Origin of the sequence: Halorubrum sodomense (assembly GCF_900111935.1) — an archaeon.
GTDB lineage: Archaea > Halobacteriota > Halobacteria > Halobacteriales > Haloferacaceae > Halorubrum > Halorubrum sodomense.
Genome location: NZ_FOYN01000002.1, coordinates 615,907 through 837,569, shown reverse-complemented (window position 1 = coordinate 837,569; position 221,663 = coordinate 615,907). Strand labels below are relative to the sequence as shown.

Annotated in this window: 226 protein-coding genes and 1 other RNA gene (2 of these 227 only partly in view); 110 read left to right on the top strand and 117 right to left on the bottom strand. The window is 70.6% G+C overall.

The window, feature by feature from the left end:
- Positions 1–54, bottom strand: partial view of an alkaline phosphatase family protein gene (locus BM286_RS09020; protein ID WP_092921216.1) — the beginning only. Its footprint begins 1,293 nt before the window's first position; the window shows 54 of its 1,347 coding nt (coding positions 1–54); the start codon lies at positions 52–54; its stop codon lies off the left edge, out of view.
- A 177-nt stretch (positions 55–231) separates the two neighbouring features.
- On the opposite strand from BM286_RS09020, the gene BM286_RS09015 reads away from it, so the two are divergent.
- From BM286_RS09015 to BM286_RS08975, 8 genes are all read left to right on the top strand, one after another.
- Complete coding sequence (locus tag BM286_RS09015; protein ID WP_092921215.1) at positions 232–1,140, top strand: PhzF family phenazine biosynthesis protein; 909 nt, start codon at positions 232–234, stop codon at positions 1,138–1,140.
- 402 nt (positions 1,141–1,542) lie between these two features.
- The gene (locus BM286_RS09005) at positions 1,543–2,493 is read left to right on the top strand and encodes a calcium/sodium antiporter (protein WP_092921389.1); all 951 of its coding nucleotides are present in this window, start codon (positions 1,543–1,545) and stop codon (positions 2,491–2,493) included.
- 82 nt (positions 2,494–2,575) lie between these two features.
- The gene (locus BM286_RS09000; RefSeq protein WP_092921214.1) at positions 2,576–4,030 is read left to right on the top strand and encodes a D-aminoacyl-tRNA deacylase; all 1,455 of its coding nucleotides are present in this window, start codon (positions 2,576–2,578) and stop codon (positions 4,028–4,030) included.
- A 150-nt stretch (positions 4,031–4,180) separates the two neighbouring features.
- A complete protein-coding gene (ftsZ, locus tag BM286_RS08995; RefSeq protein ID WP_092921213.1) occupies positions 4,181–5,335 on the top strand; it encodes a cell division protein FtsZ in 1,155 nt (384 codons plus the stop codon).
- Between the two features lie 61 nt (positions 5,336–5,396).
- A complete protein-coding gene (locus BM286_RS08990) occupies positions 5,397–5,573 on the top strand; it encodes a protein translocase SEC61 complex subunit gamma (protein WP_006628863.1) in 177 nt (58 codons plus the stop codon).
- Positions 5,573–6,025 carry a transcription elongation factor Spt5 gene (locus tag BM286_RS08985; RefSeq protein ID WP_092921212.1) on the top strand — a complete coding sequence of 151 codons (453 nt, stop codon included), beginning with the start codon at positions 5,573–5,575 and terminating at the stop codon, positions 6,023–6,025. The genes BM286_RS08990 and BM286_RS08985 overlap by 1 nt, the downstream gene beginning before the upstream one ends.
- Positions 6,026–6,125: 100 nt before the next feature.
- Positions 6,126–7,088: an archaeosortase A gene (gene artA / locus BM286_RS08980; protein ID WP_092921211.1), complete on the top strand. Its 963-nt coding sequence runs from the start codon at positions 6,126–6,128 to the stop codon at positions 7,086–7,088.
- Positions 7,089–7,244: 156 nt separating this feature from the next.
- Positions 7,245–8,492, top strand: coding sequence for an MgtC/SapB family protein (locus BM286_RS08975; protein ID WP_092921210.1), 1,248 nt, complete (start codon positions 7,245–7,247; stop codon positions 8,490–8,492).
- Positions 8,493–8,536: 44 nt separating this feature from the next.
- On the opposite strand, the gene BM286_RS08970 is transcribed toward BM286_RS08975, so the two are convergent.
- The 3 genes from BM286_RS08970 to dph5 form a co-directional block, all read right to left on the bottom strand.
- Complete coding sequence (locus BM286_RS08970; protein WP_092921209.1) at positions 8,537–8,911, bottom strand: CBS domain-containing protein; 375 nt, start codon at positions 8,909–8,911, stop codon at positions 8,537–8,539.
- Positions 8,912–9,013: 102 nt separating this feature from the next.
- Positions 9,014–9,400 (bottom strand): CBS domain-containing protein, encoded by a 387-nt coding sequence (locus BM286_RS08965; RefSeq protein WP_092921208.1) that lies wholly within the window; start codon positions 9,398–9,400, stop codon positions 9,014–9,016.
- 97 nt (positions 9,401–9,497) lie between these two features.
- Complete coding sequence (gene dph5 / locus BM286_RS08960; RefSeq protein ID WP_092921207.1) at positions 9,498–10,295, bottom strand: diphthine synthase; 798 nt, start codon at positions 10,293–10,295, stop codon at positions 9,498–9,500.
- 173 nt (positions 10,296–10,468) lie between these two features.
- Between dph5 and BM286_RS08955 the strand changes: the two genes are divergently transcribed.
- From BM286_RS08955 to lrpA1, 3 genes are all read left to right on the top strand, one after another.
- Positions 10,469–12,364 (top strand): 2-oxoacid:acceptor oxidoreductase subunit alpha, encoded by a 1,896-nt coding sequence (locus tag BM286_RS08955; protein WP_092921206.1) that lies wholly within the window; start codon positions 10,469–10,471, stop codon positions 12,362–12,364.
- A 3-nt stretch (positions 12,365–12,367) separates the two neighbouring features.
- The gene (locus BM286_RS08950) at positions 12,368–13,306 is read left to right on the top strand and encodes a thiamine pyrophosphate-dependent enzyme (RefSeq protein ID WP_092921205.1); all 939 of its coding nucleotides are present in this window, start codon (positions 12,368–12,370) and stop codon (positions 13,304–13,306) included.
- A gap of 83 nt (positions 13,307–13,389) precedes the next feature.
- Complete coding sequence (lrpA1, locus tag BM286_RS08945; RefSeq protein WP_092921204.1) at positions 13,390–13,818, top strand: HTH-type transcriptional regulator LrpA1; 429 nt, start codon at positions 13,390–13,392, stop codon at positions 13,816–13,818.
- Between the two features lie 33 nt (positions 13,819–13,851).
- On the opposite strand, the gene BM286_RS08940 is transcribed toward lrpA1, so the two are convergent.
- Both BM286_RS08940 and ileS read right to left on the bottom strand, forming a co-directional pair.
- The gene (locus BM286_RS08940; protein WP_092921203.1) at positions 13,852–14,322 is read right to left on the bottom strand and encodes a GNAT family N-acetyltransferase; all 471 of its coding nucleotides are present in this window, start codon (positions 14,320–14,322) and stop codon (positions 13,852–13,854) included.
- A 140-nt stretch (positions 14,323–14,462) separates the two neighbouring features.
- Positions 14,463–17,615, bottom strand: a complete 3,153-nt coding sequence (ileS, locus tag BM286_RS08935; RefSeq protein ID WP_092921202.1) for an isoleucine--tRNA ligase — start codon at positions 17,613–17,615, stop codon at positions 14,463–14,465.
- Between the two features lie 107 nt (positions 17,616–17,722).
- Between ileS and BM286_RS08930 the strand changes: the two genes are divergently transcribed.
- Complete coding sequence (locus BM286_RS08930; RefSeq protein ID WP_092921201.1) at positions 17,723–18,016, top strand: hypothetical protein; 294 nt, start codon at positions 17,723–17,725, stop codon at positions 18,014–18,016.
- 45 nt (positions 18,017–18,061) lie between these two features.
- Here BM286_RS08930 and BM286_RS08925 read toward each other — a convergent pair whose 3' ends face one another.
- The gene (locus BM286_RS08925; protein ID WP_092921200.1) at positions 18,062–19,183 is read right to left on the bottom strand and encodes a pyridoxal phosphate-dependent aminotransferase; all 1,122 of its coding nucleotides are present in this window, start codon (positions 19,181–19,183) and stop codon (positions 18,062–18,064) included.
- 228 nt (positions 19,184–19,411) lie between these two features.
- Between BM286_RS08925 and BM286_RS08920 the strand changes: the two genes are divergently transcribed.
- Positions 19,412–19,912, top strand: coding sequence for a metal-dependent hydrolase (locus BM286_RS08920; RefSeq protein WP_092921199.1), 501 nt, complete (start codon positions 19,412–19,414; stop codon positions 19,910–19,912).
- 49 nt (positions 19,913–19,961) lie between these two features.
- Here the strand turns inward: BM286_RS08920 and BM286_RS08915 are convergent, their stop codons facing one another.
- A complete protein-coding gene (locus BM286_RS08915; protein ID WP_092921198.1) occupies positions 19,962–20,753 on the bottom strand; it encodes a PHP-associated domain-containing protein in 792 nt (263 codons plus the stop codon).
- 145 nt (positions 20,754–20,898) lie between these two features.
- On the opposite strand from BM286_RS08915, the gene BM286_RS08910 reads away from it, so the two are divergent.
- A complete protein-coding gene (locus BM286_RS08910) occupies positions 20,899–21,198 on the top strand; it encodes a DUF7565 family protein (protein WP_092921197.1) in 300 nt (99 codons plus the stop codon).
- 19 nt (positions 21,199–21,217) lie between these two features.
- Here BM286_RS08910 and rocF read toward each other — a convergent pair whose 3' ends face one another.
- Positions 21,218–22,123, bottom strand: a complete 906-nt coding sequence (gene rocF, locus BM286_RS08905) for an arginase (protein ID WP_092921196.1) — start codon at positions 22,121–22,123, stop codon at positions 21,218–21,220.
- A 135-nt stretch (positions 22,124–22,258) separates the two neighbouring features.
- On the opposite strand from rocF, the gene BM286_RS08900 reads away from it, so the two are divergent.
- Both BM286_RS08900 and BM286_RS08895 read left to right on the top strand, forming a co-directional pair.
- A complete protein-coding gene (locus tag BM286_RS08900) occupies positions 22,259–22,477 on the top strand; it encodes a hypothetical protein (RefSeq protein WP_092921195.1) in 219 nt (72 codons plus the stop codon).
- A 108-nt stretch (positions 22,478–22,585) separates the two neighbouring features.
- Positions 22,586–23,119, top strand: coding sequence for an Rrf2 family transcriptional regulator (locus BM286_RS08895; RefSeq protein ID WP_092921194.1), 534 nt, complete (start codon positions 22,586–22,588; stop codon positions 23,117–23,119).
- A 123-nt stretch (positions 23,120–23,242) separates the two neighbouring features.
- Here BM286_RS08895 and BM286_RS08890 read toward each other — a convergent pair whose 3' ends face one another.
- The 7 genes from BM286_RS08890 to ligA all read right to left on the bottom strand — a co-directional run bounded on the left by BM286_RS08890 (position 23,243) and on the right by ligA (position 31,336).
- Entirely contained in the window at positions 23,243–24,424 is a 1,182-nt protein-coding gene (locus tag BM286_RS08890; RefSeq protein WP_092921193.1) for an NAD(P)/FAD-dependent oxidoreductase, read from the bottom strand.
- Positions 24,425–24,502: 78 nt separating this feature from the next.
- A complete protein-coding gene (locus tag BM286_RS08885; protein ID WP_092921192.1) occupies positions 24,503–25,354 on the bottom strand; it encodes a nucleoside phosphorylase in 852 nt (283 codons plus the stop codon).
- 197 nt (positions 25,355–25,551) lie between these two features.
- Complete coding sequence (cdd, locus tag BM286_RS08880) at positions 25,552–25,998, bottom strand: cytidine deaminase (RefSeq protein ID WP_092921191.1); 447 nt, start codon at positions 25,996–25,998, stop codon at positions 25,552–25,554.
- Positions 25,999–26,085: 87 nt separating this feature from the next.
- Positions 26,086–27,663 (bottom strand): hypothetical protein, encoded by a 1,578-nt coding sequence (locus BM286_RS08875; RefSeq protein ID WP_092921190.1) that lies wholly within the window; start codon positions 27,661–27,663, stop codon positions 26,086–26,088.
- 137 nt (positions 27,664–27,800) lie between these two features.
- The gene (locus BM286_RS08870; protein WP_092921189.1) at positions 27,801–28,535 is read right to left on the bottom strand and encodes an MBL fold metallo-hydrolase; all 735 of its coding nucleotides are present in this window, start codon (positions 28,533–28,535) and stop codon (positions 27,801–27,803) included.
- Between the two features lie 35 nt (positions 28,536–28,570).
- Positions 28,571–29,434: a hypothetical protein gene (locus BM286_RS08865; RefSeq protein ID WP_092921188.1), complete on the bottom strand. Its 864-nt coding sequence runs from the start codon at positions 29,432–29,434 to the stop codon at positions 28,571–28,573.
- A gap of 93 nt (positions 29,435–29,527) precedes the next feature.
- A complete protein-coding gene (gene ligA / locus BM286_RS08860; RefSeq protein WP_092921187.1) occupies positions 29,528–31,336 on the bottom strand; it encodes an ATP-dependent DNA ligase LigA in 1,809 nt (602 codons plus the stop codon).
- A 222-nt stretch (positions 31,337–31,558) separates the two neighbouring features.
- Between ligA and BM286_RS08855 the strand changes: the two genes are divergently transcribed.
- On the top strand, positions 31,559–32,143 hold the full coding sequence (locus BM286_RS08855) for a GNAT family N-acetyltransferase (RefSeq protein WP_092921186.1): 585 nt from the start codon (positions 31,559–31,561) through the stop codon (positions 32,141–32,143).
- 541 nt (positions 32,144–32,684) lie between these two features.
- Here BM286_RS08855 and ffs read toward each other — a convergent pair.
- An RNA gene (ffs, locus tag BM286_RS08850) (signal recognition particle sRNA) lies at positions 32,685–32,996 on the bottom strand.
- 71 nt (positions 32,997–33,067) lie between these two features.
- Positions 33,068–33,481, bottom strand: a complete 414-nt coding sequence (locus BM286_RS08845) for a DUF7548 family protein (RefSeq protein ID WP_092921185.1) — start codon at positions 33,479–33,481, stop codon at positions 33,068–33,070.
- 152 nt (positions 33,482–33,633) lie between these two features.
- Between BM286_RS08845 and BM286_RS08840 the strand changes: the two genes are divergently transcribed.
- Complete coding sequence (locus BM286_RS08840) at positions 33,634–34,092, top strand: hypothetical protein (RefSeq protein WP_092921184.1); 459 nt, start codon at positions 33,634–33,636, stop codon at positions 34,090–34,092.
- Positions 34,093–34,180: 88 nt separating this feature from the next.
- On the opposite strand, the gene BM286_RS08835 is transcribed toward BM286_RS08840, so the two are convergent.
- Positions 34,181–35,206, bottom strand: a complete 1,026-nt coding sequence (locus BM286_RS08835) for an aldo/keto reductase (RefSeq protein ID WP_092921183.1) — start codon at positions 35,204–35,206, stop codon at positions 34,181–34,183.
- Between the two features lie 85 nt (positions 35,207–35,291).
- Entirely contained in the window at positions 35,292–35,936 is a 645-nt protein-coding gene (locus tag BM286_RS08830) for an FAD-dependent oxidoreductase (RefSeq protein ID WP_092921182.1), read from the bottom strand.
- A 346-nt stretch (positions 35,937–36,282) separates the two neighbouring features.
- Here BM286_RS08830 and BM286_RS08825 point away from each other — a divergent pair, with 346 nt between their 5' ends.
- From BM286_RS08825 to BM286_RS08810, 4 genes are all read left to right on the top strand, one after another.
- A complete protein-coding gene (locus BM286_RS08825; protein WP_092921181.1) occupies positions 36,283–38,040 on the top strand; it encodes a 2-oxoacid:acceptor oxidoreductase subunit alpha in 1,758 nt (585 codons plus the stop codon).
- Between the two features lie 3 nt (positions 38,041–38,043).
- Positions 38,044–38,907, top strand: coding sequence for a 2-oxoacid:ferredoxin oxidoreductase subunit beta (locus BM286_RS08820; protein WP_092921180.1), 864 nt, complete (start codon positions 38,044–38,046; stop codon positions 38,905–38,907).
- Between the two features lie 128 nt (positions 38,908–39,035).
- On the top strand, positions 39,036–40,271 hold the full coding sequence (locus BM286_RS08815) for a digeranylgeranylglycerophospholipid reductase (RefSeq protein ID WP_092921179.1): 1,236 nt from the start codon (positions 39,036–39,038) through the stop codon (positions 40,269–40,271).
- 98 nt (positions 40,272–40,369) lie between these two features.
- Entirely contained in the window at positions 40,370–41,533 is a 1,164-nt protein-coding gene (locus BM286_RS08810; RefSeq protein ID WP_092921178.1) for an acyl-CoA dehydrogenase family protein, read from the top strand.
- Between the two features lie 52 nt (positions 41,534–41,585).
- Here the strand turns inward: BM286_RS08810 and citZ are convergent, their stop codons facing one another.
- From citZ to alaS, 5 genes are all read right to left on the bottom strand, one after another.
- On the bottom strand, positions 41,586–42,728 hold the full coding sequence (gene citZ / locus BM286_RS08805) for a citrate synthase (protein ID WP_092921177.1): 1,143 nt from the start codon (positions 42,726–42,728) through the stop codon (positions 41,586–41,588).
- A gap of 178 nt (positions 42,729–42,906) precedes the next feature.
- Positions 42,907–44,796, bottom strand: a complete 1,890-nt coding sequence (locus BM286_RS08800) for a PINc/VapC family ATPase (protein WP_092921176.1) — start codon at positions 44,794–44,796, stop codon at positions 42,907–42,909.
- A 100-nt stretch (positions 44,797–44,896) separates the two neighbouring features.
- Positions 44,897–45,613, bottom strand: coding sequence for a type 1 glutamine amidotransferase (locus BM286_RS08795; RefSeq protein WP_092921175.1), 717 nt, complete (start codon positions 45,611–45,613; stop codon positions 44,897–44,899).
- A gap of 96 nt (positions 45,614–45,709) precedes the next feature.
- Positions 45,710–46,513 carry an alpha/beta fold hydrolase gene (locus tag BM286_RS08790; RefSeq protein ID WP_092921174.1) on the bottom strand — a complete coding sequence of 268 codons (804 nt, stop codon included), beginning with the start codon at positions 46,511–46,513 and terminating at the stop codon, positions 45,710–45,712.
- A 21-nt stretch (positions 46,514–46,534) separates the two neighbouring features.
- A complete protein-coding gene (gene alaS / locus BM286_RS08785) occupies positions 46,535–49,315 on the bottom strand; it encodes an alanine--tRNA ligase (protein ID WP_092921173.1) in 2,781 nt (926 codons plus the stop codon).
- 274 nt (positions 49,316–49,589) lie between these two features.
- Here alaS and BM286_RS08780 point away from each other — a divergent pair, with 274 nt between their 5' ends.
- The 3 genes from BM286_RS08780 to BM286_RS08770 are packed head-to-tail and all read left to right on the top strand — an operon-like array spanning position 49,590 to position 52,125.
- The gene (locus tag BM286_RS08780; RefSeq protein WP_092921172.1) at positions 49,590–51,554 is read left to right on the top strand and encodes a PAS domain-containing sensor histidine kinase; all 1,965 of its coding nucleotides are present in this window, start codon (positions 49,590–49,592) and stop codon (positions 51,552–51,554) included.
- A 59-nt stretch (positions 51,555–51,613) separates the two neighbouring features.
- Positions 51,614–51,892 carry a signal recognition particle subunit SRP19 gene (srp19, locus tag BM286_RS08775; protein ID WP_092921171.1) on the top strand — a complete coding sequence of 93 codons (279 nt, stop codon included), beginning with the start codon at positions 51,614–51,616 and terminating at the stop codon, positions 51,890–51,892.
- A gap of 2 nt (positions 51,893–51,894) precedes the next feature.
- Positions 51,895–52,125, top strand: coding sequence for an H/ACA ribonucleoprotein complex subunit GAR1 (locus tag BM286_RS08770; protein ID WP_092921387.1), 231 nt, complete (start codon positions 51,895–51,897; stop codon positions 52,123–52,125).
- 15 nt (positions 52,126–52,140) lie between these two features.
- Here BM286_RS08770 and BM286_RS08765 read toward each other — a convergent pair whose 3' ends face one another.
- From BM286_RS08765 to BM286_RS08685, 17 genes are all read right to left on the bottom strand, one after another.
- Entirely contained in the window at positions 52,141–52,431 is a 291-nt protein-coding gene (locus BM286_RS08765; protein WP_092921384.1) for a hypothetical protein, read from the bottom strand.
- A 138-nt stretch (positions 52,432–52,569) separates the two neighbouring features.
- A complete protein-coding gene (locus BM286_RS08760) occupies positions 52,570–54,072 on the bottom strand; it encodes an NADH-quinone oxidoreductase subunit N (protein WP_092921170.1) in 1,503 nt (500 codons plus the stop codon).
- Complete coding sequence (locus tag BM286_RS08755; RefSeq protein ID WP_092921382.1) at positions 54,065–55,579, bottom strand: complex I subunit 4 family protein; 1,515 nt, start codon at positions 55,577–55,579, stop codon at positions 54,065–54,067. Before BM286_RS08755 ends, BM286_RS08760 begins: the two co-directional genes overlap by 8 nt.
- Positions 55,580–55,593: 14 nt before the next feature.
- On the bottom strand, positions 55,594–57,642 hold the full coding sequence (gene nuoL / locus BM286_RS08750) for an NADH-quinone oxidoreductase subunit L (RefSeq protein ID WP_092921169.1): 2,049 nt from the start codon (positions 57,640–57,642) through the stop codon (positions 55,594–55,596).
- A 1-nt stretch (position 57,643) separates the two neighbouring features.
- Complete coding sequence (nuoK, locus tag BM286_RS08745) at positions 57,644–57,964, bottom strand: NADH-quinone oxidoreductase subunit NuoK (RefSeq protein ID WP_092921168.1); 321 nt, start codon at positions 57,962–57,964, stop codon at positions 57,644–57,646.
- A complete protein-coding gene (locus BM286_RS08740) occupies positions 57,961–58,320 on the bottom strand; it encodes a hypothetical protein (RefSeq protein ID WP_092921167.1) in 360 nt (119 codons plus the stop codon). Before BM286_RS08740 ends, nuoK begins: the two co-directional genes overlap by 4 nt.
- Positions 58,317–58,583, bottom strand: coding sequence for an NADH-quinone oxidoreductase subunit J (locus BM286_RS08735; RefSeq protein WP_008440357.1), 267 nt, complete (start codon positions 58,581–58,583; stop codon positions 58,317–58,319). The genes BM286_RS08740 and BM286_RS08735 overlap by 4 nt, the downstream gene beginning before the upstream one ends.
- Before the next feature lie 49 nt (positions 58,584–58,632).
- Positions 58,633–59,094, bottom strand: a complete 462-nt coding sequence (locus BM286_RS08730) for a NuoI/complex I 23 kDa subunit family protein (RefSeq protein ID WP_004596401.1) — start codon at positions 59,092–59,094, stop codon at positions 58,633–58,635.
- A 1-nt stretch (position 59,095) separates the two neighbouring features.
- Positions 59,096–60,169, bottom strand: a complete 1,074-nt coding sequence (locus BM286_RS08725; protein WP_092921166.1) for a complex I subunit 1/NuoH family protein — start codon at positions 60,167–60,169, stop codon at positions 59,096–59,098.
- Positions 60,169–61,833: an NADH-quinone oxidoreductase subunit D gene (locus BM286_RS08720; RefSeq protein WP_092921165.1), complete on the bottom strand. Its 1,665-nt coding sequence runs from the start codon at positions 61,831–61,833 to the stop codon at positions 60,169–60,171. Before BM286_RS08720 ends, BM286_RS08725 begins: the two co-directional genes overlap by 1 nt.
- On the bottom strand, positions 61,830–62,528 hold the full coding sequence (locus BM286_RS08715) for an NADH-quinone oxidoreductase subunit B (RefSeq protein WP_006629677.1): 699 nt from the start codon (positions 62,526–62,528) through the stop codon (positions 61,830–61,832). Before BM286_RS08715 ends, BM286_RS08720 begins: the two co-directional genes overlap by 4 nt.
- Positions 62,528–62,944 (bottom strand): NADH-quinone oxidoreductase subunit A, encoded by a 417-nt coding sequence (locus BM286_RS08710; protein WP_004596397.1) that lies wholly within the window; start codon positions 62,942–62,944, stop codon positions 62,528–62,530. The genes BM286_RS08715 and BM286_RS08710 overlap by 1 nt, the downstream gene beginning before the upstream one ends.
- Positions 62,945–63,609: 665 nt before the next feature.
- Positions 63,610–64,218 carry a 5-(carboxyamino)imidazole ribonucleotide mutase gene (gene purE / locus BM286_RS08705; protein WP_092921164.1) on the bottom strand — a complete coding sequence of 203 codons (609 nt, stop codon included), beginning with the start codon at positions 64,216–64,218 and terminating at the stop codon, positions 63,610–63,612.
- A 453-nt stretch (positions 64,219–64,671) separates the two neighbouring features.
- On the bottom strand, positions 64,672–65,844 hold the full coding sequence (locus BM286_RS08700; protein ID WP_092921163.1) for a 5-(carboxyamino)imidazole ribonucleotide synthase: 1,173 nt from the start codon (positions 65,842–65,844) through the stop codon (positions 64,672–64,674).
- Between the two features lie 96 nt (positions 65,845–65,940).
- Positions 65,941–66,675, bottom strand: coding sequence for a hypothetical protein (locus BM286_RS08695; protein ID WP_092921162.1), 735 nt, complete (start codon positions 66,673–66,675; stop codon positions 65,941–65,943).
- A 77-nt stretch (positions 66,676–66,752) separates the two neighbouring features.
- Positions 66,753–67,904 (bottom strand): FtsZ/tubulin family protein, encoded by a 1,152-nt coding sequence (locus BM286_RS08690; protein WP_092921161.1) that lies wholly within the window; start codon positions 67,902–67,904, stop codon positions 66,753–66,755.
- Positions 67,905–68,012: 108 nt separating this feature from the next.
- Positions 68,013–69,116: an AI-2E family transporter gene (locus tag BM286_RS08685; protein WP_092921160.1), complete on the bottom strand. Its 1,104-nt coding sequence runs from the start codon at positions 69,114–69,116 to the stop codon at positions 68,013–68,015.
- Positions 69,117–69,233: 117 nt separating this feature from the next.
- Between BM286_RS08685 and BM286_RS08680 the strand changes: the two genes are divergently transcribed.
- Positions 69,234–69,731 carry a LabA-like NYN domain-containing protein gene (locus tag BM286_RS08680; protein ID WP_092921159.1) on the top strand — a complete coding sequence of 166 codons (498 nt, stop codon included), beginning with the start codon at positions 69,234–69,236 and terminating at the stop codon, positions 69,729–69,731.
- 28 nt (positions 69,732–69,759) lie between these two features.
- Here the strand turns inward: BM286_RS08680 and BM286_RS08675 are convergent, their stop codons facing one another.
- The 8 genes from BM286_RS08675 to BM286_RS08640 all read right to left on the bottom strand — a co-directional run bounded on the left by BM286_RS08675 (position 69,760) and on the right by BM286_RS08640 (position 77,553).
- The gene (locus BM286_RS08675; protein ID WP_092921158.1) at positions 69,760–71,013 is read right to left on the bottom strand and encodes a M20/M25/M40 family metallo-hydrolase; all 1,254 of its coding nucleotides are present in this window, start codon (positions 71,011–71,013) and stop codon (positions 69,760–69,762) included.
- Complete coding sequence (gene dapF / locus BM286_RS08670; protein ID WP_092921157.1) at positions 71,010–71,975, bottom strand: diaminopimelate epimerase; 966 nt, start codon at positions 71,973–71,975, stop codon at positions 71,010–71,012. The genes BM286_RS08675 and dapF overlap by 4 nt, the downstream gene beginning before the upstream one ends.
- Positions 71,972–73,387 (bottom strand): diaminopimelate decarboxylase, encoded by a 1,416-nt coding sequence (gene lysA, locus BM286_RS08665; RefSeq protein WP_092921156.1) that lies wholly within the window; start codon positions 73,385–73,387, stop codon positions 71,972–71,974. Before lysA ends, dapF begins: the two co-directional genes overlap by 4 nt.
- Positions 73,384–74,223 carry a 2,3,4,5-tetrahydropyridine-2,6-dicarboxylate N-succinyltransferase gene (locus tag BM286_RS08660; RefSeq protein ID WP_092921155.1) on the bottom strand — a complete coding sequence of 280 codons (840 nt, stop codon included), beginning with the start codon at positions 74,221–74,223 and terminating at the stop codon, positions 73,384–73,386. Before BM286_RS08660 ends, lysA begins: the two co-directional genes overlap by 4 nt.
- A gap of 57 nt (positions 74,224–74,280) precedes the next feature.
- Positions 74,281–75,081: a 4-hydroxy-tetrahydrodipicolinate reductase gene (dapB, locus tag BM286_RS08655; protein WP_092921154.1), complete on the bottom strand. Its 801-nt coding sequence runs from the start codon at positions 75,079–75,081 to the stop codon at positions 74,281–74,283.
- Positions 75,078–76,079, bottom strand: a complete 1,002-nt coding sequence (dapA, locus tag BM286_RS08650) for a 4-hydroxy-tetrahydrodipicolinate synthase (RefSeq protein ID WP_092921153.1) — start codon at positions 76,077–76,079, stop codon at positions 75,078–75,080. The genes dapB and dapA overlap by 4 nt, the downstream gene beginning before the upstream one ends.
- Before the next feature lie 319 nt (positions 76,080–76,398).
- Positions 76,399–76,857 carry a hypothetical protein gene (locus BM286_RS08645; protein ID WP_092921152.1) on the bottom strand — a complete coding sequence of 153 codons (459 nt, stop codon included), beginning with the start codon at positions 76,855–76,857 and terminating at the stop codon, positions 76,399–76,401.
- A 12-nt stretch (positions 76,858–76,869) separates the two neighbouring features.
- A complete protein-coding gene (locus tag BM286_RS08640; RefSeq protein WP_092921151.1) occupies positions 76,870–77,553 on the bottom strand; it encodes a haloacid dehalogenase type II in 684 nt (227 codons plus the stop codon).
- A 146-nt stretch (positions 77,554–77,699) separates the two neighbouring features.
- On the opposite strand from BM286_RS08640, the gene BM286_RS08635 reads away from it, so the two are divergent.
- Complete coding sequence (locus tag BM286_RS08635; RefSeq protein ID WP_092921150.1) at positions 77,700–78,632, top strand: HD domain-containing protein; 933 nt, start codon at positions 77,700–77,702, stop codon at positions 78,630–78,632.
- A 202-nt stretch (positions 78,633–78,834) separates the two neighbouring features.
- Positions 78,835–79,344, top strand: a complete 510-nt coding sequence (locus BM286_RS08630) for a PUA domain-containing protein (RefSeq protein WP_092921149.1) — start codon at positions 78,835–78,837, stop codon at positions 79,342–79,344.
- 423 nt (positions 79,345–79,767) lie between these two features.
- Here BM286_RS08630 and BM286_RS08625 read toward each other — a convergent pair whose 3' ends face one another.
- From BM286_RS08625 to BM286_RS08600, 6 genes are all read right to left on the bottom strand, one after another.
- Positions 79,768–80,784, bottom strand: a complete 1,017-nt coding sequence (locus tag BM286_RS08625; RefSeq protein ID WP_092921148.1) for a presenilin family intramembrane aspartyl protease PSH — start codon at positions 80,782–80,784, stop codon at positions 79,768–79,770.
- A gap of 751 nt (positions 80,785–81,535) precedes the next feature.
- Positions 81,536–82,342, bottom strand: coding sequence for a nitrilase-related carbon-nitrogen hydrolase (locus BM286_RS08620; RefSeq protein WP_092921147.1), 807 nt, complete (start codon positions 82,340–82,342; stop codon positions 81,536–81,538).
- On the bottom strand, positions 82,339–82,770 hold the full coding sequence (locus tag BM286_RS08615; protein WP_092921146.1) for a CoxG family protein: 432 nt from the start codon (positions 82,768–82,770) through the stop codon (positions 82,339–82,341). The genes BM286_RS08620 and BM286_RS08615 overlap by 4 nt, the downstream gene beginning before the upstream one ends.
- A 91-nt stretch (positions 82,771–82,861) precedes the next feature.
- A complete protein-coding gene (locus tag BM286_RS08610) occupies positions 82,862–83,089 on the bottom strand; it encodes a DUF7123 family protein (protein WP_092921145.1) in 228 nt (75 codons plus the stop codon).
- 73 nt (positions 83,090–83,162) lie between these two features.
- Positions 83,163–83,345, bottom strand: a complete 183-nt coding sequence (locus tag BM286_RS08605) for a DUF7525 family protein (RefSeq protein ID WP_092921144.1) — start codon at positions 83,343–83,345, stop codon at positions 83,163–83,165.
- Between the two features lie 88 nt (positions 83,346–83,433).
- A complete protein-coding gene (locus BM286_RS08600; protein WP_092921143.1) occupies positions 83,434–84,465 on the bottom strand; it encodes a phosphate signaling complex PhoU family protein in 1,032 nt (343 codons plus the stop codon).
- A 171-nt stretch (positions 84,466–84,636) separates the two neighbouring features.
- Here BM286_RS08600 and BM286_RS08595 point away from each other — a divergent pair, with 171 nt between their 5' ends.
- Entirely contained in the window at positions 84,637–84,996 is a 360-nt protein-coding gene (locus BM286_RS08595) for a response regulator (RefSeq protein ID WP_092921142.1), read from the top strand.
- 24 nt (positions 84,997–85,020) lie between these two features.
- Here the strand turns inward: BM286_RS08595 and BM286_RS08590 are convergent, their stop codons facing one another.
- Positions 85,021–85,401: a DUF7522 family protein gene (locus BM286_RS08590; protein ID WP_092921141.1), complete on the bottom strand. Its 381-nt coding sequence runs from the start codon at positions 85,399–85,401 to the stop codon at positions 85,021–85,023.
- Positions 85,402–85,582: 181 nt separating this feature from the next.
- Between BM286_RS08590 and aglJ the strand changes: the two genes are divergently transcribed.
- The 6 genes from aglJ (at position 85,583) to BM286_RS08560 (ending at position 93,521) form a co-directional block, all read left to right on the top strand.
- Positions 85,583–86,539 carry an S-layer glycoprotein N-glycosyltransferase AglJ gene (gene aglJ, locus BM286_RS08585; protein ID WP_092921140.1) on the top strand — a complete coding sequence of 319 codons (957 nt, stop codon included), beginning with the start codon at positions 85,583–85,585 and terminating at the stop codon, positions 86,537–86,539.
- Positions 86,540–86,982: 443 nt separating this feature from the next.
- The gene (locus tag BM286_RS08580; protein ID WP_092921139.1) at positions 86,983–88,908 is read left to right on the top strand and encodes an ABC transporter substrate-binding protein; all 1,926 of its coding nucleotides are present in this window, start codon (positions 86,983–86,985) and stop codon (positions 88,906–88,908) included.
- A gap of 42 nt (positions 88,909–88,950) precedes the next feature.
- Positions 88,951–89,925, top strand: a complete 975-nt coding sequence (locus BM286_RS08575) for an ABC transporter permease (RefSeq protein ID WP_092921138.1) — start codon at positions 88,951–88,953, stop codon at positions 89,923–89,925.
- 14 nt (positions 89,926–89,939) lie between these two features.
- Positions 89,940–91,124, top strand: a complete 1,185-nt coding sequence (locus BM286_RS08570; RefSeq protein WP_092921137.1) for an ABC transporter permease — start codon at positions 89,940–89,942, stop codon at positions 91,122–91,124.
- A complete protein-coding gene (locus BM286_RS08565; protein ID WP_092921136.1) occupies positions 91,124–92,194 on the top strand; it encodes an ABC transporter ATP-binding protein in 1,071 nt (356 codons plus the stop codon). Before BM286_RS08570 ends, BM286_RS08565 begins: the two co-directional genes overlap by 1 nt.
- Entirely contained in the window at positions 92,187–93,521 is a 1,335-nt protein-coding gene (locus BM286_RS08560; protein ID WP_092921135.1) for an ABC transporter ATP-binding protein, read from the top strand. Before BM286_RS08565 ends, BM286_RS08560 begins: the two co-directional genes overlap by 8 nt.
- Before the next feature lie 24 nt (positions 93,522–93,545).
- On the opposite strand, the gene BM286_RS08555 is transcribed toward BM286_RS08560, so the two are convergent.
- The 5 genes from BM286_RS08555 to tpiA all read right to left on the bottom strand — a co-directional run bounded on the left by BM286_RS08555 (position 93,546) and on the right by tpiA (position 98,847).
- Positions 93,546–94,307, bottom strand: a complete 762-nt coding sequence (locus tag BM286_RS08555) for an acyl-CoA synthetase family protein (protein ID WP_092921134.1) — start codon at positions 94,305–94,307, stop codon at positions 93,546–93,548.
- Between the two features lie 122 nt (positions 94,308–94,429).
- Positions 94,430–94,750 (bottom strand): cupin domain-containing protein, encoded by a 321-nt coding sequence (locus tag BM286_RS08550; protein WP_092921133.1) that lies wholly within the window; start codon positions 94,748–94,750, stop codon positions 94,430–94,432.
- An 84-nt stretch (positions 94,751–94,834) separates the two neighbouring features.
- The gene (gene dnaJ / locus BM286_RS08545) at positions 94,835–96,007 is read right to left on the bottom strand and encodes a molecular chaperone DnaJ (protein ID WP_092921132.1); all 1,173 of its coding nucleotides are present in this window, start codon (positions 96,005–96,007) and stop codon (positions 94,835–94,837) included.
- An 82-nt stretch (positions 96,008–96,089) separates the two neighbouring features.
- Positions 96,090–98,009 (bottom strand): molecular chaperone DnaK, encoded by a 1,920-nt coding sequence (gene dnaK, locus BM286_RS08540; RefSeq protein ID WP_092921131.1) that lies wholly within the window; start codon positions 98,007–98,009, stop codon positions 96,090–96,092.
- Positions 98,010–98,202: 193 nt separating this feature from the next.
- Positions 98,203–98,847, bottom strand: coding sequence for a triose-phosphate isomerase (gene tpiA, locus BM286_RS08535; protein ID WP_092921130.1), 645 nt, complete (start codon positions 98,845–98,847; stop codon positions 98,203–98,205).
- Between the two features lie 162 nt (positions 98,848–99,009).
- Here tpiA and BM286_RS08530 point away from each other — a divergent pair, with 162 nt between their 5' ends.
- Entirely contained in the window at positions 99,010–99,837 is an 828-nt protein-coding gene (locus BM286_RS08530) for a DICT sensory domain-containing protein (RefSeq protein ID WP_092921129.1), read from the top strand.
- A 37-nt stretch (positions 99,838–99,874) separates the two neighbouring features.
- Here the strand turns inward: BM286_RS08530 and BM286_RS08525 are convergent, their stop codons facing one another.
- Entirely contained in the window at positions 99,875–100,411 is a 537-nt protein-coding gene (locus BM286_RS08525; RefSeq protein ID WP_092921128.1) for a multiprotein bridging factor aMBF1, read from the bottom strand.
- Between the two features lie 163 nt (positions 100,412–100,574).
- Between BM286_RS08525 and aroA the strand changes: the two genes are divergently transcribed.
- Positions 100,575–101,960 (top strand): 3-phosphoshikimate 1-carboxyvinyltransferase, encoded by a 1,386-nt coding sequence (gene aroA / locus BM286_RS08520; RefSeq protein WP_092921127.1) that lies wholly within the window; start codon positions 100,575–100,577, stop codon positions 101,958–101,960.
- A gap of 535 nt (positions 101,961–102,495) precedes the next feature.
- Positions 102,496–103,692: an ArsA family ATPase gene (locus tag BM286_RS08515; protein ID WP_092921126.1), complete on the top strand. Its 1,197-nt coding sequence runs from the start codon at positions 102,496–102,498 to the stop codon at positions 103,690–103,692.
- A gap of 28 nt (positions 103,693–103,720) precedes the next feature.
- On the opposite strand, the gene BM286_RS08510 is transcribed toward BM286_RS08515, so the two are convergent.
- Both BM286_RS08510 and BM286_RS08505 read right to left on the bottom strand, forming a co-directional pair.
- Positions 103,721–104,356 (bottom strand): hypothetical protein, encoded by a 636-nt coding sequence (locus tag BM286_RS08510; RefSeq protein ID WP_092921125.1) that lies wholly within the window; start codon positions 104,354–104,356, stop codon positions 103,721–103,723.
- Positions 104,353–105,042 carry a hypothetical protein gene (locus BM286_RS08505; RefSeq protein WP_092921124.1) on the bottom strand — a complete coding sequence of 230 codons (690 nt, stop codon included), beginning with the start codon at positions 105,040–105,042 and terminating at the stop codon, positions 104,353–104,355. Before BM286_RS08505 ends, BM286_RS08510 begins: the two co-directional genes overlap by 4 nt.
- A gap of 131 nt (positions 105,043–105,173) precedes the next feature.
- On the opposite strand from BM286_RS08505, the gene BM286_RS08500 reads away from it, so the two are divergent.
- The 5 genes from BM286_RS08500 to BM286_RS08480 all read left to right on the top strand — a co-directional run bounded on the left by BM286_RS08500 (position 105,174) and on the right by BM286_RS08480 (position 110,289).
- A complete protein-coding gene (locus tag BM286_RS08500) occupies positions 105,174–105,977 on the top strand; it encodes a DUF2103 domain-containing protein (RefSeq protein WP_092921123.1) in 804 nt (267 codons plus the stop codon).
- Positions 105,978–106,237: 260 nt separating this feature from the next.
- Entirely contained in the window at positions 106,238–106,936 is a 699-nt protein-coding gene (locus BM286_RS08495) for a LysE family translocator (protein WP_092921122.1), read from the top strand.
- Positions 106,937–107,038: 102 nt separating this feature from the next.
- A complete protein-coding gene (locus BM286_RS08490) occupies positions 107,039–108,091 on the top strand; it encodes an NAD(P)-dependent glycerol-1-phosphate dehydrogenase (protein ID WP_092921121.1) in 1,053 nt (350 codons plus the stop codon).
- Positions 108,092–108,198: 107 nt separating this feature from the next.
- Complete coding sequence (locus tag BM286_RS08485; protein WP_092921120.1) at positions 108,199–108,858, top strand: DUF420 domain-containing protein; 660 nt, start codon at positions 108,199–108,201, stop codon at positions 108,856–108,858.
- Between the two features lie 108 nt (positions 108,859–108,966).
- Entirely contained in the window at positions 108,967–110,289 is a 1,323-nt protein-coding gene (locus BM286_RS08480; RefSeq protein ID WP_092921119.1) for a M28 family peptidase, read from the top strand.
- A gap of 75 nt (positions 110,290–110,364) precedes the next feature.
- Here the strand turns inward: BM286_RS08480 and BM286_RS08475 are convergent, their stop codons facing one another.
- From BM286_RS08475 to BM286_RS08435, 9 genes are all read right to left on the bottom strand, one after another.
- Complete coding sequence (locus tag BM286_RS08475) at positions 110,365–110,808, bottom strand: DUF7313 family protein (RefSeq protein ID WP_092921118.1); 444 nt, start codon at positions 110,806–110,808, stop codon at positions 110,365–110,367.
- Positions 110,809–110,868: 60 nt separating this feature from the next.
- A complete protein-coding gene (locus BM286_RS08470; protein WP_092921117.1) occupies positions 110,869–111,615 on the bottom strand; it encodes an NAD(+)/NADH kinase in 747 nt (248 codons plus the stop codon).
- 115 nt (positions 111,616–111,730) lie between these two features.
- Positions 111,731–112,012, bottom strand: a complete 282-nt coding sequence (locus BM286_RS08465; protein ID WP_092921116.1) for a DUF7314 family protein — start codon at positions 112,010–112,012, stop codon at positions 111,731–111,733.
- Between the two features lie 4 nt (positions 112,013–112,016).
- A complete protein-coding gene (locus BM286_RS08460; protein ID WP_092921115.1) occupies positions 112,017–112,448 on the bottom strand; it encodes a DUF7315 family membrane protein in 432 nt (143 codons plus the stop codon).
- 71 nt (positions 112,449–112,519) lie between these two features.
- On the bottom strand, positions 112,520–113,308 hold the full coding sequence (locus BM286_RS08455) for a cytochrome b family protein (protein ID WP_092921114.1): 789 nt from the start codon (positions 113,306–113,308) through the stop codon (positions 112,520–112,522).
- Between the two features lie 4 nt (positions 113,309–113,312).
- Complete coding sequence (locus BM286_RS08450) at positions 113,313–114,122, bottom strand: cytochrome b (protein ID WP_092921113.1); 810 nt, start codon at positions 114,120–114,122, stop codon at positions 113,313–113,315.
- A gap of 7 nt (positions 114,123–114,129) precedes the next feature.
- Positions 114,130–114,519 carry a DUF7318 family protein gene (locus BM286_RS08445; protein ID WP_092921112.1) on the bottom strand — a complete coding sequence of 130 codons (390 nt, stop codon included), beginning with the start codon at positions 114,517–114,519 and terminating at the stop codon, positions 114,130–114,132.
- Complete coding sequence (locus BM286_RS08440; protein WP_092921111.1) at positions 114,516–115,166, bottom strand: halocyanin domain-containing protein; 651 nt, start codon at positions 115,164–115,166, stop codon at positions 114,516–114,518. Before BM286_RS08440 ends, BM286_RS08445 begins: the two co-directional genes overlap by 4 nt.
- Before the next feature lie 98 nt (positions 115,167–115,264).
- Positions 115,265–116,221 (bottom strand): DUF7319 domain-containing protein, encoded by a 957-nt coding sequence (locus BM286_RS08435; protein ID WP_092921110.1) that lies wholly within the window; start codon positions 116,219–116,221, stop codon positions 115,265–115,267.
- Between the two features lie 114 nt (positions 116,222–116,335).
- On the opposite strand from BM286_RS08435, the gene BM286_RS08430 reads away from it, so the two are divergent.
- Complete coding sequence (locus BM286_RS08430) at positions 116,336–116,818, top strand: DUF7321 family protein (protein WP_092921109.1); 483 nt, start codon at positions 116,336–116,338, stop codon at positions 116,816–116,818.
- A gap of 138 nt (positions 116,819–116,956) precedes the next feature.
- Positions 116,957–117,574 (top strand): HAD family hydrolase, encoded by a 618-nt coding sequence (locus BM286_RS08425; RefSeq protein WP_092921108.1) that lies wholly within the window; start codon positions 116,957–116,959, stop codon positions 117,572–117,574.
- Positions 117,575–117,601: 27 nt separating this feature from the next.
- Here BM286_RS08425 and BM286_RS08420 read toward each other — a convergent pair whose 3' ends face one another.
- Positions 117,602–118,456, bottom strand: a complete 855-nt coding sequence (locus tag BM286_RS08420; protein WP_245779340.1) for an MBL fold metallo-hydrolase — start codon at positions 118,454–118,456, stop codon at positions 117,602–117,604.
- Between the two features lie 75 nt (positions 118,457–118,531).
- A complete protein-coding gene (locus BM286_RS08415) occupies positions 118,532–120,385 on the bottom strand; it encodes a radical SAM protein (RefSeq protein ID WP_092921106.1) in 1,854 nt (617 codons plus the stop codon).
- A 124-nt stretch (positions 120,386–120,509) separates the two neighbouring features.
- On the opposite strand from BM286_RS08415, the gene BM286_RS08410 reads away from it, so the two are divergent.
- From BM286_RS08410 to BM286_RS08405, 3 genes are all read left to right on the top strand, one after another.
- Positions 120,510–120,905: a hypothetical protein gene (locus BM286_RS08410; protein WP_092921105.1), complete on the top strand. Its 396-nt coding sequence runs from the start codon at positions 120,510–120,512 to the stop codon at positions 120,903–120,905.
- Positions 120,906–121,002: 97 nt separating this feature from the next.
- Positions 121,003–121,158: a DUF7559 family protein gene (locus tag BM286_RS15605; RefSeq protein ID WP_167603372.1), complete on the top strand. Its 156-nt coding sequence runs from the start codon at positions 121,003–121,005 to the stop codon at positions 121,156–121,158.
- 4 nt (positions 121,159–121,162) lie between these two features.
- Positions 121,163–121,579, top strand: coding sequence for an Hsp20/alpha crystallin family protein (locus tag BM286_RS08405; protein WP_092921104.1), 417 nt, complete (start codon positions 121,163–121,165; stop codon positions 121,577–121,579).
- Positions 121,580–121,609: 30 nt separating this feature from the next.
- Here BM286_RS08405 and BM286_RS08400 read toward each other — a convergent pair whose 3' ends face one another.
- Positions 121,610–122,893 (bottom strand): NAD(P)/FAD-dependent oxidoreductase, encoded by a 1,284-nt coding sequence (locus tag BM286_RS08400; protein WP_092921103.1) that lies wholly within the window; start codon positions 122,891–122,893, stop codon positions 121,610–121,612.
- 566 nt (positions 122,894–123,459) lie between these two features.
- On the opposite strand from BM286_RS08400, the gene BM286_RS08395 reads away from it, so the two are divergent.
- Complete coding sequence (locus BM286_RS08395; protein ID WP_092921102.1) at positions 123,460–124,491, top strand: glutathione S-transferase family protein; 1,032 nt, start codon at positions 123,460–123,462, stop codon at positions 124,489–124,491.
- Positions 124,492–124,521: 30 nt separating this feature from the next.
- Here the strand turns inward: BM286_RS08395 and BM286_RS08390 are convergent, their stop codons facing one another.
- Genes BM286_RS08390 through BM286_RS08380 form a run of 3 tightly spaced genes read right to left on the bottom strand, consistent with a single transcriptional unit; the run spans position 124,522 to position 127,850 of the window.
- Positions 124,522–125,583 (bottom strand): sugar ABC transporter permease, encoded by a 1,062-nt coding sequence (locus BM286_RS08390; RefSeq protein WP_092921101.1) that lies wholly within the window; start codon positions 125,581–125,583, stop codon positions 124,522–124,524.
- Positions 125,580–126,575, bottom strand: coding sequence for a carbohydrate ABC transporter permease (locus tag BM286_RS08385; RefSeq protein WP_092921100.1), 996 nt, complete (start codon positions 126,573–126,575; stop codon positions 125,580–125,582). The genes BM286_RS08390 and BM286_RS08385 overlap by 4 nt, the downstream gene beginning before the upstream one ends.
- A gap of 21 nt (positions 126,576–126,596) precedes the next feature.
- Entirely contained in the window at positions 126,597–127,850 is a 1,254-nt protein-coding gene (locus tag BM286_RS08380) for an extracellular solute-binding protein (RefSeq protein WP_174548999.1), read from the bottom strand.
- 262 nt (positions 127,851–128,112) lie between these two features.
- Here BM286_RS08380 and BM286_RS08375 point away from each other — a divergent pair, with 262 nt between their 5' ends.
- The 6 genes from BM286_RS08375 (at position 128,113) to BM286_RS08345 (ending at position 136,337) form a co-directional block, all read left to right on the top strand.
- Positions 128,113–129,246: an ABC transporter ATP-binding protein gene (locus BM286_RS08375; protein ID WP_092921099.1), complete on the top strand. Its 1,134-nt coding sequence runs from the start codon at positions 128,113–128,115 to the stop codon at positions 129,244–129,246.
- A 604-nt stretch (positions 129,247–129,850) separates the two neighbouring features.
- Positions 129,851–132,196, top strand: a complete 2,346-nt coding sequence (gene mutL, locus BM286_RS08365; RefSeq protein ID WP_092921097.1) for a DNA mismatch repair endonuclease MutL — start codon at positions 129,851–129,853, stop codon at positions 132,194–132,196.
- Positions 132,197–132,314: 118 nt separating this feature from the next.
- Positions 132,315–133,862: a methyl-accepting chemotaxis protein gene (locus tag BM286_RS08360; protein WP_241989441.1), complete on the top strand. Its 1,548-nt coding sequence runs from the start codon at positions 132,315–132,317 to the stop codon at positions 133,860–133,862.
- Positions 133,859–134,623 (top strand): bacteriorhodopsin, encoded by a 765-nt coding sequence (locus BM286_RS08355; protein WP_092921096.1) that lies wholly within the window; start codon positions 133,859–133,861, stop codon positions 134,621–134,623. Before BM286_RS08360 ends, BM286_RS08355 begins: the two co-directional genes overlap by 4 nt.
- A 71-nt stretch (positions 134,624–134,694) precedes the next feature.
- Positions 134,695–135,855 (top strand): thiolase family protein, encoded by a 1,161-nt coding sequence (locus BM286_RS08350; RefSeq protein ID WP_092921095.1) that lies wholly within the window; start codon positions 134,695–134,697, stop codon positions 135,853–135,855.
- On the top strand, positions 135,852–136,337 hold the full coding sequence (locus BM286_RS08345; protein WP_092921094.1) for a PhlB family protein: 486 nt from the start codon (positions 135,852–135,854) through the stop codon (positions 136,335–136,337). The genes BM286_RS08350 and BM286_RS08345 overlap by 4 nt, the downstream gene beginning before the upstream one ends.
- A 26-nt stretch (positions 136,338–136,363) precedes the next feature.
- Here the strand turns inward: BM286_RS08345 and BM286_RS08340 are convergent, their stop codons facing one another.
- The 4 genes from BM286_RS08340 to BM286_RS08325 form a co-directional block, all read right to left on the bottom strand.
- A complete protein-coding gene (locus BM286_RS08340) occupies positions 136,364–136,942 on the bottom strand; it encodes a putative phosphothreonine lyase domain-containing protein (RefSeq protein ID WP_092921093.1) in 579 nt (192 codons plus the stop codon).
- A 96-nt stretch (positions 136,943–137,038) separates the two neighbouring features.
- Positions 137,039–137,842: a metallophosphoesterase gene (locus tag BM286_RS08335; protein WP_092921092.1), complete on the bottom strand. Its 804-nt coding sequence runs from the start codon at positions 137,840–137,842 to the stop codon at positions 137,039–137,041.
- Positions 137,842–139,506 carry a hypothetical protein gene (locus BM286_RS08330; RefSeq protein WP_092921091.1) on the bottom strand — a complete coding sequence of 555 codons (1,665 nt, stop codon included), beginning with the start codon at positions 139,504–139,506 and terminating at the stop codon, positions 137,842–137,844. Before BM286_RS08330 ends, BM286_RS08335 begins: the two co-directional genes overlap by 1 nt.
- On the bottom strand, positions 139,503–140,777 hold the full coding sequence (locus BM286_RS08325; protein WP_092921090.1) for a Single-stranded DNA binding protein: 1,275 nt from the start codon (positions 140,775–140,777) through the stop codon (positions 139,503–139,505). Before BM286_RS08325 ends, BM286_RS08330 begins: the two co-directional genes overlap by 4 nt.
- Positions 140,778–140,883: 106 nt before the next feature.
- Here BM286_RS08325 and BM286_RS08320 point away from each other — a divergent pair, with 106 nt between their 5' ends.
- Entirely contained in the window at positions 140,884–141,204 is a 321-nt protein-coding gene (locus tag BM286_RS08320) for a DUF7510 family protein (protein ID WP_092921089.1), read from the top strand.
- Between the two features lie 33 nt (positions 141,205–141,237).
- On the opposite strand, the gene BM286_RS08315 is transcribed toward BM286_RS08320, so the two are convergent.
- Positions 141,238–142,266, bottom strand: a complete 1,029-nt coding sequence (locus BM286_RS08315) for a glycosyltransferase family 4 protein (protein WP_092921376.1) — start codon at positions 142,264–142,266, stop codon at positions 141,238–141,240.
- A 96-nt stretch (positions 142,267–142,362) separates the two neighbouring features.
- Positions 142,363–142,641: a DNA-directed RNA polymerase subunit L gene (locus tag BM286_RS08310; RefSeq protein ID WP_092921088.1), complete on the bottom strand. Its 279-nt coding sequence runs from the start codon at positions 142,639–142,641 to the stop codon at positions 142,363–142,365.
- A gap of 113 nt (positions 142,642–142,754) precedes the next feature.
- Between BM286_RS08310 and BM286_RS08305 the strand changes: the two genes are divergently transcribed.
- Complete coding sequence (locus tag BM286_RS08305; protein WP_092921087.1) at positions 142,755–143,333, top strand: GNAT family N-acetyltransferase; 579 nt, start codon at positions 142,755–142,757, stop codon at positions 143,331–143,333.
- Positions 143,330–143,818, top strand: a complete 489-nt coding sequence (locus tag BM286_RS08300) for a GNAT family N-acetyltransferase (protein ID WP_241988388.1) — start codon at positions 143,330–143,332, stop codon at positions 143,816–143,818. The genes BM286_RS08305 and BM286_RS08300 overlap by 4 nt, the downstream gene beginning before the upstream one ends.
- A 68-nt stretch (positions 143,819–143,886) precedes the next feature.
- Here the strand turns inward: BM286_RS08300 and BM286_RS08295 are convergent, their stop codons facing one another.
- The 4 genes from BM286_RS08295 to BM286_RS08280 form a co-directional block, all read right to left on the bottom strand.
- Positions 143,887–144,534, bottom strand: coding sequence for a 30S ribosomal protein S3ae (locus BM286_RS08295; protein WP_092921086.1), 648 nt, complete (start codon positions 144,532–144,534; stop codon positions 143,887–143,889).
- Positions 144,531–144,920 (bottom strand): KEOPS complex subunit Pcc1, encoded by a 390-nt coding sequence (locus tag BM286_RS08290; RefSeq protein WP_241988387.1) that lies wholly within the window; start codon positions 144,918–144,920, stop codon positions 144,531–144,533. Before BM286_RS08290 ends, BM286_RS08295 begins: the two co-directional genes overlap by 4 nt.
- Before the next feature lies 1 nt (position 144,921).
- Positions 144,922–146,127 carry an exonuclease RecJ gene (locus BM286_RS08285; protein ID WP_092921085.1) on the bottom strand — a complete coding sequence of 402 codons (1,206 nt, stop codon included), beginning with the start codon at positions 146,125–146,127 and terminating at the stop codon, positions 144,922–144,924.
- Between the two features lie 62 nt (positions 146,128–146,189).
- Positions 146,190–146,657: a 30S ribosomal protein S15 gene (locus tag BM286_RS08280; protein WP_092921084.1), complete on the bottom strand. Its 468-nt coding sequence runs from the start codon at positions 146,655–146,657 to the stop codon at positions 146,190–146,192.
- Positions 146,658–146,983: 326 nt separating this feature from the next.
- On the opposite strand from BM286_RS08280, the gene BM286_RS08275 reads away from it, so the two are divergent.
- The gene (locus BM286_RS08275) at positions 146,984–147,667 is read left to right on the top strand and encodes a PHP domain-containing protein (protein WP_092921370.1); all 684 of its coding nucleotides are present in this window, start codon (positions 146,984–146,986) and stop codon (positions 147,665–147,667) included.
- Between the two features lie 5 nt (positions 147,668–147,672).
- Complete coding sequence (locus tag BM286_RS08270; RefSeq protein WP_092921368.1) at positions 147,673–148,974, top strand: asparagine synthase C-terminal domain-containing protein; 1,302 nt, start codon at positions 147,673–147,675, stop codon at positions 148,972–148,974.
- Positions 148,975–149,235: 261 nt separating this feature from the next.
- Here the strand turns inward: BM286_RS08270 and BM286_RS08265 are convergent, their stop codons facing one another.
- Complete coding sequence (locus BM286_RS08265) at positions 149,236–149,916, bottom strand: uracil-DNA glycosylase family protein (RefSeq protein WP_092921083.1); 681 nt, start codon at positions 149,914–149,916, stop codon at positions 149,236–149,238.
- Between the two features lie 356 nt (positions 149,917–150,272).
- Here BM286_RS08265 and BM286_RS15600 point away from each other — a divergent pair, with 356 nt between their 5' ends.
- The gene (locus BM286_RS15600) at positions 150,273–150,449 is read left to right on the top strand and encodes a hypothetical protein (RefSeq protein WP_167603370.1); all 177 of its coding nucleotides are present in this window, start codon (positions 150,273–150,275) and stop codon (positions 150,447–150,449) included.
- Between the two features lie 225 nt (positions 150,450–150,674).
- Entirely contained in the window at positions 150,675–151,406 is a 732-nt protein-coding gene (gene psmB / locus BM286_RS08260) for an archaeal proteasome endopeptidase complex subunit beta (RefSeq protein ID WP_092921082.1), read from the top strand.
- Positions 151,407–151,520: 114 nt separating this feature from the next.
- Here psmB and BM286_RS08255 read toward each other — a convergent pair whose 3' ends face one another.
- The 3 genes from BM286_RS08255 to BM286_RS08245 all read right to left on the bottom strand — a co-directional run bounded on the left by BM286_RS08255 (position 151,521) and on the right by BM286_RS08245 (position 153,925).
- Positions 151,521–152,261: a protein sorting system archaetidylserine synthase gene (locus tag BM286_RS08255; protein WP_092921081.1), complete on the bottom strand. Its 741-nt coding sequence runs from the start codon at positions 152,259–152,261 to the stop codon at positions 151,521–151,523.
- A 123-nt stretch (positions 152,262–152,384) separates the two neighbouring features.
- Positions 152,385–153,437 carry a Brp/Blh family beta-carotene 15,15'-dioxygenase gene (locus BM286_RS08250; protein ID WP_092921080.1) on the bottom strand — a complete coding sequence of 351 codons (1,053 nt, stop codon included), beginning with the start codon at positions 153,435–153,437 and terminating at the stop codon, positions 152,385–152,387.
- A 107-nt stretch (positions 153,438–153,544) separates the two neighbouring features.
- Positions 153,545–153,925: a SlyX family protein gene (locus tag BM286_RS08245; protein ID WP_092921079.1), complete on the bottom strand. Its 381-nt coding sequence runs from the start codon at positions 153,923–153,925 to the stop codon at positions 153,545–153,547.
- A 178-nt stretch (positions 153,926–154,103) separates the two neighbouring features.
- Here BM286_RS08245 and BM286_RS08240 point away from each other — a divergent pair, with 178 nt between their 5' ends.
- Positions 154,104–154,880, top strand: coding sequence for a bacteriorhodopsin (locus BM286_RS08240; RefSeq protein WP_092921078.1), 777 nt, complete (start codon positions 154,104–154,106; stop codon positions 154,878–154,880).
- A gap of 63 nt (positions 154,881–154,943) precedes the next feature.
- Positions 154,944–155,168 (top strand): hypothetical protein, encoded by a 225-nt coding sequence (locus BM286_RS08235; RefSeq protein WP_092921077.1) that lies wholly within the window; start codon positions 154,944–154,946, stop codon positions 155,166–155,168.
- A 25-nt stretch (positions 155,169–155,193) separates the two neighbouring features.
- On the opposite strand, the gene BM286_RS08230 is transcribed toward BM286_RS08235, so the two are convergent.
- Positions 155,194–157,257: an AAA family ATPase gene (locus BM286_RS08230; protein ID WP_092921076.1), complete on the bottom strand. Its 2,064-nt coding sequence runs from the start codon at positions 157,255–157,257 to the stop codon at positions 155,194–155,196.
- A gap of 287 nt (positions 157,258–157,544) precedes the next feature.
- On the opposite strand from BM286_RS08230, the gene BM286_RS08225 reads away from it, so the two are divergent.
- The 4 genes from BM286_RS08225 (at position 157,545) to BM286_RS08210 (ending at position 162,057) form a co-directional block, all read left to right on the top strand.
- Positions 157,545–159,548, top strand: a complete 2,004-nt coding sequence (locus BM286_RS08225; RefSeq protein ID WP_092921075.1) for a bacterio-opsin activator domain-containing protein — start codon at positions 157,545–157,547, stop codon at positions 159,546–159,548.
- A gap of 31 nt (positions 159,549–159,579) precedes the next feature.
- A complete protein-coding gene (locus BM286_RS08220) occupies positions 159,580–160,077 on the top strand; it encodes an SRPBCC family protein (protein WP_092921074.1) in 498 nt (165 codons plus the stop codon).
- A 143-nt stretch (positions 160,078–160,220) separates the two neighbouring features.
- Entirely contained in the window at positions 160,221–161,357 is a 1,137-nt protein-coding gene (locus BM286_RS08215; RefSeq protein WP_092921073.1) for an SPFH domain-containing protein, read from the top strand.
- Between the two features lie 88 nt (positions 161,358–161,445).
- A complete protein-coding gene (locus BM286_RS08210) occupies positions 161,446–162,057 on the top strand; it encodes a winged helix-turn-helix transcriptional regulator (protein ID WP_092921072.1) in 612 nt (203 codons plus the stop codon).
- A 33-nt stretch (positions 162,058–162,090) separates the two neighbouring features.
- On the opposite strand, the gene BM286_RS08205 is transcribed toward BM286_RS08210, so the two are convergent.
- The 3 genes from BM286_RS08205 to BM286_RS08195 all read right to left on the bottom strand — a co-directional run bounded on the left by BM286_RS08205 (position 162,091) and on the right by BM286_RS08195 (position 163,892).
- Positions 162,091–162,345: a DUF7123 family protein gene (locus BM286_RS08205; protein ID WP_092921071.1), complete on the bottom strand. Its 255-nt coding sequence runs from the start codon at positions 162,343–162,345 to the stop codon at positions 162,091–162,093.
- A gap of 165 nt (positions 162,346–162,510) precedes the next feature.
- Positions 162,511–163,098: a DUF84 family protein gene (locus tag BM286_RS08200; RefSeq protein ID WP_092921070.1), complete on the bottom strand. Its 588-nt coding sequence runs from the start codon at positions 163,096–163,098 to the stop codon at positions 162,511–162,513.
- Entirely contained in the window at positions 163,095–163,892 is a 798-nt protein-coding gene (locus BM286_RS08195) for a helical backbone metal receptor (RefSeq protein WP_092921069.1), read from the bottom strand. The genes BM286_RS08200 and BM286_RS08195 overlap by 4 nt, the downstream gene beginning before the upstream one ends.
- A gap of 191 nt (positions 163,893–164,083) precedes the next feature.
- Here BM286_RS08195 and BM286_RS08190 point away from each other — a divergent pair, with 191 nt between their 5' ends.
- The 6 genes from BM286_RS08190 to BM286_RS08165 all read left to right on the top strand — a co-directional run bounded on the left by BM286_RS08190 (position 164,084) and on the right by BM286_RS08165 (position 168,459).
- Positions 164,084–165,058 carry a transcription initiation factor IIB gene (locus BM286_RS08190; RefSeq protein ID WP_092921068.1) on the top strand — a complete coding sequence of 325 codons (975 nt, stop codon included), beginning with the start codon at positions 164,084–164,086 and terminating at the stop codon, positions 165,056–165,058.
- A 93-nt stretch (positions 165,059–165,151) separates the two neighbouring features.
- Entirely contained in the window at positions 165,152–165,859 is a 708-nt protein-coding gene (locus BM286_RS08185) for a type I 3-dehydroquinate dehydratase (protein ID WP_092921067.1), read from the top strand.
- A gap of 65 nt (positions 165,860–165,924) precedes the next feature.
- Positions 165,925–166,113 (top strand): multidrug transporter, encoded by a 189-nt coding sequence (locus BM286_RS08180; protein WP_092921066.1) that lies wholly within the window; start codon positions 165,925–165,927, stop codon positions 166,111–166,113.
- 122 nt (positions 166,114–166,235) lie between these two features.
- Positions 166,236–167,213, top strand: a complete 978-nt coding sequence (locus BM286_RS08175; protein ID WP_092921065.1) for a rhomboid family intramembrane serine protease — start codon at positions 166,236–166,238, stop codon at positions 167,211–167,213.
- A complete protein-coding gene (locus tag BM286_RS08170; RefSeq protein ID WP_092921064.1) occupies positions 167,213–168,094 on the top strand; it encodes an endonuclease V in 882 nt (293 codons plus the stop codon). Before BM286_RS08175 ends, BM286_RS08170 begins: the two co-directional genes overlap by 1 nt.
- Positions 168,095–168,186: 92 nt before the next feature.
- Positions 168,187–168,459 carry a DUF7385 family protein gene (locus BM286_RS08165; protein WP_092921063.1) on the top strand — a complete coding sequence of 91 codons (273 nt, stop codon included), beginning with the start codon at positions 168,187–168,189 and terminating at the stop codon, positions 168,457–168,459.
- Positions 168,460–168,489: 30 nt separating this feature from the next.
- Here the strand turns inward: BM286_RS08165 and BM286_RS08160 are convergent, their stop codons facing one another.
- Complete coding sequence (locus BM286_RS08160) at positions 168,490–169,818, bottom strand: MBL fold metallo-hydrolase (RefSeq protein ID WP_092921062.1); 1,329 nt, start codon at positions 169,816–169,818, stop codon at positions 168,490–168,492.
- 519 nt (positions 169,819–170,337) lie between these two features.
- On the opposite strand from BM286_RS08160, the gene BM286_RS08155 reads away from it, so the two are divergent.
- From BM286_RS08155 to BM286_RS08130, 6 genes are all read left to right on the top strand, one after another.
- On the top strand, positions 170,338–171,105 hold the full coding sequence (locus tag BM286_RS08155; RefSeq protein WP_092921061.1) for a nucleotide-binding protein: 768 nt from the start codon (positions 170,338–170,340) through the stop codon (positions 171,103–171,105).
- Positions 171,102–171,779, top strand: coding sequence for a hypothetical protein (locus tag BM286_RS08150; protein ID WP_241988380.1), 678 nt, complete (start codon positions 171,102–171,104; stop codon positions 171,777–171,779). Before BM286_RS08155 ends, BM286_RS08150 begins: the two co-directional genes overlap by 4 nt.
- 136 nt (positions 171,780–171,915) lie before the next feature.
- Positions 171,916–172,545 (top strand): hypothetical protein, encoded by a 630-nt coding sequence (locus BM286_RS08145; RefSeq protein ID WP_092921366.1) that lies wholly within the window; start codon positions 171,916–171,918, stop codon positions 172,543–172,545.
- 407 nt (positions 172,546–172,952) lie between these two features.
- Complete coding sequence (gene ppsA / locus BM286_RS08140) at positions 172,953–175,349, top strand: phosphoenolpyruvate synthase (RefSeq protein ID WP_092921060.1); 2,397 nt, start codon at positions 172,953–172,955, stop codon at positions 175,347–175,349.
- A gap of 77 nt (positions 175,350–175,426) precedes the next feature.
- Positions 175,427–176,521 (top strand): tyrosine decarboxylase MfnA, encoded by a 1,095-nt coding sequence (gene mfnA, locus BM286_RS08135; RefSeq protein ID WP_092921059.1) that lies wholly within the window; start codon positions 175,427–175,429, stop codon positions 176,519–176,521.
- 139 nt (positions 176,522–176,660) lie between these two features.
- The gene (locus BM286_RS08130; RefSeq protein WP_092921058.1) at positions 176,661–177,293 is read left to right on the top strand and encodes a halocyanin domain-containing protein; all 633 of its coding nucleotides are present in this window, start codon (positions 176,661–176,663) and stop codon (positions 177,291–177,293) included.
- Positions 177,294–177,328: 35 nt separating this feature from the next.
- Here BM286_RS08130 and BM286_RS08125 read toward each other — a convergent pair whose 3' ends face one another.
- On the bottom strand, positions 177,329–178,378 hold the full coding sequence (locus BM286_RS08125; protein ID WP_092921057.1) for a glycosyltransferase: 1,050 nt from the start codon (positions 178,376–178,378) through the stop codon (positions 177,329–177,331).
- Positions 178,379–178,495: 117 nt separating this feature from the next.
- On the opposite strand from BM286_RS08125, the gene BM286_RS08120 reads away from it, so the two are divergent.
- Positions 178,496–180,301, top strand: coding sequence for a S9 family peptidase (locus tag BM286_RS08120; protein ID WP_092921056.1), 1,806 nt, complete (start codon positions 178,496–178,498; stop codon positions 180,299–180,301).
- A gap of 75 nt (positions 180,302–180,376) precedes the next feature.
- Complete coding sequence (locus tag BM286_RS08115; protein ID WP_174548998.1) at positions 180,377–181,798, top strand: PAS domain-containing sensor histidine kinase; 1,422 nt, start codon at positions 180,377–180,379, stop codon at positions 181,796–181,798.
- A gap of 16 nt (positions 181,799–181,814) precedes the next feature.
- Here the strand turns inward: BM286_RS08115 and BM286_RS08110 are convergent, their stop codons facing one another.
- The 5 genes from BM286_RS08110 to BM286_RS08090 form a co-directional block, all read right to left on the bottom strand.
- Complete coding sequence (locus tag BM286_RS08110) at positions 181,815–182,600, bottom strand: aldo/keto reductase (RefSeq protein WP_092921362.1); 786 nt, start codon at positions 182,598–182,600, stop codon at positions 181,815–181,817.
- 143 nt (positions 182,601–182,743) lie between these two features.
- Positions 182,744–185,347, bottom strand: coding sequence for a heavy metal translocating P-type ATPase (locus BM286_RS08105; protein ID WP_092921055.1), 2,604 nt, complete (start codon positions 185,345–185,347; stop codon positions 182,744–182,746).
- 1 nt (position 185,348) lies between these two features.
- The gene (locus BM286_RS08100) at positions 185,349–186,182 is read right to left on the bottom strand and encodes a sulfite exporter TauE/SafE family protein (protein ID WP_092921054.1); all 834 of its coding nucleotides are present in this window, start codon (positions 186,180–186,182) and stop codon (positions 185,349–185,351) included.
- A 114-nt stretch (positions 186,183–186,296) separates the two neighbouring features.
- A complete protein-coding gene (locus BM286_RS08095) occupies positions 186,297–186,722 on the bottom strand; it encodes a plastocyanin/azurin family copper-binding protein (protein WP_092921053.1) in 426 nt (141 codons plus the stop codon).
- 122 nt (positions 186,723–186,844) lie between these two features.
- Positions 186,845–187,621, bottom strand: a complete 777-nt coding sequence (locus tag BM286_RS08090) for a helix-turn-helix domain-containing protein (RefSeq protein WP_092921052.1) — start codon at positions 187,619–187,621, stop codon at positions 186,845–186,847.
- Between the two features lie 11 nt (positions 187,622–187,632).
- On the opposite strand from BM286_RS08090, the gene BM286_RS08085 reads away from it, so the two are divergent.
- The 5 genes from BM286_RS08085 (at position 187,633) to BM286_RS08065 (ending at position 192,937) form a co-directional block, all read left to right on the top strand.
- Complete coding sequence (locus BM286_RS08085; RefSeq protein WP_343123976.1) at positions 187,633–189,288, top strand: phytoene desaturase family protein; 1,656 nt, start codon at positions 187,633–187,635, stop codon at positions 189,286–189,288.
- A 202-nt stretch (positions 189,289–189,490) separates the two neighbouring features.
- Positions 189,491–190,291, top strand: coding sequence for a bacteriorhodopsin (locus BM286_RS08080; protein WP_092921360.1), 801 nt, complete (start codon positions 189,491–189,493; stop codon positions 190,289–190,291).
- 158 nt (positions 190,292–190,449) lie between these two features.
- A complete protein-coding gene (gene pth2 / locus BM286_RS08075) occupies positions 190,450–190,788 on the top strand; it encodes a peptidyl-tRNA hydrolase Pth2 (RefSeq protein ID WP_092921050.1) in 339 nt (112 codons plus the stop codon).
- Positions 190,789–192,261: a tRNA pseudouridine(13) synthase TruD gene (gene truD, locus BM286_RS08070; RefSeq protein ID WP_092921049.1), complete on the top strand. Its 1,473-nt coding sequence runs from the start codon at positions 190,789–190,791 to the stop codon at positions 192,259–192,261. It abuts the gene before it with no gap.
- A gap of 121 nt (positions 192,262–192,382) precedes the next feature.
- On the top strand, positions 192,383–192,937 hold the full coding sequence (locus BM286_RS08065; RefSeq protein WP_092921048.1) for a GMP synthase subunit A: 555 nt from the start codon (positions 192,383–192,385) through the stop codon (positions 192,935–192,937).
- A 78-nt stretch (positions 192,938–193,015) separates the two neighbouring features.
- Here the strand turns inward: BM286_RS08065 and BM286_RS08060 are convergent, their stop codons facing one another.
- The 5 genes from BM286_RS08060 to BM286_RS08040 form a co-directional block, all read right to left on the bottom strand.
- Positions 193,016–193,282, bottom strand: coding sequence for a DUF3194 domain-containing protein (locus tag BM286_RS08060; RefSeq protein ID WP_092921047.1), 267 nt, complete (start codon positions 193,280–193,282; stop codon positions 193,016–193,018).
- A 4-nt stretch (positions 193,283–193,286) separates the two neighbouring features.
- On the bottom strand, positions 193,287–193,676 hold the full coding sequence (locus tag BM286_RS08055; protein ID WP_092921358.1) for a prefoldin subunit beta: 390 nt from the start codon (positions 193,674–193,676) through the stop codon (positions 193,287–193,289).
- 119 nt (positions 193,677–193,795) lie between these two features.
- Complete coding sequence (locus BM286_RS08050; RefSeq protein WP_092921046.1) at positions 193,796–194,053, bottom strand: KEOPS complex subunit Pcc1; 258 nt, start codon at positions 194,051–194,053, stop codon at positions 193,796–193,798.
- Between the two features lie 27 nt (positions 194,054–194,080).
- Positions 194,081–194,215 carry a DNA-directed RNA polymerase subunit P gene (locus BM286_RS08045; RefSeq protein ID WP_092921045.1) on the bottom strand — a complete coding sequence of 45 codons (135 nt, stop codon included), beginning with the start codon at positions 194,213–194,215 and terminating at the stop codon, positions 194,081–194,083.
- A 4-nt stretch (positions 194,216–194,219) separates the two neighbouring features.
- Complete coding sequence (locus BM286_RS08040) at positions 194,220–194,486, bottom strand: eL43 family ribosomal protein (protein WP_048078289.1); 267 nt, start codon at positions 194,484–194,486, stop codon at positions 194,220–194,222.
- 550 nt (positions 194,487–195,036) lie between these two features.
- Between BM286_RS08040 and BM286_RS08035 the strand changes: the two genes are divergently transcribed.
- The 8 genes from BM286_RS08035 to metG all read left to right on the top strand — a co-directional run bounded on the left by BM286_RS08035 (position 195,037) and on the right by metG (position 204,245).
- On the top strand, positions 195,037–195,972 hold the full coding sequence (locus BM286_RS08035; RefSeq protein WP_092921044.1) for a thiazole biosynthesis protein: 936 nt from the start codon (positions 195,037–195,039) through the stop codon (positions 195,970–195,972).
- Positions 195,973–196,525: 553 nt separating this feature from the next.
- On the top strand, positions 196,526–198,283 hold the full coding sequence (gene pyk / locus BM286_RS08030; protein WP_092921043.1) for a pyruvate kinase: 1,758 nt from the start codon (positions 196,526–196,528) through the stop codon (positions 198,281–198,283).
- 76 nt (positions 198,284–198,359) lie between these two features.
- On the top strand, positions 198,360–198,566 hold the full coding sequence (locus tag BM286_RS08025; protein ID WP_241989493.1) for a DUF7312 domain-containing protein: 207 nt from the start codon (positions 198,360–198,362) through the stop codon (positions 198,564–198,566).
- Between the two features lie 108 nt (positions 198,567–198,674).
- Complete coding sequence (locus tag BM286_RS08020; RefSeq protein WP_092921041.1) at positions 198,675–199,277, top strand: NfeD family protein; 603 nt, start codon at positions 198,675–198,677, stop codon at positions 199,275–199,277.
- A gap of 81 nt (positions 199,278–199,358) precedes the next feature.
- Positions 199,359–200,102, top strand: a complete 744-nt coding sequence (locus tag BM286_RS08015; RefSeq protein WP_092921040.1) for a YIP1 family protein — start codon at positions 199,359–199,361, stop codon at positions 200,100–200,102.
- 125 nt (positions 200,103–200,227) lie between these two features.
- Complete coding sequence (dcd, locus tag BM286_RS08010; RefSeq protein WP_092921039.1) at positions 200,228–200,869, top strand: dCTP deaminase; 642 nt, start codon at positions 200,228–200,230, stop codon at positions 200,867–200,869.
- Complete coding sequence (locus BM286_RS08005) at positions 200,866–201,780, top strand: thiamine-phosphate synthase family protein (RefSeq protein ID WP_092921038.1); 915 nt, start codon at positions 200,866–200,868, stop codon at positions 201,778–201,780. Before dcd ends, BM286_RS08005 begins: the two co-directional genes overlap by 4 nt.
- Positions 201,781–202,106: 326 nt before the next feature.
- Positions 202,107–204,245, top strand: coding sequence for a methionine--tRNA ligase (gene metG, locus BM286_RS08000; RefSeq protein WP_092921037.1), 2,139 nt, complete (start codon positions 202,107–202,109; stop codon positions 204,243–204,245).
- A 30-nt stretch (positions 204,246–204,275) separates the two neighbouring features.
- Here the strand turns inward: metG and BM286_RS07995 are convergent, their stop codons facing one another.
- Both BM286_RS07995 and BM286_RS15925 read right to left on the bottom strand, forming a co-directional pair.
- A complete protein-coding gene (locus BM286_RS07995) occupies positions 204,276–204,710 on the bottom strand; it encodes a VOC family protein (protein ID WP_092921036.1) in 435 nt (144 codons plus the stop codon).
- A 39-nt stretch (positions 204,711–204,749) separates the two neighbouring features.
- Positions 204,750–204,875, bottom strand: coding sequence for a hypothetical protein (locus BM286_RS15925; RefSeq protein WP_255510256.1), 126 nt, complete (start codon positions 204,873–204,875; stop codon positions 204,750–204,752).
- Between the two features lie 96 nt (positions 204,876–204,971).
- On the opposite strand from BM286_RS15925, the gene BM286_RS07990 reads away from it, so the two are divergent.
- The 5 genes from BM286_RS07990 to BM286_RS07970 all read left to right on the top strand — a co-directional run bounded on the left by BM286_RS07990 (position 204,972) and on the right by BM286_RS07970 (position 210,083).
- Positions 204,972–205,649: a 2,5-diamino-6-(ribosylamino)-4(3H)-pyrimidinone 5'-phosphate reductase gene (locus tag BM286_RS07990; protein ID WP_092921035.1), complete on the top strand. Its 678-nt coding sequence runs from the start codon at positions 204,972–204,974 to the stop codon at positions 205,647–205,649.
- 289 nt (positions 205,650–205,938) lie between these two features.
- Positions 205,939–206,862, top strand: coding sequence for a coiled-coil protein (locus BM286_RS07985; protein WP_092921034.1), 924 nt, complete (start codon positions 205,939–205,941; stop codon positions 206,860–206,862).
- A 161-nt stretch (positions 206,863–207,023) separates the two neighbouring features.
- Positions 207,024–207,959 (top strand): signal peptide peptidase SppA, encoded by a 936-nt coding sequence (sppA, locus tag BM286_RS07980; protein WP_092921033.1) that lies wholly within the window; start codon positions 207,024–207,026, stop codon positions 207,957–207,959.
- A gap of 93 nt (positions 207,960–208,052) precedes the next feature.
- Complete coding sequence (locus BM286_RS07975) at positions 208,053–209,189, top strand: DUF373 family protein (protein ID WP_092921032.1); 1,137 nt, start codon at positions 208,053–208,055, stop codon at positions 209,187–209,189.
- Between the two features lie 69 nt (positions 209,190–209,258).
- Positions 209,259–210,083 carry a shikimate dehydrogenase gene (locus BM286_RS07970; RefSeq protein ID WP_092921031.1) on the top strand — a complete coding sequence of 275 codons (825 nt, stop codon included), beginning with the start codon at positions 209,259–209,261 and terminating at the stop codon, positions 210,081–210,083.
- Between the two features lie 578 nt (positions 210,084–210,661).
- Here the strand turns inward: BM286_RS07970 and BM286_RS07965 are convergent.
- Complete coding sequence (locus BM286_RS07965; protein WP_092921030.1) at positions 210,662–211,120, bottom strand: transporter; 459 nt, start codon at positions 211,118–211,120, stop codon at positions 210,662–210,664.
- A 103-nt stretch (positions 211,121–211,223) separates the two neighbouring features.
- Between BM286_RS07965 and BM286_RS07960 the strand changes: the two genes are divergently transcribed.
- From BM286_RS07960 to BM286_RS07935, 6 genes are all read left to right on the top strand, one after another.
- On the top strand, positions 211,224–211,787 hold the full coding sequence (locus BM286_RS07960) for a helix-hairpin-helix domain-containing protein (RefSeq protein ID WP_092921029.1): 564 nt from the start codon (positions 211,224–211,226) through the stop codon (positions 211,785–211,787).
- Positions 211,788–211,845: 58 nt separating this feature from the next.
- On the top strand, positions 211,846–213,516 hold the full coding sequence (locus tag BM286_RS07955) for an anthranilate synthase component I family protein (RefSeq protein WP_092921028.1): 1,671 nt from the start codon (positions 211,846–211,848) through the stop codon (positions 213,514–213,516).
- Entirely contained in the window at positions 213,513–214,160 is a 648-nt protein-coding gene (locus BM286_RS07950; protein WP_092921027.1) for an anthranilate synthase component II, read from the top strand. Before BM286_RS07955 ends, BM286_RS07950 begins: the two co-directional genes overlap by 4 nt.
- Positions 214,153–215,091 carry an aminotransferase class IV gene (locus BM286_RS07945; protein ID WP_092921026.1) on the top strand — a complete coding sequence of 313 codons (939 nt, stop codon included), beginning with the start codon at positions 214,153–214,155 and terminating at the stop codon, positions 215,089–215,091. Before BM286_RS07950 ends, BM286_RS07945 begins: the two co-directional genes overlap by 8 nt.
- A gap of 77 nt (positions 215,092–215,168) precedes the next feature.
- Entirely contained in the window at positions 215,169–215,768 is a 600-nt protein-coding gene (locus BM286_RS07940; protein WP_092921025.1) for a DUF5789 family protein, read from the top strand.
- 135 nt (positions 215,769–215,903) lie between these two features.
- The gene (locus tag BM286_RS07935) at positions 215,904–216,374 is read left to right on the top strand and encodes a Rieske (2Fe-2S) protein (RefSeq protein ID WP_092921024.1); all 471 of its coding nucleotides are present in this window, start codon (positions 215,904–215,906) and stop codon (positions 216,372–216,374) included.
- Positions 216,375–216,450: 76 nt separating this feature from the next.
- On the opposite strand, the gene BM286_RS07930 is transcribed toward BM286_RS07935, so the two are convergent.
- The gene (locus BM286_RS07930; RefSeq protein WP_092921023.1) at positions 216,451–216,897 is read right to left on the bottom strand and encodes a DUF5788 family protein; all 447 of its coding nucleotides are present in this window, start codon (positions 216,895–216,897) and stop codon (positions 216,451–216,453) included.
- A gap of 116 nt (positions 216,898–217,013) precedes the next feature.
- Between BM286_RS07930 and BM286_RS07925 the strand changes: the two genes are divergently transcribed.
- Positions 217,014–217,805: a YkgJ family cysteine cluster protein gene (locus BM286_RS07925; RefSeq protein WP_092921022.1), complete on the top strand. Its 792-nt coding sequence runs from the start codon at positions 217,014–217,016 to the stop codon at positions 217,803–217,805.
- A gap of 26 nt (positions 217,806–217,831) precedes the next feature.
- Here the strand turns inward: BM286_RS07925 and BM286_RS07920 are convergent, their stop codons facing one another.
- Positions 217,832–218,740: a dihydrodipicolinate synthase family protein gene (locus tag BM286_RS07920; protein ID WP_092921021.1), complete on the bottom strand. Its 909-nt coding sequence runs from the start codon at positions 218,738–218,740 to the stop codon at positions 217,832–217,834.
- A gap of 125 nt (positions 218,741–218,865) precedes the next feature.
- Here BM286_RS07920 and BM286_RS07915 point away from each other — a divergent pair, with 125 nt between their 5' ends.
- Positions 218,866–219,276 carry a TRAM domain-containing protein gene (locus BM286_RS07915; protein ID WP_092921020.1) on the top strand — a complete coding sequence of 137 codons (411 nt, stop codon included), beginning with the start codon at positions 218,866–218,868 and terminating at the stop codon, positions 219,274–219,276.
- Between the two features lie 22 nt (positions 219,277–219,298).
- Here BM286_RS07915 and BM286_RS07910 read toward each other — a convergent pair whose 3' ends face one another.
- Together BM286_RS07910 and BM286_RS07905 are read right to left on the bottom strand one after the other, a co-directional pair.
- Complete coding sequence (locus tag BM286_RS07910; RefSeq protein ID WP_092921019.1) at positions 219,299–220,018, bottom strand: class I SAM-dependent methyltransferase; 720 nt, start codon at positions 220,016–220,018, stop codon at positions 219,299–219,301.
- Positions 220,019–220,117: 99 nt separating this feature from the next.
- A complete protein-coding gene (locus BM286_RS07905) occupies positions 220,118–220,510 on the bottom strand; it encodes a PPOX class F420-dependent oxidoreductase (protein ID WP_092921018.1) in 393 nt (130 codons plus the stop codon).
- Positions 220,511–220,661: 151 nt separating this feature from the next.
- Between BM286_RS07905 and BM286_RS07900 the strand changes: the two genes are divergently transcribed.
- The gene (locus BM286_RS07900; protein ID WP_092921017.1) at positions 220,662–220,934 is read left to right on the top strand and encodes a helix-turn-helix domain-containing protein; all 273 of its coding nucleotides are present in this window, start codon (positions 220,662–220,664) and stop codon (positions 220,932–220,934) included.
- 100 nt (positions 220,935–221,034) lie between these two features.
- Positions 221,035–221,663 carry the 5' portion of a glycosyltransferase gene (locus BM286_RS07895; protein ID WP_092921016.1) on the top strand. It continues 421 nt past the right edge of the window, so 629 of the gene's 1,050 nt are visible here — the first part of the coding sequence; it begins with the start codon at positions 221,035–221,037; its stop codon lies off the right edge, out of view.

Genomic DNA, 221,663 nt, shown 5'->3' with positions numbered 1-221,663 from the left:
GATGAACGCCACCCGGGGGGTATCGCTCCCTCGCAGCCGGTCGAAGAGGCCCATACACACCCATCCGCGGTCGAAGGCAAAAGGATTGACATCGGGCGCTTCGCGAAACGGCGGTTCGACGCCTCGAGGAGTGGAGGGGTCGGCGGCGCGTGACGTCCGGCTCGGCAGCGCGCGAGGCCCGGGCCGCCTCCCTCGTGAGGCTTTTTGTCCGTGACCCGCGGAGGGTCCGATATGGAACACAGACGCGCGCTGCTCGTCGACGCGTTCGCCGGGGAGCCGCTGGCCGGGAACGCCGCCGGCGTCGTGCCGGACGCCGAGGGGCTGAGCGACGATCAGATGGCCGCGGTCGCCGCCGAGCTCGGCGCCTCCGAGACCGCGTTCCTGACCGCGGGCGACGGCGCGGCCGACGACCGGCTCCGTTACTTCTCGCCGACGACGGAGGTCGACCTCTGCGGACACGCCACGATAGCGACCTACGGCGCCCGCTTCGCCGAGGGGGCGATCGACGGCGGCGAGCGAACGCTCCGGACGAACGTCGGCGACCTCACCGTCGCGGTCGACGACGACGGCACCGTCTGGATGCGACAGCAGGCGCCGAGCGTCGAGGTCGTCGACGTCGACCTCGGCCGGACGGGAGACGCGCTCGGGATCGACCCCGCCGCGATGCGCGACGTGGGCGCGGACCTCCCCGTCGCGGTCGCGTCGACCGGGCTGCCGTTCCTCGTCGTCCCCGTGAACTTCTTGGAGCGGCTCGGGCAGGCCGACCCGGACGACGAGGCGGTCGAGCGCCTCTCGGAGGAGTTCGACGTCGCCGGCGTGTACGCGTTCACCTTCGACGCGCTCGACGGCGAGTCCACGCTGCACGGCCGGGCGTTCGTCCCCTCGCTCGGCGTCTCCGAGGACCCGGTCACGGGCACCGCGAGCGGGGCCGTCGGCGGGTACCTCCGTCACGTCGACGCGTTCGACGGGGACGACCCGGACGAGCTCCGGTTCGAACAGGGTCACTTCGTCGACCGGCCGGGTCACGTTCGTGTGCGCGTGGAGGCGGACGGAGTCCGCGTCGGCGGGCTCGCGACGGTCGCGCTCGACGGAGAGGTCCGGATCCCCGACGACGAGGACGACGCGATCATCGAGGCGTGAACGCCGTCGGTTCGGTCGCCGTTCGTCGCTCGATCGCGCCCGTCGACCTGGTCCCGGAAGCCGGCGCCGCGGATCGAACGCCCGGGATCGCTCCCGTCCCGTCTCTCTGGAGTTCGACCTCCCACGCGCGGCAGCGGTGCCCGTACCGATCGTCGCGGTCGGCGCCGGCGGCCTCGTCGCTGCGGGGATGACACCCCTCCGGACGACGCCGACGATGTCGCCCCGCCGATGCTCGTCTTCGGGGCGCTCGCGTTCGCGATCGGCGTGAAACACGGCGGATTCCGCGGGTTACACGCCTCGTCTCGGTCCCCGAACCGCGCCTCGTCTCGGTCAGTGGAACGGCGCCGACGCGTCCGATCCGGAATCACGGTCCTTTTGAAATACGCCCGCGAACCCGGATTCGTGCTTCCCGGGTCGCCACTCGTCGAACTGCTGCTGATCGCCGGCGGCGTCGCCCTCCTGTACGCCGGCGCCGAACTGCTCGTCGCGGGCGCGAGCGACCTCGCGCTCGCCGTGGGACTGAAGGCGTCGACCGTCGGCGTCACCGTCGTCGCGTTCGCGACGACCGCCCCGGAACTCTTCGTCTCGCTGCTCGGCGCGGTCACGGTGTCGACCGACATCGGGCTCGGCGCGATCGTCGGATCGAACGTCGCCAACATCGGGCTGGTGTTGGGGATCTCCGCGATCATCCGTCCGCTCGACATCTCCGACACCGTGCTGCGCCGGCACGTCCCGTTCATGGTGCTCGCCGCGCTGCTGCTCGTCGGCCTCGGCTGGGACGGCCGGGTCGGGCTCCTCGACGGCCTCGTACTGTTGGCCGCGCTGGTCGCGTTCACCGCCGCCGTCCTCCGTCGCGTCCAGCAGAACCAGTCGGCGATTTCCGAAACGGAACGGGACGAGATGCCCGACGCGAGTGCGCGCGACGTCGCGGTCGTCGCCGTCGGCATCGCCGTGCTCGTCCTCGGCTCGCGGTGGCTGATCGACGGCGGCAAGTCGCTGCTCTCGGCCGCCGGCTTCTCGGATCTCTTCATCGGGCTCACCGTGCTGGCGCTCGGCACGTCGCTGCCCGAACTGGCCGCCAGCGTCGTCGCCGCGGTGCGCGGCGAGGCGGAGTTCAGCGTCGGCAACGTCGTCGGGTCGAACATCTACAACATCCTCGCGGTCATCGGCATCGTCGCGGTGGTGACTCCCATCGGCGTCGCCCGGAGCGTCCGCGGGTTCGAGTTCCCCGCCCTGCTCGTGTTCACCGCCGTCGCCGTCGGGATGATGCTGTACGGCGACCGCGTGACCCGCGTCGACGGCGCGGTGCTCACCGTCGGCTACGGGGTCTTCGTCTACCTGTTGCTCCCCTGACCCGGCCGGCGGGGCGGGCGACGGGATCGCGGAGCGAATCCGAACCGACGGGTATTCGGTCGCGGGCCGCGGAGCCGGTGACGTGATAGCGATCGTCGTCAGTCGGGCCGACAGCGCCTCGGCGCACATCGGTGAGCGGCTCCTGGAGGTCGAGGACTGGGAGGCGCGCGAGGACGACTCGCGTCCCGACGCCGACGGGGGCGGGACCTACTACCGGACGGACGGGTTCGAGCTCCGCGAGTTCGACGACCTCCACATCCGCCTGTCGGACCCGACCGCCGCGTTCGACTGCGACCCCGCGTTCCTCGCGTTCGTCTCCAGACACTCGGGCGAGACCGGCAAACTCCTGACCGCGCACGCCACCGGGAACTTCGGCGGCGCCGAGCACGGCGGCGACCCCGAGTCGCTGGCGCTGGCCGCGCCCGGCGCCGAGAAGCGCGTCGTCGAGGCGCTGGCGCGACACGCGCCGGACGGGTACGAGGTCGGCATCGAGTGTACGCACCACGGCCCGACCGACGTCTCCGTCCCGTCGCTGTTCGTCGAACTCGGCTCTGACGAGCCGCAGTGGGCGGATTCCGAGGCGGCCCGGGCGGTCGCGCGGGCGGTCCTCGACCTTCGCGGGACGGGCGCGGACCTCGCCGATGATGCCGAGAGTCGTCCCCGCCACGTCGTCGGCTTCGGCGGCGGCCACTACGCGCCGCGGTTCACCCGGATCGTCCGCGAGACCGAGTGGGCGGTGGGTCACGTCGGCGCCGACTGGACGCTCGCCGACCTGGGCGCGCCGGACGCGAACCGCGCTGTGATCGACGCCGCGTTCGCGCGGAGTCGGGCCGAACGCGCCGTGATCGACGGCGATCGCCCCGACCTCGGCGCGGTCGTCGAGGACCTCGGCTACCGGGTCGTGAGCGAGACGTGGGTCCGTGAGGTGGGCGACGCCCCGCTCCCGCTCGTCGAGGGCCTGGAGGCGGCGGTCGGTCCCGTCGACGAGGGGTTGCGGTTCGGCGCGGTCGTCGACGAGGCTGCCGCGGCGGTCGAGACCGCCGAAGTCGACGACCGGGACGCCTCCGACGACCAGGACGCCTCCGACGACGTCGGAGACGCGGTCCGGGTCCGTGACCTCCCGGCCGATCTGCTCGCTCGGGCGCAGGGGCTCGACGCCGAGGGGGCGCGGGAGGCCGTCGAGTCCGTCGCGGTCGCCTTCGACACGGAGCAGGGAGGAACCCGCGCGGCCGGACGCGTCGCGTTCGCGACGACCTCCGGAGCGCCGGGGTACGCCGACCTCGTCGAGGGGCTGGCGGCGGTGCTGGAGACGGCCTACGACGCGGTCGAGGTGGCGCCGGAGGTGAGCGCGGTCGTCGCCCGAGAGACCGCGTTCGACCCGTCGCTGGCGGCCGAGCGCGGCGTCCCGGAGGGGCCGGCGTTCGGTCGACTGGCCGACGGCGAGTCCGTCGACGTCGACGGCGAGACCGTCGAGCCGGAAGCCGTGTCGCGGGCGCGGACGGAACGCTTCCCGATCGACGGGGGCGCGTTCGACTGATCGATTTATAAATAGCGGCGCTTTTTCGGATTGCGAACGGAGTGCCTCTACTCGGGGCGATCGGCCGTGAACGCCGGTGATTTCGGCGTCCGACTCGCGTCAGACGAACGGGCAAAAATAAATACGTCCGGGTCGCAACCACACCATATAATGGACTCCATCGTTGAGGACGCCATCGACGAAGCCGAAGAGGCCCCCGCAGAGGACGCCGGGGGAGCCGGCGAGGGCGCCGCCGGAGGAAGCGCCGGCGCGCCGCCACAGAGCGGGACCATGACTGACGACGAGCTACAGGACGTCCTCCAGGACCTCCAGACAAACATCACGGTCGTCGGCTGCGGGGGCGCCGGCGGGAACACGGTCAACCGCATGAAACAGGAGGGGATCCACGGCGCGAAGCTCGTCGCCGCCAACACCGACGTTCAACACCTCGTCAACATCGAGGCCGACACGAAGATCCTCATGGGCCAGCAGAAGACGCAGGGCCGCGGCGCCGGCTCGCTGCCGCAGGTGGGCGAGGAGGCCGCCATCGAGTCCCAAGAAGAGATCCAGGACGCCATCGACGGCTCCGACATGGTGTTCGTCACCGCCGGGCTCGGCGGCGGCACGGGGACCGGCTCCGCGCCGGTCGTCGCGAAGGCCGCCCGCGAGTCGGGCGCCCTCACCATCGCCATCGTCACGACGCCGTTCACGGCCGAGGGCGAGGTCCGCCGAACGAACGCCGAGGCCGGCTTAGAGCGGCTCCGCGACGTCTCGGACACGGTCATCGTCGTCCCCAACGACCGCCTGCTCGACGCGGTCGGGAAGCTCCCGGTCCGGCAGGCGTTCAAGGTGTCCGACGAGGTGCTGATGCGCTCGGTGAAGGGGATCACGGAGCTCATCACGATGCCCGGACTGGTGAACCTCGACTTCGCCGACGTCCGGACCGTCATGGAGAAGGGCGGGGTCGCGATGATCGGCCTCGGCGAGTCGGACTCCGACTCGAAGGCCCAGGACTCGGTGAAGTCGGCGCTGCGCTCGCCCCTGCTCGACGTCGACATCTCCGGCGCGAACTCCGCGCTGGTGAACGTCACCGGCGGCACGGACATGTCCATCGAGGAGGCGGAGGGCGTCGTCGAGGAGATCTACGACCGGATCGACCCCGACGCGCGGATCATCTGGGGAACCTCGGTCGACGACGAGCTCGAGGGGGAGATGCGCACCATGATCGTCGTGACCGGCGTCGAGTCGCCGCAGATCTACGGCAACAACGGCGAGCCGCCGGAGGGGACGAACCCGGAGATGGAAGACATCGACTACGTGGAGTGATCGCCTAGGCCGGGGGCGCATCAAAAGGTAAAAACCGTCTCGACTCGAATCAACTGGCAACATGGACGTTCCGTACGATCTCAACAGCTACATTCGGGTGCTGAAGCTGGCGAGCACGCCGAGCACCGACGAGTTCCTCCAGGTGTCGAAGATCGCCGGCGCCGGGATCCTGCTGATCGGGTTCATCGGGTTCCTGATGTTCGCCATCATGAGCCTGCTCCCGGGGGTCGGCGCGTAATGCCGATCTACTCGGTCAAGACGACGGCGAGCCAGGAGCGCACCGTCGCCGACATGCTCGCCGAGAAGGAGACCCCCGAGATCCAGGCCGTCATCGCCCCGGATCAGCTCACGAGCTACGTGATGGTCGAGGCGACCGACGGGACCGCGTTCGGGCGAATCCTCGACGAGATCCCGCACGCCCGCGGCGTCATTCAGGGCGGCGACGGTCCCGCCGAGAGCCCCTTCTCCGAGGTCGAACATTTCCTCTCACCGACCCCGGACGTCGAGGGGATCGCCGAAGGCGACATCGTCGAGCTGATCGCCGGCCCGTTCAAGGGCGAGAAGGCGCGGGTCCAGCGGATCGACGAGGGGAAAGACCAGGTGACCGTCGAGCTGTACGAGGCGACCGTGCCGATTCCGGTGACGGTCCGCGGCGACCAGATCCGCGTGCTCGACAGCGAAGAGCGGTAGGGTAGCCGGAGGAGCGGTAGGGTAGCGGCCCTCGGCGCGTTGACGCCGGGTTCGCACGCAACGACAAGGGCTTTATTCGACGACGACGGACCGTACGGACATGTTCGGCCACGGCGCGCCGGCGGTGTTGAGCGTGATCCCCGACACGTTCACGTTCGCGTGGATCGTCGCGATCCTCTTCGCGACGGCGTGGCTGCTGGACAGTCGCGGGCTGGCCGCGGGTCGGGCGCTCGCGGCCGCGACGTGGGCGCTGTTCGGGCTCTTCTGGCTGTCGACGGTGCCGTACTTCGCGTTCGAACACCAGAGCTACGTCGAGTCGATCCTCGCGCTCGTCGGCTTCCCCGCTAGCGTGTACGCGGGGTACCTGCTGTACGACGGGCGCGCGTCGCTTTTCACCCTCACCCGGGCCATCGCGCTCATGCTGTTCATCTACCTCCCGTTCGAGACGATCCCGGCGTTCACGGTCGCCGGGTTCGCGGTCCCGGAGCCCCGTCGGATCCTCATCGAGGTCGTGGCGGCCCAGACGGGAGCCCTCATCGACCTCCTCGGATACGCGCCGGAGGCGGTGACGAGCAGGGAGGGGTACGATGCGGCGTACTCGTGGACGCTGGAGGACGGCCACACCGTCGTCATCCACATCGTGTTGGCGTGTACGGGGCTCGGGAGCATGGCCATCTTCGGCGGCCTCGTGGCCGCCGTCGAGGCCCCCATCTCCCGGAAGCTCCGCGCGCTCGCGGTGTCGATTCCGCTCATCTACGTCCTGAACATCCTCCGGACGACGTTCATCTCGGTGGTGTCGGGGAACCAGTACATGCACTGGTACCCGGACCTGGTGTTGACGATGTTCGGCGCGAGCGACCCGTACCGGGTCTCCTTCCTCATCTCCGACCGCATCATGAGCCAGGTGTTGGCGGTCGTGGCGCTCATCGCGATCACCTTCCTCGCGGTGCGGGAGCTGCCCGAGCTGGCGGTCATCTTAGAGGACGTCCTCTACCTCCTCACCGGCGAGGAACACGACCTGACGGAGGCGCTCGACCTCCCGCGCGAGCCGACGAACCGATAGGAACGGCGTCGAGTCCCCGAAGTATCTCCGAGATATATAGCGATATATAGCAAGCTATAGACGTGGCGGGCGGGTACGGGCGACCATGACCGCGAGAACGCGAAGCGGCGTCCCGGACGCCGCTCCGAGGGCCCGGTCGCGGCGAGGTGATCGGCGGTGCTGAGCGCGGTCGACCCGTTCGTGTACCTCGAGACGAACGTCGCCAAGCTGGCCTTGGCGACCGCGCTCGGCATGTTTCTCGGGTTAGAGCGCGAGTGGTCACAGAAGTCGGCCGGGATCCGGACGTTCGCGCTGGTCAGCCTCGCGGCGGCGGTGTTCTCGCTGCTCGACGAGCCGGGACTGCTCGTCGTCGGCGGGGTGTTAGTGGTCGCCAGCGCGGTGCTTCTGGCGGTTCGGAGCTTCGTCGAGGCCGACGTCGACGGGCTCTCCCTGACGACGTCGGCGTCGATGCTCGTCGCCTACGGGGTGGGAGTCCTCGTCGCCGAGGGACTGTTCATCGAGTCGGTGACGGTGGCGGTGTTATCGTCGCTCCTGCTCGTGTTGAAACGAGAGCTTCACGAGTTCGCGTGGGGACTCTCCCGCGAGGAGGTCCGCAGCGCGGTGGAGTTCACCATCCTCGCGTTCGTCGTCTTTCCGCTGTTGCCCGCGGAGACGATCGACCCGTGGGGCGCGGTCCAGCCGCGGCTGGTCTGGTCGCTCGTGGTCGCGGTCAGCGCCATCGGCTTCGTCAACTACGTGTTAGTGAAGCGGTATCAGGGGCGCGGCTACGCGGTCACGGGCTTTTTCGGCGGGCTCGTGAACTCGACCGCCGTCGTCGCGGAGATGGCGAAGCGCGCGAAAGGCCGGACGGACCTCCGCGAGATCGCGGTGGGGTCGATCCTGCTCGCGAACGCGGCCATGGCGTTCCGGAACGCCGCGGTGGTGGCCGTCTTCGCCCCCGAGGCGGCGCTCGTCGTCGGGGTGCCGCTCGGCGCGATCACCGTCGCGGGGATCGGCGTCGCCGTGTGGCGGAGCGACTGGCGGACGGCGATGGAGGCGGAGCTCACCTCCCCGTTCAGCCTCGGGAACGCCCTCACCTTCGGCGCCCTCTTCCTCGTCGTGCTGTTCGTCTCCGCGGTCGCCGAGGAGACGTTCGGGGCGGGGGGATTCGTCGCCACCGCCTTCCTCGCCGGGCTGGTGTCGTCGGGGACCTCGACGACCACGGCGGTGTCGCTTCTGGGCACCGGACAGATCGGCGTCGACACCGCCGTCGCGGGCGTTGTCGCCGGCACCGCCGCCAGCATCGTCGTCAAGACCGCCTTCGCGGCGAGCATCGCGCGCGACCTGGTCAGGCCGGTGTTCCTCTGGAACCTCCTGCTGATCGGCGCGGGCGTGATCGCCGGGCTGCCGCTGTTGCTGGTCTGAGGGCGAGGACGCCCGGCCCATCGGACACCGTCGCCGGAACCCGCTCAAGAGAGGTGTTCGGCGACGTCCGTCGTGGAGACCATCCCCACGTAGTCGTCGTCGACCACCGGGAGGTGTTTCACGCCGTACATCGTCATCATCGCGGCGACCTCCTGCATCATGAGGTCCGGCGTCACCGTCTCGACGTCCTCGGTCATCACGTCGCGGACCGTCGTCGCCGCCGGGTCGAGCCCGTCGGCGACCGCCCCGACGACGTCGCTCTGCGTGACGATACACCCGCCGCCCGTCGTCACGACGAGCGCGCTGATTTCGTCGTCACGCATCCGTCGGGCGGCCTCCCGGAGCGGCGCGTCCGCTCCGACCGTCTCCAGCGGCGTCGACATCACGTCCGCGACGCGGGTCCTGTCGTCGAGATCCATACCCAGATGTGTGTTACCGTATCTCATTACTCTTCCGGAACGCACAACGCGGAGAGGCTCCGCCCGGACTCCAGCTCGGTCGACGTCCCCCTCGGCACTCTCTCACTTCGCCCGAGAGAGGTGTGCCGTGAGGTCCGTCGTCGAGACCATTCCGATCGGCCTGCCGTCGCCGTCGGTCACCGGGAGGTGCGTGTAGCCGTGGGCGGTCGGCTCCGCCAGCTCCGCGACGGTGTCGTCGCGCCCCACCGTGACGACGTCGGTCGTCATGAACGCCTCGACCGGCGTCCGGTCGTTCGGATCGTTGTCACGGACGAGCGTGACGAAGTCCGTCGCGGTGATGAGCCCCGCCAGCGTTCCGTCCGCCTCGACGACGAGGATCGAGCTAACGCCGGTCTCACGCATCTGCGACGCCGCGTCGGCCGCGGCGGCCCCGCGTTCGATCGTCGTGAGGTCGGTCGACATGAGCCGATCGACGGGAACGTCGTTCATGAGTTGCGATAACGCGAACCATGATAATTAATCATCCGGTCGGTCCGGCGGGCCGGCCGGCCGGCGGGCGGCAACTCACTCACCGACGAGCGCTACCTCACTCACCGACGAGCGATTCGGGGGCGCCGGCGAGGCCGACGAGCGCGTCGGCCTCGACGTGGTGGAGGTCACCGGGGATCACGAGCAGGTGGAGCGGGTCGCCGAACTCGCGGTCGGCGAGCGCGCTCAGTCGGTCGGCGGCGACGACCGCGTCCGGCGATCCCGCGCGGGCGACGACGACGCCGAGCGCGTCTCCCCACTCCTCGGCGAGCAACCCGGCGGCGACGTCCGCGGTCATGTACTCCTCGTGGTCGGGGTCGGGTCCCGTCGGTCCCGTTCCGACCTTGATGTCGAGGTAGACGACGGTGTGCAGCCCGCGCTCTCGGTTCGCTTCGATGGTCTCGACCACGCTCGCGGGGACGCCGTCGCCGCCGTGCGCGTACGGGAACGGGAGCGTCGTCGCTTTGCCGAACCGGTAGTTCTGGAGGCCGGTGAGGCTCGACGCCGCCGACTGGGCGGTCACGCCGTGGACCACCCGCGTGTCGATCCCCCGCTCCTCGGCGCGGAGGCGGAGGTCGGTGTGAGTGGTCGAGATCATCGTGTCGCCGGCGGTGAGGAAGGCGGCGTCGCCGGACGCGGCCGCCTCGAAGATCGGCTCCGGATCCCGCTCGACGCCGGCGCGGTCGCGCACCTCGATGTCGACCCCGTGGTGCGCCTCGAGGGCGGAGACGTCGGCGCCGACCAGCCGGCTGGTGTAGAACTCCGCGAAGACCCGGTCGGCCTCGCGGAGCGCCGCTCGCCCCTCGACGGTGACGGAGCGCTCGTCGTAGAGGCCGAGTCCGATGAACGTGAGCATGTCCGCGCTCGGCGCGCGCCGGCTAAAAGGGCGCGGAAACCCCGTCCGATATCGTGGAAACGTTTGACACCCTAATAGACCTTCATGATTGTCCCTTGGGATTCCATAGCAAGCCATAAGAGGGAACCAACACAACTTCCGGCCACGAGGCCCACTCGGGCTCACACACCACTATGACTGACGACGAACTCATCTGGCGGATATCGGGGGGATCCGGTGACGGGATCGCTTCGACCAGCCAGAACTTCGCGAAGGCCTTGATGCGATCGGGGCTCAACGTCTTCACGCATCGGCACTACCCGTCGCGGATCCGCGGCGGTCACACCTACACCGAGGTCCGCGCGTCGGCGGACCCCGTCGAATCCCGGGGCGACGGCTACAACTTCCTGCTCGCGCTCGGCGACTCGTTCGCCCGCAATCCGCAGGAGGAGGCCGTCTACGGCAACGAGGAGATCAAACCGCTCTCGGAGAACCTGGACGAACTCCGCGAGGGCGGCGTCATCGTCTACGACGAGGGGCTCTTGGACGCCTCCGATATCCCGGACTTCGACGAGCGCGTCGAGGAGAACGACTGGCACGTGTACCCCCTCGACCTCCGCGGGCTCGCCCGCGACATGGGTCGCGAGGTCATGCGCAACACCGCCGGCGTCGGCGCGACCTGCGCGCTGACCGGCATGGAACTCGACCACGTCGAGGACCTGATGCGCGACGCCATGCCGGAGAAGATCCTCGAGCCGAACATCGAGATCCTCGAGACCGCCTACGACCAAGTCAGCGAGGAGCACGACGTCGACGCGTCGGACGTGTCGGTCCCGGCCGGCGAACACGGCGAGACCCAGCTGCTCATGTCCGGCTCGGACGCCATCGCCTACGGCGCCATCGACGAGGGGTGCCGCTTTATCGCCGGTTACCCGATGACGCCGTGGACCGAGGTGTTCACCATCATGACGCAGAACCTGCCGAAGCTCGGCGGGATCTCCGAGCAGGTGGAAGACGAGATCGCCGCTGCCGCGCTCGCGGTGGGCGCCTCCCACGCCGGCGTCAAGGCGATGTCCGGCTCCTCCGGCGGCGGCTTCGCGCTGATGTCCGAGCCGCTCGGGCTCGCGGAGATGACGGAGACGCCGGTCGTCCTCGTCGAGGCCATGCGCGCCGGTCCCTCGACCGGGATGCCGACGAAGCCGGAGCAGTCCGACCTCGAACACGTCCTCTACACCTCGCAGGGCGACTCCCAGCGGGTCGTCCTCGCCCCGGGAACCGTCGAGGAGGCGTACGAGCAGTCGCGGCTCGCCTTCCGGCTCGCCTACGAGTACCAGATCCCGTCGATCCTCCTGTACGACCAGAAGCTCGGCGGCGAGATGACGAACGTCCCGAAGAGCCACTTCGACCGCGAGCCGAACCCGGCCCTCGGGAAGACGCTCTCGGAGGACGCGCTGGTCGACGAGCCGCACAGCGGGGACGGGAAGTTCCACCGCTTCCAGCACGACGTCGACGACGGCGTCTCGCCGCGGTCGATCCCCGGCCAGAAGGGCGGTCGCTTCCTCGCGACCGGCAACGAGCACGACCCGACCGGCCACATCAGCGAGTCCCCGGACAACCGGGTCGCGCAGATCGATCGCCGGACCCAGAAGCTGGAGGCGATCCGCGACGACCTCGACACCGTCGACACCGGCTCGTACGCCGGTCCCGGGGACGCCGAGTACGGCATCCTCACGTTCGGTAGCCAGCAGGGCACCGTCGAGGAGGCGGTCGGCCGCCTCAACGACGCCGGGGTCTCGGTGAAGTCGTACGGCGTCTCGGACATGGCGCCGTTCCCGACCGAGCAGGTCGAGGCGTTCGTCGAGAGCGTCGACGAGGTCCTCGTCGTCGAGATGACGGCGTCGGGACAGTTCCGCGGGCTCGTCCAGAAGAACCTCGGCCGCTACGGCGAGAAGCTGTCGAGCCTGCTGAAGTACAACGGGAACCCGTTCGAGCCGGCGGAGGTCGTCGACGGGTTCGAGGCCGCGATCGTCGAGGGGGACGGCGACGCGTCCGGCCACCAGACCACCTTCGTCCCAGCCGCAGGTGACTAACCAATGAGCACGTTTTCAGCGATCGGCGACGAGCGAGAGATCGACCGCGACGAGTACACCCCTAGCGTCGAGCCGCAGCCGACCTGGTGTCCGGGCTGCGGTGACTTCAGCGTCCTGAAGGCGCTGAAGCAGGCGCTGCCGGAGGTCGGGCGCACGCCCGAGGAGACCCTGCTGTGTACCGGGATCGGCTGTTCGGGTAAGCTGAACAGCTACCTCGACACGTACGGGTTCCACACGATCCACGGGCGCTCGCTGCCCGTGGCCCGCGCCGCGAAGCTCGCGAACCCCGACCTCGAAGTGATCGCCGCCGGCGGCGACGGCGACGGCTACGGGATCGGCGGGAACCACTTCGTCCACACGGCCCGGGAGAACCACGACATGACGTACATCGTGTTCAACAACGAGATCTTCGGGCTCACGAAGGGGCAGACCTCCCCGACCAGTCCGAAGGGCCACAAGTCGAAGACGCAGCCCTCGGGCAGCGCAAAGGAGCCGATCAAGCCGCTCTCGATGTCTTTGAACGCCGGCGCCTCCTACGTCGCCCGGACGGCCGCGGTGAACCCGAACCAGGCGAAGGAGATCATCACCGAGGCGATCGAACACGACGGGTTCGCGCACGTCGACTTCCTCACCCAGTGTCCGACCTGGAACAAGGACGCGCGCCAGTACGTCCCGTACATCGACGTCAACGAGTCCGACGACTACGAGTTCGACAAGACGGACCGCGTCGAGGCCGCCGAGATGATGCGCGAGACCGAGGAGTCGCTGTACGAGGGCGAAGTCCTCACCGGCCGCTTCTACGTCGACGAGGACCGCCCCTCGTACGGCGAGGAGAAGCAGGCCATCGGCGAGATGCCCGACGAACCGCTCGCCGAGCGCTACTGGGACGACGACTACGAGTGGGAGCGCTCCCACGACATGTTCCTCGACAAACACGCCTGATCGAGGCCGGCGACCGTTCACGGCGCTGCGAGTTCGTTTTTTGATTCGGAAGGTATTTTTTCATTGGTGACAAACGAAGTGATATGAGTACGGTATCGACGGAAGAGCGGATCCTCTCCGTGTTAGAAGAGGACGCGCAGGCGTCCTGCGGAGAGATCGCCGAGCGGGCGGACGTCTCGAAACCGACGGTTCGGAAGTACATCGACCGCCTCGAAGACCGGGGCGTGATCGTCGGCTACTCCGCGGAGGTCGACCCGAAGAAGCTCTCCTCGCAGTCGATCGCCATGGTGGGAATGGACGTCGATTCGGGCCAGTACGTGGAGGCCACCCGAGCGCTGAAGTCGCTCGACGAGGTCCAGGCGCTGTACACCTCCTCGGGCGACCACATGCTGATGGCCGAGGTCCGCGCCGGCGACGGCGACGAACTCGGCGACGTCATCTCCGAGAAGCTGCTCGGCGTCGACGGCGTCACCGCGGCGCACCCGTCGTTCCTCCAGGAGCGGCTGAAGTAGGCCGCCGCTCCGGTTTCCGCCGTCGCGCCCGCGTCAGGCGAGCGCTCGCGGGTCCGCGACGACGACCGACTCGTCGCCCGCCGGGCTCCGGCGGGTCCCGCGCCGCGCGAACCCGTGCGCGCTGAAAAACTCCTCCGCACTGGGGCGGTCCGGCGGGACCGTCGCGCGCAGCGTCTCGACCCCGCGGTCGGCGAGCGCGTTCCCGACGCGGGCGAGGAGCTCGTCCGCGACCCCCTCCCCCGCGCGGTTCGGGTGGACCCACAGCGCCAGCAGCTCCGCCTCCGTCCCGTCCAGATCCGGGTGTGCGATCGCCAGGCCGACGGGCCCCTCATCGCTGTCCATCAGGAAGGACCACTCCGCCTCGGCAGCGGCCTCGCGGACGCCGGCGGCCGACACGTCGAGCAAAGGCGCGCCGATGTCGTCGAACACCGTCTCCTCGCGGGCTCGCGACACCGCGGTCCGCAGCGTCTCCGCGTCGTCGGGACGAGCCGCCCGGAGCTTCATGGTCAACCGTGAGTAAAGAACGCACCTATAGGTTTCGGCGGCGGCGCGATTCGCTGCCGGCGGCGGCGCGATTCGCTGCCGGCGGCGGCCGACCAACACGGCCGGGAGCACGGAGGCGAGCGCGGGAACCGTCGGAAGCGCTACTCCACCGGTTCGATGCCGATCGCGACCGCGATACCCTCTACCTCCCACTCCTCGACGAGACCGCCGTCCGCGTCCGCCGCGTCGCTCGGGTCGTCGAGCCACGCGTCGGCGCGCACCTCGCCGGCGATCAGGTCGGCGTGGTCGTCGACGAAGCCGGCGACGCGGTCGTCGTCGACCGCGACGCCGACGCGGATCCGCGCTTCGACGTCCAGGTCGAGTTCCTTCCGCATCTCCTGGATCCGGCGGATCACGTCGCGGGCGTAGCCCTCGGACTCGATATCGGGGGTGAGGGAAGTGTCGACGTAGACGGTCCCGCCCTCGAAGTCGGCGCCGGAGACGTTCGCCGGCGGCTCCGCGACGTACTCGACCATCCCGTCGTCGAGGTCGACCGGCTCGCCGTCGACGGTCACCTCGCCGCCCTCGACCGCCGCGCGGGTCGCGCCCTGGACCGCCTCCATCACCTTCTGCGCGTCGCCGCCGAACGCCGGCCCGATGGCGGCCATCTGCGGCTCCGCGGTCTCGACCAGTTCGTCGAAGGCGTCGGTGACGACCACCTCGCGAGCGTTGACGCGGTCGGCGATCAGGGCTTCGAGCCGGTCGACCGCGGCCGCGACCGTCTCGTCATCGGTCTCGACGACCACGCGCGGCACGGGCCAGCGGAGCTTACGGCCGGCCTGCTGGCGCGCGTTCGCGGCCGCCTCCTCGACGTCGCGGAAGACCGCCACGTCGCGCTCGAGGTCGGGGTCGCGCAGGTCGGCGTCCGGTTCGGGATACGACAGCGCGTGGACCGTCGTCGCCTCGCCGTCGAGCCGCTGGTACATCCGCTCGGCGAGGTACGGCGCGATCGGCGCGAGCAGCCGGATCACCTCGTCGAGGACGGTCGCGAGCGTGGCGTACGCGCCGCGCTTCGAGGCGGAGTCGGCCTCCTCCCACATCCGGTCACGGACCGCCTTCACGTAGAACCGCGAGACGTCCTGCGTGACGAACTCGATCACGGCGTTGACCGCGTCGCTCACGCGGTAGTCGTCCCAGGCGTCGGCGACCTCGGCCTCGACGGACTGGAGCCGCGAGAGCACCCACTCGTCGACGAGCTCGAGCTCGCCGTCCGAGAGGTCGGCGTCGGCGGGGTCGTAACCGTCGAGCTCCATGTACTCCAGCGGGAACCGGAACACGTTCCAGAGGATGTTGAGCTTCCCCTGGATCTCGCCGAGCCCGTCCCACTCGAACGCGAGGTCGACCCCCTGCTGGTCGTGGCTGAGCAGGTACGTGCGGAGCGGGTCGCGCCCGGCGCGGTCGATCGCCTCCTCTGGCGTGACGATGTTGCCGACCGACTTCGACATCTTCCGCCCGTCCTCGTCGTTCGCGAAGCCGTGCATCAGCACCTCCTCGTAGGGGATCTCGCCGACCGCGGCGGTCCCCATTCCGAGCTGCGACCAGAACCAGCCGCGGGTCTGGTCGTGCGCCTCGACGACGAGGTCGGCGGGCCACAGCTCCTCGTGGGCGTCCGTCTCGCTCGGGTAGCCGAGCGTGCCCCACGTCGCGACCGAGGAGTCGAGCCACACGTCGAACACGTCCTCGACCCGGCGGTACGTCGTCCCGTCCTCGACGATCGTGAGGTCGTCGACCGAGGGGCGGTGGAGGTCGATCGACTCGGGGTCGACGTCCTCCTCGACTCGCTCGGCCAGCTCCTCGCGGGTGCCGATCACGATCATGTCCTCGTCGAGGTTCCCTGCCGCCGCGTCCTCAGGGACCCAGATGGGGATCGGGATCCCCCAGTAGCGCTGGCGGGAGACGTTCCAGTCGGGCGCGTCCTCGATGAAGTCGCGGAAGCGGTTGTCCCGCGCCCACTCGGGGTGCCACTCCGAGTCCTCCATGTTGTCGAGGAGCTCGTCTTTCACGTCCGTGATCGAGATGAACCACTGGTCGGTGACCAGCTGGATGATCCCGGTGTCACACCGCCAGCAGTGGCCGTAGCTGTGCTCGACGGTGCCGTGCGCGAGCATGTGGCCGTCCGCGACGAGGTCGTCGACGATGTCGGCGTTGGCGTCGCGCACGAACTGCCCGGCGTACTCGCCGGCCGCCTCGGTGAACTCGCCGTTGGGCGCGACCGGACAGAAGATGTCTAAGCCGAGCTCCGTGCCGCGGTGGAAGTCCTCCTCCCCGTGACCCGGCGCGGAGTGGACGAGGCCGGTGCGGTCGGCCTCGACGTAGTCGGCCGCGTACACCTCGCCGGCGCCCTCGAAGTCGGGGTACTCGGCGACGCGGTCGGCGAGCGGGTGGTCGTACGCCCAGCCGACCAGCTCGTCGCCGGTGAGCTCGGCCTCGACCTCGTAGCTCTCGTATCGGCCCTCCTGTAACACGTCCTCGACGCACTCCGCGGCGACGTAGATGAGCTCCGCCTCGCCGTCCTTCTCGGCGCGGACGGCGTTGTACGTGAACTCCTCGTCGACGGCGACGAAGGTGTTCGCGGGGACCGTCCACGGCGTCGTCGTCCAGATGACGAGACTCCCCTCCCGGTCCGCGAGCGGGAACTTCACGTAGATGGAGGGGTCCTCGACGTCCTCGTACTCGACCTCGTTGTTGGCGAGCCCCGTCTCACAGCGCGGGCACTGAGAGATGGAGCGTTTCCCCTGCTCGACGAGGCCGTTGTCGGCCACCTCGGAGAACGCCCACCAGGCGGCCTCCATGTACTCCGGCGAGATGGTCTCGTAGGGGTCGTCCCAGTCCATCCACGCGCCGATAGACTTGAAGTCCTCGTCCATCGCCGCCCGGTTCTCGAGGGCGAACTCCTTGCACTTCTCGATGAACGGCTCCATGCCGTACTCCTCGATGTCCCGCTTGTTCTCGAAGCCGAGCTCCTCCTCGACTTTCACCTCGATCGGGAGCCCGTGCATGTCGTAGCCGGGGCGGTCGGTGACGCGGTGGCCGGTCATCCGCTCGTGGCGGATGATCGCGTCCTTCAGCGTCTTGTTCCAGGCCGTCCCGAGATGCATCTGCCCGGAGGTGTACGGCGGGCCGTCCACGAAGAAGAACGGCGGGTCGTCGGCGTGCGCCTCCTTCGCCGCCTCGTAGGCGTCGTGGTCGTCCCAGTACTCGTCGACCGCGGCCTCGACGTCCGCGGGCGCGTACTGGTCGTCGATCTGCTCCATACGCGTTGGTCTGCGCGCGCGTATTTGAATACGGCGGAGTCGTGGGAACGGTTCAGCGGCCGGGGGACGGGACAAGACACTACTGCCGGGAGCCGAACGCTCCGGACATGGAGACCCCGCGAGTCGTGCGCGAGAACCTCGGGTACGCGCTCCTCGGCGGGCCGGCGCTGGCCGCCGTCTCGTTCGTCGCCGGCGCTGAGTTCCTCGGCGCGGCCGCGGGCGTCGTCGTCGCGGCCGCGACGTACGCGCTCGGCTGGGCGCTCTCGGCGCGGCGGTCCGAGTCGGCGGCGGCGCGGTCGGCGGCGGCGCAGTCAGCGGCGGACGCGGACGGCGATCGCGAGCGTCGCGAGCGAGAGGCCGAGGCGGAGAAGGGCGGCTACGGCGGGGGCGGCGGCGGGTAGCGGTCGAGGCCGCCGTCGCTCATCGCGGAGCGGCGGAGTCGCCGCTCACCGCGGGTCGGGCGCGCCGTCGGAGAAGTAGTCGGCGAGCCGCTCGGCGGCCTCCGTCGCGCGCGGCGTCACCAGGGCGAACCGGACCCACTCGTCGCGAGCGGTGCCGAACGCGTCGCCCGGCATCCCCGCGACGCCCGCCTCGTCGACCAGGCGCTTGACGTTCGCCATCGTGCCGGGGAATCCCTCGAAGCGCGCGAGGACGTAGAAGGCGCCCGCCGGACGGCTGTACTCCGCGCCCGCCGCGTCGAGCGCGTCGGTGAACGCGTCGACGCGGTCCGCGAGCAGGCCGCGCGCCTCGGCGTAGTAGCGCTGCGGCGTTTCGGCGAGCGCGTGAGACACCGCGTACTGGGAGGGGCGCGCCCCGGCGACGTTCACGAGCATGTGTCGCGTCTTGGCGTCACCGACGTGCGCCTCCGGGAAGACCCCGTAGCCGACGCGGAACCCCGTGATCGCCATCGACTTCGAGAAGCCGCCGGTGACTATCACGCGGTCCGAATCGAGCGTCAGCGCCGACTCGAACGAGCCGGAGAGGTCGAACCGGTCGTACACCTCGTCGACGACGACGAGCGCGTCGACCGCCTCCGCGATACCGACGACCTCGCGGACCGCGTCGAGGTCGTACACCGCCCCAGTGGGGTTGTTCGGCGTGTTGAGGACGATGAGGGCGGTGTCCGCGCTCGCGGCCTCGCGGACCGCGTCCACGTCGAGGCTTCCGTCGCGGGCGGTCGGCACGAGCGTCGGCTCCCCGCCGAGCAGGTGGGTCTTTCCGGGATAGTACGGGTACACGGGGTCCATGAGCAGCGCCTCGTCGCCGGCGCCGCGGTCGAGGGCGCGCGCCATGGCGAGGTAGTTCGCCTCGCCGGTGCCGTTGGTGACGACCACGCGGTCGGGGGCGACGCCCTCGCGGGTCGCGATGGCCTCCCGGAGCTCGCGGAGCCCCTCGCTCGGCGGGTACTGGAAGTCGGCGGGCGGGAGGTCGGCGTACTCGCGGAGCGCCTCGCGCAGCGCGGCGGGCGGCTCCCAGTCGGGGTTGCCGCTCACCATGTCGATGACGTCGCCGTCGGCGGCCGCGGCGTACTGCATCACGTGGAAGAACTTCGGCTCCTCGTACTCCATACGGTCGGGTCGGGCGCGCCCGCCGTGGCTCTTTCGACCCGCGAGCGGCGCCGCGGGCGGAGCGGGGCGTCGCGGGGCGGAGCGCCGCGGGGCGGAGCGCCGCGGAGCGGGGCGTCGCGGGCGGGGCGGGCGAGGCGGGGCTCGCGGGCGGAGCGGGCGGAGTACGCCCGCCGTACCGGCGTCGCCGCGATCCGGTGGTTTGACCTGCCGACGCGCAGAGCGAGCGGTATGAACAAACGCGGCCACGTCCTCAACGGCCTGCTGCTCGCGCTGGGACTCGGGTTCATCGTCGAACCCGGGCTCGGCGCCGCGACCGCGACGACCGTCGCCGAGATCACCGTTCCGGTCGTGTTGGGGGCGCTGTTCCCCGACGTCGACACCGCATTCGGGCGCCACCGGAAGACGCTCCACAGCCTCCCCGTGCTGGCCGTCTTCCTCGCGTACCCGATACTCTTCGGGAACCTCCAGTACGTGTGGATCGGGGTGTTGACGCACTACGTTCTCGACGTGGTCGGAAGCCGGCGAGGGATCGCGCTGTTCCACCCGCTCTCGGACCGGGAGTTCGGGATGCCGACCGGCGTGACGACGAGCAGCAAGTACGCCGACCTCGTCACCGTGATCGTCACCGGGATCGAGCTGGCGGCGTTCTGGGCCATCCACACCTACGTCGTCACCCTCGACCTCGACCTGTCCGCGGCCTCGCAGGCCGCGACCGGATTCGGGCTGTAGCCCGTCCGACCCGTCGCCGGGTGCGCCTAGCGACCGCCGGCCGGTCGTCTCAGTCGTAGACGCTCACGTCGTCGAACCGGCCCTCGTAGGCGACGTTCGACGGGAGGGTGGGCTCGTTGCCGGAGAGGAACATCCGGTCGAGCTTCGCCCACGTGTTCTCGTAGCCGAGGTGCGCGAACTCGATAAGCCCGCGGATCCGGTGCCCGGCGCCGCCCCGGTGGATCACCTTTCGGGGGCGCCGTTCGCGGAACGCGTCGACGATCGCTTCCGCCTCGTCGAGGTCGTCCTCGAAGGCCGTCCACGCCTCGCCGACCGTCGCGGGAAGGTGGGCGTACGACGAGCCGAAGCCGGCGCAGTCGGTCGCTTCGGCGGTCCGACGCGCCCGGGCGTTCTGGTGAGGAAGGAGCTTGGTGTTGTACGTCTCGACGGCGTCGATCCGCTCGGCGTGCGCGTCGACTTCGGGCCGCGTGAGCGAGATGGTGGCGAAGCCCGGGTGGGGGACGAGCACGGCGGCGTCCTGACGCTCGAACTCGGCCATCGCGCCCTCGAAGGTGATGTAGTCGGGGACCGGCTCGGAGAGCCCGATCACGAGGAGGTGCCGTCGGTTGCCCCAGTCGCCGGTGAACACCTCGCGACCTGGGACGACCGTCAGCTCGTCGTCGGAGTACCGGGCCGCCCGCTCGCGGACCGTCGGGAGCCGCGTGAAGTGCGGCGCGTACACGAGCGCGTCGATCCCGCGGGCCTTCGCGCGGGCGACGACCTCGTCGTCGAGCACCTTGACGTGGGCGTCGACGCGCGTTCTCGGTCGGGTCACGATGGGACGGTCGTCGCGCCCGCGCAAAGGCGTATCGTTCGACGACGGCGGTGCCGCGATCGCAGGTCCGTCGCCGGGTCGCGTGACGCGACGACGCGGCGACCCGGCGAGGCCGCGACGAGGAGCCGACGGTTTGGGAAACCGTTAATCCCCCTCGGGCGAGTGTTCGGGTATGGCCCCTCGCTGGACGTGCGGCATCGGCGACTGCGACGCCGGCTTCGACGACGTGGAAGCGGCGATCGTCCACCAGACGAACGACCACCAGCGCCACGAGTGTAAGGTGTGCGGGACCATCGTCCCCGACGGCTACTTCGCGATCCGCCACGCGTTCGACGAGCACACCCGCGCGGAGTTCGTCCGCGCGTACGACGCCGACTCGGCGGCCGTCCGCCGCCGCGAGGAGATCAAAGGCGAAATCGAGGCCGCGGCCGACCTCCAGCGGGTGGTCGAAGAGCTCGATCAGGGCGTCTAACCGGACCGTCGACCCCGCGTCACAGGACCCGCTTCCCGAAGGCGCTCGCGGCCAGTTCCGTCGCCAGCTCGGCCGTCTCGTTGTGTTGGTCCAGCGTCGGATTCACCTCGACGATCTCCATCGACCGGAGCGCGTCGGTCTCGTCGACGATCTCCATCGCGCTGTGCGCCTCGCGGTAGGTGACCCCGCCGCGGACGGGCGTCCCGACGCCGGGCGCGGCGTTCGGGTCGAGCCAGTCCAGATCGAGGCTAACGTGGATCCCGTCGACGCCCGCGGACGCGACGGAGAGCGCCTCCTCCGTGACCTCCGTGATCCCCCGCTCGTCGATGTCGGACATCGTGTACGCGGCGAAGCCGCGCTCCCTGATCAGCGCCGCCTCCGCCTCGTCGACCGAGCGGAGCCCGACGAGCGCGACGTTCTCCGGAGAGAGTCCCGGCGCGGTCGCCCACTCGGAGTCCGCGAACTCGTCGATCCCGAGCGCGGCGGCGAGCGGCATGCCGTGGACGTTGCCCGAGGGCGTCGTTGAGGGGGTGTTGAGGTCGGCGTGCGCGTCGAACCACACGGCGCCGATCTCCGCGTCGCGCGCCGACCCGGAGAGGCTCCCGATGGCGATGGAGTGGTCGCCGCCGAGCGCGAGCGGCACCTCGCCGTCCGCGAGCGTCGCGGCGACCTCGTCGCCGAGCCGGCGGCAGACGTCGGCCGTCTCGCGGAGGAACTTCGCCTTCCCCTCGCTGGGGGCGTCGGCGTCCGGGTCGCGCTCCTCGGCCCGCGGGACGAGGAGGTCGCCCGCGTCCACCGTCTCGACGCCCGCGCCGGCGAGCTGGTCGGCGAGCCCGCCGTACCGGATCGCGGACGGCCCCATATCGACGCCGCGTCGGTTCGCCCCGTAGTCGGTCGGCGCGCCGATGATCCTGACCGTGGTCATACCGGCTACGCGGCGCGCCGGCGCTTCAATGGTGGGGATCGACGCGCTCCCGTCGGCACCGGTCCGTCGGTGGTCCCGCGCGCCCGCCTCGCCGGATCGGACACCGTTTTGCGCCCGGCCCGCCACGGAGCGAGTATGAGCAGCTCCGATCCCCGCTCGGTCGATCCCGGCGACATCGAGCCGATCGGCGCGACGATCGCGGTCGCGTTCACCGGCGCGGCGATCGGACTCGCCGGCGCCGCGGCCTCGTTCGTCGCCCCCGACCTCGGCCTCGCCCTGATCGGCGTCGGCGTCGTCGTCGCGCTCTCGAGTCCGCTCGCGTACGTCCGGATGAAGCGGCTTCACGGCGAGTGAACCGGATCGGTCGGAATCGACCGCGTCCGGCGGTCGAGGCGGAATCCACGGGATCGTTTATAAAAGAGTTCCATCGCATTTAAGCGGGGGCGCGGTGTATTCGCCACCATGTCATCGATCGAGCTCACGTCGAGCCAGAAGAGCATCCTCACGGCCCTCATCAACCTGTACGGGGAACGGGAGGACGCCGTGAAAGGCGAGGCGATCGCCGAGGAGGTCGACCGCAACCCGGGGACGATCCGAAACCAGATGCAGAGCCTCAAGGCCCTCCAGCTGGTCGAAGGGGTACCCGGTCCGAAGGGCGGCTACAAGCCCACCTCGAACGCCTACGAGGCGCTCGACATCCAGCGCATGGACGAGCCGGCAGACGTCCCGATCTTCCACGAGGGCGAGGAGGTCGAAGGCGTCAACGTCGACGGGATCGACCTCTCCAGCGTCCACCACCCGGAGCTGTGTCGCGCCGAGATCCACGTCCAGGGCTCGGTCCGCGACTTCCACGAGGGCGACAGCGTCACCGTCGGTCCGACGCCGCTCTCGAAGCTCGTCGTCGACGGCACCGTCGACGGCAAAGACGACACGGCGAACACGCTCATCCTGCGGATCGACGACATGCGAGCGCCCGACGAGCCGGCCGAGCACTGACTGCGGAAACGAGGTTCAGGCCGCTTCGGAACTCGTTCTACCGGGAATAAGGGACTGACTCGTCGACGAGAAGAGTCGGAGGTCGGAACCGAAGGCCGCGTCGGTGAGAGGAGTCGCCCGCGCTTACATATCGCCGAACGCGCCGACGGCGCGGCCCGCGGAGGAGACCTTGTTGATCCAGCGCGTGGCGATGGCCTTCTTCAGCAGCTTCGCGGGCGTGCCGCCGAACGTCTTGATCGGCATGCCCATCACGTCGTGGGCGACCGCCTCCTCGCCGACGGAGATGACGGTCCCCTTGTCCTTGTGGGTCCACGAGCGAAGCGGCGCGCCGCGAGCGGCGCGAGCGAGGTTCTCGCCCGCGACCTCGGCGGCCTGCCAGGCGGCCTGCGCGGTCGGCGGGGCGACGTCGTCGTCGCCCTGCTCGACGAGGGCGGTGTCGCCGATGGCGAACACGCGGTCGTCGCTCGTGGCGAAGTCGGAGCCGGCGTGGACGCGGTTCGAGCGGTCGTCCTTCTCGACGTCGACGCTCTCCAGCTCGGGCTGGCCCGTGATGCCGCCGGTCCAGATCAGCACGTCGTAGCCGAGTTCCTCCGGTTCCTCGTCGTCGCCGCCGCCGAGGTAGACCGCGTCCTCGTCGGCCTTCGAGATGAAGTCGCCGGTGAGGATCTCGACGTCCGCGTCCTCCAGCCGCTGGCGGAGCGCGCCCTGGATCTGCGGGTCGTTCCCGGGGAAGACCTCGTCGAGGCCCTCGACGAGCTTGATCTCGATCGGCGCGCGGTGTTTGTCGCGGTACTCGGCGATCTCGCCCGCGGTCTGGATGCCGGAGAGGCCGGCGCCGCCGACGATGACCTCGACGGGATCGGACCGGGTCGCCTCGGCGGCCGCCTCGCGGACATCCTCGTGGATCGCCTTGGCGTCGTCGAGCCCCTTCAGCTGGTGGGCGTTCTCCTCGAGCCCCTCGATGCCGAAGAAGGCGGTCGTTGAGCCGACGCCCAAGAGGAGGTAGTCGTAGTCGACGGCCGTCCCGTCGTCGGTCTCGACGACGCGCTCGTCGGTGTCGACGTCGACGACGCGGCCCTTGACGAAGTCGGACTGAGCCGACTTGATCTCGTCGACGGGGATCGTGATCTTGTCTTCGACCGTGGGGTTGCGGATCGCGCGGTGGACCTCGTGTAAGACGAGGTGGTAGTCGTGTTCCGAGATCCACGTGAGCTCGGCCTCTCCCTCGCCGACCTCGTCTTCGAACGCCTTCACCGCCCCTGCCCCGGCGTACCCGGAGCCGACGACGACGACCTGTGTACTCATGCGTGTAGCTCCGCGGTGCGCAGATAAAGTCGCTTTGGAACGGTCGCGTATCGCGAACGCAGCGCGGACACGAGCCCGCTACAGCGAGAGACCGGCGTGCCAGCGGTCCGCGCCCGCCTCGCGTTTCACCTCGTCCATCCGCGCGAGCAGCTTCACCGCCAGGCTCGCGGTCTCGGCCGCGCGCGACTCGCCCTCCGTCCGGAACTCGCCGGTGATCCGGTTCGCGTAGACGGAGCAGACCGCGCCGGCCCGGAGGCCGTACACGTTCGCGATCGTGAGGATCGCGGACGCCTCCATCTCGATGTTCTTCACGTTCGCGTTCTGAAGCTCCGCGACCAGTTCGTCCGAGCCGGCGGCCTCGAACCCTTCGAACCCGGCGCGACCCTGCCCGGCGTAGAAGGAGTCGGCGCTCATCGTGACGCCGGTGTGGTAGTCGTGACCGAGTCGCTCGGCGGCGGCGACGAGCGCGGAGACGACCTCGCCGTCGGCGGTCGCGGGGTAGTCCTCGCGGACGTACTCGTCGCTCGTCCCCTCCTGTCGGACGCCGCCGGTCGTGATCACCAGGTCCCCCACGTCCATCTCCGGCTGGATCGCGCCGCAGGACCCGACCCGAATGAACGTGTCGACGCCGACGCGCGCGAGCTCCTCGACCGCGATGGCGGCCGACGGCGAGCCGATCCCGGTGGAGGTGACGGAGATCGGGGCCCCGTCGTAGCTCCCGGTCGCGGTGCGGTACTCGCGGTGGCGCGCGACCTCCTCGGACTCGTCCCACAGCGCCGTGATCTTGTCGACGCGCTCCGGGTTCCCCGGGAGGAGGACCGCGTTCGCGACGTCTTCGGGCGCGGCCTCGACGTGGTAGCCGGCGCCGTCGTTCGGGTCCTCGCTCTCGGCGTCGGCGGCCGGGGAGTCCGCGTCGGGTTCGTCGGTCATGTCCCCGCGGTTGGAGGAGCCGTCTCAAACCAGTTCCGGCTCGCGACGGGGACGGCACCTTATCGACCGGCTCGCACATCTCCGGCGGCGTGGCACGGCGGTGGGATCTGAGTCGCGGTCGGCCCCCGCCCCCCGTAACGCCGGCGAGAATGCCGGACCGAGATCCGCGGCGCGGCCGACGCGTCGCCCGCGCCGCGTCAGTTCGCTTCCGGGTCGCCGTCGGCCGCGTCGGCCGCGGTCGCCGCCGCGTCGTCGAGCGTCCCCTCGGAGATGGTGTTCGGGAGCAGTTCGCCCAGCGTGTACTCCGTGACCGCGTCGTCGCCCTCGTCGCAGGCGACGACGAGGTCGTCGGCCGCGAACTCCGCGAGCGTCTGCCGGCACATCCCGCAGGGCGTGACGCCGTCGCGGACGCCGGAGGAGACCGCGATCCGGTCGAACTCGCGGTGACCGTTCTTCACCGCCTCCGCCATTGCGACCTCCTCGGCGTGGAGGCTGTTGGAGTAGTTCGCGTTCTCGATGTTACAGCCGGTGTAGACGGTGCCGTCGGCGGTCCGGAGCGCGGCGCCGACGCGGTACTCGGAGTACGGGACGTGGGCGGCCGCTAAGGCGTCGCGCGCCGCGGCGATCAGCTCGTCATCGTCCATACCGACGGATGACGCGGCGCGCCGATAACTGTACTGTGTCGCGGTCGCGGGGCGGCCGGTTCCGAGAGCCTGGTCGCGGCTGCGAGATCAGGCGTCGTCAGCCCACGCCGAGAAGCCGCCGTCGATGAGGGTATCGGCCTGCTGGCGGACGTACTCGCGCTGGGTGTCGTGGACCGCGGTCTCGAAGTCGTCGCCGTCGTCGAGCCGGGCGCGGACCCGGTCTCGCTTCCAGCTCGCCGGGGTCGTGCGGTTCGCGACTCGCCAGCGGAGCGGGGCCACCCATTCGGCGGCCTCGTCGGGGGCGCAGCCGGCGGTCCGGAGTCCGGCCTCCGCGTGGTCGAGGAGGTCCGCGTACAGTTCGTCGGTGTCGGTCGTGGGCTCCCCGTCGCGGCCGATCCACTCCATCTCTGCGTCGAGCCCGTCCGCGACCGCGGCGTAGAAGTTGTCGCGGGCGGTCTCCCAGTCGAGCCCGATGACGGGGTGTTCCCGCTGGGCGAGCGACTGCATCAGCCCCGCGAACACGCCCTGAAACGCGATGGAGTCGCGGACCGTGGGCTGGCCCGGGATCGGTCGGAACTCGATCCGAGCGTTGGCGGCCGAGCGACTCGACCCCTCGAAGACGGGACGAACCCACCGCCAGTAGCTGCCGTGTTTCGTTCGGAACGTCGCGAACGCGTCGTCGAACCGGTCGCTGCCGCCCGGGTCGGGCATGGGTATCAGCGTCTCGTCGCTCGCGATTCGGTCGACCGCGGTCTCGACGTCGTGGAAGTCCCGCGGGAACCGGACCTTGTCGGCGTCGGTCCGGGCGTTGAGGACCGACTCGAACACGTGGATTCGGTTCGCGGTCGCCCCCTCGGCGAGGGCGCGCTCGCCGTCCCAGTCGTCGTCGTACAGCGCCGGCGGGAAGAAGGGGGAGTTGGCGCCGAGCGCCAGCAGCGGGCCGGCGATCCGGAGCGCGTACCGGAAGTGCCGCGGGAGCGTCTCGGCGTGCGTCACCTGGTAGTGCGGCTGAATCGACGTGATGAGGCTCTCGGGCATCACCGTCTCCGCCGCCAGCGACACGCCCGGCGCGTCGAGCGTGACCGTGGGGCCGTCACCGGAATCGTCCCGACCCTCCCGGCGCGTGTTGGCCATCGCGTGATACCGCACCGCGTCGCTCATGTTGACCGCGACGACGACGCCGTCGACCTCGACGCTGTCGGTGAGGTACTCGCGGGCGGTCTCGCCCGCCGGCGGGATGGTCCAGAGCCCGTCGGAGACGAGCCGCATCCCCTCGACGCCGGCGGTGTTCTCCGCGGCCTCCAGCCGGGCGCGGACCTCTGCGAGCTGCGCTCCGAGGCCGTGGTCGGAGAGCGGCTGCGGGCTCGTACACATCTCGGCGTTGTGGAGCCCCAGCTCCTTCTCGAACCCCATCAGCTCCAGCATCCGGCGGGGCACGCGCATCAGCGCGTACTCGCCCGCCCGCGACTCCTCGCTCCACCGCCCGTCGCCGACCGCGTAGAACTCGTACTCGAAGCCGACGATCGACTGGTGGTTGTCGAAGGAGCCGTCGCGAAGCTCCTGTTTGACGATCTCGGCCTCCTCGGCCGCGCGCTCGGCGAACGCCTCGGCGTCGACCGAAAGCGCCTCCCGGACCCCGTCGGCGAGCGCGGACTCGGTGGTCATGCGACCGGGCAAGGACGCGGCGACGTGAAAAGGCCTCCGACCGCGAGAGCGCCTTCCCGATCCGACGGGGGCCGCCAGCCGGTCTGATCCGACGGCGGCCGCCAGCCGGTCCGATCCGACGGCGGCCGCCGGGCCGACTACTGGTTCGCCGAGCGAGCGTCGAGCGCGACGGGGATCGACCGGCTCGCCACGTCGCCGGCGAACGCCTCCCCGTCGGCCTCCAGCAGGTCGAAGGTGTCGTAGTGGATCGGCACGACGAGGTCGGGAGCCATCGCCTCAGCGATGTCGGCGGCCTCGTTGCGGTCGGAGACGATGCCGCCGCCGCCGATGTTCGCGAGGAAGACGGAGACGTCGAGCTCGGCGAACCCGTCCAGCGCGTCCGAGTCGCCGGGCCAGAAGACGGTGCGGCCGCCGAGCGAGAACAGGAAGCCGCAGCCGAACCCGGGCGGGTGCGCGACGGAGCCGTCGGCGTCGGCGTTCGGTCCCTCGGGGTCGTTGTGGGCGGGGACGGACCACACCCGCACCTCGCCGGCGGGCGTGTCGACGTCGACGCGCTCCTCCTCCCCGACGCGGACCACCTCGTAGTCGGCCGCGAGCGCGTCGATCGGCTCCACGTCGCGGTCGATACCGGCGGGGTCGACCGCGTCGTAGACCACGAGCGTCGCGTCCTCGCTCGCGACCGACCGGATCCCGTCGCTGTCGTAGTGGTGGTCGTGGGTGACGACCACGAGGTCGCCGTCGCGCGCCCAGTAGTCGTCGAGGACGCCGTAGCGGCCGGGATCGGTGTAGACCACCGGCCCGTCGTCGGTCTCCAGCCGCGCCGTCGCGTAGCCGAGCCACTCCACCGCGAGCTCCTCGTAGCGGACCGTCATGTCACCGTCTGCGGCCGCGGGCGCCTTGAGGGTGGCTATCGGTCGCGGTCGCGCTCGGCGCCGCGGTCGACGCCGTCGACCTCCTCGGCGTCCGCGCCGTCGATCACGGAGAGGTCCCACGCCGCCGCGAGCGCCTCGTCGTCGAGCGAGCGCCCCAGCGCGTGTTCCGGAACCAAGGGCATCGGAATCGGAAGGTACCCCGCCTCGCGCAGCGCGGCGAACCCGCCGACCGTCTCGACGACGGTCCCGTCGTCGCCGCGCCGGACGCGAAACCGCTTGTCGTCAGGATCCCGGCGGTACGCGAAGGGGAACGCGTCGTCCGGCGGGGTCCGGAGGCTGTCGACGCCCGCGAGGACGGCGACCGCCTCTCCGTCGGCCTCGCAGACGAGCCGCGGGACCGTGGGCCGACCGTCGTCGTCGACGGCCGCAGCGTCCACGTCGGGGTGGGCCGGGACGGGGCCGGCGGGGGTGTCCGTCTCCCGCCACGCGAACGTCGGGTCGCCGAGCCCCTCGGCGCGGACGCAGGCGTAACCCCCGCCGGAGACCGGGACCCGGTCCGGGCCGAGGTGGAAGGTTCGGCGGCCGTCGGTCCGGGCGGCGAGCAGCGGCGGATCGGCGAGGAGGTCGCGCACGGCGGTCGCGGTGTCGGCGTCGCGGGCGACGAACAGGACGCGGCGGTCGCGGTCGAGGGCGTGACCGAGCCGAGAGGCGATCACGACGGGCGTGGCGTCGTCCGCGGCGAGCGGCTCCACCGCGATCCGGTCGTCGCCGCGGGTCGCGACCGCCGGCGGCTCGGCGCCGCTCTCCGGGCGGGCGACCTCGAACCCCTCGGTCGCGAGCCGGTCGGCGGCCGCGTCGGTGAGGTCGCGCCGCGTCGCGTCGCCGAGCGGACCTGGCATACCCAATCGTACGCGCCCGAGGGTCAAGGGGTTTCGCGTGGCGGCACGGCGCGTGCGGGGCCGTCGCCGTCGCGGCTCGCCCCAGCGCCCCGCTCACTCCTCGCCGGCGAGCCGGCGGACCCGCGCGAGCGAGTCGGCGTCGTCGACGCCCTTGTCCTCGCGGACGCCGACGAACCGGGGGAAGCGGAGGGCGTAGCCGGCCGAGTACGTCGGGGAGGTCTGGATCTCCTCGTAGCCCACCTCGACCACCAGTTCGGGGTCGAACGCGACCGTCGTCCCCGCCTCGTCGACGACCTGCGGCTCCAGCCGCTCCGTGAGGTCCGCGAGCGCCTCGTCGGTGATCCCCGTGGCCACCTTGCCGACCGTGGCGTAGCCCGCGGGCGCGGGGTCGTCGCCGTCGGGGTCGGTGTCGTCCGCGCGAACCGCGAGCAGGAACGTGCCGAACAGCTCCGCGCGGCGCCCTTCGCCCCACTCGGCGCCGACGACGACCGCGTCGAGCGTCTCCACGTCCGGCTTGCGCTTCAGCCAGTCGCGCCCGCGGTCGCCGGGGGTGTACGCCGCCTCGGGATTCTTCAGCATGACCCCTTCGTGGCCCGCGTCGAGGGCGGCCCGCTCCTCGGCCGCGACGGCTTCCGGGTCATCCGCGAGCGTGAGGTCCGCGGCCGCGTCGGACAGGACCGCCCGGAGCCGGTCGTGGCGGTCGCGGAGGGGGCGATCGAGCAGGTCGTCGCCGTCGGCGTGGAGGCAGTCGAAGGCGTGAAAGCGCAGCGAGACGGCGTCGCGCATGCGGTCGACGTCGTGCTTCCGCCGGAACCGACGGAGCACCTCCTGGAACGGGAGCGGGTCGCCGTCGTCGTCGACCGCGACGACCTCACCGTCGAGGATGATCGGGACGTCGACGCGATCGGCGACGTACTCGACGATCTCCGGGAGCGCCCCGGTCACGTCGTCCATGTTCCGCGAGTAGAGCCGCGGCCCGAGCCCCTCGGTTCTCCCCGGCCCGGCGTCGGCCGGCGCGTAGTGGACCTGGACGCGAGCGCCGTCGAACTTCGTCTCGACGGCGACCTCGCCGAAGGAGTCGACGGCGTCGACCGCGGTGCCCGCCTGCGCGAGCATCGCCTGGACCGGCCGGCCGACGCGAAGCGACTCCCCGCGGAGGCCAGCGGTCCCCTCGTCGCGGGCGCGCACCGCCACCCGGCCGTAGTCGTTCGTCACCTGGAGCGCGCGCTCGACGGCCGCGACCGCTTCCGCGGACGCGCGGAGTTCGGGCTCGTCCTCCGCGTCTGACTCCGCCTCGGACCCCCCGGGCGACGCGAGGAACGCCTCCGCGATCGCGTCCCGGACCGTCCCCTCGCCGACGCCGAGCCGCATCTCGCCGAGGACGAGTCGGGCGAGGAACGCCGCCTCGCTCGGTGAACACCGAGTGAACAGCCCGAACAGCGCGTCCTCCTTGCGCGACTCGCTCCCGTCGCCGCTCTCGGCCGCCAGCCCGCGAAGCGCCTCGTCGACCGCGGCCGCGGTGAGCGCGTCGCGGCCGCTCCCGAACGCGGCGAGTCCCCGCTGCCCGCCGAAGTCGTACGCGGCCGCGACGGCGCCGATCTCGCCGCGCTCCGCGAGGCGGTCTTCGACGTCGGCCGCGGAGACGTTCGGGCCCGCGGCGCGGGCGATCGCCTCGCGGCAGCGCGCCGGCCCGACGTCGAGGGTCCGGGTGTCGTGGGCCGGGAAGACGCGTCCGAGGAGGAACCGAACGACGACGGGGAGGTCGTCGGTCGGGCCGTCGCCCTCAACGCCTCCCGCGGCGCCGGCGTCCGCGAGCAGCTCTGCGACGGCGAGGGTCGTCTCGATGTCGCCGTCGTTCGCGGCCACCCCTTCCGCCCGTTCCGCCAGCGCGGCGAACTCCATACGCGTCGGGTCGGCGGCCGCCGGGCAAAAGCGGCCCGATGCGGACGCGCGAACCGAGCAAACGCGAGCCGATGCGGACGCGCGAACCGAGCAAACGCGAGCCGGTGCCGACGCGCGTCGAGACCAACCCCGGCGTCGCAGTCGGGGGAAACGGCGACCGAGACGCGAACGGAAACGGCCGTCGGGGAACCGCTTTTCACTTCCGGTCTCGTACGGCTCTCTATGTACGTCCGCGACGCCAAAAACCGTGACGAGGCGTGGTTGTTGGACGCGATCGAGCGGCTCGGGCTCGATGACGTCGCCTTCCGGTCACGGGACTACGTGATCGCGGTCGACGAGGAGTCCGGGGACCGGGCGGGCTTCGGTCGGCTTCGCCTCCACCGCGGCGACGAGGACGAGGAGAACCGGATCGAGCTCACCGGCATCGGCGTCCTGCCGGATTGGCGGCACCGCGGGGTCGGGGCGCACGTCGTCGAGCGGCTCGTCGACACCGCGGCCGCGGACGGGTTCGAGGCGGTGTACGTGCTCACGGACCAGCCCGAGTACCTGACGCAGTTCGGTTTCGAGCGCGTCGACACCGACGATCTCCCGCCCGCGCTCTCGGACCGCCTCACCGAAAAGCGGGAGTTCCTCGGCGGCGACGTGGTCGGCCTCGAACTGGCCGTCGACGAGTTCGAGATGCCGAGCCGGCTCCGAAAGGCGTTCAAAGACGCCGAGCCGACCGACGACGACGAGCCGGAGGAGTCCGCCGAGGACTTCGGCATCGACCCGGACTCGGCGACGTACAAGTACGACACCGGTCGCTGAGCCGCGAGACCGACTATTCTCCGCGGTCGCTGTGGCGCGTGCCTGCGAGCGGCCGCCATCGGCGGCCGCGAGACAGCACGCGCGAGGGAGTCGCGGCCGCTTTTAAGCGGCCGCGACGAGGCTGGGGAGGCGTGAGGTGCGGTTGCTGTGCGGGGCGGGGTGGGACGCAAAGGGGCAGTCGGGAGGCGGACGCAGGCGACGTAAGTAGCGTGGCGCTACGTGCCACGGAAAGCCGGCGGCGGAGCCGCCGGCGACACCGCAGCGAGGGAGCGATAGCGACCGAGTGAGGCGCGTGGTTCGAAACGCCAGCGCCGTTTCGTCATCACGAGACGCCGAAGGCGTCTCGAACGACAGCGAGCGTGCGCCCGCCTCGCGACTGGGGCCTCCGGCGGTGTTCGTCGCCGATCTACTGTCGTTCATTCACAAACAGAACTCCGACCAGACAGTATTCAGTTATAAATAACTGCTCGTGAGGTCGACGCTCACGCCGGCGACCGCAACGACGTAGCGCGACCGCTCACCGAACGAAACGAAGTATGAATGACGGACAGGCGGGGTAGCCCGGCGTTCCGGCACGGGGTATCCCGATTGCCTCCTCCACCCCGCGACCCGACGAGCGACGGGCGTTCGGCGGTGGGCTGCTCGCTTCCGCGCCTGACCCGGTGCCGCCGACGAACCGCGACGGACCGCTCCTGCGAGCGGGCGCCGCGGACCGCTGTCCCCGGCGGACGAGGCTTCCACGTTGGCTCTCGGGGCCCGTGCCGGTCTGACCGGACGTGCCCGCTGTTCGGTCCCCGCTGAAGACTACCTCGCGGGTTACGAGCGGGGCCTAACCGCCCGACCTAGTCCGTTCGACGCTACTCGGGTGTCCCATAAGGGCCTTTCGTTCGGAGACCGTCGCCGCCGCGGCGCCGTTCCGGCGACCTACGACAGCAGGTCCCACGCGTACGCCGTCGCGGCGAGCGGGACGGGAACGGACAGCGCGACGACCGCGCGCGCGTGCCACACCAGCCAGAGGTGGTCGCGGAACACCGGGCTCGGCTCGACCGCCAGCGCCCAACTCGCCGCGCTCACGGTCGCCGCGAGCCCGAGAACGACCGCAACGCCGGCGAGCGTTCCGGGATCGACGTTTCCCCGTTCAACGGAGGCGATGACGACCGCGGACAGCAGCGCGAACAGCGCGATGCCGCCCCAGCCGACGACGCCGGAGGCGTAGTACGCCGCCAGCTGGCTCGCGTACTCCGGCCCCGAAATGACCGCGTACGGGGCGACGAGCGCGACCACGGTGACGACGGCGGCGGCGATCCCGACCCGACGCGAGACGGCGCGGAGGTCCATACGCGCACTCGGACCGGCGCCGCGGTAAAAGGACCGGATCGGGCGCGGCGTCGCCGGACGCAGGGGCAACGACGTCGCCGGACGCGTGGGCAACGGCGTCGCCGCTAACCCGTTCCCGTAGCGTTTTGCCGCGTCGGCACGCATACCGGAGCATGTCACTCGACGTCGACCCGCCGGAGCCCCCCGAACTCGCCGCCGTCGACCCGAACGAGTACGAGGACGCCGAGGTGGCGGGCGGGGAGTACCGCCGCGACGACCTGGAGGCGCTCCTCCGCGAGGGAGCGTGGGAGGACGCGTTCGACGAGTGGGCCGACGCGACCGACATGGACGAGTCCGACTGGGCCATCGCCGTCGACCTCGGTCTCGTCTCCCGGTTCGACTTCTTCTGGGACGACTTTGCCGACCGCGTCGGCTACCACGCGCCGGGGCTGCCCGAGGACTGGAAGGAGCGCGACCTCCACCCGGATCTGGACTCCTGGGGCACCGTCTCCGCGATAAACGCGGGGCTCACGGAACTCGGCCAGATCGTCTGTGAGACGCTAAAAGAGGAGTACATCGACTGGGAGGCCGACTTCGACGCGCCGGACGACCTCCCGGACTTCGAGACGTAACTGGGGCGACCGCGAGCCGGCCGCGCCGCCGCCGCCGGCCTCAACGCCGACGCCGACTCCGCCGCTGACGTTGGCCCCGCCGCCGCGCTCAGTGACCCCAGAGGTTCCCGTCCGGATCGTAGCGCGCGTCCATGATCCGGTCCCACTGCTCGTCCGAGAGGCCGAGGTCGGCGGCCGCAACGTTCTCGTCGAGCTGATCGACCGTCCGCGCGCCGACGATGGGAACGCAGGTGAACTCGTCCCACTCGGTGAGCCACGCCAGCGCGACCTGAGCGGGCGTCGCGTCGAGTTCGTCGGCGACCTCGCGGACCGCGTCGAGCACCTTCCAGCCGCGCTCGGAGAGGTAGAAGCGCTCGAACCGGTCATCGAAGCTCGCGCGGGAGCCGTCGGGCGCGATCACTTTCTCCGGGTCGTCCGGGTCGGCGCGCTCGTACTTCCCGGTGAGGAACCCGCCCGCGAGCGGGGAGTACGGACAGACCGCGAGGTCCTGGTCGATACAGACGTCGAGGTACTCGCTCACGTCCTCGTAGTAGCCCGCGTGGTGGAGCGGCTGGACGACGTCGAAGCTTGCGTAGTCGTTGACGTCGGCGGTCCACTGCGCCTTCGTCAGCTGCCACGCCGCCATCGTCGACGCGCCGAGGTGGTGTACCTTCCCCTCCGCGACGAGTTCGTCGAGCGCGCGCATCGTCTCCTCGATCGGCGTCTCCTCGTCCCAGCGGTGGATGTAGTAGATGTCGAGGTAGTCCGTGTCGAGGCGGTCGAGCGTCCCCTCGATCTGCGCCCGGATGTGTTTCCGTCCCAGTCCGGAGTCGTTGGGGCCGGGCTCGCCGCGCCCGTCGAACGGGAAGTACACCTTCGAGGCGACGACGTAGTCCTCGCGCTCGCGGTCCGCGAGCCACTCGCCGATGTACGTCTCGCTTTTCCCGTTCGGCGTCCCGTACACGTTGGCCGTGTCGATGAAGTTGATCCCGCGGTCCGCGGCCGCGTCGAGCAGTTCGTGCGACTCCTCGCGGCCCGTCTCCACGACGCCGTTCGTCTCGCGCCCGAACCGCCAGGTCCCGAAGCAGAGCTCCGAGACGCTGAGCCCGGTGTCGCCGAGTCGTCGGTAGTCCATGTCCGCACCTCTCGGCGGCGGTACCTAAAGCGTGTGGCACCGGCGGACGAGGCCGGCAGGAGGACGGTACTCTCGGCGACCGCGGCTAGCCGAAGTTCTCGACCTTCGCGGCGTCCGCGTCGCCCCCGGCCGAGTCGACCGCGGCCTCCGCGTCGGCGACGAGGTCCGCGAACCCGTAGACGAACACCGTCTCGCCGTCCGCACCGGTCAGGACGTCGGCGACGGCGTCGGTGAGGGGGTCGCCCGCGTCGAGGAGCCGGATATCGGCGCCGCGCTCGCGGAGCGCGTCGATCCGGTCGGCGTGCGCGACGTCGTCGTCGCGGTAGACGACCGCGGCCTCGGCGCCCTCGTCGAGCGCGCGCTCGGCGATGGCGACCGCGGGGCCGACGCCGGGGCCGCCCGCGATCACGACCGCGCGCGGTTCGCCGTCGTAGTGCTGGTCGCCGTAGGGACCGGAGAGCGTCATTTCGGTGCCGGCCTCGGCGTCCGAGAGGAAGGCCGAGAACTCGCCGCCCTCCTCGGGGTCGATGCCGACCGTGACCTCGAACGCCTCGCCGACGCGGGGCGACGAGAGGGTGTAGAACCGCGAGACCGACTCGCCGTCGATGTCGGTGCCGAGCTTCACGAACTGGCCGGGTTCGGCCGCGAACCCGTCCGGCGCCCGGAAGCGGAGGGCGTACGTGTCGGGGCCGACCGACTCGACCGCCTTGACCGTCGCTGTCGTGTCCATACCCCGGATCGGCGGGGGAGACACAAACGCCTTCCCGTCCGCGTCGGTCCTGCCCGTGTCGAAACCGGTTCCCGTGACGCGTTCGGAGCCGGACCCGACTCTCGCCGACGCCGCCGGAAGGTCGACCCGCGACCGCGGAACTTCGACGGTCGTCGAAAACCGGTCCGACGCGAGGGGTCGATCGTGAGGATTTCGGTGAACGAACGTCCAATTACAATTCTATATTGGCCGATATCGGCGCCTAAACCGACAATATTCGCGAACACAATCACGTTCGTCCAGAAACACGTCGGTGGCTCCTTCCAGAAGCCTTTTGATGAGTCCGCCGGAACCTTGCCCATAGCACATGGCCGCGGATTTCAACTGGGCTGTCGGCGGAGAGGCCGGCGACGGCATCGACTCGACGGGGAAGATCTTCGCACAGGCGCTCTCCCGCGCGGGTCGACACGTGTTCACGTCGAAGGACTTCGCATCGCGGATCCGAGGCGGGTACACCGCCTACAAGGTGCGGACCTCCGTCGACAAGGTACAGAGCGTCGTGGACCGACTCGACGTGCTCATCGCGTTGACTCCCCGGACGATCGAGGAGAACCTCGACGAGCTCCACGAGGGGTCGGTGATCATCTACGACGGCGAGCGGACGACGATGCAAGACGTCGAGATCCCGGAGGGGATGATCGGCCTCGACGTGCCGCTCAAGAGCCTGGCCGAGGAGGCCGGCGGGGCGATCATGCGGAACGTGGTCGCGCTCGGCGCAGCCTGCGAGGTGGCCGAGTTCCCCATCGAGAACCTCGACTCGGCGCTCGAGAAGCGGTTCAAGGACAAGGGCCAGAAGCTGGTCGACAACAACAAGGAGGCCGCGCGCGCCGGCCAGTCGTACGTCGCCGACGAGTACGACCACGAGTTCGACTACTCGCTGGAGACCACCGACGAGGACTACGTCCTCCTCAACGGCGACGAGGCGATCGGCATGGGCGCCATCGCGGCCGGCTGCCGCTTCTACGCCGGCTACCCGATCACGCCCGCGACAGACGTGATGACGTACCTCACCGGCCGCATCGAGCGGTACGGCGGCCACGTCGTTCAGGCGGAAGACGAGCTGTCCGCGATCAACATGGCGCTGGGCGCGGCCCGCGGCGGCGCCCGCTCGATGACGGCGACCTCCGGACCGGGGATCGACCTGATGACCGAGACGTTCGGGCTCATCGCCACCTCGGAGACGCCGCTCGTCATCTGTAACGTGATGCGCTCGGGTCCCTCGACGGGGATGCCGACGAAACAGGAGCAGGGCGATTTGAACCAGATGCTGTACGGCGGTCACGGAGAAGTGCCGCGGTTCGTCCTCGCGCCGACCACCATCGACGAGTGCTTCTGGAAGACGGTCGAGGCGTTCAACCTCGCCGAGAAGTACCAGCTCCCCGTCTACCTCACCGCCGACCTCTCGATGGCGGTCACCGAGCAGACGTTCTCCCCCGACACGTTCGACATGGACGAGGTGGAGGTCGACCGGGGCAACGTCGTCGACGAGACGACGATCGACGACCACACCAGCGACTCCGGCGGCTTCCAGCCCCACGAGATCACCGACGACGGGGTCTCGCCGCGGGCGTTCCCCGGCACCGCCGACGGCGCGCACATGTCCACCGGGCTCGAGCACGACGAGCAGGGCCGGCGGACCGAGGACACCGAGATGCGCGTCGCACAGGTCGACAAGCGCAACCGGAAGGTGGAGACCGCCCGCGAGCGCGAGGACTGGAGCCCGCGCGAGTTCGGCGACGAAGACGCCGACACCCTCGTGATCACGTGGGGGTCGAACGAGGGCGCGCTCGCGGAGGCGGTACGGATGCTCGACGAGGAGGGACACGACGTGCGGGTCCTCTCGGTCCCGTACATCTTCCCGCGGCCGGACCTCTCGGAGGACGTCGAAGCGGCCGAGACGACGGTCGTCGTCGAGTGTAACGAACAGGGGCAGTTCGCGGACCTGGTCGAACACGACGTGCTCGAACGGGTCGACCGCGTGAACAAGTACAACGGCGTGCGGTTCAAGGCCGACGAACTCGCAAGCGACATCAAGGCGACCCTCGCGGAGGGGGTGGAGGCGTAACCAATGAGCTCAGACATTCGATTCACCGACTTCAAGTCCGACAAGCAGCCGACGTGGTGCCCGGGATGCGGCGACTTCGGTACGATGAACGGGATGATGAAGGGTCTCGCGGAGACGGGCAACGACCCCGACAACACCTTCGTCGTCGCCGGCATCGGCTGTTCCGGGAAGATCGGCACGTACATGCACAGCTACGCGCTCCACGGCGTTCACGGGCGCGCGCTCCCCGTCGGGACCGGCGTCAAGATGGCCCGGCCCGACATCGAAGTGATGGTCGCCGGCGGCGACGGCGACGGCTACTCCATCGGCGCGGGCCACTTCGTCCACGCCGTCCGGCGCAACGTCGACATGACGTACGTCGTGATGGACAACCGTATCTACGGGCTGACGAAGGGACAGGCCTCCCCGACCTCTCGCGAGGACTTCGAGACGTCGACGAGCCCCGAGGGCCCCAAACAGCCCCCGGTCAATCCGCACGCGCTGGCGCTCGCCTCGGGCGCGACGTTCATCGCGCAGTCGTTCTCCTCCGACGCGCTCCGCCACCAGGAGATCATCCAGGAGGCCATCGAACACGACGGGTTCGGCTTCGTGAACGTCTACTCCCCCTGTGTCACCTTCAACGACGTCGACACGTACGACTACTTCCGCGACTCGCTGGTCGACCTGGAGGAGACGGACCACGACCCGACCGATCGCGAGGACGCGAAAGACGTCATCCTCGACAGCGAGACGGAGACCCAGGGCGTCATCTACAAGGACGAGTCGTCGGTGCCGTACCACGAGCAACACGGCGTCGACGAGGACATGTCCGTCATCCCGGAGGGCGCCCCCGAGAGCGCGACCGACCTCGTCCGCGAGTTCTACTGAGACCGCCGGACGAAACCGAGCCGATTCCGACCTCTCACGGCGGCCAAAACCGGCCGCACGAGGGTGTCCGCGCGGATTTTTCGACGGGTTTCAGCAAGCCTAATTAGGTGGGTCCGTATTTTTCGTGTATGGTTGACCGCTACGACGTCGCGATCGCCGGCGCCGGGCCGGCGGGCGCGCAGTGCGCCCGCGACCTGGCGACGCGCGACTACGACGTCGTCGTCTTGGAGACGGAGTCGGAAGACGAGTTCCCGCGACAGAGCAACAAGTCGACGGCCGGCACGTTCCCGTCGATGATGTCCTCGTTCGGGGTCCCCGACGACGTGGTGATGTCGTACACCGACGACGTGGTGCTGGAGTCGCCCAACGAGTACTACGAGAGCTACCAGCCCGGGGCGGTGTTGGAGTTCGCGGAGTTCAAGCGGTTCCTCGTCGCCGACGGCCGCGAGAACGGCGCGGAGTACCGCTTCGACGCGCGGGTCTCGCGGCCGATCCTCGACGACGACGACGTCATCGAGGGCGTGCGCTACAACGGCGACGAGGAGGTGTACGCCGACGTCGTGATCGACGCCACCGGGCCGGCCGCGCCGCTCGCGAGCGCGCTCGACGTCGTCGACCTCGAACGCGAGAACCAGGCGATCGGCATCGAGTACGAGATGGAGGGCGTCGAGATGAACCACCCCGAGTACGCGGACCTCCGGCGCGCGATGATGCTCCGGTTGGACCACGACATCGCGCCCGGGGGCTACTCGTGGATCTTCGCGACCGGCGAGGACACCGCGAAGGTGGGCCTCTGTTACATCCAGAACGACCGCCACCGCGAGTTCGCACAGGCGGGCAAGACCGTCGACGGCTACCTCGACGACTGGGTGAGTCGCGACCCCCGCTTCGCCGGCGCCGAACGCATCGACGGGAAGGTCCATCGCGGCTCCGCGCACATCCAGCGCCCGGGTCGGATGCACACGGACGGCTTCCTCGCGATCGGCGACACGGTCCCCACCATCGACCCGCTGTGGGGCGAGGGGATCCACAAGGGGATGAAGTCGGCCCGCGCCGCCGCGGCGACCGTCGACCGGTGTCTCACGGACTCGGAGCGGCGGGTGGACGCCGAGAGCCTCGCGGTCTACGAGCGGCTCTGGCACCGCGACGTGGCGCCCCGGATGCGCTCGCGGCTGATGCTCACCCGACTGCTGTACCTCGCGCCGAACGAGCGGTACGACCGGCTCATGCGTGACCTCCGTCAGGCGGACGAGAACACCCTCGAGAAGGCGAACCGGGGCGATAAGACGGCGATGGCGAAGCTCCTCCACCTCGACGACGTCCCGCTGCTCGCGAAGTTCGCCCGCGAACGAGTCGACGTCTGAGGGGGTCGACCGGACCGCGACGCGCGAGCGGCGGCGAACGCGGCGGAACGGCGGCCTCGGGCGAACCGCTTTTGCCGATTCGACGCGCACGAACGGTCATGCTCGACTACGTCGGATTAGAGGCCGATCTCGACGAGGAGGCGCGGCTGATCCGCGACACCGCCCGACAGTTCGTCGACGAACAGGTCCGCCCGGAGATCGGCGACCACTTCCGCGCGGGGACGTTTCCGACGGACCTCATCGAGGAGATGGGGGATCTCGGCTTCTACGGCTCGAACCTCGACGGCTACGGGCTACCCAACGTCTCCGAGACCGCCTACGGCGTGTTGATGCAGGAGTTGGAGGCGTGCGACTCCGGCCTTCGGTCGATGGCCAGCGTCCAGGGGGCGCTCGTGATGTACCCCGTTCACGCGTACGGCAGCGACGAGCAGAAGGGGCGGTGGCTCCCCGCGCTGCGGGACGGCGAGGCGGTCGGCTGCTTCGGGCTGACGGAGCCCGAACACGGCTCGGACCCCTCGTCGATGGAGACGACCGCGGAGCGCGACGGCGACGGGTACGTGCTCGACGGCTCGAAGACCTGGATCACGAACGCCCCCATCGCGGACGTGGCGGTCGTCTGGGCGCGCGACATCTCCGCCGAGGAGCGTCCGGTTCGCGGCTTCCTCGTGGAGACCGACCGCGACGGCGTCACCACGAACGAGATCGACGACAAGCTCTCGCTGCGGGCGTCGATCACCGGCGAGGTCAGCCTTCAGAACGCGTACGTCCCCGAGGAGAACGTCCTGCCGGGCGTGAGCGGGATGAAGGGGCCGCTGTCGTGTCTCACGCAGGCGCGCTACGGGATCGCGTGGGGCGCGGTGGGCGCCGCCCGCGACTGCTTCGAGCAGGCCCGGGAGTACGCGCTCGACCGCGAGCAGTTCGGCGGCCCGATCGCGGGGTTCCAGCTCCAACAGGAGAAGCTCGCGGAGATGGCGACGGAGATCACGACGAGCCAGCTGCTCGCCCACCGGCTCGCGGAGCTGAAAGAGCGGGGGGATCTCACGCCCCAACACGTCTCCATGGCGAAGCGGAACAACGTCCGAATGGCCCGCGATCAGTCCCGAATCGCCCGCGAGATGCTCGGCGGGAACGGGATCACGACCGACTACTCGCCGATGCGACACATGGCGAACTTCGAGACCGTCTACACCTACGAGGGGACCCACGACATCCACACGCTGGTACTCGGAGAGGACCTGACGGGGATTTCGGCGTTCGAGTGAGGAACGGGGACGACGGCGGAGTCGAAACGCGACCGACGGCGCTCGCGACCGCTTACCGCTCGTCGAGCGGGACGAACTCGGCGTCTTCGGGGCCGGTGTACCGGGCGCGGGGGCGGATGAGGCGGTTGTCCGCCTGGTACTCGGCGACGTGCGCGATCCACCCGCCGGCGCGGCTCATCGCGAAGATGGGCGTGTACATGTCGACCGGGATGCCGAGCGAGTCGTAGACGGAGCCGGAATAGAAGTCGACGTTCGGGGCGATGCCCTTCTCGACGAGCCCCTGATCGGTGAGGTACTCCTCGATGGCGGTCGTGTAGTCGAGCCACTTCGTGTCGCCCGACGACTCGGCGAGGTCGCGGAGCTTCTCCTCTAAGATCTTCGCACGGGGGTCTTTCACCTTGTAGACGCGGTGGCCGAACCCGGGGATTCGCCCGCCGTCCTCGCGGGTGTCTTTCACCCACTGAACGGGATCCTTCGAGGAGGCGTCTATCTCGTGGAGCACCTCCATCACGTCCTGGTTGGCGCCGCCGTGGAGGGGGCCGGAGAGCGCGCCGATGCCGCCCGTGACGCCGGAGTAGACGTCCGCCATCGTCGAGCCGATCACCATCGCGGTGAACGTGGAGGCGTTGAGCCCGTGGTCGGCGTGGAGCGTGAGCGCCATGTCGAACGTCTCCTCGCTCACGGCGTCGGGCTCGGTCCCGGCGAGCATGTAGAGGAAGTTCCCGGCGTGCGAGAGGTCGGGGTCGGGGGCGACCGGCTCCTCGCCCTGCCGGACGCGCTCGAACGCGGCGAGGACCGTCGGGATCTTCGCCGTGATCCGCCGGCCCTGACGGAGGGTGGCCTCCTCGTCGCTCTCGTCGCTCTCGGGGTCGTACGCCGACAGCATCGACGTCGCGGTCCGGAGCGCGGCCATCGGTCGCTCCCCGGCGTCGGCGAGCGCGCGGACCGTCTCGATGACGTCGTCGTCCACGTCGCGCTCCGCCGCGAGGTCGGCGGCGAACGCGTCGAGCTCGTCGGCGGTCGGGAGGGAGCCGTGCCACAGCAGGTACAGCACCTCCTCGTAGCTCGCGCCGCGCGCGAGGTCCTCGATGTCGTACCCGCGATACACGAGCTTACCGACCTCGCCGTCGACGTAGCTCAGATCCGACTCCGCGACGAGGACGCCCTCGAGCCCGCGTTTTAACTCGTCAGCCATACCCCGAGTTATCTAGGCCGTCAAAAAAGCGTTATCTTTCAGGAGGGATACGTTACGACGATCGTGGTGAGGGACGGCGTCGAACGACGATTTGACAGGGAGCGGAAACGTCTCAGTTTCGACGATCGATTAAACGGGGCCGAGCCGAGCGCGCTCGGACGGCCTCAGTCGCCTCGCCTCACCGCGCCGGGACGACCGTCACCGTCCGGTTCCGGTCGATCGCGTCCTCCAGTTCCTCGGCGATGGCGGAGCCGCGGGAGACCTGGACCTCGCCGCCGCGGCCGACGGTAGCGGTGAAGAGGTACTCACCGTCCGCGCGCACCTCGACCGTCTCGCCGACGCCGTCGTCGACGTCGATGACGACGTGACGCGAGGTTATCTCCGGCGCGACCACCGTCCCGCGCTCGGCGCCGACCTGCCCGTCGCCGTGACCGTTCTCGGGGGCGCCGCCGCCGGAGCCGCCGCCCGACCCGCCGGGCTTCTCGTCGTGCGTGCGAACGTCGATGTCGATCCCGAGGCGGTTCTCGATGTCGGCAATGCGGCCGCCGCCCTTCCCGATGACGGTGCCGATGTCGCCCTCGGTGACGTAGACGACCGCCTCGTCGTCACCGTTGAGCGTCACGTCGACCCGGCCGTGCGCGACCGACTTGATCTCGCGTTCGATCTCCTTTTTCGCGATGCGGCCGACGCCGGACTCGCTTTCGGCCTCGCCGCCGTTCTCGTCGAGCGGCACCGTGACGACCTGCCGGTTGAACGTGTAGATCTCGTACTCCGGCCGGCCCGTCTCGAAGTTCGACACCTGGATGACCGGGCGGGCGAGGTCCTCGGCCGTCAGCCCGGCGGGCACCTTCACCTCGGTGGTCACGTCGTAGACGGTGTGGACCTCGCCGGCCTCGATGTAGACGACGGTGTCGACGATCTGGGGGATCATCCCGAGCTCGACGCGGCCGACGAGCCGCTGGAGCGCGTCGATGGCGCGGGAGGCGTGGACGACGCCGACCATCCCGACGCCGGCCATCCGCATGTCCGAGAACACCTCGAAGTCGTTCGTCTTCCGCACCTCGTCGTAGATGGTGTAGTCGGGCCGGACCAAGAGCAGCGAATCGGCCGTGTTCTCCATCTCGCCGCCGAGCGCGCCGTACTGGGTGATCTCCGGACCGACCTGGAGGTCCCGCGGCTTCTCCATCGTCTTCACCGCGTAGTCGCTGTCGTTCAGGAACTCCGCGACCGCCTGCGCGAACGTCGACTTCCCGGCGCCGGGCGACCCGGAGATGAGCACGCCGCGCTTCCGCTCCGTGAACCGGTCGCGGAGTTCGTCCGCGAACTCGTAGTCGTCGAGCGTCGTCTTCGCGATGGGGCGGACGGCGGTGATCTCGATGCCGTCGGCGAACGGCGGTCGCGCCACCGCGATCCGGTAGTCGCGGAACTGGACGATGTCCATCCCGTCGTCGGAGAGCTCGATGAACCCCTGGTTCGACTGGCGGGCGAGGTCGACGATCGAGTTGGCCCACTCGCGCATCTGTCCTTCGTCCGTCGCCTCGTCGTCGATCTCGACGTAGCGCATCTCGCCGAGCGTCCCGCGCTTCGCCTTCGGGACGGTTCCCGTCTTGAGGTGGACCGACATCGTCTCGTCGGTGAAAAAGTCCCGGATGGGGAGGTCGTCGACGACGCCGCGGGCGACGGGTTCGACGTACTCCACGTCGAGCCCCTTCGCGCGGGCGACCTCGGCCTGGACCACGTCGCTCGACAGCAGCGTCGCGTCGTGGTCGGCGGCCAGGTCGCGGATCAGCGCGTCCACGTCGCCCTCGTGGGCGTTCGAGCGGGCGTCGCCGCCGGCGCGCTCGCCGACGTACCGCAGTTCGACCGTCCCGTCGTCGGCGTAGTCCGCGAGCCGCTTCAGCTCGCTCAGCCCGTCCCAGCCGGATTCGAGCCCGTCGTTCGCCTGCGACTCCAGCTCGCCGACGACCGCCTCCGGGACGAACACGGTGACCGACTCGTAGGTCCCGTCCGCGACGCGTTCGGACACGCGGCCGTCGACGACCGCGCTCGTGTCCGGTACTACGTTCATACCGCAGATCGGTCCGGGAGGCGTATAAGGGTGTTTGACCGGGAGCGCGGGCCGCGACCGCGTCGGCCACGGGGATCGGCCGTCCGCGTCGGCGGGTCGCTCAGTCGTCCGCCGCGGCCGGCTCCGCGCCGTCGGCCGCAAGCCGCTCGGCGTAGGCCGTGAAGTTCTCGAACAGCGCCTTCGCCTCGCAGGCGGCGTCGTACGCGTCGGGCGTGATCGACCCGAGGACGGTGTCCACGCGGGCGTCGCCGATCTGGTCTCGCTTGCCGTCCGTCACGTCGCGGGCGGTCTCGACGTCGTACTCGGGGTGGAACTGGACGCCCCAGCAGTGGCCGTCGCGGAACGCGTGGACGCCGCGGTCGTTCTCCGCGAGCAGCGTCGCGGAGGGCGGGAGTTCGACGACCGCGTCGCCGTGGGTCGTGAAGGCGGTGAACGACTCGTCGATCCCCTCGAACAGGGGGTCGTCGCGGACCCGGCGGATCTCGTTGTACCCGATCTCGAAGCCGTCCATTCCCGCGACGCGACCGCCGAGCGCCTCCGCGAGCACCTGGTGGCCGTAACAGACGCCGAGGACCGGGACGCCGCGCTCGGCGGCCTCGGCGACGTAGTCGACGAGCGGCGGGATCCACGCCTCGTCCCAGTAGACGGACGAGCGCGACCCCGTCACCACGACGCCGTCGAACTCGGTGTGGTCGGGGAGATCGCCGGCGGTGGCGTCGAACTCGACGAGGTCGGCGTCGATCTCCCGACGGAAGTTCCGACGGGTGTTCGCGCCGTCGTGTGCGGCGTTCAGCAGGGCGAACCGGAGGCGAGTCATCGACTGAACGGAGAGGCGAGAGCGACAAAACGGTTGCGGCGCCGGCCGCGCCGGCCGACGACGCCGACGGAGGCCCCGCGGCTTCGAACCGGCCGGCTATTCGAACGTCGCGGTCGCGTGCTCCGCGAGCCAGCCCGTGAGCAGGTCGTTGACCGCCGCCGACGCCTCGACCCCGACGAGGTGCCGAGCGCCCTCGACGGCGTGGAACTCGCCGCGCGGGAGCCCCTCCGCGAGCGTCTCGCCGGCCGTGACGGGACAGGCCGTGTCGCCGGTCCCGTGGACGACCAAGGCCGGCGTCGTGACCTCGAAGAGGTCGTCGGTCAGGTCGAACGCCTCGACCGCCGCGCGGTGCGCCTCGTACGCCTCCCGGTCGGCGTCCTCCGCGAGGCGCCACTCCGCGATCCGTGAGAGCGCGTCCGGGTGCGCCTCGCGGAAGTCGGGCGAGAGCAGCCCGTTCAGCGACCCCTCGACCGCGGCCGGGTCGGCCGGGTCGGCCCAGACGCCGGCGGGGTTGTACGCGTCGCCCGCGGGCGGCGTGCCCACCAGCGCGAGACTCGCCGGGCGCGACGATTCGAGCGCGGCCGTCAGCGCGACCGCGCCGCCGAGGCCGTAGCCCACGAGGTGGGCGTTCCGGACCCCCTCGGCGGCACAGACCGCGTCGAGGTCGGCGGCGAGCGTCTCGACCAGGTACGGACCGGGCGGCGCGTCCGACCGCCCGACGCCGCGCGTCTCGGGCGTTATCACCGTGTGCGGCCCCGCCAGCGCGGCGTGTTGCCAGCCGAACTGCCAGGCGCCGAGGCCCACGTCGCCGCAGAAGACGACCGCCTCGTCGTCCGGGCCCGCGTCGGGCGCGTCCACCTCGTACCGGATCTCGACGCCGGCGTTGGTCGCGTATGGCATATCGAACTCGCGGAGAAGGAACTAGGCCTCTTGGAGACTGCGAAGGACGTCCGGCGCCGCCGCGAGCGCGTCGTCGAGCGCGTCCGCGTCGGGTCCCCCGCCCTGCGCGAAGTCCGGCGGGCCGCCGCCCCCGCCGCCGACGCGGGCCGCGAGTTCGGACACCACCTGGCCGGCGTTCACGTCGACCCCGTCGGGCACGCCGACGACGAAGCTCGCGGAGCCGCCCGCGCCGCTGCCGATCACCGCGACCTTCCCGTCGTCGACGTGGGCGTTCGCGGTCGCGCGCAGCTCGTCGGCGTCCCCGTCGAGCCGCTGGATCACCGCGGTCGCCCCGGCGACCTCGACCGCCTCGGCGTCGGCGCCGCCGGCGGCGCGCGCGGCCGCCAGCTCCTCTTTGAGCGACTCGATCTCCTTCCCCCGCGCCTTCCACTCCTCGAAGAATCGCTCGGCGGTGTCGGGGACGTCGAGCGGGTCGACGTCTAAGACGTCGGCCGCGTCGTACAGCGCGTCCTCGGTTCGCTGAGTCGCCTCGATCGCCGCGGCCCCGGCGGCGAAGGCGATGCGCTCGACGCCGTCCTGAACCGGCTCCGTCTTCAGCACCTTCACGGCGCCGATCTCGCCGGTCCGGTCGACGTGGGTGCCCGCGCAGGCCTGGACGTCGGCGTCGCCGACGTGGATCAGGCGGACGTTCGTTCCCGGCGGAACGCCGCCCTGGTACAGGTCGAAGCCGTGTTCGGCCTCCGCCTCGTTGCGGTCGGGCCACTCCTGCCGGACGCGGACGTCGTCGCGAACCAGTTCGTTGGCGACGCGTTCGATCGCCGTCACGTCCTCCCGGGTGATACGCTCGAAGTGGCGCACGTCGAGCCGCGCGGAGTCCGTCCCCTTCTGGGCGCCCGCCTGTCGGACGTGGTCGCCGAGCACCTCGCGGGCGGCGTGGCCGATGAGGTGGGTCGCGGTGTGGTGCGCGCGGAGCCGGTCGCGGCGGTCGCCGTCCACCTGTCCGCGGACGAACTCGCCTTTCCCGGGGTCCGCGTCCGCCCGATGGAGGACGACGCCGTCGACCTCCTGGACGTCGGTAACGTCGACGGTGGTCTCACCGACCGTGAGCTGCCCCCGGTCGGCCGGCTGGCCGCCGCCCTCGGGGTAAAACATCGTCTGGTCTAACACCACGTCGTACCCCTCCTCGGCCTCCAACACGTCGAGGACGACCGCCTCGAACTCCGTGCGTCCCTGGTCGTCGTAGAACAGCTTCTCGGTCTCGGGGAGGTCCGCGAGCCGCTCGTCGCGCTCGTCGCGCTCGTCCGCCGCGTCGCCTTCCTCGTGTCTGTCGGCGACGAGCGCGTAGAAGTCGTCCGGCACGTCGACGGTCGCGCCCCGCTCGTCAGCGATGTCGGCGACCATGTCGGGCTGGATCCCGTGGGAGTCGTACAGCTCTAACAGCTCCTCGGTCGGGATCGGCTCGCCGGTCCCGGCGTACTCGTCGGCGAGCTGTTCGACCTTGCGGGCGCCGCGCTCTAACGTCTGTTCGTACTTCCGCTCCTCGCTCCGAACGATCTCCCGGATCGTGTCGCGGTTCTCGTAGCCGAGCCGCTCGGCCTGCATGTCGACGAGCTCGTCGAGGGGCGCGTCGACGCCCACCTCGTCGACGAGCCGCTTCATCCGGCGTAACACCATCCGCGCGAGGTAGCCCGTGCCGACGTTCGAGGGGACGATCTCGTCGCCGAACATATACGCGAGCGTCCGCGAGTGGTCCGCGATCGCGTAGATCGACTCGAGCGGTTCGACCAGTTCGCGCAGCCGGTCGACGTCGACGTCGAGCCGGTCGGCTATCTCGCCGCGCGCCGCCTCCACGTCGTCGACGTCGTCGATGTCGAGCCGGCCGGAGAGCTTCGCGGCGCGGTGGACGATCTCGCGTTCCTCGTCCGTGCGCTCGATGCTCGCGTTGTCCTTCAGGAAGTCGATGGCGTCGGGGTAGATCGCCTCGTACACCGTCGCGGTCCCCTGGCTCATCCACGTCCATCGTTCGAGCCCGTACCCGGTGTCGACGATGTACGTGTCCATGAACGAGTACGTGTGCCCGTCTTTCATCTCGTAGTCGCCGTCGGGGTCCCGCTCCATACACATGAAGACGAGCGTCGCCAGCTCGGCACCCTTGTAGATGACCTCGATGGCGGGACCGGCGTTGCCGCCGCCGACCCACGGGTCCTCGATGTACGTGATCTCCTCGAGGTCGGCGCCGAGGGACTCGAACAGCTCGTCGCAGTACCGGACCGTCTCGTCTTTCCAGTACACCTCGCCGTGGTAGGCGTACTCTCCTTCGTCGACCGCCTCGCGCGTGTTGAACGCGTGGTGGGCCATCATCTCGAACGCCATCGTGTGCCGACCCGTCTTGCCGACGTTGTCGATGTCCTGCATCCGGATACAGGGCTGGGAGATGGTCAACGGGTTCGCCGGCGGCGGGGTCTGTCCCGACGTGACGAGCGGCTGGAAGTCGTAGATCGACGCCTGCGTCAGGAGGACGTCGTCGCGCCACCGGTTCGCGGCGACCGGGTACGGGTCGATCCGCTCGTGGCCGTGTTCTTCGAAGAAGGAGAGGAACGCCTCGCGCATCTCCGACAGCGATCGGGCCTCCGGGAACCCCGGGTCGTCGATGAAGCTGTAGTCCTCGCAGGGCGGCTCGCCGCACAGTTCGCGGTCGGCGTCGCGGGTCCAGAAGTGCGCGCCGCAGGAGGTGCACTCCTTGCGCTCGAACCCCTCCTCCTCGAAGTAGTCGAGACGGTACTCCGCTTCGAGATCGCTCATTACACGAACGTGGCCCGTGTTGCTCCAAAAGGGTTCCGGGGTCGCTCGTCGGCCGCGACGACGTCGCTCGCCGCCGCGAGACGGACTCGACCGGCGACGTTCGTCGAGAGCGCCGGCGATCGGTCTCCCGGACGGCCGAGGCGGCCTCCCGGACGGTCGAGGCGGCCTCCCGGACGCGTGAGGGTGCCACGATCGTCGGAAACGGACAACCGCGCCGGGGTTCGCCGATCGGTACGAAGATTTATACTCTCTGCGCGGCGTAACATGTATAATTGTGACTTCCGCGCTAGGCGAGCGCGCGTCGGTCCTCGTGCTCGCCGACGACCCCGAGCTGGGCGACGACGTCGGGAAGCGGCTCGGCGCCGAGCGCCGCGACTCCGCCGGCGGCGAGACCGTCGCGGTCGAGACGCACGCCGCCGCCCCGGGGGGAGTGGACGAGGCCCGGCTCGTCGGGGCCGACGCGACCGTCGTCGTCGACGAGGCGGGCCTCGAACGGGTCCGGTCGGCCGACCGCGCCGGCGCCGTGGTCGCGTACGTCGACGACCCGACGGGCCGCGTCGCGACCGACCCGCTCGTGGACGCGGTCGCCGGGTCGCTCGAGGCGCTCTCGGGGACGGTGTCGTGGCTGCTCGCCCGGGACCGGCGGTCCGTCGTCCGGTCGGAGCCGACGCGGACTCCCTCCCGGATCGAACAGCTCAACGCCGGGATGACGGAGCTCGCAGCCGTCAGGTCGGTCGACGAGGCGTGCCGGGCGGCCGTCGCGGTCGCCGAGCAGGTGTTCCCGGAGTACCAGTGCGTGGTCGCCGTCCGCGACGAGGAGTGGGTCGAGCCGGTCGTCGCCTCCAGCGGGACGCCGGTAGAGGACTGTGACCGCGTCCGCGTCGGCACCGGCGTGGCCGGAAAGGCCGTCCAGACCGGCGACGTCTCCATCGCCCCGAATCCGAACCCCGAGAGCCGGTTCGACACGGTTCTCACCGTCCCCGTGGGCGACGACGTGGTCTTTCAGCTGGCCGCCGACGGGGGCGACTGCGCCGATGACTTCGACGGCGACGACCGTCGGCTGGCGGAGCTGCTCGCCTCCCACCTCGAGGAGACGCTCGACCGGATCGCCGTCACCGAGACGCTCCGGACCGAGCGCGACCGGCTGCTCGCGCTGTTCACGAACGTCCCGGACCCGGCGATCGCCTACGATTACGTCGACGGCGATCCGATCGTCCGGCAGGTGAACGACGCGTTCGAGCGGACGTTCGGCTACGAGGCCGAGACGGTGCTCGACGAGTCCATCGACGACTACATCGTTCCTCCCGACTCCGGGGAGGAAGCCAGCGAGCTCAACGATCAGCTGCGGCGCGGCGAGAACGTCCGGAAGGAGGTGACGCGGACCACTACCGAGGGGCCGCGCCACTTCATCCTCCACGTCATTCCGATCCGGCTCGACGCGGCGAACGCGGCGGGCTACGCCATCTACACCGACGTCACCGACCGGCGCGAGCGAGAGGAGACCCTCCGGCGGCAGAACGAGCGGCTCGACGAGTTCGCGTCCATCGTCTCCCACGACCTCCGGAACCCGCTGTCGGTCGCGGAGGGGTACGTCGACCTCGCGCGCGAGACCGGCGACGTCGACCACCTCGCGAAGGCCGCGGACGCGATAGACCGGATGGACGAGCTCGTCGCCGACCTCCTGTCGCTGGCCAGACAGGGGCGGGCTGTCGGCGAGACGGAGTCCGTCTCGCTGTCCGAGGTCGCTCGAGAAGCCTGGGAGAGCGTCGACACGGGGAGCGCGACGCTGACCGTCGAGTCGGACGCGACCCTCGACGCCAACCGGACGCGGCTGTGCGAACTGTTCGAGAACGTCTTCCGGAACAGCGTGGAACACGGTTCCGCGGGCGGCCGGACTTCGTCCGGCGTGGACCGCGGCTCTGCGGGCGGTCAGGCGGAGCCCGACGGCAGCGCCGAGCACGACCGCGACCTCCCCGACGACCCGCTCTCGGTCCGGGTCGGTGCGGGAACGCTCCGCGACGACGGGGAGGCCGCGCCGGGGTTCTACGTCGAAGACGACGGCACCGGCCTGCCGGCGGAGGAGCGGGATCGAGTGTTCGAGAGCGGGTTCACGACCGACGAGTCGGGCACGGGGCTCGGACTCGCCATCAGCGAGCGCATCGCCGAGGCGCACGGCTGGACCGCTCACGCGCTCGCCGCCGAGGACGGCGGGGCCCGCTTCGAGTTCCGCACGGGCTGAAGGTCGTCGAGCGCGCTGCGGTCCGAAACGACCTTACGCCGCGCGCGAGGGTATCCGGTATGGTCGAGAACGTCGTCTACCCCGCCTACTTCGACGCCGAGCTGTCCCGCTCGGAGGGCCGCCGCGTCCCGACGGATCTGGCGGTCGAAGCGCCGACGGTCGACGAGATCGCGAAGGCCGTCCAGCAGGTCGGCTACGACGCCGTCGTCGAGCGCGACGCCACGTACTCCCGGGAGTTCGAGGCCCGCGGCTCCGTGGCCGTCAAGGGCACCGAAGACACCGCGAAGAACGACCTCGTCCAGGCGATCGCCGCGTACCTCGGCGTCCTGCGGGAGTGACCGTGCGGCGCGTCGGTACCGTCGTCCGCACCGCTGGCGGGCTCGCGATCGCCCGCGGCGACGCCGGAGCGGACCCCCCGCGGATCGGCGCGAGCGTCGTCGACGAGTCGCTCTCGACGGTCGGCCGCGTCGTCGACGTGTTCGGGCCGGTCGACCGGCCTTACGTGGCCGTCACGCCCGGTAACGGCGTCGGACTCGCCGACCTCGTCGGCGGCAAGCTGTACGGGCGGTAGGACGGGCGAGCGGCGCTACCCCTCCGTCGCGTCGCCGCCGACAACGTCGAAGTCCGCGAGCGTCTTATCCGTACGAGCGAGCCGCTCGGCGACAAGCAGCTTCTCCCGGCGTTCCAGTCGGTCCCAGTCGAGCTCCGCCGGCGGCGACGCCTCCAGCGATTCGAACCGCTCGATCACCGACTCGTTCGCGAACCGCTCGAACGACCCGCAGTCCGGACAGGTCATCGAGAGGTGAGAGGTGTCGAACGAGCGCGTGACGGTCTCGTCGAGGCAGTTCAGACACCGGTAGGTGCGAGTCCGGGACACGAGGGTACCGAAGCGCCGAACGAACGAGTATCTGTGGGCGCCGGCGCGCGACTCGCCGATCGGCACCCCGCGAGCGCGGCGCGGTCGCTGCGGGTGCCGAACGCGTGGAAAGCGAAAGGAGCGGGAGGGAAGCGCCGCTTAGAACAGCGCGGAGGCCGCCGCCTCGGCCGTCTCGATGACGGGGCCGAAGCCGGGTAAGAGCAGGACCGTCGCGACCGCCGCGAAGACGACCGCGGCGTACAGCGCCGTCGGCCGCACGTCGATCGCGTCGAGCGCGCTCGGCGACGCGGGGTCGTCCAAGAACAGCGCCTTCACGACCCGGCTGTAGTAGTACAGCGACACGACGCTGTTTATCGCGCCGAGTCCGGCGAGCCACAGGAACCCGTTGTCGATGGCCGCCTGGAACAGGAAGTACTTCGAGAAGAACCCGGCGAACGGCGGGAGCCCCGCCAGCGAGAACATGAACACGGCCATCGCGACGGAGGCGACCGGCGCGCGCCGCCAGAGCCCCGCGTAGTCCGCGAAGGTGCGACCGACGCCCCACCGCTCCGCCATCGCGACGAAGAGGAACGCGCCGGTGTTCATGAACCCGTAGACGAGCAGGTGCGCCATCGCGGCGCCCATGACGGTGCCGTTCGCGGGGCCGTCGACCGTGAGCGCGGCGACACCGATGAGCGCGTAGCCGGCGTGGCCGATAGAGGAGTACGCGAGCATGCGCTTGACCTCCTCCTGGACCGCGGCCGCGAAGTTACCGAGCGTCATCGTGACTGCCGCGAGAATCGCGAAGGCGAGCATCCAGTCGATGTTCGCCGCGACCGCCATCTCGATCGGGAACGCCTCGGTGAACACGCGGAACGCGACGACGAACCCGGCCGCCTTCGAGGCCGACGAGAGGAACGCGCTCACGGGGGCGGGCGCGCCCTCGTACGCCTCCGGCGCCCAGAAGTGGAACGGGACGGAGGCCGTCTTGAACGCGACGCCGCCGATCATCATCACGATGCCGACGCCGAGCACGCCGGTGAGTCCCTCGATCGACGCCGACGCGATATCACTCAGGATGAGCGACCCGGTGGCCGCGTACACGAGCGAAATGCCGAACAGGAAGATCGCCGACGAGAGCGCGCCGACGAGGAAGTACTTCAGCCCCGCCTCGACGCTCCCGCGGTTCTGCTTGAGGTACGCGACGAGCACGTACGACGGCAGCGACACCATCTCTAAGGCGACGAACACGACGGCGAGGGAGTTCGCGACCGCCAAAATCGCCATCCCGGTCGCGGCGAACGTCACGAGCGAGTAGAACGCCGCCGGGTTGTCGTGGTCGTGGAAGTAGTCGTGCGCGGCGACCAGCACCAGCGCGGTCACCGACGCGAAGATGGCGGTGAAGAACAGCGCCATCGTGTCCACCTTGATCGCGTCCGCGAACAGGAGGACCGCGCCGGAGTCCGGATTCACCGCGCCGCTCGCGGTGAGCCAGACGCTGGCCGCGAGCGCGGCGAGCGAGCCGATCGCCCCGACGACCGCCATCGACGTGTTCGACCGCGCGTCCGGCCGGATCGTGTCGACCAACAGCAGCGTGAGCCCGGTGGCGGCGAACAGCAGCGCCGGCAGCAGCGCCGTCACGGCGGGGAGACCGTTAACCATCGACCGTCACCCCCTCGACGACCGGCAGGGCGGCGTCACGGATCATCTCGAAGAAGATGTCGGGCGCGACGCCCAGCACGATGATCGCCGCCAGAAGCACCGCGAGCGGGGCGACGTCGTGGAACGCCGCGGGCCCGACGTCGTAGTCGGTCTCCAGTTCGAACGGGCCGAACAGCGTGCTCTGCATCGCCGACAGCAGGTAGCCGGCGACGATGACGATACCGAACATGGCGAGCGCCGTGAAGGCCGGCGCGTACGGGAGCGCCGGCGCGGACAGCGAGCCCACGAAGATGAAGAACTCGCCCGCGAAGCCGGCCATCAGCGGCAGCCCCATGTAGCCGAAGGCGCCGGCGACGAGGATGCCGACGGTGACCGGCATCCGGTCGGCCATGCCGGCCATGTCGCCGACCATCCGGGTGTGGGTGGCGTTGTAGATGACGCCGACCGCCATGAACATCAGCCCGGAAATGAGCCCGTGCGCGACCATCTGGAACGTCGCGCCGCCGATCCCGTACTCGGTGAAGACGATAAGCCCGAGGATGACGTACCCCATCGACGAGACGGAGGAGTACGCGACGATCCGCTTGAGGTCCTTCTGTGCCAGCGCCAGCATCGCGCCGTAGATGACGCTGACGACGGCGACCGCGGCGATCGGGACCGCGAGGATCGACGCCTGTTCGGGCAGCATCGTGAAGTTGAACCGGAGCAGCGCGTACGTCCCCATCTTCAGGAGGACGCCGGCCAGGAGCACCGACGCGGGGGTCGGCGCCTGAACGTGCGCGTCCGGCAGCCACGTGTGGAAGGGCACGATCGGGACCTTCACCGCGAACCCGAGGAACATCGCGAGGAACGCGACCATCGCGATCCGGTCCGGCGGGATGCCGAACCACGCGCTCAGGTCGCCCGCGGCGATCGCCTGCGCGATCTCTGGCAGCGCGAACGACGACACCGAGTCGCCGAGCGCGAACACGAGGCTCATGAAGCCGATGAACATCAGCAGCGACGCCGCGTTCGTGTAGACGAAGAACTTGATCGCGGCGTACTTGCGGCGCGGACCGCCCCAGATCCCGATGAGGAAGTACATCGGGACCAGCACGGCCTCCCAGAAGACGAACCAGAGGAAGAAGTCGAGCGCGGCGAACACGCCCAGCAGGTTCGCCTCCATGAACAGCATGAGCCCGTAGAACTGGCTCTGTCGCGTGTCGACGGGCGTCCACGCGCTGAGGATCGCCAGCGGCACGAGGAACGTCGTGAGCACGAACAGCGGGAGGCTGATCCCGTCGAGCCCGACGAACCACGAGACGCTGCGACCGCCGACTTCGAGCCACTCTATCCGGGTCGCGTACGCGATTTCCCCGCCGAGCAGCGCGTTTCCGCCGGCCTCGAAGCCGGACCAGAGGGAGAGGCTACCGGCGAACGGGATCAGGCTGATCGCGAACGCCAGCCGGCCGGCCCACTCGTCGGGCGCGAGGAACACCGTCAGCGCGCCGACGAAGGCGGCGGCCATGAGCGCTTCGAGTATCACAGGAACCACCCCCCGGTCGCGCCGAGCACGAGCAACAGCGCGACGAGTCCGAAGGTGAGCAGCGCGGCGTACTGCGAGACGACCCCCGACTGGAGCTTCCGGATCCGACCGCCGCCGGTCAGGCTCACCGAGGAGACGCCGTTCACGACGCCGTCGATGATCCCCTGGTCGAAGGTGTCCGCGCCGCCCGCGATGTCTTCCGTCCGATGCGCGAGCCAGACCTGCAGTTCGTCGAGGTAGTAGTTGTTGTACAGCACGTCTTTGACCCCGCCGAGTTTGGCGGTGTGTTCCGTCGGCGACGGCACGTCGTAGAGCCGCCGGGCGAGTCCGAGTCCGAGCAGCGCGAGGCCGAGCGAGACGGCCGCGCCGACGAGGACGGTGCCGACCTCACCGCCGACGAGGTACCCGCTGTTGTACGGGCCGATGTCGGCGTAGTGGTGCGAGGAGAGCCCCTCAATTCCGCCCCACTCGTTGTCGAGCCAGCGGTGAAGCAGGTCGATCCCCTCGAGGCCGAGGACCTTCTGGACCGGGACCATGTTGATGAGGCCGGTGACGACCGCGAGCGACCCGAGGACCGTCAGCGGTCCCTTCACGTTCCAGCCGACGGGTTCGGGGTCGCGGGCGGTGTCGCTCCGGGGCTCGCCGTGGAACGTCAGGAACACCATCCGGAAGGTGTAGAAGGCGGTGACCGGCACCGCGAGCAGTCCCATCAGGTAGCCGCCGAGCAGCAGCGGGTCGTTGAGGCCGTGGACGAGCGCCTCGTAGAGGATCTCGTCTTTCGACCAGAAGCCGGCGAACGGGAAGATGCCCGCGAGCGCCAGCGAGCCCGCGAGGAAGGTGTAGTAGGTGACGGGCAGCCGCGATTTAAGCCCGCCCATGTCCCACATGTCCTCGTTGTGGTGCATCGCGATGATGACCGACCCGGCGCCGAGGAACAGCAGCGCCTTGAAGAACGCGTGAGTGGTCAGGTGGAAGACCGCGGCCACGTACCCGCCCGCGCCGAGCGCGAGCATCATGTAGCCGTACTGCGAGATGGTGGAGTACGCGAGCACCTGCTTCAGCTCGTCTTTCACCACGCCCATCGTCGCCGCGAACAGGGCCGTGAAGCCGCCGACGAAGGCGATGACCGCCATCGTCGTCGGCGTCAGCACGTAGAAGCCGTACATCCGCGCGACGAGGTAGACGCCGGCCGCGACCATCGTCGCGGCGTGGATGAGCGCGGAGACGGGCGTCGGGCCCTCCATCGCGTCGGGAAGCCACGTGTGAAGCGGGAACTGCGCGGACTTGCCGACGACGCCGCCGAGGACGAGCAGGCCGACGACCGTCAGCCACGTCCCGAGGTCAAGGCCGCCGGGCGTCCACGCGACCGAGCCGGAGCCGTTGAGCGCCGCGTCCGCGAGCGCCGGGAACGACTCGGGGCCGGCGAACTGCGCCGTGCCGAAGGTGGCGAACACCGCGACGACGCCGACGAGGAAGAAGTAGTCCCCGAAGCGCGTGACGAGGAACGCCTTCTTCGCGGCCGACGGCGGCCCGGGCTCCCGGAAGTGGAAGCCGATGAGCAGGTACGAGCAGAGCCCGACCAGCTCGAAGAACATGAACGCCATCAGCAGGTTGTCGGCGACGACGAAGCCGAGCATCGACGCCGTGAAGAGGCCGAGTCCGGCGTAGTAGCGCGGCAGCCCCGTCTCGCCCTCGTCGTTCATGTAGCCGAGCGAGAACACGTGTACGAGCAGGGCGACGAGCGTCACGATAACGAGCATGAGCGCCGACAGCGGGTCGATCAGGACGCCGAAAGACAGCTCGATGTCCGTCGGACCGATCCCCGCGCCGCCCTCGCTCGCCCAGTAGTACAGCGTCTCGTTGTACGCCTGCCCGCCCGCGACGGTCGCCGCGACCCATATCGACAGCAGGAACGATCCCGCCGTCGCCGCGATACCGCCGAAGGCGCCTCCCTTCGGGAGGTACCTGCCCGCGCCGAGCGCGACCAGGAACGAGAAGAACGGGAGGAGTACGATCGCCGGAACGTATGCGAATGCGTTCACCATTTTACCACCTCATCTCCGCGGGGACAGTCACGTCGGTCGTGCCGAAGTTGCGGTATAACACGAGTATGATGCCGATGCCGATCGCGACCTCGGCGGCGGCGAGCGCGATAACGAACAGCGCGAACACCTGCCCCGTGAGGTCGCCGTAGTACAGCGCGAACGCGACGAAGTTGATGTTGGCCGCGTTCATCATGAGCTCGACGCTCATGAGGAAGTACAGCGCGCTCCGCCGCGTCAGTACGCCGAACAGCCCGACACAGAACACGGCCGACGCCAACAGCAGGTACCACGACGGCGGGATCGTGGACGCGACGGCGGTCACCGCCGGTCACCCCCGTCGCGGCCGCCGTCGGTGAACGCCCCTCCGACCGCCGCGATGACCGAGCCGTCCTCCTCGCGTTTCGCGAGGTAAACGGCGCCGTCGACCGCGACGTCGAGCGCGACCGCGGCGATCAGGAACGCCGCGAGGAACCCCTCCGCGGGGACGGTCGCGACGTCGTACGCGCCGAGGTTGAAGAGGGCGTACCCGAGGTTGTGGACGATCGAGGCGTCCGCCGGGAAGCCGACCGCTTCGAAGCCGAACGTCGCCCCGTTGACCGTCGCGGCCAACACCGCGAACAGCGCGCCCACGGCGATCGCGGGCGCGATCCGGGAGCCGCGGCTCTCGTCGTTGCTCACGCGCTACTCACCTCCGTTTCCGTGTCCGATCGCGTGAGCATCACGGCGAACGTGACTAAGATGAGGACCCCGCCCACGTAGACGAGGATCTGCATGGCGGCGATGAACTCCGCCCGCAGCATCACGTAGTGTACCGCGACGCTCGTGAGGGCTCCGCCCAGAAGCAGCGCGGCGTGGAACACGTCGCGCGCCAGGACGACCCCGAGGGCGAACGCCAGCGTGACCGCGGCGAACAGCCCGAACGCGATAGTAGCATAAACCATTGTGTTTGTCTCCTATGAGAACCCCTTTGAAGATTTCGAGACGTGCCCGCTACTGGTAGTCGACCTCGCCGTCGCCCTCCCCGATCCACGCGCCGCGATCTGGGTTGCGGGACTCCAGCGGGTCGATCCCCTTGTACCACGGGACGTTCTTGAGCTGTTCTTTGTTGAACACGAAGTCGTCTTTCGTGTCCGCGGTGAACTCGAAGTTCTGGGTCAGCAGGATGGCGTCGACGGGGCAGACCTCCTCGCAGAGCCGGCAGTAGATACACTGCCCGATGTGGAGGTTGTACTGCTCGCCGTTGCGCTGGTCGTCCTGAACGATCTGGATCGTGTCGTTCGGACAGACGTTCTCGCACTGCCGACACCAGATACACCGCTCCTGGCTGAACTTGTGGACCCCGCGGAACCGCGGGCTCACCTCGGGCGCGTCCTCCGGGTATTCCACCGTGAACGTCGACCCGTCAAGCGCGTGTTTCATCGTCGTCGCCATGGATTTCATGAGTCCGATCATATCAGGCGATCACCCCCACGATTACGGCCGTGAGCACCAGGTTCGCGAACGACAGCACCAGCATTCCCTTCCAGCCGATCTCGATCAGCTGATCGATGCGGACGCGCGGCAGCGCGGCGCGGGCCCACTGCGTGAACAGGAAGAAGCCCCAGATCTTCACCACGAACCAGATGAAGCTGATGCTCTCCGGGCCCGGTCCGGAGGCGCCGCCGAGGAACGTCACGGCGAGGATCGCTCCGCCGAGGAAGATATGGACGAACTCCCCGAGGTAGAAGAGGACGAAGTACGCCGAGGAGTACTCCGTCTGGTACCCCGCGACGATCTCCGTCGGCGCCTCGGGGATGTCGAACGGGTTCCGCCCGATCTCGGCCATGTTCGCCGTGAGGAACAACACGAACGCGAACGGGTTCACGAACGCGTACCACGACGGGATCGAGACTCCGGCGATCGTCACCAGCGTCTCCGTCTGCGCGCCGACGACGCCGCTCATCTGGAGCGTCCCGGCGAAGATCACGACCGACATCGCCGTGACGATGAGCGGGATCTCGTACGCGAGGTTCTGCGCGACGGCGCGGAGGCCGCCGAGCAGCGAGTACTTGTTGTTCGACGCGTAGCCGGCCATCACCAGCGAGACGGACGCGATCGACGCGAACGCGAACACCAGCGCGAACCCGACCTCCGGGTCCGCGAGGTGGAGGTTGATCGGTCCCAGCTGCCCCATCGGGATGACGGAGAAGCCCAGAAGCGCCGAGGCCGGCAGGAGGACCGGGGCGATGTCCCACGAGGGGCGGTCGACGCCCTCGGGGATGATGAGCTCCTTCGCGAGGAGCTGGACCGCGGCCGCCGGGATGATGAGCAGGCCGTACGGGCCGATCCGGTTGACCGCGATCCGGTCGGTGAACGCGGCCGTGATCTTCCGCTTCGCCCACGGGCCCGCGACGCCCGTGAACGCGAGGATGATGTTCCCGACGACGAACGCGGCGACCAGCGAGGCCGCGACCTCGCCGATGACGCTGTCGAGCCCGAGCGTGTCGACGATGAACTCGGGGAACAGCTGCGCGGGCGCCGCGGCCATCAGCGGTCCACCTCCCCGAGCACGATGTCGAGGCTACCGAGCGCGGCGATGACGTCGGGGATGTACTCCCCGTTCGCCATCTCCGGCAGGGTCTGGAGGTTCGAGAAGCACGGCGACCGGATCTTGAAGCGGGCCGGCTTGTCCGTCCCGTCCGACCGGATGTAGATGCCGAGCTCGCCCTTCGCGCCCTCGACGGCGCGGTAGATCTCGGTGTCGTCGTCCGGGCGCAGCGTGCGTGGCACGTTCGCCTGGATCGTCCGCTCGTCCTCCGGCCAGTCCTCCAGCAGGTCGACGCACTGCTCGATGATCTTCGCCGACTCCTCGACCTCGCGCATCCGGACGAGCAGGCGGCTGAAGTTGTCGCAGCCGTCCTCGGTCACGACGTCCCAGTCGAGCTCGTCGTAGTAGCCGTACGGGTCGTCGCGGCGGAGGTCGTAGTCGACGCCGGAGCCGCGGGCGACTGGGCCGGTCGCGCCGTAGTTCTTCGCGACCTCCGGCGGGAGGATTCCGGTGTCGATCGTCCGCATCTGGAACACCTCGTTCGAGGTGATCAGGTTGTGGTACTCCTCGATCGACTCCGGGAGCTGGTCGAGGAAGTCGCGGGTGTTCGAGAAGAACTCCTCGCGGGGCTCGGGCAGGTCCCAGACGACGCCGCCGAGCCGGAAGTAATTGAACATCAGCCGCTGACCCGTCAGGTCCTCCAGCAGGTCCTGGACGCGCTCGCGGTCGTTGATGGCGTACATGAACGTCGCCGTGAAGTCGCCGTTCACGTCGAGCGCGAACGTCGCCAAGGCGAGCATGTGCGCGGCGATCCGGCACATCTCCGCGCCCATCGTGCGGATCACCTGTGCGTACTCGGGCACCTCGATGTCCGCGAGGTCCTCGGCCGCGCGGGCGTACGCCCACTCGTTGAGCAGGCCCGCCGAGATGTAGTCCCAGCGGTCCGGGTACGGCATGATCTGGTGGCGGTACGTGCCGGACTGGGCCATCTGCTCCTCGCTGCGGTGGAGGTAGCCGATGTCGGGCTCGACGTCGGCGACCTGCTCGCCGTCGAGGACCGTCTTCAGGTGGAGGACGCCGTGGGTCGCCGGGTGGTGCGGCCCGATGTTGAGGAACATCGTGTCGGACTCCGCGTCCTTGTGGTGGTCCTCGAGCGGGTTGGCGTGCTCCGGCAGCGTGGCGATCTGCGGCCGGTCCTTGTCGTAGTCCATCGACAGGGGGTGGCCCTGCCAGGTCTCCGGCAGCAGGATCCGGCGCAGGTCGGGGTGGTCGTCGTACTCGATCCCGATCAGGTCGTACGCCTCCCGCTCGTGCCAGTCGGCCGTGCGGAAGACGGGCTCGGCCGACTCGGAGACGGGGTCGTCCTTGTCGGCGGGGACGACGACGCTGACCTCCTGGGTCGGGTCGTCGTACTTCTTCAGGTGGTAGATCGACTCGTAGCGGTTCTCGTACTCCTGTGCGGAGACGACCGAGAGGTGGTCGTATCCCGCCTGCTCTTTCAGGGTCCGAAGCGTCTCCTGAACGGTGTCCGGGCGGATGACGAAGGCGGGCGCGTTCAGGTGGTCGTCGCGGCCGACGACGAGGTCGCCGAGCAGCGCCTCCAGCTCGTCGGGGGTGCGCTCGATCGCCGCGTCGTCGGCGGTGTCCGGTCGTTCGAGGCTCATGGCGAATCAGCGAAGTTGTACCGCATGACGAGCTCGTCGTCGTCGATCTGGTCGGTCAGCTTGTCGACGAGTTCGTCGCGTTCGAGGTCCGAGAACTCCTCTAGCTCGTACGGCTTGACGGTGACGGGCGCTGCCTCGCCGTTGGCGACGCGCTCTTGTAGCTTCACGACGCCGTACACGAGCGCCTCGGGGCGGGGCGGACAGCCGGGGACGTGGATGTCGATCGGGATGACCTCCTCGGCGCCTTTGATCACGTTGTACCCCTCCTGAAACGGGCCACCGGAGATGGTACACGAGCCCATGCCGACGACGAACTTCGGCTCGGGCATCTGGTCGTAGACGCGCTTCATCCGCGGGGCGAACTTCGAGACGATCGTCCCGGGGACGATCATCACGTCGGCCTGCCGCGGGGAGGCGCGAGGGACCCCGCTCCCGAACCGGTCGAGGTCGTGTTTCACCGCGTAGGTGTGCATCATCTCGATGCTACAGCAGGCGATGCCGAACTGCAGCATGAACATCGAGGAGCCCCGACACCAGTTCAGGAACTTGTCGAACTTGGTGAGGATGAACGGCGAGGAGCCGAACGCCTCCCGGAGCCGGGAGTTGAACCGGTCCCCCTGCCCGGTCATCCGGGCGTCTCTGGTCTCGGTTACGACCTGCGATTCGTCGGTGATAAACGGTTGATCGCTGCTCATTAGTTGATGTCCTCCGTCGTCTTTCTGCTGGTCGCGCGGGGGCTGCGGGCCCAGCTGATCGCCCCCGACCGCCACGCCCAGACGAGTCCGACCGCGAGGATTCCGACGAACGCCAACATCGGCCACAGCAGGTCGGCCATCGGCACGCCGGCCTGGACGGCCGGGCGGTAGATGACCGCCCACGGGAACAGCAACACGGTCTCGATGTCGAACACGACGAACAACAGCGCGACCATGTAGTACTGGATGTTGAACCGGATCCGCGTCCCGCCCGTCGGGGTCTCGCCGGACTCGTAGGTGGTACTTTTACCGGTCTCAGGCACGCTCGGACGGAGCAACGCCGACACTGTCATCATCGCTATCGGGATGAGCAGGCCGACGACCGCCAAGGCGCCAATCGCTATCCAATCGCTCATATAGGTCTCCGTAACGTGCTGGGGTTTGGACCGCCCCCTCATAAGCGTTGAGTCTTGTGCGTCCGCGGGCGTGCGGGCCGGTATCGGCCGTTCGCGGTGGAAGCGCCGGCGAAGTGACCGGCAACCGTCGATCCGGATCGGAGGGCGAGTCGACGGAAGCGCACCGATTCGGGGGTGCGCGGTACGGAGTTTGTTTATAAGTGAGCGCCGGTGCGGTCGGCGCGTGCCGACGAGCGCCCGCAGGGCGCGATGTCGCACGCGCGAGGGAGTCGGTCGCCGAGCGAAGCGACGGCGACCGACGAGGCTGGGGAGGCGTGAGGTGCTGTGCGTGGCGGTTCGAGGCGGGACTCAAAAGGGCAGTCGCGAGGACGACGGCGCGCGACGCAAGGACCGCAGGAACGAGTGAAACGAGTGACGAGGACCGCAGCGAGCGCACCGAGTCCTCGCGACTGGGGCTTTGGAGGTGTTCGTGTCGATCGATAGTTTATAAAAAATTCGTCGGACAGCCGAGGGGCTGGGGCTTTGGAGGCGTTCGCCGCCGATCCGGTGTCGACTACTTATAAACGAGCGGCTCGGGCTTTGGAAGCCTCTTCCGCGGTTCCGTACGCAGCCGCTTATAAACGAGTGTCTGAGAATTCATACGCAGTTACCACGTCGGCAGTTGCTTATCGGTCGCGGAACCCGTCGAGACCCAGATCGTGAAGATCGGCGGAGACGTCGGCGACGCCAGCCTTCTGCTCGTCGTGGAGTTCGACCAAGCGCTCCTCGATCGCGTCGTGTTCGCGCGCGAGCACCTGTGCGGCCGACAGCGCGGCGTTGTACGACTTCCCGGCGTCGACGGCGACGATGGGCGCCCCGGTCGGCATCCCGATGACGGAGTCGACCGACTTCTCCTGAACCGGCACGCCGATCACGGGCACCGGGTGCGCGACCGAGGCGGTCATGTTCGGGAGGTCCGCCGACTTCCCGCCCGCGCCGGCGATTATCACGTCGAGGCCCCGGTCCGTCGCCGTCTCCCCGTACGCGTACATCAGCTCCGGCGTCCGGTGCGCGGAGACGACGTAGCTCTCGTAGGTGAACCGCGCGTCCGGCGCCTCGGCGAAGTCGGTCTGCTCCGCGAAGCCGAGGTCGTCGAGCGCGTCGTAGGCGTCCTCCATGACGGGGAGGTCCGAGTCCGACCCCATGATGATCCCCACGTCGGGGGTGGTCGCCGGGTCCGCGTCGGCCGCCGCCTCCGATTCGAGCCGGTCGATCAGGTCGTCCACCGTGATCATAGACGGAAGTTCGGCGGAGGGCTACAAGGAACTCCCGGATGCGGCGACTGCGCGAACCAGTGGGTAGCCGCGGTTGCCGTCGCGGTCGACGTCGCCGAAGCCCTGGCTGCTCACTTATAAATAACTGACAGCGGATCGGTAGCGAACACCGCCAAAGCCCCAGCCGCGAGGACTCGATGCGCTCGTTGCGCGCTTCGGTCGTTCGCTTCGCTCACTCCCTCCAGTGCTTACGTCGCGCGTCTTCGTCCTCGCGACTGCCCTTTTGAGCCCCACCCGACCGCGACCGCACCGCAACCTCACACCTCCCCAGCCTCGTCGCTGGCGGCCTTCGCTCCGCTCTGGCCGCCAGCGACTCCCTCGCGCGTGCTGACTCGCGGCCGCCGAGGGCGGCCGCTCGCAGGCACGCGCCACCGCAGTTCGTTTATAAACAGTCGTCGCCGTTGCCCCGGAAATCTACGCGTCTCGGAACGTCAGCCCGTCCCGGAGCTCCCGCGCCTGCGAGAGCAGCGCGTCGCGGTCGGCGTCTTCGGGGTCACCGACCGCCTCGGTCACCGTCAGGTGGCCCATCTTCCGGAGCGGGTACACGTCGTCCTTGCCGTACCAGTGGAGGTCGGCGTCGGGCGCGTCGAGGGTCGACTCGACGTTCCTGAGCGTGGCGGGCTGGGTCTCCTCGATGTCACCGAGCACGTTCGCGGTGACCGCGGGCGCGACGAGGTCGGTCGGGCCGAGCGGCCACCCGAGGACGGCGCGGACGTGGTTCTCGAACTGCGACGTGCGCGCGCCCTCGATCGTCCAGTGGCCGGAGTTGTGCGGGCGCGGCGCGATCTCGTTGACCAGCACCTCGCCCCCCTTCGTCTCGAACAGCTCGATCCCGTAGACCCCGCGGCCGTCGAGGACCTCCAGTACGTCGCGGGCGACCGACTCCGCCTCGGCGACGACCGCGTCGCCGGCGCGCGCCGGACTGACGCTCTCGCGGAGGATCTCCTCGCGGTGGACCGTCTCCGTGACGGGGTAGGTCCGCGTCTCGCCGTCGGCGCCCTTGAGCCCCATCACGGCGATCTCGCGCTCGAAGTCGAGGAACTCCTCGGCCATCGCGGCGCCGCCGACCGCGTCGAGCGCGGGGGCCGCCTCGTCGGGCGTCTCGACCGGGACGTTCCCGCGCCCGTCGTAGCCGCCCTCGCGGGCCTTCAGCATCACGCCGCCGAACTCCTCGACGACGCGTTCGAGCCCCTCGGCGGTCGCGACCGCGACGAACTCCGGGACGGGGATCCCGGCGTCCGCGAGCGCCTCCTTCTGGACCAGCTTGTCCTGTATCGTCTCCAGCGTGGCCGGGTCCGGGTGGACCGGCACCCCGTGTTCCTCGCTCGCGGCCGCGAGGCGGTCCGGGTCCGCGAGTTCGATCTCGAAGGTCAGGGCGTCGACGCGGGCCGCGAGCTCGTCGATCGCGTCCGCGTCGTCGAAGCCGCCGACGATCTGATCGGTCGCGACCGGCGCCGCCGGGCAGTCGGGCGTCGGGTCCAGCACGACGAGGTCGACGCCGAGCGGCGCGGCGGCCTCGGCCATCATTCGGCCCAGCTGTCCGCCGCCGACGACGCCGAGCGTCGGCCCCGGAAGGGTGATCGACATGTGGGCGTCGGTACTGGACACCGGTGAATAAGTATTACCAAAGGCGGTGACGAATACGCACGTACACGGATCAATCGGAGACCGGACCCCGCCGACTCAGACGGAGACGCGCCGGAGATCGCTTTCGAGTTCGTCGACGAACTCGTTGTACGCCTCGACGAACCCGCGGAACCGGTCGGCGTACTCTCGAACGTCGGCCGCGGACGGAGACTCGTACTGCGAGAGGAGGTAGAGACCGCCGGACCCGCCGATTCGGAGGTACGAAACCTCCCCCTCGTCGTATTTTAGCTCCCAGCGATCGCCCTCGACGCGGGCCGTGAACGTCCCGTAGTCGTCGCTCTCGTACCGGTGGACCTCGCCGGCGATGAGCGCGCAGGTGTCGCGGATCTCGTCGAGGACCCGGTCGCGCTCGGCCACCACGCCGTCGGTTGTCGCGGGCTCGGGAAACTCCGCGCTCACGCCGTCGAGGACGCCCGAAAGCGACGCGACGTGATCGTTCCACGCCGCAACGAACGCCGCGTAGTCGTCGAGCGCGCTCGACAGCGCCGCCGGCTCCGGCGGCTGCTTCGTCGAGATCACGTACGTGTCCGACCCCGAGTTCGGAGAGAACAACAGGAACTCCAGCTCGCCCGCCTCGTGTTTCACCGTCCACTCGCCGCCGGGCGTCGAGAGGCTCTCGCGGCCGTAGTCGCCCCCCTGGAGCTTGGCGAGCTGATACGCGATCCGTCCCGCGTGGTCGCGCACGGCGGCGACGAGCTCGTCGCGGCGCTCCGCGACGGCCGCGGCGTCGCGAACGTCGACGTCGATCCCGAGTTCTGCCTGCGTCGTCACGGATCTACTGGGCGCGCCACGCGCTTAATCCGTTCGGGTCGGCGTCCGCGCGTTCGACCGCGCCGTCGGCGGCTCGGTCACGCGATCGTCTCGCGGAGCTCGCGGACCCGGTCCGGCTCGTCGATGCCCGAGCGGATCACGACCGCGAACACGGCGTCTCCCTCGGGGACCGGCGCGTCGCCGCTCAGGATGGCGTCCGAGCCGGTCTCCTCGGCGAGCCAGCGCCGCCCGTCAGCGATCGCCTCGCGGTTGAGCCACGCCGGCGGGCCGCCGACCACGAGCAGCGTTCGGTCGGCCCGCCCCTCCGGGACCGCGATCGTGTTCTTCCCCCGTGCCGCCTTCCGGATGACCGTCTCGATCGCCGACACCGCGGCGCTCGTGTCGACCTCGGCCGGCTCCGAGGAGCCGAACAGCCCGAGCCCGAACCGGGACCCCTCGCCGGGCGACTCCACCGCCTGCGTCGCGTGGCCGATCGCCGCGATTTCGCCGTCGCTTCCCACCGCCCGGGCGACATCGCTCGCGTCGAGCACCTGCTGGGGCGTCTCCGCCCCCTCTGGCGTCTCACCGGCGCCGAACAGCGCCGAGATCCGTTCGACGGCGACCCCGTTGAGCCGGTCGCGAGCCCCGTCGAGCGTCTCCCCCGGACGGAGCCACGCCGCGTTGTCGAACGGGAGAACCGCCGCGCAGCGGTCCGAGAGCGCGTCGAGCGTCCGCGCGGCGTTCCGCTCGGCCAGCGGGCGGTGCGGCGCCGACGGCGACTCGCTTCCGGAGGCCGCGCTCGTCGGACTCTCTCCCCCGTCCGGTTCCTCGGTCTCGCTCGGGGTCGGAAGGAGCCCGAAGGCGTAGACCGGCGCGTCGTAGAGCCGCGAGAGCTCCTCCGCGAGCGCGGGCGCCGCGCCCGCCCCGGCCGCGCCGCCGAGGCCGACGACGATCAGGAACGCCTCCGCGAGGGACGGGCGCTGGTCGTCCATCGCCCTGCCGAGTTCGCTCGCGTGTGCGTCACCGAGGCGGCGTCCCGCGTGGAGGTCGCCGCCGAGCCCGTCGCCGCCCGCGGCGTCACCGAACCGGTACCGGCGCTCCTCGCGGAGCGCGTCCAGCGTCCCGAGCGCGTCCATGTCGGTGTCGAACGCGTTGACGCCCGCCAGGAACGGGTCGTCGTCGTGGGCGGCGGCGAGCCGGTCGGCGATCCGACCCCCGGCCCCGCCGAGGCCGATGACGTGTAGTCGCATACGTGCCCCGGTCGTCGAGCGGGGATATATGACTTCGGCTCGCCGCGGCCGATCGGTCGAGCGTTCGCGCCGCGGCAGCGACCGCGTCGACGCGGCGCCCCCGACGGCTCAGAACTCGTCCAGCCGGCGCTGATGCTCGGGGATCTCGGGCTCCCGATCCGGCCGCACGCCGAGCAGACGCAACAGCGCGGTGTCGGCGAACGTCAGCGCCAACACGAGGACGATCGGCGCGAGGAACAGCCCGTGGAAGCCGAACACGACCGGGCCGAAGATGTACGCGAGCATGAGCAGCCCGACGTGCGTCGTCTCGCCGCTGAAGTACGGCCGGAGGACGATGTCGGGGATGGTGTCGACGATCACGGCCGCGACGGCGAGGAACCCGGCGACGTACGCGAGGAGCGAGACGTCGCCGTCGAGCGCGACCGGAATCGACATCGCGGCCGCCAGCGGGACGTAGACGATCTTCATCCCGATCACGGGGATCAGGCTGGCGACCCCGGTGAGCGCACCGGCGAGCGTCGGATACGGGATCTCGACCGCGGCGGGGGCGATCGCGTTGTACGCGAGGTAGGTGACGACGGCGATGATCGCGATCGCGATGACGTTGAGGAGGTTCCCGTACAGCACCGCCTCCAGCTCGTCGTCGGCGGTCTCGAGGTACTCGCGGACGACCGCGTCGTCGTCGAAGGTGAGCAGCCAGTCGTGGAACCGGGAACCGTCGATGAGCAGGTAGTACGTGACGACGACGGTGATGAGGAGGTTTAACGCGAGCCCCGACAGCGTGCTCGCCAGCAGCGACGCCTGCTCGGAGACGAGGTCGATCAGGGGGTCGAACTGGCCGGATCGGTACGCCGCGAGCAGCTCGTCCGTCGTCGGGTTCGACAGCTCCGCGAGGTCGGCGATCACGGAGTTCTCCGCGCCGATGGTGTCGGCCACCGGATAGGTCTCGATGAACCGCCGCGCTTCCAGGACGAGCAACACCAGCGTGTATCCCACCAGTCCGATGAGCGGGACGCCGATGACCGACAGCGACACGACCGCACGCACCCGGGCCGGGAGCCGGAAGCGTTCGAGTTGGTGGTAGAAGCGCCGCGTCGAGTAGTAGAGGAAGACGGCGACGGTGAGCGGGGCGACGAACCGATAGGCCACGTAGCCGGCGACGGACGCGACCGCGAGGCCGAAGAGGGCGACGACGAACCGCTTTTCGTCCATGGCCCACGGTCTTCAGCGCCGGGCATAAACCATGGTGGTCACCGGTGGAACCGCGACGCCGCGATCGCGGGCGCGACGATCCCAAAGCCCCTAACCGCGGGCGGTGAAGGGGGACGTATGACCGACATTCACCCGGACCAGCGCGTCGCGGTGTTGGCGGACTCGCAGAACCTGTATCACTCCGCACAGAGCGTTTACTCGCGGAACATCGACTACTCCGGCCTCCTCGATGAGGCCGTTTCCGACCGGTCGCTGGTGCGTGCCATCGCGTACGTGATCCGCGCCGACTCCCCCGAGGAGGAGAGCTTCTTCGAGGCGCTCCGCGACATCGGCTTCGAGACGAAGATCAAGGAGATCAAGACGTTCGCCGACGGCTCGAAGAAGGCCGACTGGGACCTCGGAATGAGCCTCGACGCCGTCTCGCTCGCGAGCCACGTCGACACCGTCGTCCTCTGTACCGGCGACGGCGACTTCGCGCGACTCTGCTCGCACCTCCGTCACGAGGGGGTCCGGGTGGAGGCGATGGGGTTCGGCAACTCGGCCGCCGACGAACTGATCGACGCCGCCGACGACTTCGTCGACCTCGCGGAGAAGGAGGAGACGTTCCTGCTCTAGTCGGCGGCGGTACGCCCCCCTCGCGCCGCTACCCGAGCAGCGTCGCGACCGCGTCCTCGACCGCCGCCGCGGCCGCCTCCACCTCGCGAACACGCACGTACTCCCGTTCGGCGTGCGCGACCGCGCCCGCCTCGTCGGCGAGGTCCCCGGGTCCGAACACGACCGTCGGCGCCGGCGCGAAGTAGGAGGCCTCCGTCGCGGCGCCGAACGGCCGGACGTCGCCGCCGCGCTCGCTCGGCAGGCCGACAGCGTCGCCCGCCTCGCGCGCCGCGTCCGCGACCGTGCTGACGATTTCGTGGTCCGTATCCGTCGCGAACGCCTCTAGGAACGGTGATTCCCGGTCGGTCAGAGAGACCGCCGCGTCGACGCCGCGGTCGCCGGCCGCGCCGGCAGCGAGCGACTCCCGCACCGCGTCCGCGAGCGACGACCGGAATCCCTCTGCCGTCTCCGGCGGGACGCTCCGCCGATCGACGGTGACCTCGCAGTCCGCCGGCACCTGATTCGTCGCCGCGCCGCCCTCGATGACCGTCGGGGTGAGCTTCGGCGGCCCCAATTGCGGGTGGACCGTCGCGTCCGCGTCGAACGTCCGGATCGCGGCGAGCGCGTCCTCGGCGGCCGCGACCGCGTTCGCCCCGGCGGACTCCGCGGCGTGGGCGGCCGTCCCCGACAGCTCGACCGTCGCCTGAAAACGGCCCTTCGCGGCGGGACACGCGTCGAGGCCGGTCGGCTCGCCCACGAGGAACAGGTCGCCGTCGAGCCGGTCGACGGTCCCCGGAAGCCGCCCCGTCAGCGCCGCCGCGCCGAGGGAGAGCGCCTCCTCGTCGGGCGTGAGCGCGAGCGTGACCCGGCCGCGGTCGGGGTCGGCGGCGAGGAACCCCGAGAGCAGCGCCGCGAGCGGGCCCTTCGCGTCGCAGGCGCCGCGGCCGCGGATCACTTCCCCGGCGTCTCCCTCTCCCCCCTCGTTCGACGCCGACCCTCCCCGCTCGTCCCCGTGAGCTTCCCCCCGATCGAACGGGACGTGCGGCGTCACGGTGTCGAGATGGGTGTTCAACACGAGGTTCGGGCCGGCCTCGGGCGCCGGCGAGCGCCTCTCCGCGAGGACGCACCCGTCCGCGACGACCGCGGGGTCTGCGCCGCGCCGCTCCAGCAGGTCGACGACGAACTCGCGGGTCTCGTCGACAGACTCGTGCGAGGGGATCCGAACCGCGGCTTCGAGGAACGAGACCGGATCGAAGCCGGAGCCGGCGTCAGCGTCGGAACCGGCGTCGGACCCTTCGCTCATCGCGGGTCGGCGGGGAGCGTCCCCGAGAACTCGTGGGCGACCGGACCGGTGAGGGTGGCGTGGCCGGAGTCGGGGACCGTGATCTCCAGTTCGCCGCCCGGCGGGCGGCTCACGGCGTCGTCGCCGTCGATCAGCCCGAGTCGGCGGGCAACCGCGACGACCGCGACCGCGCCGGTGCCGCAGGAGCGCGTCTCGCCCTCGACGCCGCGCTCGAAGGTACGCTGGTCGAGGACCGCGGGGCCGTCGCCAGCGCCGTCGTCGACGACCGCCGCGAGGTTCACGTTCGCGCCCTCGGGGAAGATGTCGGCGTGGCGGACCGGCGGCGCGACCGCGTCGAGGTCGACCCCGTCGATCCCGTCGGGGTCGTCGCGACCGCCGTCGACGAACGCGACCGCGTGCGGAACGCCGGTGTTGACGGCGGTAACGGTCAACCCCTCGACCGCCTCGTCGATCAGCGGTTCGTCCGCGAGCGCGCCGTCGCGGGCGACCGGGACGCGGCGGGGGTCGAACGTCGGCACGCCCATCTCGATGGCGGCGGCGGTCGCGTCCGCGGTCACGGTGGCGCGCCGGGTGCCGGCCTGGGTGTCGATCATGAACTCGCGGTCGCCCGTCCGGTCGTGGGCCCACCGCGCGACGACGCGGGCGCCGTTGCCGCACATCGTCGCGGTGGAGCCGTCCGGCTGGACCAGCGTCATCACGACCCGAGTCGGGTCGAACCGCTCATCGACGCTGAGAAAGAGGACGCCGTCGGCGCCGCGTCGACCCCCGGATGCGTCGCGGTCCGCGTCGCCGTCGCGCGGGAGTGCGGCGCCGAAGTCGCCCCCGTCGACGCCCGTCTCGCGGTCGCAGTGCGCCCGCGCGAACGCCGCTCGGTCGCCGACGTCCTCGGCGGCCGCGTCGACGACGAGGAAGTCGTTGCCCGTGCCGTGGTACTTCTCGACCGGGACGGCGTGGGTGTTCATCGGTCGCCCTCCGGTCGGTCGTCGCCGTCGGGAGCCGCCCCTCGCTCGACCGTCAGCAGGTCCCCGAGCGTCTCTCGACGCCGGGCGATCGTCGCGGTTCCGTCGTCGAGCGCGACCTCCGCGGGCCGCGGTCGTGAGTTGTATTGGCTCGCCATCTCGTAGCCGTACGCGCCCGCGACGCCGACCGCGAGGAGGTCCCCGCGGGCCGGGTCGGCGAGCGCTCGGTCCTTACAGAGAGTATCGCCGGTCTCACAGATAGGTCCGGCGACCGTGACAGGGGTTGCCTCCCGCTCCGCGACCGAGGGGGCGTCGCCCCCGTCGCGCGCCCGTCCGCCCCCGAGGTTGCGGATCGGGTGATAGGCGTCGTACATCGCCGGACGCAGGAGGTCGGTCATCCCCGCGTCGACGCCGACGACCGTCTCGTCCGGCGTCGGCTTCACGGTGTTCACGCGCGTCAGGAGGACGCCCGCGTCGGCGACCACGTAGCGTCCGGGCTCTATCGCGAGGTCGGTGTCCTCAGGGAGCGGCGCGACCGCCTCCCGCGTCGCCGCCGCGACCGCCGGGAGGTCGAGCGGCGGGGCGTCCTCCTCGTAGGGAACGCCGAACCCGCCGCCGACATCGACGTATTCGAGGGCGATCGGATCGGCGCTCGCGGCGGCGTCGCCGTCGCCGGCCGCGTCCGGGTCCGCGAGGTCGCGGGCCAGCTCGCCCATCCGCGCGACCAGTTCGCGGTGGCTGTCCAGCTGGTCCGGGTCGATGCCGGAGCCGGCGTGCGCGTGGATCCCGACTAGGTCGAAGCGCTCGGCCGCCTCGCGGGCCGCATCGGCGGCGCGGTCGTAGGGGATCCCGAACTTCGCCGCGCCGCCGGTGGTGACCTTCTCGTGGTGGCCCGCGCCGACGCCGGGGTTCACGCGGACGCAGACCCGGCCGTCGTAGCCGCGCTCCGCGAGGCGGTCGAGGGTGTCGACCGCGCCGACAGTGACCGTGATCCCCGGCTCCCCCGCCGCGACGCCGGCGGCGTGGTCGAGGTCGCGGGCCGGCGGATTGACCGCGGTGTAGTGCAGCCGCGAGCCGTCGAAGCCGGCCGCGAGCGCGCGGTCGAGTTCGCCCGCAGAGGCGCACTCCGCGTCGAGGCCGGCGTCGCGGACGGCCTCCAGGACGGCGCGCCCGGTGTGGGCCTTGACGGCGTACCGCACGTCCGCGTCGGGGAACGCCGCGAGCAGCCGCTCGCAGTTCTCGCGGACGCGGTCGAGGTCCTGGACGTACAGGGGGGTCTCGTGGGCGGCGGCGAGCCGGTGAAGGCGCTCGGCGTCCCAGTCGCTCAGGCGGCGGACCGGCGGGTTGCCGCCGGCGGGTTCGCCCGCCGCCTCCGCGCCTGTGTCGCCCGTACCGCCCGCGTCGCGGTCGCTCATTCGCGGAGCGCGTCCTCCCGCCGCGTCGCTTCGAGGGTGTCCTCCTCGACGTGCGTCGCCACGACGGCGGGCTTGTACGCGCCGCCCTCGAAGAGCTCGTGGTCGCCGACCGACGACTCGACCATTCGGGTGAACGCGCGGCGCTCGGCCGGGAGGTGGCCGTAGAGGACCTCCTCCTCGACGAGGTCGTAGACGGGGATCCGAGGCGTGAGCAGCGTGTTCTCGCCGACGATCGAGTTCTCGCCGACGCGGAATCCCGAGGTGACCCGGCAGCCGGCGCCGAGCGAGACGCCGTCCTCGACGATCACCGGCGCGTCTTCAACGGGTTCGAGGACGCCGCCGATCAGCGTGTTGGCGCCGAGCTTGACGTTCTCGCCGAGCTGCGCGCAGGAGCCGACCGTGTCACAGGAGTCGACGAGGGTGCCGTCGCCGACGTACGCGCCCATGTTGACGAACGAGGGGCTCATCATGATACAGTCGCTGCCGAGGTACGCGCCCCGGCGGATCGCGGTCCCGTCCGGCGTGTTCCGGGTGCCGCGTTCGGCGAGGTCGTCGGTGTCGCGCAGCGGGAGCACGTCGTGGTAGGTGACGCCGCCGTACTCTCGCGGCTCCGTCTCGCGGAGGCCGAAGTTGAGCAGGATCCCCCGCTTGACCCACTCGTTGGCCTCCCACGAGGTCACGTCGTCGCCGGTCTTCTCGGCGGCGCGGACCTCGCCGGCCTCCAAGGCAGCGAGGAACTCGTCGATCACGGCCGCGTCCGCGTCGCTCGCGTCCGCGGCGGTCAGTCCGTCCTGATACCGGTTCCAGAGGTCGGCGACGTCGGCTTCGAGGCTCATTGGGTAGTGTATGGATGAGTGTCGGTATTTACTCGTCGATATGCTGATTCCCCGCAGTTATTTCTCGCCCGCGTCCAGCACGTCGCCGAACCCGTACCAGCCCGGGTCGCGGTCAGCGAGCCACGCGGCGGCGTCGAGCGCGCCCTCGGCGAACACCCCGCGGTCGCCGGCGCGGTGCGTGAGCTCGAGCGTCTCGCGGTTCCCGGCCAGCAGGACCTCGTGTTCGCCGGTCACGTCGCCCGCGCGGCGGGCGTGGACGCCGACCTCGCCCGGGCTCCGGGGGGCGTCTCCCTCGCGGCCGTGGACGCGCTCGTCGAGGTCGTCGCGGGCGTCCTCCACGTCGTCGAGGATCGACTTCGCGGTGCCGGAGGGGGCGTCGCGCTTGGCGTTGTGGTGCGTCTCCGTCAGCTCCACGTCGTAGCCGGGCAGCGCCGCGGCGGCCTCGCGGACCGCCCGGCGGAGCGCGGCGACGCCGCGCGCGAAGTTCGACGCCTTGAGGACGGGGACCGCGTCGCTCGCGGCCCGGAGGCTATCGACCTGCGCGTCCGAGAACCCGGTCGTCCCGGTGACGAGCGGGACGCCGGCGTCCGCGCAGGCCTCGGCGTACGCGACCGCCGAGTCGGGACCGGTGAAGTCGACGAGGACGTCCGGCGCCTCGCTCGCGAGCAGTTCGTCGAGGTCGTCGGCGTCGTTGACCGCGACGCCCGCCACGGGGTCGATCTCCGTGCGGTTGACCGCGACCGCGACGGCGACGGCCTCGCGGTCGGCGGCCGCCTCGATCACCTCTCGGCCCATCCGGCCGCCCGCGCCGGTGACGGCGATCCGGAGGTCACCGGCGGGGTCGCCGGCATCGCTCATTCGGCGCCCTCCGTCGCCGCGGGGTCGACGGCCGTCGGGTCGATCGTTCCCGGGGCGCGCTCGTCGTACGCGGCCAGCAGGTCGCGGAGCGACTCGCGACGGTCCTCCGAGAGCCGCGAGAGCGGTGAGCGGACGCGGGGTCCGCCCCGCCCGCGGATGTGCATCGCCTCCTTGACCGGGATCGGGTTCGTCTCGGCGAACAGCTCGCGGACGAGCGGCGAGAGCTCGTGGTGGAGCGCCCGCGCGCGGTCGTAGTCGCCCGAGAGCGCGGCGCCGACCATCGCGCAGGTGCGCTCGGGCTCGACGTTGGCGACGACGCTGATCGTGCCCGCGCCGCCGATAGAGAGGACCGGCAGCGTGAGGCCGTCGTCGCCCGACAGCACCGCGAACGCCTCGTCCCGGGTCCGCTCTATCACCTCGCTGATGAGGTTGAGGTCGCCGGAAGCAGCCTTGTACCCCCGGATGTTCGGGTGTTCCGCGAGTTCGACCGTGACGTCGACCGGGATCGACTGCCCCGTGCGGCTGGGCACGTTGTAGACGATCTGCGGGATGTCGACCTCGTCGGCGATGGTCCGGTAGTGTTCGAGGAAGCCCGCGGGTTCGGGCTTGTTGTAGTACGGAGAGATGAGGAGCAGGCCGTCGGCGCCCGCGTCGGCCGCGCGCCGCGACAGCGAGAGCGCCTCCGCGGTGTTGTTCGAGCCGGTGCCCGCGATCACCGGGATGTCGTCTAAGGCGTCGCGGACCGTCTCGATCACGGCGACGTGCTCGTCGTGGCTCATCGTCGCCGACTCGCCCGTCGAGCCGACGGGGACGACCCCGTCGACGCCGGCGCGCTCCAGGAACCGGGCGTTCGCGGCGAGCTGGTCGTGGTCGACCGCGTCGCCGTCGGTGAACGGTGTCGTCATCGCCGGATAGACGCCCTCGAAGGGGGCGTCGGTCGCTTCTCCGTCTGTCGATTCGGTCGTCGCGTACGGGGTCGTTGTCGTCGTGTCCGTCATGGGTTCGGTGTGGGTGCGTGTGGTGGGATTCGGTGTCGGTCGTGAAGCGGAACGGCCGCGCGACCGTCTCCGGTCGCGGGTCGGGGGTCGTCCGGGACGGGGTCGCCACTCCCGCCGGCGGACGGTTCACGCGCGTTTTTTCGAGAAGAGCCGCGTCGCTGGCGCCGGTTGCGGACCGCGTGCGGACGCGGAGCGGGTCACACCGCAGTATGGATCGGTCGCGCGCTTATAGGTTGTGTCTCGGGTCGAAACTGCCGCGGCGGGCGGTCGCTGGCCCGCTCCGCGGCGGCCTCTCACGCATCCGCTCCGCGGCGGCCTCTCACGCATCCGCTCCGCGGCCCCCGTCGCGAACGCACGGACGCGACGCGAGCGCGAGCGCCGCGACCGCCGTCGCGAGGTTCAACCAGATCGTCGGCCTGTCGAAGCCCGCCAGCGCCTCGACCGCCAGCCAGCCCAGCAGGGCGAGGCCGACGGCGGCCGCGGCCGCGGGCGCCCCCTTCCGACCGGCGTACACCCCGTAGCAGACGGCCGCGGAGACGAGCCCGAAGACGACGAAGAGGACGACGCCGGGGACGAGGTAGTCGTCGAACGGCGTGCGGGCCAGCGCGTCGGTCGAGAGGCCGACGATCCGGCCGGAGGGCGCGGCGATCAGGGCGGCGCCGCCGACGAGCGCCCGGACGGAGAGCTGCACGAGCGCGGCGATCAGCAGCCACGAGACGAGCGGGCGGCCGCGGAACCGGAACCGACCGTCGGCCGCGTCGGCGTCGCGGAGTCGCATCGGGCGGCGCCGTCAGGCCCCGAGCAGGTCCGCCAGGTCGTGGAGCGTCTCGACGGTGGCGTCCGGATCGCCGCCGAACGGCTCCCACGGCGTTCCCTTCCGGTCGACCCACGCGGCCTGCATCCCGGCGTGTCGCGCTCCGAGCACGTCGAACCAGCCGGCCGTCGCGTGGACCACCTCGTCGATCGGCGTCCCGGTTCGGGCCGCGCCGTGCCGGTAGAGCTCGGCGTCGGGCTTGAACGTCTCCACCTCGTCGGCGCTGATCGCGTCCTCGATCAGGTCAGCGATGTCGGCGTGGTCGACGAGCGACGCCAGCATCTCGGGGTCGCCGTTCGAGAGGACGTAGCAGTCGTAGCCGGCGTCGCGGAGGCGGCCGATCGCGTCGCGCACGTCGTCGAACACCTCCAGCTCGTGGTACACCGCGAGGATCTCGTCGCGCTCCGCGTCCGGGAGGTCGACGCCGTGCGCGTCGAGCGCGTAGGTGAGCGCGTCGCGGTTCATCTCGTAGAACGGCTGGTAGGCGTCGACCGCGTTCGCGACGAACGTGTACGCCAGCGACCGCGACCGCCACAGCCGCGACACCGGCTCGGGGTCGTCGACGCGGTCCGCGAGCGCGGCCTCGGCGGCCTCCACGTCCACGAGCGTGCTGTACGAGTCGAACGTCACCGTCGAGACGCGGTCGGCGTCGAAGGGCATGCGCGGACCCACAGCCGGCGGCGGCATAAGCGCCGGGGACGACGGCGGGGTCGTCGCCGTTCGGTCGACGAAGCCGCGGCGACTCCGTGGCCGGCAGCGCCGCGCGGCTCGCACATTTATCCCCGGTGAAGGTTTCTGGGAGACGTATGACCGACCCTGCCGACGACGCGCCCGATCCGACACCGGACGACGCGCCCGATCCGACACCGGACGACGCGCCCGATCCGGCCGCAGACGACCTCGATACGCCCGACGAGGTCGACGCCGACACCGACGCCGACCGCCACGAGTACGACCCGGAGGCCGACCACGCGTTCCCGGACGAGCGGCTCAACGAGGTCATGTCGCGGCTCGAATCGGACGAGGAGATCGTCGCGTACCTGGAGGCGCAAAACGTCAATCCGGTCGCGCGGAAGGGGTACAACGACCACGGCGCGAAACACGTCGAGATCGTCCGCGACCGCGCGCTCCGGCTGTACGACCTGCTCAAGTCCGGCGGCGTCGAGTTCAACGGCGCCCGCCAGCAGGGGCTCGACGAGGCCGACGAGCCGGTGATCGTCGCGCTGGCCGCGACGCTCCACGACATCGGCCACGTCGTCCACCGCCACGACCACCCGTACTACTCGATCCCGCTCGCGGCCGACCTGCTCGACGACCTGCTCACCGACTTCTACGGCGTGGCCGACCGAGTCCGCGTGAAGGCCGAAGTGCTCCACGCAATCTTATGCCACCACACCGAGGAGCAGCCGCTCACGCTGGAGGCCGGCGTCGTCCGGATCGCGGACGGGCTGGACATGGAACGCGGGCGCTCTCGGGTCCCCTACGAGGAGGGCGGCCGCGGGATCAACACCGTCTCCTCGCAGGCGATCGAACGCGTCTCGTTGCGCGCGGGCGACGAGACGCCCGTTCAGGTCGTGATCCGGATGAACAACGCCGCCGGCGTCTACCAGGTCGACTCCCTGTTGAAGGCGAAGATCGACGGATCACTGCTCGAAGAGCGGATCCGGACCGTCGCGATCAACACCCACAGCGACGGGACCGACGGGAACGAGGCAATCGTCGACCGGATCGAACTCTGACGGGTCGCGTCCGGGCTGGTACGCCCCGATTCAGGGCTCCGAAGCGTGTCGCCCGCGCCGTTCCGGTGAAGCGCCCCGGCCGCGACGGTCGCCGTCCGCGCGGAGTAATCCCGCACGAGTCCCCGCAGAGTCGGCTCCCCACGGCGGTATCGTCGCCGGACGGTGTCGCAATCGCTTTGGGCGCGCGGTCGGTATCCCGGCCATGACCGACGCCGACACGCTCGCGGACCTGCGGACCGCCGCCGACTACCAGTTCGGGGCCGGCGCGGGCGACGCCCTGTTCCCCCCGGCCGACACCCTCACCGTGCGCCGGTCGAGCGGCGGCCGCCCGCGGCAGGTGATCGACGGCGACGTCGACGACACCCCCGGCAGCAGCGAGGGCGACCGCCTCGTCTCGTACGGCACCGACGGTCGGTTCACCCTCGGGCTCGCGGGCGGGAAGCGGATCGGCGAGGCGTTCGCCGCCCCGCGACACCGGATGGTCGTCGGCGATGAGAGCGAGCCGTTCGTGCGCGAGGGGCGCAACGCGTTCGCGAAGTTCGTCACCGCGGCCGACGACGGGATCCGCCCCGGCGACGAGGTCCTCGTCGTCGACGAGAGCGGCGCGATCTTCGGGGTCGGCCGCGCCGAGCTCTCCGGCGCGGAGGCCGAACAGCTCGGCTCCGGCGTCGCCGTGAAGACGCGCGACGGGAACCCCGCGGACGACGAATAGCGAATTTCTCGGCGGTGGCGCGTGCCTGCGAGGCCGCTCTGCGGCCGAGCAGCACGCGCGAGGGACGCCGCGAACGCCCGGAGGGCGTGAGCGGCGAGGTTGGGGAGGTGTGAGGCGCGGTTGCTGTGCGGTCGGGCGGGACTCGAAGGGGCAGCCGGGAGGGCGGCGCAGGCGTTCACGAGAGCTTCGCTCTCGTGAGCCAATCAGAACGCGAAGCGTTCTGATGACGACGTAAGCACCGCAGGGAGCGAACGGAGTGAGCGACTGAGGAGCGTGGTTCGAGAGAGCTTCGCTCTCTCGTTATCACGAGACGCCTTCGGCGTCTCGAACGACAGCGAGCGCGCGCCGCCCTCCCGGCTGGGGCTTCGGGGGGTTCGTGACGCTCACTAGTTTATAAACAAATTATCGGACGCCCGAATCTATTTAAAAGAAGCCCGCGAGCCCCAGCGCCTCGATCAGCGGGATGCCGGCGACGAGCGAGCCGATCAGGTAGCCGCCGATCGCGCCGCCGTTTAAAAGTGGCAGGCCCGCGTGCGGCCGCCCCTGGATCACCCACCGCATGAGCACGAGCAGCCCCGCGAGGGTGCCGACCATCGCGAGCAGCGCAGGGAGGTTGACGCCGAGGAGCGGGACCGCGAGGTCGGCCGCCGGCGAGAACGTCGCCGCGCTCGCTATCAGCACCGTCGGGATGACGGCGTCGCCGAGGCCGATGAAGAAGGCGTCGCGGTCGCCGCCTTCGGTGGGTTCGGCGGCGTCGCTTCCGTCGTCGCACCCGTCGTCGATGTCGGAATCGGCACCGCTGTCGGGCTCCCCGTCCGTTTCCGCCTCCTCGCCCACCCCGGACGCCTCGTCGCTCGCCGACTCGCCGTCGAGCAGCGAGTACGACAGCGACAACGGGATCACCAGCACGACGGGGATGTTCAGGTCCATCACGCCCTCCGCGAGCGACAGCATGTGCTCGGTGCCGTACACCGAGACCGCGTCGTAGACGGCGAGGACGGCGAGCAGAATGAGCGCCGGCAGCAGCCCGAACGAGATGCCGAACAGCCCGGCGGCGCCCGCGCCCATCAACATCCCGGCGACGTCGATCACGTACCACTCGGGGTGGACGAGCAGCCCGACGCCGACCGCGACCGCGGGGACGGCGGCCGCGAGCGGCGAGACGAGCGCGGAGAAGACGTACCACGAGAGCCACGCCGAGACGCCGACGATCAACAGCCGGATCGCCCCGTCGAAGTCGTACCGGAACGCCGCCAGCATCACGCCCGTCATCGCGACGATGGCGAGGACGTACAGCACGCTGTTCGCGGGGTTGTCGGGGTTCTCGACCGCCTGATAGCCGCTCGCGGCGAACTCGGGGACCAGCGCCAGCGCGCCCACCTGGACGACGAGGAACAGCCCGACCACGAAGGCGACGCCGCGGTACTCGCGGGGGAACATTCGACCGTCGGTTCGTCGGCCCGGGGTTTCGTCCTTGCGCTTCGGCCCCGCGCTCCGACGGCGGTCGCTGTCCGTGAAGCGAGGCACGTACCGAAAGGGGTTCGGGCTCGGTGTGGGAGCGGGTGGACCCGAACCCAAGCCGACGGACGACGGACGGTGGAAGCGAGTGGCCGACCGGCCCGCCCGGAACGGGGTGGGGCCAGTCGGATTCGTCCGCGGCGTTTGCTTCCTCCGCCGAGCGACGTAAGAACCTACCGGCCGAATTATCAGTAGAGATATTCGCGCGCGAAGGAGGCGAGTCCCGCCGCGTCGTCCCCGAATCGGTCCGGAGTTCGGTAGTGCGTCGTGGAGACAGCGACGACTGCGTACATCGGAAGGGGACGCGACTGGGCGTCGGTGGAAGGGGAGAGGGGTGGAAGTGGGAAGGGCAGGCGGGCGAAAGGCGAAGCGGCGGCGAGAGGCGGCGGGCGGCGGGCCGGACAGCGGACCCCCAGGCTGTCCTCGGCGTCGCCGCCCGGGTGGTCGGGACGGGCGCGCGGATCGGTTAACGCCGAATCCCAACGAGAAAAGCGTCGGTCTTCGGCAAGCACCGGTACGTGCCTCAGGCGTATAAAGGTGTGAGATCCGGAGGCGCGAGATACGGACGCGCTTACCGACGGACGCGTGATGCCGGCGCCGGGCGGCGTTCGCGGAGGCGGGCGACGGGGTCACCGAGACCGCGAACCGGCAGCTTCCCGTACCAGACGCCGACTCAGCGGCGGTCGCGGAGCGCGGGGAACTCCTCGCGGACCGCCGCGACCCGCTCGGGGTCCACCGTCGCGGTCACGACCCCGGGTTCGTCGCCGGCCGACGCGAGCGCGGTCCCCCAGGGGTCGTACACCGCGCTCCGGCCGCAGAGCGCGTCGTCGCCGAACCGGCCGCTCCCGTTGACGGCGGCGACGTACGTCAGGTTCTCGATGGCCCGCGCGCGGCCGAGCGTCCGCCAGTGTTCGATCCGCGGGTACGGCCACGCGCTCGGCACCAGCACGCACTCGACGCCCGCGTCGACCATCCCGCGGAACTGCTCCGGGAACCGGAGGTCGTAGCAGGTCGTCACCCCGACGGTGACGCCCCCGAGCTCGACCACCGGCGTCCGCTCGCCGGGGACCATCCGGTCCGTCTCCTCGGAGCCGTACCCGAACAGGTGGCGCTTCCGGTAGACGAGCCTGCGCTCGCCGTCCGCGTCGAACAACACGGCCGCGTTGGCGAGTCCGGACTCGGCCGGCACGTCGAGCTCGTCCGCGGCCGACGCCGACAGGTCCTCGACGACCGTGCCGGCCAGCACCGCCACGTCGTGGTCGTCGGCCGCGGCCGCGAACCGGGCGAGCCGGTCGCCGACGAGGCTCTCCGCGGCGCGGCCGTACGCGTCGAACGCGAAGTAGCCCACGTCGAACAGCTCGGGCAGGACGACCAGGTCGGCGCCGTCGGCCGCGGCCGCCCGGACGCGGTCGAGCGCCCGCTCGGCGTTCTCCTCGACCTCGCCGCCTTCGACCGCCAGCTGGACGCCGGCGAGCCTCATGCGGGCGAGGCCAGCGACGCGCGGAGCGCGTCCTCCAAGTTGTCCAGTTCGGCGTCGAAGTTGCGCTTGAAGAAGGACTCGACGCCGGGGAGGCGCCCGTCGACGACGAACTCGTTCGCGAGCCGGCACCCGCCGTCGTCGGTCTCGGTGATCTCGTGTTCGCCGGTGACGCGGAACGCCCGCGACTTCCCGACGAACTTCACTCGGTTCGGGGGGTCGCGCTCCACGTCCTCCGTCTCGACGTCGATCGTGGAGCGGATCATCGGTATCGGTAGCGCGACGTGCCAGGTCGCGCTGCCGTCGTCGTGGACCTCGAAGGAGTCGACCACGCTGATGGCGTCCGCGCGCTGCTCCGCGTCCGAGATGAACGCCCACACGTCGGCCGGCGGCGCGTCGAACTCGAACGTCCGGGAGACTCGAACGGTCATACCTCCGTTTGGGGCTACGGGGGTTAAAAATGCGCGTCGGCGGAGTCGGGTGCGGGGAACGCGGCGACAGCGTCGGGGCCGGGTCGCGTCCTCAGCCGTCCGGCGTCACGCGCCAGGTCGTCGACTTGGCGCGGCCCCACTTCTCGATGTCGACGTCGTCCGACTTCTCGGCGAGCCGGGGGAGCCGCGAGCCCACCTGCTTCGCGGTGAGACCGATCGCGTCGGCGATCGTCTTCGAGCGAAGGTACCGCTCGCCACGGGTGACGCTGTCCGTGAGGTACGCGAGGATCCGCTGTTCCTCCTCGGTGTACTCGCTCATTGCCGGATATACGCGTCTGACATCCTTAACGGTTTCTCGTTTTTCACGACCGATCGGCCGGTCCGCGTCGCGATCAGTCGAACAGCTGGACCGCGCCGACGGCGAGCGTCGCGAAGACGAACGCGCCCGCGAACCCCCACGCCTTCCCCAGCTGCCCGGGGTACGCCGCCATCACAACGGCACCGACCAACGCGATGGCGCCGAGCGCGAGCGCGACGCCGACCTCCTTGTCCGACTCGATGGAACCCTCGCTCATACGAACCGCTTCGCGGGGGGCCACTTAGTTCATGCGAACCGCGCGACGCGGTCGGGCGCGAGCGACGAGCGCTGACGCCGCCACGGGGTCAGATGATCTCGACGTGTTCCGACGCCTCGTTGAGCGCGAGGTTCGCCGCGATCTCGGCGTTCCGCATGGCGTACTCCGCGGTGTGCTGGAGGCTGACGAGCACCTCGCGGGTCATAAGCAGCGTCTCGTTGTCCAGGTCGTTCGGCAGCTCGTCGAGGATCTCCTGTTCGCGGTCCTCCAGCCGCGAGAACAGGTCGCGGCACTCGACGGTGAGGTCGTAGTCGCGCTCGACGACGGCCCGGACCGCGAGCGCCGTCAGGTCGTCCACCTGATCGGTGAACTCGCGGATCTGTCGCATCGTCGCGCTGTCGACGTCGAGGGTGTGCCCCTCGGCTTCCATCACGATCTCGGCGATGTCCTCCGCGTTGTCGGCGGTGAGTTCGAGGTTCTTCGCGACCGAGCGGTAGCCGATCAGCGGGAACCCCTCCTCGAGGCCGACCGCGCGGGCGAGGTTCGGGTTCTGGTACGCGGTGAAGATGAGCCGGAGCAGGAGGACGAATATCTTGTTCGCCTGCCGCTCGCGGTTGAGCGCGCGCTGCGCGAGGTCGGGGTTACCGTGCGCGAGCGCCTTCACGCCCTCGCCCCGCATCGTCGACCCGGTGTTCTCCAGCCGTTCGAGCAGGTTGTCGAGGGTGAAGTCCTCGGGATCGACGGAACAGCGGATCGAGATGTCCTCCGGCGTCTCCTCGATGACGCCGAGGCCCATCAGCTGGGTCTCCGCCTTGTACACCGCGTTGATGTGTTCGCTGTCGAGCGCGCCCTCGCTGCGGACGTGGATCACGCGCCGTCCCAGCACGTACTGCGCCACGATCGCGCGCTCGAGCGAGCGCGCGTCGAGCCCGTCCGCGTGGATCACCGCCTCCGACTCCTCCGTGCTCACCGACTCGGGAAGCACCGTGAGCGTCCCCTTGCCGCCCATCCGCAGCGACACCTCGTCGCCCTTGTTCACGCCGTGTTCCTGCGCCCACTCGGCCGGGAGGGTCATCGCCAGCGTCGACGGCCCCAACCGCTGGACCTTCCGCGTTTCCATACGCGATCGTATCGCGGGATAGACCTTAACCTTGTTCCCATGTTCATTATATGTTTTATCGGATATACAAGGGATACCCGCCTGCCGACGCCGGGCGGAGGCCGACCGGACGGAGCGGTCGCCGCGCCGAGCGATCCGCGCGCTTATGTCGGTCAGACCGGGACGATCGGTATGACCGAGCGGGTACTCGTCGTCGACGACTCCTCCTTCCAGCGGACCGTCGTGCGGGACGCGCTGGAGGACCGATTCGAGGTCGTCGACGAGGCGGAACACGGCGCGGAGGCGGTCGAGCTCTTCGAGGCGTACGAGCCGGACGCGGTGTCGATGGACGTCGTGATGCCGGAGATGACCGGTATCGAGGCGACCGCCGCGATCAAGGAGCGCTGGCCCGGCGCGGTGATCGTGATGTGTACGAGCGTCGACCAGCAGGAGAAGATGATGGAGGCGGTGAAGGCGGGCGCCGACGGCTACGTGACGAAGCCGGTCGACGCCGCGGAGCTGGTCAGCGAGTTCGAGAGCCACCTCGGGTAGCTTCCGGGCCGCGTCGGCGCGGGGTCAGGCCGGGTCGAACAGCCGGAGGATCGAGGCGAGCGCGCTCGCCAGCTCCTCGAACCGGTCCATCTCCATCGAGTCCGTGGTCACCCACGTCCCGTGATCGTTGGCGATCACCCGCGTGAGGTACCCGTTCTCGAACACCCGAACGGTAAACAGGTAGTCGCCGAGCTGGGTGTCGGCGTACATCGACTGCGCGTGGAACCCGTGGCGCTCGTTCTCCGCGAAGCCGACCAGGTCGGCGGTCCGGCTCAGGTCGCTGCGGAGGTACAGCTGCTCGACGTCGTCCCGAGTGAAGTACGTGAGGCTCCGCAGCTCATCCCCCGTCGCCGTGCGGGCGGCGCTGAGCAGTTCGTCGACGCGTTCGTCCGGTGGGTGGGACATACAACCATGATCAATACTCACGTACATGAGCGTGTGGGTGGCCGCAGCGACGCGGCCGCCAGCGCCGAAGGCGATGTACGCCCGACGTTCGCCCCGAAGACGGGGTGGGTACCGAGCGAGGCCGAACCGGCGTCGACGGGGAGGGACAGAGTTTACCGACTCCCCCGTGATCGCTCGTCTGATGACCGACCACGACGACGTCTGCGTCCTGTTGCCGACGATGAACGAGGCCGAGACGGTCGCACGCGTCGTCAATGATTTCCGCGACGTCGGGTTCGAGAACGTCCTCGTGATCGACGGCGGCTCGACGGACGAGACGCAGTCGATCGCCCGCGAATCCGGCGCTCGCGTCGTCGAACAGTCGGGACGGGGGAAGGGGCAGGCCGTCAGGGAGGGGGTTCGCGACCACGTCGAGGCGCCGTACGTCCTGATGGCCGACGCCGACGCCACCTACGACGCCGACGACGCGGCCGCGATGCTCGAACCGCTCTTCGCCGGCGAGGCCGACCACGTTATCGGGAACCGGTTCGCCGACATGCGTCCGGGCGCGATGAGCCGCCTCAACCGGATCGGGAACCGCCTGATCAACGCCGCGTTCCGAGCGATCCACCGAAACAGCTACCGGGATATCCTCTCCGGGTACCGCGCGTTCACCCGCGAGTCGTTCGAGCGGCTTCACCTCACCGCCGACGGGTTCGGCATCGAGACAGAGATGGCCGTCGAGTGCGTCAAGAACCGCGTCTCGGTCGAGGTGGTGCCGATCACGTACCGGGAACGCCCCGGCGGGTCCGCGACGAACCTCCATCCGATCCGCGACGGCGGCGTGATATTCCTGGAGCTGTACCGGAAGGCGAAGACGAACAACCCGCTGTTCTACTTCGGGAGCGTCGGCGTGGCGTCGACCGCGGCGGGGCTTGCGTTGGGGGCGTTCGTCCTCTACCGATACCTCGCGTTCGGGATCAGTCACGAAATAATCGCCGTCGGTGCGGTCGGCGCGACCATTCTCGGGATCCAACTGCTCGTGTTCGGCGTGCTCGCGGACATGATCTACTCGCTTCACCGCGAGCAGATCGTGCGGTACGACCGGGCGATCAGCGACGAGGCGGTGACGGAGTCGTCCGCCGACGACGGCGAGTAAAGGGGAGAACCGAGAGTGAACTGGAGAACCGAGAGTGAACTGGAGAACCGAGCGGGGCCGTCGTGCGGGCGAGCGGAGCGGAACTACTCCACCGACGGCGTCACCGCCCCTGACCGGCCCGGCGAACGAGTGAAACGTCGATCGACGCGATCGGGCGCAGCGAAAAGCGGTGGGATAGTCGGGGACGAGTCACGTGCGATCCCGGGAGCGGTCCGTGGGTCGTATCGAAGCGGTTCGTACGTCGGACTGGACGGCGGTTAGCAGCATAGAAGTTAAATCTAGGCAGAAATATCGGGAAAAATCTCAGACACACGAAGAGACGCGTACATAGAGTGCGAATTCACCTTCTAATAAGAGGACTGTCAAGACGAATGTAAGATGAACGTCCCTGACAACTGTCCCGAAGTCTGAAGTTTTTTATACACACGCTCGTACTACACGGTATGCCACGGCGAAACATTGAGGATCGTGATGATTCCCGGCATATCGACCGGCGAGAATGGCTCTCTGCGCTCGGCCTCGCCGGCGCGGTAACGCTCGCCGGCTGTTCCGGAAACGGCGGGGGCGGCTCCGGGTCCGGCGGCGGCAACGGCTCCGACGGAATGAACGGCTCCGAGGGCGGCTCCGGCAGCGGGGGTAACCAGCTCGAACTCCCCGACTTCCCGAAGTTCGGTGTGGACCCCCTCTACGGTCGTGACGTCGCGCACACGCTGGCTGAGCGCGCCTTCGAGCAGTCGGAGTACGACTACAGCTTCGACGGGGACACGATGGTCAACCCCGACGGAGACCAGGTCGAGATCAACATCTACCACAGCACGGGGCAGGAGACCTCGCAGCTGACGGCCAACTTCATCGCGCAGGAACTCGGCCAGAACCTCGGAATCAACGTTATCGTCGAGGCCATCGACGGCACGCGGTTCAACAACGAGTACTGGACGGCCGAGCCCCAAGGGGGGACCGACACGGTCGACGGCGAGGAGGTCACGTGGGAGAACCCGACGCCGACGAACCCCGGCCCGCAGTCGGTCACGAGCAACCAGGCGTGGGACATGTCCATCGTGTTCGGGCTGAACACCTACCCGCTTAACCCGCTCACGAACTCGGCGTTCTTCGACGGCGCCACCGCGTTCTACAACCCGGTCGGCTACTACCCGCAGTTCGACGCGCAGGAGCTCTTCGATCAGGCGCAACAGGCGTCGAGCGTGGAAGAGCTCCAGCAGGCGTTCGTCGATATCTTCGAGAACATCGCCTACGAGCAGCCGTACATCACCCTGCTGTTCAGCGACGACCTCGTCGGCTACAACCCCGAGCTCGAGGGGCCGATCGAGAACTTCTCGAACGGCTGGGACCTGCCCGCGTGGTACGAGGGCGAGCCGGAGGTCAGCGGCTCCTACGACACGGTCACCTCGGCGCGGTTCACCACCCTGAACCCGCTGTTTAACACCGAGAACGGCGCCGGGACCGCGATCGCCCGCGCGCTCGACCAGGGGTACACGTTCGACGAGAACCAGGACGTCTTCCCGCTGCTGTACGACATGTCCACCGAGGACGGCGAGGTGTGGACGTTCGACGTGCGGGAGAACCTCCAGTTCAGTGAGCCGTACGGACAGGTCACCGCCGAGGACTTCGTCTACCTTATCCAGGAGCTCCACCAGGCAGACTGGGCGCCCACCGCGGCGTCGACCAGCTGGGACGGCGTCACCGTCGAGCAGACGGGCGAGTTCCAGTTCGAGGCGACGCTCGAGTCCCCGAACATCCTGTGGCCCAAGACGTACGACCCGCTCCTGTACCCGATCCCGAAGGACCTTCTCCAGCCGTACGTCGAGGAGGAGGACGTCCAGGGTCTCGAGCAGGACGAGGAGCTGCTCGAACTCCAGTTCGCCGGGAACCTCGGCGCGTTCGAGCTCACGGCGTGGAACCGTGGCTCCGGAACGGAGTACACCCGTAACGACGAGTACTACCTCCGCGACATCGACGAGGGGCCCGACCTGTTCTCGGAGGGGCCGTACTTCGAGTCCGCCTCGATCAGCGTCGTTCGGGAGCAGGCCTCCCGCCTCGGTGCGCTCAGGACCGGCGAGGCCGACGCGGCCGCGATTCCGCCGGAGCAGTACGAGTCGTACCAAGAGAACGAGAACGTCGACGTCCTTCAGGTCCCGACACCGTACAACACGATCATCTCCGTGAACCAGCGCGCGAACGGCTGGAGCGCCGGTCCGGGGAACCTCTTCCAGCTGGTCCCGTTCCGCCAGGCGATGGCGGCGGCGATCAGCAAGCAGGACCTCATCCAAGGCGTCTACCGCGGGCTCGCGTCGCCGCACTTCACGTGGCAGCCCCGCTGGTCCCAGTTCTACCCGTCGACGGACGAGTAAGCCCGAATCACCCCGTTTTCACCTCACCAGTTTAGACATCACATGGGATTTGGAAGATACGTTAGCGCTCGGGTCCTCTGGGCGGCAGTGGTATCGCTCATCATCGTCACGGTCACGTTCCTGCTGCTCTCGGCCGCCCCGAACCCGGCCGTCCGGCGGGCGGCGACGCAGGCGGCGCTCCAGGGGGGCGACCCGGCGGAGGCCGCCGAGCGGGTCCGCGAGCTGCGCGGGCTCGACGAGCCGCTGTACGTCAGGTACATGGACTTCCTCCGGAACGTCTACACGCTCGACTGGGGCTGGTCGGTGAGCACCAGTATGCCCGTGACCGAGGCGGTCACGAACGCGCTGTACTACACCGCGCAGTACTCGATCCCCTGGACGATCCTCACGATCATCCTCGGGCCGCTCGTCGGCGTCTACTCCGCAGCGAACATGTACAGCTGGAAGGACCACGCGGCGACCGGGTTCGCCTTCTTCGGCTACGCCATCCCGAACTTCTTCTTCGGGATCATCCTGCTGTTGATCTTCGGGGTGTGGCTGGAGTGGATACCGGTCATCTACAAGCCGGAGGTTCCGGTGTTCAGCGTTCAGAACGCGATCCAGCTGACGCTGCCGGTGTTCGTGCTGGTCACCGGATCGATCGGCGCCGTCATGCGGGTCTCCCGGAACGAGTCCGCGGAGTTCCAGAACGCCGACTTCATGAAGACGGCGAAGGCGAAGGGAGTATCACCGCTCCGCGCGTACGCCTACCACGTCATGCGGCCGACGCTCGTCCCGCTTTCGACGACCCTCGTCGGACAGCTCCTCGCGCTGTTCCTCGGCGCGTCGCTGCTCGTCGAGGTCGTGTTCGGTATCCCCGGGCTCGGACGGTTGACGTACAACGCGCTGATCCAACAGGACACGAACCTCGTACTGGGGACGACGCTGTTCTTCACGTTCGTCGCCGTCATCGGGAACCTCATCGAGGACCTCGTGTTCACCGTGCTCGACCCGCGGATCAGCTACGATGACAGGTAACACAACGGAGAACAATGGCTACTGAGAAATCCGAACGATTCGATCAAGTCGACTGGAACGACCTCTCGCGGTCGGGGCGGTTCGACCTGTCCGTCAACTCGCTCGGGATGCTGCTGACGACGATCCCGCTCGCGCTGCTCGGCGTGTACGACTGGCAGTTCCTCGGTGAGCGGACTCCGACGTTCGAGTTTATCGGCCTCGAGCAGAATCTGGAGACGCTCGACTTCTTTTTCATCTTCACGCTGTTCTTAGCGTTCTGGTACCTCGTCTTACCGCTGTACCAGAACCCGCGGATGACGCGGTACTACTGGAAGGAGTTCAGGCGCAACCGGCCGGCGGTCGTGAGCCTCGGCTGGCTCGGCGTCGTGTTCGTCGGCGGCATCGTCGGACCGCTGATCCTGAACGCGCCACAGCAGGACCTCCTCATCGCCTACCAGCCGCCGGTGTTCACCTCCGTCGCGGACACGACGCCGGCGACCTGCGTCGGCGAGGTGATGAACGGTCGGTGTTACGGGACCTGGCAACATCCGCTCGGAACCACGGGGGGCGGGAAGGACGTGTTCACGATGATCGTCTACGGGATGACGATCAGCATGCAGATCGGGTTCATCACGACGACCATCGTCGCCACGATCGGGATCACGTTCGGCACGCTGAGCGCGTACTCGGGCGGCTGGGTCGACGAGATCATGATGCGGTTCGTCGACATCATCCTCTCGTTCCCGACGTTCCTGATGTTCCTGCTCATCCTCTACATCTACGGCGCGGGGCTGGGCATGTTCATCGTGGTCTTCTCGCTGTTCGCCTGGGGCGGCACCGCCCGGTACATCCGGAGCAAGTCGCTGTCCATCTCCGAAGAGGAGTTCATCAAGGCGAGCCGCATCAGCGGCGCGAGCACGTATCAGGTGATCCGCGGGCACGTCGTGCCGAACGCGGCGAGCAGCATCATCACGCAGCTCACGCTGCTCATCCCCGGCTTCCTGCTCGCGGAGGCGCAGCTCGCGTTCCTCGGGGTCGGCGACTCGACGGTTCCCTCCTGGGGACAGCTCATCGCCACCGGCCGGAGCGACCTCTCGTTCGCCCCGTGGATCGTGTTAGCGCCCGGTATCGTGCTGTTCCTGACCATCCTCGCGTTCAACTTCCTCGGCGACGCGCTGTTGGACGCGTTGAACCCCGAAGCGGAGGCCGAGAACGGATAATGTCTGCCGATCAACCACTACTCGAGGTCGAGAACCTCACGACGACGTTCAGCACCGACAACGGAACCCTCACCGCGGTCGACGGGATCGACTTCAGCGTCGACACCGGCGAGACCGTCTGTATCGTCGGCGAGTCGGGGTCCGGCAAGACGGTCGCGACGGAGTCGATCACCAGGATCATCAACACGCCGCCGGGCGAGATCGAGGGGACCGTCCGGTACAAGGGGCGCGACCTGCTGTCGCTCCCCGAGTCGGAGCTCCGGCAGATTCGGGGCAACGATATCGCGCACATCTTCCAGAACCCGCAGGAGGCGATGAACCACTGCTACACCGTCGGGTGGCAGATCGTCGAGGCGCTTCAGATCCATCAGGACGTCTCCGACGACGAGGCCCGCGCGAGGGCGGTCGACCTCATGGACCGCGTCGGGATCGCGAACGCGAGTTCGCGCTTCGACGACTATCCCCACGAGTTCTCCGGCGGACAGAAACAGCGCGTGATGATCGCGATGGCACTCGTCGGTGACCCCGACTTGCTCATCGCCGACGAGCCGACGACCGCGCTCGACGTGACGGTTCAAGCGCAGATCCTGAAGCTCCTCGACGACCTCCAGGAGGAGTTCGAGATGGGAATCCTGTTCGTCACGCACGACCTCGGCGTCGTCGCGGAGATCGCCGACCGGATCGTCGTGATGTACGCCGGGAAGGTGATGGAGCGGGGCGGCGTGCTCGACATCTTCGATCACCCCGGGCATCCGTACACCCAGCAGCTGTTGGAGTGTCTCCCGGAGTTCGGCGGGACCGGCGGCGGGATCTCGGGAACCCTCCCGGACCCATACGACCCGCCGGAGGGGTGCCGGTTCGCGCCGCGGTGCGAGTACGCCGAGGAGGCGTGCCGCACGGGCGAACAGCCCGAGGAGGTGGAGGTAGCGCCGGGCCAACGCGTCTCCTGTGTCCACTACGGCCCGGGCGGAAACCCCTCGATCGTCCGGAACGACGAGTTCGGGCCGATCGACGGGGACGGAACCGCGCCGACCGACGGCGAAAGCGAGGTGGGGCCCGCGGATGACTGAGCCGCTGTTGTCGGTCCGCGACCTGGAGAAGCACTATCCGATCCGGAAGGGTATCTTCAACCGGCAGGTCGGCGCCGCCCGCGCCGTCGACGGGATCAGCTTCGACATCGCGGAGGGCGAGACCCTCGGGCTCGTCGGCGAGTCCGGCTGCGGGAAGTCGACCGCGGCGAGTTCGGTCATCCACTTGGAGGAGCCGACCTCGGGAGAGGTCATCTTCAACGGGAACGGTCGCGAGGGCGCGACGCGGAACTCCGACGGGACGCATCCCAACGACGTGACGAAGTTCGACGACGACGAGCTGATGGAGTTCCGGCGGGGCGCACAGATGATATTCCAGGACCCGTCATCCAGCTTCGACCCGCGGATGTCGGTCGGGAACGCGGTCGGTGAACTCCTCAAGGTCCACGGCATGAACGACCGCCACCGACGACGTGCGATCGTCGAGGACCTACTCGAACGCGTCGGGCTCTCGGCGAGCGACTTCGACCGGTATCCCCACGAGTTCTCCGGCGGCCAGAAGCAGCGGATCGCGCTGGCCCGGGCGCTCGTGTTGAATCCGGACCTCATCATCGCCGACGAACCGGTGAGCGCCCTCGACGTCTCCATCCAGGCGGAGATCCTCTCGCTGATCAACGACCTCCAAGAGGAGTTCGGACTGTCGTTGCTGTTCATCAGCCACGACATGTCCGTAATCCGGCAGGTCTGCGACCGCGTGGCCGTGATGTACCTCGGCGAGATCGTCGAGATCGGGCCGGTCGAGGAGATCTTCACGAACCCGCAGCACCCCTACACCGAGGCGCTGCTATCGTCGATACCGACGCCGGACCCGCGGTCGAAAGTCGGCGGTATCGAGCTGAAAGGCACCGTGCCGAGCCCGACGAACCCGCCGAGCGGCTGTCGGTTCCACACGCGGTGTCACAAGGTGATCCAGCCGGAGGGCGTCGACATCGACCAGGAGGACTGGCGGGGGTTGTTGAACCTCCGCGACAACGTCGCCGCAGGCGAAGTCGACGTCGAACAGATCCGCGAGAACCTCGCGGCCGGCGGAACGGAACCGACGGAATCGGCGGTCCGCGAGGAGATCCGCCACGAGTTCGACATCGGCGAGACGGTCGACGACCCCGACCTCGAACGGACGCTCTCGGAGGCGATCGAACACCTGTTCGAGGACGACGCCGAGCGAGCGGGGGAAGTCCTCGCAGACGCGATCAGGACGCCCTGCGCCGAGACCGTCCCCGAACGGACGGTTCACGCCCCCGACCACGAGTCCGCCTGCCTGCGACACGGAGAGCGAGTGCCGGCGGAGCCGAACCCCGCGGACGACTGATTCGGGAGTCCGAATCGGGGACGGTCATTCGGCCGCCGACGCGAGCGACGCCGGATCGACGCGTCGCGGCTCTGGTACGGCCACATCCGCCGGAGCCACCGCCACGTCGCCGCGGGGTTCGTCGGCGTCGTCGTCCGCCTCGCCGTCGGCGCGCGGCGACGCGAGCACGGCGGTCCCACCGACGGAGAGCGGAGCGACGAGGCCGGCCGCGACGGCCGGGGGGTCCGAGAGGGGTCGACGGAGAACCACGCGCGTCCCCTCGTTCAGTCGGGCCTCCTCGACGGCGGCCGCGGCGAGCGAACACAGCTCGCGGTGGCTGAATTCCCGGTTCGGTCCGACGATGGCGGCGTCCGCGGGACCGACCTCGCTCGGTGGCGTCCCCGGGTTCTCGCTCCACAGCTCCTGCTCCCAGTGCGTGGTGTCGGCCCGCTCCGGCGATCCGCCGAACGCGGCGAGGTTCGTACCCGGTGCCGGATCGAGGTCGGCCGCGGTTGCGACCGGCGCGAGCACGACGCGGTCGCCCGCCTCGATCCCCGCTTCCGGGTCGAACCGGACCGGCGCGCCGACGGCGGCCGCGCCGAGGAACGCGAGCGTCGTGTGGAACCCCGGCGTCGGGTCGACGGCGACGGTCGCACCCCCCCGGACGCCGAGGTACCGGAGCACGTTCGCCGCCTTGTAGCCGTTCGTGATCAGGTCGTGATAGGTTCGCTCCCGTCCGTCCGGCGTACCGAGCGCCGTGTCCCGGGTACGCCGGTCGCGCGCGAGGAGGTCGCCGACGAGATCCATACGAGACCCTCGTGGCGGACAAGCCTTAACGCTGCGGCGTCGGCCGGCGGAGCTGCGGCCGAACGCGGTCGAGTCGACGCCGGCGTCAGGGTGCGCCGGCGATGACGATCATTGAGCCGGCGTCAGGGTGCGCCGGCGATGATCATCTTCGAACCGTCGGCCGAGAAGACGAGGTCGCGCGCGGATCCGGGGTCGACGCGGACCGCGTCACCGGGAGCGAGCTCGACGGCGTCGCCGTCGACGGTGAGCGTCGCCTCGCCGTGGAGCAGCACGTACACCTCCTCATGGTCGGCGTCGGCGTGGTCGTGTTCCATTCCCTCCCACCCGTCGTCGGCCTCGACGACGGTCACGCCGAGGCGCTCGCAGTCGAGCGCGTCACGGAGGAAGTACATGCCGGGCGCGCGCGGTTCGACGTCGTCGTAGGCCGCCGTGTCGTAGCCCATGGTCTAGCGGACGGGCCGAGAGACGGAAAAGCTACGGGCCGCGGAAGGCGAGGCGAGACGGAGACCGAGATCGGTCGAGGCCGCTCAGAAGGAGCTCTTCAGCTTCTCGAAGAAGCCGCCGCCGACATCGATGTCCTCGCCGCCGGCCTCTGCGAACGCCTCCAGCGCCTCGCGCTGCTCCTCGTTGAGCGACTCGGGGACGACCACGCCGACCTGAACGTAGAGGTCGCCGCGCCCGCGTCGACGGAGTCGTGGCATTCCCTTCCCCTGTAGCCGGAACGTTTCGCCGCTCTGCGTGCCCGCCGGCACGTCCATCTCGACGCTGCCGTCGACCGTCTCCACCTCGACGGTGTCACCGAAGACGGCCTGCGGGAAGGAGATCGCCTCGTTGACGCGGAGGTCGTCGCCGTCGCGCTCGAACCGGTCGCCGACGTCGACGTCGACCTCGATGAGCAGGTCGCCCTTCGGACCGCCGTTCTCGCCGGGAGCGCCCTCGCGCTCCATCCGGAGGCTCTGTCCGGAGCGGATACCGGCCGGGATGTCGACCGAGAGCGTCGCCTCCTCGCGGACGACGCCGTCCCCGCCGCAGTCGGGGCAGTCCTCGCTGTACAGTTCGCCCTCGCCTCCGCAGCGGGGACACGTCGACGTCTGCTGAACGCGCCCGAGCGGCGTCTGTTGAACCTGCTGGACCTGTCCGCGGCCGTTACACTGCGAACAGGTCTCCACGTCGGCGTCGGGGGGATGACCGGCGCCGTCGCAGGTGGCACAGGTCGTCGGTCGCGTGAGCGTGACTTCCTTGGTCGCGCCCGCGAACGCCTCCTCGAGGTCGATGGTCAGCCCCGTCTTGAGGTCGCGCCCCTGTCGCGGGCGGTTGCCGCCGCCACCGCCGCCGCGGCCGCGACCGCCGCCCCCGCCGAAGAACTGGTTGAAGATGTCCTCGAACCCGCCGGCGCCCCCGGCGCCACCCGCGCCGCCGAAGGGACCGCCGGCGCCGCCCGGACCGCCGCCCCCGCCCGTCGCGCCGCGCTTGTCGGCCTCGGTGAACCGATCGTGGCCCATCTGGTCGTACTGCTTCCGCTTCTGCTCGTCGGTGAGCACCTCCTTGGCCTTCTGGATCTTCTTGAACCGCTCCTCGGCGTTCTCGTCGTCGCTGACGTCCGGGTGGTGTTCGGCGGCCTGCTTGCGGTACGCCTTCTTTATTTCCTCCTCGCTGGCGTCCCGTGACACGCCGAGGACGTCGTAGAAATCTTCGCTCATGCGTTGCGTTCGTTGAATGGTGTTGATCGGTCGGTCGGTTTAAGCGACGGGGTCGAAACGTCGAGAACCGGGTCTGAGAGGGTTACTCCTCGTCGTCGTCCACGTCTTCGAAGTCGGCGTCGACGTACTCCTCGTCGTCGTCGGCACCGCCGGGGCCCGCCGCACCGCCGGGACCGGCGCCGCCCATACCGCCCATACCGCCGGGACCGGCGCCGCCGGCACCACCGGGACCGGCCTGTGCGGCCTGCCCCTCGTACATCTGCTTGCCGATCTCCTGGAGTTCCTCGGTGAGCGCCTCGGTGGCGGACTCGATCTCGTCGGTGTCGGCGTCCTCGTCTTCGAGCACGTCCTCGACGTCCTCGATGGCCGCCTCGATGTCGGCGACGAGCTCGTCGTCGTCGAGCTCCTCCTCGTTCTCCTCTAAGAGGGTCTCGGCGCGCTGGATCGTCGTCTCGGCCTCGTTTCGGGCCTCGATCCGCTCGCGACGGGCCTCGTCCTCCTCGGCGTGCTTCTCGGCCTCCTCTTGCATCTCCTCGATCTCCTCGTCGGAGAGGCCGACGCCGCCCTCGATGGTGATCGACTCGGCGTTGCCCGAGCCCTGGTCTTCGGCCTCGACGTTGACGATACCGTTCTCGTCGATGTTGAACGAGACCTCGATCTGCGGGGTTCCGGCCGGCGCCGGCGGGATGCCGGAGAGCTGGAACGCGCCGAGCAGCTCGTTCTCGTCGGCGATCTCGCGTTCCCCCTGGAAGACGCGGACGTTGACGGAGGTCTGGTTGTCCGCGGCCGTGGTGAACACCTTCGACTCCTCGGTCGGAATGGTGGTGTTCTTCTCGATGAGCCGCTCGAAGAGGCCGCCCTTCACCTCGATACCGAGCGAGAGCGGGGTCACGTCCAGCAGAACGATGTCGTCGACGTCGCCGGAGAGCACGCCGCCCTGAACCGCCGCGCCGAGCGCGACCGCCTCGTCGGGGTTGACGTTCTTCTTCGGCTCCTGGCCGACGAGCTCCTCGACCTGCTCCTGGACCTGCGGCATCCGGGTGGAGCCGCCGACGAGGATGACCTCGTCGATGTCCGACTTCGAGTAGCCGGCGTCTTCGAGCGCCTGCTCGGTCGGCTCGACGGTACGCTCGATGAGGTCCGAGGTGAGGTTCTCGAACGTCGCGCGGGTGACGGACTGTTCGAGGTGGACCGGACCGCTGTCGGTCGCGGTGATGAACGGGAGGTTGACCGTGGTCTCCTTCTTGTTCGACAGCTCGATCTTCGCCTCCTCGGCGGCGTCCTTCAGCCGCTGGAGCGCCTGCCGGTCGTCGCGGAGGTCGATCCCGTGGTCGTTTTCGAACTCGTCGGCGAGGTGGTCGATGAGCGCCTCGTCCCAGTCGTCGCCGCCGAGGTCGTTGTCCCCGTTCGTGGCGACGACCTCGTAGACGCCGCCGCCGAGATCGAGGACAGACACGTCGAACGTACCGCCCCCGAGGTCGTAGACGAGGACGGTCTGGTCGGACTCGTCGTCGAGGCCGTACGCCATGGAGGCGGCGGTCGGCTCGTTGACGATGCGCTCGACGTCGAAGCCGGCGATCTCGCCGGCGTCCTTCGTCGCCTGCCGCTGCTTGTCGTTGAAGTAGGCGGGAACGGTGATGACCGCCTTCTCGACGTCGTCGCCGAGGTACTCCTCGGCGTCGCGTTTGATCTTCTGGAGGATCATCGCCGAGACCTGCTCGGGCGTGTACTCCTCGTCGCCGATCTCGACGGAGTAGCCGTCCTCGCCCATGTGCCGCTTGATCGACTGGATCGTGCGGTCGGGGTTCTGGACGGCCTGGTTCTTCGCCGGCTTGCCGACGAGGCGCTCGTCGTCGTCGGCGAACGCGACGACCGAGGGCGTCGTCCGGTCGCCCTCGGCGTTGGCGATGATCTCGGGCTCGTCGCCCTCCATCACCGCGAACGCGGAGTTGGTGGTACCGAGGTCGATACCGAGAATTTTGTTGCTCGCCATCTTGCTCATAGGTAGCGGCTTGTTTCGGTTAAAGGTTACTAGACGGCGCGATCCCACCGGGAGATAAAAGTCGCTGCCGTCGTGCGGTTTCTCGATCGTGTGAGTCGCTCACATCGGTGTCTTTATACAGATCCGCAAACGCAGCGGCGTTTCGCGGCCGGTCGAGACGCAAGCGGTCGCCGGACCGATCCGTGCCGGCGACTCAGATCCCGCTAACGAGGTCCTCGAGCACGGCCTCGGGATCGTCGGCCTTCGCGACGCCGGAGGCCAGCAGCACGCCGGCGGCGCCGAGGTCGCCGGCGGTCGCGACGTCCTCGCCGGTCGAGACGCCGGCGCCGCAGAACACGTCGACCGCGGGGTCGACGGCCTCGGCGGCCGCGACGGCGTCCTCGACGATCCCGGGGTCGGCGGTGGCGACGGAGACGTCGCCGCCGATGAGTTCCGGGGGCTCGACGGCGACCGCGTCGGGACCGAGCGCGGCGGCGGCCCCGACCTGAGCCGGGTTGTTCGCGCAGACGATCGTCTCGAGGTCGGCTCGCTCGGCGGCCCCGACCGAGCCGTCGATGTCCGCGAGCTTCAGCCGTTTCTCGGAGTGGTTGATCAGCGTCCCCTCGGCGCCGTTATCGGCGGCGGCCTCGGCGAGGGTCGACCCCGTGTGCGAGCCGTGGGCGTTCGGCGAGACGTGCTGCGCCCACGTCTCGACGCCGGTGTCCGCGACGCGGGCGAGGTCGGCGGCCTGCGGCGAGACCGCGATCCGCGCGCCGGACGCCTCGGCCACGTCGCGGGCGGCGGTCGCGACGTCGATCGGATCGCACGGGTACGCCTTGAGGTTCACCAGGATGAACATACGCGCATTCGGGCGGCGCGGCGCAAATAGCTTCGTGGTTCGCGGCGCTCCCGGGCGAGTCGTCGTCCCAACGACCCACCCGCGAGCCTCGGTTCCGAGGAGCGCTCCCGGCCTCCGGAGCAGAAACGACCTTATACCCCGACGCTGTGGGTCCGACAAGAGATGTCCCTCATCGAGCTCATCGCGGGCGTGGAAGCTCACGAGGCCACGCTGACCGTGTTCAACGCCGACCCGGCGGTGACGGACGAGCTCCGACGGCACTTCGCCGACCGGAACGTCCGGATCGTCGCCGACCAGACCGCGTCGGGGCCGGAGGAGTTCGCCGTGCTGGCGCGGGACGGGGAGTTCGTCACGGCCGCGACCGTCGACGACCTCCTGTCGCGGCCGAGCGGGGACGAGACGGAGGGTTCCAGCGCCGGAGACGGCGAGCCCCGAGCGCGGGGCGGCGCCGGCGACCGCGTCGGACGGCCGGTGTTGGACCACCTCGACGAGACGATGTTCACCTCCTACTCCCGGGAGGACATGGTCGCCGCGTCGCGGGAGATAGAGGACCGCGCGTGGCGGGTCGGGAACGGGGAGCTCCACGCGGGGTTCCAGACGCTCGACGTGCTCAGCGGCGAGTCGGAGACGTACGACCTGCTGGGCGAGAAGGCGGACTTGGACGTACACGCGTACGCGGCCGCCGAGGGCGAGGCGCCCGAGACGGACCACTACACCGTTCACACGGGTCGGACCGCCGAGCTGCGCGAGACCTGGTTCGTCGCCTACGACGGGGGCGGTTACGACGAGGCGAAGTGCGCGCTGCTCGCCGAGGAGCGGGCGCCGGGCGAGTTCTACGGCTTCTGGAGCTACGACCCGGAGACCGTCGACTACATCATCGACTACCTCACGGAGCGGTACGGGGTTCGGGCCGCCGAGGACGCTGACGGGACCGGAGTTCCGGGAGAGGGCGCGACGAGGGGCGACGCGGGCGGCGAGGAGAGCGAGTAGCGCGGCCCGGCGGTGACCGGGCCGGTCGGTCCGCGCGTCAGTCCTTCCGCTTGACCACGTCGCCGAGCGTCATCGTGCCGGCGTCGTCGGTCTCCCAGTCGGCGTCGTCGGCCGACTGCCCCTCGACCAGGGAGATGTCGAGCGCGCGTTCGAGCTTGCGCTGGACCTCGTCGGTCGGGAGCGTGTCACCGCGTTCGAGCTTGCGGATGAGGCTCGCCTTCTCGTTGAGCTGGTCGGCCAGCTCCTCCTGGCTCAGCCCGCGCGACTCACGCGCCTCCCGGATCCGCTCGTCGTAGTCGGTGGCGATCTCGTCCATGTCGTCGAACATGTCGCGGGGACGGGTCGAGCCGCCGGAGCTTCCGGAACTGCTCGACGAGCCGGACGAGCCGGACGACGAGGACGACGTCCCGGTGCTGGAGCTAGTGGAGTACTTGCCGCCGCCGGAGCCCGTCGACTCGTCGCGGACCTCGGTGCCGAAGTCCGTACACGAGCTACAGAGCTCCAGTTCGGCGCCTTCGACCTTCGTCGTCGTCAACGAGGCCTCGTCGGCGCCGCACATCTCACACTGGGGCATACGCGTCGCTAACGCTCCCGGTGATATAAAGGGTGTGCCGCGGCGCCGCGGGGACCCGGTTCCGTTCGGCCGTCGCGTCGACCGCGCTCGGAGTTCGGTGCCGCACCGAGCGCAATCGTGCCGCGGCCGGTACCCACTTGTCGCCGCGGCCGGCAGAGTGGGTATGGACGTCCACGTCACGCGCTCACACCTCCGGGGGACCGCCCGCGCGCCGCCGTCGAAGAGCTACACGCACCGCGCGCTGCTCGCGGCCGGCTACAGCGGCGGCGCGACCGTCGAGTCGCCGCTCGTCTCCGCCGACACGCGGGCGACCGCTCGCGCCGTGGCCGCGTTCGGCGGGTCGGCCGCGCCTGCCGGGAGCGAGCGCGGCGGCGACCGACCCGCCGAGATCCCGGACGACGCCGATGCGCTCGCGGTCGAGGGGTTCGGCGGGCGCCCCGGAGTCCCCGACGACGTGATCGACTGCGCGAACTCCGGGACGACGATGCGGCTCGTCACCGCCGCGGCCGCGCTCGCTGACGGCACCAGCGTGCTCACCGGCGACGGGTCGCTGCGCTCGCGGCCGCAAGGCCCGCTCCTCGACGCGCTCGGCGAGCTCGGCGTCCGCGCGGAGTCGACCCGCGGCAACGGGCAGGCGCCGCTCGTCGTCTCGGGCCCACTTTCCGGCGGCGAGGTCGCGATCCCGGGCGACGTCTCCTCGCAGTACGTCACCGCGCTGCTGATGGCGGGCGCGGTCATCGACGAGGGAGTCGAGGTCGAGCTCACGACCGACCTCAAATCCGCGCCGTACGTCGACATCACGCTCGAACTCCTCGCCGACTTCGGCGTCGAGGCGACCCCGGTCGACGCGGCCGGCGACCCGCTCGACGGCGCCGCCGGCGCCGCCGGCTTCTCCGTCCCGGGCGGCCAGACCTACGCGCCGAGCGGCGGGACGTACGCGGTCCCCGGCGACTTCTCGTCCATCTCGTACCTGCTCGGCGCGGGCGCGGTCGCGGCCGAACCCGGCGAGACGGTCCGAATCGAGGGCGCGCGGCCGAGCGCGCAGGGCGACGCCGCCATCGTCGAGGTCGTCGAGGAGATGGGCGCGCCCGTCGACTGGGACCGCGAGGCCGGCGAGATAGCGGTCGAGCGCGCCGATCTCTCCGGCGTGACCGTCGACGTGGGTGACACGCCGGACCTGCTTCCGACGATCGCCGCGCTGGGCGCCGTGGCGGACGGCGACACCCGGATCGAGAACTGCGAGCACGTCCGGTACAAGGAGACCGACCGCGTCTCCGCGATGGCCGAGGAGCTCGGGACGCTCGGCGCGGAGACCACGGAGGAATCAGACGTGCTCACGGTCCACGGCTCCGAGAGCGACCTCGCGGGCGCGACCGTCGACGGCCGAGGCGACCACCGGATCGTGATGGCGCTCGCGGTCGCTGCGCTGGCGGCCGAGGGAACGACGACGATCCGGGGCGCCGAGCACGTCGACGTCTCCTTCCCGGGCTTCTTCGACGCGATGGCCGACCTCGGGATGGACGTCGAGCGCGAGGGCGTGATCGAATAGTTCATTCACAAACGAATGGCGGTGCGGTGGCGCGCGCCTCCGAGGGGCCGCCCGTGGCGGCCGCGAGGAGCGCGTGCGAGGGAGTCGCGAGCGCCCGCAGGGCGTGAGCGACGAGGCTGGGGAGGCGTGAGGCGCGGTCCCGCGAGCGACCAGAGGGAGCGAGCGGGAGTAAGGAAGTCGCAGCCTGCGCAGCGACCGAAGGGAGCGAGCAGGACCGTCTTCCGGTGGTGCGGTCGCGGTCGGGTGGGATTCAAAGGGGCAGCCGCGAGGCCGCCGTAGGCGACGTAAGCACCGCAGGGAGCGAACGAAGTGAGCGACCGAGGAGCGCAACGAGCGTACGGCGGCCTCGCGGCTGGGGCTTTGGCGGTGTTCACCGCCGGCCTCTCGTCGGTCGCGTATTACCGAGCGGCTGGGGCTTCGTGAGTGCTCGTCGTCGAGTCAGCGACCTTACTGATCGCCCGTCTTTCGAAACGGATCGCAACGCTATCTTATCGGGACCGACGGGTACAGGTGTCCGCCGGAACGACACGCTGGTATGGACGACATCGATGTCGAGCCGGTCGACCGGGTCGACGAGCCCGAAGACGAGGGGGCCGACGAGGCCGACACCGCCGTCGAGCCCGCGGAGACGGACGAGGCGCTGACCGTCGACGACGACCTCGCCGACCTGCCCGCGGGCGTCGACGCGCCCGACTACGTGCTGTACGGCGGGAAGGGGGGCGTGGGGAAGACGACGATGGCGGCCGCGACGGGGCTCGCCTCGGCCGCGGGCGGCGTCCGGACGCTCGTCGTCTCCACCGACCCCGCGCACTCCTTGTCCGACACCTACGAGACGGAGATCCCCGCGGAGCCGGCGCGCGTCCGCGAGGACCTTCCCCTCTACGCCGCCGAGATCGACCCCGACGCCGCGATGGAGGAGGGGATGTTCGGCGCCGACGCCGACCCGCTCGGGGGACTCGGGGAGATGGGCGACGCGATGGGCGGGATGGGCGGCGACGGGCCGATGGGCGGCGCCGACGCCGGGGCGGCGGGCGAGGACGGAGAGGGGCTCGGCGGCCTCCTCGGCGGGACGATGCCCGGCGCCGACGAGGCGGCGGCGATGCGCCAGCTGCTGGAGTACCTCGACGACCCGCGGTTCGACCGCGTCGTCGTCGACACCGCGCCGACCGGCCACACCCTCCGGCTGCTCCAGCTGCCCGAGATAATGGACTCGATGCTCGGCCGCGTGATGAAGCTCCGCCAGCGCTTCTCGGGGATGATGGACGGGATCAAGGGGATGTTCGGCGGGGGCGACGACGAGCCCGACCCCTCCGCCGACCTCGAGGAGCTCCGCGAGCGCATCGAGCGCCTGCGGGCCGTCCTCCGCGACCCCGCGAAGACCGACTTCCGCGTCGTGATGATCCCGGAGGAGATGAGCGTCGTCGAGTCGGAACGCCTCGTCGCCCGGCTCGACGAGTTCGGTATTCCGGTGAACACGCTCGTCGTCAATCGGGTGATGGAGGGCGTCGACGACGTGACCGGCGGGGGCGCGAACGGGATCGACCCCGACTGGGTCGTGGAGCCGAACCCCGACACCTGCGAGTTCTGCGCGCGCCGCTGGGAGGTCCAACAGAACGCGCTCCGCGAGGCGACGGACCTGTTCCGCGCCCGCGAGGTGAAGCGCGTGCCGCTGCTCGCGAACGAGGTGCGGGGCGAGGCCGCGCTGCGGGTCGTCGCTGCCTGCCTGAACTGAGCTTCGAGCCGCGGCCGCGCCGTCGGTTCTACTCGGGCACGCTCCCGAGCAGTCGGTCCCGGACTATCTCCGCGACGCCCGAGAGGTGCGCCTGTCCGAACAGCCCCACCAGGACCGCGCCGACGGTGTTGTACATGAGATCCAGGATCGTGTCGTCGAGCCCGTGTTGCGCCAGCGGCATGTCGATCCCCGTTTCGGTCGCGACGATGTCGAGGCCGAACTCGAACAGCTCCCAGAGCACGCCGAACGCGAGGACCATGACGACGATGAAGACGAACGCGAACCGCGACGGGATCCGGATCCCGTCGCTGTGGAGGTCGACCGCCCGCAGCGTCGTGTACCCGACCGCGGCGACCAGCGAGGCCGACAGCGCGTGTGTCATGTGGTCCCACCACTCGACCCGGGCGTAGAACCCGGCCGACCCGACCGTGTGAAGGAACACCGCCATCGTGATCCACAGCGCGAGCCACGGGTCCAGCGGGAGGTCGTACCGACGTTCGAGCGCCGCCGGAATCAGCGTGACGAGGAAGGCCATGACGCCGTTGCTTATCGCCTTCTGTTCGCCGGCGAGGAAGCCGTACGCGACGATGACGACGAGGAGGACCTGCATCGCGCCGGTGAGCCGCCGCTGCGATTCGAGCGAGGGACGGGGGAGCAGCGTCATCGGCGCACCACCCGCCGAATGACGCGCCGGAGGCGCCGCCCCCGCCGCCGGAAGTAGCCGTCGAAGAGGAGTCCGGCGGCGAGCCCCGCCAGCGTCACGTACAGCCACTCGATCATCAGCGCGTCGTTCGTCGTCAGGTAGGCGGTCCCGGCGCTCTGGTCGAGGTTCCAGCGTAACACCGTCCACACCGCCGCCGTCGCCAGGGTCGCCATCACGACGAAGGCGACCGCGAACCAGTGGGTCACCCGCAGCGACGTGAACATGTGGAGGTCGACGGTGACCACGAGCGCCAGCGCCGCGATGGCGACGTACGTCGCGAACGTGCCGAGTTCGCCGCCGAAGACCGCGCGTACGAGGACCGGCAGCAGCGCGAGACCGACCAGTTCCGCCGGCAGCATCGCCCGCCAGTCACGGGCCGCGGCCGTGGGCGCGAGCACGACCGCACCGAGTCCGACGACGATGGCCGCCGACGGGAGGTCGTAATCGAGCGCGCTCTCGACGAGGACCCCCGCCAGGACCGCGATCATCGCCCACGCGGCGAGCGCGTTGAGCCGCCCGTCGCGGACCAACCGCTCCAGCCGGTCCTCGACGGTCTCCGGCTCGCCGGCGTCCGCCTCGGCCGCCCGCGAGTCGCCGGAGTCCCCCTCGGCGCCGTCCCCGCCGTCGCGCCGTCGATCTCCGTCCATGTCCGGTACGGAGACCGGCGAAGGTTATAACCTGTTGCTACGGGACGGGGTCGCGACCGCGGAACGCGGCTCGACGAGCCGGTGGCACGCCGAACGGACGCCCTTTTACCCCGTACGACCGTTCGACCGGTATGAACTGCCGGCGGTGTGGCACCCCGATCGAGAGGCCGGGGGACTACTGTCTGACCTGTAACACCGCCAACGCCGACGCGGTCGTCGCGGAGTTCGAGACCGACCGCGCGCACCTGACGATGCTCGACGAGGACGCCGTCGTGGGCGAGACGACGATCACCACGCGTCCGGAGGACGACGAGCGCCTGACCGAGGTTCAACTCCGGAACTTCGCCGGCCGCGTCGCCGACGAGGTCCGACGGAAGCGACCCGAGACCGTCTACGCGGCGGGGGAGCGCGAACCGCTCCGCGAGACCCGCGCACAGCTCCACCACGAGTTCTACCGCGTCCCCGACGGCGGCGCGAGCGAGAGCGGCCGGGACGGCGCGGCGACGGCGAACGACGCGCGCGACGGCGACGATCCGGAGGACGTGAGCCCGGTCGTCCGGTGGGTCCTCGGCCGACGCGGCGATCGGTCGCTGGCGGTGGTCGAGACGCCGCCGCGCGAGAAGATCGGCGGCTCACACTCCACGCTCATCGGCGATCGCAAGGGGCGGAAGGCCGTCCAGACAGTCGCGGAGCATCCGCACGTCAAGAAGATCGTCCCCGGTCCAATCGACGCCGGCGGCACGGGCTCGCGGACGGGGCTCCGCGCGAAGGCGACGCGCGCGGGGACGAACGGCAACGTCCGACTCCTCTTGCGCGACGGCTCCAGCGTTCAGGAGAACCGGATCGTCACCACGGCGATGGATCGGGAGACCGGCGAGCGCGTCCGCGAGGACCTCAACGAGGCGCTCCGCGACGCCGAACTCCAAGACGTGTAGCCGCGGGATCGGCGCTCGCGCGCCGCGCCGTTCCGCTCGCTCGTCGCGCCGTTCCGCTCGCGCGCCGCGCCGTTCCGCTCGTTCGTTGCGCCGTTCCGCTCGTTCGTTGCGCCGTTCCGCTCGTTCGTCGCGCCGTTCCGCTCCTCCGTGATCGGATCTGTTCCTCAGTGTATCGATCTCGGGCGCACGGGCCGGAACCGACCGCAACCGACCGCCGCTCTGTCGCGAGGTTTTTCACGAGACCCGGCGTGTCGAACGGTGTGAGCACCCTCGTTACGCTCGGTGCGGGCGTCCTATTCGGCCTGGCGCTCGCGGCGCCGCCCGGCCCGATGAACGCGGTGATCGCCGAGGAGTCGGTCCTCCGCGGTCGCTTCGCCGGCTTCCGGGCCGGACTCGGCGCGGCGACCGCCGACGCGATCTTCTTCGTCCTCGCGTACGTCGGCGTCGTCGCGGTCGTGGAGTCGTTCCCGCTGTTACAGGGCGTCATGGTCGCGGTCGGCGGCGTCCTGATGCTGTACTTCGCCGTCGGCGCGGCGCAGGGGGCGCGGGCGTCCTTCCGGCCGACCTCGGGCGAGGAGCCGATCGCCGCGGAGGGGAAGGGGTTCCGCAAGGCGCTGGTGCTCGCCTTAACGAACCCCTACCAGGTGCTGTTCTGGCTGACGATCGGCGTCGGGCTCCTCCGGCCGGGGCAGCTCGACGTGCTCGCCCGGCTCCCCGTCGTCGGGAGCGACCTCGCCGGGGTCCTCGTGGTCGCCACCGGCTCGCCCGCGCTCATCGGCGGCTTCTTCCTCGGCGTGTTGACGTGGATCGTCGGCTTCCCGACCGGGCTCGTCGCCGCCGAGCGCCGGATCGAGGCGTTCGCGCCGATCGTCGCCGTCGGCTCCGCCGCCGTGCTCGCCGGCTTCGGCGTCTACTTCCTCTACGACGCCGCGACGACGCTGGCGGCGCTCGGGGCGTAGCGAGCGCGACCGACCGACTTCCCGCCCGCCACCGCCTCCGCGACCGAACGGTTCGCGATCCGCATGGACAACGGCTTTGACCCGTCGGTGCGACCGACCCGTATGTTCGAGAAGACGACGTGGATCAAGCTCCCGCGGAACGTGCTCGTGGGACACGGCGTCCTCGACGACCTCGGGGAGGCGGTCGGCGACCTCTACCTCACGGGGCGGCCGCTGATCGTGACGAGCCCGACGCCCAACGAGATCGCGGGTGACCGCGTCCGGGCGCAGTTCGACGACCCCGCGACCGCCGTCGTCGAGGAGGCCTCCTTCGACGCCGTCGAGGAACTGAAGGCGACCGCGGAGGCGGTCGACCCCGGCTACCTGATCGCCCTGGGCGGCGGGAAACCCATCGACATCGCGAAGATGGCCGCGGACCACCTCGACGTGGGCTTCGTCTCCGCCCCGACGGTCGCCTCCCACGACGGCATCGTCTCCGGGCGCTCCTCGATCCCCGAGGGCGACACGCGCCACTCGGTCGCGGCCGACCCGCCGCTCGCCGTCGTCGCGGACACGACGCTGCTCGCGGAGGCGCCGTGGCGGCTCACCACCGCGGGCTGTGCCGACATCATCTCCAACTACACCGCGGTGAAGGACTGGCGGCTGGCGCGCCGACTGCGCAACGTCGAGTACAGCGAGTACGCGGGCGCGCTCTCGGAGATGACCGCGGAGCTGCTCGTCGAGAACGCCGACATGATCCGGCCCGGCTTGGAGGAGTCGTCGTGGGTGGTCGTGAAGGCGCTCGTCTCCTCGGGCGTCGCGATGTCGATCGCCGGCTCCTCGCGGCCCGCGTCCGGCGCGGAACACCTCATCTCCCACCAGCTCGACCGGATCGCCCCCGGCAAGGCGCTCCACGGCCACCAGGTCGGCGTTGCGTCGATCATGACCGAGTACCTACACAGCGGCGAGAACGGGCGCTGGAACGCCATCCGCGACGCGCTCGCGGAACTCGACGCGCCGACGACCGCGAGCGAACTGGGGATCGACGACGCGGAGCTGATCGCCGCCCTGACGAGCGCCCACGAGATCCGCGACCGCTACACCATCCTCCAGGGCGGGATCAACGAGGAGGCCGCGGTCGAGGTCGCGACCGCGACGGGCGTCATCGAGCGGTAGTCGCGACGCCGCTGTCGCGACGACGCTTTCGGGACGGGCGGGGGCGAAACGTCCCGCCCGACGGGAGCACCCGAAGCCGACTTATCGCTCCGTTCCCTCCGTCCGATATGTCCACCGCCAGCGTTCGCGAGCGGGCCAAAGCGCGGGCCACAGAGATAACCGTTCTCCTCACGCTCGTGGGTTACGGCGCCGTCGGCGGCGTGTTCCTCGTGCCGGAGTTCCAGGCGCTGTTCCCCACACTCACGCAGGAGACCGTGAACCTCCTCGCGCACGCCATCGCCGCCGTCAACACGGTCACCGTGATCACCCTCTCGCTCGGGTGGTACTGGATCCGCAACGACGAGGTGAAGAAACACGCCGCGGCGATGACGACCTCGTTCGGCCTCATCCTCCTGTTCCTCGGGATGTACCTCCCGAAGGTCGCCGGCGGCGGCACCAAGGAGTTCGTGTTGGACTCGGCGTACGCCTGGGTCCCGCTGTGGGACCCGGTGTACCCCGCCTACCTGATCATGCTGGCGATTCACATCGTCCTCTCCGTGGTCTCCGTCCCCGTCGTCCTCTACGCGATCGTCCTCGGCCTCACGCACACGGAGCGTGAGCTTCGGAACGAGACGCCCCACCGTCGCGTCGGGCGGATCGCCGCGAGCGCGTGGATCCTCTCGCTCGTACTCGGCGTCGTGACGTACCTCCTGTTGAACCACCTGTACGACTCGACGTTCGCGGCCGCCGAGGCCGCGACGGTCCTCCTGCCGGGCGTGCCGGTCTGAGCGCCCCAGCCGGGCCCTCCCGCTCGCTTCCGGCCGCCCCCGCCGTCGGGTCCCGGCCGCCACCGCCGCCACCGAAACGCTTGAGCGCGGGCCGCGACACGCCTACGCATGACCGACTGGATCGGCGAGACGTTCACGAGCGACGCGGGCTGGAACCACCTCCTCGACCTCGTCGACGTCGGCGACCGGATGGCCGGCTCGGCGGGCGAGCGCGAGGCGCTGGAACTGACCCGAGACGCGTTCGCCGACGCGGGCGCGCGCGACGCGGCGGTCGAGGCGTTCGAGATCCAGGGCTGGGAGCGCGGCGACAGCGCGGTGCGGGACGCCGCGACCGACGAGCCGGTCGCGGTCGGCCCGAACGCCTGTATCGCGCTGCCGCGGAGCCCGAGCGGCGAGGCGACCGGCGAGTTCGTCGACCTCGCGCACGGCGTCCCCGAGGAGTTCGAGGCGGACCTCGAGGGGACGGTCGTGATGGTCTCGTCGGACACGCCCGACTCGGTCGACCGGTTCATCCACCGCCGGGAGAAGTACTACCGCGCGGTCGACGCGGGCGCCGCCGCCTTCGTCTTCGCCAACCACGTCGAGGGGACGCTCCCGCCGACCGGAAGCGTCGGGACCGCGGACGCGCCCATCGGGGACATCCCGGCGGTCGGCGTCTCGAAGGAGACCGGCGCTCGGCTCGCGCGACGGCACGAGGGCGACAGGCTGACCGTCGCGGTCGACTGCGAGACGCCGACGGCGACGAGCGGGAACGCCGTCGCGGAGCTCGGCCCCGACACCGACGAGCGCCTGATCGTCTCCTCGCACGTCGACGCCCACGACCTCGCGGAGGGCGCGATGGACAACGGGGCGGGTACCGCGACGATCGTCGAGGTCGCGCGGGCGCTCGCGGCGCGCGAGGACGAACTCGACGTGAAGGTGCGGTTCGCCGCGTTCGGCGCCGAGGAGGTCGGTCTCGTCGGGTCGTCGGTGGCCGCCGAGGCGGCCGACCGGGAGGCGGTCCGCGCCGTCGTCAACGTCGACAGCAACGTGTTCGGTCGGACGCTGCGGCTCGATCACCACGAGTTCGACGCGCTGGCGGCGGCCGCCGAGCGCGTGAGCGACCGCTTCGACCACCCGATTTCGACGGGCGGAGAGCTGGTCCCCCACAGCGACCACTGGCCGTTCGTGAAGCGGGGAATTCCGGGGTACATGGTCTCCGGCGAGACCGAGGGGCGCGGCCGCGGCTGGGGACACACGCACGCCGACACGCTCGACAAGCTCGAGTCGCGGAACCTCCGGGAACAGGCGATCCTCCTGACGGAACTCGTCGTCGACCTCGCGGACGCGGACGCGTCGATCCCGCGCCGCGATCGCGACGCTATCGCCGCGGCGCTCGAAGCCGAGGGGAAAGCGACGGGGATGAAGCTCACCGGCGACTGGCCGTACTGAGCGAAGCGGGCGACGGACGAGAAAACCGGGGGTAACGTGTCGCGCCGGGCCGAAAGAGGTCGGGTCCGGAGTCCGTCAGGCGACGACGAACTGGTTCCAGAACCCTTCGATGACGAAGAACAGCGCGTAGTACGACGACCACACCAACACGATGAGCGACGCGGCGATCGAGCTCTTCGGCGCCTCGATATCCATGTCGTTGCGGGCTTCGACGTTGCGCGCCTCCAACTCGAAGAAGTCCGCGATGAACATCGTGAGCACGAGCACCGACAGGATCGTCCCGCTCACCGGCGAGTCGAGGATGAACAGGAAGCTCAGCAGGACGAGCCCGACGTTCGTGAAGACGTGCGGCGTGTACGCGTCGACGCTGTCGGCCTCTCGCCCCTGTTCGACATGCCGCCTGTGCGCGAGGTGCCGCGTCGCGAGGTTCGCGACGGTCATCACGAAGATCGCGTACGGCAGCACCGGCCCGACGACCGACAGCCAGCCGAGGGGAACGAGGAACTGCAGTGGGTCCATATCCACCATTTCCGTTCAGGACGTATTAGAGCCTTTCCGATCGACGCGCCCGTCGAAGCGTCACTCCACCGTCGGGGAGAGGAGGTCCACGGTCGTCGCGGTCTCGATCCGGACCGAACGGTGGGGTTCGACCGCTCCCCGTCGGGTCCCGTCGACGACCAACGCGACGGCTTCCGCCTCGCGCTCGACCGCGACGCGGACGCCGCCGCTCGCGACCCACGTGTCCGGCCGCGTCGTGAACGGCGAGATCGGAACGACGGCGAGGCCGCCTCCCGGCGACACCACCGGACCGCCGGCCGCCGCGGCGTACCCGTCGCTGCCGAGCGGCGTCGCGACCACGGCGCCGTCCGCGCGCACCGAGACCGTCTCGCCGTCCGAAAGGGCGATCCCGTACTCCGATATCCGAGCCGGCTCCGCCGTCACGAACGCGACGTCCGCGGCCGCGAACCGACGCCGACCGTCCCCGGTGCCCTCGACCGCTAAAACCGGATGCGCGACCCGCGAGAACTCGTCGAACCGCGCCTCGGCCCCGCCGAGACCGCCGACGACGCCGCCGATCCGGTCGGCCGCGAGGCCGGGAGCGACCGCGTGACGGCCGGTCCCGACCGGGAGGACCGGAACCCGGCGCGCGTCCCCCTTCGCGACCGCGCGCATCGCGTCGCGAAGCGCGTCGCCGCCGACCGCGACGACCGCGTCGGCCTCAGTGAGATCGGTGAGACGGGCGCTCGCGGCGGTCGCCGCCGACCGGATCGACGCCGCCGGGGCGCCGTCACCGAGAACTGCGAGACCCCGCGTCGACTCACTCATGCGCGAGGGTGGGGCGAGCGGCGGTGAAAAGCTCCCGGTTCGTCGGCGGGCGTCGGGCGCGACTCCCGAACGGCGTCGAAGCGGACTGGAAAAAGCGAGACGAGCGAGGGTGCGTTCAGTTCGCGGCCGCGTCGTCGTCGTCGTTGATGGCGTCGCGGAGCTGCCGGCTGGCGGGAATGAGGACCCAGAACGTCAGCGCGCCGAGCACCATTAGCCAGAAGAACACGTCGCCCGCGAACACGCCGACCTCGCCGTACGCCGTGTTCACGCCCTCCGCCGGGTTCACGAGCTGTACCACGTCGTAGTACGACGGCGTCCGGTACCAGCCCCCGAAGGTGATCCACCCGAGGCCCCCGATCGCGAACAGGGCGAAGCCCTTGATGAACTCGTCTGCCATTACCTCACGTTTCGCTGGGGTCGTCTTGAGACTTTCCCATCCCCTGTCCGCGGAACCGAGTCCCGAGCACGTACACGGCGGTTCCGAGGAGGATGAACCCCACGCCCGTGATCGCCAGTATCGCCACGAGCACGTCTTCCGGCGGCAGGATACCGGCGTTGTCGAGCAGGTAGACGATGATCGTCCGGACGAAGCTTATCTGAAGCGTCGCGGCGTCGACGAGCGTGAACCCGATCAGGAAGGTGACCACCGCGGCGAGCGTCGAGAAAACTGTCACCGCCTTGTACAGCCGGAACGGGACGACGACCTCGCGGCCGCCCGGGCCCGCCCGCGGACCCGTCGGCTCGCTTCGCGGGTCGGCGTCGTCGTCGCCCGCGATTGGGTCGCCGGTCTCGTCGAACGACTGCGTGGAATCGCCGTCTGATGAGGATGTCATGGGTGATGCGGAGCGGGTCGGAAGGGGAGAGAGATTTCGACCGCGACGCGGTCCGGGACGCGAGGCGGGCGTTACTTCGGCGGCCGCAGCATGTAGTACCGACGGTTGAGGTCGTACATGTACCCCTCTCGCATCGTCTTCAACACCGCGTAGGTGATGAGGCCGGCGGCCACCGGGAGCATGAACGTGAGCGAGAGCAGCAGCTCGAGCTGGAACGGGAAGAAGTTCTGGATGGCGAGCACCGCCAGCGTGATCGCCAGCACGACGCCGGTCACCCCGAGCGCCGCCCAGCCCGGCTCCTCGACGGGACGCCGCGCGTTCCCCTTGTTGAGGAACGGCACGAGCGTGATGACGCCGAAGATGACTCCGTGGGCGATGAGACCGTACAGCTCGTTCGACACGATGATGTTACCGCCCAACACCGCGAGTCCGGGGTTGATCGGGCTGAGCTTCAGCAGGCCGAACGACCAGTAGAGGTACCAGTCGGGCAGGATGATCGCCGGCGTGGAACCGGGGTTGGCCGGATCCCCGAAGTGGGACGGCAAGATCGCCGCCACGAGCAGCATGATCCCCAGGAAGAAGGACGTGATCGCGAGGTTCCGGATCGTCTCGTGGGGCCACGTCGGGAAGCCGAGCACGTCGCGCTCGACGTACGTCGACTCCGCGCGGAGGTCCTCGTCCTCGCGCCGGGAACGCTCGAAGTACTGGTAGGTGAGCTGCGCGAGCCCCTGGCTGCGCTCCTTCCGCTCGGACCAGGTCGGGGTTTCGTCGTCCGGCGGGACCGTCGCCGGCGGTCCGCCGTCGGTACGCGCCTCCTCGTCGGTGCCTCCGTCGGTCATGGGGGTGGTGTCGTCGGTCATTGGATTAGTGCGGCTCCGCGATGCCCTGCACCCAGACGATACCGACGTGGATCGCGATGAGCGCGGTGACCACGAACGGCAACACGAACACGTGCAGGATGTACATTCTCACGAGCGTCGCCTGCCCGAGGGTGAACCCGCCGAACAGCAGCTGCGCCGCCCACTCCCCTACGATGGGGGTCGCGAGCGCCAGTTCGACGCCGATCTGCGCCGCCCAGAAGGACAGCTGCTTCCACGGGAGAACGTACCCGGAGAAGCCGAACAGAAGCGTCAGGGCGATGAGCACGACGCCGAGGATCCAGTTGACCTCGCGCGGTTCCTTGTACGCGCCGGTGAAGTAGACCCGCAGCATGTGGAGGAACACCGCCGCGACCATGAACTGCGCCGCCCAGCGGTGGATCGAGCGGAGCATGAAGCCGAACTGGACGTCTTTCATGATCATCACCAGCGAGTCGTACGCCGCGGTGGGGTCGCCCTGTGCCGCCGCGCCCGCGGTCGACGGCGCGTAGTAGAACCCGAGCAACGCCCCCGATACCGCCGCGAGTAAGTACGCGATGATAGAGAGGGACCCGAGCGAGTACAGCGGGTACCAGTACCAGAACTTGTTGTCGAGGTCGTACTGCTCGGTGTGGCTCTTCGGCATCTGGAGGTTCGCGCGGTAGTACATCGTCTCCAGGAGTTCGAGGTAGTCGACGATGCGGAGCCGCTTGTCGAGCCAGATGAGCGTGGTCAGGAACGCCGTCTCGATAGCGGTGAGGTCCTGACTCTTGAGCCACGCGTTGTGGTCCATGTCGTCTTGTTTTTTCAGACTCATTGTCGAATCACTTCTTGTAGTACGGGTACACAGCCCGTTTCAGCGTGTCCGTGAGACCGTCGGTGTCGAAGGTCTTTCCGTCTTTGTCCTCCTCGCGGACGTACAGGTCCTCCCACTTGCGGCGGCGTTTCTTCACGATCATCACGTCCGGGAGGAACTCCTTCCGGTACAGCAGCAGGATGAACGCGAGGTCGATGAAGATGAGCGCGAGCAGCGCGCCGACGTACATGTTCCCGGCCTCCGTCGACGCCCAGGCGGACATCAGTCCGTAGGTGAACAGCGCGACGAAGACGACCTCGATGACCGTGAGCAACACGATCGCGATCGCGGCCGCGGTGCTCTCGCGGGCCGGCTCGTACCGGTGGATATCGCCGTACGAGGAGCCGCCGGAACTCATCTGGCACCTCCGTGGCCGGTGTGGGCCGACTCGCCGTACTTGAGCATGTAGAACGTGAACACGAACGTCAGCCCGATACCGAGGATCGCGGAGATGCCGACCCAGTGGGCGTGAAGCGGAACGCCGACGTAGGCGATGCTCTCCGGCCACCCGGTGTTGCCGCCGCCGCCGACCTCGACGGTGGCGACATCGCCGCCGACGGCGAGGCCGCCGTGCATGCCGACCGCGGTGTGGGGTACGCAGTGGTAGTGGGTGATACCGGCGTCCTCGCTCGAGGTCTCGTACTCGTAGGTGTACCCCTCCTCACCGACCGGGGCGCCGCTGTCGAGGCTGGCCGGGCCCCCGCCCTCGACCGTCTGGACGTTGTGAGACCCCCCAGCGCCCGTCCACTCCCAGGTGACCGTCGTCCCTTCGTCCACCCAGACGAGCGTCGGGTCGAACGCGAGGCCGTTGCTGCCGGCGCCGACCGAGATGGTCACCTCGTCTTGTCCGCGGGCGTCGGTGTACGAGCCCACGTTCCCGTCGGCCGCCCCGCTCGGCCAGTCGGGCTGTACCTCCTGTGCGGCCGCCGTTCCGGTCGCGCCGGCGGAGGCCGCGACGGCGGCGGTCGCGCCGCCGGCCGTCCGCACGAAGTCCCGCCTTTTCATACAGTTTCACTCAGGACGGGGTCCGCTTAAACCCACCGACTGAAACCGCCGACGTGGCGGAGTTTGCGGGGCCTGAGACCGCCGATATCGACGGATTATCAGTTTCGGTCGGGCTCGGTTACGTCGGCGTCCTCGTCGGTTCTCCCGCCGGCCTCGTCGGTCACGACGCCGTCCTCGACGGGGACGAACTCGGGCCGCTTCTTCGCCTCGCGGAGCGCGCGTAGCCGGTCCCGGTACTCCTCCGAGCGGAACCGGTCGGAGAGCCGCGCGTTCGCCACCATCGCGAACAGGAAGGCCCCGACGAGGAGGAAGACGATACCCATCGCCGGCGCGACGATGGTGTCGAGGTCGGTCACGGCGGTCGCGCCGAGCAGCGCGACGCCGGCGAGCACCTGTACCGCGGCGACCGCCTGCATCACGACGTTGCCGAACTCGCCGGACCCCTCCGGAACGCTGTCCGGGTGCGGGAGCGACCAGTTCGCCGGCGGCTCGGGCACCTCGTACGAGTCCATCGCCGCGAGCGCGACGACCGGCTCGATGTCCCGGAGCACCGTCCCCTCGCCGCGCACCTCGCCCGTGGGACGGATGATCGCGTAGCCCTCGTCGGAGTAGACGAGGATGCGCTCCTCGCCGTCCTCTCGGACGCGCTCCAAGACGCCGAACACGTCGCGGGTCGCGATCCGCGACTTCAGTTCGGCGTCGACCCGGTCGAGGAGTTCGTCGCCGGTGATCCACGTGTCCGGGTCGAAGGCGGCGCCCCACTCCTCGGCGCTCATCTGCGCCATGTCCGACGGCCCGAACTCGTCGAAGTCGTACTCGGATTCGACGCGCTCGCGGAGGGCCTCGATGTCGGTCTCGCCCTCCCGGGTCCCCTCGTCGGTCCCGTCTCCGGAGGGGTCCCCGGCGTCGGTCTCGTCCCCGGAAGGACCCCCGGCGTCGGCCGGGGTGCCGTTCTCCTCGGCCTCCGAAGCAGGGGTTTCCGGACCGTCGGACGCCGGATCTGCCGGCTCCTCCGGCGGCGACTCCGACTCCGACCGCGTCGAGGTGTCCTCCATCACCTCGGCGGTACGTGCTCCTGACGCTAACTGTTTTCGTCCGCGTCCGGCCGGGGGGCCCCGTCGCCGGACGCGGATCGCGGGGCTTTACGCGCCGGAGCACGAACCGATCGTATGGTCGACGAGTCGGTCATCGCGGCGCTTGCCGGGATGTCCGTGACGGCGAGCCTGCCGTTCCTGTTGTACGGCGCTTGGATCATGATCGACACGGAGACGGTGTCGTGGAACGTGTTGATGCGGCACCTGCGGTACATCGTCGCCGGTCTGCTGCTCACGACCGTCCCCCTCGTCGGGTGGATGATCCCGCGCGTCCTCGACCAGGTGAGCGGGCTGGCGATCGTCCACGCGTTCTTCGGCGTTCAGGCGTACGCCCTGCTGGCGTTCGCGCTCACCGGGATCGTGCGGATCTTCCAGGCGAAGCGGAACGCGGACGCCTACGAGGACCCCAGCGTGGACATCGACGAGCTCCACGAGGACATGAGCCACTGGCGGAAGCGGCTCCGGGCCGGCGTCGCGGGGTTCATGCTGCTGTGGCTGTGCGCGTGGGTTACCGGCCTCTACCGCCTTATCACGCTCCACTTCGGCTCGCTGTTCTGAGCGCGACGCGCCTCGTGCGGCCGACGTCGAAACGGGTCACCGTGGGACCGACATCGAGCGGGTCCCCGCGTGGCCGTCGTCGGAACGGGTCTTCCCGACCGACAGCTTCAATCCGGGGTTGTCCCTACCAGTGGTATCGTGGCAGTCACCTTCGACCTTTTCGGGACCCTCGTCGACGTCGAGTACCCGTCCGATCCGGCGGAAGCGGTCGCGCGCGAACTGGAGTCCCGCGACGTGGCGGTCCCGGACGACTGGCACGTCGCGTACGGCGAACGGCACGTCGAGGCGCCGGCCGGCGCGGAGGTCCCGCTCCCCGCGCACGTCGCCCGCGCGCTCGACTCCCGCGGCGTCGACGCGGATCAGAACGTCGCCAGACACGCCGTGATCGCGGCGTTCGACCCGGACGTGACCCGACGCGACGGCGCGCTCGACGCGGTTCAGGGGGCGGGCGAGCGCGGGCCGGTCGGACTGCTCTCGAACTGCGCGGTCCCCGAGCTGGTCCCCCGAACGCTGATCCGCGCCGGGCTCCGCGGGGAGTTCGACGCGGTCACGACGAGCGTCGGCTGCGGCTGGCGCAAGCCCCACCCGTCGGCGTTCGAGGCCGCCGCGGAGGCGCTCGGGGCCTCGACGACCGCGCTCGTCCACGTCGGCGACGACGCGGAGGTCGACGGGGGGATCGTCGCCGCCGGCGGGCGCTTCGTCGACGTGACGGAGACGCCGCTGTCGGAGGTCGTCGTCGAGCTCGAAGCGGAGTAGGAGCGGGGTTCGGCGGGGGCGAGCGGGTCACTCGAACCCGCGGTCGGCCAGCCGCGCGCGCCACGCCCCCTCGACCCGTCCCTCGGTCACCAGTTTCTCGACGTGCGCGGCGACCGTCGCCAGGGCGAGGTCCCGCACGCCGGAGAGGTCCTTCTCGTAAGCGCCGTCGACGACGGCGTCGAGGTCGGCCGCGCCGCCGTCGATCGCGGCGATCACGTCGCGTTCGCGGGCGATTCGATGTTCGATCAGCCGCCGGCAGGTCGCCGCCGGGTCGTCGATCGCCGGGCCGTGTCCCGGGAGCAGTCGGTCGTAGCCGGCGTCGCGAACCCGTTCGAGGCTCGCGAGGTACGCGGCGAGGTCGCCCTCGGGCGCGGCGACGGCGACGCTCCCCTCTGCGACCGCGAGGTCGCCACAGCACAGCACGGCGCGCGACGATCGTTCCGGCGGTCCGCCGGCCTCCGGCCCGCCGACCGCGAACGCGACGTGATCGGGCGCGTGCCCCGGCGTGTCGACCGCGCGGACCGCGGTGTCCGCGACCGTCTCTCCGGGCGCGACCGTCTCGTCGGGGGCGATCCCGGCCGCCGCCGCGAAGCGGTCGGCGTGGCCCTCGCGGGCGACGACGGTCGCGCCCGTCAGCGCGGCGTAGTCGGCGACCGCGCCGACGTGGTCCGGGTGGGCGTGGGTGACCGCGATCGCCTCGACGGACGGGGCGGCGAGCGCGTCGGCGGGGCCGCCCGACGGGGACGACCCCCGCTCCGCCACCGCGGCGTCGAGCGCGTCGGTCCGGGCCGCCGGGTCGACGAGGAGCCCGTCGAGGACGTAGGCGTTCGTAGTCCCGTCGGGGGCGCGCGTGTCGACGGGGACTTCGACCCTGGTGACCACGGGGTCGTCGAGGCGGTCGGCGTCGTCGGGGTCGTCGAGGCGGTCGGCGTCGCCGGGGTCGTCTGCTGACACCGCTCAGTCCCCGCGACCGAGCGACGACCGGGCGGCCGGGCCGGGCCCGGAGCCGGGGCGGTCGCGGCCCGGGATCGGCACGTCGGTGTCGCCGGCGATCGCGTACGCCGCGAGGTCCGCGACGCCCGCGTCGACCGCATCGACCGACTCGTAGGGGCGGCCGACCACGACGTCGCCGGCCGTGTTCCGATTGATCCCCGGTATCGCCGTCAGCTCGTCCATCGAGGCCGAATTGACGTCGAGCGGATACGGGACGCCGGTCACGGAGCGATAGCCGTGGTCGGTGATCGCCACGTCGATCGCCGTGCCGAGTTCGCGCTCGCCCGGCACCGCGACGAGGAGCGCGTAGGTCCCGAGCTGGCGGCCGAACGTCTTGCCGTCCTGGTGGTACTCGAGGTGGAGGTCGGGCAGGACTGTCCCCGGCGGGACGACGCGGTCGAGCATCGGATTGTCGATCGTCTCGCGGACCTCCCGCTTGTACGCCTGGAACTGGTCTTTGTGTTCCTGCGCGATGTCCGCGCCCGTCTCGGCCATCTCCGTCCCGGCGAACGCCATCACCTGCCGGATGTTGATCCGGCGGAGCATCAGCCCCTCGTCGTACACCGTCTGGAGGAACCGCTTGTTGTGCTCGTACGTCTCCGGGCGCTCGCCGGTCAGCCCGTGGACGAGGTTGATCCCGGGGAGCAGCTTCGGCAGCCGCGGCGAGGCGTCAGGGCCGGTCGAGGGACCGGTGACTCGGGACGTGTCGCCCGGCGTCGTCTCGGGGGCGTCGCCCGGGCGCCAGCCGCCCTCCTCGTTGACGACGCGGACGGCCGCTAAACACTCCTCAGCGGTGACGAGCAGGTTGTTCTCCTCCTGGACGACCGGGTCGGCCGATTCGAGCCCGAACGCGGCCGTGTCGCCGGGGGTGTTGTGCTCCGCGATGACGCGGATCGCCTCCCGCGACGCCTCCGGGTAGTCGGTGATCGTCACCGGGTTCATGTTGTCGAGGTGGAGCGTCCGGAGGTCGGGCGCGACCTCGCGGATCCCGCCGTACAGCTCCCGCAAGGCGTCCGGGTTCGGCGCCTCGCCGTCGCCGCCGAACGCGAGGATGTCGGCCTGCCGACCGAGCCGGAAGTGGCGCACCCCGCGGTCCGAGAGCGCGTCGACCTCGTCGACGACGGACCGCGCCGCGCGGAACGCCGGGTCGCCGTACAGGGGTTCCGTACAGAACGAGCAGCGGTACGCGCAGCCGCGCGAGGTCTCCATCTCGCAGATGAGGTAGTCGGGGTGGTTCGGGTGCTGCTCGACGACGAACGCCCCCTGCCGGGCCCAGCGGTCGACCTCCTCGTTCGTCCGCATCCGGTTGCCGTACCCCTCTAACCCCTCGCGGACGAGGTCGTGGGCCGCGGCCTCGACGTCGCCCATCGCGACGAAGTCGTAGTCGAGGTCGTCGCGCTGCGTCTCCTGTGCGCCCGCGTTCTCCTCGCCGACCCCGAACCGCACCGGGCCGCCGAGCAGGGTCACGCCGTCGGCGGTCCAGCCGAGCTCGCGCACCTCGTCCGGCTCCGCGGGCGTGCCGCCGACGTAGCTCCCGGGCACCGTCATGCCGCCGACGTACACCATGAGGTCGGCGTCCGCCACGTCGGCGTGTTTCGACCGGTCCTCGCGGAGTTCGTCGATGGTGTGGTAGGTGATCCGGGACTCCGGGACGCCGGCGTCGACGAGCGCGCCGGCCGTGTACCGGGGGTACGTCGAGAGGTACGGCGGGACGCCGAAGTGGGCCGGCTCGTCGACGTACCCGTCGACGATGGTGACGGAGAGGTCGTTCGGGTCGGCCGGGAGCGACCCCCGAGCCGACGCGGGCGAATCGGTCATGTTACCGTCCGTAGTCGGCCGAAAGGGGAAAAGCGTGCGGAACGGCGGAGCGGACGGGAGAGGCGGCGGGCGGACCGACCGCGGCGGGCGGTCGCTTATGTCGGAACGGCCGAAACCGTCACCCGTGCCCTCCGAGACGCCAGCTCGCCGGCGGCGTATCGTACAGCTCCTCGTGACCGGCGCGGTCTGCGTCTTCGCCGCGGGTCAGTTCCGCGCCGCCGACCCGCGCCCGTGGAGCGCCGCGGCCGCGTGGGCGGTCGTCACCGCCCTGCTCGTCGGACCGGCCGCGTGGCTGGCTCGGGACCGGCTCCCGCCGGACCGGTACGAGACGCTGGCGTCCGTCGCAGCGGGCGCGGCGGTCCTCGTCGCGATCGTCTGGCTCGGCGTCGCGCTGGCGTTCGCGCCGAGCCTGTTCCCGTACGGGCCAGGGTTCGCCGCCGGCGTCGCATCCGGGGTCCTCCTCGCGCTGCTCGCGGAGCGGACCGTCGTTCCGGAGCGCATGCGCGGCGCGGGGCTCTGACCGGCCCGTCGCGCGGAGCGCCGATCGCCGTCGCGTTTCGGGCCCCCGAGTCGCCGCCGCCACGCCGTTTAAGCCCTCGCCGGCACTACGACCGTATATGCCATCGACGATGGAGGTCAAGTGCGTCAGCGACGACTGCGAGCTGGACATGTTCGAGAACCACTACACGTACGACGTGCCCGACGACCACGCGGTCGAGGACCTCTCGTGTCCGTACTGCGGGGGGAGCAACCTCGTCGAAATCGAGGTGTGAGCCCGTGAGCCGACTCGTCGAGACCGGTCGGTCGGCGCTCCGGAACGCCCTCGAACGCGTCGGCCGCGGGTGGGGCCGCGTCCAGGAGCGCCGCCCGCTCTCGTCCGACCTCCTCGAGAGCGACGACGCGTACCTCGTCGTCTTCGACGCCCCGGGCGTCCGCGGCGAGGACGTCGACGTCACCTTCCTCGACCGCACCGTCGAAGTGAGCCTCGAACGCTTCCGCGACTTCTACGACGGCTACGACCTCGTCTTCCCCGGCCGCGGCGTCTCGCTGTCCGGGAGCGTCGACCTCCCGCGCGACGCCGACGTGACGCCCGAGGGCGCGAACGCGACGCTCACGCGCAACGGCACGCTCCACGTCGAGATCCCCAAACGCGGCGGGTCGAGCGACGTCGACGTGGTCGAGGAAGACGACTGACCGCGCCCGTCGGGCCCCCGCTCCGCCCGGCTACTCCCCCTCGGTCCGGTTCGACAGCGACATCCCCTCCGCGATCTCGAACGCCTCGTCGCCGTCGAACCGCGCCGGGTCGAACGCGCCGATCCACGGCGAGTCCGGCGCGTCGGACGCGACGCCCGCGAGCGACGCCAGCACGCCCTCGGCCACGGTCTCGCCGATCGCGGGCGCTCGCATGAACCCGTGGCCCTGCCAGCCGGCGGCGACGAATAGGGAGGGGGCAGGAGCGCCGATCGAGTCGCGGCCCGCGGTCTCGTCCGCGTCCACCGGCCCGACGAGCGGGTCGCCGTCGGGCGTCGCGGTACAGAGTCCGGCCCACGACCGCGAGACGTCTGCGTCGGGATCGATTTGCTCGGTTCGACCGTCGCGACCGAGCCGCTCGTCGAGGACGGCCGCGACGTCCTCGCGGAACCAGTCGTCCGCCTCGCGCCGGTAGCCGTCGGGGTCGGCCGGCACCGGCTCCGTGCCGTCGCCCGCGAGCAGCCCGTCCGGGTGCGGGCGGAGGTACGCGTCCGCGGTGGCGTCGTAGACCATCGGGCCGTCGTAGGGCTCGGGGCAGACGAGCGCCTGGACGCGGTAGGGAACGACCGGGACCGAGACGCCGGCGTCCGCGAGCAGCGACCGCGTGTGCGCCCCGGCCGCGACGACGACCGCGTCGAACGCGCGCGTTTCGGCCCCCGAATTCCCGTCGGCGCCGGCGTCGCGGCCCCGGATCTCGCGCCCCGCGTCGGTCCGCGGGCCGAGCGCGACCGGCGTCTCCGTCTCGACCGCGACGCCCTCGCGGGCGGCCCGGCGGCCGAGGGCGCGGACGTAGCTCGGCGGGTCGGTCCACCCCGCCCCCTCCGCGACCGCGGCGACGGCGAGGTCGTCGGTCCGGAGCGCGGGGAACCGCTCGCCGAGCGCGTCGGGGTCGACGAGCGACACCTCGCGGCCGTGGGCGCGCATGCGCTCGACCATCGCCGGGACGGCGTCGGCGTCGGGGTCGCCCTCGCGGACCGCGATCACGTACGGGCAGGGCGAGAACGAGAAGCCGGGCAGCGACCGGTCGAACGCGCGGAACCGCTCCAGCGCGCGGGCGCCGACGGCGGCGTCGACGTCCTCGGCGTAGGCGTCGTAGAGGACGCCCGCCGCGCGCCCGGAGCTCCCGGCCGCCAACTCGTCGCGCTCGTACAGCGTCACGTCGGCGCCGCGGGCCGCGAGGTCGTGAGCCGCCGTGACGCCGACCGCGCCGCCGCCGACGACCGCGACGGTCGGCGCGGACTCGCCTTCCTCGGTCATGGGTCTGGACACGCGAGCGACGATGAAAAGCCACCGGGACGATCGTAGTTCTTTATAAACAGATGCGGCGGCGCGTGCCTGCGAGCGGCCGGAGCGAAGCGGAGGCCGCGAGGAGTCCGCGCGAGGTCGCCGGCGCTACGCGCCGCCAGAGGGACCTTCGGTCCCTCGCTAGACGCGGCGAACGCGAGCGGCGCAGCCGCGACGCGTGAGCCGCGAGGCTGGGGAGGCGTGAGGTGCGGTCGCTGTGCGGGGCGGGGTGGGACTCAAAGGGGCGGCCGGGAGGCCGGCGCAGACGACGTCAGCACCGCAGGGAGCGAGCGAAGCGAGCGACTGAGGAGCGCAACGAGTGTGCGCCGGCCTCCCAGCTGGGGCTTTGGCGGCGTTCACCGCCGATCTACCAGCAGCGACTTATAAGCAAGCGGCTGGGGCTCTGGCGGTATCGGCCGTCGGCCAATCGTCGCTCAGTTATAACCATCGAACGCAAAGTCCGATAGCCGACCGTTCGTCCGACGGGTGACACGCGTGTCCCCGCCCACGTTATATGGGCCGAAGCCCAACTATGGTGTATGAATCAGCTCGTGAACGGCGAGTGGCGCACGGACACCTACGAGGCGACCGACGAGGAGGGCGCCTTCCAGCGGGGCGAGACCACCTTCCGGAACTGGGTCGCGGGCAGCGACGTGCCCGACCACGTCGACGCGGAGCCGGACGAGCGGTTCCAGCCGGAGGCCGGCCGGTACCACCTGTACGTCTCGTACGCCTGCCCGTGGGCGCACCGCACGCTGCTGGCGCGGTCGCTGCTCGGCCTCGAAGACGCCATCGGCGTCTCGGTCGTCGACCCGTACCGCGACGAGGACGGCTGGCAGTTCACCCCAGAGAAGGAGGGCTGTACCCCCGACCACCTCCACGACAGCGACTACCTCCGCGAGCTGTACGTCGAGGCCGACCCCGACGCCACCTGCCGGGTGACCGTCCCCGTGCTGTGGGACAAAGAGGAGGAGACCATCGTCAACAACGAGTCACGCGAGGTCCTCCGAACCCTCTCGACCGCGTTCACCGGCCTCGGTAACGGCGTCTCGCTGCTGCCCGACGCGGACGACGACGCGACCGTCGCGGAGGTCGACGAGGTCATCACCGACATCTACGAACCGATCAACAACGGCGTCTACCGCGCCGGGTTCGCGACCTCCCAGAGCGCCTACGACGAGGCGATTGACGACCTGTTCGACGCGCTCGACCGGTACGACGAGCGGCTCGCCGATCAGCGATACCTCGTCGGCGACGCGCTCACTGAGGCGGACATCTGTATGTTCACCACGCTGATCCGCTTCGACCAGGTGTACCACACCCACTTCATGTGTAACCGGAAGTTCATCCACCAGTACGACAACCTCTGGCCGTACCTTCGCGACCTCTATCAGACCGAGGGCGTCGCGGAGACGGTGAACATGGAGCACATCAAGGAGCACTACTACACCACGCACCCGGACGTGACTCCCTCGGGCATCGTCGCGCGCGGCCCCGACCTCGACTTCGAGGCCCCCCACGACCGCGAGCGGCTCGGCGGCGAGGCGCCGACGCCGACCGCGGACGACTGAGCGGCGGACGACGGACCGCGCTCGGACCGCCTACCCCTCCATTCCGCCGAACGAGAGGCCGTCCTCGACGGAGCGCTGGGCCGCGAAGTAGACGATCGCGACCGGCAGCGCGAACAGGTTCGCGAACGCCGCGAAGCGAGTCCACGGCGTCGAGAACCGCCCCTCGGTCGCGATGTTGTACAGCTCCACCGACAGCGGGTAGTTCTCGGGGCGCAGCAGCGTCTGCGCGATGATGAACTCGTTCCAGCCGGCGAGCCAGACGAAGATCAGGACGACGGCGAGCCCCGGCTTCGTCAGCGGGAGGATCACCTCCCGGATCGTGTCGAAGAAGCTCGCGCCGTCGACCATCGCCGCCTCCTCGTAGGAGACGGGGATGTTGTCCATGTACGTCTTCAGTAGCCACGTGTTGAACGGGATCGCCGACGCGGCGTAGAACAGTCCGAGAACGAACAGGTTGTTCGTGAGCCCGTAGCTGCTGAACAGCGAGTACAGCGCCACGAGCGTCGCGATCGACAGCCCGGCGCCGATCTGCGTGAACAGCACGTAGCCGTAGAGGATGCGCTTGCGGCCGACGAACTTCCGGCGCGAGAACGCGTACGCGGCCGGGACGATCATCCCGAACCCGGCCGCGAGCGTCACGCTGACGATGTAGAGGCTGTTGAACACCGCGCCGGGACCGGTCTCGGTGCCGGCCCACCGGAAGCTCACGAGCCCGCCGCTCCCGCCGAGAACGAGCTGGGGGTACCCCCAGTCGCCGTCGACGAAGAAGAAGTCGGACTCGAAGATCACCCACCGGTACGCGCCGAGGTTGTACGTCGACGGGTCCGGGAAGATGCCGCTGGTAGTGAACAGCCGCGTCCCCTCGGCCAGCGACGCCGCGAAGATCCAGAACAGCGGGAACAGCAGCACCAGCACCATCGCGAGGCCGAACAGCGTCATCAGGACGCTCTTCGCGACGTCCCATGGGGTGCGCTTCCCGGTGCGGAGGTCGTAGATCGCCCGCTGGACCGTGACGACGAACCGCTTGGGGGCGGTCGCGAACGCGACCAGCTTGGCGGCGACGAGCGCCGCGAACGAGCGGATCGCGCTCATTGCTCACCCACCCCCTCGGCGAGGCCGCCGTAGCGCACGGCGACGAGCATGAACAGCCCGACGAACGCGATGGCGACGATGAGGATCGCCGCGGAGAGCCCGAACTCGTTGAAGCTGATCGCCTCGCGGTAGCCGTACACGATGATCAGCTCGTTCTGTCTGGCCGGGCCGCCCCGGTTGAACACCCACGGGATCAGGAACTGCTGGAACGACGTCGCCGCGGTGAGGATAGAGGCGAACAGCACCGGCCCCTTGATCGCGGGCAGCGTCACCGTCCGGAACCGCTGGAGCCACCCGGCGCCGTCGACCATCGCGGCCTCGTGGAGCGACTCGGGCACGTCCTGGAGCGCGCTCACGATGATGATCACCATGAACGGGTACGCCAGCCACACCTCGGTCGTGACGTACGCGAAGAACGCCTCCCAGCGGCCGCTGAGGAAGCCGATCGGCACGTCGAAAAGGAGGACCTGCGGCGCCGACAGCGCCGACATAAACTCGTTGTACCGGCCCAGAACCGTGTTGAACACGCCGAACCGGGCGTCGCTGAACATCCCGCGCCAGACGGTGATCGTGAAGATGCCGGGGAACCCCAGCGGGACGATCACCGCGGCGCGCATGTAGCGTTTCCCGACGACCCGCGCGTGGTTCAGAAGCAGCGCGATGCCGACGGCGACGAACACCTTGACCACGAGCGAGACGGCGACGAACAACCAGGTCGTCGACATCGACGACCAGAACTGCGGGTCCCGGAGCAGCTGCGCGTAGTTCGCCAGCCCGATCAGCTCGGCGCCGCCGCCGATCACCGAGCCGGCGAACGTCGCGTCGGTCAGCGAGATGTAGAACAGGTAGACGATCGGGTACAGCATGAAGCTGGAGAAGAGGATCACGCCGGGGATGACGAGCAGCAGTCCCCAGTCGTGGCCGGAGAACGGCAGCGCCGACCGGAGCCGCGAGAGCCCGCCGCCGCCGACGTCGAGTTGTGAGGAAGCCATGGTGGGTAGAGCGGGTGTCGCCTACTGGTTCTCCCGGATCTCCGAGGCCGCCTGGTCGAGGGCCGGGCCGCTCTCCTGGTTGCCGTTGAAGACGCGGGTCAGCGCCTCGGTCAGCGGCGTCCAGACGGCGTTCATGTTCGGGTGAGTCGGGATGGGGACACCGTGGTCGACCTGCTGGGCGAACGCCCGGACGTCCTCGGAGAGGTTCCCGTCCTCGACGACCGAGGAGAGCACGGGGATGTACCCCTGCTCCTCGGCGTTGGTCTGGATGATCTCCTCGTTGGTGGTGTACCACTCTGCGAGCCCCGTCGCGGCGTCGACCGTCGACTGGTCGGCGTCCGACAGCATCGCGCTGAAGTAGAACGTCTGGATGCCCGAGTACGTCCGCGGGTTGTTGCCGTCGATGGTCGGGAGCGTGGTGACGCCGAGGTTCTCGATCTCCTCGCTCAGGTTCGCGATCTCCCACGGGCCGTTGATCGCGAACGGCGCGGCGCCGTCGGCGAACGCGACGATCTGCGACTCGTAGCCGGGGTCGGCCGGCACGTAGTCGGACACCCGTTCGAGCGCGTCCATGCCCCGCTTACACGCCTCGCTGTCGAGGTCGTTCTCGAGGCTCTCGGTGTCGAAGATGTCGCCGCCGTACGCCTGGATGAACCCGCTGACGAAGTACGGGTTCGTCACGGGGTACGAGAGGCCGTACTCCCCGTTCTCCGGATTGTGGAACTCGTCCATGGTCGAGATCATGTCGTCGAGCGTCTCCGGCGGCTCGTCGACCATGTCCTCGTTGTAGAACAGCGCGACCGTCTCCGACGCGAACGGGAGCCCGTGGAGCGCGCCGTCGAACTGGACCGCCTCCTGTGCGGTCTCGGTGAACACGTCGAGCGAGGCGTCGACGTCGTCGCTCGCGTCGTAGAGGAACGGCGGCTCCTCGCGGACCGCGAACCGACCGATCCAGTCGTGCGCCCAGATCCACGAGTCGGGGCCCTCGCCGGACGGGATGGCGGTCTCGAGCTGCTGGTCGAGCTCGCCGCCGGGCTCGTTCTTGTCGATCGTGTCCCCGCTCTCGGACTCGTACTCGTCGATGTACGCGGACATGGCCTCGTCCTCGCCGTCGGAGAGGTCGGTCCACAGCGTCGCGGTGCCCCCGGCGTCGCCGCCGTCGGAGCCGTCGGAACCGTCCCCGCCGGAGCCACCGGTGCTGATACAGCCCGCGAGCCCCGCGAGCGCAGTCGATCCCCCCATCGCCTTGAGCAGCGTTCTACGTTTCTCGTTCATGTGACTAGAACAAATGATGAACTATATTTTCATACATTTAGTGTTTGGGATACGTCCCGATCGATCCGGATTGATCCGGGTCGACCCGGATCAATCATCGATCCGAATTGATTCGACGGCGATCGCTCCGGCCGGCGAGCGGCCTCGCCAACGGTCCGATCGGGCGGCGACGACGCGCGTCCAATATTTGAGAAGAGATTATTCACCATATATCAGAAAAACAGCAAAGAACTCATATGCCGTCGGGCCGGTCTTCAGGGAAATGGCACGCGTCACGCTCGATACGCTCCGGAAGGAGTTCGACCGGGGAACCATCGTCGCGGTCGACGACCTCGACTTGGAGATCGACGACGGGGAGTTCGTGACGGTGGTCGGGCCCTCGGGCTGCGGGAAGACGACCACGCTCCGGATGGTCGCGGGTCTCGAGGAGCCCACGTCGGGCACCGTCAGCTTCGACGACGAGGACATCACCGAGGTCCACGCGAAGGAGCGCCCGGTCGCGATGGTGTTCCAGAACTACGCGTTATACCCGCACAAGACGGTCCGGCAGAACATGGCGTTCGGGCTCAAGATGAGCACCGACATGACGACGGAGGAGCGCCACGAGCGCGTCCGCGAGATGGCGGAGATGATGGGTATCGAGGACCTCCTCGACGACAAGCCGGACGAGCTCTCCGGCGGGCAGAAGCAGCGCGTCGCGCTCGGCCGGGCCATCGCGCGCGAGCCCGAGGTGTTCCTCTTCGACGAGCCGCTCTCGAACCTCGACGCGAAGCTCCGCACCGAGATGCGCGCGGAGATCCAGAAGCTCCAGAAGGAGTTCGGCGTCACCGCGATGTACGTCACCCACGACCAGGAGGAGGCGATGACGATGGGCGACCGCCTCGCCATCCTCAACGACGGGGAGCTCCAGCAGGTCGGCGCGCCCACCGAGGTGTACCAGAACCCTGTGAACGAGTTCGTCGCCGGCTTCATCGGCTCGCCGTCGATGAACTTCCTCGACGTCGACGTGGAGACGGACGGGACGACGGCGACGATTCGGAACGAGGACGCCGGGTTCGAACTCAGCCTCTCGCCGGAGTACGTCCGGGGCAACGACCTCCGGAACGGCCGGTACACGCTGGGTATCCGGCCGGAGAACATCGTCCTCGACGAGTCGCCGAACGGCGAGGGGAACCTGCGCTCAACGGTGGAGGTCGTCGAACCGATCGGCTCCGACAACTACGTACACCTCACCGTCACCGAGGACTTCCTCGCGCGCTCGCCCGCGGACGTGAAGCCGGAAGCCGGCGACGAGGTCGGCGTCTCCTTCGCGGAGGAGGACATCCACCTGTTCGACCCCGAGACCGGCGAGGACGTGTTCCTCACCGACGAGGAGATCGCGGCCGCGGTCGCTTAGGTGGGCCGGTTTTCGGATAGGGCGCCGGCGTGTGAACCGATCGTTCGTACTTTCTCCCCGTGCCGAGATCGAACGCTATCAGAACCCAGTATATCTGCTTGAAAACTGCTGACGCTGCGGTGGCCCCTTCCACTGCCCAAGCCGCTTGTTTATAGATGGTTGATACCGGATCGACGGCGAACACCTCCGAAACCCCTGTCGCTCGCTTATAAATAACTGACCGCTGAACGGCGGTGAACAACTCCAAAGCCCCAGCCGCGAGGACTCGCGCGGCTCGCTGCGCTCCTCGCTCAGTCGCTACCGCTCCTTCGCTGCGGTGCTTACGTCGCCGTGCTTCGTCCTCGCGGCCGCCCCTTTGAGTCCCGCCCCGCACAGCACGGCACCTCTCGCCTCCCCAGCCTCGTCGGGCGCGTCCGTCGGGCTCCCTCCGGTCGCCCTCGGCGCGCCCGACTCCCTCGCGCGGGCTGCTCGCGGCCTGTCGGCCGCTCGCAGGCACGCGCCACCGCATTTGTTTATAAAGGGCATGCTCGCCGGGCTTCAGTCCGTCTCGCGTCGCCGCGGGCGACAACGGCTTGAAGTGCGCGCTCGTCGGACGGACGGTAACATGGAGCCGCCAGACATCGAGCGGTTGGACGAGCGGACCGTCCAGCGGATCGCGGCCGGCGAGGTCGTCGAGCGGCCCGCGAGCGTCGTGAAGGAGCTGGTCGAGAACAGCCTCGACGCGGGCGCGAGCCGCGTGGCGGTGTCGGTCGAGTCGGGCGGCACCGAGGGGATCCGCGTCCGCGACGACGGCGTCGGCATCCCCGCGGACCAGCTGGAGGCGGCCGTCGCCGAGCACGCCACCTCGAAGATCGGGGACATCGAGGACCTCGACCGCGGCGTCGGCACGCTCGGCTTCCGCGGCGAGGCGCTGTACACGGTCGGCGCGGTCTCGCGGCTCACCGTCCGATCGCGACCCCCGAGCGCCGAGGCGGGCGCGGAGATCACCGTCGAGGGCGGTGAGGTGGGCGAGGTGCGCCCCGCCGGCTGTCCCGCGGGGACGACCGTGGAGGTCGACGACCTCTTTTTCAACACGCCCGCCCGCGAGAAGTTCCTCAAGCGGACCGCCACCGAGTTCGACCACGTGAACACGGTCGTGACCGGCTACGCGCTTGCGAACCCCGACGTCGCGGTCTCGCTGGAACACGACGGCCGCGAGACGTTCGCGACCGAGGGGAACGGCGACCTCCGCTCGGCCGTCCTCGCCGTCTACGGCCGCGAGGTGGCCGAGTCGATGATCGACGTCGAGTGGACGCCCGACGGCGGGGACAACAGGGACGAGGACGGGACGGGAGACGACGCGCCGGTCCAGCGCGTGACGGGGCTCGTCTCACACCCGGAGACGGCGCGCTCGACGCGCGACTACCTCTCGACGTACGTCAACGGCCGGTACGTCACCGCGAGCGCGCTCCGCGAGGCGACCCTCGACGCCTACGGCGGCCAGTTGGCCCCCGACCGCTACCCGTTCGCCGTCCTCTTCGTCGAGGTCCCGTCCGGCGACGTCGACGTGAACGTCCACCCGCGCAAGCTGGAGGTGCGGTTCGACGAGGAGTCGGCGGTCCGGTCGGCGGTCGAGGCGGCCGTCGAGGAGGCCCTGCTCGACCACGGCCTGGTCCGGTCGACCGCGCCCCGCGGGCAGTCGGCGCCGGACGAGACCGCCGTCGATCCCGAGACGCCGGCCGACGAGGCGGTCGGGGGCGCGGACACCGACCACGAGCGCGCCGCGCGCGAGGGGCGCGGGTCTCCGCGGTCGACCGAATCCGCGCAGTCGACAGAGTCCGCGGGTCCCGGCTCGCGACCCGATTCGGGTGACGACGGCGATAGCCCCCGAAGCGAAGCCGACACCGACGCGTCCGAGTCCGACGCCGTCGACTCCGCGACGCCGACCGAGCTGGACCCCGACGACGACGCGGCGTGGGCGGTCGACGGGCTGGACGGGGGCGCGAGCGACGACGCGAGCGGCGACCGCCCCTCTCCGCGGAGTTGGCAGGAAGACGCGACGGAGCGCGACCCGGAGGGACCGACCGACGTCGGCGCCCGGGGCGAGGCCGACGACGCCGAGGCCCTGAGCGACGCGGTCGACCGCGACGCCGACGCCTCGGGCGTCGAGGACTCGAACGGTTCCCCGTCGCTCGGTGACGGACCGGACGGCGACGGACCTGACCGCGACGGAATGGCGGGCGGCAGGGAAGTGTCGACCGGCGAGGACGCGCGGCGGTCGGATGCCCGACCCCGATCCGCCGCGCGACAGCGGACCCTCGACGGCGAGGCGACCGAGCGCGAGCGCGAGTTCGACTCGCTGCCCTCGCTGCGGGTGCTGGGACAGCTCCACGGGACGTACGTCGTCGCCGAGGCGCCCGACGGACTCGTGCTGATCGACCAGCACGCGGCCGACGAGCGGGTGAACTACGAGCGGCTGACGGCGACCTTCGCGGACGGCGCGGACGCGCAGGCGCTCGCGGAGCCGGTCCGCATCGAGCTGACCGCGCGCGAGGCGGCGCTGTTCGAGGAGTTCGTCGACGACCTCGCCGCGATCGGGTTCCGGGCCGAACGCGCGGGCGAGCGCGAGGTCGCGGTGACGGCGGTCCCCGCCGTCTTCGACGCCGCGCTCGACCCCGACCTCCTGCGCGACGTCCTCTCCGCGCTGGTCGACGACGCCGCCGCGGGCGACGAGCCGGTCGCGAACGTCGTCGACGAGCTGCTCGCCGACCTCGCGTGTTACCCCTCCGTCACCGGGAACACCTCGCTGACCGAGGGGCGGGTCGTCGACCTGCTCGACCGGCTCGACGACTGCGAGAACCCCTACGCCTGCCCGCACGGGCGGCCGGTGGTGATCCGGCTCGACCGCGACGAGATCGGGTCGCGGTTCGAGCGCGACTACCCGGGCCACGGCGGGCGACGCGCGGAGTAGCGAGACGATCGGGGCTTCGGCGGAAAGTGCCCAGAATTTGGGACCGGCAACGCGCCTGAATATCACGATTGATATGGAGAGGCGTCGGTTTAACACGTTGGTTTCCCTGATCGGTCACATGCCGATCGCAGCGGTGAAAGACAGCTACGGGGCGAAACTGGGCGTCGGGTACGTCGCGACGGGGGCGTTCATCGTCGCCGTCGGGGTGGTCACCGACGACGCGAACGCGACGGTCGTCGCGGCCGTCGCCGGACTGCTGACGTTGGGGTCGATCAACGCGGCCGAGACGATCGCCAGCGTCACAGAGATCGGCGCGCAGACGCGGCGCGTCGCCGACGGCGACATCGACCGCGAGGTCCGGTCCACCCGGACCGACGAGTTCGGTGAGCTGGCCGGGTCGATCGAGGAGATGCGGGTCTCGCTGAAGGACCGACTGGCGGAGATGGAACGGACGCAAGACGAGCTGGAGGACGCGCGGGCCGAAGCGACGGAGATGGCGGACCGGTACCGGCGGACCGCGGAGCGGTACGCCGAGGTGATGGAGGAGGCCGCGACCGGCGACCTCACGCGCCGCGTCGACGTCGACGAGAGCGACGAGAGCCTCGCGACCGTCGGGGAATCGTTCAACCGGATGATGGACGACCTCCAGAGGACGGTCGAGACGGTGCGGGAGATGGCCGACCGGATCGAGGCGGACGCGGGCGAGATGGCGGAGATGAGCGGCGAGGTCGAGCGGCGCGTCGCGGACGCAACGGAGAGCGCCACGACGATTCGCGGGCAGGCGAGCGACCAGCGCGCGGAGCTGGAGTCGATCGCCGCCGACGTCGAGAACATCAGCGCGTCCGCCGAGGAGATCGCGGCGACCGTCGACGACCTCTCGGACCGGAGCGAGGCGGTGGCGGCGACCAGCGACGACGCCCGCAGCTCCTCGCAGAGCGCCCTAGACGAGATGGCCGAGGTCGAGTCGGAGGCTGAACGCGCCGTCGACCGCGTCGAGCAGCTCCAAGACGGAATGGAAGAGATCACCGAGATCGTCGACATCATCGGCGAGATCGCGGAACAGACCAACATGCTCGCGCTGAACGCCTCGATCGAGGCGGCCCGGGCGGACGGCTCCGGCGACGGGTTCAGCGTGGTCGCAGAGGAGGTGAAGGGGCTCGCCGAGGAGACGCAGTCCCGCGCGAACGAGATCGACCAGATGATAGACGACATCGCGGACCAGACCGAGGAGGTGACGGTGTCGATCCGCTCGACGCAGGAGCGCGTCCAGACCGGGACCGACACCGTGGAGTCGACGCTCTCCGACATCGAGTCGATCGCCGACTCCGTCGACGAGATCAGCGGGTCGCTCACCGAGATCCGCCGGACGACCGCGGACCAGGCGGACACGGTACAGGACACCGCCGACTCCGTCGACGATATCACGGATATCAGCACGGAGACCGCGGAGACGGCGGAACAGGCCGCGACGGAGATCCAGGAGGGACAGTCGGTCGTCGAGGACGTGTCCGACTCGCTGCGGGCGTTCCAGACCGACGCCGTGACGACGCTTCAAGACCGGGTCGCCGCGTTCACCGTCGAGGAGGGCGAGGCCGCCTCAGGCGGCCCGGCCGCCGAGTCCGGGACGGCGCACTCGCGGGCGACGACCGACGGGGGTGCGCGATGACCGGTGCCGTCACCAGTGCGTACTGGCTGGCGGCGGTCGCCTTCCTCATCGGAGTCGGGATCACCGCGGCGCTGTACGCGAAGCTGGAGGGGTCGAGGGCGCGCACGCGGCTGGCCGCGCTGGCCGTTATCCCCGGGTTCGCCGGACTCAGTTACGTCGGGATGGCGCTCGGGATCGGGACGGTCACGGTCAACGGGGCCGAACTCGTCGGCCTTCGCTACGTCGACTGGGTCGTCACCACGCCGCTCCTGGTCGGATTCATCGGGTACACCGCCGGCGCGTCGCGTCGCGCCATCGCCGGCGTGATGATCGCGGACGCGCTGATGATCGTGTTCGGTGCCGCCGCGGTCGTGAGCGGCGGGACGCTCAAGTGGGCGTTGTTCGGCGTCTCCGCGCTGTTCCACGTCTCGCTGTTCGCGTACCTGTACGTGATCTTCCCGGGAGGTATCCCCGACGACCCGATGCAACGGGGGCTGTTCAGCCTACTGAAGAACCACGTCGGGCTGCTGTGGCTCGCCTACCCGTTCGTCTGGCTGATGGGCCCGGCGGGTATCGGGTTCACCGGGGCGGTGGGCGCCGCGCTGACGTACGCCTTCCTCGACGTGTTGGCGAAGGTGCCGTACGTCTACTTCTTCTACGCCCGGCGGCAGGCGTTCATAGACGTGACGGACTCGCGGGCGGCGGCCAAAGGCGACGGTCCCGCAGTGGGCGGCGAGGCTCCCGTCGCGACCGGCGACGACGCCCCGACCGCGGCCGACTGAACCGGGACGAGGGGCCGTCCCGGCCGACCGCGGAGAGGTACGTTTTAGGCGACCGCGGTCGACCCGGGCGTATGGAACGCGTAGCGATCGTCGGCGCGTCGATGACCCGGTTCGGGCAGCGCGACGCCTGGGTGCGCGAGCTGCTGGCGGAGGCGGGCGCGGCCGCGCTCGACGACGCCGGCGTCGACGGCGACGACCTCGAGCACCTGTACGTCTCGAACATGGCCAGCGGCGAGTTCGAGGGCCAGACCGGCGTCCCGAACGCCCTCGCCCACGACCTGGCGGCCCAGCCGGCCTACACCGCGCGGATCGACCAGACCTCCTCGTCCGGGGGCGCGGGCGTGTACGCCGCGTGGCAGTCGGTCGCCTCGGGCGCGAGCGACCTCACCATGCTCGTCGGCGGCGAGAAGATGACCCACCGGACGACGTCGGAGGCGACCGACGTGATCGCGTCGCTCACGCACCCGGCCGAGTACAAACACGGCGTCACACTCCCCTCGTTCGCGGGGCTCACCGCGCGGCTGTACCTCGACGAGTACGACGCGCCCCGCGAGAGCCTCGGGAAGGTCGCGGTGAAGAACCACCGGAACGGCGTGGACAACCCCCACGCGCAGTTTCAGAAAGAGGTGGACCTCGACACGGTCCTCGACTCGCCGGTCGTCGCGGACCCCCTCCGGCTGTACGACTTCTGCCCGATCACGGACGGCTCCGCGGCGCTCGTGTTCTGCCCAGAGTCCGTTGCCGAGGAGTACGCCCCCGGCGGCAACTACGCCGTAATCAGCGGGATCGGCGGCGCGACTGACACGCACGTCGTCCACGAACGCGCCGATCCGACGACGATGGGCGGCGTCGTCGACTCCTCGGAGATCGCCTACGAGACGGCCGGGATCTCCCCGGACGACGTCGACGTGGCCGAGCTCCACGACATGTTCACCATCCTCGAGTTCCTCCAGAGCGAGGACCTCGGCTTCTTCGAGAAGGGCGAGGGGTGGAAGGCGGTCGAGGAGGGCGTCACCGACCGCGACGGCGAGCTCCCGATCAACACCTCGGGCGGGCTCAAGTCGAAGGGCCACCCGCTCGGGGCCAGCGGCGTCGCACAGGTGTACGAGATTTACCAGCAGGTCACCGGGAACGCCGGCCCGCGACAGGTGGAGGCCGACACGGGGCTCGCCTGTAACGTCGGCGGGTTCGGGAACTGCGTGACCACCACCGTTCTGGAGGGCAGCCAATGAGCGACAACGACGCGGCCGAAAGCGACGGCACGACCGAGGGGGACAGCGCGGAGCCGACCTTCGAGGCGGCGGAGTACGCGGACGGGACGGTCACCTACCCGCCACACACCGTGAGCCCGAACGGCGCCGAGCGCGTCGGGACCGTCGACCTCCGCGAGTACGAGGGGCGCGTCGTCACGTGGACGACCTCGACCGCGACGCCGCCGGGCGTCCGCGAGCCGAACACCCTCGCCATCGTCGAGTTCGAGATGGGTGACGAGTACGACGGCCCGCCGGTCCGCGCGCTCGGGCAGATCGCCGAGCGCGGCGAGGCAGGTCGTGGAAGCGACGGAGACGAGGGCGACGGCGGCGAGCAGTTCGACGTCGAGATCGGCGACCGCGTCGAGCCCGTCTACGCCGACGAACTGCGCGAACCGGGCGCCGGCATCCGCGAGCCGGAGAGCCAGGCGTGGGACGGCTTCCGGTTCCGCCCGGTCGAGTAGTCCGACCGCTCCCTGCGGCTCGGGATTCAGGCCCGGAACCGCGCCGCGCCGGAGTCACCGAGCGGGCCGAGCCGCTCCTCGTGGACCCCGTCGAGCGTGTACACGTCGGGTCGGTACCGGATCTCCTCGGTCGCCCCGTGAACCTCTCCGAGTCGGCGTCGCACCCGGTCGACGTCCGCCCGGTGGAAGTAGTTCGGCGTGAACACCAGCACGGCGTGGGCCGTCTCGCCGAACGCCTCGCGGCCGGCGCGGGTCGTGACCTTCGCGTCCCAGAACCGCCCGGCTTCGACGTCGTCGACGACCGCTTCCCAGAGCCCGTCGACCGTCTCGGCGGGGCGCTCGACGAGCCACTTCCCGCTCAGGTACGTCGTCTCCAGCGCGAGCCGGTCGACGTCGCGGACGGTCTCGGGGTCGGCCGGGAGCGATCCCTCTCGCTCTCGGTCGATCTCCGGTAGATTCGCCTCGGTCGTCGCCGCCGGCCGCGTCACGCCGTGTTTCGGGAAGTAGCCGTCGCGGGCCTGTCGCGGGAATCCGGTGACGTGTTTGACGCGGAGCCAGTGCCATCCCGGCTCGTCGATCTCGCTCGGGGAGCGGTCGGTGACCATGGAAACGGATCGCGCGTCGCGAGGCAAAACGCTCCCGCTCGCGTGGAAAACGGCCCTCGCCCGCGACGGCGCGCCGAGGGGGCCGGCCCGCGGCGCTCAGACCCGTCGGTAGTCGCCGAGTCGGGTCCCGTCGAGCAGGTACGCGTCCGCGGTCGGCAGCGCCGCCGGGAGGTACGGCGCGAGGAACGACTGCCCCTCGACGTTCACCCACGTCCCGCCCGATCGCTCGTTGAACGCGGGGAAGACGACGAGCTCGGGCGGAGCGGCGTCGCGGGCGTCCTCGCCGGGGTCGGCCCCCTCGCCCGCCTCGGTGAACGCCGCGGGGTCGAGTTCCCCGCGGAGCCACGCGCGCTCGACGCGCGAGCCGCCGACCGCGTCCTCCAGCCGGACCTGGGGGTGCTCGTGGCCGGTACAGACCACGTCGGCGTCGAGGAGCGCGGGATCGGGCCAGGTGTGGCCGTGACAGACGGCGACGCCGGACATCGGGCCTCCGACCTCGCCGAGCATTCCCCCCTCGGGACCGATGGCGTCGAGGTCGTCCGCGAACGCCGCCGCGACCCCCGCGTCGTGGTTCCCCTCGACGAGCGTCATCGGGACGCGGTCGGTAACGGCGGATATCAGCGTTGCCAGCTCCTGGCGCTCGTCGCCGTCGGGCGCCCCGATCCGGTGCGCGAGGTCGCCGAGGACGACGAGCCGGTCGGCGTCGGTCTCGACGATCAGGTCGACGAGGCGCTCGCGCCGCTCGTCGGCGCGGGAGTCCAGTTCGACGCCGCGCTCGTAGCGCAGGCCGACCTCGATGCCGGCGTGGACGTCGGCGACGAGCAGCGCGCGCTCCGCGCCGAGGTCGGCCAGGGCCGCGGGCTGGCCGACGACCGGCTCGACCGCTGGCGCGTCGCCCATCAGATCGGCTTGAGCAGCCCGTCGCCCGGCTCGTAACACTGGCCGCTCATCAGCGCGTCCTGGACGGCGTCCTCGACCGCGCCGGGCTCGACGCCGTGCTCGTCGGCGACGCGCTCGACGACCGCCTCACGGGGCGCACCGTCGCCGTCGTCGAGGTCGTCCATCGCCGCGACCGCCGCGGCCTCGAGGTCCACGTCGTCGGCGTCGCCGGCCTCGTCCGCGTCCCCGCCGGCGCCCGGCTCCGCGTCGTCGGTCGCGGGTTCCTCGGCTGCGGCGGCTTCGTCGCTCTCGGATCCGACCGGCTCGTCCGCGGCCGCGGCGGAGTCCTCGGCCCCCTCGGCGAGCCCCTCCGGGTCGGGCACGTCGATATCGGCCTCGCCCGGCTCGTCGACCTCGGTCCCGGTCGCGAAGTCGGTGCCGAACTCGGACTCGATCTCCTCGCGCTCCTCGTCGTCGAGCTGGTACATGTCGTCGGCGTCCGCGTCCGGATCGAGGTCCGCGTCCGGATCGAGGTCCGCGTCCGAGTCCCCGCCGGCGTCGAACGCCGCCTCCGAGTCGCCGCCAGCGTCGAAGTCGCCGAGCCCGCCGTCGTCGCTCGCCGCGTCGGCGGCGCCGGAGTCGGTCGCGCCGGAGTCGGTCGCTTCACCGGCCGTCGTCTCGTCGGGCGCGTCGGCCGGCTCGGCGGATGTATCGGTGTCGGCCGGCTCGGCGGTGGCGTCGGCGTCGCCGAGCGATTCGGACTCGGCGGCCGAGGCCGACGCCGGCTCGGACGCTTCGGCCGTCGAGGTCTCGCCGGGGTCGTCGGACGCCGATTCGCCGATCGACTGGGAATCGGCAGCCTCGGCGTCGCCCTCGCCGGCGGGCGGGGTCGACTCGGCGGTCGGTTTCCCGTCGTCGGCGGCGTCGCCCGCGGCCGTCGCCGCCGACGCGTCGACCGTCACGTCGGTCTCCGGGAGCGGGCCGATCGTCGTCGGCTCTCCCTCGTCGGGCGCGAGTTCGAGGGGCCGGACCTCGTCGCGGTCGCCCGCGATCATCTCCAGCGCGTCGACCGCGAGCCGGCGGACCGCCTCGGCGTAGGCCGCGGTGGTGCCGTAGTGGTCGAGCGCCTTCGGGATCCCGGCGGCCAGCGGGGCGGGGGCGCCGCCCGCCTCCAGCGCCGCGCGGAGGTCGTCGCCGCGCAGGTCGGAGTCGAACGCCGTCGCGAACACCGCGAGGCGGTCGAGCGTGGCCTCGGCCGCGGAGACCACCCAGCGGTCCCGGGTGTCGGCGTCGACCTCGTTGAGGCTCTCCGGGCGGACGGAGGTGAACACCCGGTCGGAGTCCTCGGGCTCGAAGGTGCGGGCCTTGCCCGTGAGCGCGACGAACGCCGGCGGCTCGGCGCGCTCCAGGAAGGTCTGCGCCTCCGGCTGGTACTGGCCCGCGTAGGTGACGAACGCGCCGGAGGGGTCGACGACGCGGCCGCGGCGCGTCTCGTCGTTCACGCGCTCGACCTCCGTGAGCACGCCCGCGGTGAACAGGCGGTTCACCCGCGCGCCGGTCGGGGTGACGACGTAGTTCGGCGCGCGCTCCTCGTCGCTCTCGGAGTAGGAGAGGGACGCGTCGTCGAACTCGGCCGCGAACACCCGGTAGGCGACCTCTCGGGCGCCCGGCCCGTCGTCGCTCATTCGCCCACCTCCGCCAGTGCGGCGCGGGCGTGTGCGGCCGGGTCGTCGGCCGCGAGCTCGAACTCGACCGCGTCGAGGGTGGCGCCGTAGTCGTCGACCGAGAGGTTCCCGCGGACGCGGTAGGCGCGGCCCACGAGCGAGTCGGCGATGTCGTCGGCCACGACCGCCTTGTCCATCGCGTCCTTCGCGGCGTCGAGGGCGTCGTCGAGGCCGCCGCCGTACACCTCGGCGGTGAGCTCGTCGTCGAGGACGACCGTGACCGTGTCCGTGCCGTCGTCGAGGATGGCCTTCACGCGCAGGTCGTCCTCGCCGTCCACGTCCCCGTGGCTCCGGCACTGGCCGTTCTGGACGACGCGGCCGCACTCCGGACAGCGCTCGATCAGCCCGGAGCCGTCCCGGACCTCCAAGACGTTACCGACGACCTCGACGTCGAACATCCCGCCGGAGCCGACCGCGTCGGCGACCGAGAGGCGCGGGGCGTCCTCCGCGACCTCGACGGGGTCGGGCAGCGGCGTCACGGTCGAGAACTCGGTGAGGTTGATCGAGGGGACGCCCCGGAACTCCCGGACGTACACGTCCTCGATCCGGAGGTCGGCGCCGGCCTCGATCTCGGAGCGGGGCTGCCAGTCGGTGAAGGGGAGCTTCGCGGTCTCGTCGCCGACGACGCCCTCTAAGATGTCCGTCTCGCCGTCGCGCCCGGAGATGGTCTTCTCGTCGACCTCCAGCACCCGGACCTCCACGTTTCGCCCGCGGTCGCCGGCCGCGATGTCGACGAGGCTGCGGTCGCCGCCGACCTCGTGATCCACCTCGACTTCCTCGTCCGCGATGGCGACGGTGGTCGAGTCGTTGAGGTTGAGCTCCGGCTCGCCCTCCCACTCGCGGACGCCGGCGTTGCCGATCGTGAGCGAGTCGCCCGGCTCGAAGCCGAAGTCCTGCCACGCGGTGTAGGAGATGACGCCGGTCCCGTCCGCGACCTCGCCCTCGCGGATCGTGAGGTCGTCGCCCTGATACCGGATCGTGCGCGTCCCCTGCGTGAGCACGCGGACCGTCACCGTCACGCCGTCGTTGTCGGTCGTGATCTCGCCGACGTCGACGGCGTCGGGCGCTGGCGACGACCCGCCGCCACCGCCGCCGTGTTTCCGGCGGACGCTCTGTTTCGCCTCGTCGATGGGAACGCTGTACTCCAGTAGGTTCTGTAGGTCGGCTTTGACCTCCTCTTTGTCGACGCCGAGGTCGGAGGCGAGCTCCTCGGCATGGCTGTTGACATCCATCGAAGCGAGGTTCGGCGCGGCCGCACAAAAGGATTCACCACGGGGGTGAGGCCGGAACCCGAACGACGCCGGTACTGCTAAGCCACTCCCGTCCGCAACGTGCGGCATGGACGAGATCGACATCGACGCGCGCGTCACGGGGGAGCGAACCGTCATCGACGTGACCGGGACCCGCGACGTCGCCGTCGTCGTCCGGTCCGAGAGCGGCGAGCGGATCTACCTCCCGCCGGAGAGCTTCGACGAGCCCGTGTCGGGGTCGCCGTACACCTCGCCGTACCAGGGCGGGAGCGGGATCGACGGCGAGGAGAGCCCGTACGGCGGCGGCGCCGGAAGCACCCGCGGCGTGGTCGAGACGGCCGACGGGTTCCGGATCAGCCACCCCGAGACGGCGACCGAGTTCGACGTGTACCGCAGCGACGAAGCGTAACCCGGTTCCGGGGTTCGACCCGGGCGTCGCGGCCTACGCGACGTCTTCGTACACCGCGAGCGTGTCCCCGGCGACGTCGGACCACTCGCGGCGCTCGTACTGCGGCGGCTCCTCACGGTCGAGCGCCTCGATGAGCCCGTCGACGATAGACTCCGAGTCCGTCTCGACCTCGACGAGGCAGCCGTCGGGGAGCACCTCGGCGACGCCGGAGGGGGTCGCGACGACCTGCGTCCCCGCCTCCAGCGCCTCCGTGATCGTGATCCCGAACGGCTCGGCGTACGAGGGCGAGACGAAGGCGTCCGAGGCGGCGTAGTAGTCGCCCAGCTCCGCCTCCGGGACGTAGCCGACGAACTCGACGCGGTCGTCGATGCCGAGCAGCTCGGCGAACCGCTTCAGCTGCTCGGTCTGGTGACCCGACCCGCCGACGACGAGGGTCACGTCGCGGCCGCGGAGCTTCTTGGTCGCGTACAGGAGATGCGAGATCCCCTTCTGGTCGGTGTGACGGCCGACGAAGAACAGCATCTCGCCGTCGATACCGAGGTCCGCGCGCACGTCTTTCCCGGAGAACTTCGGCGTGGAGAAGCCGTTGTACACGACCCGCGAGTCAGCGTCGTACAGCTCCTTGATGTCCTCGCGGACGATCTCGCTGACCGCGATGTTCGTGTCGGCGGCGTTCGCGAGCCGACGCTCGGTCTCGACCTCGCGGCTCGGCGGGTCGATGTTGCGGTCGCTCGCCAGCGAGTGGAACGACGAGATCCAGGTCGCGTCGGACTCGCGGGCGGCGGCGCGACCGGGTCCGTACCCGAACCAGTCGTGGGTGTGGATCAGGTCGTGGTCGGGCGCGAGCTCGGCGAACCGATCGGAGAGTTCTCCCACGCGGGCCGCGACGTCGCCCTCGCCGGTCTCGACGGGTTCGAGCCCCGGCTCGTCGTCGGGCGCGAACTCCGCCGGCAACACCAGCGTGACGTCGACGTCGAGGTCGTCGCGCAGCCCGGTGAACAGTTCCCCTACGTGGACGTCGAGCCCGCCGGTGATGTTCGGCGGGAACCCCCACCCCAGCATGAGTACGCTCGGCGGCATACCCCTCCGTTTCGGGAGTCGGTACTTAGGTATGCCCCTCGTGAGTCGGGTCGCGAAAGGAGGACCCTCGGATCGGCGTCAGGCCGCGTGGACCGCGTCGCGCAGCGCGTCCGTGCGTTCGGTGATCGAGTCGGCGGCGTCCGCGAGCACGTCGAGGGGGTCGCCCTCCTCGGCTTTGACGGTGAGAACGGGCTCGGTCTGGCCGCCGGACTGCTCGGGGTTCACGTCGTAGGTCGCGGCCGCGACGTCGTCCGACTCCAACAGGGCGCCCTTCAGCACGTTCATGAACGTGTGGTCCTCGCCCGCGATCTCGATGTTGAGCTCCGTGTCCGTCTTCTCGATGACCCGCAGTTCCATGTCCGTGAGGTCGGGCGAGCGGCGTTTCAAGCTTTCGTCTCCCGGATATCGAAGGATGCGGACGGCTCGCACGCGACCCGAAAGCGTATGCCGACCGCTCCGGTGGCCGCCGTATGGAGATTCGACGACTGCCCCCCACGGCGGCGGCTGCGGAGCGCTACGCGAGGGAGCTGTGGCTCCCCTACCACCGCGACCTCGCCGCGGCCGCGTCGGACCACGCGCTCGCCGATCGCCCCGACGACGAGCTGATCGCCGCGGAGACCGAGTTCCGCCTCGATCTGTGCCGCGAGAACGACGACCACCGGACGTGGGTGGTCGGGGTCGACCCGGAAGCCGAGGCGGGCGACGTCGATTCCGAGGTTCTCGACCCCGAGAGCCCCGCGCCCGTCGGGGTTCCCGGCCCGGACCGCGACCTCGTCGCGTTCGTCTCGACGAGCGTCGACGCGTGTCCCGAGGTGTTCGACCGCCCCGACCGGCTCGTGGTCGGCGACGTTTACGTGAACGAGTCGTATCGAGGGACCGGATTGGCCGACTTGTTAATGGAACGGGCGGTCGCCGACGCGCGCGACCACGGCTGCGGCGAACTCCGGCTCGACGTCGACGTCGACAACGAGCGCGCGACGTCGTTCTACGAGCGGTGGGGGTTCGAACCGTACCGCCGCCAACTGACGGTCCCCGTCTCGGAGGTGTGACCGTGGAGATCCGGCGGCTCCGCGAGGCGGACGTGCGACCGCTGGTCGAGGAACTGTGGCTGCCGTTCGCCCGGGAGATGGAACCGGTCGCCGAGCGGAACCGCCTCGCCGACGACCTCGACCTCGTCGCCGCGGGCGTCGAACGCCGAGCGGACCGCCTCGACGACGACGAGGCGATGACGTGGGTCGCCGTCGACGGCGGCGACCTCGTCGGCTACGCCGCCGCGAGCGTCGAGTCGTCCGCGCCCGTGTTCGCCGCGGGCGACCGGCTCCACGTCGGCGAACTGTACGTCCGCGAGCCGTACCGCGGCGAGGGCGTCGCCGGCGATCTGCTCGACCGGGTCGACGTGACCGCCGCGGCCCGCGGCTGCGAGCGCGTGACGCTCGACGTGGCCGTCGGCAACGAGCGCGCCAGGGCGTTCTACGAGAAACGGGGGTTCGCGGTCGCGCGGCACCGCATGGTCGCTCGCGTCGACGAGGGGTGAGCCCCCGGCGCCGCCGCTCCGCGGTCGATAAACGCAAAACGGGTCGCGTCGGTCCGCGCGGCGAGGCGTTACTCGTCGGCGTCGACGGCCACTTCGTCGGCGTCGACGTCCACGGACGCCTCCTCCTCGGCGGCGACCTCTCGCGGGCGCGCTTCGAGGGTCAGCTTCTGGACCTCGACGCGACGCAGCGGGTAGATCTCCTTGGCGTCGCCGTAGATGGCCGACGAGAGGTTCCCGTCGACGATCGCGTCGACGAACGCCTCGAAGGTGCGCTCCTCGGCGGCGGCGTGGACCTTGTCGATCATCACGCGGCGGATCGCCTTCTCCTGCGAGCGGTCCGCCTTCTTCGTCGTCAGGGCGACGGGCTGGACGCGGACGCGGTAGTCGTCCGTCGTCAGCACCGTGATCGACGCCTCGACCTTCGAGGCGCCGCGGCGGACGAGCGAGCGCAGGTAGTCGCGCGTCAGCTCGTACTTGATGAACTCGGTGTACGCCGTGTCGCTGCCGACGTCGGTGATCTTGAAGGTTAACTTCGTGTTGTTCGCGTTGGAGTCGCCCGTCAGCTGGTCGAGCGTCGTCGTGATCGTGCGCCCGACGACCTGCTGGGGCTCCTCGGCGAGCGTCTCGCCGAGCTCCTGTCGGTCGAACTGTTCGGGCGCCAGCACGGAGTACCAGCGCTTCTGTTCTCTGCTCTTGGATACGGATCGTTCGCTCATGTGTCGGTGTGTGTGTCGGTGTCGGTCGTCTGCGGTTCGTCCGTGGCGTCGGAGTGCGGTTCGTTCGCGGCGTCGGTCCGCGGCGCGTCGGGGGCGACGTGCGCCCGTCCGCGCCGGATGACGCGGTCGGCGACGCGCAGATTCACGAGGTGGTCGTCCACCGTCGACTGGAGCCCGCCGGTGGTCGGTCGCGAAACGGTGCAGGCGACGGTGTCGCCGTCGACCCGGGTGCGCATCGAGTCGGTCTCGTCCGGTCCGAGCGCGGCCGCGACCGTCGCGGCGTCGGCGTGTTCGGTCCGGACCGTGGCGGTTCGGTCGGCGTCGACGACCGGCGAGTCGTCAGCGGCCGGCAAGTCGTCAGCGGCCGGCGAGTCGTCGTCGACCATCTCAGATCGCCTCCCGGAGCGCGGCCAGCGCCGCCGTGATATCGCCGTCGTCGACCGCGATCCCCCCGCGTACGGGGGTCCCCCAGCCGTCGCCGCCGGCCTCGCCGGCGGCGGTCCGGCAGGCGTCGCCGAGGCCGATCCGGTCGACGGCCGCGTCGCCCGCTGCGCTGCCGCCACCGGTCGCGGCGACCGCGAGTCGGCCCGCGGTCTCGTCGAGCGCGACCGCGACGGGCTCCGGCGACCGGAAGTCCCGGACGAGCCGGGCGACCGTCGGCAGGACCGCCGGAGACGCGTCAACGCGGGCGACGACGCAGCCGTCGTACCGGCCGACCGCCGCGTCGTCGAGCGCGCGGTGAGCCGCCAGACCGTGGCGGAGCCACGCGTCGAGCGCGGCCGTCCGAAGCGACGCGTCCGGGTCGCTCGCGAGCGCGAGCGCGATTCCCGTCCCGGGCGCCTCCCGGGCGAGCGCGTCGAGCACGTCGGCGTAGCCCCCGACCGTCTCGAAGGGCCCGTCCGTGACGTACGGGCGGAGCGCGCGCTCGACCGCCGAGGCCGCGCGGGCGCTCGCGTCGTCGCCGTCGACCGCGTCGACCGCGACCAGCGACGCGAAGCGCCGGCGGTCGTCCGAGTCGAGGTCGGCCGGCAGTCCGAGCGGGGCGAGCGCGTCGCGCGCCGCCGCCGGGTCGCCGGAGTACCGCGTCGACGCGAGCGTCGAGGCCGCGAGGGCCTCCGCTCGGGACGGTTCCTCGTCGACCGTTCCCGAGACCGGGAGCGCGACGCCGGGTCGCCGCTCGACGCGGCCGGCCCGCTCCGCGGCGTCGAGCGCGTCGCCGGAGCCGTCGGCGCCGGGGATCGACCCGGCCGCGACGACGCCGGCGAGCGCGACCACGGGGTCGGGCTCGACGCCGAGTTCGCGGGCGACCGCGAAGGCCGCCGCGCTCGCCGGGCGTCCCGTCCCTGGAATCGCGTGCTGGCCGCGGTCGACGCCGACGGTCACCGCGACGCCGTCGTCGACGTCGTCGGGGACCGGATCGGGGTCGACGCGCGCCTGAAACGGCGTGCCCGTCGCTCGGAGCGCTCGCGCGAGCAGCCCCGCGGCCGCCAGCGCGTCGCCGTCGTCGGTCGCGACGAGCCGAACGAACGGCGCGTCTGCGAGGACGCCGGCGAGCGCGTCGGGGGCGGGCGTGGCGGACATCGCTTCGGTCATGAGTGGGGTGCGTTGTCGTGGTCGTCGTCGATAGTCGCCGCGTCAGGCCGCGTCAGACTGCGTCACTCCTCGAGGTACTCGACGGCGTTCTCGTAGGTGTACGTGAACTCCTCGTCGATCTCGTCGCCGCGGTAGTAGTTCGCGAGGCGGCGGATCTTCGATTCCGTGTTCTGGAGCGCGCGCTTGTTCTGGTGGTCCTGCCCGTTCTCCTCCATGTGCTCGCGCAGGCGGATGGCCTGCGTCATCAGGTTGCGGAGGTCCTCGGGGATGTCGGCGTCGGCGTCGTGCTCCTCGAGGATCTCGGTGACCTTCTTGCCGGTCGCCAGCTTCACGTCGGGGACCGGGACGCCCTTGACGCCCTCGTCGCGCAGCTTGAGGCCGATGACGCTGGGGTCGTGGCCCTGCTCCGCCAGTTCGACGACGCGGGACTCGATGTCCTCGGCGTCGACGTCGCTCCACTCCGGGGTCTCGTCCGTCGCCGGTTTGTCCGAACCGGACGAACCGCGACGGCGCGTGTGCATTCGTGCCATTGTCTGTCTGGTTGGAACGGCACAACCGCAACGTGACCGCGACTCCGCGCGACGCGGCTACGGAGCGCTCGCGGAGCGAGCGATCCGACCGGACGGCCCGCGCGAGCGGACCGCCCGACCGCGACGCCGGAGGCGTCGGCGCACTGCTACATTCCCAAGCCGCGGGCGAAAGCGCCCCGGCGAGTCGGATCTGCAGCTGTGCTGTTCCCGTCCGAACCGTCGTCGGCAGGGTTCTTAAGCGTGTTCTTGTCGCCGCGAACCGCCGCAACCGCCGCGAACCGCCGCGGACCGGGGCGCTTTTTATGGCCACGTCCGAACTGAACGGTGTGCTATCGGTCGAGCTCCACGCGCACTCCGCGCTGTCGTACGACGGGCGCGACCCGGTCGACCTCCTCTTGCAGCAGGCGGCCGGAGTCGGGCTCGACGCGCTCGCCGTCACCGACCACGACGAGATCGACGCGAGTATCCGGGCGGCCGAGAAGGCCCCCGAATACGGTCTCGTCGGCGTCGTCGGCATGGAGGTGACCTCGGCGGTCGGCCACGTCCTCGCGTTCGGCATCGAGGAGCGCGTCGAGAGCGGCCTCCCCTTCGACGAGACGCTCGATCGGATCCGCGATCAGGGCGGGATCGCGGTCGTTCCCCACCCCTTCCAGAAGTCCCGTCACGGCGTCGCCGCGCACGTCAGCGACGAGCAGCTCGCGAGCGCCGACGCCGTCGAGGTGTACAACTCCCGGCTGTTCACCGGTCGGTCGAACCGGCAGGCCGAGAAGTTCGCCGTCCGCAACGGGCTCCCGATGACCGCCGGCAGCGACGCCCACATCTCCGAGATGGTCGGACAGGCGGTGACCGAGGTGGGCGCCGACGACCGCTCCGCCGCCGCGATCCTCGACGGTATCGCCGACGGCCGGACCAGCGTCGTCGGGAAGCGCACCCCGTGGCGGATATCGCTCAAGCAGTTCGGCGGGGGCGCCAAGCGCCGGGCGCTCCGCGCGCTCGACGGCCTCCGGTGACCGCGATGGTTCCGTCTCCGCCCGCCGACGACGCCGGCTCGACGCTCCGAGGGGGTTCCGCGGACCGCGTCCGGGCCGCGCTCCGCGACGCCGACCCGCTTCCCGGGGGGTGCGGCTTCGCCGGGCTGCTGGCCGACCCGCCGCCCCGGGAGACGGTCGACCCGTCGCGCCGGGAGACAGCCGACCCGTCGCGCCGAGAGACGTCTGGCCGAGAGGCCCGGAAGGGCCCGGTCCTCGTGCGCGACGTCCTCGGCCGCCAGCCGCTGTTCGTCGAGCGCAGGGCGCTCGATCCGGAGTCCGACCGCCGGCCGACGGCGACAGGAGAGTGGGGCTTCGATCGCGACGCGCTCGACGATCCGGAGCCCGTTCCGGCCGGGAGCGTCGTCTCGGCCGTCGGGACCGAGCGCGTCTGGCAGCTCCCCGACCCCGGTCCGACCGCGGATCCGGCGGCCGCGCTGTCTGCGGTCGAGGACGCGGTGAGCGCGGCGCTCGACGGTCTCGCGTCCTCGGCTCGTTCCGTGCCCGCCGCCGGGAACGACGACCTCGCGGTCGCCTTCTCCGGCGGCGTCGACTCCGGGCTCGTGGCGGCCGCCGTCCCCGAGGCTCCCCGTTACGTCGCCGGCTTCGAGGGGAGCCACGACGTCGCCGCCGCGCGCGAGGCCGCCGACGCGACGGACCGCGACCTGCGGGTCGTCGAGATCACGCACGAAGACCTCACGCGCGCCGTCCGCGCGGTCGCGGCGGCGACCGGTCGGCGGAACCCGATGGACGTCGCCATCGCGGTCCCGCTGTACCTGACCGGCGAGGCGGCCGCGGCCGACGGGTTCGACCGGCTCGCGGTCGGCCAGGGCGCCGACGAGCTGTTCGGCGGCTACAGCAAGGTCGTCGACCCCGCCGAGGACTCCCGAGTCGACGCCGACACCGTCCGCGGCGCGCGGACCGAGACCGTCCGGACGCTGCCCGATCAACTGGAACGAGACGTGCTCGCGCTTCGCGCCGCCGGCGTCGAGCCCGTGACGCCGCTGCTCGACGACCGAGTCGTCGCCGCCGCGTTGGCGCTGCCGGGGGACCTGCTCGTCGACGGCGACGAGCGGAAGGTCGCGCTGCGGCGGGTCGCGACCGGTCGCGTGCCGGAGTCGGTCCGCACCGCGGACAAGAAGGCCGTCCAGTACGGCACGTACGTCTCCCGCGAACTCGACCGGCTCGCGCGGCGGGCGGGCTACAAGCGGCGGATGGACGACCACGTCGGGAAGTACGTCGAGGCGCTGTGTACCGCCGAAAAGCCGGCCGGTGAGGGCCGGGACTGACCAAGTCGCCGCGCGGAGTACCAGTCCTGCGGCCGACGCCCGATCGGTCGGGCGTCTACTCAGGTATCGGCGGGACAGGTATAAAATACGGGCAGTAGCGACAAATATGACTCTCTTATGGCCGAGATAGAAGACGATCGTGCGTAGATCTGGTCGATTACTTCCGAACTGTCCCATCTGATGCGCGCTTCACAGCGGAAAATTCACGTTTTTTCGGGCGAAAACCGACCGATTCGCGGTGACCGCTCGGCGGGCGCCACGTCAGCGGACCAGGTACGGGTCGTTGCCGGCGACGAACCGTCCGAGATCGCTCTCGCGGCGGAAATCGGTCGAACGGAGCTCTCTGAGCGAGGCGACGAGCCGGTCGGCGTCGCCGTCCCTCCAGTCGGCGGGGTCGCTGATCGGTACGACGAGCCAACCGGCGCCGAGCAGTTCCTCGCCGTGGAGCGCGCGCATGTCGATCTCGGTCTTCCGGGCCCGGGCGGTGTACGTCTCGAGGACGTGTTGGGTCGCTCGGGCGCCCACCGGGAGCAGCACGTGGGCCGCGATGGCGCGGAGCTCCGCGTCGAAGAACCGCTCCATGTCGTCGTAGGCCTCGTCGTCCGGCGGGTCCTCGTTCTCGCACATGTGGAGGTACGAGAGGAACGTTCGGTCGGTCCGCACGGGGTCGATCGCGGTCGGGTCGCCCTCTCGCGCGACCCCGTCGGGAGCGACCCCCTCCGCGAGTCCCGCGATCAGTCCGGCCTCCGCGAGCGCCGACAGGAACGCGGGCGACCACGCCTCGCCGGTGAAGGGGACCCCCGCCGCGGTCCCGCCGTGGACGCCCGGCCGGTCGCCGACGACGTGGAAGTCCGCGTTGGCGTCGCCGTAGCCGGGAACGAACGAGGGGCAGTCGGGGCGCATCCCGAAGGGGTTCCGGATCCGGTCCGTGACGTTCTTCACGCGACGTGGTAGGCGTGGGGGCAGTTATATCCCGTTCGGTCCGGGGGCGACCGGCGCGCGGCCCGACGCGCTCCGTGTCAGCGCGTCGGCACCCCGTGTCAGCGCGCTGGCACCCCGTTTCAGCGCGCCGACCGCGGGGGTCCGATGCGAGGCGCACGAGCCGCCGTGAATTCGCATAACTTATGCGGACGAACCCGATTCGACCGAGTTCGGATACGCGTCGACCGACGCGGGAGACGAGATGTTTCAGGATCGTTAATTTATAACCGAAAACCGCACGACTGCGACGGGACACTGCCGGCACGAGCCGCGAAAGGTATTTATATGTCCCCGCGTTGGGGTCGGGCAGAAGTTCAATGTTCGACCGCATCCGAACGGCGGCCCTCTTCGGGCTCCACCAAGCGACCGTCGCCGCCGGGATCTCGCTGTTCCCGGTGGCCGTCTTCGCGCGCCGGCGTCTCGGCGTCAACGTCCCGATCGGCCGACTCGTCGAGACCACCACCGAGGCGTTCGAGGCCGCCGACGAGGAGTGATCGACCGCCCGGAGCCGGCTCGTTTTGCGCGGACGACCGCACGCCGAACCGACTCCGAGCGACGGCGTCGCCGCTCCCGCGACTTCCCCGTCGACACCCGGCTCCGCCACCGCGCGCCTCGCCGCGGTCGTCCGGTCGCGGCCCGGCGACGGATAGGCTCGTCGGAACCGGTCGGCGGCCCCCGAAGGGTTGCCTTTATCCGCGCGCCGAGCCTACGGAGGCGTAATGCGAACACCGACTGACAACCTCTCGGACGGTCCGTCCGTCGAACTCGGCCGCGACCAGCCGGTCTTCGGACCGGAGCTCGGCGAGTTCGACCAGAGCGAGCAGCGCGCCGCCGCCGGTGGCGACGGCGAGGGTATGAAGACGGGGACGACGACCGTCGGCATCAAGACGGCAGACGGCGTCGTCCTCGCGACGGATATGCGCGCCTCGCTCGGCGGCATGGTCTCCTCGAAGGACGTCCAGAAGGTCGAGGAAGTCCACCCCCGCGGCGCCCTCACCATCGCCGGCTCCGTCTCCCCCGCACAGAACCTCATCTCCACGCTCCGGGCCGAGACGAGCCTCTACGAGGCTCGCCGCGGCAAGGACATGTCGATGGAAGCGCTGTCGACGCTCACGGGCAACCTCCTCCGTTCCGGCGCGTTCTTCGTCGTCAGCCCGATCCTCGGCGGCGTCGACGAGGAGGGGTCGCACATCTACTCGATCGACCCCCTCGGCGGCACGACCGAGGAGGAGTACACCGTCACCGGCTCCGGGTCGCAGTACGCGCTCGGTGTCTTGGAACAGGAGTACGACGACGACGTCGACATCGACGAGGCGAAAAACATCGCCGCGAAGGCGATCCAGTCGGCCGTCGAGCGCGACCTCGCGTCGGGTAACGGGATCAACGTCGCCGTCGTCACCGACGATGGCGTCGACATCACCCGGTACAAGGATTTCGACGACCTGCTGTAAGCTCCCTGTCGCCGTCGGCGCCGCTCGGTTGTCACCGCCTCGTCGACCGCTCTGTACTGCCGAATTTTCTGCCTGACGAGCCGGGTCAGGGGATCGGCCCGGTAGCGCTCCGCGTCACCGCCGCAGCCCCGGCGGCGCGCGGATCCCCTCGCCCCAGTAGAACCGCGGGCCGAGGAGGAGGTACCCACAGGAGAGGAACAGCAGCGCGAACGCGAACCCCTCGCCGATCCACGCCGGCAGCGCCTCCGTGGCCATGTGACCGGCGGGAGTGAGGATCACCGCCACCTGAACGACGCCCATCACGAGCGCGTCCTGCGCGTGGAGGTCCGGGTACGTGACCGTCGACCCCATGAGCAGCGCGAACGCCGCCGTCGCCGCGACGAGGAGGAGCGGCGCGGTGTAGCCGGCGATGACGGCGGCCGCGAGAACCGTCGCCGACAGGGTTGTCGGGACGCCGACGGTCTCGCGGGCGCCGTCCTCGTCGACGGTGTAGAAGCCGAGTCGGGCGACCGCGGCGGCGACGAACAGCGCGCCCGCGCCGACGCCGCCGGCGACGAGGGCGGGATCCGTCGCGAACGAGCGCCCGTCGCGGACGACCGCCGTGACGACGGCGGCGGGCGCGACGCCGAAGGAGGCGACGTCGGCCAGCGAGTCGAGGTAGGGGCCGACCGGTGTCGACCCGCGGTGGCGGGCGACGACGCCGTCGAGTCCGTCCGCGACGGCGGCGAGGAGGACCAGCCGAGCCGCGAGCGTGACGTCGACCGTCGCGGCGACGACGGCGAGGAAGCCGACGGCGGCGTTGGCCACGGTCACCGCGTCCGCGAGCCCGAGGCGCCGAACGAACCGCAGAGACATACCGTATCGGTCGACGAGACGGGTTTTAGGGCTTGTTATCTCGTCGACCGCGGGCGGGCGGTTCGCGTCCGGGCGGACGCCGCCGTGGCCTCCGCGCCCGCCGCCCCGGGAACGCGCCCGCGGTCAGGGCACGTACCAGATGCCGCGCCCGAAGTCGAGCCACTCCCCGACCACGACGTGCGGCATCGCGATGACGCAGACGAAGATGGTGTAGAAGGCGACGGCGCCGGAGAGCAGCGAGCCGCCGGCCAGCGGGTTCGGAGCGACGGTCCACAGGACGGTCGCGACGCTCGCCGTGACCAGCGCGCCGACGACGAGGACCCCCCACGCGACGACGAGCGACACGCCCTCCGTCCGGTCGGGCTGCTCGCGCTCGACGACCATGCTCCGCGCCGACTGCCGCAGCGAGTACCACAGCGGGAAGTAGAGCCCGATGGCGACGACCACGGGCACGAGCGCGAAGTAGGCGACGAGCAGCAGCGTCTCCGCGGCGTCGAGGAGCCACGACCGGCTCACGCCGCCGGTCGAGCGCAGGCTGGTCGCGAGGCCGCCGCCGAGGTGCGCGAGCACCGCAAGGCCGAACGCCCCGCCCAGCACGGTCGTGAACGCCTCGGGGTTCGACGCGGCCGGCCCGGCCAGCCGGCCGTCGAAGACGCCCAGCATGATACCGGTGAAGCCGTAGAACGTCTCGGTCCAGAAGACGGCGGGAACGACCATCACGGCGCCGCCCCGGACGAGCGCGGCGAGGGCCCGCTGCGGCCGCGTCGGCAGGTGGTCGGTCCCGACCAGCGCGTCCATCACGCGGAGGTCGCCGTGGCCGCCCTTCGCGACCGCCGTCCCGAACGCGATCGCGAGCGCGGGCAGGGGGGCGACGACGAACAGCGCCACGAACGACGCGACGAAGCCGAGGTACAGCGCCACGTACCGCGCGCCGAACGGGAGCCCCCGCCGGCGGAGGTTCGAGAAGTGTTCGTACCCCCCGTGCGGGAGGTTCAGCGCGACCATCCCGACGAGGTACGCGATCATCTGCGTCCGGAGCGACACGTCGGTGCCGGCCGCGGACAGCGCGCCGAACCCGACCGCGAGCAGGAGCAACGCCGCGCGCGACGCACCGATGGCCGTCCGCTCCGGTTCACCGAGAAGCCGTCGTACCGGACTCGCCGTCGACGTCGACATGAGCGCCGATAGGGGCGTTACGGGGTTAGGGCCTCGTCACCATTATTTGGGCTTTTATATTCCCGCCAGTCGGCGCGGCGAGGAACGAGGGGTCGAGACGGCCGCCATCAGTACGTGTGGATCACTTCGCCGCAGCGCGTGCACTCGATCGTGTCCGACCGGAACAGCCGCTCTTTCTTTTCGGTCGGCCCGTTACACTCGGGGCAGACGCCGAGGTTCCGGCCGTCGGCCACGCGCGCGGACAGGTCGAGGAACTGGTTCTCCAGCTTGTCGATCTGCTCGGACTGCTCCTCGACGACCGACCGGAGCTCCTCGATGGTCTCGTCGCGCTCCTCGACCGCGGTGGACAGCTCCTCGATGCGCTGTTCGTACTCGTCGATCGCCTCGACGTCGATGGTGACGTCGTCGGTCGCCGTCGCTTCGGTTTCCCGTTCCGCGGTGGTCTCGGTGGTCGATTCCGCTTCCGCCTCGGTGTCGTCGTCAGCCATACGACACCTCTGGAGCCCCAGGGTCATTACTTTCGGGGCGACTACGTTTCCCTCGAGGGCCGATGCGACGCGGAGAGCGACCGTCGACGCCCCACCGCGATCGGCCGCCCGCCGACGCCGATACCTGACTGGGTTGGCATCGGTCTCAATAGAGTATATACTGTATCAGGATGTGGGTATGGACCCGATAGCACTACAGGCGGGATACGACCTACTCGGGGACGGTCGCCCCGAGACGTTGTGGTTGGGTATCGGAACGTTACTAATGCTCATCGGGACCTTCTACTTCCTCGTCAGAGGGTGGGGGGTCACCGACAAGGACGCCCGCGAGTACTACGCGGTCACGATCCTCGTGCCGGGGATCGCGTCGGCGGCGTACCTGTCGATGTTCTTCGGCATCGGCCTGACGGAAGTCACGGTCGGTGGCGAAATGCTCGACATCTACTACGCGCGGTACGCGGACTGGCTGTTCACCACGCCGCTGCTGCTGCTCGACCTCGCGCTGCTCGCAAAGGTCGACCGCGTCACCATCGGGACGCTCGTCGGCGTCGACGCGCTGATGATCGTCACCGGCCTCATCGGCGCGCTCTCGCACACGGCGATCGCGCGGTACTCCTGGTGGCTGTTCAGCACGATTTGCATGATCGTCGTGCTGTACTTCCTCGCCACGAGCCTCCGGAGCGCGGCGAAGGAGCGCGGACCTGAAGTCGCGAGCACCTTCAACACGTTGACCGCGCTGGTCCTGGTGCTCTGGACGGCCTACCCGATCCTGTGGATCATCGGAACCGAGGGCGCCGGCGTCGTCGGCCTCGGCATCGAGACCCTCCTGTTCATGGTTCTCGACGTGACGGCCAAGGTCGGCTTCGGCTTCATCCTGCTCCGCAGCCGCGCCATCCTCGGCGACACCGAGGCGCCGGAGCCCTCCGCGGGCGCCGACGTCTCCGCCGCGGACTGATCGGCTAGCGGACCCAGCGAAACTGAACAGCGCGCCGAACGACTTTCACAACCCATTCTTCACATGAGCGCTACGAACACCGAACAGCCGGCAGTGCTGAATACGCGGTCCGTCGTCGGGCTGGCCGTCTGCGCCGTGATCGCTCTCGTCGGGATCTTCGTGATCCCGACGCTCCGAGAGCCGGCCGGGGGGTTCAACACCCTGTTCTGGACGATGGCGGCGCTGGAGTTGCTCGCCATGGTCGGCGTCGTCTACTTCGTCCTCAACCTCCACGAGGAACCGAGCTAACGGCGGGCGAGGGCCGGCGGACGGCTTACTCGCCCGGCTGGTCGGCGGCGCCGCGCCCGTCGCGGGTCGACGGCGACGTCTCGTCGAGGGCGCGCTCGAAGTGGTCGCGTCCGACGGTCGCCTCGACCGCCGGGCCGTCGTCGACGATCGCGTCCTCGATCGCGAGCAGCCCGGCCTCGCGGACCAGCGCCGCGATGTCGCCGCCGCTGTACCCGGCCGTGCGGTCTGCGAGGGGGTCGAGGTCGACCCCGGCCGCGATCGGCATCTCCCGCGCGTGGATCTCGAGGACCTCGCGGCGCGCGTCCCGCCCCGGAAGCGGCGTCTCGACCGCCTTCTCGATCCGACCCGGTCGGAGCAGCGCCTCGTCGATCGTGTCCGGCCGGTTGGTCGCGGCGATCACCGCGACGTCTGTCAGCGGCTCCAACCCGTCGAGTTCGGTCAGGAGCTGGGAGACGACGCGCTCGCCGGCGCCCGTGTCGTCGCCGCGGCGCTTCGGGGAGATGGCGTCGACCTCGTCGAAGAAGATCACCGCCGGCGCGTTCTCGCGCGCGGTGGCGAAGAGGTCGCGGACCGCCTGCTCGCTCGCGCCGACGTACTTATCGAGCAGTTCGGGCCCGTTCACGGGGATGAAGTTCGCGTCGCTGAGGCTCGCTGCCGCGCGCGCGAGCAGCGTTTTCCCGGTCCCGGGCGGTCCGTACAACAGCACGCCGGACGGGGGTTCGATCCCCATCTCCGCGAAGCGGTCGGCGTACTCCAGGGGCCAGTACACCGCGCGCACCAGTTCGCGCTTGGCCGCGTCGAGCCCGCCGACCTCGTCCCAGCCGACGGCGGGGAACTCGACCGTGACCTCCCGGAGTCCGCTCGGCTCGACGTCGTCGAGCGCGGCGTCGAAGTCGGCCATCCGGATCGCGGTCCGCCCCTCGCGGCGGACCGCCCGCTCCAGCGCCGCGTCCGCGAGGACCGCCAGGTCGGCGAACACGTAGCCGTTGAGCCGCGCGGCGACGGCCTCGAAGTCGACGTCCATCGCGAGCGGCGCACCCTCGCAGAGGGATTCCAGCGCGGTCGCGCGCTCCGCTGTGGTCAGCGGCTCGACGTCCAGTTCGCGGTCGAACCGGCCGCCCCGGCGCAGCGCCGACGGCACGCCGCTCGGGTCCGTCGTCGCGCCGATCACGACCGTCCGGTCTCCCGCGCGGAGTTCGTCGACCGTCGACCGGAGGCGGTCGGCCAGCGCGGATCCGGCGCCGTCGTCGGCCCCGAGCGCCTCGAGGTCGTCGAGGAGGACCACCGTCGGTTCCCCCTCGGGAACGGCCTCGACCACCCGGTCGAGGCGGTCCGTCTGGTCGCCGGCTCGTTCGCCCCGAAGTCGCGCCGCGGAGACGCGGACCAGCGTCGCGTCGGTCGCGGACGCGACGGCCTCGACGAGCGTCGTCTTCCCCGACCCGCGCGGGCCGCTGAGAAGGAGCCCCAGCGTCGGGGACCCGGCCGAGTCGAAGGTCTCGGCGGCGTCGAACCGGGTCGCGACCGCGTCCCGGAGGCGCCCGAACGTCGCCGTCGGGACGAACGCGTCGCCGGCGCCGTCGCCGGGAGACTCCGCGACGACGTCCGGCCCCCCGTCGGCGGCAACGGTGATCTCGGTCTCGGCGCCGACGACCGCGGGCGACGAGGGGGTCACGCCCCGGACGTCGAACCTGAGCGTGAGGGCCCCGCCGAGGCGGGTCACCTCGACCTCGTCGCCGACGGCGACGACGCGCCGGTCGAGCCGTCGGCGGATCGCGTCCTCGCTCCGCTCCAGGTCGACCGACTGGCGGAGCCGGAGCGTGACCGACGACGCGACCGGGAGGTCCGACGCCGCGACGGTCGCGGTGTCGCCCGGCTCCAGCCCGGCGGTCCGGCGGAGTCGCTCGGCCAGGAAGACGGCCCGTTTCCCGTCGTCGACAGCGACGACCGGGGCGACGATTCGGTGTGCGCCCTCGACGACGACCCGATCGCCGAGGCCGACGCCGAGGTCGGCGAGGACGGACTCGGGGAGGCCGACGCGGTCTCCGGGGACCGACGTGGGCGGCTCTCGGACGGGGATGCGCACGCTCATCGTTCTCTGTCCCGATCGCGGAACGTCCCGGCGGTGGTCGACAGCATACGTCGATCGGTACGCCCAGCGACGAAAAAGTACCCACGGCCTGACTGGACACGGCCGCGGCCCGCGGGCCGCGGGCCGCGGCCTGCGGCCGCAATCGATCGAGTCGGCCGCGACGGGTCGGATCGGTCGCAACCGCCCGCATCGGCCGAGAAACGGCCGACTGCGACGCGATCCGGGCCTCGATCCGAACCGCAGGAAGACTGGCAACCATTAACTCGTATCGGTACAAACGGTCGGTCATGGCGAACGCTCGGGCTCTCCTCGTCCATCCGGAGGAGGGGAGCGACCGAATCGAAACGGCGCTCGACGCCGCGGGGTTCGAGGTGACGCGTACGAACACCGCGGCGTCGGCGGTAGCGAAGGCGACGAGCGGCGAGTACGACTGCGTCGTCAGCGAGTACGCGCTCGCCGGCGACGACGGCGTCGCCCTCGCGACCGCGATCGAGGAGTCCGACGCCAGCGTACCGGTCGTGATGTTCACCGAGACCGACGAGGATGGCGTCCCGGAGGCCGCCTTCGAGAACGGCGTCGACAGGTTCCTTCAGAAGAACGGGTCGGCGTCGATCGATCGGCTCGTCGCCGACGTCTCCGCGGTCTCCTCCGGGGCCCCGGCCGCGGAGCCGCGACGGGACGTCTCCGACCACGAGCCGTCCGCCGCGGAGGTGACGCGGGCCGTCGAGGACGCGCCGATCGGGATCAGCATCAGCGACCCGGACCTGCCGGACTACCCGCTCGTGTACGTCAACGACGCCTGGGAGGCTCACACCGGCTACCCGGTCGAGGAGGTGCTCGGACGCAACCCCCGGTTCCTCCAGGGCCCGGAGACCGACCCGGAGACGGTCGAGGAGATCGCGGAGGCGATCGGGAACGAAGAGCAGGTGACCGTCGAGATCCGCAACTACCGACGCGACGGAACGCCGTTCTGGAACGAGCTGACGGTCGCACCCGTCTACGACGAGGCGGGCGACCTGGCCCACTACGTCGGGTTCCAGAACGACGTCAGCGAGCGGAAGGAGGCGGAGCGACTGGCCCAGGAGCGGGCCGAGAAGCTCGCGACGGAGCGCCGGGCGCTCGACAGGGTTCTCGGGCGTGTGAACGGTCTTCTCAGCGAGATAAGCCGGATACTCGTCGAGAACCGGGACCCGAACGTCATCCCGGAGCGCGTCTGCGAGGTTATCGCCGGCGAACCGGGGTACGCCGGCGGCTGGATCGGCGAGGTCTCGTCGGCGACGGGGCGGCTGGAGATCCGCGCCGCGAGCGGCGTGTCGGTCGAGCCGGGATCGACGTTCGACGTCGACGAGACGCCGACCGAGGTCCAGGAGGCGATCGAGAGCGAGGAGCTCCGCGGCGGGTCGATAGAGCACGCGTCCGACGGGCCGCTCGAACCGAAAACCGCGGGCGGGAGGCGCCTGCTCGTCGTGCCGCTCACGTACGGAGACCGTCGGTACGGGCTGTTGGGGATCTACGGCAACGGCGCGGACGTCCTCGATCGGCGGGAGCGCAAGGTGTGCGAGTCGGTCGGCAAGATGATCGCCAACGGGCTCCACTCGATCGAGACGACTCGGATCCTCACCACCGATCGGGTCTCCGAGATCGTCGTGGAGATCAACGACCCGACCGCGTCGCTCGCGCGGATCGCCGACGCGGTCGACGGAACGGTTACGCACCTCGGGACGACGCGGCTCGACGGCGACGCCTGCGATCTGTACTTCCGCGCCGACGGCGACGACGTGAATCTCGACGACCTCGCGGAGCTTTCGCTGGTGGACTCGATGCGGACGGTCTCGGAGACGAACGACGGCGTCAGCTTCGCCGTGACGGTCACCGAGTCGCCGCCGTTCACGCAGCTGGCCGACCACGGCGTCGTCGTCACCGATGCGACGGCCACGGCGGACGGGGCGACCATGACGACCGAGGCGCCGCCGGAAGGGGACGTGCGGTCGATCCTCGACGTGTTCCGCGACGAGTACGAGGGCGTCGAACTCCGGTCGCGGGTCGAGCGCGAGAGCCGCGACCGCACCGTCGCGGAGTTCGCGGCCGCGGTCGACGAGCGGCTCACCGAGCGGCAGCGCGCCGCGCTGAAGACCGCCGAGCTGAACGGCTATTTCGAGTGGCCCCGACCGGTCGACGGGTCGGAGATCGCCGAGCGGATGGGGATCACCCGACAGACGTTCCACCAGCACCTCCGCGCGGCCGAGCGGAAGCTGGTCGAGGCGTACGTCGATCCCCGGTCGAGCGAATGAGCCGGGCGTCGACCGTCGAACGCGGTGGCGCATGAGCGACGATCGGTCGGACCCGGACGGCGCGGCCGACGGCTCGAACGACCGGAGGGACGACCCGTTCGCCGCGAGCGACGCCGTCGTCGTCGCGGCCGACGCGGAGACCGTGTTCGCGTTCCTCGACGACCCCGCGAACCACGCGGCGATCACGCCCGGACTCACGGACGTGAGAGACGTCGAACCGCTGGAGAACGGCGGGAAGCGCCTCTCGTACACCTACCGGATGGCGGGGATCGGGATCGACGGCGAGATCGTCCAGACCGTCCACGACCCGCCCGAGCGCCACGCCTTCGAACTCCGCGGCCGGCTCACCGGCACCATCGACCTCCGGCTCGCCCCCGTCGACGGGGGGACGGAGCTGACGTACGCCGCGACGTACGACCTGCCGGAGAACGCGCTCACGAAGGTCGGTGCGCCGGTGATTCGCCGGTTCAACGAGCGACAGCTCCGGGCGGCGCTGGAGAACGTCGCGGCGGCGTTCGACGGGGAGTAGACGCGTCCGAAGACGGCGAAGCGCGTCGGCTGGCGCGGCGTCGGAGAGCGGTTCGGGTCCGCCGTGCGCCGACCGAGGGACGGCGAGCCGATTCGAGTCCCGGCGGGCGAACTATTAAGCGTGCGATAGCCTAAACGGGAGGCATGGATCCGGTCACCCTCCAATCCGGCCTCGGGTTCGGGCTCGTGGGCGTCGGCCTGCTCGCGCTCCTGCTCGTGGTCGTCACGCTCTGGCAGTCGTTCGAGATCGTCGACGCCTACGAGAAGAAGACGCTCACGGTGTTCGGCGAGTACCGGAAGCTGCTCGAACCGGGGATCAACCTCATCCCGCCGTTCGTCTCGCGGACGTACGCGTTCGACATGCGGACCCAGACGCTGGACGTGCCCCGTCAGGAGGCGATCACGCGGGACAACTCGCCCGTGACCGCCGACGCGGTCGTCTACATCAAGGTGATGGACGCCAAGAAGGCGTTCCTCGAGGTCGACGACTACAAGAAGGCCGTCTCGAACCTCGCGCAGACCACCCTCCGCGCCGTCCTCGGCGACATGGAACTCGACGACACGCTGAACAAGCGCCAGGAGATCAACGCGAAGATCCGGAAGGAACTGGACGAGCCCACCGACGAGTGGGGGATCCGCGTCGAGAGCGTCGAGGTCCGCGAGGTCAACCCCTCGAAGGACGTCCAGCAGGCGATGGAGCAGCAGACCTCCGCCGAGCGCCGCCGCCGCGCGATGATCCTCGAGGCGCAGGGGGAACGCCGCTCCGCGGTCGAGCAGGCGGAGGGGGACAAGCAGTCGAACATCATCCGCGCGCAGGGCGAGAAGCAGTCCCAGATCCTCGAGGCGCAGGGGGACGCGATCTCGACCGTGCTGCGCGCGCGCTCCGCCGAGTCGATGGGCGAGCGCGCCATCATCGAGCGCGGCATGGAAACCCTCGAAGAGATCGGGAAAGGCGAGTCCACCACCTTCGTCCTCCCGCAGGAGCTCACCAGCCTCGTCGGCCGCTACGGCAAGGCGCTCTCCGGCTCCGACGTCCAGCAGATGGAGGGGCTCGACGGCAAGGAGTTCGACGCCGACACCCGGAAGATGCTCGGGCTCGACGACATCGACGAGATCCTCGGACAGATCGAGGAGTCCGCGGAGATGGACGTCGAGGAGCTCGAGAAGGAGGCCGAGGCCGTGAAGGCGGGCGACGCCGGCGCGAGCATCAGGTCCGCCGACGAGGTCATCCAGGAGATGGACGACGAGGAGGCGCCCGCGGAAGTGGAGACGGAGAAGTAGGGCGCGCGACGCCATCGAAGCAGCGGCCTTTCTCAGCGGGTCGATCCCCGAGCGAAGTGTTTTTGTCGAGCCGCAGACTAGTACGGCCGTGACAGAGGGGTTCGACGGGCAGAAACGCGAAACGCTCCGGCGGTTCGCCGCGGTCGGAGCCGCCGCGCCGTTCGTCGGGGTCGCGAGCGCCGACGACGGGGCCGAAGACGCCAACGAGACGCGGAAAGCGATCCGCGGCTACGTGCCGACGACCCCCGGCGCGCACTTCTCGAAGCTCCGCGACGACCTCCGGCTCGGGACCGGCGAGGCGCAGTACCACCTCCGGAAACTCGAGGAAGAGGGAGCGATCGAGTCGGTGAAGGACGCCGACTACCGGCGCTTTTTCCCCGCCGGCCGGTTCGACGAGACCGACAAGCGCGCGCTCGGCTACCTCCGCCGAGAGACGCCCCGCGGGATGATCCTCGCGCTGTTGCGCGACCCCGACGCGACGGGCGCCGACCTCGCGAGCGCCCTCGACGTCTCCCGGCCGACGATAAGCGCCGCGGCCGCGGACCTCGAGGGCGCCGGTCTGCTCGACCGGACCGGCGGCTACGCGCTGACCGAACCGGAGCGGCTGCTCACGCTCGTCGTCCGGTACGCGGACTCCTTCGACGCCCAGGCGGTCGCGTTCGCAGACGACGCCGCGTCGCTGGTCGCGTACGACCCCTGAGTTCGGGCGACCGCGCGACGCCGGACGCCCCGGTCAGTCCGTGACCATCCACGTCGTGCCCGACGAGTAGCCCCACTTCTCGACGTCGACGTCGGTGGCCGCGTCGGCGACGGCGCCCATGTTCGCGCCGACCTCCTTCGCGGAGAGGTCGAGGTCGTCGGCGATCAGTCGCGACTTGAAGTACGTCCGGTCGGCCGCGTTCTCGCGGAGGTACCGCAGGATGCGCGCCTGTTTCGCGGAGAGGCCCGTCGATTCGGCCGCGACCGCGTCCGGGTGGGCAGTGCTCATACAGGGATCAGGGCGTCACCGCGCATAAGGCGGTTGGTAGACCGAGTTAACACGCTGCCGTCGTGCGGTTTCGCGCCGCGACGGGGGCGAGAGCGGCGCTCCACGACCCCGTTTGGGTACGGTCTTCGAACGGCGACGGCGACGCAGGGCGGCGGCGGCGAGAGGTCAGTACAGCTCGGAGACGAACGGACCGAGCGCGCCGCTCACCCCGGCCGCGAGCGCCTCCGCCCGGTCGACGCGGCCGTTCGTGAGCGCGCCGGCCGCGCCGCCGCGCGTCGCGACGCCGTCGGTGCCGAGCAGGCCGTCCATCACCGGCCCCAGCTCTTCCCCGTCGTCGATGCGGGCGGCGACGTCTCCCGGAAGCGCGAGGCTCGGCCCGGCGGCGCGGCCGGCCCGATCGCCGTCCGTCACCGCCGCCCACATGATCAGGTAGCGGCCGTCGGCCCCGTCGAACCCCGCGACGCCGCCCTCGATCCCGACGCCGAGGTCGTACGTCGCGCCGTCGTCCGGGGCGGCGTCGCGGTCCCTCGGTTCCGCGTCGAGGACCGCAGCGGCGCGGTTCTCGGCGCCCGCGATCGTCTCCGCGTGGCCCGTGGGCTGTTCGCTCACGCCGGAGTCGACGGGGACCGACTCGATCGCGACGCCCGTCGGACCGCCGGGGAGGTCGGCGTCCGCCGCCGATCCGAGCGCCAGTTCGACCGCGCGTCGCTTCACCGGGTTGCCGCTGCCGACGCCGACTCGCAGGGTCGTCATGCCTCCGGGTCGTCGCCCGCGGCCGAAAACGCCTCGGGATGGAGCAAGTGCGCCAGCCGCTCGACCCCGTCGATGAGCGCGGGGCTCGGCTGGTTGAGGAGGGAGTCGTCGACGACGTGGACGGGGGCGTCGACCCAGTCGCGCTCGGCGACGGTCGCGGGGTCGACGCGGTCGCCGTGCCCGCAGACGTGGACGACGACGTGGTCGGGGTCGGCCCGCGCGACCGCGGCGGGGTCGACCTCTCGGGAGCGCTCGCCGGGGTCGACGAACGGGTAGCGACCGCCCGCGGCGCGGACGGCGTCGGGGACCCAGTTGCCGGCCGCCATCGGCGGGTCCGACCACTCCTCGCAGTACGCGGTCGGGCGCGGGCGGTCGGCAACGGCGTCGGCGATCCGGTCGAGTCGGTCCCGGGCGTCGGCCGCGAGTCGCTCGCCGGCTTCGGGGCGCTCGACGTCGGCGCCGCGGGCGGCGAACCCCTCGACCGCGTCGTCGAGCGTCGCGGGCTCCCGGTGCGCGACGTCGAGGCCGCGGTCGCGGCAGTCGTCCGCGAGGTCGGCTTGGAGGGCGTCGCTCGTGAGGACGACGTCGGGGTCGAGGTCGACGACGCGGTCGAGGTCGGGATTCAGCCAGCCGCCGACGACGGTCGGGGAGCCCTCGCCGTGCGCGGACCCGGCGTCCGGGTCGTCCGAGAGTTCGCAGTGGGCGGTGACGCCGACGAGGCGGTCGGCCGCGCCGAGCGCGGCGACCGTCGCGGTCGCGCTCGGCGCGAGGGAGACGACGCGGGAAGCGGCCATGCGACCCGGTCCGGACGCGAGCGTGTCAACGGTTTCGGTCCGGGCGGTTGTGCGATCGCCGAAAACACGTGATAGATCGTGTCCTTTCGTCGGGATTCGAGCGACACGTTCCGGTCGTTTTAAGTTGTGTTCCGCCGACGGTAAACCAAGATCGCTCTCGGGCAGTTTCAGTTTCCGGGGGCAACCGAGCTATGAGTGAACGACTACACAAACGGGGGAGTCGCTCCCGAACGGAGACGAACGAGGAGGAATCGGAGAGCACCGACGAGACGCTCAGCTGCCCGGAGTGCGGCGGCCACGTAATCAACGACGAGGAGCACGGCGAGACGGTCTGTAGCGACTGCGGGCTCGTCGTCGAGGCGGACTCGGTCGACCGCGGGCCGGAGTGGCGCGCGTTCGACTCCCGCGAGAAGGACGAGAAGAGCCGCGTCGGCGCCCCGACCACCAACACGATGCACGACAAGGGGCTCTCGACGAACATCGACTGGCGCGACAAGGACGCGTACGGCCGGTCGCTTGGCGCGCGCCAGCGCCAGAAGATGCAGCGGCTCCGCAAGTGGAACGAGCGGTTCCGCACCCGCGACTCCAAGGAGCGCAACCTGAAGCAGGCGCTCGGCGAGATCGACCGCATGGCCTCCGCGCAGGGCCTCCCGGACAACGTCCGCGAGACCGCCTCCGTCATCTACCGCCGCGCGCTCGACGAGGACCTCCTTCCCGGCCGCTCCATCGAGGGCGTCTCCACCTCCTGCGTGTACGCCGCCGCCCGGATGGCCGGCGTCCCGCGCAGCCTCGACGAGATCGCCGACGTGTCGCGCGTCGAGAAGGCCGAGATCGCCCGGACGTACCGCTACGTCGTCCGCGAGCTGAAGCTCGAAGTGAAGCCGGCCGACCCCGAGCAGTACGTCCCGCGGTTCGCCTCGGACCTCGAACTCTCCGAGGAGTCCGAGATGCGCGCCAAGAGCCTCCTGCGCAACGCCAAGGAGAAGGGCGTCCACTCGGGCAAGTCGCCCGTGGGCCTCGCCGCGGCCGCGGTCTACGCCGCCGCGCTCCTCACCAACGAGAAGACGACGCAGGCCGCGGTCTCGGAGGTCGCGGACATCTCCGAGGTCACCATCCGGAACCGCTACCACGAGCTGTTGGAGGCCGAGGACGGCCTCGTCGCGTAAGCCGCCGCTTTTTCCGCCGCCTCTTCGCCGCTTCCGCGGTCCGTCGCGAGCCGGACGCACAGGCATAAGTCCCCGCCCGCGGAACGCCCGCGTATGTTCGAGGAGTTCGTCCTGACCGCGAGCACGGCCGACCTCTCGGAGGAGTCGGCGGCCCGCGAGCACGCCGACGCGGTGGAGTTCCGGATGGACCTCGCGAGCGACCCGCTCGACCAGCTGGCGAGCTATGACGGCGAGCTTCCGCTCGTCGTCACGAACCGGGCGTCGTGGGAGGGCGGCGAGGCCGAGGGGCTCGGCCGGTACGACGCGCTCTCGGACGCGATCGGTCGCGAGTCGGTCGCCGCGGTCGACGTCGAGCTCGCCGCGCTGCGGGGGACGCACCCGGAGCCGGCCGAGGCGTCGCACGCGACCGCGCTGCGCGACGCGGCCCGCGAGGCGGGCGTCGCGGTGGTCGCGTCCGTCCACGACTTCGAGTCGACGCCCGAGCCCGCCGCGCTCGTGGACCTGCTCGCAGACGCCGCGAGCGAGGGCGACGTGGGGAAACTGGCGACGACCGCGACCGCGCCGGCCGACGCGCTCGCGATGATCGAGGCGACCCACGAGGCGACCGCGGCGGGCCACCGCGTCGCGACGATGTGCATGGGCGAGCCGGGCCGGCACACCCGCGCCGTCACGCCCCTCTACGGCTCGAGGATCGGCTACGCGCCAGTCGACCCCGCGAACGCGACCGCGCCCGGGCAGTACCCGCTCGCGACGCTTAGAGAGCTGATCGACGGGCTGAGAGAGGGCGGAGCGGACGCGTAGGCGGTCGCAGTTCGGTCGAACGGGATGAATACTTTTGACGGTCGCCGTCGAATACTGTGGGTGAGATGGCCCTCCTCGAATCGGATCAGTCGCCGCTGGTCTCCGCGTTCGGCCTCCTGGTCGCCCTCGTCGCGGTCGTCGGAACCCGCGTCCTCGGCTGGGAGTGGGGGTCCGGTCGACTCGTCCCGACCCTCGTCGGGGTCGCCGTCGCCGGGGTCGCCGTCGCGATAGTGGCCACGCGGGTCCTGCGCTGAACGCGACCGACCGCCGACCGGTTTGAGCCGCTCGCCAGCCGTCGGCTCGTCGCGCCGGCGGCTCCCCGTCGCGTTCGTCGCGGAGCCAAACCGCTTTACGACCGCCCCCGTAAGTGCCGGCAATGGCGACGTGCGACGAGTGCGGGGAGTACGAGAACCTCCCGTACCAGTGTAAGCGGTGCGGCCAGACGTTCTGCGCCGACCACCGACTGCCGGAGAACCACGACTGTCCGGGCCTCGCCGGGTGGGACGACCCCGGCGGCGTCTTCGACAGCGGCTTCGACGAGAGCGTCGAGGGCGAGTCGGCGGCCGACACCGGCGGTCGGACCGGCGGGCGCACCTCCGCGGGGATCGTCGACCGCTTCAAACGCCGGATCGACCGCGAAACCGGCACCGGCGGGCTGGTGAGCTACTTCCGCAACAACGCGACGTACGCCATCCTGCTGGCGATGTGGGTGACGTTTATCGCGCAGTGGGTCACGCTGTTCGTCGGCGGGGAGGCGCTCCACAACACGCTGTTCGTACTCCGGTCGGAGGCGATCGCGAACGTCTGGACGTGGGTGACGTCCGTGTTCTCGCACGCGCCCGGACAGCTGTTCCACATCATCGGCAACAGCATCGTGATCCTGTTCTTCGGCCCGCTCGTCGAGCGCGCCGTCGGATCGAAGAAGTTCGTCGGGTTCTTCTTCGGCGCGGGGATCGCCGCGGGACTCGGCCACGTCCTCTTCGCGGTCGCGACGAACGCCCCGCCGACGGGCGTCCTCGGCGCCAGCGGCGCCGGATTCGCGATATTAGGCGTCCTCACCGTCTGGCGGCCGAACATGCAGGTCCTCCTCTTCTTCGTGATCCCGATGAAGATCAAGTACCTCACGTGGGGGATCGCGGCCGTCTCCGCGGCGCTCGTGGTCGCGAGCGGCACCGGCGGCGTCGGCGGCATCGCGCACCTCGCGCACCTGATCGGCTTCGCCATCGGCCTCGCGTTCGGGAAGCGCAACGAGGGGCTCGCGCGCTCCGCTGGCGGCATGGGCGGGGTCTCGATGGGCGGCGCACGCGGTCCGGGCGGTCCCGGCGGCCCCGGCGGTCCCGGCGGGCGGTTCTGATGGGCCTCGCGCGGCCCGCCCTCCGCCCGGACCCGTCGCTGTCGCGCGCGGAGATGGAGGCCCTCCAGCGCGACATCGCGGCGGCCGCGACGTTCGAGGACGACCACGCGCTCGACCCGGCCGCCGTCGCGGTCGACGAGGCCGCCTCGCTCGCGGACGGCCTGCCCCCGGCGCGCGACGGCGCGCAGGAGCGGTTGGGGGCCGGTGCGGGCGCGGAATCGGCGGATGCGAGCGGTTCGACGGGCGACCCCGACGCGCCCACCGTCGTCGGCGTCGATCAAGCGTTCCTCACCGACCGCGGCGAGGGCCGCCCCGACGCCGCCGTCTCCGCCGCGGTCGCGCTCTGCGGCGGGCGCGTGATCGAGTACGCGAGCGCGACGACGCCGCTGTCGATCCCGTACGTTCCCGGGCTGCTCGCGTTCCGGGAGGGCGAACCGATACTGGCCGCGCTCGACGCGCTCGACGCCGACCCCGACCTGCTGGTCTGTGACGGCTCCGGTCGGATCCACTTCCGGGAGGCGGGGCTCGCGACCCACGTCGGCGTCCTACACGACGTTCCGAGCGTCGGCGTCGCGAAGAGCCTCCTCTGTGGCGAACCCGACGAGTCGACGAGCGAGCGCCCCGCGGGCTGGCGGACGCCGGTCCGCGCCGACGACGCGGTGACGACCGCCGAGCCGGGGACCGTCATCGGGCACGCGTTCCAGTCGCGCCAGTACCCGAACAGCAGGCGGGTGAACCCCCTCTACGTGAGCCCCGGCCACCGGGTGTCGGCGGAGACGGCGGTCGACCTCGTCGCGGCGCTCTGTGCGGGGTACAAGCTCCCGGAGCCGACGCGGCTCGCGGACGCCCACGCGGAGCGGGCGAAGCACGACGCGGAGTGAGGGGGCGCTCCCGGCGGTCGCTTCCTCAGGTGCCGTGCCAGTAGTTGCCACAGGCAGGCGGTTTTTAGACGGTCGCCTCCGAACCCGGAGGCATGGGAGACGACGACAGAGAGAGTCCGATGTCCGCGGAGGAGTTCCGGTCGCTGACCGACGGGCTGGTGCGACAGAGTTCAGGCGGGGGGACGACGGTCTACAAGAACGCGGCGGGCGTCGGCTGTCCGAACCCCGACTGCGACCGCGGCGTCTTCCAGACGCTGTTCGTCAGCGACCACGGCTGGCAGCAGATCGGCGCGACCCGCGACGGGATCGACCTCTGTTTAGTTAACACGGAGTCGAAGCGGCTCGTCTTCATCCACGACGAGTAGGTCGGTCCGCGGCGACGGCGGCACCGCCGATCAGTCGTCGTCCGCCGCGGACCCGGCGTCCGGCTCCGCCGCGCAGCGGTTCGGGCCGAGTTCGAGTTCGATCGCCGCGGTCTCGTCCGGCGGCGACTCGACGCCGCGGTTGGCCGCGATCACCGACTCGTAGTTCGGCGGCTTCTCCGGGAGCGTCCGCGTGATCCGCTCGAAGAAGTCCTCCCGGTCGAGGTCGAGGATCCCGATCCCGCGGCGCGCGTCCCCGACCGTCGTGAAGACGGGTTCGCCCGGCTCGACCTCACCGGTCGTTCCGTCGTTCGCGACCGCGAAGTGACCCGGGCAGACGACGACGCCGTCCGGCTCGGCGAGCAGGGTCCCGTGGAGCGAGTCGTACAGGCGGCGGGCGGCGCCCGCGGCGCCCTCGGCGGCGTCTCCGCCTTCATCGTCGTCGCCGCTCGCTGAGAACTGGAGTTCCGTCCGCCCGACGCTGTCGGTGAACAGCGTGTCGCCGGTGAGGACCGCCGCGTCGCCGACGAGGTAGCTCGCGCCGTCGTCGGTGTGGCCGGGCGTCGCGAGCGCTTTCAGGTCGACCCCGCCGACGTCGAGCGTCTCGTTGCGCCCGATCGGCTCGAACTGGTACGCCACGTCGCGCTCGGCGGCCGCGGCCGGGAGAAAGTACGGAACGCCGAGCTCGTCCGCGAGCGCGCGGCCGCCCGAGAGGTGGTCGGCGTGGACGTGCGTGTCGAGGACGGCCGCGATCGACGCGTCGCGCTCAGCGGCCGCCGCGACCCACTCGTCGCCGTGTCTGGAGACGTCGATAGCGACGGCGATACGGGGTGAGCCGTCGGAATTAGCGACGGCGACGCGGTCGGAGTCGGAGGAGTTAGCGAGGACGTGATCCGCGTTGTCCGCCGCGCCCGCCTCGCGCCCCCCGACTACGAGGTACCCCAGACACCCCTTCGCCCGGCGCTGGACCTGGACGATATCGAGCGGCGGGGCTGAGTGGGGCGTTGCGGGGAGCGGCACAGGGGTTCGGTCATAGACGGCCGACCAGCCGCGCATGCCGTCTTCGACGACGACCACGTCATCGTACCCGGCCGCGTCGAGTTCGGCGGCGAAGTCGTCGGAGGCCTTCCCCTTCGCGCAGATCGTGACGACGGTGTCGTCCGGAGAGAGGCCGGTCTCGCGCTCAAAGTCGTCGACGTCGAACTCGTGGAAGGGCTTGTAGAAGTAGTGGACGGCGTCCGCCACGCGCCAGCCCGCGAAGCTCTCTTCGGGGCGGGTGTCGACGACGGTGAACTCCCGCTCGCCGCGCCGCCGCGCGTCGATCCTGTCCCGGAACTCGTCGGCGGAGATCGTTTCGGCCATACCGGAGTCTTGTTCCGCGTGATCAAAAGCGCTCGGACGAGAAGTAGGGGTGGATCAGCGGCGGCGAGATAGCGCTGCGTGCTGGTACTCTCCAACGGCTCACTGATAAATGAACAACGACGCCGCGGTGAGCACCGCCAAAGCCCCAGCCGCTCACTTATAAATAGCAAACGACAGATCGACCGCGAACACCGCCAAAGCCCCAGCCGCGAGGACTCGCGCGGCTCGCTGCGCTCCTCGTCACTCACTTCGCTCGTTCCTGCGGTGCTTACGTCGCGGTGCTTCGTCCTCGCGGCTGCCCCTTTGAGTCCCACCCCGCACCGCACAGCAACCGCACCTCACGCCTCCCCAGCCTCGTCGGCCTCCCTCCGCTTCGCTCCGGTCGGCCGACTCCCTCGCGCGTGCTGCTCGCGGCCGAGGGCCGCTCGCAGGCACGCGCCACCCCGATCCGCAGCAGGTGAGCATCACCGCGACCGACGATGAAGAGGTTTTATTCGGAACGGCGGGCGAGCGGGAGACATGGTCGAGGCGTTCGCGGTCGCCAGCGGAAAGGGCGGCACCGGGAAGACGACGAGCACGCTCGCGCTCGGGATGGCGCTCGCGGCCGACCACGACGTGACGGTCGTGGACGCCGACACCGGGATGGCGAACCTCCTCTTTCACGCCGGGCTCGACGACGCGACGGCCACCCTCCACGACCTCCTCGTCGAGGGGACCGCGACGGACGTGAGCGAGGCGACCTACGAGCGGTTCGGGCTCTCGGTCGTCCCCTGCGGCACCTCGCTCGCCGGCTTCGAGGCCGCGGAGCCGGAGCGGCTCCGCGACGTGGTGGCGGAACTCGCACGCGACACTGACGTGCTGCTGCTCGACTCGCCGGCCGCGCTGGGGTCGAAGTCGGCCGTCCTGCCCGTCGTGCTCGCGGACCGCGTCGTGGTCGTCGTCGAGCCGACGATCCCCGCGCTCTCGGACGGGCTGAAGGTCCAGGAGTACGCGCGCTCGTACGGCACGGAGACCGCCGGCGTCCTGTTCAACAAGGTCCGGAACGAGGCCGACGACGTCGCCGCCAAGGCGGAGCGCCACTTCGGCGGCCCCGTCCTCGCGAACGTCCCCGAGAGCGACGCCGTCCGGGCGGCACGGCGGGCCGGAGAGCCCCTGCTCGCACACGCGCCGGAGAGCGAGGCCGCCGCGCGCTACCGCCGGGCCGCCGACCGACTCGACGTGCGCGACGGCGACGGCGACGCGGTCGCCGACCGGTTCCGCAGCGCGGTCGTCCCCGACACGCCATGAGCGGGGAGCCCGATACCGGCTCCTCGGAGCCGGCCGGCCTCACGATTCCGCGGGGAACCCTCCTGCGCTCGCGCGTCGTCTCGGACGTGGCGACGACGCTGTCGCGCGCGCTCGACCGCGAACTCACCGGTTACGCGACGCTCGTCCCGCAGGAGACCCTCTTACTGTCCGGCGAAGCCCGCGGCGTCCTCACGTTTGACGACGGCGTGCCCGTGCTGGCGTACAACACGGTGACGGACAACGGTGGTCCGGACGCGCTCGCGGAGCTCGCGGTCCCCGGCCCCTATCGCGTCGAGCTGTACGCCGTCGATCCGAGCGGGCTGGCGGCGGCCCACGAGGAGGACGCGCTCCGGGTGGGGCCCGCCGCGGCCGCGACCGAACTGGCCGACGACGCCGCCCTCGCCGAGCGGACGCGCGGGGCGGCGCCCGAGGGGCGCCTGCGCGACTCCGGCGACGAGGACGACGCCGTCGCGGCGTTCCTCGACGACGACGACCGGATCGACGCGATCCGCGAGCAGGCGCGGTCGGAGGCCCGCGACCGCGCCGCCGAGTGGGGACTGGACGACGCGCTCGACGGGTCGACCGGAGTCGACGGAGGCGGTGACGGCACTCCGGCCGGAATCGACGGTACCGACGGGAGCGATGCCGGCGGGGCAGGCGGAGTCGACGACTGATCGACCGAACGGTTATCTCGGCTCGGCCCCTCGGATCGGTATCTCCGTCCTCCGACTCCTGCGGCTGACGGCGCCCGCCGACTTCGCCGCCTGGTACGCCGCCGGCCGCGCGTACACGACCGCCGTCGCCGAGGGGATGGGATTCGGCGGCGTCGACTCGCTCGATTCCGACCGGACAGTCCGTCGCCTCCGGACGGCCCCGGAAGCGTTGACTCCGGACGAGGCGCGCTCGGTCGCGGCGACGCTGCTCGCGGACGGCGCGTTCTCGGAGCCGTACTGCGAGTGGTTACCGACGTGGTACGAGCTCGCGCTGATCGCGCCCGTCCGGTACGGCGACTGGCGGCTTCGACGCGTCGCCGGCGCGGTCGCCGAGAACGCGTCCGTGTCCGCGACCGCGCCGCGATTCTCTCGTCCGACCGACGTCCGCATCGACGGCGCACCGGCGCTGTCGCGGGTCTCCGGGTTCCGCGAGCGCTTCCTCCTCGCGGACTCGCTGCTCCATCTGGAGTGGTTCGACCACGTCGCCGCCGCCGACGGCATCGAAGTGCCCGCCGACCTCCTCGCGCGGACCCGCGAGGAGTCGCTGTCGCACTACGGCGGCGACCGCGACCGGCTCTCACCCGACGTGCGTCGGTTCCAGCGCCACCTGTTCGGCGACGACCGCTGGGTCCGGCGCGTCGACGAGGCGTACGGTCTCGACAGCCGGCTGTTCGGACTCTGGGAGCGACTGCTGCGCGACGAACGGCGGCGGCTCGGCAGGGACTGAGAGGACGGCCACACGAGACGTTTCTCTCTCAAAATTCTGGAAAAAAGTGTTACAGACCCGGTAACGAGTTACGGATTCCGATCGTGAAACGAGAGGTAAGTATAGACGGGAACGGCCCGTACCGATGGGTACGAACCGCGGTTCGGTTCGCTGTCCCCGACGCTTCGGCCCTCGTTTCGTCGGCCGCCCGCACGCGTCCCGGCCCGGGCGAACTCTCTCTTCATCGGGTCCGGCCGACGCAATCTCGATCGAGTCCGGCCGACGCGACCGTCGCCTGCGCCGGTCCCGTTCGAGCCGCTCGGTCGTACTCGTTCGTCGGACACAACTCGGCGGCGAGTAATCTTTTATTCAGTATTTCGTCGGTCGGAAGCTTCATACGTCGTCTCGCGGATCCTCCGGGTACACGAATGGCAGTACTCTTGCTGGAGGATGTCGATGCCGACGACGTCGGGACCGTCGGCGGAAAGGCCGCGTCGCTCGGCGAACTCATCGGTGCTGGGCTCCCGGTGCCGCCGGGGTTCGCCGTCACCGCGGGCACGTATCGGACGTTCATCGAGGAGGCCGGGATCGACGAGGAGCTGTTCGACGCGGTCGACGTCGACCCCGAGGACTCCGCCGCGCTCCGCGAGGCCGAGGCGACCGCTGAGCGCCTGATCCTCGACACCCCGTTCCCCGAGACGGTTCGCGAGGAGATCCTCGACCGGTACCGAGAGATGGGCGAGGACGGCGAGGAGGCGTTCGTCGCGGTCCGCTCGTCCGCCACGGCCGAGGACCTGCCCGACTCGTCGTTCGCCGGCCAGCAGGAGACGTTCCTCAACGTCCGCGAGGACGACCTCCTCCGGCGCGTGAAGGAGTGCTGGGCCTCGCTTTTCACCCAGCGGGCGATCTACTACCGACAGCAGCGCGGGTTCCCGCACTCCGAGGTCGACATCGCGGTCGTCGTCCAGCGGATGGTCGACGCGGAGAAGTCCGGCGTGATGTTCACCAGCCACCCCTCGACCGGCGAGCCGCAGGTCACCATCGAGGCCGCGTGGGGGCTCGGCGAGGCGGTCGTCTCCGGCACCGTTTCGCCCGACAACTACGTGTACGACCGCGAGCGCGGCGCGGTCGACCAGGTGACCGTCGCGGACAAGAAGGTGGAGATGGTGAAAGACGCGGAGACCGGCGAGACGGTCCAGCTCGACGTCGACCAGGACCGGCGGAACGAGCGGGTCCTCTCCGACGCGGAGATCGGCGACCTCGTCGAACTCGGTGAGCGCGTCGAGGGGCACTACGGCGCCCCCCAAGACGTCGAGTGGGCGATCTACGACGGCGAGATATACATGCTCCAGTCGCGCCCGATCACCACGATCCGCGAGGACGCCGGCGACGAGGCTGGCGCGAGCGGGGGCGAGTCGCGGGCAAACGGGGCCGGCGCGGGCGAGGAAGCCGAGGCGGCGGCCGCCGACGGCGACGGCGGGGTGACGGGGACGGGGCCGAACGGCGGGACGACCGCGAGCGGCGGGACCGGTGCGGACGACGACGCGGACGGCCTCGTCGACGGGCTCGGCGCCAGTCCGGGCGCCGTCTCCGGCACCGTTCGGATCGTCCACAAGCTCGATCACCTCGACCAGGTCCAGGAGGGCGACGTGATGGTGACGGAGATGACGATGCCCGACATGGTGCCCGCGATGAAACGCGCCGCCGGCATCGTCACCGACGAGGGCGGGATGACGAGCCACGCCGCGATCATCTCCCGGGAGCTCGGCGTCCCCGCGGTCGTCGGGACCGGCAACGGAACGCGGGTCCTCGAAGACGGGCAACACGTCACTCTCGACGGCGACAAGGGGACGGTCCGGGCGGGTGAGTCCGAGTCGGCCGAGCCCGGCGAGGAGTTCGAGCCGGTGGAGGCCGCGCGCCCGGAGACCCCCGTCAAGCCGATGACGGCGACGGAGGTGAAGGTGAACGTCTCCATCCCGGAGGCGGCCGAGCGCGCCGCGGCGACCGGCGCCGACGGCGTCGGCCTGCTCCGGATCGAACACATGGTGCTGTCGCTCGGGAAGACGCCCGAGAAGTACATCGCGGACCACGGCGCCCGCGCCTATCAGGACGAGCTCATCGAGGGCGTCCGGCGCGTCGCCGACGAGTTCTACCCGCGACCGGTGCGGGTGCGGACCATCGACGCGCCGACCGACGAGTTCCGCGAGCTGGAGGGCGGCGACGACGAACCGGTCGAGCCCAACCCGATGCTCGGCTGGCGCGGGATCCGGCGGAGCCTCGACAAGCCCGAGCCGTTCCGGCAGGAGCTGGCCGCGTTCGCGCGCCTCTACGACATGGGGTACGACAACCTAGAGGTGATGTTCCCGCTCGTCAACGACGCGGCCGACGTGGAGGCGATCACGGGCCACATGCGCGAGGCCGGGATCGACCCCGAGGCGCGTCGCTGGGGCGTGATGGTCGAGACGCCCGCCAGCGCGCTCCAGATCGAGGACCTAGCGGAGGCCGGCATCGACTTCGCCTCCTTCGGCACCAACGACCTCACGCAGTACACGCTCGCGGTCGACCGCAACAACGGGCACGTGGCTGACCGGTTCGACGAGCTTCATCCCGCGGTGTTGCGGCTGATCGGCGACACCATCGAAACGTGTCGCGAGCTCGACGTCGACACCAGCATCTGCGGACAGGCCGGCTCGAAGCCCGAGATGGTCGAGTTCCTCGTCGAGAAGGGCGTCTCCTCCATCTCCGCGAACATCGACGCGGTCCGCGACGTCCAGCACGAGGTGAAGCGGACCGAGCAGCGTCTCCTGCTCGATTCGGTCCGCTAAGGTCCTCTGAGCCGACTTTTGTCTCCCGGAGCCGAGAACGGAACCGGTAAGAGCCGTCCGCGGCAACTGGGGGGCAGATGCGACAGCCGGAACCGGAGCCGCAGTCGTTCGACCGGGTGCTCTCCTCGATGTGTACCGAACCGCACCCGGCCGCCCGCGCGGCCGCCGAGCGGTTCCTCGCGACGAACCCCGGCGACCCCGCCACCTACGAGGCGGTGGCGGAGCTGGAGGCACGGGCGGTCGAGGGGCTCGCGACGCTCGCGGAGCATCCGACCCCCGCCGACGCGACCGGGTACGTCACCTCGGGCGGCACGGAGGCCAATATCCAGGCGGTGCGGTCGGCGCGGAACCGACACGGCGAGAGCGACGACACGTCCGGCGAGCGCGACGTCAACGTCGTCGCCCCCGCCAGCGCGCACTTCTCGTTCACGAAGGCGGCGGCGCTGCTCGACGTGGAACTCCGGACGGTCCCCGTCGACGACGAGTACCGGGCCGATCCCGACGCCGTCGCGGCCGCGGTCGACGACGGGACCGCGCTCGTCGTCGCCGTCGCCGGCAGCACCGAGCACGGCCGAGTCGACCCGATCCCGGAGCTGGCGGCGATAGCCGACGAGGCCGGAGCGCGGGTCCACGTCGACGCCGCGTGGGGCGGGTTCGTTCTCCCCTTTACCGACCGCGACTGGTCGTTCGCGGACGCGCCGGTCGACACGGTGACGATCGACCCCCACAAGTTCGGGCAGGCGCCGGTGCCGGCGGGCGGCCTGCTGGCCCGCGAGGACGCCGCGCTCGACGCGCTCGCGGTCGACACGCCGTACTTGGAGTCCCGGTCGCAGGCGACGCTGACCGGGACCCGAAGCGGTGCTGGCGTCGCCGGCGCCGTCGCGGCGATGGACGCGCTGTGGCCCGACGGCTACCGCGAGGCCGCGGAACGAGCGGCCGACAACGCCGACTGGCTCGCGGCGGAACTCGCGGACCGCGGGTACGACGTCGTCGATCCGGAACTCCCGCTCGTCGTCGCGGCGGTCCCCGAGTCCGAGTTCGCGGCGCTCCGCGACGCCGGCTGGAAGGCGTCGCGGACCGGGACCGGAGCGCTCCGCGTGGTGTGTATGCCGCACGTGACGCGGGCGACGCTGCGGGCGTTCCTCGACGATCTCGACGGGATCCGGCGGTGAGTCGCACCGAGATGCGCGACCGCCGCGGCGACGCGTATCATGAATGGACGATGCGGTGGCGCGTGCCGACGAGGTCGGAGAGGCGTGAGGCCGCGTTCGGATCAACATATTCACTACGGGGCGCCACGAACCGGAGCGTATGAGTTCGGACGACGTCTCTCGGCGCGCGTTCATGCGGACGGCCGCGGGTGCGACGGCCGCCGCCGGCGCGGCGACGGCGACGGCGGGGACGGCGGCTGCACAGGAAGTGGAACCCGACTGGCCGAGCGCCGCCGTCGGGAACGTCGGGTCGTACACCGACGCCCGCGGCCAGGACTCGGTGACCGTCTCGGTCGGCGCCGGCGACCAGGGACTCGCGTTCGACCCGACGCTCGTCTGGGTGGACGAGGGGACGACGGTCACCTGGGAGTGGACGGGCGCTGGGGGGTCTCACAACGTCCAAACGGTCGAGGGCCCGGCCGGCCTCGACAGCGGCGCCCCGGTCGGTGAGGAGGGGTACACCTACGAGTACGAGACCTCGAGCGAGGACGCCGGTATCACCCACTACCACTGCGTGCCCCACACCGCGGTCGGCATGCACGGCGGCCTCGCCGTCGGCGGCGACGTCGCCACCGTCGAGGTCGGCGGCGGCGGGAGCTCGAACGCGGTGTTCGTCCCGGACGCCGCCCGGGCGCTCGGTATCGCGACGTTCATCGCGATGGTGAGCACGCTGGGACTGGCGTTCGTCTTCATGAAGTACGGCGGCACGATCACCGGGCAGGACCAGGCGTAGCGGACCGCGACCGATTTCTTTCGCCGTGTCCGCTCTCACTCCCCGTCGACGAGCTCCTCGTACAGCGCCGTGTAGCGGTCGATCACCGCGTCGTGGTCGAACGAGGCGAACTCGCGGTCGACCGCGCGGCGTTCGAGGTCGCCGACCGCGACGAACTCGTCGGCCAGCTCCGCCGGGCTCGTCACGAGCCGGCCGCGTTCGCGCCCCTCGACGAGCTCGTGGGCGCTGGAGTCGGCCTGGTACTCGACTAAGGCGACGCAGCCGCACGCGACCGCCCACAGCAGGTCGGTCGCGAACGTCTCCCACGTCGCGGTCGCCACCGCGACGTGCGTTCCTTTAAGTATCGGAATCCGTTCCTCGGCCGGCAGGTCGCCGAGGAACTCGACCCGGTCGCCGATCCGGAGGTCGCCCGCGGTCGCCTCGATCCGGCCGCGCTCGGGGCCGTCGCCGATCACCGCCGCGGTCCAGTCGCGGCCGCGAAGCTCGGCCAGCCCGAGGAGGAACGTCTCGACGTTGGCGTGGCGGTCGAGCCGCCGCGAGTACACCGCGTCGAACCGGTCGTCGACGCCCGCGGATTCGACGGCGCCGAAGTCGATGCTCTCGGGGAGCACCCGCACGTCGTCGCCGTCGGCGCCGTGTTCGCGGACGCGCGTCTTGGTGGTCCGCGACGGGGCCGTCACCGCGTCCGCGCGCCGCGCGAGCGGCCGGTACCAGCGGCGGGCGTCGGCCGGGTGGTCGCGCCACCAGTCGACGACGACCGGGGCCCGCGAGAGCGACCCGGCGACCGTCGCGGCGAGGGCGGGCGTCGGCGGGCTGTTGACCGCGTGGACGACGTCGGGCCCGACGCGGCGGAGTGCGAGCGGGAGCCGCGCGGCGAACGCCGCGGGCGCGGGCTCGGCGGTGACCGACCGGTACTCGATCCCGTCCTCGTCGAAGGCGTCGTGGTCCCCGCCCCACCACCGGGCGCAGAGCCAGACGACTTCGTGGCCGCTGGCGGCGAGGCCGCGGGCGGTCCGGAGCGTCCGCGTTCGCGCCGGGGTCTCCCCGTGTCCGGGGGCGAAAAGCGAGACGAACGCGACGCGCATACGGCGACCGCACGGGGGGCGCCGATAAAAAGACACGGCATCTCGAGGGGACGCCGGACCCGCACCGCGGGTTCCGTCACCCGAAGCTGTTTCACGGCGCGCCCGGAACGGGCTCCCATGCGACAGTACGACATCGAACGCTACCTCAACGTGCGGAACGCGGGCGGCGCAGACCTCGGTCCCGACGGCCGACTCTCGTTCCTGCTCAACACGACCGGCACGGGTCAGGTGTGGTCGGTCCGCGAGCCCGAGTCGTGGCCCGAACAGCACACGTTCTTCGAGGAGTCCGTCTCCTTCGTCGACTCCTCGCCGGAGCGCGCCGAGGCCGTCTTCGGCATGGACGAGGGCGGCAACGAGCGCGCGCAGCTGTACCGGCTCGACTACGAGTCCGGCGCGATCACGGACCTCACCGACATGCCCGATGCGAAGCACCGGTGGGGCGGCTGGGACTCCTCCGGCGACCGGTTCGCGTTCGCGTCGAACCGGCGCGACGAGGCCGTCTTCGACGTGTACGTCCAGGGCCGCGACGAGACGGGCGACGACGCCGAACTCGTGTACGAGGGCGACGGCTGGCTCTCGGTCGCCGGCTGGTCGCCGAGCGACGACCGGTTGATCGTCCACGAGGCCCACTCCTCGTTCGACCACGACGTGTACACCCTCGACCTGGCGACCGGCGACCTGACCCACCACACGCCCCACGAGGGGGACGTGCGGTACTCCGGCCCGGAGTGGGGGCCCGACGGCGAGGGGGTCTACCTCGTCACCGACCGCGACACCGACACCCTCCGGCTGGAGCGGCTGGATCTGGAGACCGGCGAGTTCGCCGTCGTCGCGGACGGCGGCGAGTGGAACGTCGACGGCGTGGCGATAGACGAGGACTCGCGGCGGATCGTCTACTCCCGGAACGTCGACGGCTACACCGAGCTCACCGCCGGCGAGCTCGTCGCGCCCGCCCGGGTCGACGCGTTCCCGACGCCGGACCTCCCGGACGGCGTCGCTGGCGGCGTGAGCTTCGGCCCCGACGGCGAGCGGTTCGCGGTGACGGCGACGGGGAGCACGCACAACGCGAACGTGTACGTCGTCGAGGCGACCACCGGCGAGGCGGAGCGGTGGACCCGCGCCTCGACCGCGGGGATCCCTCCGGACACGTTCGTCGAGCGCGAGCTGGTCCATTACCCCACCTTCGACGGTAGGGAGATCCCCGCGTTCTTCTCCGTGCCCGAGACGGAGCCGCCCGAGTCGGGCTACCCGGTCGTCGTCGACATCCACGGCGGGCCGGAGTCGCAGCGGCGCCCCTCCTTCGCCTCCGTCACGCAGTACCTGCTGAACAACGGGTACGCGGTGTTCGAGCCCAACGTCCGCGGCTCCTCCGGGTACGGGAAGGCCTACTCCGGGCTCGACGACGTGGAGAATCGGATGGACTCGGTGACGGACGTCCGCGAGGGCGTCGAGTGGCTCCACGACCACCCCGAGGTCGACCCGGACCGCGTCGTCGCGATGGGCGGCTCCTACGGCGGCTTCATGGTGCTGGCGTCGCTGACGGAGTTCCCGGAGCTGTGGGCCGCCGGCGTCGACATCGTCGGCATCGCGAACTTCGTCACGTTCTTAGAGAACACCGGCGACTGGCGCCGGTCGCTGCGCGAGGCCGAGTACGGCTCGCTCGACGAGGACCGCGAGTTCCTCGAGTCCGTCTCCCCGATCAACAACATCGAGCGGATCGAGGCCCCCCTCTTCGTCCTCCACGGCGAGAACGACCCGCGGGTGCCCGTCGGGGAGGCCGAGCAGATCGTCGAGGAGGCGCGCGAACAGGGCGTCCCGGTCCGGAAGCTGATCTTCGACGACGAGGGGCACGGGTTCGCGAAGCTCGACAACCGGATCGAGGCGTACCGCGAGATCGTCGACTTCCTCGCGGAACACGTCTGATCGGTTCCGGCCGTCGTTTCACGCCGCTCCGAACGGCCGTGACGGTTATACTGGTACGCGAGAGAGGATGACGGGATGAGTCGGTCAGACCCGCACGGGCTGCTCCTCGACCAGGCCCAGGACAAGGTCGCCCTGCTGGACGACGAGGGGACCTACACGTACGTCAACGCGGCCGCGGAGGGGATCCTCGGATTCGAGCCGGACGAGCTCGTCGGGACGAACGCCTTCGAGTACGTCCATCCCGACGAGCGGGAGGCCGTGCGGCGCACCTTCGAGGAGGCCATCCGGACCGACGAGTTCACCGAGGTCACGACGGAGTACCGACACCGGACCCGCGACGGGTCGTGGGTGTGGCTGGAGAGCCGCATGTCGAACCTCACCGACGGCGAGCTCGACGGGTTCGTCGTCAGCTCGCGGGACATCACCGACCGCGTAGAGGCCGAGCGCGAACGCGAGGCGGCGACCGCACACCTCCGGGAGATCGCCGCCGTCTCCAGCGACGTCCTCTGGATGTTCGACGCCGACTGGTCGGAGCTGCTCTTCGCCAACCCGGCGTACGAGGACATATACGGGGCCTCGCTCGACGAGGTCCGAGGCGATCCCTCGACGTTCCTCGACGCGGTCCACCCGGACGATCGCGACGCGGTCAAAGAGGCGATGGAGGCACTCTCGGCGGGCTCGTCGGTCGATATGGAGTACCGGGTGAACGCCGCGGAGAACTACAAGCGGTGGGTCTGGGTCCAGGGGGAGCCGATCACCGAGGACGGCGAGGTCGTCCGGATCACGGGGTTCACGAAGGACGTCACGGACCGGCGGCGGCGCGAGCGCCAGCTCGTCGTGATGGACAACCTCCTGCGTCACAACCTCCGGAACGACCTCAACATCGTCCTCGGGACGGTCGAGGAGCTGGAGGCCGAAGTGCCCGAGTCGGCGGAGCACACGGCGGTGATCCGACGGGTCGGCGAGAGCCTCCTCGACACCGCCCAGAAGGAGCGGGAGGTCATCGAGCTCATCACCGACCAGCGGGAGACCGACGCGATCGACCTCCGGGGCGTGATCGAGGAGGCCGTCGAGACCGTCCGCGGGCGGTACCCGGAGGGGTCGATCGCGGTCGGCGACCTCGACGCGGTCGTCGTCGACGGGCGCTGCGAGCTCCGGTCGGCGGTGATCGAGCTCCTGGAGAACCCGTTCCAGCACAGCGACGGGGCGCCGACGGTGACGGTCGGCCTCCGCCGCACCGAGGCGGGCGCCGAGCTCGTCGTCGAGGACGACCTGCCGCCCATTCCGGCCGTCGAGGTCGACGTGCTCACCGGCGACCACGACATGAGCCAGGTGTACCACAGCAGCGGGCTCGGATTCTGGCTCGTCTACTGGAGCGTGGAGCTGTCGAACGGGAACGTGTCGGTCGACGTCGGCACGGGCGAGGACGCGCGCGGCCGGGGCGGCGGCGGGCGCGGGAACCGGATCACGGTGTCGCTGCCGCTCGCGTCCGAGTGAGCGGCGCGTCGGGCGCTTACCAGTCCGGGCCGAAGTCGGGGTTGAGCTGGCGGTCCGTCCGGCCGAGCGCGTCGATCGCCTCGACGTCCTCGTCGTCGAGGTCGAGGTCGACGCTCGCGAGGTTGTCGCGGATGTGGTCGATCCCGGTCGCCTTCGGGATGGCGGTGACGCCCGTCTCGCGGAGCCACGCGAGGCTCACCTGCGCGGCGCTGACGCCGTGTTTCTCCGCGATGTCGACGATGGCCGGGTCGTCGAGAATCTCGCCGCGCGCGAGCGGCGAGTAGGCGACGAGCTCGACGCCGTTGGCGTCGGCGTACTCGCGGAGTTCCTCCTGCCGGAGCAGCGGGTGCATCTCGACCTGGTTCGCGAACGGCGCCTCCCCGAGCGCGTCCGTCGCCGCGTCGAGGTGTTCCGGCTCGAAGTTGGAGACGCCGATCCGGTCGATCAGGCCGTCGTCGCGCAGCTCGGCGAACGCCGGCAGCGTCTCCCCGGGCTCGTACTCCCCGGCCGGCCAGTGGACGTAGAGCAGGTCGACCGCGTTGACGCCGAGCTTCTCTAAGCTCTCGCGGGTCGAGGAGGCCACGTCCGCGGGCGAGAGCTCGTCGATCCACACCTTCGTCGCGAGGAAGATATCGCCGCGGTCGACGTCGCTTCTCGCGATCCCCTCGCCGACGGCCGCCTCGTTGCCGTAGATCTGCGCGGTGTCGACGTGGCGGTAGCCGGCGTCGAGCGCGTTCGCGACCGACTCGGTACACTGTGCCGGGTCGTCGTTCTCCCACGTGCCGAGCCCGAGAACGGGCATCCCGTTGCGGGTCGGTACCGCGGGCTGCTGCTGTTGGTCCGTCATCGCGTCCGCCTACTCGCGTGAGCCGAAAGTCGCTTGCGGTCGGGGCGAGCGCGGCCGGGTCGCGGCGGAGGGCCTCCGTGGGTCGTTCCAACGCCGCCTCAGTCGTCCGACAGCAGCGCCCGCGAGGAGTTCGTCACCACGAGCAGGCTCGACGCGCCCATCGCGACGGCCGCGAACAGCGGGTTCAGGAGTCCGGTCGCCGCGAGCGGGATGGCGACCGCGTTGTAGCAGAACGCCCAGCCGATGTTCCCCTTCACGCGCCGGCCCGCCGCCCGCGCGAGCTCGAAGACGGTCGCCACGGAGCCGAGCTCGTCGTCGACGATCGCCACGTCGGCGGCGTCGGCCGCCATCGCAGTCCCGCCGCCGAGCGCGATCCCGAGGTCGGCCGCCGCGAGCGCCGGCGCGTCGTTCGTCCCGTCGCCGACCATCACGGTGACGCCGCGCTCCTTCAGCCGGCCGACTGCCTCGGCCTTCCCCTCCGGCGGGACGCCGGCGAACACCGACGAGATCGCGTCGTGCTCCGCGAAGACCGTCGCGGCGCGCTCGTCGTCGCCGGTGAGGACGATCACCTCGACGCCCGAGCGGTCGAGCGCGGTCACCGTCGCCTCCCAGCCCTCGCGCAGTTCGTCCCCGACGACGACGAACCCCTCGGCGGCGCCGTCGCGGCCGACCGCGACCGGGACGCGGCCCACGTCGCGCGCGTCCGCGACCGCCTCGCGGATCTCGTCGGGAACGGTCCAGCCGCGCTCGTCGAAGAGGTCCGGGTGGCCGACGACGACCTCGACGCCGTCGACGACGCCGGAGACCCCGCGCGCGTGGCTCTCGAACGACTCGACCGCGGTCTCGGGGTCGCCGTCGCCCGCGGCGTCGGCGGGACCGGGGCCGTCCGCCGCCTCTGTCCCGCCGTCGGCAACGGCGGGCGTCGCGCCGTCGTCGGCCGCGTCACCGGGACCGGCGTCGGCCGCGTCCGCCGCGGACCGCGCCGCGGCGATCGCCTGTCCCACCGGGTGCGCGGACCGCGATTCGAGGGCGGCCGCGAGCCGGAGCAGGTCGTCGTCGACCGCGCGGTCGATCAGCCGCATCTCGCCGGTCGTCAGGGTCCCCGTCTTGTCGAAGACGACGGTGTCCGCGTCGCGGATCCGCTCGAAGACGGTGTCGTCGAAGACGACGATGTTGCGTTCGAGGGCGTCGCGGATCCCCGCGGCGACCGCGAGCGGGGTCGCGAGCCCGAGCGCGCACGGACACGAGACGATCAGCACCGTCAGTCCGACGAGCATCGCGTCGGTGGGCGCGGAGCCGAGCGCGAGCGACGCGCCGGCCGCGACGACCGCGATGACGAGGACCGCCGGGACGAAGACGGTCGCGAGTCGGTCCGCGAGCTTCTGAACGCCGTGGTTCCCGCTCTGGAGGTCGTAGACGAGCTCCGCGACGCGGTCGAGGCTGGAGGTCGCGTCCGGGCCGACCGCGACCGTGAGCGAGCCGTCGGTGACGACGGAGCCGCCGACGACCGCGTCGCCGGCGACCTTCCGGACCGGGAGCGACTCGCCGGTGACGACCGACTCGTCGACCGCGGCGTCGCCGTCGACCGCCTCGCCGTCGACCGGGACCCGCTCGCCGGCGCGCACGAGGAGGCGGTCGCCCGGTTCGAGCGCCTCGACCGCGACCGATTCGGTCTCCCCGTCGGCGGTCAGCCGCCGCGCGTCGTCGACCTGGACCGCCGTGACCTCGGAGAGGAGCTCCGTCGCGCGGTCCTTCACCGAGTCCTCGTAGTGGTTCCCGACCGTGACGATGACGACGATCGCGACGGTCACGTCGTAGTATATGGAGGGCGACTCGACGAAGATCACCGCGAGCGTGCTGTAGAGGTAGGCGCTCACCGCCGCGATCGCGACGAGGAGGTCCATGTTCGGCGAGCGCGTCCGCGCGCTGACGTACGCGCCGCGAAGGATCGGCTTCCCGGTGAAAAAGAGGACGATGGTGGTGAGGACGGCGATGACGATGAAGAAGTACGTCCCCGAGGTCGAGGCCATCGCCGCGTTGAGGTACTCGAGGGTCCGTTCGTTGTAGAACGGGAACGCGAAGTACGTCGGGTAGATGAGGACGATGTACTGTAACATGACGGCCATCCCGACGAGGACGCCCGCCGCGAGCCGCGCCGTCGCCATGTTGTCCGCCTGTCGACGCGAGAAGGCGTCGTCGCGGGCGTAGGCGCTGTACCCCAGCCCGCTCACCGTCTCCGTGAGGTCGTCGACGGTGACGGCGTCGGGGTCGCGGTCGATCCGCACCGTGTCTGTGACGTAGCTCGCGCTCGCGCCGCTGACCCCGTCGGCGTCGGTCGCCACCGTCTCGATGAACGCCTCGCAGGTCGCACAGTGCATCCCGTCGACCTCGAGGAACGTCGCCTCGTGGCCGTCCGGAACGTCGCGGTCGCCGTCGGCGGAAGCGTCCGCTCCGGCGGCGTCGGCCGCGGCGTCCTCGCCCGCCTGCCGGCGCTCGCGGACCGCGTCCGCGTCGACGTCGACGTCGCCGAGCGCGCCGTACACGTCGCGGCAGCCGGTACAGCAGAACCGATTACCGTCGTCGTCGGTGACGTCGACGCCGGCGGTCGAGAGCTCACAGAGGGTACAGACGGCGGGGTCGTCGCCGGGGTCTCCGGACGCGTCGCCGCCGCCGCCCGGAGACGCGTCGGTGCCTCCGCTCATCTCACATTCCCCCCATGCCGGCGTCGAGCGGGTTCCAGAACGGGAGCCGCGGGTGCGGCACGCGGATCCCGACGGACATCAGCCCGTGCGCGAACAGCACGTAGCCGAGCGCGACGAACGCGACGCCCAGCAGCCGGTGGATCCGGCGGCGGTGGACGGGCTCGACGCTCTCTATCAGCGTCCCGTAGGCGAAGACGGCGGGGATCGTGCCGAGTCCGAGCGCGCCGAGCGCGACGCCGCCCGCGACCGCGGAGCCGCTCGCGAACGCGTACAGGTACGCCGGGTAGAGGATCGGACAGGGGAGGAGGCCGTGGACCGCGCCGAGCGCGACGATGCCGGGCCCGTTCGCGAGGCGGTCGACGTGGCCGGTGAGCCACTCGGTGACGCGTTCGAGCCCGGGGAGATGGACTCCGCCTGTCGCGCCGCCGAGGAGGTACCGGGCACCGACGACGACGACGACCGCGCCAGCGAGGATCCCGACCCCCCCGCGGACGGTCGCCGCGGCGCCGGTCACGGTGGCCGTGGTGACGAGGACCGCGCCGCCGATCGCGCCCAGGAGGGTTCCGATGGTCGCGTAGCTCGCCGCGCGGCCGAGGTTGAACAGCGCGTGCTGGCGGACCTCGTAGGTGGTCAGGTGTCCCTCTCGGTCGGTCGCGGCGCTCGGTGCGCGCGCGGCCCCCGCTTCGCCGCCGTCGGTCCGGCCGGCGTCCGCGTCCATCCGGCTGGCGTAGACGGTGACGAGCGGGCCGCACATCCCGATACAGTGGGCGCCGCCGAGCAGTCCGATGGCGAGGAACAGCAGGACGTCAGTCCCGAGGAGCGACGGGAGGGCCATGTGGATCAGTCACCTCCCGTTCGGGGCCCGCGCGGGAATGGGTTTCGTCGGGCGACGACCGCGGAGCGGGGGGCGGTCCGTCGGGCGGACCCGTCGAATGGGCTCACGGGCGACTCACTCCTCCACGACGACAGTGCCGAACATCCCGGCCTTGCGATGGGGGATACAGACGTACTCGTAGGTGCCGGGGACGGTGAAGGTGTGGTCGAAGCGGTCGCCGTTCTCCAGTCTCCCGCCGAAGTCGGACCACCACGCCGACTCCGCGGACGCGTAGTCGTCGAAGCCGCCCGATGCGAAGAACTCTGCGGCGTCCGGGATCCCGCCCTCGGTCGCGGTGACGGTGTGCGCTCGCGCGCTGGTGTTCTCCCAGACGACGGTGTCACCGACAGAGACCGTGACCTCGCGCGGTCGGTACGCGGTGGCGACCATCCCCACGTCGTAATCCGGTTCGCCGCCGACGCTCGCACACCCGGCGAGGCCGACGGTCGCGGCCGCGCTCCCGGCGGCGCCGGCCCGCCGAAGGAACCGTCTCCGATACATACCCCATCTGGGTGCCTGAGGGGTTTCAATACCGCGGTCGACCCCGCCGAGTGGGAACGGACCTCGCGCCGCGGTCCGAGCGCGATCGGACCTCCGGCGCGCCGGGGAGACCCCGACCGGTCTCACCCGCCGACGAGGTCCTCGAAGACGCGCCGCTGCGCCGCCGCGAGGTGCTCCGAGAAGGTGGTGCGAGCGATACCGATCGCGTCGGCCACCTCGGTCGCGCTCGCTCCGCGAGGGTGTTCGAAGTACCCGAGCCGCTGTGCGGTCCGGACCGCCTCGCGCTGCCGGTCCGTGAGCCGCCCCCGGTCGACGACGACCGGATCCGACCGGGTGTCGGCCCCGCCGGAGCTCGTGAGCCGTTCGAGCCGCACCGACGCGCCGGTCGACTCCAGCGCGTCGATCACGTCGCCGAGCGGATCGGCTGCGGGCAGCGACAGCGCGAGCCGGACCCGGTCGGGCGCCGTCCGGACGGTGACCGTCGAGACGGGGTAGCCGAGGGACTCGACGGCGGCGGACGGGAACTGTCCCGTCGGCTGATTCCGACAGCGGTACACGAGTTCGTCGCCGCCGTCGAAGACGAGTTCGGCGTCGACCGCGCGGTCGGCGCGGAACTGCGAGACGACCGCGTCGCCGACACGGACGCGGTCAACGTCCTCCGCGACCGCGCCCGGCGGCAGCGCCGCCGCCACCGGCGCGGGCGTCGGGTCGCGGACGACGACCTCGACTCGGACGCCGGCGTCGCCCGAGCGGTCGCCGCCACGGGGCCGCTCGGGGTCTCCGGCCGCGTCCGAATCGTTCCGCGCAGCGCCGGAACGAGCGACGCCGTCGGAGCCGGCCGAGCCGGAGCCGAGGCTATCGGTCGAACCTGAGTCAGACGACCGCGACCGCCGTCCCATATGTCGATTGTGTGGTCGAAGCCGGAAAAAAAGGAAGCCGAACGAGTACGCGTCTCGACGGCTCGGTGGACCCCCTGATAAAGGCCCGTCGAGAGTTGGCAACGACTCAGACCGTGCGAGCCCGTACCGAACCCATGAGCGACGAGACGCTCCGCGGGCGGTCGGTGGGGGTGGTGGGGGCCGGCGTCGGCGGGCTCTCGGCGGCCGCCTACCTCGCCGCCGCCGGCGCGGAGGTGACGGTGTACGAGCGCGCCGAGCGCGTCGGAGGGGTCGCCGGTCGGCTCGAACTCGACGGGTTCCGGTTCGACACCGGCCCGTCGTGGTACCTGCTGCCGGACCTGTTCGAGCGGTTCTTCGGGGATTTCGACCGGTCGCCCGCGGAGTTCTACGACCTGACGCGGCTCGACCCGCACTACCGCGTGTGCTGGAACGACGGCGACAGCGCCGACGTGCCGGCCGACCCGGACGCGGCCGCCGACCTGTTCGAGTCGTACGAGCCGGGCGCGGGGGCGGCGTTCCGCGAGTACCTCGCGGACGCCGAGCGGGCGTACGACGCCGGGATGGAGCGGTTCGTGCTCCCCGGGCGGTCGCGGTTCCGCGACTACCTCTCGCTCGACGTCCTCGCCGGGGGCCGGGAGCTCGACCTGCTCTCTAGTCTCGACGACCGAGTCCGATCGTACGTCGACCATCCGAAGCTCAGGCAGCTTTTGGAGTACACGCTCGTCTTCCTCGGCGGATCGCCGCACAACACGCCGGCGCTGTACCAGCTGATGAGCCACGTCGACTACGGGCTCGGCGTCTACTACCCGCTGGGCGGGATGTACGAGGTGGTCGCGGCGGTCGAGACCGTCGCCCGCGACGCCGGCGCCGACGTCCACACCGGCGTCGAGGTGACGGGCCTGGAGCCGATCGACGGCGGCGTCGCGGTCGAACTCGGCGGCGACCGCTACGTCCACGACCGGGTCGTCTGTAACGCGCCGCCCGCCCACGTCGAGCGCGAGCTCCTCCCCGACGGGACGGTTCCCCGACTCGACGGCTACTGGGACCGGCGGACGTACGGACCCGCCGCGCACCTGTTGTACCTCGGTGTCGAGGGAGGGCTGCCGGAGCTCGAACACCACACGCTCGCGCTCCCGACGGACTGGGACCCGCACTTCGACGCGATATTCGACGACCCCGCGTGGCCGACGGGCGAGACGGAGCCGGTCGTGTACGTGAACGTCCCGTCCCGGACCGACCCGTCGGTCGCCCCCGACGGCCACGAGGCGGTCGTGACGCTCGTGCCGCTCGCCCCGGGGCTCGACGACACGCCGGACCGGCGGGCGGCGCTGCGGGACCGGGTCCTCGACGCGGTGGCGTCGCGGACCGGCGTCGACCTCCGCGACCGGATCGTCGCCGAGGAGTCGGCGTGCGTCTCCGAGTTCGCGGCGCGGTTCGACCAGCCGGGCGGGAGCGCGCTCGGGCTCGCGCACACGATGCGACAGACGGGGCCGCTCCGACCCGGGCCGCGCGTCCGTGGGACCGACCGACTCTACTACGTCGGGGGGAGCAGTAACCCCGGAATCGGCGTGCCGATGTGCCTGCTCGGCGGCGAACACTGCGCGGCCGCGGTCGAGGCGGACGTCGCGAGCGGACCCCTCGATCGGCTTCCCCTGGTCGGACGCTGAGTCCAGGCTACGGAAAACGATCGTCCATTCCTGTTCGGAATAACGAGACGATTTCGAATAATCTGAGCTGATACCAAAAATAGTCAGAAAAACCTTACCAGTCAGGTTATTGTGTTTACTGAAGCCGACGCGTAGCGACGGGCGTCGCATGATGGAAACAGCAGCCGCTGACGCGCTCGCAAGCGGTACGGTCCCGCTCGAAATGACGCAGACGCAGATCTTCGAGGCCATCCAGGGCGACACGCTCCTGGCCTCGTCGCTCTGGATCAACATCGCGCTCGCGGGCCTCTCGATACTCCTCTTCGTCTATATGGGGCGAAACCTGGAGGACCCCCGGGCCCAGCTGATCTTCGTCGCGACGCTGATGGTCCCGCTGGTGTCCATCTCCAGCTACACCGGGCTCGTCTCCGGGCTCACGGTGAGCTTCCTCGAGATGCCGGCGGGCCACGCGCTGGCCGGTCAAGAGGTTCTCACCCCGTGGGGGCGGTACCTCACGTGGGCGCTGTCGACGCCGATGATCCTCGTCGCGCTCGGCCTGCTGGCCGGGTCGAACGCCACGAAGCTGTTCACCGCCGTGACCGCCGACATCGGGATGTGCGTCACGGGGCTCGCGGCCGCGCTCACCACGTCCTCGTACCTGCTGCGCTGGGTCTGGTACGTCATCAGCTGCGCGTTCTTCGTCGTCGTCCTCTACGTCCTGCTGGCCGAGTGGGCCGAGGACGCCGAGGTCGCCGGCACCGCCGAGATATTCAACACGCTGAAGCTGCTCACCGTGGTCCTGTGGCTGGGCTACCCGATCTTCTGGGCGCTCGGCGCCGAGGGGCTCGCCGTGCTCGACGTCGCGGTCACCTCGTGGGCGTACAGCGGGATGGACATCGTCGCCAAGTACCTCTTCGCGTTCCTCCTGCTGCGCTGGGTCGTCGACAACGAGCGGACGGTCGCGGGCATGGCCGCCGGGCTCGGCGCCGCCTCTCGCGGCGGTGCGGCGCCCGCCGACGACTGAGAGCGACCGTCGCTCGGTCGCGGTCGCTCTTCGCGGACCCGCGTTTCGCCCGAGGCGGTCCCGCCGCCCCGCCGACGCGCCGACCAGCCGACCCGCACACCCGCCGACGCGCCGGGCGAGAGCAAAGCGCTAAATCCGCGGCGGCGGTGAGTCGGGACATGAAACAGGCCATCGTCGCCCGGACGGACGTCGGCATGGGCGAGGGGAAGCTCGCCGCGCAGGTCGCGCACGCGTCGCTGTCGGCGTACCAGGACGCGGGCGAGCGAGCGCGGAAGAAGTGGCAGGGCGAGGGGCAGAAGAAGGTCGTGCTGAAGGGGAGCTCCGAGAGCCAGCTGTTCGAGCTGGCAGACAAGGCCGACACGGAGGGGCTCCCGTACGCGATCGTCCGCGACGCCGGCCACACCCAGCTGGAGCCGGGCACCGTCACCGCGCTCGCGGTCGGCCCGGCCCGCGACGAGAGCGTCGACCGCGTGACTGGCGACCTCTCGCTGTATTAGATGCCCCCCGAGTACACCCTCCGGGAGGCGCACCCGACGGAGCGAGCCGTCGGCATCGACTACTACGTCAGCGGCGCCGACGGGATCGGCGGGCGTCTGCGCGAGTCGCCCGAGGACTTCCGGGTCCGAGAGCTGGAGGCGTTCGACGCGGCGCCGCTGGACGCCGAGACCGGGAGCTACCCCGAACTGGTGGTCCGGGCGACGCTGCGCGACTGGGACACGAACGACTTCGCGCGTCGGCTCTCCGACGCGCTTCAGATCAGCCGCGAGCGCGTCTCGTGGGCGGGGACGAAGGACAAGCGCGCCGTCACCACCCAGCTGTTCACGGTCCGCGGCGTCGACGCCGACGACCTCCCCGAGATCCGCGGGGCCGAAATCGAGGCGCTGGGACGAGCGGGGCGCGGACTCGCCTTCGGTGACCTCGCCGGCAACGCCTTCGACATCCGGGTCGCGGACGCTGTCGACGAGGCCCCCGACCGCGTCGTCGACGCGGTCCGGGACCTGCGGGCGTTCGCGGGCGACGCGGGACCTCCGGAAGCCGACGCCGGCGAGTTCCCGATCGACGCGACCGTCGGCGTCCCGAACTACTTCGGCCAGCAGCGCTTCGGCAGCCGGCGCCCGGTCACCCACCTCGTGGGGCTCGCGATCGCCCGGCGCGACCCCCGCGAGGCGGTCCGGCTGTACGCGGGCAACCCCGCGGAGACGGAGCCGGACGACACCCGGGCCGCGCGCGACCGCGTCGACGCGGCGTTCGGGGTCGGTGGAGACTCCGACTCCGACGACGCCGACCGCGCCGCCGACGGCACGGGCGACGGCGACTGGGCCGCCTGTCTCGACGCGATCCCCGGCAAGCTCCGGTTCGAGCGCTCGATGGTCCACCGGCTCGCCGACCGCGACGTCGACCCCGACGTGCCGCCCGACGGCGACGACTGGTGGCACGCGCTGGAGGCCGTCCCCTCGAACCTCCAGCGACTGTTCGTCAACGCCGCCCAGTCGTCCCTCTTCAATCGGATCGCGAGCGAACGGCTGCGGCGCGGGCTCCCGTTCGACCGCCCCGTCGCCGGCGACGTGGTCTGTTTCGCGGACGGCGACGCCCCCGACGAGCTGTACGCGCCGGACGCCGACCGGCTCCAGCGGGTCGACGCCGACCGGGTCGACGTGGTCTCGCGGCACTGCGAGCGCGGGCGGGCGTTCGTCACCGCGCCGCTCGTCGGCACCGAGACGCGGCTCGGCGAGGGCGAACCCGGCGAGATAGAGCGTGCGGTCCTCTCCGAGGCCGGAATCGAACCGAGCGACTTCTCGCTCCCCGGCGAGTTCGACTCCAAGGGAACCCGGCGGGCGATCCTCCTCCGCACCGACCTCGAGGCGTCGTTCGCGGACGGGGACCCCCGGTTCGCGTTCGCGCTCCCGAGCGGCTCGTACGCGACCGTGCTGCTCCGGGAGTTCACGAAGCGCGGCCCGCTCGACCTGTGAGCGGCCTGTGCCCCGAATCGATCCGTGTTCGTGTATTATCAACACCGATCGATAGCCGAAACCACCACGATACTGCGTCCAGTTCCGAGCCGCTTTTGTGCGAGAGCCGCCAATCGGGGCCATGACTCGGATCGTCGTCATCGACCTCCACGGGCAGTTCACGCACCTCGAGCGGCGGGCGCTCCGCGACCTCGGCGTCGACACCGAGATCGTCTCGGCGGACGCGCCGGCCGAGGAGCTCGACGCCGACGGGATCGTCCTCTCCGGCGGCCCGGACATGGACCGCGTCGGTAACGCCCCCGACTACCTCGAACTGGACGTTCCCGTTCTCGGTATCTGTCTGGGGATGCAGCTGATCGCGAGCGAACTCGACGGCGCGGTGGGGGCGGGCGACTACGGCGGCTACGCCGACGTGGACGTCGAGATCGTCGACGACGACGACCCGCTCGTCGGGTCGCTCGCGCCCGAGACACGCGTCTGGGCCTCCCACGCCGACGAGGTGACGGCACTGCCCGACGGATTCGCCCGCACCGCCACCTCCGACGTCTGCGGCATCGAGGCGATGTCCGACCCCAACGCGGACCTGTACGGCGTCCAGTGGCACCCGGAGGTGGCTCACACGGAGCGCGGCGAGGAGGTCTTCGAGAACTTCGTGGCGGTCTGCGAGTCGGCGTAAGGCGGGTCAAACACACGGAGAAAGAGAAGACCTGCCGGTCATCGGTGCGACAAGCGGGGCGTCGAAAGCGGCGACCGGCTACTCCTCGAACAGCTCGTCGACCGCCTCGCCGGCGGTCTCGACCGCCTCCTGTGCGACCGCCTCCCGGTCCGGATCGGCGTCCGCGGGCGCGTTGAGGTAGACGTCGACGTCGAGGACCCCCTCCTCGAACGTGACGGTGACGTCCAGATCCGTGACCGTCGACTGGTCGTAGTGTTTGAACACGATCCCCTCTGCCGCCTCGGCCGCGGTGCGAACGACCTCGTCGTCGCTCGGCTCCGAGGCGGCGTCGGACTCGTTGCTCACGGCCTTACGCGCCGCCGGCGCCGGGGCCGCCCGGTCCCATCGGACCGCCGCCGCCGCCCGCGCCGCCCTGGAGCATCTGCTGGAGCTCGCTCTGAAGCTCGTCGAACTGCTCCTCGACGCGCTCCTCCTGCTTCTCGAGCTGCTCGACGCGGACCTCGAGCGAGTCGACCTTGTCTTCGAGGTCGTCGTAGGCGGACTCGTAGTCCGTCTCGACGAGGACCTCGCCGATCTCGCGGTACATCCCCGCGTCCTCGTCGACGTCTTCGAGGGCGTCGAGGGCGGTCTTCGACTCGTTGAGCGCGGACTGCGCCTGCTCTTTCTGCTCGGAGACCTGCTGTGCGGTCTCCTGAAGCTCCTGCAGTTCCTCGATCTTCTCCTGTGCCTCGGGCGGCATGTTCCCTTGCATGGGCGGACCGAGGCGGCCCGGACGGAAAAACCCCCGACTTCTCCGACGAGGGGCATATGGGCTCGCAGCGGCCCGAAGAGTCGCGGTATCGGCGTATTCGGTGAATCTCAATCGGGTCCCGCGCCGACGCCCTCGGCGACCGCGACCAGCCGCGACCAGCTGTTGACGCCGGCGCGCAGCGCCACGAGGTCGTCGGCGAGCACGCGGACGCGGACCGCGTCGTCCTCGCGGTCGACGGTCGCGGTCGAACGGGCGTCGTCGATATCACCGACTTCGGGGGCGAGCGCGTCGGCCACGACGCGAGCGCGCCGCTCGGAGGGGTAGGTGAAAGAGAGGACCGTCTCGTGTGCGCGCGTCGCCGTCACGGTCCGGGGTGAGAGGGGGAGACGGCGTTACTCGACGTCGACTTCCTGAATACCGCCGCCGCGCTCCTTCAGGAGGACGCGGTGGCCGCAGTACGGGCAGCGCACGCCGCCGTACTCGTCGAGGGTGACGTCGCGCTTACAGCGGGAGCACTTGTAGCTCATCGTCCTATTCCTCGTCGGCGAGCGCGGCGCGGATGGAGCGGCGGACGGTGCGGCCGCCGGGCGTCTCGGGGCGGTACGCGCCGCCCGTGAACGTCTCGCCGGTCTCCTCGTTGACCCAGATGCCGGTGCCTTTGCGCGTGACGTCGTCGCCGTCGACGGTCGCGTTGCGCATCTCCGCTTCGATGTCCTGGACCCGCTTGCGAGCGACCCGGCCGTAGCGAGCGCCGAATCGGCCCGCGCTGCCGGTGCTTCGAGCCTTGTCCTCAGCCATAGTAGGCACTTCTATCGCCAGCGTAGGTAAAAAGGCTGCGAGTTGGGGGCGGACAAGACGGTCAGCAGCTAGGGCGGAAGACGACCGGACGCGGCGGCGGCGCGTGCCTGCGAGCGGCCGCCCTCGGCGGCCGCGAGACAGCACGCGCGAGGGAGCGGTGAGCGAGGGGCGACCGGAGGGAGGCCCGAGCGAACCGCGAGGCTGGGGAGGCGTGAGGCTGCGGTGCTGTGCGGAGCGGGGCGGGACGCAGAGGGGCAGACGAGAGGGCGACGGCGCGCGACGCAAGCACCGCAGGAGCGAGTGAAACGAGCGACGAGGAGCGCAGCGAGCGCACCGAGCCCTCGCGGCTGGGGCTTTGGTGGTGTTCCCTACGAGAGCATTCCCGTATCGCCGAGCGGCTGAGGCTCTGATGATATATTCCGTTGGCCGGCGGCGGCTACGTGTAATCGAGCAGCCGAGTCGCTGGCGGCGTTGACACGGCAGGATACGAAAGGGTCGACCGAGTATCGACCGCAACGTATTTCACAACCAAGTAATACTACCAAGTTGTATGAAAGACTTCGACGGCTTCGCGGACGTGAGCGAGACGGACGTAACGAGGGCCATCGGGAACGAGTGGACGGACGGGTTCCTCGACTTCACCGACTCCGAGGTCATCGTCCTCGGGGGCGGCCCCTCCGGCCTGATGGCCGCGAAGGAGCTGGCCGAGCGCGGCGTGAAGGTGATGATCGTCGAGAAGAACAACTACCTCGGCGGCGGCTTCTGGCTCGGCGGGTTCCTGATGAACACGGTGACGGTCAGAGACCCTGCCCAGGAGATCCTCGACGACCTCGACGTGGAGTACGAACCGGTCGAAGACGTCGACGGCCTCTACACCGCGGCGGGGCCGGAGGCCTGCTCCGGGCTGATCAAGGCGGCCTGCGACGCCGGCGCGCGCGTTCAGAACATGACAGAGTTCACCGACCTCGTCGTCCGCGAGGACCACGAGGTCGGCGGCATCGTCATGAACTGGACGCCGGTCCACGCGCTCCCCCGCGAGATCACCTGCGTCGACCCCATCGCGGTCGAGTCAGACCTCGTGATCGACGCGACCGGCCACGACGCCGTCGCGATCAGCAAGCTCGACGAGCGCGGCGTCCTCTCGGCGCCCGGCATCGAGCACGCGAAGGAGCACAACACCGGGATGGACCAGACGGGCGACGGCGAGTACGGCGCCCCCGGCCACGACTCGCCCGGCCACGACTCGATGTGGGTCGGCGAGAGCGAGGACGCCGTCGTCGAGCACACCGGCGTCGTCCACGACGGCCTGATCGCCTCCGGGATGGCGGTCGCGACCGCCCACGGCCTCCCGCGGATGGGGCCGACGTTCGGCGCGATGCTCGTCTCCGGCAAGCGCGCCGCGCAGGCCGCCCTCGACGAGCTGGGGGTCGACGCGCCCGAGGTCGAGCTGTCGGTCGGCGGCGCGCCCGCGCCCGCCGACGACTGAAAACCCACCGCTGACGTTCCGGTTGCGGACTCCCCCCGTACTCGGCCGTTCTTTTATAAGTGGCTGCTGGCGAAGCGACGGCGAACCCCTCCACATACCTAACTGCTCGTTTATAAACGGCTGCCGACGAATCGACGGCGAACCCCTCCAAAGCCCCAGCCGCGAGGACGCCGCACACTCGCTGCGCTCCTCACTCGGTCACTCACTTCGTTCGCTCCCTCGTTGCGGTGCTTACGTCGTCTGCGACGTCCTCGCGACTGCCCCTTTGAGTCCCCGCCCCGCCCCGCACAGCGCCGCAGCCTCACGCCTCCCCAGCCTCGCGGCTCACGCTTCGCGGCTGCGCCGCTCGCGTTCGCCGCGTCCCTCGCGCGTGCTGTCTCGCGGCCTCCGCTTCGCTCCGGCCGCTCGCAGGCACGCGCCGACCGCGTGTTGATTTATAAACGGACGCCGCGCTCCGGAGCCTGAACCCGCGACACGACCGTTCTTCACGAACGTTTACTCGGGAGCGACGCAACCGGGTGCCTTTTTCCGGCGCTACGTCGAACCCGCCGGTATGCGAAACGCCAAGATCGTCTGTACGATCGGTCCCGCCTCGGACGACCGGGACACGATCCGCGGCCTCGCCGACGCGGGGATGTCCGTCGTCCGGCTCAACGCCAGCCACGGGACCACCGACCACCGGGAGACGGTTATCGAGCGCGCCCGCGCCGTCGACGAGGAGATCGACGACCCGCTCGCGGTGATGGTCGACCTGAAGGGCCCGGAGGTCCGGACCGCCGAGATCGACGAGCCGATCTCGCTCGCGACCGACTCCGAGGTCACCTTCCTCGAAGGCGACGACGCGACGCCGGAACGCGTCGGCCTCACCCACTCGATCGCGGCCGCCGGCCCGGGCGACACGGTCCTCCTCGCGGACGGCCGGATCGAGTGCCGCGTCGAGCGCGTCGACGGCGAGTCCGTCGTCGCGACCGTCGTCTCCGGCGGCAAGCTCGGGTCCCGGAAGGGGGTGAACCTCCCCGGCGTCGCCATCGACGTCGACCTGATCACGCCGGAAGACGAGGCCGAACTCGACCTCGCGGCCCGAACCGACGCTGACTTCGTCGCGGCCTCGTTCGTCCGGAACGCAGACGACGTCTACCGGATCGCAGACGAGCTGGAGGCGCGCGGCGGGGAGGACATCCCGATCGTCGCGAAGATCGAACGCGCCGGCGCGGTCGAGAACCTGACGGGGATCGTCGACGCCGCCGACGGCGTGATGGTCGCCCGCGGCGACCTCGGCGTCGAGTGCCCGCTGGAGGACGTACCGGTGATCCAAAAGCGGATCATCCGGACCTGCGTCAACGAGGGCGTCCCCGTCATCACCGCGACGGAGATGCTCGACTCGATGGTCTCCTCGCGGCGGCCGACCCGCGCGGAGGCCTCGGACGTGGCGAACGCCGTCCTCGACGGCACCGACGCCGTGATGCTCTCCGGCGAGACCGCGGTCGGCGAGGACCCCGTTAACGTCGTCGAGACGATGGACCGTATCGTCCGGCAGATCGAGTCGAGCGACGAGTACGCGGAGACGCGCGAGCAGCGCGTCCCGACCGCGGACGAGGGGTCGCGGACCGAGGCGCTGGCGCGGTCGGCGCGCTACCTCGCGCGCGACATCGGCGCCTCGACGGTGGTCGCGGTCTCCGAGTCGGGATTCACCGCGCGAAAGACGGCCATGTTCCGGCCGGGCGTCCCGGTCGTCGCGACGACGCCGAACGACCGCGTCCGCCGCCAGCTCGCGCTCTCGTGGGGTGTCCGTCCCGTGTTGACGGAGTACGCCCACGACATGGAGGCGATCCTCGACAACGCGGTCGACGCCGCGCTCGACACCGGCGGCGCCGAGTCGGGCGACACCCTCGTCGTCCTCTCGGGCATGCTCACGGAGTTCGAGGGGACGAACACGACGAACACCCTGAAGGTCCACGTCGCCGCCGAGACGCTCGTGACCGGGAAGTCGGTCGTCGCCGGCCGCGTCGCCGGCCCGGTCCATCGGACCGAGGACGGCGACCTCGACGCGCTGCCCGAGGGGAGCGTCGTCGCGATCGGCGCCGACTTCGACGGGGAGTTCTCCGGCGACCTCGACCGGGTCGCCGGCATCGTCGACGCCCGCGAGGGGATGACCGGCTACCCCGCCGTCGTCGCCCGCGAACTCGGCGTCCCGATGGTCTCCAGCGCCCGCCTGCCCGAGGCGGTCGCGGACGGGACCACGGTGACCATCGACGGCGAACGAGGCGTCGTCTACGACGGCGACGTGATCAGCGCCGCCCGAGAGCGGTAGGCCGCGCCGGATCGAGACCGTGCCGGATCGAGACCGCGCCCGCCAGTCATTTATCGCGGAGCCGCGTAACGCGTCCATGAGCGACGAATCCGGCGACGAGACCCCGGACGACGAGACCAAGTGGCGGTTCTCGGTCGACGACGTGGGTCCTGACGGCATCACGGAGGACACCGGCACGCCGGAGAGCGACCCGATAGAACCGGGCGACGTCGACCTCGAACACGCCGTCTTCGTCGTCCTCGGGGTCGCGGCCACGGTCGGCGTGTTGGTCCTCGGTCTCTGAGCGCGCGGCGCCGATCCGTCGGGGCCGCCCTCCGGGGAGCGCCGGCGACGCGAACGGCGTCGCGACCCGCGCACCACAACTTATCAGGCCGCGGCCGTAGGACCGGACATGGACGCGCTCGCACAGTCCGGGCTCCTCTCGCCGGACACCCTCCCGCTGCTCCTTCTGACGGCCGGGCTGTTGCTCTCGATGGCCGAGGCGCTCGCGCCCGGGGCGAACTTCATCGTCGTCGGTATCGCGCTCATCGGCGCGGGCCTCGGCGGGCTCGTGTTGAGCTCGCTCGGCGTCGCCGGCGCCCTCCTCACGCTGTTCATGGCGCTTCTGACCCTCGCCTTCGGCGCCGCCGCCTTCTACGGCTACCACGAGTTCGACCTCTACGGCGGGAAGGGGCAGCGACAGACCAGCGACAGCGACTCGCTGAAGGGGAAGACGGGAACGGTCACGGAGCGAGTGACCCCCACCGGCGGCGAGGTGAAGCTCGCTGGCGGCGGGTTCAACCCCCACTACTCCGCCCGCTCGATGGAAGGCGAGATCGACGAGGGCGAGGAGGTGATCGTCGTCGACCCCGGCGGCGGGAACGTCGTCACCGTCGAGTCGATGGGGTACGTCGAGGACGACATCGACCGCGAACTCGCGGCCGACCGGGCGCGGAAGGCCGCGGACGCCGAGAAGAACGAGGCCGATCCGGAGACGGAACTCGAACGGGAGTGACGCGGCTCGGTCGGAAGGCCGATCCGCGGCCCCGAACCGCGAGCGGAAAGGCACTTGTCCGTCGGCGGACAGCACCCGACGATGCCCTCCCCGTTCGCCGTCCTCGCGAGTCCGATCGGTAGCGTCCTCGACCGCGTTCGCGACGGGTTCGACTCCCCTCGCGCCGGGACCGTCGCGGTCGCGATGTTAGTCGTGGTCACGATCGGCACCAGCCTCGGAATCGTCGCGCTCGGCGGAGTGTTCGACGCGACCGTCGACCAGCGGATCACCGTCGACAACCCGGACCGCCCCCCGGAGTCGACCTGCGAGACGTTCGGCGACGAGCCCGGATCTATGTTCGCCGAGGAGTGCGGCGAGCCGGCGCGGATCGAGGTCGACGCGGGGACGGAGCTCCGCGACGCCGCGACGGGACTCATCCACTACGGGCTGCTCGGGGTGCCGCTCTGGTGGGCGCTGTTCGCGGTCGCGCTCCACGTCGGGGCGCGCGTCGCGGGCGGCTCCGGCTCCGTCGGCGACTCCTTCGTGATCGCCGGCTGGGCGATCGGCGCCGAACTGCTCCGGCTCGTCGCCGGGCTCGCCGGGATCTGGTACGCGCTCTCGAACGCGGCGATATCCGGGTCGACCGGCGAGGCGGTGGCGAGCGACGTCGTCGCCGCGATCACGGGCGCGACCGGGCCGCTGCTCGTCGCGTCCGCGGTCGCGATCGCGGTCCAGTGGGTGATCGTCGTCGGCGGGCTGGAGGCCGAGTACGACCTCGGCCGCGGGGCCGCGGCGGGGGTGGCGACGTTCTTCGCCGTTCCGAGCCTGCTCCTCGCGGCGGTCTGAACGCCCGCCGAGCCTCCCGCCAGACTGGCCGCGACCGGAGGCGCCGAGCGCCTCGCCGACGCCGCCCGGGCGCTCGCGACCGCGGATTCGGGAGTTTTTAAGCCGCCGGCGCTCCCCCTCTCGGTATGATCCTGTCCGACGCCGACATCCTCGACCGGCTCGCGGAGGGGGACCTCGCGATCGAGCCGCTCGACGACGTCGACCAGCAGGTCCAGCCCGCGAGCGTGGACCTCCGGCTCGGCGAGCGGTTCCTGGAGTTCCAGCGCACCAACATCCCCTGTATCCACCCGACCGACGCGGGCGAGGTGAGCGAGTACGTCACCGAGACGACCGTCGACGAGGGGGACGAGTTCATCCTCCACCCCGGCGACTTCGTCCTCGGGACGACCGCCGAGCGCGTCGCGATCCCCGACGACCTCGTCGCGCACGTCGAGGGGCGCTCCTCGCTCGGCCGGCTCGCGATCGTGGTCCATGCAACAGCCGGTCTGTGTGACCCCGGCTACGAGGGCCAGATCACGCTCGAACTCTCGAACCTCGGCACCGCTCCCGTCGCACTCTCGCCCGGCATGCGCGTCTCGCAGCTCACCTTCACGGAGCTGAAGCGGCCCGCCGAGCGCCCCTACGGCGCCGAACGCGGCTCGAAGTACCAGGGGCAGGACGGGCCGCAGGCGTCGCGGATCGGCGACGACCCCGAGTTCGACGACGAGGGGGACGACGGAGGCGAGGGCGGCGGAGGGGCGACGCGTTCGGGAGGTGACGGCGGATGAGGTTCATCGAGGAGGTCGTCGTCGACGAGTTCCTGCCCACCGTCCGCTCGATGCTCGCGGAGGACCTCCGCGACCGCGGGTTCACGCAGTCGGAGGTGGCCGACGCGCTCGGCATCTCGCAGTCCGCGGTCTCGAAGTACGCAGCCGGCGACGTGGCCAGACACGAGGACATCGTCGCGGACGAGCGCGTGCGCGACCTCGTCAAGCGCGTGGGCGAGGGGCTCGCGAACGGCGACCTGACGCCCGTGGCCGCGCTCGTCGAGATCGAGGTGCTGATCCGCCAGCTGGAGGAGGGGGACCTGCTCGCGGACCTCCACGAGGCGGCGATGCCCGCGCTCGCTGACGCCGACGTGGAGTTCTCGGTCCACGACCCCGACAGCGGCCTCCGCGAGCGCGAGCGCGTCCTCACGTCGGTCCGGCGCGGGCTCCGCACCCTGACGAACGCCTCCGGCTTCGCCGGCCTCATCCCGAACGTCGGCGCGAACGTCGCGGAGTGTACCGCCGACGCCGCGACCGTCGACGACGTCGCCGCGGTCCCCGGCCGGCTCGTCGACGTCAAGGGGCGGGCGATGGTGCCGGGCGAACCGGAGTTCGGCGTGAGCGAACACGTCGCCACGGTGCTGCTCGCGGCCCGCGAGGCGGGCGCGGACGTTCGCGGCGCCGTGAACCTCCGATACGACCCGGAGACCGTCGAGGCGCTCGCCGCCGACCGCCCGACCGTCGAGTTCGACGCAGAGCGACCGACCCGCAAGGCGGTCGCCGCCGCGGTCGCGGCCGCCGACCTCCCGGCGGGCGAGGGGACCGAGACGCTCGTGGTCTACCAGACCGGCGCGGTCGGCGTCGAGCCGATAATCTACGTCCTCGCGCAGACGGCCGCGGAGGCGGCGCGGATCGTCCGCGGCCTGCTGTGAGCCGACGCGGGCCGCCCGCGACCCGCTGTGAGCCGCCCTCGGGCGACGCTTTTTAGACCGAACCGCGCGAAGCGGAAGACGTGACGGACATCCGGCGGCCCGGGATGCGGACGCGCTCCTCTTAGCGGCGGGCGGACCCGTCGCGGCGGCGACGACCGGTAGCGCGGTCGACGCCGGCGCGGCGGCGAATTCCGTCGTCTTCCGCAGCGCCTGGGCCGTCGACCCCTCGCGGACCGCGCAAAAACCCTCGCGGCCTGCGCGATCCTCGTCGGCCCCGAACCAGCGGCCTTTAGACCCGATCGACCGATACACGACATACACACCACATGAGCCACGACGACTTCCCCACCGATCGTCCCGCGGTGGTGACCTGTGGACTGCCGTACGCGAACGGCGACCTCCACATCGGTCACCTCCGCACCTACGTCGGCGGCGACGTGTACAGCCGCGCGCTCGAACGACTCGGCCAGGAGACCGCGTTCGTCTCCGGCTCCGACATGCACGGGACGCCCGTCGCGGTCAACGCCGAACAGGAGGGCGTCTCTCCCGAGGCGTTCGCGCTCGACTGGCACGAGCGCTACGCCGAGACGTTCCCGAAGTTCAACGTCGAGTTCGACAACTACGGCCACACTCACGACGAGACGAACACCGAGATCACCCGAGAACTCGTCCGCGACCTCGACGAGGCGGGCCACCTCTACGAGAAGGAGATCATGGTCGCGTACGACCCCGTCGACGACCAGTACCTCCCCGACCGCTACGTCGAGGGGACCTGCCCGTACTGCGGGGCGCACGCCCGCGGCGACGAGTGCGACGAGGGGTGCCAGCGCCACCTCGAACCCGGCGAAGTGGAGGACCCCGAGTCGACGATCACCGGCAACCCCGCGGAGTACCGCGAGCGCACCCACAAGTTCTTCGCGGTCTCCGAGTTCGCCGACTACCTCTCCGACTTCCTCGACCGCCTCGAAGGCACCTCGAACGCCAGCAACCAGCCCCGCGAGTGGATCGAACAGGGGCTTCAGGACTGGTGTATCACCCGCGACATGGACTGGGGGGTCGACTACCCCGGAGAGAACCCGGAGGATTTGGTCCTCTACGTCTGGGTCGACGCGCCGATCGAGTACATCTCCTCGACGAAGCAGTACTCCGAGCGCGTCGGCGCCGACGCGTTCGACTGGGAGGCCGCCTGGAAGGAGGGCGTCAGCGACGAGCACCCGGAGGGCGGCGAGATCGTCCACGTGATCGGCCGCGACATCATCCAACACCACACGATCTTCTGGCCCGCGATGCTGGAGGCGACCGACCACGCGGAGCCGCGCGCGGTGATGGCGAGCGGGTTCGTCACCCTCGACGGCAAGGGGTTCTCCACGAGCCGCGACCGCGCGGTCTGGGCCGACGAGTACCTCGACGAGGGGTTCCACCCGGACCCGCTGCGCTACTACCTCGCGACCAACGGCGGGTTCCAGCAGGACGTGGACTTCTCGTGGGAGAAGTTTGCCGAGCGCGTCAACACCGAGCTGGTGGGCACCGTCGGTAACTTCCTCTACCGCTCCCTCCTCTTCGCCCGCCGGAACTACGAGGACGGCCCCGACGCCGACGCCCCGAGCGACGAGGTCGCGGCGCGGATCGACGAGGCGGTCGACGAGTTCGCGGCCGCGGTCAACGACTACTCGGTCCGCGCGCTCGGCGACGCGGTCACCGACCTCGCGCGCTACGGTAACGAGTACATCCAGCGCAACGAGCCCTGGAAGCTCGTCGACGAGGAGCCCGAAGAGGCGGAGCGGGTCATCGACGACTGCGTCGCGCTCGCGAAGGCGATCGCCGTCCTCTTCGAGCCGCTGGCCCCCGAGAAGAGCGAGCGGCTCTGGGACCAGCTCGGCGAGCCCGGATCCGTCCACGACGCGACGGTCGAGGCGGCCCGCGAGGGCCCCGCCGGCGACCTGCGCGAACCGACCGAGCTGTTCGAACAGGTCGAAGACGAGCGCGTCGACGCGTTGAACGAGAAGCTCGAAGCGCGCGTCGCGGAGTCGGAGAGCGACGACGCGGTCGAGGACGGAGACGAATCGGACGACGAGGAGGAGAGCGAAACCGACGGCACCGACGACGCCGCCGACGCCGACATGGCCGACATCGAACCCATCAGCGACGACCGCATCGGCTTCGACGACTTCCAAGACCTCGACGTCCGCGTCGGACGGATCGAGGACGCGGAGGGGATCGAGGGCGCGGACGACCTCCTGCGGCTCACCGTCGACCTCGGCGCGGAGACCCGGACGATCGTCGCGGGGCTCAAGCAGCTCCACGACGTCGACGACCTCCCCGGGACGAAGGTGGTCGTCGTGGCGAACTTGGAGAAGGCGGAGCTGTTCGGCGTCGAGTCGAACGGGATGGTGCTGGCCGCTGGCGACGAGGCCGACCTCCTCACGACGTACGGGGACGCCGAGCCGGGCACGAAGGTGAAGTGAGGGGACCGGCGGGCGCCGGGCCCGCGACCGTCAGGCGTCGAGCACCTCGATCAGGTTCCCCTCCGGGTCCCTGACGAACAGGACCGTCGTGCCGCTCTCGGTCGTCCGCGGCGGGCTCAGCGTCGCCACGTCGTCCGAGAGTTCCTCGTAGAAGGCCTCGACATCGTCGACCGACAGACCGAGATGGGTCGCTCCGGGCCGGTTCAGCTCGGAGTCGCCGGTCGCGGCGTCGCCGCTCGACCCCGCCGCCGGGTCGTACGCGACGAGTTCGACGATCGCGTCGCCCGCGTCGAGGTGGGCGAACTCGGCCGCGGCGCCCTCGACGGCGACCGCCTCGGCGAAGGCGTCGCCGCCGACGGAGAACTCTGCGACGACGTCGAGGTCGAACGTCTCGGCGTAGAACTCGACGGCGCGGTCGAGGTCGGAGACGGTGACCCCGACGTGGTGTGCGGTTGGATCTGTCACAGACGGCCGCTCGGTCGGCCCGGGCTAAACGGTGACGGGTCAGAGCCCGAACAGGCGGGCGGCGAGCCCGGCGAGCACGACCAGCGCGCCGAGGATGAACGTGCCCGGGATCGGGAGGACGAAGATGACCGCGCCGACGAGGATGATGATCGTCGATGTTCTCATAGGGACCGGTTCGGTCCTCCGCCGGATATGCGTTGGGACGGGACCGACCGGTGCCCCGACCGAAACGACCATTCCGCGTCCGGTCGACGCTCGCGTATGCACGTGGTCGTCAACGCGGCCCAGAGCGTGGACGGGAAGCTCGCCACCCGCAGCCGGGAACAGCTCCGGATCTCCGGGCCCGAGGACTTCGACCGGGTCGACCGCGTCAGGGCGGCCGCCGACGCGGTACTCGTCGGGGTCGGGACCGTCCTCGCGGACGACCCGCATCTCACGCTCGACGAGGAGGACCGCCGCGTCGAACGCCTTCGGAACGGACGACCCGGCGACCCCGCCCGCGTCGTGGTGGACTCCACGGGCCGGACGCCGACCGACGCCCGGATCCTCGACGACGCGGCGACGACGTACCTGCTCGTCTCGGCCGCGACGGACCGGGATCGACGGACGACACTCGCCGACGCGGGCGCCGAGGTGATCGTCGCCGGCGAGGAACGCGTCGACGTGGCGGCGGGGCTCGACGCCCTGGCCGACCGCGGCGTCGACCGCCTGATGGTCGAGGGGGGCGGCGAGGTGATCTTCTCGTGTTTCGAGGCCGGCGTCGTCGACGAGCTCCACGCCTACGTCGGCTCGCTCGTGGTCGGCGGCCGCGACGCGCCCACGCTGGCGGACGGCGCGGGCTTCACCGAGGGGTTCCCCGACCTGACGCTGACCGACACGGAGCGGCTCGACGACGGGATCGTCCTCTCGTACGCGGTCGACGAGGGAAGCGGATCGTGACGACGGACGGCGAGCGAGGCGGATCGTGACGACGGACGGCGAGCGAGGCGGATCGTGACGACGACCGTGTGAACGGTAACCACGGAAATCGCCGGGTACACGCTCCATGCCACCGGTGTACACGAAAATCACCGAAGTATTTATGTATCGCCCGGGGGTAGTTGCTGGTACCAGAACGCCTCTGGCGCTGGTGGAATCGCACGCTGAAATGAACGGAAGTTCTTACAGACGGCCCGACGCACGACAGCGAGCGCCCGCTATCGCCGGAGCGGTGATGGAGAGATAACAAATGGTAACGAAAGAAGAAGTCATCGAGCAGTACGACGTGGAACCGATGGACGAGGCGGACAACGTGGACCTTTCTGAAGACGACCTCGACAACGGGTCGAAGGGGCAGCTCATCAAACGCGCCGGGCAGCTGCGAGACCGGCGCAACGAGCTGAACCAGATGGCCTCCGAGCGCGCCTCCAAGCGCGACGACCTCAACGCGAAGACGCGCGAGAAGGTCGACGAGGCCCAGGAACACCGCGAGAAGCGCGACGAGCTCAACGAGCAGGTTCAAGAGCACAAGGACAAGCGCAACGAGCTCAACGCCGAGGCCAACGAGCTGTTCGACGAGGTCGAGGAGCTCAAACAGGACCTCGAACTCGGCTCCGGCAAGTCCATCGAGGAGCTCGAAGAGGAGATCGAGGACCTCGAGTTCCGCCAGCAGACGGAGGTGCTCGACGCGGAGGACGAGCGCGAGCTCATCGAGAAGATCGACGACAAACGCGAGAAGCTCGCCGAGAAGAAGGACAAGGTCGACGACACGAGCGAGCTCGACGAGCTCGTCGAGGAGGCCGAGGAGGTCCGCTCCGAGGCGTCCCAGCACCACCAGAAGGTGACGGAGCTCGCCGACAAGGCCCAGGAGCACCACAACCAGATGATCGAGGCCTACCGCGAGGCCGACGACATCCGCGACGAGGCCGACGAGATGCACGAGCTGTTCGTCGAGGCCCAGGAGGCGGCCGACCGCCACCACGAGGACTTCGTCCGCGTCCAGAAGCGCCTGCGCGAGCTCGACAAGAAAGAGGAGGAAGAGCGGAAAGACGAGCGCGCCGAGAAGCGCGAAGAGGAGAAGGAAGAGGCCGAGGAGATCTACCAGAAGTTCAAGGAGGGCGAGACGCTCGACACCGAGGACCTGATGAAGCTCCAGAAGACCGGCCTTCTCTAACCCGGTCGACCCTCGGTTCCGACGCGGTTTCTGCGGCTTTTCTCGACCGCCAGCGTCGCTGCCGTCGATCGCCGGATGCCGACCGCAGCTGTCGGTCCGACCCGGCCGCGGTCGGCGTCGCCGTCCACGACTTATAAACCCGTGCGACGCCAACCGTCGGTATGGACGACGCGCCGGCGAACGGACGGAAGGGGTTGCTCGCGGCCGCCGCGGTGGGCGCGGCGACGACGGTCGCGGGCCGCGCGCTCCTCGCGCGGCTCACCGGCGGCCGGTTCGGTGACGCCGACGAGTACAACACCGCGAAGGTGACCGTTTCGGGACCGATCCGGCGGAGCCAGGGGCGCCCGTCGCCGCTGTCGGGCCCGGGCGGCGCGACCGCCGACGACGTGGTCGAGCAGATCGAGGCGGCCGACGAGGACGAGGACGTCGAGGCGCTGCTGGTCGAGCTCAACACCCCCGGCGGCGAGGTCGTCCCGAGCGACGACATCCGGCGGGCCGCCGCCGACTTCGACGGGCCGACGGTGGCGTACGCGACGGACACCTGCGCGTCCGGCGGCTACTGGATCGCGAGCGGCTGCGACGAGCTGTGGGCGCGCGACGCGAGCCTCGTCGGCTCCATCGGCGTCGTCGGCTCCCGGCCGAACGCGAAGGGGCTCGCGGACAAGCTCGGGATCACCTACGAGCAGTTTACCGCCGGCGAGTACAAGGACGCCGGCGTCCCGCTGAAGGAGATCGAGGAGGACGAACGCGAGTACCTCCAGGGGATCATCGACGGCTACTACGAGCAGTTCGTCGAGACCGTGAGCGAGGGGCGCGACATGGACCCCGACGAGATCCGGGACACCGAAGCCCGGGTGTACCTCGGTGACGACGCCGCGGAGATGGGGCTCGTCGACGAACTGGGCACCGAGGACGACGTCGAGGACCGGCTCGCAGACCTGCTTGGCGCCGAGCCCGAGGTCCGCGAGTTCACCCCGGATCGCGGGCTCGCGGAGCGGCTCGGCATCGGCGCCGAACGGGTGGCGTTCGCCGCCGGGAGCGGCGTCGCGGGCGCCTTCACCGACGACGGCGGCGACATCGACGTGGAGTTCCGGTAGCGAGCGGGGGGACCGGCGCGAGCCGACGGGAACCGAGACCCGCACGGCGGTCCACGGGGAGGATTTTTGTCCGGTCGCGGCGTGCGTCGACACGTGACGACGCTGGTCATCTGCGTCGACCGCTCGGGGGCGATCGGTCGCGCCACCAACGTCCCGATGCCGGTCGCCGGCTGGGAGGCCGTCCGATCGCTGGTCACCGACGCCGGGCTGGACGACCCCGAGGACGCCAGCGTGAACTGCTTACTGGAGTCGCTGCGCGTCGCGCGCGACCTCAGGGACGAGCGCGAGGAGTCGGTGGTGGCGGTCGTCTCCGCCGAGAGCGACAGCGCGGTGGGCGCCGACCGCTCGATCGCGGCCCAGCTCGACGACCTCGTGGACCGGTACGAGCCGCGCGCCGCGATCGTCGTCGTCGACTCGGCCGAGGACGAGCGCGTCCTCCCGATCGTCGAATCGCGGGTCCCCGTCGACTCCGTCGACCGCGTCGTCGTCCGGCAGGCCCGCGACATCGAGTCCACCTACTACCTGCTCAAGCAGTTCCTCGCCGACGAGCAGCTGCGGTCGACGGTCCTCGTGCCGTTCGGCGTCGCGCTGCTCTTAGTGCCGGCGCTGTTCTACTGGTTCTCCGCCGGCGAGGCGGTCGCGGGCGTCGCCGGCCTGCTCGGCGCCGCGCTGCTGTACAAGGGGCTCGCTATCGACCGCCTCGTGGCGGGGATGCCCGAACGCGTCCGCGAGGCGCTGTACGCCGGGCAGGTGTCGGTCGTGACGTACGTGGTCGCCGGGGGACTCGCCCTCGTCGGCGGATTCTTCGGCGTTCTCGCGGCCTCGGACCTGAACCCCGGGTCGCCCCGCCTCGTCGAGGTCGTGGAGTTCGCCTACGCCGCGGTCCCGTGGTTCGCGGTCGCCGGCGTGACCGCGGCCGTGGGGCGGTTACTCGACGAGCTGATCCGCGACGAGGGGATCCGGACGCCGTACCTCAACCTCCCGTTCGTCATCGCCGCGGTCGCACTCGTCGTCCGCGGGTTCGCCGGCTACTTCCTCGCGCAGGAGGCGGTCCGGGGTCCGCTGTCCCTCTACGGGATGACGATGACGCCGGTCCAGCAGCTCGCGGCGTTCATCGCCGGCGGCATCGTCGTGTCGCTCGTCGGCGTGAAGGTCGCGAGCGACATCGGTACCGAGACCCTCGAAGACGTCATCGACGCCGAGCGGGACGCCGAGGGACGGCGGGAGTGAGACCGGGCGGAACCGACGAGGGGAACCGCGACCGACCGCCTTTTGTCGGTCGCGGCCGCGTGAGCTGGCATGGAGGTGTACGGACTGATCGGGAACCCGGTCGGCCACTCGCTGTCGCCGCCGATGCACGAGGCGGGGTACGAGGCGCTCGGGCTCGACGCGCGGTACGTGACCTTCGAGCCGGACGCCGACGCGGCCGCCGCGGCCGTCGGAGGCGCCGCCGACCTCGGCGTCGCGGGACTCAACGTCACGGTCCCGTTCAAGCGGGACGCCCTGAGCGCGGTCAACGCCGCCCCGCTCGCCGAGCGCATCGGCGCGGTCAACACGGTGGACTACGCCCCGGTCCGGGCGGGCGAGGCCGACCGCCCGCGCGGCCACAACACCGACGCCGCGGGGGTGACGCGGGCGCTCGCGCACCACGACGTGTCCGTCGACGGTCGCGACGCGCTCGTGGTGGGGGCGGGCGGCGCGGGGCGGGCGGCCGCGTTCGCGCTGGCGGACGCGGGCGCGGCGGTCCGCGTCGCGAACCGAACCGCGGAGCGCGCGGTCGAGCTGGCCGAGGCGGTGCCGGGCGCGACCGGCGGCGGCCTCGACGACCTCGGCGAGCGCGTCGCCGCCGCCGACCTGCTCGTCAACGCGACGAGCGTGGGGATGGAGGCGCCCGACGAGACCCCCGTCCCCGCCGAACACCTCCACGGCGACCTCGCGGTCCTCGACGCGGTGTACGCGCCGATCGAGACGCGGCTGCTGCGCGAGGCCGCCGCCGCGGGCGCGACGACGGTCGACGGCGCGTGGATGCTGCTGTTCCAGGGCGTCGAGGCGTTCGAGATCTGGACCGGCGAGGACGCGCCGGTCGAGGCGATGAACGCGGCGCTGCGGGCGGAGTTGGAGTGAGTCGGCGGCGCGACTGTTTATAAATGGACGACGCGGTGGCGCGCCGGTGAGCGGCCGCCACCGGCGGCCGCGAACCGACCGCGAGGGAGTCGGTCGGCCGGAGCAACGCGGAGGCCGGCCGACGAGGCTGGGGAGGCGTGAGGTGCGGTGCTGTGCGGGGCGGGACGCAAAGGGGCAGTCACCGGCGGCTCCGCCGCCGGTTGCCCGTGGCGCTACGCGCCACGCTGCCGTGAGGCGGGCGCAGGCGTTCACGAGAGCGGAGCTCTCGTGAGCCAATCAGAACGCTCCGCGTTCCGATGACGACGTAAGCACCGCAGGGAGCGAACGGAGTGAGCGACCGAGGAGCGTGGTTCGAGAGAGCGAAGCTCTCTCGTCATCACGAGACGCCTTCGGCGTCTCGAACGACAGCGAGCGTGCGCCCGCCTCACAGCTGGGGCTTTGGAGGTGTTTGCCGCCGATATTCAGTCAGTTATTCATAGGCGAGCGACGGGGGCTTTGGAGCCGTTCGTCATCGATCTGCTGTTAGCTGTTTATAAATGAGCGGCGTTTTAAAAAGCGATCACCCGAGCCGAGCGTTGTTAAACCAGTCCCGGACTCGCGAGCAGCCCCGCGGTGACGATGAGCCCGATGGAGACGGCGGACGCGCCGTAGAGGAACGGCTTGGCGTCGCGGGCGGGCTCGCGGAGCTTCCCGACGTCGAGCCCGTCGGCCAGCTTCGATCCCCCGACCTCGACGAGCCCGGTGCCGACGAACCACAGCCCCAGCATCGTCAACACGAGGTGACCGCGGGGCGTGCCCGTCAGCGACTCGAACGTGTACAGCGTCCCGGCCATATGCCCGCCCGAGAGGACGAACGCGACCGCGCTGATCCGTGTGATCCAGCGCAGGCGGCCGACGACCGAGCCCAGCGCGTCGCCGCCGATATCGCCGCGGAGCGCGGGCGGGAGGACCGCGAGGGTGACGAACAGCACGCTGCCGACCCAGAGGACGGCGAAGCCGACGTGGACCGACCACATGACCGGGTTGACGACGTTCATACGACCGGAACGCCCCGGCCCCACTTATAAACAGGCGAGACGGAGCGGCGAGCGGTTGCGCCGGAGAGGGTTTTTAAATATCTCGCACGTGTAGCCGCCGGCGATGGCCCTACTCCAGAAGCTCAAAGAGAAACTCGGGTTCGGGAGCGGTTCGAGCGGGCGAGAGTCCGGCGAGACCGAAGTGACCGTCGAGCGCGAGTCGGAACCCGCCGCCGAGGCGGCCGCGGAGAGCGACGACGGCCCCGTCGACGACGGGACCGGCGAGCCGGTCGCGGACGAATCGGTCGAGGACGAGATCGACGACGACGACGGACCCGACGGCGGCGCCGAAGCCAGCGAGGAGCCCGTCGCCACGGAGACGGAGGCCGCCGCCTCGACCGAGTCGCTCGTCGACGAGGGGGCCGACGCGACCGACGACCACGAGGCGGCCGAGTCGGCGGAGGCCGCGGCCGGGCGGGAGGACGACGTCGCGGTCGACGGCGACGACCGCGGCCCGAGCGTCACGGAGATCAAAGGCATCGGCCCGGCGTACGCGGAGCGGCTCGCGACGATCGGGATCGAGACGGTAGACGAGCTCGCCGGCGCGGACGCCGGCGAGATCGCCGAGGGGACGAGCGTCGGCGAGAAGCGCGCCGCGACGTGGATCGACCGCGCGAGCGAGTTCTGAAGGCGGGCCGCGTTCGGGCGACCGCAACTGTTTCACCGCCCCCGCCGAACAGGGTCCCATGAGTCGAACGGAACACACCGATCGGGACCGGTTCCGCGCGGTCGCCGCCGCGGCGCCGGACGGCGCGCGGGTCCCGGTCGAACTCCGGGTCGCCGTCGAAGACCCTTTCGCGGCCTACCGCCGGGCGCGGGACGGCCCGGGCGGCGTCTTCTACGAAACGACCGGCGGCCAGTCCGGGTGGGGGTACTTCGGCGTCGACCCGGTCGAGCGGCTGACCGTCTCCGGCGAGGCGGTCGTCGCCGGCGCGCGGGGCGAGACGGGCGAGCCGACGGGCGACTACCGGCGCCCGTCGCCCTCGCTGTCGGCGCTGGAGGGGGTCCTCGACGGCGAGACGCTGGCGCGCGGCGACTGCGACGTGCCGTACCCGTGCGGCGCGTTCGGCTGGCTCTCCTACGACGCCGCCCGCGAGCTGGAGGACTTCCCGCCCGCGGCCCCCGAGGGTTCCGGGGCGACCGACGACCGTGGACTCCCGCGGCTTCAGGCCGCCCTGTTCGACCGGATCGCGGCCTGGGAATGCCCCGTCCGCGCGGACGGCGCCGGTGGGACGATTCCGCTTCGAGTAACCGCCTGTCCCCGCGTTCCGGGCGGGCTCGACGACCCGGACGCCGACCGCGACGCGCTCGACGCGCTGTTCGACGAGGGGACGGATCGGGCGGGGGCGCTGATAGACCGGATCGAGGCCGGCGATCCGGCCGCTGAGCCGGCGCCGGACCCGGGCGCCGAGCGCGCGACCTTCGAGAGCGACGTGGGTCGAGGGGGGTACGCCGACGCGGTGCGGCGGGTCAAAGGGCACGTTCGCGAGGGCGACACGTTCCAGGCGAACGTCTCCCAGCGGCTGACGGCGCCGGCCGCGGTCCACCCGGTCGGGGCGTACGACGCGCTCCGGGCGGTGAACCCCGCTCCGTACTCGGGGCTGATCGAGTTCGGCGGGACCGAGGGGAACGGTGGGGACCGTCCGAGCGGCGTCGACCTCGTGAGCGCGAGCCCGGAGCTCCTCTTGGAACGCGAGCCGACCGACGACCCCGAGCGCGGCGCGCGTCTCGTGACGGAGCCCATCGCGGGGACGCGGCCGCGGGGCGCCTCCGCGGCGGACGACGCGGCGCTGGAGACCGAACTGACCGGCGACGAGAAGGAGCGCGCCGAACACGCGATGTTAGTCGACTTAGAGCGCAACGACCTCGGGAAGGTGTCGCGGTTCGGCACCGTCGACGTGAGCGAGTACCGCCGCGTCGACCGCTACAGCGAGGTGATGCACCTCGTGAGCCTGATCGAGGGCGAGGCGCGGCCCGACGTCGGGTTCGCGGACGCGGTCGCGGCCTGCTTCCCCGGGGGGACCGTCACGGGCGCGCCCAAGCCGCGGACGATGGAGATAATCGACGAGCTGGAGCCGACGCGCCGCGGGCCGTACACCGGGTCGATGTTCGCCGCCGGGTTCGACGGGCGCGCGACGCTGAACATCGTCATCCGGACGCTCGTCCGTCACGCCGCCGAGTACCACCTCCGGGTCGGGGCCGGGATCGTCCACGACTCCGACCCGGACGCCGAGTACGAGGAGACGCTCGCGAAGGCGCGAGCCCTGGTGAGCGCGGTCGACGAGGCGCTCGCCGCCGGCGGGATGGCGGTCGAGGAGGGGGCCGACGAGCCGACCGAGGGGGCGGTCGAGCGATGACGCGCGGCGGTGCCGACTCCGGGGCTGGGGAGGGCGACTGGCGCCGCGGCGCGGGCGAGTCCGACGCGCGGGTCCTCGTCGTCGACAACTACGACTCGTTCGCGTACAACCTCGTCCAGTACGTCGGCGAGGTCGCCGGCGCGGTGACGGTCCGGCGGAACGACGCGGTCGACCTCGCGGGGATCCGCGCGCTCGACCCGGACGGCGTCGTCGTCTCGCCCGGGCCGGGCACCCCGGCCGACGCCGGGATATCGACCGCGGTCTTCGAACTCGATCGGCCCGTGTTCGGCGTCTGTCTCGGCCACCAGGCGCTGTGCGCGAGCCGCGGGAGCCGCGTCGGCCACGCGCCCGAGGTCGTCCACGGGAAGCCCTCGACGATCGCCCACGACGGCGAGGGCGTCTTCGCCGGCCTCCCCGACCGGCTCCGGGTCGGGCGCTACCACTCGCTGTGCGTCGAGCGCGAGGACCTCCCGGACGAGCTGGTCGAGACCGCGCGCACGGACGAGGAGCGCGAGGTCGTGATGGGCGTGCGCCACCGCGAGAAGCCGCACGTCGGCGTCCAGTTCCACCCAGAGAGCATCCTCACGCCGCGCGGGAAGCGCATGGTGCGGAACTTCGTGGAGGCGTGCGAGGACCGTGAGTGATCCCACCGAGCGGTTCGAGGCGAGCGGCGACGCGGACCGCCTGTACCACGTCGACGGCGACCTCGTCCCGGCCGCCGAGGCGACCGTCTCGGTGGAGGACCGCGGGTTCGCCTACGGCGACGCCGCCTTCGAGACGATGCGCGCGTACGGCGGGGACCTCTTCCGGTGGGACGCGCACGCCGACCGGCTCGCGGACACCTGCGAGACGCTCGCGCTCGACCACGGGATCGACGACGCGGAGCTGAAGCGGCGTGTCGACGAGACGCTGGCCGCGAACGACCTCGCGGACGCGTACGTCAAGCTCTCGATCTCGCGGGGGGTCCAGCCCGGCACGCTCGACCCGAACCCCGAGGTCGACCCGACCGTGGTCGTGATCGCGAAGCCGCTCGCGCGCGGCGGCGTCGGGAGCGACCCGGTCCACGATGGCCCGGCCGCGCTCCAGACGACGAAGACGCGCAAGGTCGCGGACCGAGCGATACCGGCCGCGGCGAAGACCCACAACTACCTCAACGGAATCCTCGCCCGGCTCGAGATCCGGGTCACCGGCGCCGACGAGGCGCTGCTGCTCGACCCGGACGGCCACGTCGCCGAGGGGGCGACCTCGAACCTCTTCTTCGTCGACGGCACCGCCCTCAAGACCCCCTCGCTCGACGGGCCGATCCTCCCCGGCGTCACCAGGGCGACCGTGATCGATCTCGCGGAGTCGGAGGGGATCCCCGTCGAGGAGGGGACGTACGCGCCGGACGCGGTCCGCGAGGCCGACGAGGTCTTCCTCACGAACTCGACGTGGGAGGTCCGACCGGTGGCGACCGTCGACGGCATCGCGGTCGACGGCGACGGCGAGGGAGTCGCCGGGCCGCTCACGACCCTCCTCTCGCGGCTGTTCGACCGGCGGATCGAGGAGGCGGGCTACGACGGCGAGCGGCTGTAACCGAATTTCGGCCCGCAGAAGCGTTCCGCGCCGCATTTCGACCACGCCGTTATGCCGCCGGGGACCGTAGATGACGGATGGCAGACGACGAGAGCGGACGAGAGAGACAGGCCGCGGACGACGACCGACGACGGCGCGAGCGCGACGTCGAGGCCGAGTTAGAACGCGGCGACGAGGCCGAGCCGCCGATCGACGACGCGGCGGCCGAGGCGCTCGAAGGGGCGCTCGAGCCGCTGACTTTCCCGGCGACGGGCCGCGAGATCGTCGCCGCGGTCGGGAAGCGGGAACTCGAGACGGACTCCCGCGTGTACACCGTCGCTGACCTGGTCCCCGACGCGGACCTGGAGGCGTTCGACACGCCGGCCACGGTCCGCGAGCGGGTGCGGCGACCGGCGGTCGCGGCCGCGATGAAGCGGGTGGTGGAGGCGGCGGCCGCGCTCGAGAACGCCGACTTCGGTCGGTCGCAACACGAGGCGTTCGAACGGACCTTCAGAGCGCTGAGCGACGTCAACGAACTCGACGACGAGGAGGGCGTCCGCGCGGTCGCCGACTGGGTCGTCGACCGGATCGCGGAGGGGGAGTCGGTCCCCGGGTCGCGGGACGTGCGCCGACGGGCGGCGAAGCACTGTCGGGAGCACGGCTACGAGGTCCGCGACGACGAGTGGCTCGGGGTCTGAGCCGGGCGCCCGACTCGGCGTCGCGCCGACGCGGAGACGGCCCGACTCCGGAACAGACGGCGCCCGACCCCGGAACGGACGGCGCCCGACCCCGGAACGCACAACGTTCAAGCCGGTCGCCGGCCTCGGACGGGCATGGACGAGCACCGCCGGATCGCCGGCGTCGAGGAGGTTCCGGAAGAGAGCACGCTGCTCGCGACGCTGCGCCCGGTCGATCCCGACGCGGTCGACGAGGGCGAGGGCGACATCGGGGCGAGCGAGGACGGTGCCCCGGAGGTCGAGGCGATACTCACGCGGGCCGCCGGCGAGGTCCGCGCGTTCCGCAACTACTGTCAGCACTGGACGGACATCCGCCTCGACAAGGACGACGGCGCGTTCGTGCGCGACGGGGAGGTGTTCTGTCAGAAGCACGGCGCGACGTTCGAGGCCGACGGCGGCTACTGCAACTTCGGCCCCTGTGAGGGCGCCGTCCTCGAATCGGTCGCCGTCGCGGTGACGGGCGACGCGGTGTACCTCGACGACGACGCCTACGAGTTCGTCCGGCTCGGCCCCGCCGCCGACAAGGACGACGGCGGCGGCTCGCGGATCGACTTCACCGGGAACTGAGCCGCGCGGGCATCTCCGGACGCGGCTGACTGCCGCGAACGCGACCGAACCGCGACCGCGACCGAACCGCGACCGGTCAGAATCGCGTCCGCCCGCCGCCGCCGCTCGCGTCGTCGCGGCCGAGCGCCTTCTTCAGGAAGTTCATCCAGCGTTTCCGGTCGGCGGCCTCCTGTCGCTTCGCCTCGGTCTCCGGGTCAGGCGCGTCGAGCCCCTCCAGTGCCTCCAGCGCGCGGTCGATGCCGATGATCGACGACGCCAGCTCCTCGCCCTCCTCGCGGCTCACCTCGTTCTCCTCGATGGGTTCGAGCCGGTCGAGCCGCTCGCGGCGGAGGTTCCGCTTCGCGCGCTCGACGCGGTCGCGCTCGCCGGGCGGGACCGAGTCGCGCCGCTTGATCTCGAAGACGAACGACCGGAGATCTATCTCCTCGCCCTGGATCTCGATCGACTCCGGGATGTCGACGCCGACCGTCGAGGACTCTCGGTTGACCCGCTCTAAGAGCTGTTTCCGCTCGTACTCCTTCACGCCGGGTCGGTAGGCGGCGGGCGCACTTCGCTCCTTCGCCCGGGCGGCGCCAGCCGAACGAAGCGGGCGTCACTCGAAGAGACGACGTTAACCGCGTCGCGCCGCAACCGGGTCGCATGGAATCGCTCGAAGCCGAACTCGACGCCGCCCGCGACCTCGACGTCGCGGACCTCGCGGACGCCATCGAGTCCATCGGCTTCGAGTGCACGCGCTGCGGCGGCTGCTGTACCGGGTACGCCCCCGACGAGCCGGGCGGGGCGCCGGCGGGAGCGGGAGCGGACGACGGGGAGGAGAGCGCCGGGACCGACGCGGAGTGCCACGGCGGCGCGGACGGCGACGCCGACCGCGAACCCCACACCGCGACGGTCTTTCCGGACGAGGTCCGGCGCGTCGCCGACGCCGCCGAGGCGGAGTTCGACGAGGCGTACGACTGGCGCGACGTGGCCCGGCCGATGCCGTTCGGCCTCGACGCGGACGGAGACGGAGAGCCGACGGGGGAGACGTTCGAGTGGGCGCTCGCGACCGACGACTGCGGCGACTGCGCCTTCTACGAGGAGTCGGACGGGGAGGGCGCCTGCACCGTCCACGACGCGCGCCCGCTCATCTGCCGGACGTACCCGTTCAGCGTCGCCTTGGAGGGGACGAGCCAGCCGATGGGCGAGGCGGTCGACGAGGCGGGCGTCGTCCGCGCCCACGAGTGCGAGGGGCTCGGCCGCGACATCTCCCGCGAGGACGCCGAGGAGCTGGCCGCCGCGCTGAAGGAGCGCGCGGTGCGGGAACTGGCGGAGGCGATCGGCGTCCGAGACGGCTACGATCCCGACGCGCGCGAGCGGGCCGACGGCGACGTCGTCGTCTTCGACTCCGAGGGGCCGAAGGGGGCCGACGGGACCCCTATCCGCGAAGGGTAGCGGTCGCTTCCGGGCTTTTGGGGGAGTCAGACGGCGTCGAGCGCGGCGTCCACGTCGGCGCGAATTTCCTCGCGCGCGGCCTCGTCCGGGAGCGCGAGCGGCGGGCGCACGGCCGGGTCGGGGATGAACCCGCGGTGGGCGGCCGCGACCTTCGTCGCGGGCGCGAAGCCGTGGTCGGCACAGCGAGCGAACAGCGGCGCGACCGCGCGGCGGTGGAGCGACAGCGCCCGGTCGTCGCCGCCGTCGCGGATCGCCTCGGTGAGCGCGACGAAGACCTCCGGGACCGCCTGCGAGAGAGCGTGGATCCCGCCGTCGACGCCGAGGCTCGCGCTCGGGTAGAGCTGTGCGTCGACGCCCTGGAAGACGGCGAACGAGTCGGGCGTCCCGCTGATCTTCGCCTCGAGACCGGTGAGGTCGCCGGTCGTGTCTTTCACCCCGACGACCGACTCGCGGGTCGCCAGGTCGGCGAGCACGTCGACGTCGATGGACTCCCCGACAGTCGCCGGGATGTCGTACAGGAGGACCGGGAGCGGGGCGTCGTCGACGACGGCCTCGAGGAACGCCCGCTGCCCCTCCGGCCCCGTCGACGCGTGGTAGTACGGGAGCGTGACGAGCCCGGCGTCCGCCCCGGCCGCCGCGGCGTCGGACAGGTGCTCGCGCACCCGCGAGACGGCGGTGTCGGCCGCGCCGGCGATCACGGGCGCCCGCCCGTCGGCCGCGTCGACGACGGTCTCGATCACGGTCCGGCGCTCGTCGTCGGTGAGACTGGCGAACTCGCCGGTCGTCCCGCAGGGGACGACTCCGTCGATCCCGGCCTCGACGAGCGCGTCGACGTGGCTCGCGAGGGCGGCGGTGTCGACGTCGCGGTCGGCGGCGGCGAACGGGGTCACGATCGGCGGCGAGACGGCGGTGTGAGGGAGATCCAGGAGTGTCACGGTCGGCCTTCGGACGGCGACGACAAAGGCGTTGGTCCCCGCGGACCGCTCGCGGGCGACCGAATCCTAACTGTGTCGGCGGTACAACTATACAGACCCGTCACGAGAGTCCGATGGAGTCTACTATGGAAATCTCCGAGAAGCTCCTCTGTCTGTTCAGCGCGGAAGTCCGCGAGACCGCCGACGGCGAGTACGTCGTCGACGTGCCCAGCCGAGAGATCGACACCGGATCGCTGGAGCCGGGCGAGACGTACCGCGTCGCGCTCGTCGCCCGCGACGGCTCTTCGGCGGCGACGGCCGACGCCGACGCGTCCGCCTCGCGGAGCGATGACGGGCCGCAACCCCCGGTTGAACCGGGCGAGATGCGATACGTCGAGATCGAAGACCTCGGCAAGCAGGGCGACGGGATCGCTCGCGTCGAACGCGGCTACGTGATCATCGTCCCCGACACCGAGGTGGGCGAACGCGTGAAGATCGAAGTGACCGAGGTGAAGTCCAACTTCGCCGTCGGGGAAGTCGTCGAAGAGGCCGGCTGAAGCCGGAGGACTCGCCCCGCGCTCACCCTTCGTCCGGCACTCGGGCGTCCCAGTACGACACCGAGGCGACGTAGTCGCCGGGGATCGTATCGCCCGCGAGCTCGTCGAGCGCCCGAAACGGCTTCGCGACGGGGCCCGGGAGCTCGCGGTAGAAGCCGTACGGTAACACGAAGTCGTGCTCCTCGTTCGCGAGCGTGAGCCCCGCCTCACCGAGCATGGCCGCGACCTCCCGCTCGGAGTAGAGCCGCGAGCCCATCGGGAGGAGCCAGGTGTACAGCGTCCGCAGGCTGCGCCCGTTGAACGTGTCGAAGAACACCTGACCGCGGCTGACCCGGCGGAGCTCCTTCGCGAACGGCACCGGGTCGTCCATGAGGTGGAAAAAGCGCATCGCGACGACCGTGTCGAAGTGGTCGTCGGGGAACGGGAGCCGCGAGGCGTCGCCGCGGAGGAACTCGACGGCGTCGGCGTGACCGGCGGCGGTGACCTTCGCGCGGGCCTGTTCGAGCATCTCGCGGGAGACGTCGAGCGCGACGATGTCGGCGCCCCGGTCGGCGAGCATCGTCGTGAACCGGCCGGTACCGCAGGCGACCTCGAGCACGCGGTGGCCCGGGTCGATCGGGCCCAGCGCGGCGAGGACGGCCTCCTTCTCCCGGCGATCGATGAGCTGTCCGCCGCCGGAAAACCGGACGTCGTCGTACTCCTCGGCGACCTCGTCGGCTTGGTACCAGTCCTGTCCCTTCACGTTGTCCGTGATGAACGCCGGACCGACAAAACCGTACTGGAAGCGGCCCGGCGGCGGCCCTCGGTTAGGGCGGTCGGGAGGCTCCCGCGGCGAGTTCGGTCACCCGCTGGTGGCGACGTTCTCGGCCGGCACCTTGACGATCACCCGAGCGCCCTCCTCCTCGTCGTGGTGCGGGTACTCGTCGACGCCGAAGTACCGGCGGGCGAGTTCGTCGATGTGCTCGCGGGCGCCCGCCTCGGTCAGTTCGGCCTCGCCGCGGACAGAGACGTATCGATACGGGTCGTCGGGGTCGAGAACGCTGACGCCGACCTTCGGGTTCTCGCGGACGTTTCGCTCCTTCCGTCGCCCGCGAGCGGTGTTGACGAGGACGTACTCGCGGTCCTCGTGGTCGACCCACACCGGCGTGACGTGGGGGAGGCCGTCCGGCCCGACCGTCGCGAAGTGCGCGTACGACTCGGCTTCGAGGATGTCGACGTGAGACTCGGGAATCACGCGAGCGGGTACGGACGCCCGGCGGAAAACGTGCCGGATGGATCACTCGGAACGGTCGGCTGAAAAGTAATATTAACACATTATATTATCACAGGCAGATTCCCCTATATGTAGCCAACCTTTACCACTACTCGCGGAATTCGTGTGAGACATGAGTACCAGTCCCGCGGAGACCGCTGACCAAGACCGCCTGTCGGAGTCCGAGTATCGCGACCGCCTGCGCGAGCTACCCCCGAGCGCCAAGCTCGTTGCGAAGGTACTGGAGGGAGACTCCCCCCTCTCGCAGGGCGGCCTCGCCGAGGAGTCGCTGCTTCCCGACCGCACCGTCCGCTACGCGCTCAACCGCCTCGAGGAGGAGGGCCTCGTCGACTCGCGGTACAGCTTCAAGGACGCGCGCAAGCAGGTGTACTACCTGACGGTCTGAACGGTCCTCTCGCCGTCCGAACGCGCCCGGCCCGCGAGGACGTGAGTCGGCCGGGCGCACACGCGGTCCTTTTTACCTTCTCGGCCCGATAGCGGAGCGTATGGAGCTCTCGGTCGTCGTCCCGACGCTCAACGGTCGGGATCGGTTGGCCGCCTGCCTCGACGCGCTGGCGGCTAACGCCCCCGACGCCGAGGTGATCGTCGTCAACGGCCCCTCGGCCGACGGCACGACCGGCATGGTTCGCGGCCGCGACGACGTCGACGTGTTGGTCGAGATCTCCGACCGCACGGTGAACGTCGCCCGCAACGCCGGCGTCGAGGTGGCGACGGGCGACGCGGTCGCGCTGGTGGACTACGACAACCGGGTCGAGCCGGGGTGGCGCGACGCGGTCAGCGCCGGTCTCGACGCGGCGCCCGTGGTCTCGGGACCGGTAACGGCGATACCGCGGAGCGAAACCGCCGCCGACGCCGATCCCGCGGAGGGCACGGATTCGAAACGCCCGGACGAGGCGGCCGTCGACGGCCAGAACACGCCGGAACGCAGGCGGATCGCCGGGCGAGCGGTCACCTACTTCGAGGGCGGCAACGTCGCCTTCCGACGGGACGCCTTGCGGGACCTCGACGGCTTCGACGAGTACCTCCGAGTCGGCGGCGCGCGCGACGCGGCCCACCGGCTCGCGCGCGTGGACCGCGAGGTGACGTGGCGGCCGGCGATGGCCGCACGGAGGGA

Bases quoted from the DNA above. Each gene is read 5' to 3' on its own strand.
- BM286_RS08700 (WP_092921163.1), bottom strand. From the start codon at position 65,844: ATGTCGATCACCCTTCCGGGGCCGACGCTCGGCGTCGTCGGCGGCGGA.
- BM286_RS08830 (WP_092921182.1), bottom strand. From the start codon at position 35,936: ATGGACACGACAGCGACGGTCAAGGCGGTCGAGTCGGTCGGCCCCGAC.
- BM286_RS07985 (WP_092921034.1), top strand. From the start codon at position 205,939: ATGGTAACGAAAGAAGAAGTCATCGAGCAGTACGACGTGGAACCGATG.
- aglJ (WP_092921140.1), top strand. From the start codon at position 85,583: ATGACCGACCACGACGACGTCTGCGTCCTGTTGCCGACGATGAACGAG.
- BM286_RS08230 (WP_092921076.1), bottom strand. From the start codon at position 157,257: ATGAGCGTGCGCATCCCCGTCCGAGAGCCGCCCACGTCGGTCCCCGGA.
- BM286_RS07935 (WP_092921024.1), top strand. From the start codon at position 215,904: ATGGACGAGCACCGCCGGATCGCCGGCGTCGAGGAGGTTCCGGAAGAG.
- aroA (WP_092921127.1), top strand. From the start codon at position 100,575: ATGGACGTCCACGTCACGCGCTCACACCTCCGGGGGACCGCCCGCGCG.
- BM286_RS08690 (WP_092921161.1), bottom strand. From the start codon at position 67,904: ATGCGACTACACGTCATCGGCCTCGGCGGGGCCGGGGGTCGGATCGCC.
- tpiA (WP_092921130.1), bottom strand. From the start codon at position 98,847: ATGTTCATCCTGGTGAACCTCAAGGCGTACCCGTGCGATCCGATCGAC.
- BM286_RS08970 (WP_092921209.1), bottom strand. From the start codon at position 8,911: ATGGATCTCGACGACAGGACCCGCGTCGCGGACGTGATGTCGACGCCG.
- BM286_RS08510 (WP_092921125.1), bottom strand. From the start codon at position 104,356: ATGACGCTGCTCCCCCGTCCCTCGCTCGAATCGCAGCGGCGGCTCACC.
- BM286_RS08605 (WP_092921144.1), bottom strand. From the start codon at position 83,345: ATGAGCGAGGGTTCCATCGAGTCGGACAAGGAGGTCGGCGTCGCGCTC.
- BM286_RS08130 (WP_092921058.1), top strand. From the start codon at position 176,661: ATGAGTTCGGACGACGTCTCTCGGCGCGCGTTCATGCGGACGGCCGCG.
- BM286_RS07965 (WP_092921030.1), bottom strand. From the start codon at position 211,120: ATGAACGTCGTCAACCCGGTCATGTGGTCGGTCCACGTCGGCTTCGCC.
- ligA (WP_092921187.1), bottom strand. From the start codon at position 31,336: ATGGAGTTCGCCGCGCTGGCGGAACGGGCGGAAGGGGTGGCCGCGAAC.
- BM286_RS08330 (WP_092921091.1), bottom strand. From the start codon at position 139,506: ATGAGCGACGACGGGCCGGGCGCCCGAGAGGTCGCCTACCGGGTGTTC.
- psmB (WP_092921082.1), top strand. From the start codon at position 150,675: ATGCGAACACCGACTGACAACCTCTCGGACGGTCCGTCCGTCGAACTC.
- BM286_RS08940 (WP_092921203.1), bottom strand. From the start codon at position 14,322: ATGAAGCTCCGGGCGGCTCGTCCCGACGACGCGGAGACGCTGCGGACC.
- BM286_RS08045 (WP_092921045.1), bottom strand. From the start codon at position 194,215: ATGAGCTACAAGTGCTCCCGCTGTAAGCGCGACGTCACCCTCGACGAG.
- BM286_RS08090 (WP_092921052.1), bottom strand. From the start codon at position 187,621: ATGGGACGGCGGTCGCGGTCGTCTGACTCAGGTTCGACCGATAGCCTC.
- BM286_RS08675 (WP_092921158.1), bottom strand. From the start codon at position 71,013: ATGAGCGAAGGGTCCGACGCCGGTTCCGACGCTGACGCCGGCTCCGGC.
- sppA (WP_092921033.1), top strand. From the start codon at position 207,024: ATGGACGACGCGCCGGCGAACGGACGGAAGGGGTTGCTCGCGGCCGCC.
- dnaJ (WP_092921132.1), bottom strand. From the start codon at position 96,007: ATGAGCGAAGATTTCTACGACGTCCTCGGCGTGTCACGGGACGCCAGC.
- BM286_RS08080 (WP_092921360.1), top strand. From the start codon at position 189,491: ATGACGCAGACGCAGATCTTCGAGGCCATCCAGGGCGACACGCTCCTG.
- BM286_RS08560 (WP_092921135.1), top strand. From the start codon at position 92,187: ATGACTGAGCCGCTGTTGTCGGTCCGCGACCTGGAGAAGCACTATCCG.
- BM286_RS08460 (WP_092921115.1), bottom strand. From the start codon at position 112,448: ATGACATCCTCATCAGACGGCGATTCCACGCAGTCGTTCGACGAGACC.
- BM286_RS15925 (WP_255510256.1), bottom strand. From the start codon at position 204,875: ATGAGAACATCGACGATCATCATCCTCGTCGGCGCGGTCATCTTCGTC.
- BM286_RS08100 (WP_092921054.1), bottom strand. From the start codon at position 186,182: ATGGCCCTCCCGTCGCTCCTCGGGACTGACGTCCTGCTGTTCCTCGCC.
- BM286_RS08725 (WP_092921166.1), bottom strand. From the start codon at position 60,169: ATGGCCGCGGCGCCCGCGCAGCTGTTCCCCGAGTTCATCGTCGACACG.
- BM286_RS08295 (WP_092921086.1), bottom strand. From the start codon at position 144,534: ATGAGCGAACGATCCGTATCCAAGAGCAGAGAACAGAAGCGCTGGTAC.
- BM286_RS08610 (WP_092921145.1), bottom strand. From the start codon at position 83,089: ATGAGCGAGTACACCGAGGAGGAACAGCGGATCCTCGCGTACCTCACG.
- BM286_RS08115 (WP_174548998.1), top strand. From the start codon at position 180,377: ATGAGTCGGTCAGACCCGCACGGGCTGCTCCTCGACCAGGCCCAGGAC.
- BM286_RS08195 (WP_092921069.1), bottom strand. From the start codon at position 163,892: ATGGCCGCTTCCCGCGTCGTCTCCCTCGCGCCGAGCGCGACCGCGACG.
- BM286_RS07990 (WP_092921035.1), top strand. From the start codon at position 204,972: ATGCACGTGGTCGTCAACGCGGCCCAGAGCGTGGACGGGAAGCTCGCC.
- BM286_RS08715 (WP_006629677.1), bottom strand. From the start codon at position 62,528: ATGAGCAGCGATCAACCGTTTATCACCGACGAATCGCAGGTCGTAACC.
- BM286_RS08865 (WP_092921188.1), bottom strand. From the start codon at position 29,434: ATGCCAGGTCCGCTCGGCGACGCGACGCGGCGCGACCTCACCGACGCG.
- BM286_RS08180 (WP_092921066.1), top strand. From the start codon at position 165,925: ATGGCCCTCCTCGAATCGGATCAGTCGCCGCTGGTCTCCGCGTTCGGC.
- BM286_RS08205 (WP_092921071.1), bottom strand. From the start codon at position 162,345: ATGAGCACTGCCCACCCGGACGCGGTCGCGGCCGAATCGACGGGCCTC.
- BM286_RS08660 (WP_092921155.1), bottom strand. From the start codon at position 74,223: ATGAGCCTCGAAGCCGACGTCGCCGACCTCTGGAACCGGTATCAGGAC.
- BM286_RS08965 (WP_092921208.1), bottom strand. From the start codon at position 9,400: ATGAACGACGTTCCCGTCGATCGGCTCATGTCGACCGACCTCACGACG.
- dph5 (WP_092921207.1), bottom strand. From the start codon at position 10,295: ATGCTCACGTTCATCGGACTCGGCCTCTACGACGAGCGCTCCGTCACC.
- BM286_RS08595 (WP_092921142.1), top strand. From the start codon at position 84,637: ATGACCGAGCGGGTACTCGTCGTCGACGACTCCTCCTTCCAGCGGACC.
- BM286_RS08415 (WP_092921106.1), bottom strand. From the start codon at position 120,385: ATGACCGATTCGCCCGCGTCGGCTCGGGGGTCGCTCCCGGCCGACCCG.
- BM286_RS08525 (WP_092921128.1), bottom strand. From the start codon at position 100,411: ATGCCCCAGTGTGAGATGTGCGGCGCCGACGAGGCCTCGTTGACGACG.
- BM286_RS08875 (WP_092921190.1), bottom strand. From the start codon at position 27,663: ATGACCACCGAGTCCGCGCTCGCCGACGGGGTCCGGGAGGCGCTTTCG.
- BM286_RS08480 (WP_092921119.1), top strand. From the start codon at position 108,967: ATGACCGACTGGATCGGCGAGACGTTCACGAGCGACGCGGGCTGGAAC.
- BM286_RS08320 (WP_092921089.1), top strand. From the start codon at position 140,884: ATGGACGAGATCGACATCGACGCGCGCGTCACGGGGGAGCGAACCGTC.
- BM286_RS08795 (WP_092921175.1), bottom strand. From the start codon at position 45,613: ATGACTCGCCTCCGGTTCGCCCTGCTGAACGCCGCACACGACGGCGCG.
- BM286_RS08255 (WP_092921081.1), bottom strand. From the start codon at position 152,261: ATGTCTCTGCGGTTCGTTCGGCGCCTCGGGCTCGCGGACGCGGTGACC.
- BM286_RS08800 (WP_092921176.1), bottom strand. From the start codon at position 44,796: ATGAACGTAGTACCGGACACGAGCGCGGTCGTCGACGGCCGCGTGTCC.
- BM286_RS08380 (WP_174548999.1), bottom strand. From the start codon at position 127,850: ATGAACGAGAAACGTAGAACGCTGCTCAAGGCGATGGGGGGATCGACT.
- BM286_RS07915 (WP_092921020.1), top strand. From the start codon at position 218,866: ATGGAAATCTCCGAGAAGCTCCTCTGTCTGTTCAGCGCGGAAGTCCGC.
- BM286_RS08200 (WP_092921070.1), bottom strand. From the start codon at position 163,098: ATGACGACCCTGCGAGTCGGCGTCGGCAGCGGCAACCCGGTGAAGCGA.
- BM286_RS08465 (WP_092921116.1), bottom strand. From the start codon at position 112,012: ATGGCAGACGAGTTCATCAAGGGCTTCGCCCTGTTCGCGATCGGGGGC.
- BM286_RS08455 (WP_092921114.1), bottom strand. From the start codon at position 113,308: ATGACCGACGACACCACCCCCATGACCGACGGAGGCACCGACGAGGAG.
- lrpA1 (WP_092921204.1), top strand. From the start codon at position 13,390: ATGAGTACGGTATCGACGGAAGAGCGGATCCTCTCCGTGTTAGAAGAG.
- BM286_RS08035 (WP_092921044.1), top strand. From the start codon at position 195,037: ATGAAAGACTTCGACGGCTTCGCGGACGTGAGCGAGACGGACGTAACG.
- BM286_RS08885 (WP_092921192.1), bottom strand. From the start codon at position 25,354: ATGACCGACGAACCCGACGCGGACTCCCCGGCCGCCGACGCCGAGAGC.
- BM286_RS08825 (WP_092921181.1), top strand. From the start codon at position 36,283: ATGGCCGCGGATTTCAACTGGGCTGTCGGCGGAGAGGCCGGCGACGGC.
- BM286_RS08925 (WP_092921200.1), bottom strand. From the start codon at position 19,183: ATGGAGTACGAGGAGCCGAAGTTCTTCCACGTGATGCAGTACGCCGCG.
- truD (WP_092921049.1), top strand. From the start codon at position 190,789: ATGCCCCCCGAGTACACCCTCCGGGAGGCGCACCCGACGGAGCGAGCC.
- BM286_RS08895 (WP_092921194.1), top strand. From the start codon at position 22,586: ATGTCATCGATCGAGCTCACGTCGAGCCAGAAGAGCATCCTCACGGCC.
- BM286_RS08165 (WP_092921063.1), top strand. From the start codon at position 168,187: ATGGGAGACGACGACAGAGAGAGTCCGATGTCCGCGGAGGAGTTCCGG.
- BM286_RS08470 (WP_092921117.1), bottom strand. From the start codon at position 111,615: ATGAGTGAGTCGACGCGGGGTCTCGCAGTTCTCGGTGACGGCGCCCCG.
- BM286_RS08920 (WP_092921199.1), top strand. From the start codon at position 19,412: ATGAACAAACGCGGCCACGTCCTCAACGGCCTGCTGCTCGCGCTGGGA.
- BM286_RS08680 (WP_092921159.1), top strand. From the start codon at position 69,234: ATGACCGACATTCACCCGGACCAGCGCGTCGCGGTGTTGGCGGACTCG.
- BM286_RS08435 (WP_092921110.1), bottom strand. From the start codon at position 116,221: ATGGAGGACACCTCGACGCGGTCGGAGTCGGAGTCGCCGCCGGAGGAG.
- BM286_RS08630 (WP_092921149.1), top strand. From the start codon at position 78,835: ATGACCGACGCCGACACGCTCGCGGACCTGCGGACCGCCGCCGACTAC.
- BM286_RS08280 (WP_092921084.1), bottom strand. From the start codon at position 146,657: ATGGCACGAATGCACACGCGCCGTCGCGGTTCGTCCGGTTCGGACAAA.
- ftsZ (WP_092921213.1), top strand. From the start codon at position 4,181: ATGGACTCCATCGTTGAGGACGCCATCGACGAAGCCGAAGAGGCCCCC.
- purE (WP_092921164.1), bottom strand. From the start codon at position 64,218: ATGATCACGGTGGACGACCTGATCGACCGGCTCGAATCGGAGGCGGCG.
- BM286_RS08505 (WP_092921124.1), bottom strand. From the start codon at position 105,042: ATGGACGGAGATCGACGGCGCGACGGCGGGGACGGCGCCGAGGGGGAC.
- BM286_RS08175 (WP_092921065.1), top strand. From the start codon at position 166,236: ATGGCGACGTGCGACGAGTGCGGGGAGTACGAGAACCTCCCGTACCAG.
- BM286_RS08020 (WP_092921041.1), top strand. From the start codon at position 198,675: ATGGACGCGCTCGCACAGTCCGGGCTCCTCTCGCCGGACACCCTCCCG.
- BM286_RS07925 (WP_092921022.1), top strand. From the start codon at position 217,014: ATGGAATCGCTCGAAGCCGAACTCGACGCCGCCCGCGACCTCGACGTC.
- BM286_RS08990 (WP_006628863.1), top strand. From the start codon at position 5,397: ATGGACGTTCCGTACGATCTCAACAGCTACATTCGGGTGCTGAAGCTG.
- BM286_RS08235 (WP_092921077.1), top strand. From the start codon at position 154,944: ATGAGCGCTACGAACACCGAACAGCCGGCAGTGCTGAATACGCGGTCC.
- BM286_RS08095 (WP_092921053.1), bottom strand. From the start codon at position 186,722: ATGTATCGGAGACGGTTCCTTCGGCGGGCCGGCGCCGCCGGGAGCGCG.
- srp19 (WP_092921171.1), top strand. From the start codon at position 51,614: ATGGTCGAGAACGTCGTCTACCCCGCCTACTTCGACGCCGAGCTGTCC.
- BM286_RS08110 (WP_092921362.1), bottom strand. From the start codon at position 182,600: ATGCCCGTTCTCGGGCTCGGCACGTGGGAGAACGACGACCCGGCACAG.
- BM286_RS08615 (WP_092921146.1), bottom strand. From the start codon at position 82,770: ATGACCGTTCGAGTCTCCCGGACGTTCGAGTTCGACGCGCCGCCGGCC.
- BM286_RS08590 (WP_092921141.1), bottom strand. From the start codon at position 85,401: ATGTCCCACCCACCGGACGAACGCGTCGACGAACTGCTCAGCGCCGCC.
- BM286_RS08600 (WP_092921143.1), bottom strand. From the start codon at position 84,465: ATGGAAACGCGGAAGGTCCAGCGGTTGGGGCCGTCGACGCTGGCGATG.
- BM286_RS08250 (WP_092921080.1), bottom strand. From the start codon at position 153,437: ATGTCGACGTCGACGGCGAGTCCGGTACGACGGCTTCTCGGTGAACCG.
- BM286_RS08950 (WP_092921205.1), top strand. From the start codon at position 12,368: ATGAGCACGTTTTCAGCGATCGGCGACGAGCGAGAGATCGACCGCGAC.
- BM286_RS08955 (WP_092921206.1), top strand. From the start codon at position 10,469: ATGACTGACGACGAACTCATCTGGCGGATATCGGGGGGATCCGGTGAC.
- BM286_RS08215 (WP_092921073.1), top strand. From the start codon at position 160,221: ATGGATCCGGTCACCCTCCAATCCGGCCTCGGGTTCGGGCTCGTGGGC.
- BM286_RS07940 (WP_092921025.1), top strand. From the start codon at position 215,169: ATGGCAGACGACGAGAGCGGACGAGAGAGACAGGCCGCGGACGACGAC.
- BM286_RS08570 (WP_092921137.1), top strand. From the start codon at position 89,940: ATGGCTACTGAGAAATCCGAACGATTCGATCAAGTCGACTGGAACGAC.
- BM286_RS08245 (WP_092921079.1), bottom strand. From the start codon at position 153,925: ATGGCTGACGACGACACCGAGGCGGAAGCGGAATCGACCACCGAGACC.
- BM286_RS08890 (WP_092921193.1), bottom strand. From the start codon at position 24,424: ATGAGTACACAGGTCGTCGTCGTCGGCTCCGGGTACGCCGGGGCAGGG.
- BM286_RS09015 (WP_092921215.1), top strand. From the start codon at position 232: ATGGAACACAGACGCGCGCTGCTCGTCGACGCGTTCGCCGGGGAGCCG.
- BM286_RS08440 (WP_092921111.1), bottom strand. From the start codon at position 115,166: ATGAAAAGGCGGGACTTCGTGCGGACGGCCGGCGGCGCGACCGCCGCC.
- BM286_RS08565 (WP_092921136.1), top strand. From the start codon at position 91,124: ATGTCTGCCGATCAACCACTACTCGAGGTCGAGAACCTCACGACGACG.
- BM286_RS08815 (WP_092921179.1), top strand. From the start codon at position 39,036: ATGGTTGACCGCTACGACGTCGCGATCGCCGGCGCCGGGCCGGCGGGC.
- alaS (WP_092921173.1), bottom strand. From the start codon at position 49,315: ATGAGCGATCTCGAAGCGGAGTACCGTCTCGACTACTTCGAGGAGGAG.
- BM286_RS08575 (WP_092921138.1), top strand. From the start codon at position 88,951: ATGGGATTTGGAAGATACGTTAGCGCTCGGGTCCTCTGGGCGGCAGTG.
- BM286_RS08220 (WP_092921074.1), top strand. From the start codon at position 159,580: ATGAGCGACGATCGGTCGGACCCGGACGGCGCGGCCGACGGCTCGAAC.
- BM286_RS08735 (WP_008440357.1), bottom strand. From the start codon at position 58,583: ATGGTTTATGCTACTATCGCGTTCGGGCTGTTCGCCGCGGTCACGCTG.
- BM286_RS08375 (WP_092921099.1), top strand. From the start codon at position 128,113: ATGGCACGCGTCACGCTCGATACGCTCCGGAAGGAGTTCGACCGGGGA.
- BM286_RS08305 (WP_092921087.1), top strand. From the start codon at position 142,755: ATGGAGATTCGACGACTGCCCCCCACGGCGGCGGCTGCGGAGCGCTAC.
- BM286_RS08870 (WP_092921189.1), bottom strand. From the start codon at position 28,535: ATGACGGTCCGCTACGAGGAGCTCGCGGTGGAGTGGCTCGGCTACGCG.
- BM286_RS08125 (WP_092921057.1), bottom strand. From the start codon at position 178,378: ATGCGCGTCGCGTTCGTCTCGCTTTTCGCCCCCGGACACGGGGAGACC.
- BM286_RS08290 (WP_241988387.1), bottom strand. From the start codon at position 144,920: ATGGTCGACGACGACTCGCCGGCCGCTGACGACTTGCCGGCCGCTGAC.
- BM286_RS08910 (WP_092921197.1), top strand. From the start codon at position 20,899: ATGGCCCCTCGCTGGACGTGCGGCATCGGCGACTGCGACGCCGGCTTC.
- BM286_RS08160 (WP_092921062.1), bottom strand. From the start codon at position 169,818: ATGGCCGAAACGATCTCCGCCGACGAGTTCCGGGACAGGATCGACGCG.
- BM286_RS15600 (WP_167603370.1), top strand. From the start codon at position 150,273: ATGTTCGACCGCATCCGAACGGCGGCCCTCTTCGGGCTCCACCAAGCG.
- BM286_RS08315 (WP_092921376.1), bottom strand. From the start codon at position 142,266: ATGCTGGGGTGGGGGTTCCCGCCGAACATCACCGGCGGGCTCGACGTC.
- BM286_RS08285 (WP_092921085.1), bottom strand. From the start codon at position 146,127: ATGACCGAAGCGATGTCCGCCACGCCCGCCCCCGACGCGCTCGCCGGC.
- rocF (WP_092921196.1), bottom strand. From the start codon at position 22,123: ATGACCACGGTCAGGATCATCGGCGCGCCGACCGACTACGGGGCGAAC.
- BM286_RS08710 (WP_004596397.1), bottom strand. From the start codon at position 62,944: ATGAGCGATTGGATAGCGATTGGCGCCTTGGCGGTCGTCGGCCTGCTC.
- BM286_RS08145 (WP_092921366.1), top strand. From the start codon at position 171,916: ATGGGATTCGGCGGCGTCGACTCGCTCGATTCCGACCGGACAGTCCGT.
- BM286_RS08820 (WP_092921180.1), top strand. From the start codon at position 38,044: ATGAGCTCAGACATTCGATTCACCGACTTCAAGTCCGACAAGCAGCCG.
- BM286_RS08400 (WP_092921103.1), bottom strand. From the start codon at position 122,893: ATGACCGAGGAAGGCGAGTCCGCGCCGACCGTCGCGGTCGTCGGCGGC.
- dnaK (WP_092921131.1), bottom strand. From the start codon at position 98,009: ATGAGCAAGATGGCGAGCAACAAAATTCTCGGTATCGACCTCGGTACC.
- BM286_RS08325 (WP_092921090.1), bottom strand. From the start codon at position 140,777: ATGGATGTCAACAGCCATGCCGAGGAGCTCGCCTCCGACCTCGGCGTC.
- BM286_RS15605 (WP_167603372.1), top strand. From the start codon at position 121,003: ATGCCATCGACGATGGAGGTCAAGTGCGTCAGCGACGACTGCGAGCTG.
- BM286_RS08385 (WP_092921100.1), bottom strand. From the start codon at position 126,575: ATGGCTTCCTCACAACTCGACGTCGGCGGCGGCGGGCTCTCGCGGCTC.
- BM286_RS08720 (WP_092921165.1), bottom strand. From the start codon at position 61,833: ATGAGCCTCGAACGACCGGACACCGCCGACGACGCGGCGATCGAGCGC.
- BM286_RS08485 (WP_092921120.1), top strand. From the start codon at position 108,199: ATGTCCACCGCCAGCGTTCGCGAGCGGGCCAAAGCGCGGGCCACAGAG.
- BM286_RS08580 (WP_092921139.1), top strand. From the start codon at position 86,983: ATGCCACGGCGAAACATTGAGGATCGTGATGATTCCCGGCATATCGAC.
- dcd (WP_092921039.1), top strand. From the start codon at position 200,228: ATGATCCTGTCCGACGCCGACATCCTCGACCGGCTCGCGGAGGGGGAC.
- pth2 (WP_092921050.1), top strand. From the start codon at position 190,450: ATGAAACAGGCCATCGTCGCCCGGACGGACGTCGGCATGGGCGAGGGG.
- BM286_RS08155 (WP_092921061.1), top strand. From the start codon at position 170,338: ATGGTCGAGGCGTTCGCGGTCGCCAGCGGAAAGGGCGGCACCGGGAAG.
- BM286_RS08345 (WP_092921094.1), top strand. From the start codon at position 135,852: ATGAGCGACAACGACGCGGCCGAAAGCGACGGCACGACCGAGGGGGAC.
- dapB (WP_092921154.1), bottom strand. From the start codon at position 75,081: ATGAGCGATGCCGGCGACCCCGCCGGTGACCTCCGGATCGCCGTCACC.
- BM286_RS07970 (WP_092921031.1), top strand. From the start codon at position 209,259: ATGGAGGTGTACGGACTGATCGGGAACCCGGTCGGCCACTCGCTGTCG.
- BM286_RS08355 (WP_092921096.1), top strand. From the start codon at position 133,859: ATGACCGGTGCCGTCACCAGTGCGTACTGGCTGGCGGCGGTCGCCTTC.
- BM286_RS08620 (WP_092921147.1), bottom strand. From the start codon at position 82,342: ATGAGGCTCGCCGGCGTCCAGCTGGCGGTCGAAGGCGGCGAGGTCGAG.
- BM286_RS08225 (WP_092921075.1), top strand. From the start codon at position 157,545: ATGGCGAACGCTCGGGCTCTCCTCGTCCATCCGGAGGAGGGGAGCGAC.
- BM286_RS08105 (WP_092921055.1), bottom strand. From the start codon at position 185,347: ATGAGCGGAGGCACCGACGCGTCTCCGGGCGGCGGCGGCGACGCGTCC.
- cdd (WP_092921191.1), bottom strand. From the start codon at position 25,998: ATGGACGATGACGAGCTGATCGCCGCGGCGCGCGACGCCTTAGCGGCC.
- BM286_RS08445 (WP_092921112.1), bottom strand. From the start codon at position 114,519: ATGAGTTCCGGCGGCTCCTCGTACGGCGATATCCACCGGTACGAGCCG.
- mfnA (WP_092921059.1), top strand. From the start codon at position 175,427: ATGCGACAGCCGGAACCGGAGCCGCAGTCGTTCGACCGGGTGCTCTCC.
- BM286_RS08065 (WP_092921048.1), top strand. From the start codon at position 192,383: ATGACTCGGATCGTCGTCATCGACCTCCACGGGCAGTTCACGCACCTC.
- BM286_RS08790 (WP_092921174.1), bottom strand. From the start codon at position 46,513: ATGCCATACGCGACCAACGCCGGCGTCGAGATCCGGTACGAGGTGGAC.
- BM286_RS08310 (WP_092921088.1), bottom strand. From the start codon at position 142,641: ATGGAACTGCGGGTCATCGAGAAGACGGACACGGAGCTCAACATCGAG.
- dapF (WP_092921157.1), bottom strand. From the start codon at position 71,975: ATGAACACCCACGCCGTCCCGGTCGAGAAGTACCACGGCACGGGCAAC.
- BM286_RS08645 (WP_092921152.1), bottom strand. From the start codon at position 76,857: ATGCGACTCCGCGACGCCGACGCGGCCGACGGTCGGTTCCGGTTCCGC.
- ppsA (WP_092921060.1), top strand. From the start codon at position 172,953: ATGGCAGTACTCTTGCTGGAGGATGTCGATGCCGACGACGTCGGGACC.
- BM286_RS08450 (WP_092921113.1), bottom strand. From the start codon at position 114,122: ATGAGTCTGAAAAAACAAGACGACATGGACCACAACGCGTGGCTCAAG.
- BM286_RS08025 (WP_241989493.1), top strand. From the start codon at position 198,360: ATGAGCGACGAATCCGGCGACGAGACCCCGGACGACGAGACCAAGTGG.
- BM286_RS08475 (WP_092921118.1), bottom strand. From the start codon at position 110,808: ATGGACCCACTGCAGTTCCTCGTTCCCCTCGGCTGGCTGTCGGTCGTC.
- BM286_RS08900 (WP_092921195.1), top strand. From the start codon at position 22,259: ATGAGCAGCTCCGATCCCCGCTCGGTCGATCCCGGCGACATCGAGCCG.
- BM286_RS08055 (WP_092921358.1), bottom strand. From the start codon at position 193,676: ATGCCGCCCGAGGCACAGGAGAAGATCGAGGAACTGCAGGAGCTTCAG.
- dapA (WP_092921153.1), bottom strand. From the start codon at position 76,079: ATGACGGACACGACGACAACGACCCCGTACGCGACGACCGAATCGACA.
- BM286_RS08755 (WP_092921382.1), bottom strand. From the start codon at position 55,579: ATGGCCGCCGCCTTCGTCGGCGCGCTGACGGTGTTCCTCGCGCCCGAC.
- BM286_RS08835 (WP_092921183.1), bottom strand. From the start codon at position 35,206: ATGGACTACCGACGACTCGGCGACACCGGGCTCAGCGTCTCGGAGCTC.
- metG (WP_092921037.1), top strand. From the start codon at position 202,107: ATGAGCCACGACGACTTCCCCACCGATCGTCCCGCGGTGGTGACCTGT.
- BM286_RS08640 (WP_092921151.1), bottom strand. From the start codon at position 77,553: ATGCCCTTCGACGCCGACCGCGTCTCGACGGTGACGTTCGACTCGTAC.
- BM286_RS08120 (WP_092921056.1), top strand. From the start codon at position 178,496: ATGCGACAGTACGACATCGAACGCTACCTCAACGTGCGGAACGCGGGC.
- BM286_RS08005 (WP_092921038.1), top strand. From the start codon at position 200,866: ATGAGGTTCATCGAGGAGGTCGTCGTCGACGAGTTCCTGCCCACCGTC.
- BM286_RS08515 (WP_092921126.1), top strand. From the start codon at position 102,496: ATGGACGACATCGATGTCGAGCCGGTCGACCGGGTCGACGAGCCCGAA.
- BM286_RS08190 (WP_092921068.1), top strand. From the start codon at position 164,084: ATGAGTGAACGACTACACAAACGGGGGAGTCGCTCCCGAACGGAGACG.
- BM286_RS08855 (WP_092921186.1), top strand. From the start codon at position 31,559: ATGTACGTCCGCGACGCCAAAAACCGTGACGAGGCGTGGTTGTTGGAC.
- BM286_RS08530 (WP_092921129.1), top strand. From the start codon at position 99,010: ATGTCCCTCATCGAGCTCATCGCGGGCGTGGAAGCTCACGAGGCCACG.
- BM286_RS08555 (WP_092921134.1), bottom strand. From the start codon at position 94,307: ATGGATCTCGTCGGCGACCTCCTCGCGCGCGACCGGCGTACCCGGGAC.
- BM286_RS08550 (WP_092921133.1), bottom strand. From the start codon at position 94,750: ATGGGCTACGACACGGCGGCCTACGACGACGTCGAACCGCGCGCGCCC.
- ileS (WP_092921202.1), bottom strand. From the start codon at position 17,615: ATGGAGCAGATCGACGACCAGTACGCGCCCGCGGACGTCGAGGCCGCG.
- BM286_RS08185 (WP_092921067.1), top strand. From the start codon at position 165,152: ATGTTCGAGGAGTTCGTCCTGACCGCGAGCACGGCCGACCTCTCGGAG.
- BM286_RS08930 (WP_092921201.1), top strand. From the start codon at position 17,723: ATGGAGACCCCGCGAGTCGTGCGCGAGAACCTCGGGTACGCGCTCCTC.
- BM286_RS07950 (WP_092921027.1), top strand. From the start codon at position 213,513: ATGACGCGCGGCGGTGCCGACTCCGGGGCTGGGGAGGGCGACTGGCGC.
- nuoL (WP_092921169.1), bottom strand. From the start codon at position 57,642: ATGGTGAACGCATTCGCATACGTTCCGGCGATCGTACTCCTCCCGTTC.
- BM286_RS08840 (WP_092921184.1), top strand. From the start codon at position 33,634: ATGTCACTCGACGTCGACCCGCCGGAGCCCCCCGAACTCGCCGCCGTC.
- BM286_RS07900 (WP_092921017.1), top strand. From the start codon at position 220,662: ATGAGTACCAGTCCCGCGGAGACCGCTGACCAAGACCGCCTGTCGGAG.
- BM286_RS08985 (WP_092921212.1), top strand. From the start codon at position 5,573: ATGCCGATCTACTCGGTCAAGACGACGGCGAGCCAGGAGCGCACCGTC.
- BM286_RS07960 (WP_092921029.1), top strand. From the start codon at position 211,224: ATGGCCCTACTCCAGAAGCTCAAAGAGAAACTCGGGTTCGGGAGCGGT.
- pyk (WP_092921043.1), top strand. From the start codon at position 196,526: ATGCGAAACGCCAAGATCGTCTGTACGATCGGTCCCGCCTCGGACGAC.
- BM286_RS08845 (WP_092921185.1), bottom strand. From the start codon at position 33,481: ATGGACCTCCGCGCCGTCTCGCGTCGGGTCGGGATCGCCGCCGCCGTC.
- BM286_RS08395 (WP_092921102.1), top strand. From the start codon at position 123,460: ATGAATCAGCTCGTGAACGGCGAGTGGCGCACGGACACCTACGAGGCG.
- BM286_RS08500 (WP_092921123.1), top strand. From the start codon at position 105,174: ATGAACTGCCGGCGGTGTGGCACCCCGATCGAGAGGCCGGGGGACTAC.
- mutL (WP_092921097.1), top strand. From the start codon at position 129,851: ATGGAGCCGCCAGACATCGAGCGGTTGGACGAGCGGACCGTCCAGCGG.
- BM286_RS08625 (WP_092921148.1), bottom strand. From the start codon at position 80,784: ATGTTCCCCCGCGAGTACCGCGGCGTCGCCTTCGTGGTCGGGCTGTTC.
- BM286_RS07955 (WP_092921028.1), top strand. From the start codon at position 211,846: ATGAGTCGAACGGAACACACCGATCGGGACCGGTTCCGCGCGGTCGCC.
- BM286_RS08040 (WP_048078289.1), bottom strand. From the start codon at position 194,486: ATGGCTGAGGACAAGGCTCGAAGCACCGGCAGCGCGGGCCGATTCGGC.
- BM286_RS08270 (WP_092921368.1), top strand. From the start codon at position 147,673: ATGGTTCCGTCTCCGCCCGCCGACGACGCCGGCTCGACGCTCCGAGGG.
- BM286_RS08760 (WP_092921170.1), bottom strand. From the start codon at position 54,072: ATGGTTAACGGTCTCCCCGCCGTGACGGCGCTGCTGCCGGCGCTGCTG.
- BM286_RS08810 (WP_092921178.1), top strand. From the start codon at position 40,370: ATGCTCGACTACGTCGGATTAGAGGCCGATCTCGACGAGGAGGCGCGG.
- BM286_RS08635 (WP_092921150.1), top strand. From the start codon at position 77,700: ATGACCGACCCTGCCGACGACGCGCCCGATCCGACACCGGACGACGCG.
- BM286_RS08015 (WP_092921040.1), top strand. From the start codon at position 199,359: ATGCCCTCCCCGTTCGCCGTCCTCGCGAGTCCGATCGGTAGCGTCCTC.
- BM286_RS08430 (WP_092921109.1), top strand. From the start codon at position 116,336: ATGGTCGACGAGTCGGTCATCGCGGCGCTTGCCGGGATGTCCGTGACG.
- lysA (WP_092921156.1), bottom strand. From the start codon at position 73,387: ATGAGCGACCGCGACGCGGGCGGTACGGGCGACACAGGCGCGGAGGCG.
- BM286_RS08390 (WP_092921101.1), bottom strand. From the start codon at position 125,583: ATGAGCGCGATCCGCTCGTTCGCGGCGCTCGTCGCCGCCAAGCTGGTC.
- BM286_RS08340 (WP_092921093.1), bottom strand. From the start codon at position 136,942: ATGGTCACCGACCGCTCCCCGAGCGAGATCGACGAGCCGGGATGGCAC.
- BM286_RS08360 (WP_241989441.1), top strand. From the start codon at position 132,315: ATGCCGATCGCAGCGGTGAAAGACAGCTACGGGGCGAAACTGGGCGTC.
- BM286_RS08490 (WP_092921121.1), top strand. From the start codon at position 107,039: ATGTTCGAGAAGACGACGTGGATCAAGCTCCCGCGGAACGTGCTCGTG.
- BM286_RS08170 (WP_092921064.1), top strand. From the start codon at position 167,213: ATGGGCCTCGCGCGGCCCGCCCTCCGCCCGGACCCGTCGCTGTCGCGC.
- artA (WP_092921211.1), top strand. From the start codon at position 6,126: ATGTTCGGCCACGGCGCGCCGGCGGTGTTGAGCGTGATCCCCGACACG.
- BM286_RS08685 (WP_092921160.1), bottom strand. From the start codon at position 69,116: ATGGACGAAAAGCGGTTCGTCGTCGCCCTCTTCGGCCTCGCGGTCGCG.
- BM286_RS08350 (WP_092921095.1), top strand. From the start codon at position 134,695: ATGGAACGCGTAGCGATCGTCGGCGCGTCGATGACCCGGTTCGGGCAG.
- citZ (WP_092921177.1), bottom strand. From the start codon at position 42,728: ATGGCTGACGAGTTAAAACGCGGGCTCGAGGGCGTCCTCGTCGCGGAG.
- BM286_RS08240 (WP_092921078.1), top strand. From the start codon at position 154,104: ATGGACCCGATAGCACTACAGGCGGGATACGACCTACTCGGGGACGGT.
- BM286_RS08730 (WP_004596401.1), bottom strand. From the start codon at position 59,094: ATGATCGGACTCATGAAATCCATGGCGACGACGATGAAACACGCGCTT.
- BM286_RS08335 (WP_092921092.1), bottom strand. From the start codon at position 137,842: ATGGGCGACGCGCCAGCGGTCGAGCCGGTCGTCGGCCAGCCCGCGGCC.
- BM286_RS08150 (WP_241988380.1), top strand. From the start codon at position 171,102: ATGAGCGGGGAGCCCGATACCGGCTCCTCGGAGCCGGCCGGCCTCACG.